Genomic DNA, 230,686 nt, shown 5'->3' on the forward strand with positions numbered 1-230,686 from the left:
TCGCACGGGCGTTGGCGCTGAACGGGAATTGGCCGACGCGGATTTCGTAGCCCTGTGCACGGGCCTCGTCCGGCGATAGCCCGGCGATGACGATCTCCGGATCGGTAAAGCAGACAGCGGGGATGCAGCGCTTGTCCCAACTGCGCTTGCGGCCGGCGATGATCTCGGCCACCATCTCGCCCTGTGCCATCGCCCGGTGCGCCAGCATAGGCTCGCCGGTGACGTCGCCGATCGCGTAAATGCCGCGCATCGATGTGCGGCACCTGTCGTCGATGCGCAGATATGGACCCGAACGGTCGAGATCCAACTCTTCCAAACCTGCGCCTGAGATCGTCGGCCTGCGTCCGACCGTCACGAGGATCTGATCGGCGGGAAGTTGTTCCCGGCTGCCGTCGGCGGTCTCGATGACGAGGCTTGAGCCGTCTGCCGATAGGCCTTGCGCCTTTGCGAGCATATGCAGGGCAACGGCTCTCTCCTTCAGCTTTTTCGCGACCGGGCGAACAAGTTCGGCATCGTATTGTGGCAAGATCTGACCTGCTGCTTCTACGATCGCAACCTCCGATCCCATCTTGGAAAAGGCCATTCCCAGTTCGAGCCCGATATAGCCGCCGCCAACAACCACCAGCTTTTTCGGCAACACTTGGAGGTTGAGCGCATCGGTGGAGGATATCACCTTGCCACCAAAGGGCAGGTTTGGAAGTTCGACAGGTTCGGAGCCTGTGGCAATCACCAGGTTTTCTGCGCGGATGATCTGCATCCCGGTTTCGGTTTCCACCGCGACCGTCTTGCCGTCGCGAAACGTAGCGCGACCGTGAACGACTTTGACGCTGGCTTTCTGCAGCAGCGCGCTGACGCCGCTGGTCAGGCGCCCGACAATGCCGTCCTTCCAGGCCATCGTCCCTGCAAGGTCGATCGTCACGCCATCGACCTTGATGCCAAGGGGGCTGCGACCATCAAGCAGGCGGCGGGCGGCGTCGAATTCATCAGCCGCATGGATGAGCGCTTTGGATGGAATGCAGCCGACATTGAGGCAGGTCCCGCCCGGCTTCCGGGCCTCGACGATCACCGTGTCGATGCCGAGTTGCCCGGCGCGGATGGCGCAGACGTAGCCCCCGGGACCGGCACCGATGACAAGCAGCTTGCAGACGATGTCTTTCATGACGCTCAGCTTTCGATGAAAATCAGCGCGGGCGTTTCCAGCAGGACGCGGATGTGCTGTATGAATGTAGCCGCATCAAAGCCGTCGATGATGCGGTGATCGAAGCTCGAGGAGAGGTTCATCATCTTGCGTGGCACGAACTGTGTGCCGTCCCATAGGGGCCGTGTGGCAATCTTGTTGACGCCGATGATCGCCACCTCGGGGTGGTTGATGACAGGTGTGGAGACGATGCCACCAAGTGCGCCAAGCGAGCTGATGGTGATGGTCGAACCGCTGAGTTCGCTGCGGGTAGCGGTGCCGGCGCGGGCAGCGTCGGTTAGCCGGATCATTTCCGCGGCACAATCCCATATTCCCCGCGCTTCGGCATGGCGAACGACCGGCACAACAAGCCCGGCCGTGGTCTGCGCCGCGATGCCGATATGGACGGCGCCGTGGCGGGTGACGATCCCTGCATCGTCATCAAAGGTCGCGTTGACATTGGGCTGGTCAGCAACTGCCTTGACGATGGCCCGCATCAGGAAAGGGAGGACTGTCAGCTTCGGCTGTTCGGGCTTGCGGTCACGGTTCATCATCGCCCGCAGTTCCTCGAGGCCCGTCATGTCGATCTCCTCGACATAGGTGATGTGAGGAATGCGCGCTGCCGACAACGACATCTTCTCCGCTATCCGTCGCCGAAGCCCGGTGAGCTTGATCTCCTCAGTGGTTGTGTTTCGAGCAGGCATCGTCGGCGTGATGGATGAATCCGCACCTCGCGAGAGATAGCGTTCGAGGTCCTCTCGAACGATGCGGCCATCCGGACGGTTTGCAGAAACCTGACGCAGATCGATGCCGTTCTCCTGTGCAAAGAGGCGAACGGCCGGCGATGCGAGCGGCTTTTGGGTCGGTGCAGCGGGCGCCTGTGGTTGGCTGGGAGTTGCCGCCCCGGGCAGCTGCGCCACAGGCCTGGTTTCTGCCACCGGCTGCACACCGATTGGTGTCGGCTGCGGGGTCGAAGCCGCTGACCTGTCATCTTCTCCGGCGGTCTCGATCCGCACCAGCGGCGCCTTGACCGCAACCGTGTCACCGACCGCCGCGCCGAGCCAGACGACGGTGCCGCTGACAGGCGAGGGGATCTCGACAGTTGCCTTGTCGGTCATGACAGCGGCAATCACCATGTCTTCCCTGACCGGATCGCCGGGTTTAACATGCCACTCCACCAATTCGGCCTCTGCGACACCTTCGCCGACATCGGGCATCTTGATGACGAACTCGCCCATGCTCACGCCTCCATGACTTCTGTGAGCGCCCGACCGACCCGCGCGGGGCCGGGGAAATAGTCCCACTCCTGTGCATGCGGATAGGGCGTGTCCCAGCCGGCGACCCGCACGATCGGGGCCTCGAGATGATAGAAGCAATGTTCCTGGATCAGCGCCACGATCTCGGCGCCAAAGCCCGATGTCAGCGTCGCCTCGTGGACGACGACGCAGCGGCCGGTCTTCGATACGGATTGAACGATCGCATCAAGGTCGAGCGGAAGCAGGCTGCGCAGGTCGATCACCTCGGCGTCGATACCTGTTTCTTCGGCAGCAGCAAGAGCCACATGCACCATGGTGCCATAGGCAATGACCGTCACGGCAGATCCGGCGCGGCGCACTTCCGCCTTGCCGATTGGAATGGTGTAGTGTTCTTCGGGCACTTCACCGAGCGCGTGTTTCGACCATGGCGTCACCGGGCGATCATGATGGCCGTCGAAAGGGCCGTTGTAGAGCCGCTTCGGCTCCAGGAACATCACCGGATCGGGGTCTTCGATCGCCGCAATCAGCAGGCCCTTGGCGTCATAGGGGTTCGAGGGAACGATCACCTTCAACCCGCAGACATGGGTGAACAGCGCCTCCGGGCTCTGGCTGTGGGTCTGCCCGCCAAAAATCCCGCCGCCGGTCGGCATGCGCAGCACGATCGGGCAGGTAAAGTCGCCGTTCGAGCGATAGCGAATACGCGCCGCCTCCTGGGTGATCTGGTCATAGGCCGGATACATGTAATCGGCGAACTGGATTTCGACGCAGGGTTTCAGCCCATAGGCGGCCATGCCGATCGCTGTGCCGACAATGCCGGATTCGCTGATCGGCGTGTCGAAGCAGCGGGTCTTGCCGTATTTTGCCTGGAGGCCCTGCGTGCAGCGGAAAACACCGCCAAAATAGCCGGCGTCCTCGCCGAATACGACCACGTCGTCATCGCGCGCCATCGAAACATCCATGGCGCTGCGCACCGCCTCGATCATCGTCATGCGCGCCATATCAATACCCCGCCTTTTGCCGCTGGCGGCGGATATGCGGCGGCATCTCGGCGTAGACACCTTCGAAGATGTCGCGCACCGACGGCTTGCCACCGGCGTGCAGCGTTCCGTGGGCTTCCGCACGCTTCTGCGCCTCTATGACTTCATCCATGATTTCGGCCTCCGCCTGCACGTGCCTCTCCTCGGTCCAGGCCCCCTTGAGGATCAGGTGCTTCTTCAGCCGCAAGACCGGATCGCCCAGCGGCCAGGCATCGGACTCTGTCTTTGGCCTGTAGGCGCTCGGATCGTCAGAGGTCGAATGGGCGCCGACGCGGTAGGTGACATATTCGATCAGCGTCGGCCCGAGATTGCGACGCGCCCGCTCAGTCGCCCAGCAGGCGACGGCATAGACGGCCAGATAGTCGTTGCCATCGACCCGCAGTGCCGGAATGCCGAAGCCGAGGCCGCGGGCGGCAAATGTGCCGGAGCCGCCGCGGGCAATCCCTTGAAAGGTGGAAATCGCCCACTGATTGTTGACGATGTTGAGGATCACGGGCGCCTTGTAGGTCGAGGCGAACACCAGCGCCGAATGGAAGTCGGATTCGGCGGTCGAGCCGTCGCCAATCCAGGCCGCAGCGATCCTGCTATCGTTCTTGATCGCCGACGCCATCGCCCAGCCGACGGCCTGGACATACTGTGTGGCGAGATTGCCCGAGATTGTGAAGAAGCCATGCTCCTTGGAGGAATACATGATCGGCAGCTGGCGGCCGCGCAACGGATCGCTCTCGTTGGAGAAGATCTGGTTCATCATCTCGACCATCGGATAGTCGTCGGCAATCAACAGGCCCGCCTGCCGATAGGTGGGGAAGTTCATGTCGCCCTTGTTGAGCGCCTTGCGGAACGCACAGCTGACAGCTTCTTCGCCCAGATGCTGCATGTAGAAGGAGGTCTTGCTCTGGCGCTGCGCCATCAGCATTCGCGCGTCGAAGGCACGCAGTTTCATCATGTTGCGCAAGCCGGTCAGCAATGCCTCGTCTGAAAGCAGACCGGCCCAGGGACCGACGGCCTCGCCTTCCTGGTTGAGCACGCGGATAATCGAATAGGCAAGGTCGCGGATGTCCTCCGAGGCCACATCCACCGCCGGGCGCGCCACGTCTCCTGCCTTGGCGATCGTGACGTTGGAGAAATCCGGCAGTCCACCTGGGCGAACTGCCGGCTCCGGGACATGCAAGCTCAGTTGAGCGTTTTCAGTCATCTCGTATCATTCCTCCCTCAGCCTTTGCGGTTCCTCTCCTCAAGACCCGCCAGGCATTGTCGTTGATTACAGATTGCGCGCGATCACCATCCGCTGCACGTCGCTTGTTCCCTCGTAAATCTGGCAGATGCGCACATCGCGGTAGATGCGCTCGACGGGGTAGTCGCTCATATAACCGTAGCCACCGTGTATCTGGATGGCGTCGGAACAGACCCGCTCCGCCATCTCGGAGGCAAAGAGCTTGGCCATCGATGCTTCGGAGAGGCAGGGCAATCCGGCTTCGCGCAGCGCGGCTGCGTGGAAAACCAGTTGGCGGGCCGCCTCGATCTGCGTTGCCATATCGGCCAGCCGGAAGGCGACAGCCTGATGTTCGATGATCGCCTTGCCGAAAGCGGTGCGCTCACGGGCGTAGTCGCAGGCGGCCTCGAACGCTGCCCGCGCCATGCCCACAGCCTGCGCGCCAATCCCGATCCGCCCGCCCTCCAGATTGGCAAGCGCAATGCGATATCCATCGCCGTCCTCGCCGAGCCGGAGGTCTGCGGGAATACGCATCTCGTTGAAGGCGATCTGGCACGTATCGGATGAATGCAGGCCCAGCTTCTGCTCGACGCGGATGACCTCGTAGCCCGGCGTATCGGTTGGTACGATGAAGGCAGTGATGCCCTTCTTTCCGGCTTCGGGATTGGTCACGGCAAAGACAATGATCACGTTGCCGTTCTTGCCCGAAGTGATGAACTGCTTGGCGCCGTCAAGCACGTAGTGATTGCCGTCGAGCCGTGCACGGCTGCGCAGATTGGAGGCATCCGAGCCCGCTTGTGGCTCGGTCAGTGCAAATCCGCCGATCCATTCACCGGTAGAAAGCTTGGGCAGGAAGCGTTGCTTCTGTTCGGCGGTGCCGAAACGGAGGATCGGGACGCAGCCCACCGAACTATGGACACTCATGATTGTCGAGCAGGCCCCATCGCCGGCAGCGATCTCTTCAAGTGCTGCCGCATAGGCAATGGCCCCGGTATCCGAACCACCATAGGTGTCGGGCACCAGCATGCCGAGAAGCCCGAGCGCGCCCATCTCCTTCATCTCGTCCCGCGGAAAGCTATGGGTGCGATCCCGTTCGGCTGCCCCCGGCGCCAGCCGCTCGCGCGCGAAGTCGCGGGCAAGATCGACGATTTGCTGCTGTGTCTCGGAAAGGATCACCGGCGCCTCCCACTTCCCTCAATGCCGCTCGACAGCGATGGCGGTTGCCTCGCCGCCACCGATACACAGTGCCGCCATCCCGCGCTTGAGACCATATCGTTCCAGGGCTGCCAGCAGCGTCACGATGATGCGTGCGCCGGATGCGCCGATCGGATGGCCGAGCGCGCAGGCTCCGCCGTGGATGTTGACCTTGTCATGGGGGATATCGAGATCGCGCATCGCCGCCATGGCGACGACTGCGAAGGCCTCGTTGATCTCGAACAGATCGATGCTCGAAAGCGGCCATCCGCAGCGCTCGGAGAGCTTCTGCAGGGCACCGATGGGCGCGGTTGCAAACAGGTTGGGCGCCTGCGAATGCGTGGCGTGGCCGACGATCGTGGCAAGCGGCGCGCGCCCCCTTCGCTCCGCATCCGAGCGTCGCATCAGGACGACAGCGGCGGCACCATCGGAAATCGAGCTGGCGTTTGCGGCCGTCACTGTCCCGCCATCGCGGAAGGCCGGCTTCAGTGTCGGGATCTTCTCGGGCCTTGCCCTGCCGGGCTGCTGGTCCTGGCGGATGACCTCTTCAACTTTGCCCGCCTTGACCACAACCGGAGCTATCTCGGCATCGAAGTAACCGGCATCGATTGCCTTTTGCGCCCGCGTCAACGAGACGATGGCATAGCTGTCCTGTGCCTCGCGCGTAAACTGATAGGCTTCGGCGCAGTCTTCGGCAAAAGTCCCCATCAAGCGCCCCTTGTCATAGGCATCCTCAAGGCCATCGAGGAACATATGATCGACCACGCGCCCATGGCCGAGCCGGTAGCCGCTACGGGCGCGATCAAGTAGATAGGGCGCATTGGTCATGCTTTCCATGCCGCCTGAGATGACGACCAAGGCACTGCCCGCGGCAATCAGGTCATGCCCGATCATGACAGCCTTCATGCCGGAACCGCACATCTTGTTGACGGTGCTGGTAGCGGTTGAAAACGGCAGGCCCGCGCCGATCGCTGCCTGCCGTGCCGGCGCCTGACCCTGGCCGGCGGCAAGCACGCAGCCGAACACCACCTCGTCGATACCTTCGGCCGCGAGACCGCTGCGCAAAAGTGCGGCACGGATCGCCGCGGCACCCAGTTCCGGGGCAGCCAAGGCGCTGAACGCGCCCTGAAAGCTGCCGATCGGTGTGCGCGCCGCGCCTGTAATCACGATCGGGTCCTGTGTCGTCATTGCAATCTCCCTATGGATGTCTCCATCACCGCGCGCCCATCCGCAGTGCCCCGTCGAGCCGGATGACCTCGCCGTTGAGCATGCTGTTTTCAACGATATGGCGCACAAGAGCCGCAAACTCCGTGGGCCGGCCAAGTCGTGGCGGGAAGGGCACGCTCTTGCCGAGTGCCTCCTGCACCTCCTGCGGCATGCCTGCCATCATCGGCGTCTCGAAAATGCCGGGCGCGATGGCCACGACGCGGATGCCGAAGCGGGCAAGCTCGCGCGCAATCGGCAGTGTCATGGCAACGACACCGCCTTTGGAAGCGGCGTAGGCTGCCTGGCCAATCTGCCCGTCGAAGGCCGCGGCCGATGCCGTGTTGATGATGACGCCGCGCTCACCCTCAGCATTCGGCGCCTGGATCTGCATGGCGGCTGCCGCAAGCCGGATCATGTTGAAGGTGCCGACAAGGTTGATGTTGATTGCTCGCGCGAAGCTGTCCAGATCATGCGGCCCGTTGCGACCAAGAACCTTTTCAGCGGGTGCGATACCGGCACAATTGACCAATCCACCGAGACTGCCGAAGGCGTCGAGTGCCGAAGCAATGACCCTTTCGCCATCCGGCGCGCACGTCACATCGGCATGGACGTGGCGAGCAACGCCCGGGCCGAGTTCGGCGCCCAATCGCGCACCAGCCTCGTCGTTGAGATCGGCAATCACCACGCGCCCACCGGCATCGACCAGCATCCTTGCCGTGGCCGCCCCGAGCCCGGACCCGCCGCCGGTGACGACAAAGCATTGTCCATCGATCAGCATGGCTCTCCTCCCACGCGTTGCACGGTCTTTGGTCGTCGCCGCAGGCGCAGCCTGGGCGCTGTGGCACGACCACAGTGAGGCGAAGTTTATGCTCGCCATCTGTTGCAAGCGATGACAGAATTGCTTCTGTGTTTCGGCCAGTTTTGCGATAATGAGGCGTGCGTGATCGATACGGATCGACGGATGATTGCCCCCGGCTTTGTCGAGGAAGCGCTGGAAAGCCTGCGGCATCGCGGGAAGCCGACAGCGCCTGTGCTTGCACGTGTCGGCCTGCCGCGGGTCATCGACCAGTACGTCTCGGCAGAACTCTACGGTGCGCTGTGGCTGGCGATTGCTGCCGAACTCGATGACGAGTTCTTCGGTATGGGCGCGCGGCCGATGCGCAGCGGAAGTTTCACGCTGCTTTGCCATTGCGTCCTGCATGCCGGCACGCTCGGTCAGGCGTTGCGCCGGGCCTTGCGCTTTCTCGATGTTGTTCTCGACGATCCGCGGGGCGAATTGCTTGTCCGCGACGGGTTGGCGCAAATCGAATTGAAGGATGCCGGCGTGCCGCGGTCGGCGTTTGCCTACCGGACATACTGGATCATAATCCATGGGATCGCCTGCTGGTTGGTGGGCCGGCGCATTCCCATCCGCGTGGTCGATTTCCGGTGCGCGGAGCCGGAGCAGGGCGCTGACTATCGCCTGTTCTTTGGCGCGCCGGTGCATTTCGACCAGCCGATCAGCCGGCTCGGCTTCGACAGTGCCATGCTTGATCTGCCGATTTCACGCACCGAGCAGGCGCTGAGGCAATTTTTGCGCGGTGCTCCAGCTAACATATTGGTGCGTTATCGCCACGATGCCGGCGTGGCGGCAGGTGTGCGCCGGCGCCTTTTGCGGGTGCCGCCGAAAGCGTGGTCGGGCTTCGCAGGTCTTGCCAGCGAGATGCATATGAAGCCCTCGACGCTTCGCCATCGACTTCACGACGAAGGCCAAAGTTACGCGACCATAAAGGACGATATTCGCTGCGGTCTCGCCACGGACATGCTGACCAATACCAAGGGTTCAATCGGCGATATCGCCGCCGAGCTCGGCTATTCCGAGCCGAGTGCGTTCTTTCGGGCGTTTCGAAAATGGACGGGTAAAACGCCGGACGAATTCCGCCGGCACAGCCGGACAACGGAGTAACGCCCAGCGTTGCACTGCCGGCGACCTAAGATCATCGGTAGCGGGCAAGCGCGAGGTCGCCGGCGTCGATATCAGCCTTCCTGCCGCTGACAATATCCGTCAGGACCCGCGCCGAGCCCGTGCTCATCGTCCATCCGAGCGTGCCATGTCCCGTATTGAGGAAAAGATTGCCGATATTGGTCGCGCCAATGACAGGTGTGCCGTCCGGCGTCATCGGCCTAAGCCCGGACCAATAGTTGGCTGCCTTGAGATCGCCGCCGGGGAACAGATCCGTCACCGAATGCTCCAGCGTGCGGCGGCGCGCAGGGCCAAGATCATTGGTGTAGCCGGAGATTTCAGCCATGCCGCCGACGCGAATGCGGTCGCCGAGGCGGGTGATGGCGATCTTGTAGGTCTCGTCCATCACTGTGGATTCAGGAGCCCGCGAAGCATCGGCGATCGGGATGGTCAGAGAGTAACCCTTGACCGGATAGACAGGCAGCTTGATGCCGAGCGGCTTCAGCAGCAGCGGGGAATAGCTGCCGAGTGCGACGACGATGGCATCGGACGCGACAATCCCGCGCTCCGTCACCACGCCTTTGGCTTGCCCGGCCTCGACTTCGATGCCCTGGATCGTCCGTCCGAAATCGAAGGTCACACCCATCCCCGTGCAGGCCGCTGCCAGAGCATTGGTGAACTTGAAGCAATCGCCGGTCTCGTCCTTCGGCGTCAGCAGGCCGCCGACGATCTTGTCGCTGACGTGGCGCAGCGCAGGCTCGATACGGATGCAGCCTTCGCGGTCGAGCACTTCGTAAGGAATGCCATCGGCGGCCAGCGCCTTGACGTCCTTGGCGGAGGCATCGAGCTGGGCTTGCGTACGAAACAGCTGCAGCGTGCCCTGCATGCGCTCGTCATAGGCAATGTTGCTCTCGGCCCTCAGTTCGGCCAGCGATAGCCGGCTGTAATCGGCAAGTCGCAACATGCGCGACTTGTTGACGGCGTAGCGCTCCGAGGTGCAATTGGCGAGCATCCGGACCATCCAAGACAGCATCGCGTAGTCCACTTTGGGACGCAGGATGAGCGGTGCATGCTCCATGAACAGCCATTTCAGGGCCTTCTGCGGGATGCCGGGCGCTGCCCATGGGGAACAATATCCGAAGGAGACTTCACCGGCATTGGCAAAACTCGTTTCGAGTGCCGGGCCAGTCTGGCGATCGATGACGGTGACCTGATGTCCGGCTTTCGCCAGGTAATAGGCACTGGTGACGCCGATAACGCCGGCGCCGAGAATAGTCACTTTCATGGTTGCCCCTGTTATGAATGCTTTTTGTCAGATGTATTGGCGATGATAGCGTTGGCCGAGTCCAGTAAGAATTTCATAGGAGATTGTACCGGCATCGACCGCGATCTCCTCCAGAGCCTGGTCCGGCCCGATCAGCTCGACCAGACTGCCAAGCCCGAGCGCGCCTTCGGGCAGCGACGAGATATCGATCGTCATGCTGTCCATGGAGACGCGGCCGATGATCGGCAGGCGTTTTCCCATCGCGAAGGCCGCACCACGATCGCTGAGGCTCCTCGGAAGCCCGTCGGCATACCCCGCCGCAAGCGTCGCCAGGCGCATCTCGGTCGCAGCCCGGTGGCTGCCGCCGTATCCTATCAGCGTACCGGCAGGCACGGTGTGGGTCTGGATGACCCGAACGCTCAATTGCACGACCGGCTTCATGGGATTGGCAGCGCCATCGCTGGCGGCGCCACCGTAGACCGCGATGCCTGGGCGCACCATATCGCCATGGAAATCGCTGCCGAGAAGGACGCCACCGGAATTGGCAAAGCACAGCTTCGTGTCAGGGAAACGCGCGGCGAGCGCCTGCATGGCCGCAAGCTGTGCAGCATTTTGCTGGTTGAGGCTCTCATCAGCGCTGGCGAGGTGGCTCATGATGAATTGTACGTCGATATTGCGCAGCAGCTTCCGATCCTCAAGCAGCGCTGCAGCATCTTCTGGACCCAGTCCAAGTCGCGACATGCCGGTGTCGAATTGGAGAACGGCAGGCAGGCGCGCGCCATGTCGCTCGGCGGCGGCAGACCAGTTGCTCAGCTGCGTCATGGAATTGATGACGGGAATAATCCCGTGCAGGGCAGCATAGGGTTCGCCGCCCGGCATCAGCCCGTTCAAAACGAAGATTTTGGCGTCACGCGGCAGATGCCTCTTGAGGTTCTTCGCCTCGAGGAGGTGTGCCACGAAGAAATGCCGGCAGCCTGCCGCAGCCAATGCGGGGGCAACGCGATCGGCGCCCAGGCCATACGCATTGGCCTTGACAACCGCGCCGCAGACCGCCGGAGCGGCGCGGCCGGCAAGCCACCGGTAATTTGCCTGCAGAGCCTGCAGATCGATCGAAAGAATGCCCGACAGCGCGTCTTCACCGATATCGTTTGCGACGCTGGCGTCCATTGCGGTCTCCTGATGGCCTCAGGGACGAGGATAGCGAAACAATCGAGCAATATCCCGCTGATAATCTCACCATTATTGCAATGAGTTCGTTTTTACGAAATAATCCAGCGTCAAATGAAGGATTATTGCGCGTGGCTCTCGATGCAATCGACCGAAATATTGTCCGTCAGCTAAGGCTGAATGCCCGGATCGCCAACACTGCGCTGGCCACCGAAGTCGGCCTCTCACCGTCGGCCTGCCTGCGCCGGATCGCAAGGCTGGAAAACACCGGCCATATCAGAGGCTACACGGCATTGATCGGCACGTCGGATAGCGACGATGCTCTGGCTGTGATCGTCAACATCACCCTGGACCGGCAGACGGAGGAGCACCTGAACAGGTTCGAGGCTGCTATCCGCAAACATCCGGAGATCCAGGAGTGTTTTTTGATGACCGGCGGATCTGATTATATTCTGAAAGTGGAGGTCGAAAGCGCACGGGACTTTGAGCGGATACACAAGGACATCCTCTCGACGTTGCCGGGAGTGGCTCGAATCCATTCGAGCTTTTCGATTCGCGATGTGCTGAAGCGGCGCGCGCGAAAGGGATAGGCCATTTCGAGAGACAGCCGTCTGAACAGTGCCTGTCCGATCCGGCGAGAACCCGCTCGTGGTGTTAATCCTTGCGTGTACCTCGGAGACATACTAATCGGTGCAGCGTTCTCTTCTCGGTTTGCGCCGGTCTATCGCGCGGTTTACGAGCCATCTGATTTTACAATCTCTGGAGTTCGCCATGCGAGATTCACAACCTGATGCTGACGGGCCAAGGCAAGACGTCCTGCCCGGCGGCCTCGCAGGGACCGCCGTGGTGGCCGGCTTGAAAATCGTATCCTACGTCATCAATCTGGATCGTTCGATCGACCGATGGCACCATATACGCGATCAGGCCAATCGCCTGGGTCTTGTTGTCGAACGGGTAGCCGGCGTCGATGCACAAAAGATCGGCCCGTTGGAGCAACTGAACTACAACAAGAAGGCCTTTGTCCGCGGCAATGGCCGCCCGATGCTTCCCCAGGAGCATGGTTGCTATCTCGCGCATCTCAAAGCGCTGCAGACCTTTCTAGCGAGCGACGCCCAATGCGCCGTCATCATGGAAGATGACGTGGAGTTGGCAGGGGATCTCTTTGACCGTGTGAAGGCGATCCACGAAACCGCGCCGTATGCCGACGTCACAAAGCTGTTGAACCACCGCGCAGTGATGTTTCGCAAGACAGCGCAGACGACTGCCGGCGACCTGATTGGCAAGTGTGCATTTGGTCCTCAGGGATCGGCGGCCTGCTATCTCGTTACCCGTCAGGGAGCGGAACAACTTCTCATTGCGCTGAGGGAGATCAGATTTCCCTTCGACATCGCGCTTGAAAGAGCCTGGGCGACGAAGGTCAGGGTTTATACGGTCAAGGATAATGTCCTCAATCTCTCCGTCAGGGCGCTTGACAGCCAGATCGCCGATCGCGCGCGCTACAGATCGATCAAGCTGCGCGGCTACAAGCGAATTCCTACTCACATCTTTCGTGTCGTAGAGCTTGTCCGACGGGTAAAGTATTCATTGACATGAGATCGTGTTCATCGTTTCACACTTCGGTGCATCGAGTATCGGACCGGGTTCTCGAAAACACATGGTTTGCAACCGCCGTTGCTGTCTGCCTGGGTGATGAATTGAACGCGAGTGCGCTCTATGTTTGAACGATATGTTGGGCAAGTTCTTGCGCTGCCGCGGCCCGCCAAGCGGCTCATCGCTCTGCTGTTCGATGCTTGCCTGTGCATTTTGACGGTGTGGTTTGCCTTTTGCTTCCGGTTCAATGATTGGTATGCCCTGTCGGGGGTCCAGTTCCTGACAATTCCGGTTTCGCTGTTGATCGCGTTGCCGCTGTTCATCACGTTCGGGCTTTATCGGGCGATTTTTCGCTTCATGGGCTGGGCCGCGTTTTCCACGGTCATCAAATGCGTGGTGATCTACGGTCTGGTCTACATGGTGATCTTCACCATCATCAGCGTACCGACCATTCCCCGGACGGTCGGTATCCTGCAGCCAATGCTGCTTCTGCTGGCCGTCGGTCTCTCGCGCTTTGTTGCCCGGTATTTCCTCTACGATGCCTACAGCGAAATCCTTGGCGAAGGCGCTCAGATCCGCACGCTGGTCTATGGCGCCGGTTCGCAGGGGCGGCAACTGGTCAGCGCTCTCGGCCACTCCGCAGAGTTTAAGGTCGTCGGCTTCCTCGATGATGACGCCGGCCTGAAAGGCATGTCCCTCAACGGCGTGAAGATCTACAGCCCGGATCGCATCGAGCAGATTTGCAAAGACCTGGAGATCCGCACGGTTCTTCTTGCTCTCCCACAGATTGACCGGAGCCGCCGCAACGAGATCCTCGAGCGCCTGCGTGCGGCACGCGTTGCCGTGCGCACGGTACCGGACATCGGTGCATTGGCGACGGGGCAAGCCCAGTTGACCGATCTGCAGGAGCTCGATGTCGAGGATCTTCTCGGCCGTGTCGCTGTTCGGCCAAATCTGGACCTGCTTGAGCAGAATGTCCGCGACCGGATCGTTCTCGTGACCGGGGCGGCAGGGTCGATCGGCAGCCAGTTGTGTCGGGAAATTGCCAAGCTGCAGCCAAAGGCCCTGCTGTTGCTCGACCAGAACGAGTTTGGCATCTACTCGCTGCAGAGTGAACTGGCCGGTGATGATGGCGAGCCACCATTTCCGATCGTTCCGCTGCTGGCCGACGTCTGCGACGAGCAGCGCATCAACACCATTGTCGAGACGTGGAAGCCCGCCACCATCTATCACGCGGCGGCCTACAAACACGTTCCGTTGGTCGAGCAGAACCCAGCCGAGGGCGTGAAGACCAACGTCTTCGGAACGCTTGTCGTCTCGAACGCAGCCTTGGCCGCCAAGGTTGACCGGATGATTCTGGTCAGCACCGACAAGGCCGTCAGGCCAACGAACGTGATGGGCGCGACCAAGCGGCTTGCGGAAATGATCTTGCAGGCGCTTGCCGAACAGCACCCCGGCACCACGTTTTCCATGGTTCGGTTCGGAAACGTCCTGGGGTCATCAGGTTCGGTCGTTCCGCTCTTTCGCCAGCAGATCCGCCGGGGCGGCCCGATTACGCTGACCCATACCGAGATCACGCGCTTCTTCATGACCGTACCCGAGGCCGCCCAGCTGGTGATCCAGGCCGGTGCCATGGCGACCGGCGGCGATGTCTACCTTCTCGACATGGGTGAGCCGGTCAAGATCATCGACCTCGCACGCCGTATGGTCGAGCTGTCTGGCATGACAGTTCAGGACGAGCAAAATCCGGTTGGTGATATCAGTATCGTCACCACCGGCCTCAGACCCGGCGAGAAGCTCTATGAAGAGCTTCTGCTGAACGACAATCCAGAAACGACCGACCACCCAAAGATCAGACGGGCGCGGGAGCAGTTCTTGGCGTGGCCGGAATTGTCTTCGAAGCTGGGTGCGCTTTCCGAGATGGCGAGGGATGGCGACGCCAGGCGTTTGAAGGAGGCATTGGGCGAGCTGGTGCCAGGCTACAGTCCGCTGGAGCGCGTCGTTGATCTTGTCTCGCTACGGCAGGAGGTGTCGTGGTAAGCGCCGACGAATGCGATGCAGCGTATCTGCGGAGCTCAAAATGTTCCTGATCACGGGAGCAAACGGCTTTGTCGGCAGCGGCCTGCAGCAGACGCTGCAGCAACATGACCTTCCGTTCCGGGCGGCGAGCAGACGCGCTGGAGATAACCTGTGTGCCGTCGGCGACATAGATGCGAACACCGATTGGTCGGCTGCCCTTGATGGGATCGATGTCGTCGTCCACCTCGCCGCGGTCAACCAGAACGTTGTCGAGGGATCGCCTGCCGTTCTTGAAGCCTATCGAAAGGTCAATGTTGACGGCACGATGAACCTCGCGAGACAGGCCGCAGCCGCCGGTGTCCGACGATTTGTTCTCGTCAGTTCCATCAAGGCAAATGGCGAAGCGACATCACCGGGCAGGCCGTTTGCCGCCGCGGATACACCCGATCCGCAGACGGACTACGGTACCACGAAGCTCGAGGCCGAGCAGCGGTTGCACGCATGGTCCCGCGATAGCGACATGGACGTGGTTGTTATCCGCCCGCCACTGGTTTACGGCCCCGGCATGCGCGGCAGCTTTGATGCACTTGTGGGGCTTGTCCGCCGTGGTTTGCCATTGCCGTTTGGCTCCATCCGCAACCGGCGATCGATGGTCTATCTCGAGAACCTGACCGACCTCATCGTCACGACAGCCATTCATCCTGACGCTGCCGGCGGTACGTTCATCGCAGGCGATGGACAGAGCCCATCGACGCCGGAACTGCTGCGGCTCATCGCGGCGGCCATCGGAGCGCCTATGCGCCTGTTGCCGTTTCCACCGGTTCTGCTGGAAGCGGCAGCCCGTCTGGTCGGTAAACAGGATCTGGTATATCGCCTTACGCGCTCGCTCGAAGTCGATATATCGGAAAACAAGGCGCGGCTTGGATGGACACCTCCGTTTGAAATGCGCGAGGGACTATCCCGTACGTTGGGCGCAAAGCTCGCCTCGGGACAATGAAATGGCAGGCAAGGTGAACCAGTTGATCAAAAGGCTCTTCGATTTGTGCGCGGCATTTGGCGGCCTTGTTGTCCTGTCTCCGGTATTGCTCGTGCTGACCATCATGATCAGGCGGTCATCGCCTGGTGGCGCCTTCTTCCTGCAGAAGAGGGTTGGCATGAACGAGGTGCCGTTCACCTGCATCAAATTTCGATCGATGGCCGCCGGAACGCCAAATGTCGGATCACATGATGCCGCAGAAGCCTGGATAACGCCCATCGGCAAGACGCTGCGCGCCTATAAGCTCGATGAACTGCCGCAGTTGTGGAATGTGTTGACCGGCGATATGAGCCTGGTGGGGCCGCGGCCTTGCCTGACAACACAGGCTGAAGTCATCGCCGCCCGACGAGCCAGGGGTGTGTTCGCCGTTCGGCCAGGGATAACCGGCCTTGCACAAATCGCCGGCATCGACATGTCGACACCGGAAAAACTTGCGAAGGCTGACGCTGAGTATGTCAGAACTGCAAGCCTCTGGCACGATGTGTGGATGATTGTCGGCTCCGTGATGGGCAAGGGCAAGGGCGACGCCGCGCTCAAATAAGCGACGGGCCGCATCCGCTTTTCGAGCAGGCCAGCAGAAAACTGCCGGGCGCCCCGGTTCTGCCCTGTCGGTCGATCTTCCCTTTACGAGCCAGCGTTGACGGTCAACGGTGCGTGCGCATTCAATCGAGTGCCGGCTCTGGTGAGCCGCATATTGCACCAGCATGCAAACGCCGAACTCACCAGCGACAAGCTCTCGCCAAGCGCCAGCCGATTGTTGGAATTGCTGAGCAAGGTCAGCGCAAAGAAGAAAATGCAGACGAGATAGGTGTGCATTGCCGCGCGAGGGATAACGCCTTGACGATACGCCTTGCAGACCGAGAAAATCAGGCTGGCAAGAATGATTGCCATGACGAAGGCGCCGAATAGGCCGAAACGGACAAGAATTTCGAGATAGCCGTTGTGAAGCAAGGTGTAGGGGACGCCCGTATAGCGTGCCTCATGCCAGCGGTCCAGCCACTCATTCCCCCATCCGAAGATGGGCGCGGACGAAAAAACCTCCCAACCGTTTGACCACAACTGCAGTCGCTCGTCCATGGCTACCGGCGTGGCTCCAGATCCGATTGTCTGCGCCACCGTGTGGCCGACCTGATTGCCGCCGAAAACGCCGTGAACCATCGAAACTGCGGCTTGCAATGTGGGGCCCGCGGTTTGGGCGAGGTTGTCACGGACGAGGTATATTCCCGCCACCAGCAAAATACCCGCGCAGCCGATAGCCAGCGCCCCGGCACGCAGCTTGATGTACCGCAGGGTGATCAATCCCAGAATGGGAAGGGTAATCACCATCGCCAGCCACACACCTTTTGACTTCGCGCCATAGATCGCGATCAGACAGAGAAGCAAAACCAATGGCGCTACGACATAGGCAAAACGGGCGAACTGCCTGCTGCTGTCCTGCTGCTTTATATAGTGGAGCAGCCAGAACGTCGCGGCAATGGCGATCAAGCCGCAGGCGACGGCGCCATGGATCTGGTTGTGCATGATCAACGGTCGAACGGCGACGCCGCTGGCGATCTCGCCCGCATCAAGCGAAATGGTCACCGCGAGCATCATCAATGCTGTCGCAAAGAAGACGGCGATGATCTTCTCCATCTCGCTTTCATAGAGCGCGAAGGCGACGCCGAGAATCGGGAAGAACAGCGGGAAGGCGTAGAGCCAGTCAGATCCGCCAAGGTCATGCTGTGAGGTGGTGAAATAGATGAACGCAAAACGAAGGAGCACATAGCTGCCCCATCCGATGCAAAGCCAACCCAGCCAGTTGGTCCGCGGTCGCGCCGGCTCCTTCAGATAGTAGAACAGGGCGATAAAGGCGAGCAATGCCGATGCGTAGCGATAGGTGTCGCTCTCCACCAGCAACGGGGACGCGGCCAGCAGCCAGCACAGGCTGCCGAACACTTTGAGAAAGGGGCTCATGCCGCTGGCGGCAACTTTGAAAGAAAGATTCAAGACTGGTTTTTTCCGTGCGCGTGATTTGCGTCGATGCCGACGGCCGCCATCGTCGAAGCATGACTTTGGGCAAGGCCGTCGCAGGCATCCCAGAGTTATTTATCAAATCCATATTTACGAAAATAATGTGGCGGGCAAGGCTTGCGAAGACAAATACGCCGCCAAATAGCAGTGCCGCCCTGAGGTTGCATGCGGGCATTGTGGATAACCGAGGGGCGTTTTGCAGCGGATGACGGCGGAGGCATCAGCGACAGATGCCAATCCTGGTGTAATTCTCGGCAGTTCCGCCGCCGGCCCCTTCAAACGCATTCGTCTCAGTGCGTTGCGCGGTTCTTCTTTGAAATCGTCAAAATATAATCGTCTGCAACGTCGGCGATCGCCATGGCAATCTCAGCTGGCGAAAACTCGACATGCTGCTCGCCGAAAATCATCTTGTGAACTGCTTCTTCGATCTGCTGCCGGCATGCCGACAAGCGGTCGGCGTGACTAATTTCTATCTCAGGCACTTGCATGTGTTTTATCCCCGAATATGCTGCGCTGTAGCAACGTCTCGCGTCTGATTGCTCACCGGCAACGACCGCAAACGCGACCGCGGCCACACGCATGCCCCAATCTGCTCGCCATAGTATAGTGAGGAGGACGCATTGTTTGCGTGAAATCGCCGTGACACTATTTAAAGTGGTTTATCTCGCGCGTTACTCCTCATGGAATAGTTGCGATTTCCGCGGATAGCAGTCGGGTTATCCACCGTTTGCTCAACGCCAAAGACCAAAACGCCAAGAATTTTGTTTTGCGCTTTACTTTTAGTTGCATTTCTTCTCGGCGTCATCATTATGCACTGTGAATTCCTAATATTGCAGGCGGGGGACGCCATGAAGGCGAAATCTACGAACGCGATCGATGGCTATGTCGGGGAGCGGGTAAGGCTCCGGCGCAAGATGCTGGGCATGAGCCAAGCCAGCCTGGCAGAAGCCCTTGGCATAACATTTCAGCAGATACAAAAATACGAAAAGGGCATCAACCGCATCGGGGCCAGCAGGCTTCTGCGAATGGCCGAGATTTTCGGTGTCCAGGTCGGCTTCTTCTTCGACAATGGCGTGACGGCTGCCGGTGACGACAGTCTGCGGCCGGAAACGGACGCCGTGGCGGTTTTCATGGCATCGAAAGAGGGCCTGGCGCTCGGCAAGGCCTTCATCGCGATAGAAGACCCCAATGTTCGCCAAAAGTTGCTTGCCCTGACGCGAAGTCTTGGCTCCTCTGGTATCGTTGTGATTGAGCGCGATGGCCTGGACCAGGCGCAAATCGAAGGAGCATAGACCGGTGTATCATCTGCAGACATTCGGCGATCTGCAATTGACCGATGCAAACGGCGATGCCGTTCGCTATCCGGCCAAGGGTCTTCAGATGATGGCCTATCTCTATACGCTTAAAGATCATGTGCTCAGCCGCCACGAGTTGGCGTCGTTTCTATGGGCTGATGCGGATGCAGAGCTGGCGGGCCTAAACCTGCGCAAGCTGATATCGCGCATTCGCGCCTTGGATGGCGACCAAATCGCGCCGCCTTTGGAGATCACCTCGACGGCTATTCGGCTGGTGACTGCGGTGGTGGAGACTGACCTGCAGGTTCTGACGTCATCTGGTGCTCCGATGATACGGCTGGAGGCAATCAGTGTGCTTCTGCAACGTGGCTTCCTGGCTGGCGCGCGCGCAACCACAAAGCCGATAGAGGAATGGATCACACGTCAGAGCGTGGATCACAGGCTGATTTTGCGAGAGGCGCTTTTGCAGGCTGTGCCGGTTGCCGAGGGCGCGGACGATTTTCGCCTGCTGTCGGGTGCCGGTCTTTTCCTTCTTGAGAAGGACCCTGACGATGAGCCTGTGCGTACCATGCTCCGCAAATTTCCGGGTGGAGCCGGTCTTAGCGAAGGCGGAGAAAGACCCACACCGCTCACACTTTATCCGGCGTCGGCTCGTGCGGACTTTGTCCCAGCCGCGGAAGTCCCAATTGATCTGACGCGCGCCGCACCGCCCCCCCGGCTGGTTCTGTTGCCGCCGACGGCCGAGGGCAATGCGCCTGGACTGCCGCTTGCGCGCGCGCTCGTCGAAGATGTAACGATAGAACTCTGCGCGCTGAGAAACATTTCCGTGGTTGCGCCGCACACTGCCGAGCAAATTCGCCGCGACGCCGATAAATCGACGGTCGTGGCCCGTCATTCGATTGCTTATCTCCTTGATACCAAACTGTCGGGCGAGGGGCTTTACGCACAACTGGTCTATTTCCCGACGGATGAAATCCTCTGGGCAAGTCGCTTTCCGATGACGCAGGAGACCCTGCCTCTGCAGCGGCGTATGATCGCGCAGCGTCTGACGTTTTCCGTCGCGCAGGAATTGGCGAAGAACGAAGCGTCCCGTTTGAACATGGAGGCCGATCCGCAAGCCTACCACGCGTATCTGGTGGGAGCGAGTTTGATGGGCAAGCTGACTTTGCCTCATATCCGCAGAGCGCGATCGGCGTTCAAGGAAGCGCTGCGCCACAACCATGACTTTGCGCCAGCCTTCACCGGGCTGTCGCGAACATACACCAGCGAGTGGCTTGTGACGGCGCAGGGCGATCCGGAACTGCTGCGCGCGGCCGAAATTAATGCGATGAAGGCGATCGAACGGGACGGCGGATCGGCGGGGGGTCATCGAGAACTGGGTGTAACAAAGCTCTATCTTGGCGACGTGGATGAGAGCGTCGCGGCGCTCAGTCTCGCGGAGGATCTGAGCCCGCATTTTGCCGATGTCATCTACAGCCACGCCGACACGCTGGTGCATGCCTCGCGTCCGGGGGACGCGCTGGCAAAGATAGAGAAGGCGATGTCGCTTAATCCGATTTCGCCTGATGCCTATCTCTGGTGCGCGGCTGGGGCGAGCTTCTTTCTTGAACAATATGACCGGGCCATCGGCTATGTCGATGCCATGAAGGACAAGGCGCCGGCCCATCGGATCGCTGCTGCCGCGTGCGCCATGGCGGGTGATCGAAAACGGGCGCAAGTGTTCCGGCAGCGCGCCAATGCACTGAACCCGGTCTTCGACTTGGAAAAGTGGTTGGCTGTTGTTCCCTTCAAGGAACAATGGCAGAAAGATCTCTATCGTGAGGGCCTGTTACGGGCCGGTTTTTGAGAACAGATTGGGGGAATCGACATGGCAGATGTAGTGGTTTTTGGTGTTGCCGGAGAGACTGATCTCTGGATTGCCGATATGAAGGCGGGCACAGTCAATCGCCTAGACGCAATCACGGGCGATTTGGCTCAGGCAGCGGGCCTGCGGAAGTTTGGCGGGGCGTTTGTCAAAGACGTGGATTTCGCCATTGCGGTATCCTCAGCCAAAGAGGTCTTCGCCGGGCACGTTGTCGGCTGAAGTCTCATTCTGACGTTCCTTCCTGAAGGCGCCAGCTATTCGGACCGGATCATCTCCGCGTCCGAAACGCTGTCCCGCGTCATGCCGCTATTGCCCGATTTCGGCGTGACACGTGTTGCGCGGCACACGGGGCTTGATCGTATAGGCATACCGGTCTGGTGTGCCTATGCGCCGAATGCCCACTCAATCGTCGTCGCGCAAGGCAAGGGTCTCGGCGACGAAGACGCCAAGGTCTCGGCGGTGATGGAGGCATTGGAGCGGGCCGTCGCTGCACGGCCCTGCGTAGACATTATCTCTGGCACTGCAGGGACGCTGCAGGCTACGGGGCATCGCGTGGCCCTGTTGAACTCCCTGATTGGTCTGCACAAGGCTGATATCGGCCTGGACGAACAGATCGAATGGGCCCGTGCCAGGGAACTGCTGTCCGACACCCCCGTCTATGTCCCAATAGAGGCTGCCTGTCTCGACCAAACGCGCGATGCCCGATTCTGGATGTCCTCGGACGGGCTCGCTTCCGGAAACAGCATTGAGGAAGCGACACTGCATGGCGTGCTTGAGCGTATCGAGCGCGACGCGCATGTCCTGTGGCAAATTGGACGTGATATGACCAGGCATTCTCGCTGCGTGGACCCAAGGGGATACGGCGACCCTGCGATCGACGATCTGGTTGCGAAGATCGACACGGCCGGTCTCGCTCTTCGTCTGTTCGACATCACCAGCGATATTGCCATTCCATGTTTCACCGCGTTGCTGGCCCCGTCGAACGTCCTGTCCGATCCGGATGTACGCTTCGTGGAAGTCACCGGCGGGAGTGGCGCGCATCCTTCTCCAGTGCGGGCCGCGATACGTGCGGTGACCGAGGCCATTCAGTCGCGGTTGACCTATATCAGTGGCGCCAGGGACGATATCACGCCGCAGACCTTCCAGACGCCGCTGCCAGCGCAGACCCGGCAGGCGTTTGCCGCTATTCCGCTGCCGCCGGCGCCATCGCTATCTCAGGAGCCGCTGTCGTTGCCGCTGCTTTTGGCGCACACGCTCGATCGTTTGCGCAATGTCGGCATCGATCTGGTTGCTGCCCTGCCACTGAGCGATCCGATTCTGCCTTTCAGCGTCGTCAAGGTTTTCATACCAGCCCTCGAGAGCCCCGACGGTCAACGCGCGCGCCGCTATGGCAGCCGTGCAATCTCCAAGGCGCTGATGTCATGAAGATCCTGTTCGTCGGGCCAAGCCTGCCGGACGCCCGGCTTTTGGTTGAGGGCCAGAATATCCAGATCGCCGGTCCCGCAGTTCAGGGCGATGTCGCGGCGGCGGTGAGACGTGGCGCGACCGCGATCGGCATCGTCGATGGTGGGTTTGAGTACACGGCCCCGGTTCGTCACAAGGAAATCCTGTTCGCGCTGTCACAAGATGTTGCCGTCTATGGCGCGGCAAGCATGGGAGCTTTGCGCGCGGCCGAATGCAAGGCATTCGGCATGATCGGGGTCGGGCGGATCTTCCATGACTACGATAGCGGCATCATTGTCGATGATGCCGATGTTGCGCTGCTGCATGCACCGGCCGAACTTGGATACAGGAGCCTGACGCTGGCACTGGTCAACGTCCGCGCGACTTTGGACGGGCTTGAACAAACCAACCGGCTTGCGCATGACGCCCGTATCCTGATCGAAACGTCAGCCAACCATATCTTTTTCAAGGATCGAACATGGCGGTCGGTGGTCGATAACTGCGCGGCGTTTGGCAGTGCGCAAAAAGCGGAGCTTGTGGCACTTTTGCGAGCCGGCGCCATCGACCAGAAGCGTGTCGATGCACTGTCTCTGATCGAGGTGCTCCAAGCCGCCGGCGGTCATCGCCCTGAACATGAGCGGTCTTGGCACTTCAATGAGACATTTCAGATGTAGCGACTGCTGGCCAAAGCGCATTGGCCCGGCGCACTCTTAAGTTGTTTCACGCTTTATTCACGGGCGTATAGCGGGTTGGTCCCATATGTTGTTTTCAGTTGGGGAGAATACATATGAGCGCGATGTCTGAAAGAGATGAAGACGGCAGCGGGCGCAATGCGCGGTCTGTGGATGATATGAAGGAGCTGGCGGCACTTGCACGCTTGATCACATATGCCAGATGCGCGGCCGAAGATGTGGAACTGGTTGGCGCCATGCATTGGCTTGAGCTTGCGATCCAGGCGGTCAACCGCGAAATCCTCGATTCCCCGAACACGGAAATCGCGGGGCCTTATCTCAGCGCGACGATTGCGAGCAGGAAAACCCACTGACGAAAGTCGCCCGATTGATTTCGGGAAATCAGCTGTGCTGCGGCGCGATTTCGCCGTGCAGGCGCTTGATGTAAACCCTGAGCGTTTCGGACTGATGATAGCCGTTCGCGCTATAGTAGTCGGCAACGCCACCGACACGTCTTGAAACCAGCCAGATCTGGCGATTGTTGTTCTTCAACGCTTCCTGCTCGACCTGCAACAGCAGGGCCGATCCGATTCCCATGCGCTGATATTGCGGCAGGATGGCAATCTCGGAGATGTGCAGGCCGCTGCCGTGTGCGGTGGTATGCGGCAAGGCGAAAACGAACCCGATCAACGCCTCTCCATCCACGGCGGCAAATCCGACATAACCAGGGGTGCCGGTCAGTTCCTCTAACCGCGCCGTGGCGTTTTCGATGCTCCAGCGCTCCTCCCACGGAGGTTCGGCATAAGCCTGGATAATGATGCTTCCGCTGCGGACGGCCTCCGCAGAACCAATTCGTCTGACGCTAACGGGCATACGGACCTGCTACTGAACCAACTGACTGTCGAGGCTAACCCGAACAATTAATCACGGGCGCTGCCGCAGATGTTGTGACTTCGACGTGACACGCGTTTTGCGGGAATTGAACGATGCCTGCATTGCAGGCGCGTGCATGAGCAGGCTGCCCAAAACGTCGGCAATATAGACCTCATCGGTTTCACCTGGCTCGTTTCAGCGGATTTTTCTTTCGGCGCTCAGGCAGCGCGTATACCGATCGAGCAAATCCACAATGTCTACCAAGTGCCAACGGAGCTGCAGCTGAAGTAGTGCTGCAGGCAGGGATGTCGCTGGTGCAGCTCGCCTCGAGAAGAAGCATTAACTTATATCTATAACATGCTGTTATTGATGACTAAACGGCTAGAACAATCCACAATTTCGGGATGGCTTGACAACTGCCGCGGCGACGCTCTACCCTTTTCGCATTCACCAGGGGAGTCCCGGCAAGGGGCTGAGATACTGCTATCGCGCGCAGTGACCCTATGAACCTGATCCAGTTCATACTGGCGTAGGGACGGTGCAAGCGCTCGGCAGGTTGCGGATCCACGCGTGGAATCCGTGCCGGCGTCTTTTCATCCTTCCGGCTGATGACTGGGTCTCCAAACGCAAACTTGGAGCCTCAACCATGACGATTGCCGCAAAGAGCCTCACACCGACAGTCACCACCGGCCCGCTGCCGGCCTCCCGCAAGATCTACATCCCCGGTGACATCCACCCCGATATCCGCGTGCCGATGCGCGAAATCAGCCTGCACCCGACCTCCGGCGAACCGCCGGTCGTGGTCTATGATTCCTCCGGCCGCTACACCATCGACGGCGCCGACATCCTGATCGAGCAGGGCCTTCCATCGCTTCGCCGCGACTGGACGCTCGCCCGCGGCGATGTCGAAGCCTATGACGGTCGCCATGTGCGGCCTGAGGATAACGGCTTTGCCAGCGGCGAACGGCTGACACCCGAATTTCCCGGCAAACGCCAGCCGCTGCGCGCCAAACCCGGCAAAGCCGTCACCCAGCTTGCCTATGCCCGCGCCGGCATCGTCACGGCGGAGATGGAATTCATCGCCATCCGCGAAAACCTTGGCCGCAAGGCGCAGATCGAAGCCAGGGTCCGTGACGGCGAAAGCTTTGGCGCCCATATCCCCGATCACGTCACGCCGGAATTCGTCCGCCAGGAAGTGGCCGCCGGCCGCGCCATCATCCCCGCCAACATCAACCACCCTGAAGCCGAGCCGATGATCATCGGCCGGAATTTTCTGGTGAAGATCAACGCCAATATCGGCAATTCCGCCGTCACCTCGTCGATGGCCGAAGAGGTCGAGAAGATGGTCTGGGCGGCCCGCTGGGGTGCCGATACGGTAATGGATCTCTCCACCGGCCGCAACATCCACAACATCCGCGAATGGATCATCCGCAACTCGCCGCTGCCGATTGGTACCGTGCCGCTCTACCAGGCGCTGGAGAAGGTCGAGGGCATTGCCGAGAACCTGACCTGGGAGGTCTACCGCGACACGCTGATCGAGCAGGCCGAACAGGGCGTCGATTATTTCACCATCCACGCCGGCGTGCGGCTTCACTATATCCCGCTGACCGTCAACCGGATGACCGGCATCGTGTCGCGCGGCGGCTCGATCATGGCCAAGTGGTGTCTGCATCATCACCGCGAAAGCTTCCTCTACGAACACTTCGAAGAGATCTGCGATATCTGCCGGGCCTATGATGTCTCCTTCTCGCTCGGCGACGGCCTGCGCCCCGGCTCGATCGCCGATGCCAACGACGCTGCCCAGTTTGCCGAACTGGAAACCCTTGGCGAGTTGACCAAGATCGCCTGGGCGAAGGACTGCCAGGTGATGATCGAGGGCCCCGGCCATGTGCCGATGCACAAGATCAAGGAAAACATGGACAAGCAGCTGGCCGTCTGCGGCGAGGCGCCGTTCTACACGCTCGGGCCGCTGACGACCGATATCGCCCCCGGCTACGACCACATCACCTCGGGCATCGGTGCAGCGATGATCGGCTGGTTCGGCACGGCGATGCTCTGCTACGTCACGCCGAAGGAGCATCTCGGCCTGCCGGATCGTAACGACGTCAAGACCGGCGTGATCACTTACAAGATCGCCGCCCACGCCGCCGATCTCGCCAAGGGTCATCCGGCCGCCCAGCTGCGCGACGACGCGCTGTCGCGCGCCCGCTTCGAATTCCGCTGGGAGGACCAGTTCAACCTCTCGCTGGACCCGGAGACCGCCCGCAGCTTCCACGACGAGACGCTGCCGAAGGAGGCTCACAAGGTCGCTCACTTCTGCTCGATGTGCGGCCCGAAGTTCTGTTCCATGCGGATCTCCCACGATATCCGCGCCGAAGCGCAGAAGGAGGGGCTGGATGCGATGGCGGCGAAGTATCGTGCAGGTGGTGATCTCTACATGGCGGTCGATGCTGCCAAGCAATCGGCCGACTGAGATGCATGTCCTTGTCAAAGGGGCCGGCGTTGCCGGCCTCACCGTCGCCCATGAACTCAGCACCTGCGGTACCGATGTGACGGTCGTCGATCCGCATCCTGCATCCGGCCGTGCAGCCTCATGGCTTGCCGGCGGCATGCTGGCGCCGTGGTGCGAGCGCGAAAGCGCCGATGAAGCCGTGCTCATGAAAGGTGAGGACGCGCCGGAACGCTGGGATGCGATACTGCCTGGAGAGGTGCACAAGCGCGGCACGCTGGTCGTCGCGCCGCCCCGCGACCACGCCGAGCTCAGGCGCTTCGCCAGCCGCACCACCGCGCACCAGTGGCTGGAGGAGCCTGATATCGCCAGGCTGGAGCCCGCCCTTGCCGGGCGCTTCCGGCAGGCCCTGTTCTTCCCCCGCGAAGCCCATCTCGATCCCCGCCGGGTGCTGACCCTGCTGCGCGACAAGCTGGCGACCGAGGGCGTGGAATTCGTGGACACGGCCCCGGACGAGCAAGACTTCGACGCCGTCGTCGATTGCACCGGTGCGGCGCGTATTGGCGAGACCGACCAGCTGCGCGGCGTACGCGGCGAAATGCTCTATCTGCGAACCGATGAGATCGACCTCGCAAGGCCGGTCCGGCTGCTGCACCCGCGCTTTCCCGTCTACATCGTCCCTCGTGGCCATGGGCTGTTCATGATCGGTGCGACGATGATCGAGACCGCATTCGACGGGCCCATTGCCGCCCGCTCGCTGATGGAGCTGCTGAATGCCGCCTACGCGCTGCATCCGGCCTTTGCCGATGCCACCGTGGTCGAGACCGGCGCCGGCATCCGCCCGGCCTTCCCGGATAATTTCCCAAGGGTCGCCCGGCACGGAAACCTGATCGCCCTCAACGGCCTCTACCGCCACGGCTTTCTGCTGGCGCCGGCCATGGCCGGGGAAGCGGCGGACCTCGTCTTCAATCGAAATGCTGCTGGAAGGAGTGCAGGATGAAACTGATCGTCAATGGCGAGCCACAGGAGACCACCGCCATGAGCCTGTCGGAGTTGCTGGGCCTGATGGAGTACGAGGGCGACTGGCTCGCGACCGCGGTCAACGGCGAACTGGTCCACCGCGAAGACCGGTCCGGCCATGCGCTGAACGACAACGACAGGATCGAGATCCTGTCGCCGATGCAGGGAGGCTGAACGATGCCGACCTTCTATGGAATCGACGTGACCTCATCGCTGCTGCTCGGCACCGCCCGCTATCCGTCACCGGCAATCCTGGCCGAGGCCGTCAGGCAATCGGCAACGGACATCGTGACCGTGTCGCTCCGCCGCGAGATGGCAGGCGGCCGCAGCGGTGGCGCATTCTTCGAGATGATCCGGGCACTCGGCGTTCGCGTCCTGCCCAACACCGCCGGCTGCCACGGCGTCTCGGAAGCCGTTTTGACGGCCAAGATGGCCCGCGAGGTGTTTGCCACCAACTGGATCAAGCTCGAAGTGATCGGCAATCACGACACGCTGCAGCCGGATGTGTTCGGCCTGGTCGAGGCGGCACGCATCCTTGTCGGCGAGGGTTTCGACGTCTTTCCCTACACCACCGACGACCTCGTCGTGGCCGAGCGATTGCTGGAGGCCGGTTGCAAGGTTTTGATGCCGTGGTGCGCGCCGATCGGCAGCGCTGCTGGGCCGCTCAATCCGATGGCGCTACGGGCCATGCGCGCCCATTTCCCCGACGCGCCGCTGATCGTCGATGCCGGTATCGGCCGGCCGTCGCATGCGACAGCCGTCATGGAACTCGGTTTCGATGCGGTGCTGCTGAACACTGCCGTGGCAGGTGCCGCTGATCCCGTCGCCATGGCAGCAGCCTTTGCCAAGGCCATCGATGCGGGCCGGCAGGCTTTCGGCGCCGGCATGATGGAGCCGCGCGACATGGCTGTGCCCTCGACGCCGGTTATCGGAAGGGCGGTGTTTGCATGAAACTCGATCCTTTCTACCTCATCGTCGACAGCACCGACTGGATTGCCCGGCTGGTGCCGCTGGGCGTAAAGCTGGTGCAACTGCGCATCAAGGAAAGACCGGTGCCCGCATTGCGCGCCGAGATCCGAGCGGCCAGGGTGATCTGCGCTGCGCATCAATGCCAGCTGATCGTCAACGACTATTGGCAGCTGGCGATCGAGGAGCGTTGCGATTTCGTGCATCTCGGCCAGGAGGATCTGGCCGTCGCCGATCTTGGTGCCATTCGATCCGCAGGTCTCAAGCTCGGTCTATCGACCCATGACGAAGCCGAACTTTTGACGGCTCTGGGGGCGGAGCCCGATTACATCGCGCTCGGGCCGGTCTATCCGACCATCCTCAAGCAGATGAAATGGGCACCGCAGGGGTTGGAACGCTTGCGGGAGTGGAAGCAACGGATCGGCAAGCTTCCGCTGGTAGCCATCGGCGGACTGAACCTCGACCGTCTCGACGGGGTCTTTGCAAGCGGCGCCAGCAGCGCTGCCGTCGTGACCGATATCACCTTGAACGCCAGCCCGGAATTGCGGACGCAGCAATGGCTCGCCGCCACCCAAACAGCACGCGGGGTGCCAGCGCCAAAGCCGCTCGCATGAGCTTGTCACCAATTCCTTCACGGCAATCAAGTGTCGCTCGGCCATCCGCATTCCCGCGCATAAGCCGCGTGCGGCAAATGATTAAACGCCGTTGGCGCGCGGGTTGTGATATGGCACAACGATCCTCATCGACCGACAGGAAACCTGTGAACTGTGACCATTGGACTTGCTCATGCTGAACTGATGGCTGTTCTGGCAGCCGTCACCGATAGCCAACCCAGGGTCATGACGGTAAAGGGCGGCGAGGCGCTGCCATCAGGGCCGTTCGAACTTGGCCATCGCACGTTGCAGAGCGGCCTTCGCGAGTGGATCCAGGAGCAGACCGGCCATCCCGTCGGCTATCTCGAGCAGCTCTATACGTTCGCCGATCGGGATCGCAACAATGACATTCTCGGCGGACGGACGATCTCGATCAGTTATCTCGGCCTTGTTCGGGAGCAGGCGGCGCTCGGGGGCGGGCGCCCTGGCTGGCACGGCTGGTATGAATATCTGCCATGGGAGGATATGCGCAACGGCCGTCCTGATGTTCTTGATGACGTCGTTGCGCAGTTGGGCGCGTGGGTTGAGGCGGACCGGCGCGATGTGTTCGAACGACGGCGCAGCGTCGATTTTCTGTTCGGCGTCGATCATGCCTGGAACGAGGATCTCGCGCTGCAGCGCTACGAGTTGCTGTATCAAGCCGGCCTCGTCAGCGAGGCAGTTCAGGCTTGCAGGGTGAATTTCGGGCGGCCGATGTTTGCCGATCACCGGCGCATTCTGGCGACCGGTATCGCGCGCTTGCGTGCCAAGATCAAATATCGCCCTGTGGTTTTCGAGGTCATGCCGGAGAATTTCACGCTGCTGCAGTTGCAGAAGGCGGTTGAGGCGCTTGCCGGTCTGTCGCTGCACAAGCAGAACTTCCGGCGCATGATCGAGCAGCAGGATCTGATCGAGGAAACAGGCGGGACATCCGACGATGCGCCGGGTCGTCCGGCGAAGATTTTCCGCTATCGCCGTGCCGTGCTGGAAGAGCGTGCCCTGTCGGGCTCAAGGCTGCCGATCTCCCGCAATTGACATAAACTCATATTGAGCATATATCGACCATCATGATATACTCAACATGAGTATATATGGGAGGTTTGTTCATGCCTGCATCCGCTTCGGTTTCATCGTTGTACCATCGCGTCAGCCGCTTCATCCCGCCCGCCGAATGGATGGGCTTCGAGGACGACATCGCCGCAATTCTCGACTTGAAGAAGAAGCGCAATGCCGTCATCCTGGCGCACAACTACCAGACGCCCGAGATTTTTCACTGTGTGGCAGATATCGTCGGCGACAGCCTGGCACTGGCGCGCAGGGCGGTGGACGTCGATGCAGACGTCATTCTGGTGGCCGGCGTCCACTTCATGGCCGAGACCGCCAAGCTCCTCAATCCCGGCAAGACCGTGCTGATCCCCGATATGGAGGCAGGCTGCTCACTGGCCGAATCGATCACACCCGAAGACATCGCTTTGCTGCGCGAGGCGCATCCCGGCGTCCCCGTCATCACCTACGTCAACACCTCGGCGGCGGTGAAGGCCGCTTCCGACATCTGCTGCACCTCGGGCAATGCGAAACAGATCGTCGAGGGGCTCGGCGCCCGCAAGGTGCTGATGATCCCGGATGAGTACCTCGCCCGCAATATTGCCAGGCAGACCGATGTCGAGATCATCGCCTGGCATGGCCATTGCGAGGTGCATGAGCTCTTCACTGCCGATGATGTTCGCCAGCTCAGGGAAAACTATCCCGGCGTCAGGGTGCTCGCCCACCCGGAATGTCCGCCTGACGTGGTGGCGGAGGCGGATTTCGCCGGTTCGACCGCCTGGATGTCCGACTATGTCGCCAGCGAGAAGCCCGGCCGGGTCGTGCTCCTGACCGAATGTTCGATGAGCGACAACGTCGCTGCCGACAATCCCGATGTCGAGTTCATCCGTCCCTGCAATCTCTGCCCGCATATGAAGCGCATCACGCTATCAAACATCCGGGCAGCGCTCGAGCACAACCAGCACGAAGTCACGATCGATCCCACCGTTGCCGTCGACGCCCGTCGCGCGGTCGAAAGAATGCTGGCCATATGAGCGCGATACTCAACCAATATGCAGGCCTGCCGGTGATCGCAGGCAGTGGCGTTGCCGGCCTGATTGCCGCCCTGACGCTCGCGCCGCGCCCTGTGCTATTGCTGACCGGTGGATCGCTGGGTGCCCACACCTCCAGCGCCCTGGCGCAGGGTGGTATGGCGGCCGCTGTCGGCCCGGATGACAGTGCGCGCCTTCATGCCGCCGATACGCTTGCGGCCGGAGACGGCCTTTGCGACGCTGATGTTGTCGAGGGCATTGTCGGCATTGCGGACCGGGTGGTCGAGACGCTTGAGCGTTTCGGCGTAGTCTTTGATCGCAATCGCGACGGTGCATTGTGCCTGGGATTGGAAGCTGCGCACTCGCGTCATCGCATTCTTCACGCCGAGGGCGATGGCTCGGGCGCGGCGATCACCAGGGCGCTGGTCAAGGCCGTGCTTTCGACGCCGTCGATAACCGTGCTGGAGCATGTGTGGGTCTCCGAACTTCAGACATATGACGGTGCGATCAGTGGTGTGGTCTGCACCAGAAATCAGGATGTTGTCGTCATTCCGACATCTCAGCTTCTGCTTGCCACCGGCGGTGTTGGTGGTCTCTATGAGGCAACGACCAATCCGGTCGGCAATTTCGGTCATGGAATTGCCCTGGCGGCCCGCGCCGGCGGAGTGCTCAGCGACATGGAGTTCGTCCAGTTCCATCCGACGGCCCTGCGCACGGCGCGCCGGCCGCTGGCGCTGGTCAGCGAGGCTGTGCGGGGCGAGGGGGCGGTCCTCGTCGATGATCGCGGGCACCCGATCATGGCGGGTGTGCATGGAGCGGATCTTGCACCTCGAGATATCGTGGCCCGGGCTGTCGCGGCTGAAATCAAGCGCGGCGGGTCCGTCCATCTGGATGCGCGCGATGCGCTTGGGTCCAAATTCCGGCAGCGCTTTCCGACCGTCAACCGGCTCTGCCTTGAGGCGGGCATCGATCCGTCGCGGCAACTGATTCCGGTCATGCCCGCCGCCCACTATCATATGGGCGGAATCGATGTCGATCGCCACGGGCGCAGCTCTGTCGAGGGGCTCTGGGCTGCCGGGGAAGTCACCTCCACCGGGCTGCATGGCGCCAACCGGCTTGCCAGCAACTCGCTGTTGGAGGCGGCTGTCATGGGTATCCGCGCGGCAGAAGACATGGGCGCAGTGATCCCGGTTTGCAGGCCCACTCCGCCCATATTTTCGACCAGACAACTGCCCGCGACCAATATTGCCCCTGTCCGAACCATCGTCTCTGCGCATCTTGGCGTGCTGAGGGACGGCAGGGGATTGCGGACCGCGCTTTCGGCCTTGCTTCCGCTGATCGACCCTAGTCAATCGACCGCCCAGCCGGCGACGGTCGCCTTGCTCACGGCGGTCTCTGCTATTCAGCGCGCGGAAACCCGTGGCGCGCACGCCAGGACCGATTTTCCACAGCGCGCGAAACAGGCCCAGCGTCAACGGATGACGTTGACCGATGCGGTCGAAACCGCGCGCCTGCTCACCTCAGAACCAGCTTTGCGGAGTGCCTGATATGACGCTTTGTCCCCTGCCAAGAGTGATGATCGAGCCACTGGTGCGCAACGCGCTGGTCGAGGATCTGGGCCTCGCCGGCGATATCACCTCGGCTGCGGTCATCCCCTTCGACCACCGAACGGTCCTGCAGATGGCAAGCCGCCAGGCGGGCGTGATCGCCGGCCTCGACCTGGCGGTGCTCGCATTCGAGCTGATCGATCCTGCCGTCACAATCCTGCGGCACATGCAGGACGGCGATCATGTGCTGCCCGGCACCGTGATCGCGACGATCGAAGGGCGGTCGCAAGCGCTGCTGACGGCCGAGCGCACGGCGCTCAACTTCATCAGTCATCTCTCCGGAATCGCGACATTGACGGCCACGATGGCGGCTGCAATCGAGGGATGCGGCGCGCGCATTGCCTGCACCCGCAAGACAACGCCTGGCCTGCGGGCGATCGAGAAATATGCGGTCCGCGCAGGCGGCGGGATGAACCATCGTTTCTCGCTCGCTGACGCCGTGTTGATCAAGGACAACCACATTGCCGTTGCCGGCGGCGTGGCGGAAGCGATCCGCCGCGCGAAGGCCAATGTCGGCCACATGGTCAAGATCGAAGTCGAGGTCGACACCATCGATCAACTGCGTGTCGTGATGGACGAAGGCGTCGATGCGGTGTTGCTGGACAATATGACGCCCGAGCAATTGCGGGCCGCGGTCGAAATCGTTGCCGGGCGGGCGATCACCGAGGCATCGGGCCGCGTAAACCTGGAAACGGTGGCCGGCATTGCAGCCACCGGCGTCGATCTCATCTCGATCGGCTGGCTGACGCACAGCGCGCCCATTCTCGACATCGGGCTCGACGTGGTTGCTGAAGCGAACGGTCGGTGACGCTCGATGGCGCTGTGCCTGCCGATTTCATCGGCCGTCTTCTTTCGCAGCACTCGTATCGGGTGGCTGCCTGCTTGGCCATAATGCTGGCTCTACGCGCGGGCTGCCCACGGGGGCACCGAATGCACATGAGGGGACCGAGCAGCGGCAGCGGCACTCTGGATCGGAGTACGCCCGTTGGCTCAGTGCGGTTTGCCCTTTATCCAAGGGGGCGTGAAACGAGCCTCGCTGCCGGTAACAGCCTCTCTCAGAAAGTCCATCACCGCACGCACGCGCGGTGATTGCAGCAGGTCGCGATGGCAGCTTATCCAGTAATGCCGCTGCAGATCGACCTCGTCGGGCAACACCCTCTCAAGTTCCGGGTAGCGACTGGCAATGAAATAGGGCAGCACGCAGAGGCCGAGCCCATTTCGCGTGGCCGTCAGCTGCGCGAAGATGCTGGAGCTTTGAAACTGCGGCTTGATGCGTGGATGCACGTCACCGAGATAATCGAGCCCGGGCGCGAAGATCATTTCCTCGATGTAGCTGATGAATGGATGTTGGAGCAGATCGTCGCGCGAGGTGATCGGCGCTCTGCTGGCGAGATAGTCGCGTGAGCCGTAGACCTGCAGGTGATAGTCGGTGAGTTTTTCCGCGAAATACGGACCACCCTTCGGCTCGTCGAGCACCACCGCGATATCAGCCTCCTTGCGCGACAACGACATGATCTGCTGGATCGTCACCAGCTCGAGCGAAAGATGGGGATGCTGCGCGGAGAATTGCGCCAGGATAGTCGCGAAGAAGAAGTTGGAGAAACCTTCAGGCGCACTGAGGCGGACGACGCCGCGCTGGGTCATCGATCCGTCGGCAAGGTCAGCGCGCAGGCGCTCGGTCTCCTGCTCCATTTTCTCCGCCGTCTCGACGAAGCGCGCCCCCATTGCCGTCATCACGTAGCCACGCGGATTGCGTTCGAAGAGCTTGACCTTGAGCGCGAATTCCAGCCGGTCGATGCGTCGCGATACGGTCGCGTGGCTGGTGCGCAACTGCCGCGCCGCCGTGGACAGCTGGCCGGTGCGTGCGACCGCGAGGAAGAACTGGAGATCGTCCCAGGTGAACTGCGGCGGGTTGCTCATCGATTTTGCCTGTTGCTGATGCCTGATCGTCGCATTGGTCTTTCGTCTAATACGGCCTCATCTGAAATATCCCGCAGGCCGCCGTCGTTTCCTTGCTGAACCACGCGATGACCTGCGTTCGTTGAGGGGAGGGCGCATCGGGCTTGCCTGTCTGTTCAAATATGAACAGATACTGTTTGGAATTGGTTGTAAAGCGGCCTTGCTTCACGGCTTCAATTCCTTGATCGTAGGGTGTGTCGGTCGCTTTGAGGAGGGCGGTTGGCCAATTTTGAACAGATGCGCAGTCTGGCCAATCTCTGTGACTGGCCAATCTCTGGGAGGAGAGACATATGCGAAAGAATCTCATTGCGTCACTGGCACTGTTGCTCGCAAGCAGCACCGCCGCACTCGCCGCCGGTGCGTCCGACGGCAAGGTGAAGATCGGCATTCTGAACGACCAGTCGGGCGTCTATGCCGATTTCGGCGGCAAGTCATCGGTCGAAGCAGCCAAGATGGCGATCGAGGATTTCGGCGGCAAGGTGCTGGATGTTCCGATCGAGATCGTCGATGCCGACCACCAGAACAAGCCTGATATCGCCTCCAACATCGCCCGCCAGTGGTATGACACCGAGCAGGTCGATACGATCATGGAGCTGACTACCTCTTCGGTCGGTCTCGCAGTCCAGGCACTGTCGAAGGACAAGAAGAAGATCACCATCAACACAGGCGCGGCGACCACCGACCTGACCGGCAAGGCCTGCACGCCCTACGGCTTCCACTGGGCCTATGACACGCATGCACTTGCCGTCGGCACCGGTGGCGCGATGGTCAAGCAGGGCGGCGACAGCTGGTTCTTCCTGACCGCCGACTACGCCTTTGGCTATTCGCTGGAGCAGCAGACCAGCGACTATGTGAAGGCCAATGGCGGCAAGATCGTCGGTTCGGTGCGCCATCCCCTGTCCACACAGGATTTCTCATCATTCCTGCTGCAGGCGCAGTCTTCCGGCGCCAAGGTCATCGGCCTTGCCAATGCCGGGCTCGACACCGCCAACGCCATCAAGCAGGCGGCGGAATTCGGGATCGTCCAGGGTGGCCAGCGACTGGCGGCACTGCTGTTCACGCTTGCGGAAGTCCACGGTCTTGGCCTTGAGGCGGCGCAGGGGCTGACGCTGACGGAAGGCTACTACTGGAACCTCGACGACAAGAGCCGCGAGTTCGGCAAGAAGTTCTTCGCCCGCACCGGCAAGATGCCCAACATGATCCATGCCGGCACCTATTCCGCCGTCACCCAGTATCTGAAGGCGGTACAGAAAGCCGGCACGGATGATTCCGATGCGGTCGCCAAGGCGCTGCACGAAATGCCTGTCGATGACTTCTTCGGTCGCGGCGGCACCGTCGGCGCCAATGGCAGCATGATCCACGACATGTACCTGCTGCAGGTGAAGAAGCCTGACGAGAGCAAGGAGCCGTGGGACTATTACACCGTGCTTGCCACCATTCCCGGCAAGGAGGCCTATATCGACCCCGCCAAGAGCGGCTGCGATCTGGTGAAGTAACCGGCCATGGCGGGTTCCGCACAACTGCATCTGGTGAAACCGCGGGTGGTTCTGTCCGCCCGCGGTCTGCGGCGCGACTTCGGCGGCTTCACGGCCGTCAAGAATGTCGATCTCGATGTGCATGATGCCTGCGTTCATGCGCTGATCGGTCCGAACGGCGCCGGCAAGACCACGGTGTTCAACCTTCTGACCAAGTTCCTGCAGCCGACATCAGGCAAGATCATGCTGATGGACACCGACATCACCCGGACGCCACCCGACAAGGTGGCGCGGATGGGGTTGGTGCGGTCATTCCAGATCTCGGCGGTGTTTCCGCACCTGAGCGTCCTCGACAACGTCAGGGTGGCGTTGCAGCGTCCCAACAATCTCTCGACGCAATTCTGGCGGCCGATGTCGGCGCTTGATCGACTGAACGACCGTGCCGAGCAGTTGCTGGCCAAGGTCGGCCTCTCGAAGGAGCGGGATGCCATCGCCGCCGATCTCTCCTATGGCCGCAAACGTGTGCTTGAGATCGCCACGACGCTGGCGCTCGATCCGAAGGTGCTGCTGCTCGACGAGCCGATGGCCGGGATGGGGCAGGAGGATGTCAGCGTCGTCTCGGCGATCATCCGCGACGTCGCCCGCGATCGCGCCGTGCTGATGGTTGAGCATAATTTGTCCGTGGTCGCCGACATCTGCCAGCAGGTGACGGTGCTGCAGCGCGGCGAGATCCTGGCGGAGGGCGATTACGCCACGGTCAGCGCCGATCCACGGGTCCGGCAGGCCTATATGGGCACGGAGGAGGGCTGATGGGCACACTTCTGGAGGTTCAGGGCCTGAATGCCTGGTATGGCGAAAGCCACGTGCTGCATGGTGTCGACATGCGTGTCGGCGAAGGCGAGACGATTACCATCCTCGGGCGCAACGGCGTCGGCAAGTCGACGACGCTCAGGACCATCACCGGCATCATCCGCTCCCGCAAGGGCAAGATCAGCTTCGGTGGCACCGACATGATGCAGGTGCCACTGCACAGGACCGCGCACCGGGGCATCGGGTTCGTGCCGGAGGAACGCGGCATCTTTTCGACGCTGACCGTCTCCGAGAACCTGACGCTGCCGCCTGTGGTGGCCGCCGGCGGTATGACGGTTGACGAGATCTACGAGCTGTTTCCGAACCTTTACGAGAGGCGCAACAGTTCCGGCACCAAACTGTCGGGTGGCGAGCAGCAGATGCTGGCGATTGCCCGCATCCTGCGCACCGGCGTTCGCATGCTGTTGCTCGACGAGCCGACCGAAGGCCTCGCGCCTGTCATCGTCCAGCGGATCGGCGAGGTGCTGAAAGCGCTCAAGCAGCGCGGCATGACGATCCTTCTGGTCGAGCAGAATTTCCGCTTCGCCAGCCGCATCGCCGATCGCTTCTACCTGATGGATCATGGCCAGATGGTCTCTGAGTTTCCGGTCAATGAACTGCCGCAGCGGATGGATACGCTGCACAAGGTGCTGGGAGTGTGATCCGATGACAATGATATTCGGGATCCCTCTGCAGGCATTCATGGGCCAGTTGCTGATCGGCCTGATCAACGGTTCCTTCTACGCGCTGCTCAGCCTCGGCCTCGCCATCATCTTCGGTCTGCTGCGGGTCATCAACTTTGCCCACGGCGCCCAATATATGCTCGGCGCCTTCGTCGCCTACCTGCTGCTTGCCACTCTCGGCATCGGCTACTGGCCGTCACTGATCCTTGCGCCTGTCATCGTCGGGTTGCTGGGGGCAATTGTCGAGCGCCTGTTCCTGCGGCGGCTCTATGATCTCGATCCGCTCTATGGGCTGCTCTTCACCTTCGGCATGGCGCTCACCGTCGAGGGGACGTTTCGCTATCTCTACGGATCGTCGGGCCAGCCCTACGCCCAGCCGGCAGCGCTTTCGGGCGCCGTCAATCTCGGCTTCATGTTTCTGCCGATCTACCGTGGCTGGGTCGTGGTGATGTCGCTGGTGGTCTGCTTGGGAACCTGGCTGCTGATCGAAAAGACCAAGCTTGGCGCCTACCTCAGGGCGGCGACCGAAAACGCGACACTGGTCCAGGCTTTTGGCGTCAACGTGCCGGTGCTGCTGACGCTGACCTATGCGCTTGGCGCCGGACTTGCCGCCTTCGCGGGCGTCCTGGCCGCTCCGATCTATCAGGTCTCGCCGCTGATGGGCTCGAACATGATCATTGTCGTCTTCGCCGTCGTCGTCGTCGGCGGCATGGGATCGATCCTCGGTGCGATCGTCACCGGTTATGTGCTTGGTATCGCTGAAGGCCTGACCAAGGTCTTCTATCCCGAGGCCTCGAACATCGTGATCTTCGTGATCATGGCGTTCGTGCTTCTCATCCGGCCCGCGGGCCTCTTCGGGCGGGATGCGTGAGATGACCGAGATCACCGAAACCATCCGCACGGAAAAGAGCCGCACGGCGATATCGGTGCAGGCGGGATTCCTCGCGATCGGCCTGCTGCTGTTGCTGCTGGCGCCGTTCTTCTTCTACCCGATCTTCCTGATGAAGCTGCTGTGCTTTGCGCTGTTTGCCTGCGCCTTCAACCTGCTGCTCGGCTATACCGGCCTGCTGTCCTTTGGCCATGCCACCTTCTTCGGTGGCGCTGCCTATTTCACCGCCCATGCGGTCAAGGAATGGGGCCTGTCGCCGGAGCTCGGCATTCTCGTCGGTGTTGCCGGCGCGGCATTGCTCGGCCTTGTCATGGGCTTCTTCGCCATCCGTCGGCAGGGCATCTATTTCGCCATGGTGACGCTGGCATTGTCGCAGATGTTCTTCTTCTTTTGCCTGCAGGCCAGCTTCACCCACGGCGAGGACGGTATCCAGTCGGTGCCGCGTGGCCATCTGTTCGGCGTCATCGACCTGAACAGCTCGACCAACATGTATTATTTCGTGCTGGCGGTCTTCGTAATCGGCGTGCTGATCATCTGGCGGTTCATCAATTCGCCGTTCGGCATGATCCTGAAATCGATCCGCGAGAACGAGCAGCGCGCCATTTCGCTCGGCTATTCCGTCGCCCGCTACAAGCTCGGCGCCTTCGTGATGTCGGCTGCCCTTGCCGGGCTCGCCGGTGCGGTGAAGGCGATCGTCTTCCAGTTCGCCACGCTGACGGATGTCGCCTGGCAGATGTCGGGCGAGGTGATCCTGATGACCTTGCTCGGCGGGATCGGCACCCTGATCGGCCCGCTGTTCGGCGCCGGGCTGATCGTCACGCTGGAGAACTACCTCGCAACCTCGGAATTCCCGGTCACCATCGTCACCGGCGTGGTGTTCATGGCCTGCGTGCTGATCTTTCGCCGTGGCATCATCGGCGAATTCTACGCGTCGCGCATCGGCCGCAGGCTTGGCTTCACTTACCGCCGCTGATCTGCGGCCGGATGGCATGACATGGACCGCTACGACTACATCATCATCGGCGCCGGCAGCGCGGGCTGCGTGCTCGCCAATCGGCTGTCTGAGGATCGCAACACCAGGGTTCTGCTGCTGGAGGCTGGCGGCAACGACAATTATCACTGGATCCACATTCCGGTGGGCTATCTCTACTGCATCAACAACCCGCGCACCGACTGGTGTTTTACGACAGCGGCCGAAGAGGGGCTGAACGGCCGGGCGCTGAGCTATCCGCGTGGCAAGGTGCTGGGTGGAAGCTCGTCGATCAACGGCATGATCTACATGCGCGGCCAGGCGCGGGATTACGATCTGTGGCGGCAGATGGGCTGCACCGGCTGGAGCTGGGACGATGTTCTGCCGTTCTTCCGCCAATCGGAAGATCACTATCGCGGCGAGACGGATATGCATGGCGCCGGCGGCGAATGGCGGGTGGAAAAAGCCCGCGTGCGCTGGGCCGTGCTCGATGCGTTTCAGGCCGCAGCCAGAGAGGCCGGCATTCCGGAAACGGCCGATTTCAATACCGGCAGCAACGAGGGCTCAGGCTATTTCGACGTCAACCAGCGGTCAGGTGTCCGCTGGAGCGCGGCCAAGGCCTTTCTGCGCCCGGCTATGAAGCGTGCCAATCTGACCGTGCTGGTGAAGGCGCAGGTGCGGCGGCTGCTGATCGAGGAGGGCGCTGTCACCGGCGTCGAGTTCCAGCACGCAGGCGTGGTCAAGCAGGCCCATGCACGAAGGGAAACGATCCTTTCCGCTGGCGCCATCGGCTCGCCGCATATCCTTGAGCTATCCGGCATCGGCCGCGGCGAGGTGTTGCAAGAGGCGGGTGTCGAGGTGGCGAGCGAGGTCAGGGGCGTCGGCGAAAATCTGCAGGACCATCTGCAACTCCGGCTCGCCTACAAGGTCACCGGTGTCCCGACCCTCAACGAGAAGGCGACGAAGCTGTTCGGCAAGGCGGCGATCGGCCTCGAATATCTCATCCGTCGATCGGGGCCGATGGCGATGGCGCCGAGCCAGCTCGGCATCTTCACCCGCTCCAGCCCCGACAGGGAAACGCCGGATCTTCAATATCACGTCCAGCCGGTCTCGCTCGAACGGTTCGGCGAGCCCGTGCATTCGTTCCCGGCGATCACCGCCAGCGTCTGCAATCTCAGGCCGGAAAGCCGCGGATCGGTGCACCTGGCAAGCCCCGATTTCGCCGCCCAGCCGGCGATCAGCCCACGATACCTGTCGACAGAGCGCGATCGTGACACGGCCGTTCGGTCGATCCGCCTGACCCGCGAAATCGTGGCCCAGCCGTCCTTCGCCCGATTCCAGCCCGAGGAGTTCAAGCCGGGCGGGAGCTACAGCTCCGATGCCGATCTGGCGCGGGTTGCCGGAGATATCGGCACAACAATCTTTCACCCCGTCGGCACCTGCCGCATGGGGTCGGACCTGGAAAGCGTTGTCGATCCACGGCTGAAATTGCGGGCACTGGCAAGGCTCCGGATCGCCGATGCCTCGGTGATGCCGACCATCACCTCAGGCAATACAAATTCACCGACGATCATGATCGCCGAAAAGGCTGCATCGATGATCCTGGCGGACAACAGATAGGACAGTGACATGGCAAGGATCGCATTCATCGGCCTCGGCAACATGGGCGGGCCGATGGCCGCCAACCTCGTCAAGGCGGGGCACGATGTCACCGGTTTCGATCTCGCCGCGCCGATGCTGCAGACCGCGGAAGCGACCGGCGTCAAGCCGGCGAACCATATCAGCCAGGCCGTCGCCGATGCAGAGGTCATCGTCACCATGCTGCCGCAGGGCAGGCATGTGCTGACCGCCTGGACCGATATTTTCCGCGCGATCCCTGCGGGAGCGCTAGTCATCGATTGCTCGACGATCGACGTGGAAAGTGCGCGCAAGGCGCATGAGATGGCTGCGGCTGCGGGGTGCCTGTCGCTCGACGCACCGGTCTCCGGTGGCACGAGCGGAGCCGCAGCCGGCACGTTGACGTTCATGGTCGGCGGCTCCGGCGAGAGCTTTGCCAAGGCGAAGCCGATGCTCGAGGCGATGGGCAGGAAAATCGTCCATTGTGGCGAGGCGGGTGCCGGGCAGGCGGCCAAGATCTGCAACAACATGATCCTCGGCATATCGATGATCGGTGTCTGCGAGGCCTTTGCACTCGGCGAAAAGCTTGGCCTCTCGCATCAGGCACTCTTCGATGTCGCCTCCACCTCATCGGGCCAGTGCTGGTCGATCAGCACCTATTGCCCGGTTCCCGGCCCGGTGCCGACATCGCCGGCCAACAATGACTACAAGCCAGGCTTCGCCGCAGCCCTAATGCTGAAGGATTTGCGCCTGTCCCAGGAGGCGGCACTTGCGACCGGCGCCTCGACACCGCTTGGCGCCGAAGCAGCACGGCTGTTTGCGCTGTTCGAAAAGCAGGGAAACGGCAGCCGCGATTTCTCGGCGATCATCGAAATGCTGCGGTTGTCGGACGGGTGAGTGACCGTGTCGCGGTATGCATCTAGGACGGATCGCTTCTTCGAAACGAGGCCGGACGGGCCATCACGGTCATAGGCCTGCAGCAGCCGATGGACCTGGCGCGTGCTGACGTCGAGCACATGCGCCGCCGACACCATCGTCATGCGGCCAGCCGCTACTTTCGACAAAACCTCGATCCGCTGCAAATCGCGCTCGCTCATCGCAATCAATCCCATCTGCTCGTCTCCGCGTTATCAAACGCGGGGAGTGTGACACTCTAACTTTGCAGAAACAGGACACTTTAACTTTGCGGTGCTGATTCCAGATCGAACGCAACGTTTCCGAGAAAACTACATTCATTGCCGTCCCAAAGCCAATAGGTGCTGGCTGAAAACCTCCGTTGGCGTTTGAAACCCCAAGCATTTGCGTGGCGTCGCATTCAGGCGTTCGCATAACGAACGGATATCCTGGTTGCTCACATCCAGAACGACAGTCTCCGGCGGCAGGTAGCGTCGGACGCGTTTGTTGGTATTTTCGACAGTGCCTTTTTGCCACGGCGCCTGCGGGTCACAGAACCAGGACGACGTTCCCATGCCTGTTTCAAGCTCACGCCACGACACAAATTCCAGGCCTCGGTCGAATGTCAAGCTTTGCCGGGCCGCCACGGGCAGGGGTCCCAGATGACCGATCAGCTGGTTCATAATCGGCTTTGAACGCCGGTCGTTATTGCGAAAAAGCACGGTATAGCGGCTTTTGCGCTCGACAACCGTGGCGACATTGGCAGCTCCATGTTCTTTCCTGAAAATCATCAAATCCGCTTCCCAATGCCCGAACTCACTGCGGGAATTAACGGATTCAGGTCGATTACGGATGGCGCATTCTATTGGAAACACAAGACTTCTGGGTTTGCGCGCGTATCGCGGTCGACGCTTGCGGCGTCGCGCCGGCAGGTGACGTCCGAGTTCCTGGCTCTGGCCTTCGGCCGAATAGACATATTGATAGATCGTCTCATGGCTCAGTCTTGCAGATGATCCGCCATCGACCCTCAGACGCCCTGAAATCTGCTCCGGAGACCATCCTTCCTTCAACCGGTCGATCACAGCGGAGCAAAGCAGAGGATCGCGCAAAAGCTTGCGGTAGCGCCGTCGCCGGCCTTCAGCCATCTGGTGCGCTGTCACATGCCAATAGCCCTCAGCGATCGGAAGCTCACGATCATGCCAGAAGTTGCGCCTGAGCTCACGGCAGATCGTCGATCGGTCCCGGCGAAGGGTACGTGCTATTTCCGCCTGGCTGATCTTCTTCTCATGCATCCGCGCTATGATGCGACGTTCATCCAGACTCAACTGTACAAAAGAGCGTGCCATTCCATCCTCCTGTAAACATGGCACATATTGACCACGTTGCATTTGAAAATGGAATCTGCCCCGGCTACACCGTTTTATCGCATAACATACGTTATGGAACAGCTCTGTCCCTGAAACCCAACGCTCCCGGGTTATGCTACGCGTTCACAGCCTATTCTCGTCTGCCAGGCGTGGCGCCTTTATCAGCAATGCGCCGCATGAGATCACCAGGATGATCAGGACGGCCAGCACCACGTTGACCAGTCCGAAGATATTGCCGGCAGCGCCGACCAGAATGACGGTGGCTGCGGCAACTGCATAGGTGATCGCAGCATAGGTCGATGACAGCGCGCCGTGGTCTTTTGGAGACGCACCCTTTGTCAGGATCACCAGTGCCAGCCTGTAGGCAATCCCGATCCCGGCACCGAGAACGCCGAAGCCGGCGATGCCGATAATCTCGCTTCTCGCGAGTGCGCTGCCGAGGATCAGCAACAGCCCGAGCGCCATCGCATCGACGCCGCTGAGGAACGGTGCAGATCTGGCGATGCGTTTGCTGCCGAGCTGGCTCGCCGCGCAGCAGATCAGCAGCACGATCATCCCCGCTGCCTTCACACCCTGCATCCCCCGCTCTTCCAGGAAGCTCGGGAAGAAGGTGATGGCAAGGCTGATTGCGATCCAAGCGAGCGAACCGATGAAGATCGGGAACAGGTTGGCAGCAAGGGCGGTTCGAACCTTGCCCGCCTTCAGCGACACATCGCCGAATGCCTTGCGATTGGCCTTTCGCATCATCGCGAAAGTGATGAGCAGCGTCAGGAGGATTAGCATGCAGACAGAGGCATGCGCCTCGAATGTCCAGCTTATGGCGACCCGCTGTTCCAGAAGGGCGACGGATAGCTGGGAAAAGACGGTGCCGACGACCGCGCCGACAAGATTGCCGGTTGCCGATAGCGAGCGTCCGCTGGCGCCGAACGCTGCCACCACCAGCGCCGCTGCGGGCCCGGTTCCCAGGCCGACGGCGACCCCTGCCAGAGCTCTGCCGAACAGGATGCTTTCCTCAGATCCCCTTGCCAGGCTGAGGTCGGACAGAATGGCCGCAAGAACCGCAAGGCACAACAGGACGGGAGACCAGCGGACGACGGATGGACGCGACAGGATTGCAAGGAAGACCACCTGAACGCTGACGTAACAGACGAAGGTCAGCGACATCGTCACCGGGGTAAAACCGAGCAACTGCCGGTAGACGGGCAGAAGCGGCGTCGTGGCGTTGGTCCCGGCCAAAAGCAGGCTGAATGTGAGGGCGGCGATCACGCCTTGGAAGATAGCCAGCCGGCGACGCTGCGGCACGGCTGCCGGATGCTGGTCGAAACCTGTAGAATGTTGCACGCGTTCGTCTCTGCATGGGAGGGTCGCATATGACGCGACCTTATTGAAGAGCTCTCCGCCTGCGCTGCGCGCAAGCATAAAGCGGTTATCCCTCCTCCCAGCGGCGGCCGAAGCGCATGAAGGTGCGCCGTCAACCGAACCCAATAAGCCACATCGAAAGGCGAAACGGAAGCACGATCGTCCATTGTCCAAAGAAGCGATCGATATCGGCGTCATCAGCCGGACCATCGGCTCCTCGTGACGATGATCCAGTCGATGATCCAGGCCGCAATTGCTGCCGAAGCATCGATGCAGCCTGCCCTCTTCCCCTCTCAGCCGATCGAACGACTGCCGATGACGGTTTCACATCGACATCAACGAATTCCGGGCTATCCACCAATCTGATCGCTCCGCAGCAAACGCTGTCATCTAACTGTAAAGTAAACGTTCTAGTTACCTCCTGAACGAATTGCACACCCGTGCAACAGGAGTTGCAAATGGACGACGGCTCTTTTCTGGAGCTAAATTCTGTGGCTTGCCGTTACGGCACGACGCAGGTTTTGAACGATATAAATCTGACCATAGCGCGCGGCGAGTTCGTGGCGCTGCTCGGCTCGTCCGGTTGCGGGAAGACGACGCTGCTGCGGGTGCTGGCAGGCTTCATCGCGCCGACATCGGGCAAGGTGAGCGTGCGCCACCGCGACGTGACGCATCTGCCGCCCGACAAGCGCGGCATGGCGCTGGTGTTCCAATCCTACGCGCTCTGGCCGCACATGACGGTGGCGCAGAACATCGGCTACGGTCTGAAGCTGAAGCGGGTTCCGCGCGCCGAGATCGCAACACGCGTTGCGGCAATGCAGAGCCTGCTCGGGCTTGATGGGCTTGGCGAGCGCAAGCCTGCGGCTCTCTCCGGCGGCCAGCGCCAGCGCGTTGCGCTGGGGCGTGCGCTGGCGGTCGATCCCGAGATCCTGCTGCTCGACGAGCCGCTTTCCAATCTCGATGCCCGTATCCGCCTCACCGTCCGCCACGAGCTGCGCGCACTGCAGAAGCGTCTCGGCATCACCGCCGTTCATGTCACCCACGATCGCGAGGAGGCGATGGTGATGGCCGACAAGATCGTCATTCTGAATGCCGGCCAGATTGCCCAGCAGGGCACGCCTGAGGAAGTCTACAATCGCCCGGCCTCGGCCTTCGTCGCCGCCTTCATGGGTGCCGAGAACGTGCTGTCGCTGGTCGGTGCGCCGCAGGGTGAAAGCTTCGTCATTGAGGCCGGCCCCGTCAATGCCGCGGGCAGCGTGCCGCTGATGGGGCGTCCGCTTGGCCACGGCGCCGTCGAAGCCCGCTTCCGCCCGGAGGCCGCCCAGATTGTAAGCGTCGATACCCCGGTCGTCAGCCCCGGCGTGACGCTCGATGGCCAGATCACAGCGGTCAGCTATCCCGGCGGCCACTGGCGCCATGCCGTTCGTGTCGGTGATCGCGAGATCATGGCCGATGCAACGCGTGCCTTCGAGCCGGGCGAGCGCGTGCGCGTCCATGTCGCGGCAGATGCACTGTTTCTCTTCAATTCGCCCGGTCATCAGCCGGCACACGCCATTTCCCCGGCACTACCGGGGAAAGTCCGCGCCTGACTTTTACAGCCTGACCTTTTGAAAACCTGATCTTTAAAAACAAGGAGAAGCCCCATGCAGAGACTGACGTATGCCGCAATCGCCATCGCTCTCGCGACGCTCCCGGTAAAGGCCGAAGAGCTGACGGTTGCCACCGCCGGCGACCAGAACATGGTTGATTACATCAACCAGTATCTCGGCCCGTTGTTCGAAAAAGCCAACCCGGGCGATACCGTTCGTGCCGTCGGCACCGGCCCCGGTGATTCCGGCTCGCAGAAGATCCTCGAGCGTTTCGACGCGCAGGCCGCTGCCGACAGCAAGACCTGGGACGTCGACGTTGCCGTCGTGCACGAAAAGTTCGTCGGCCCGATGGTCCAGAAGGGCTATCTCGACAAGTATCGCAACGACATCGCCACCGGCAAGCTGGTCACCCGCAGTAATGCCGAGAACGCGCTCGGCTCGAATGTCGGCGGCTACGTCATGCCGATGTTCAACAGCCAGACGGCGATCGCCTACAATCCGGCGCTCGTTCCAAACCCGCCGAAGAGCTACGCGGAACTGGCGGAATGGGCCAAGGCCCACCCGAAGCAGTTCGGCTATAACGGCATCAAGGGCGGCGCATCGGGCGTCAGCTTCGTCATGGGCTGGGTCTATGCCTTCGGCGCCGGCGATGCCAACAACCTGATGACGGGTCCATTCAAGCAGGAAGAGACGACGAAGTGGGACGGCGCCTTCAAGAGCCTTGCCGACTTCACCAAGAACGCGACGCTGACACCCGGCAATGCCGGCACGCTCGACCTCCTGAGCCGTGGCGAAATCGCCATGGGCCCTGTTTGGGTCGATATGTTCTACTCGTGGCAGGCCAATGGCCAGTTGCCGCCTGAGATGAAGCTGGTGCTGCCGGCCCCTGGCATGCCTGGTCAGCCGATGCACTACGTCGTTCCTGAAAAGTCCGGCCACAAGGCGCTCGCCGAAAAGTTCATCGCGCTCGCCACCAGCCCGGAAGTTCAGGCCGAAGGCATCGTCAAGCGTTTCAACTGGTATCCCGGCATCGACGCCAACTTCGTCAAGCCGAAGCTCGACGAGGCGACCTGGAACAAGCTGTTCGTCGATATCACCCCGGAAGATCTCGCCAACAACGGCAAGCCCTTCCCGATCGCGCCTTACAACACCGCGATCCTCGAAGCCTACGAAAAGTCTGTGAAGTAGCAGAATAGTCTTCTTCTCCCCCGCGGGGAGAAGATGGCCCGAAGGGCAGGTGCAACTCGTTGCGCCGGGGATGAGGGGGCATTACCGGCATCGCCCTTGCTTGCGCGCGGTCGTTCGCTTCTATCGTCGCTCACCCCCTCATCTGTCCTATCGGACATCTTCTCCCCGCCGGGGAGAAGAGAAGTACCCACCCTCGCCTCTCAAGGTCGAACCATGTCCAAACGCCTTCTCGGTCTCCTGCTCGTCCTGCCTGCCCTGGCGGTGATCGCGGCGCTGTTCATTCTGCCGCTGATCATGTCGGCGGTCGGGGCTTTCAAGGTCGAAGGCGGCGCCTTCGGCTTCGGCAATTTCGTCAAGACCTTCGATCTCTACACAAACGACATCGTCTTCACCGTCGTCATCGTCAGCCTGTCGACCGTGCTGATCGGCATCGGATCGATTGCCATCGGCGGCTATCTGACGCTCGGCGAGCATCCCGTCGCGGTCGCCATCCTGCGCTGGCTCTATCGCTGGCCAATGTTCATTCCGTTCATCGTCGTCGGCCAGATCCTGCGCACCTTCCTGTCGAAGAACGGCATGATGAACAACACCGCCGTCAGCCTCGGCCTGATATCGCCGCTCGACACCGTCAGCTTTCTCGACTGGCGCGGCATCGTCATCGCCTTCGTCTGGAAGCAGACGCCCTTCGTGGCACTCTTGGTGGCCGGCGCCATGGCCTCGATCAACCGCGACACGATTGAAGCCGCCCGCAATCTCGGTGCATCGAAGCTGCGACTGCTGTTCGAGATCATCGTGCCGCAGGTGGCGGTCACCCTCACCGTCGGTCTGATCCTGTCCTTCGTCACGATGATGTCGGTGCTGTCGGTGCCGCTGATGATCAACGCCCAGTCGCCGACCATGCTGACGGCCGACATCGCCTTCAGGGTCAACGCCTATGGCGACTACGGCGTTGCCAATGCGCTCGGGCTGGTCTCCCTCGCCCTCGCCTCGTCGGTTGCCTGGGTCTATCTTCGTCAAAGCCTCAAGGAACGCGCATGACCCGCTCGGCTTCGCAATCACGATCCGTTATCGCCGCCCTGTGGTGGGTGCCGCGCGGCATCGTCTTCGGTTTGATGGCTTTCTTCATCTTCGGGCCACTGGCCAACCTGCTGCTGTGGACCGTCGCCGAAAAATGGTATTTCCCCCACAGCTTTCCGCTGGAATACGGCTTCAGCTCCTGGGTCAAGGTGTTTGCCCCACGCAGCGGCGCGCTGGATTCGCTGCGCAATTCGCTGGTGGTGGCCGTCCTCACAGTCGCGGTATCACTGCTGCTCGCCATCCCGGCCGGATACGCGCTGGCTCGGCTGAAGCTGCCCCTGCGCGGGTTGATCCTGCTCGCCTTTCTGATCCCGCAGGCGTTTCCGAACCTGACGGTCTACGTCAATGTCGCGCGCATCTTCTACGAGATCGGCCTCAACGGCACGATCCCCGGCGTGGTGCTGGTGCATGTCTCGCATGGTCTGGTCTACGCCGTGTGGATCGCAACGGCCGCATTTTCGGCGATCGACGTCGAACTCGAACAGGCGGCGCGCTCATCGGGCGCCGGCGCTTTCCGCGCCTTCCTCGATATCACCCTACCGCTGGCGGCCCCCGGCCTGATGGCGAGCGCGATCTTCGTGTTTCTCGAAAGCCTCGATGAGTTCACCGGCAGCTATTTCGTCGGCGCGCCCGATGTCAACATGCTGCCGCTGCTGCTTTACACGGCAGGCTCCGGCGGCAACTATCAGGTCGCCTCGATCACGGCGCTGCTGTTGCTGGTCCCGTCGCTGGTCTTCATGTTCATCGTCGAGCGCTTCCTGAAAGCGGACGTTCTCTCGCGCGTCGGACACTAATGTCCGAAACGACAGCACGGCGGGACTTGCGTCCCGCCGTGCTTCATTTGGTGCTTATTCCAGCCCTGTAGATCAGGCCTTGATGAAGGCGAGCAGATCGGCGTTGATCACATCGGCATGGGTGGTCAGCATGCCATGCGGATAGCCGGCATAGACCTTGAGCGTGCTGTTCTTCAGCAGCTTGGCCTGCAGCATAACGGCATCCTTGAAGGGAACGATCTGGTCGTCATCGCCCTGGGTGACCAGAGTCGGTACGGTGATCGCCTTCAGGTCTTCGGTCTGGTCGGTCTCGGAGAAGGCCTTGATGCCATCGTAATGCGCCTTGGCGCTGCCCATCATGCCCTGACGCCACCAATTGTCGATGATGCCCTGCGAGACTTTCGCATCCGGCCGGTTGAAGCCGTAGAACGGACCTGCGGCGAGATCGATGAAGAACTGGGCGCGATTGGCGGCAAGTGCGGCGCGCAGGCCGTCGAACACTGCCATCGGCAGGCCATCAGGGTTGCTCGCGGTCTTCAGCATCAGCGGCGGAACGGCGCTGACGAGGATCGCCTTGGCGACCCGGCCCTGCGGCTGGCCATAACGGGCAACGTAGCGGGCGACTTCACCGCCGCCGGTCGAGTGACCGATATGCACGGCGTTGCGCAGGTTCAGATGCTCAGCAACAGCAGACGCATCGGCGGCGTAATGGTCCATATCATGGCCTTCGCTCACCTGAGCGGAGCGTCCGTGGCCGCGGCGGTCATGGGCGACGACGCGGTAGCCGTTTGCCAGGAAGAACAGCATCTGCGCGTCCCAATCATCCGACGACAGCGGCCAGCCGTGGTGGAAGACGATCGGCTGTGCGTCCTTGGGACCCCAGTCCTTGTAGAAGATTTCGACGCCATCTTTGGTTTTTACAAATGCTTCGGCCATGGGGCTTGCTCCTTTGGGTGTTTGGACGGTCTTGGTCTTTTTCTCTGCTGCCAGGGCTGGTGCGGCCATGACAAGCGAAACGGATGCGCCGGCGATCAGAGCCTGCCGGCGAGAGATCGGAAGGGAAAATTCACGGGTCACGATAGGCTCCATCTCGGATTTCTGCGCGCTGCGGCAGCGCGTGTTGATGCGGACACCCTAGATGTGCGGCTGGCGCCATTATTGTCGTTTTCTTTGACGTTTGGATATTCGCGTCGAAAACGCACGCATGGCACTCGGGAGACAAGCCCCTGCGGCTCCGATGCGGGCTATCCGGTTGAGCCGGGAAACCTATCTCCCTCCTCCGCGTTTCTATGGGGAGGACACACCTTGACCGGCGATCGGTTGCGCACCACCTATCTCTCAAGGTCGTTCGACCAATTCATCGCGCCACAAGCGCAGACCCGACAGGAGAAGCTCATGCAAATAACCTACCATGTAGGACAGCACGATGGCGGCTATGCCTACCGCCTCGGCGATGTCTGGTCGGAAACCTTCCCGACCCACGATGCAGCCCTTTCGGCCGCCAAGCTGGTGGCCGGCCGTCAGCACCTGGAGGGCCGTGATGCGGAAATCCAGTATCAGGTGGCCGATGGCTCGTGGCAGACCGAACATGCCAGCGGCGGCGATCGTCCTGAAACGAATGTGGTCGATGACGCGTGACGAGCGCAGCAACGCTTTGAAAAATTCAGCGGGGCCATGGCAGTTCGCCTCCCCCGCACAGAAAGGAACAATAATTATGATCAGTCTTGAAGACGCCTTGGTGGTCTCAGGCGAACGCGTTGCCGATTGCCGGGACGCGCTCGATCAGGAATTTACCGATATCATCGGCCTTGCCGAGGAAAACGGCTTCACCCGGAAGGAAATCCTGGTGGCGCTGAGCGAGTTGACCGCCCGGGAGCTCTCGGCCCTACCCGATATGCCGAGCCTGCATTGATCCCTAGACCGCACAGCGATCGGCTGGCCTCTTCCGTGAGAGGCCAGCCGGCTTTCATTCGGGAAAATACCACCGAAAGCCGTTCGTCCAAGTCCGCTCCTAAGGTACAATACGCGTGCGTGCGGCTGTGACACTCTGTATCGATAAACCGCAGCCACGAAAGGGCAACATCCGATGACCGAAGACCTTACACGCGCAGAGCTCGAGACCCGCATTGCCGAGGTCAGCGAAAACCTTCGGACGTTGATCGAACAGGCAGCCGCCGTCAGTGGTGCTGCCGATGAAGAGCGCATCGATGGTCGTATCGAGGAACAGCAGCAACTCTACGAACTGCTGGTCAGCAAGCGCGACGCGATCGATCAGGCGAAATGACGTGACCGGCAACAGCCGCATATCTGCATCTCTACTGAAAGCATAGGAGGCTACGCATGCGCAGCGCAGTTCACTCGAGCTTTGGCGATCCGACCACCGTATTGGTGATGGAAGAACGCCCTGTTCCGACACCGGGCCCCGGGCAGGTCAGGGTGAAAACGATCCTGTCGTCGATGCACAATCATGATCTGCTCACCGTCGCCGGAACCTATGGCTACAAGCCGGAGCTCCCGGCAATCGGCGGCAGCGAAGCGGTGGGCACCATCGACCTCCTAGGCGATGGCGTCGAGGACATTCGCATCGGCCAAAGAGTGTCGGCCGGAGGGCTGCATGGCGCATGGGCCGAGTATTTCATCGCCGAAGCGCATTCCGTGGTCCCGCTCCCCGACAGTATTTCCGACGAGACGGCGGCGCAGCTGATCGGGATGCCATTAAGTGCCCTGTTCCTGCTGAAATTCATCGAAGCGAAGTCCGGACAGTGGATCGTGCAAAACGCCGCCACGGGCGCGGTTGCCAAGGTGATGGCGATGGTTGCACGGCAGCGCGGCATCAAGGTCATCAACCTTGTTCGCCGCCCGGAAGCCGTTGAGGAGCTTCGCGCGCTTGGCATCGAGAACGCCGTCGCCACGTCAAGTGCCAGCTGGCGCAGCGACATCGCAGCAATTGTCGGTGCGGAACCGATTGTCAGCGTGATCGACAGCGTCGGCGGCGAGGCCTCGGGCGAGCTGCTGTCGCTTGTCGGTGATGGAGGCATGCTGGTTTCGTTCGGTGGCATGTCGGGCAAACCGATGCAGATCTCGTCCGGCGACCTGATCTTCAAGCAGGCCATCGTCAAGGGCTTCTGGCTCAGCAAGCTGCTGCGCACCACGCCCCCGCAGGAGACCGGAGAACTGATCGCCGAGCTGGTCGGGCTCGTTGCCACCGGCGCCGTCACGCTTCAGGTCGGCGGTATCTTCGACATCCGGGACATTGCCAAAGCGGCGGCGGCAAGCAGCGAGAGCGGGCGAACCGGAAAAATATTGCTGCGACCATGATTGGATGAAGAGCTTTCTGTCGCGGGAGCGGATCGGCATCTCGATTTGGGATGCACGCATAGATCGCATTCCGTCGTGGCCGCGAAACAGAAAGTTGACATTCGAGGGGCCAAGCTATAGGAAACGGCCATCGATACTTTGTTTGCCGATTTTGTTTTTTGCTGCGCTTTGCGCTTCGTGATGAACTTCCCCTTCAAAAGTCGAAAAATACCCGCCGTGCGTCGCGCGGTGGTGATCAGAAATGCTATGAAAGGGTTTATCATGACCACTGGCACCGTAAAATGGTTCAACGCCACCAAGGGCTTCGGCTTCATTCAGCCTGACGACGGCAGCGCCGACGTTTTCGTTCACATCTCGGCTGTCGAGCGCGCTGGAATGAGCTCGATCGTTGAAGGCCAGAAGCTTGGCTTCGAGATCGAACAGGACCGCAAGTCAGGCAAGATGTCTGCAGGTCAGCTGCAGGCCGCTTAAGTCAAAGGCTTCCATCTCCACTGATGTGCTGCTATGGAAGCATGAGGTTTTGAAAGGGTCAGGCTGTGTCTGGCCCTTTTTGTCATAGGCGCAAAGCATCGCGCCAGCATCTAGTTTGCAATCGAACAAGGAATACACGTTGAGACACCCGAACGACAATGGCTTTTCCGAACGCCGCAACACCGCTGCCAAGGCAAAGAAGGAACTGCTGTCAAAGTTTGCATCCGCGCCGAAGCCAACAGATCCCGAAATGCAGGAACGGCTTGCAGCACGCGAAGCCATTGCGAACGCCCGAGCAGAGCGTCGCGCCGAGCGCGAAACGGCCAAGAAGGTCGAAAACGAACGCCTGATGGCAGAGGCACAGGCACGCACTGAAGCCGCTCAGGCTGGTGAAAAAGCCGAGGCGGAAGCCCGCCAGGCAGAGGTCGACAACCGTGTCGCACGCGTCATTGCCGACGAAGCTGCACGCAAGGCCGAGCGCGATCGTCGCTACGCCGCACGCAAGGCCCGTCAAGGCTAACGACTGAACGACGCAGCACGGTGCACGTGGGTTTTCCGGCGGCGCTACTCATCCAAAAAAGAGCGGATCGACCTTCATGAGCGCCCACGCCTACGCGACTGCGACACCTGCCGAAAACGATGCCAAGGCCTGGCTGAAAATCCTGTCCGGTTATCGTCAGCCCAGCATGACACGGAGCAGTTTCGAGCTCTTCGTCACCGTGCTGCCGTTCATCCTCATCTCGGCCGCGGCTTATGTCTCGGTCGCCATGGGGTTTTGGTTGGGTATCGTTCTGGTCATCCCGGCGTCGGCCTTCCTGCTGCGTCTGTTCATGATCCAGCACGATTGCGGACACGGCTCCTTCTTTGCCCGTCGTCGTCTCGACGACTGGACCGGCCGCGTCATCGGCGTGTTCACCCTGACGCCTTACGACTACTGGCGCCGCACTCATGCGGCGCATCACGCCACGGCCGGCAATCTCGATGAACGCGGCATTGGCGACATCTCGACACTGACTGTTGCAGAATATCGCGCGCTCAGCCGCTCGAAACAATTTGGCTATCGCCTCTATCGGCATCCGATCGTGATGTTCGGCATCGGTCCGGCTTGGCTCTTCGTCTTCAAGCAGCGCCTGCCCTTCGGCCTGATGCGCGACGGCATGGTGCCATGGGTATCAACCATGGCCACGAATGCAGCGGTTCTCGCAGTGGCGGTCGCGATCATCTGGGCTGTCGGCATCATTCCGTTCCTGGTGGTCAACCTGCCGATCGTGCTCCTTGCCGGTGCTGCGGGTATCTGGCTGTTCTACGTTCAGCACCAGTTCGAGGATACGCACTGGTCCGAGGGCAAGGACTGGCAGTTCCCGGCGGCGGCGCTCCACGGCGCTTCCCATTACGACCTGCCGCCGATGCTCCGCTGGATCACCGGCAACATCGGGGTCCACCACGTCCACCACCTGGCGAGCCGGATCCCCTATTACCGGCTTCCGGAAGTGCTCAAGGACTACCCCGAACTGGCCGATATCGGTCGCATCACGTTCTGGCAGAGCCTGCAATGTGTTAAACTGGTGCTCTGGGACGAAAAGAGCGGCAAGCTCGTGTCGTTCCGTGACGCGGCCGCGACCTAATTCACCTCGGCTGCGAGCAGCCAGCCGACCGACCGGCGGCATCCATGCAGCCGAAACTTCAAGTTCCAAGGACTAGAGACTGACAATGATCGAACTTACACCAACCCAAATCAGAGGTCTGAAGCTCGCTTCGGACGGCGACCTTTTTCCCGGCGAAGCCAAGAAGTGGACCCACCTCAACGCAACCGTCACCTATGCCAAGACCGACCGGTTCAAGGAACGTCCGCAGAAGATCAAGTTCCTGACCACGACGACCCTGAACGAACTGCGCGAGCACGGTTTCCTGCAGCCGCTCGATGGCGACGCTGCCGTGGAAGGTACCGCCCATGGGATTACCATGGCCGGCAAGATCTGGCTTCTGAAGAACAAGTAGCGCCTTCAAGGCTGCCATCGCGCGCACGCCGCGCGAGGCAGGCTGAGCCGTGCCGGCTCTCAGGGCAACATGACTCCGAGCGTTTTTGCATCGAGTGGCCCGGCTGCTCGATCTTTGCATTTGCGCCCTCACGCCTCCGAGGCATGAAACACCATCGGGTGGCCATGGCCACGGATAGACCGGTGGTGTAAAAACCGCTCGACAACGCAGCCCGAACTATTGCCGAGATGCTCTTCTGCCCAGATGCAGGACGGCGTCATGGCGTGATGGATGCCGGGCTGCGAGCGCGAACGGTCGCAGGAGGCACGACATGGACATTTCCCTTCTTATCGATGGCGAGGATCGCGCGGCATCAACCGGCAGAACCTATGACCGCCTCGACCCTTTCACGGAAAAGCGCGCGAGCCGGGCAGCAGCAGCCAGTCTCGACGATGTGGCCGCCGCCGTAAAGGCTGCGTCCTCGGCATTCCCAGCATGGTCGAAAACCGGGCCGCTCCATCGCCGTATGATCCTGCTCAAGGCCGCAGACATCATGGATGCGAAAGTGGTCGAGTTCACCCAGCTGATGATCGAGGAAACCGGCGCCACCGCCCCCTGGGCCGGCTTCAACGTGATGCTCGCAGCCAACATCCTGCGCGAGGCGGCATCGATGACCACGCAGATATCAGGCGAGGTCATTCCCTCCGAAAAGCCCGGAACGTTTTCGATGGGTGTCCGACAGGCCGCCGGCGTCTGCCTTGCCATAGCACCCTGGAACGCACCCGTTATCCTCGCCACCCGCGCCATCGCCATGCCGATCGCCTGTGGCAACACGGTCATCCTCAAGGCATCCGAACTGTGCCCGGCCACCCACCGCCTGATCGGAACCGTGCTGACCGAGGCCGGCCTGCCGGTGGGTGTCATCAATGTGCTGACCAACGCACCCGACGATGCCTCGGCAATTGTCGGAGCGCTGATTGCGCATCCCTCGGTCAGGCGGGTGAATTTCACCGGTTCCACCAAGGTCGGCAGAATCATTGCCGAGCAGTGCGGCAGACACCTCAAGCCGGCGCTGCTGGAACTGGGCGGCAAGGCACCGCTGGTCGTGCTGGAGGACGCAGATCTCGATGGCGCGGTGAACGCGGCCATCTTCGGCGCCTTCATGCATCAGGGCCAGATCTGCATGTCGACCGAGCGGATCATCGTCCATCAGGCGGTGGCCGACGCTTTCGTCGCGAGGCTCGCCGCCCGCGCCAGCCAGTTGCCGGCTGGCGATCCGCGCGGCCATGTCGTGCTCGGCTCGCTGATCAGCCTCGAAGCCGCCAGGAAAATGGATGAACTGATCGCCGACGCGCAGGCCAAGGGCGCCCGTCTTGTGGCCGGCGGCAAGCGGACAGGCACGGTGGTAGAGGCGACCCTGCTCGATCATGTCACCTCCGGGATGCGTATCTATGAGGAAGAGTCCTTCGGTCCGGTCAAGCCGATCATTCGCGTCGCCGATGACGAGGAAGCCATTGCCGTTGCCAACGATACCGAATACGGCCTCTCCGCCGCCGTGTTCAGCCGCGATGTGCAAAGGGCGATGGCGGTGGCCGCCCGCATCGAGTCGGGCATCTGCCATATCAACGGCCCGACATTGAACGACGAGGCGCAAATGCCGTTCGGCGGCGTCAAGGGCAGCGGCTATGGCCGCTTCGGCGGCAAAGCGGCGATTGCCGAGTTCACCGAACTGCGCTGGATCACCATCGAGGACCCCGGCCAGCACTATCCGTTCTGAGGCGCTCAGGCAGCCCCGGATAGCAGGTCACATGAGATTACGATAAAGCCCAGCCGTCTCCGGCTGGGCTTTATCTGCATGCCGCCGTTGAGCGATCAGGCGGCCGGCAATACAGCGATGGCGCGAAGCTCCATCTCGGTGCCGGAGATCTTGCCGACTTCGGTTGCCGCGCCGGTTTCGAGATTGACGGTGTAGAGCGTCTTCGCGGCGGCGAGCCAGGCGGTGTTCTTGCCGTCTTCCGTCGTCTGGATATCGAAGGCATAGGCGGCGGGCTTGCCTGAGATGCCGAGCTTGCCGATCGCCTTCAGCGTGCCGTCATTCGGCTTGGTCTGCTGGATCAGCGCGCCGATCGTGGCGTCGATGGTATACATCGCGGTCTTCTCGGGCTTGCCGTAGGAATTGGTATAGGCGGCAGCAACGATATTCGGCGTTTCGCCCTTGTGCATATCGCCATCTTCGTAAGCCAGCGTGCCGTCAACGGTGACCGCGCCGGTGTCGGGGTGGACACGATGGTTGGTCGTACCGGTCATGTAGCGCAGCCGGTCGGCCATCGGGTTGAAATCGACGATCACAGGTGCCTCGGTCATTGCCAGCGGCTTGTCCATCTTCGCGACCGCCGTTGCCGCACCCGTCTCCAGGTTGATCGAGACGATCGAGCTGTCGGGCGTCACGCCGATGACGGTCTTGGTGCCCGGCCGGAAATCGATGCCAACCAGCTTGTCGACGCCTGTCACGTCCATGGTCTTCGTCACGTCAGGCTTTTCGGTATCGAACATCACGAGCGTCTTGTCGCCGACCAGCCCGAGCACGGGGGCCGCCTGGGCCGCTGCGGCAGCCAGAATCGAGGCCGAGGTGATCATCGCGATCTTGAAATGCTTCATGTCTTTTCTCCCTAAGGTTCGACAGATGAGGAAGTGCCGTCAAAGGCCTTCCTGATCAGACGACACGCGAGAAACCGGTTTGGATGCAGCAGCCCTCAAATTTTTTGCATCTATTTTCGTTTCCGGCGTGTAGAGGCGTTATGGACGCTTTAGAAAATGACCGGATAGTCGATCGCTCAGCCATATTGCGTCGCGCACATCGCCGCGCCGCCAGAGCCGACAGCAAGGGAGGCCCGATGCTTGATCCGCAGCAGATGTTGGCAGGTGCGCTGAGCGCCTGCGCGCGCGGGGACAAGGCCGGATTGCGGTTGATCTTCGACAGCGAGGGTCCGCGGCTGGTCGCCGTCGCGCAGCGGATCTTGCGACGATACGATCTCGCCGAAGAGATCGTGCAGGACGCGTTCATCCAGATCTGGAACAAGGCATCGCACTATTCCCCGGATCGGGGCTCGGCCCGCGGATGGATCTATGCAATCGTCCGCAATCGCGCGCTCAATGCCCTGCGTGACGGCAAGCGCTGGGAGCTGACCGATGCCGAAACGCTGGAGCGGCTTCAGGACGATGCGCAGGAGACCCTTCCAACCGATCTATTCGACGAACTCGACCGGGAGAGCAGCCTGCGCCGATGCCTGGGGCAGCTCGACGAAACCAAGCGTCGGAGCATTCTGATGGCCTATGTGTCCGGCTATACCCATGGCGAGATCGCCGGGCGATTGAAGGTGCCGCTCGGAACCGCCAAGGCCTGGATCAAACGCGGCCTCGCCTCGCTTCGGGAGTGCATGTCATGAGCGATCAGGCACAGACATCCGCGGAACGCGCTGACGATTACGTGCTGGGACTGCTCAGCGCCGCCGAGATGACCGCGTTCGAGGCCGAGATGGAAACGGACGGAACCCTTCGCACGGCGGTCGCTGCAAGCCGCGACCGGTTTCTGGAACTCGACCTCGCCGGCCAGACGCAATCCGCCTCACCCGATCTGTGGTCCCGCATCGAATCGTCGCTCGGCGTACAGGATGCTCCAACACCGGCGGCGCCGCGTATCCTGCCGGCCAATGCCAATGACAATCGCCTGTCGCGCTGGAAGCGGGCAGCCTTCGCAGGCGTTGCCGCATCCGCGGTGTTGGCGCTTGCGCTCGGCTATGCGATCATCGACCGACCTGCCCCCCAAGTGATTGCCGTCCTCATGGACGACAAGGGTGCGCCGCTGGTGCTCGTAGAGGACTTCGGCGACACCCATGCCCGCATCACGCCGCTTGGCGACTTCACGGCCCCGTCAGACAAGTCGATGCAGGTCTGGACCCTGCCGAACAAGGAGATGGGCCCGACATCCCTCGGACTTCTCGACGCATGGAAAACATCGAACCTCGACAGCCGGACGCTGCCGCAGCCGCATGAGGAGCAGCTCTACGAGATCACCCTCGAGCAGCTTGGCGGTTCGCCGACGGGTCGGCCAACCGGGCCAATCCTGGTCAAGGGCTTTGCCAGGGTGCCGCGCTGAGCGCTCGTTGACGGTTGGCGCTGTGGCTGAGAGCTCTCAGGCCGACTTCGCCGTCAGGATGAAGCGGCGGTGGACCAATGTTCGCAGACTGTTGCGCAGGTTCGCCTCACGGCGCTGCGCCCTGGCGATCGGCAGATGTGAATGGGCGGCGATATCCCCGAACCCTGCCTGTTCGAGCAGCGGCACAAGGGTATCGGGCGTCAAGCCGGCGCCAAACGGCAGTTCCGACATGATCGCGGAATGGCGCTGGCTAAGCGCCCCGTCATGGTGCCTGTCCGGGCCGCAGAACCGGTCGATCTTGCCAATCAGCCACGAGGCCGCGCGCCCCAGGCGCGACGGTCTGGCCCAGTCGCCGTCGAAGACCAGCAGGATGCCGCCGGGCTTCAGCAGCCGGTGCCATTCGGCAAAAGCCCTGGTAGGATCGGTCAACGTCCAGACCAGATGCCGGCAGATGATCGCATCGTAGCTGCCATCCGGCTCCATCGGATTTTCAGCATCCGCCAGCACAAACCGCAGCCGCTCCTTGCCGGCATGCTTGGCCCTTGCAATCGTCAGCATGGCTTCGGAGAAATCCAGCGCCGTCACCTCGTGGCCGAGATCATGGATCAGCGTGGTGACCTCGCCGGTTCCGCAGGCAAGCTCCAGCACTCGCAGCGGCTGATCGCCCAGATGATCGCGCATCGGCTGCTGCCAGGCATCGAATTCCGGCCCACGCGGTATCCTGTGGCCAAAGGCGAGATCGAATGTCTCTGAACGCTTCGACCAGTAATCCCGGATCTCGTCCTTCAGAGTGAAATTGGCGTGTCTAACGGACATCAGGGACCTCAAGGATACAGCCGAGAAAATGAATATGCTGCCGGCCATGATGCGGCGAGCGTTCGACATGGGCACGCACGCCGAACACCTCGGCGATCAGCCCTTCCGTCAATACCTCCTCAGCGGTGCCGGCGGCAACAATGCGGCCGTGGTTTAACACAGCAATCCTGTCACAAAACATCGCGGCGAGGTTCAGATCGTGCAGAGCGATGACACTCGTCACCGGCAGCGTGGAGACAAGCGAAAGGATTTCCAGTTGATGCTGGATGTCGAGATGGTTGGTCGGCTCGTCCAGCAGCAATTCGCTTGGCGTCTGCGCCAATGCCCGGGCGATATGCACCCGCTGCCGCTCGCCACCGGAGAGCGTGTGCCAGAACTGCTGCGTCTTCTCCACCATGCCCACCTGCCGCAGCGCGTTGCTGACGGCCTCGTCGTCGGCGCTATTCCACGGCGACCACGGCCCGCGATGCGGCGTCCGTCCGAGACGCACCACGTCCAGCACGGTGACCTGTGTTTCGGTGGTCGCCTGCTGCTCGACGAAAGCGACGCGCCTGGCAATGTCGTGCCGGGTCATCGCGTCTATGGCGGTATCGCCAAGCGCGATCACGCCGCTCCTGACCTTGCGCAACCGGCAGATCAGCCGCAGCAGGCTGGATTTTCCCGACCCGTTCGGGCCGATGAGCCCCAGCGTCTTGCCGGATGGAACCTCGAGGCTGACGCCGTTGACGATCATCACGCCGGCCGTCGCCCAGTGCACGTCGCTGACGGAGATACTCATACGGGCTTCCTCGCCTTGTAGAGAATGAAGGCAAATGCCGGCGCGCCGAACAAAGCGGTGACGACGCCGATCGGCAGGATCTGCTGCGGAATGATGACGCGCGAGACGATGTCGGCGACGACCATGAAGATCGCACCGGTGATCGCGGTTGCCGGCAGCAGCCGGCCATGCCCCGGCCCGACCACAAACCTCGCCGCATGCGGGATGACCAGGCCGACAAAGCCGATCGAGCCGACGATGCTGACCATGGTCGCGGTCAGGACTGCGGTGAGGCCGAGCAGCACGATCCGGACGCGGACAACCGGAATGCCGAGCGCCGCCGCGGCATCGGTGCCGAAAGTGAAGGCATCGAGCGCACGGGCATAGAGCAGACAGACGAGGAAGCCGCCGATGGCGACCGGACCTGCGAGATAGACATCCGGCCAGCGCACGCCGGACAGGCTGCCGAGCAACCAGAACATCACGCCGCGCGCCTGCTCGGCATTGGCAGATGTCGTGACGATATAGGAGGTCAGCGCATTGAAGAGCTGCGAGCCGGCAACACCCGCCAGGATGATGCGATCGGCACCGCCGCCCGACCCTGCCGCCAGCAGCGACACCAGCAGGAAGGCCGCGACCGCGCCGATAAAGGCGCCCGTGGATAGCGTCAAGACGCCGTAGCCGAAGCCGAGGATCATCACCGCGACGGCGCCTGTGGAAGCGCCGGCGGAAATGCCGAGCACATAGGGCTCGGCCAGCGGATTGCGCAGCAGCGCCTGCAGGATGGCGCCGGACAGAGCCAGTGCCGCTCCGGCACTGGCTGCAACAAGCGCGCGGCTCAGCCGATAATCCCAGATGATGCCTTCCTGGATGCGGCTGAGCGCAAAGCCTGTTCCGAGCAGCCGGTTTGCCACAGCCTTCGCCGCAGTATCGACAGGAATGGAAATCTCGCCGATCGAGACGGCAAGGCTGACGGCAAAGCCCAGCACGAGCACGGCGAACACGGAGACCGCTGCGAGCGCCCCCAATCGCCTACGCGCGATCAGTCCGTGGCCTGTTCGACCTTGCGATAGGTGGTCTCGGCTCTGGTCTCTGGTCACTCGGCGATACCGAAGGACTTGATGCCGGCGGCAAGGGTTTCCAGGCCGTCGATGGTGCGGATCGTCGGGTTCATCGACTGCGCATCCATCGCGACGAAATGGCGGTTCCTGACGGCGTCGAGCTGGCTGGTGACCGGATCCCTCTCGAGGAAGTCGATCTTCACCTTCGGGTCGTCGGCGGCGTAGCGACGGCGATCCATGGTGGCGATGACGATGACGGCAGGATTGGCCTCGGCGATGGTTTCCCAGCCGACCAGCGGCCACTCCTCTTCGGTGGAAACGACATTCCTGGCGCCGAGTGTCTTCAGGATATAGGCGGGCGCACTGTTCTTGCCGGCGATGAAAGCGTCGCCCTGGACCTCCTTGCTGGAGAACCAGAAGGCAATCGGCAGGTCCTTCGCTGTACCGGCCAGCGAAGCGACCGCATCGGCCTCGCGCTTCTTCAGCGTGGTGATCAGGGCGTCGCCGCGATCCTGGATGTCATAGATCTGCGCCAGTTCGGCGATCTCCCGATAGATCAGCTCCATCGTGAACAGCTCCTTGCGCACGCCATCGCCGCCCGACGCGTTGACCTTGGCGACACAATCGGCCGGCGACACATAGGTCCGGATGCCCAGACCGGCGAACTGCTCGCGCTTGCCGACAGACCCCTCGGCACCGACATGCCATTCGAATTCTGCAGCAACCAGATCCGGCTCCTGGCCGACGACAGCCTCGAAGCTCGGGTCATTGTCGGCCAGCCGCTTGATCGCCCTGTTGACCTCGGCATAGGCAGGCAGCACCGGCCCGACCCAGACGGCAGTGCCGACGATCTTGTCGGCGAGGCCCAGCGAATAGAGGATCTCCGTCATCCCCTGCCCGATCGACACGGTTTTTTCGGGCGCCTTGTCGAAGGTGACCGGCTGGCCGCAATTGGCGATCGTCAGCGGATAGGTGGTCGCGGCTGCGTGGGCGGACGAGAAAAAGCCTGTCGCGGCGCAGAGCGTTGCGATCGAAAGCAGCGCGGTGCGCCAGATGATAAGGTTCATGATAATCCTCATGTGATGGATGAAGTCCACAGCCGGCCGGCTGCGGCCAATGCAAGTTGAAACGGCGATACGGCCACGCAGCGGCCGCAGCTGGGCGCGGCCAAACGCTCTGCTGCGATCTTGCGAGACAGAAAGGCTACCGGTTCCGGATTGCGGACAGCGAACTTGCGGAGGAAAATAAAGCGGGACCGCGCCAGCGGTTGACGTCAAAAACCATCATATGATGCTCCTCTCCGGACAACCCCGTCCGGGATGGTGGACACTGTTTTGACGGCAGGTCTCCTGGCTCGCGAATATGCGCCTGACATCTGCCTTCCCACGAAGCGCAAAACGCTTCCGCAGTGGCATGGCGCTCGAAAGGAGCACCACAAGGACATCAGGCAATCCGCTTACAGTTGCGGGGGCAGCCACGGTCTCGGCCCCATTCGGGTCGTCCTCACCGTGTTCCCTATTAATCCCGTCGGAAGTCATCCCTTCGGGAACCATCGATGCTCACTTAGGCGATTGAGACTTCCAGCGTCAAGCGCCGACAGAAAGATCACGGCCAAGCGCGGACTATAGACTTACATTTAATCCATTATTGTCAGCAGGATACATGAAATACATCATGTGACTTATACGGTTTCGATGCGTCTTAGGTGGCAGGCATTTCCGCAGCAGGCGCGTCGATCTGCCTATTTCCGCTCATGAGCAATAAACAACATGAGGATGCATGCTTAAAACATCGTAATATATATATTATTTACCTAGGAATTGCTGCTTAGTGCTTCTCTGCCCGCACCCCGCGGGATGCGGGGGTCTCACGCATTGTTGATTTGAAGAGAGCCGCCGAACACCCGATGCGGGAGGCGGGGAACAGACAAGATCGTCACCGGGGCATTCCAATGGTCGTAAGCCGTCGTCACCTGCTGCAACTCGCCGGCGTCACCTCGCTTGCCGCGGCGTTCGACTTTGCCGTGGCTGCCGAGGCAGATGCCGCGCCGGTAACCTTGCCCTATGGCGTTACGACCTCTGCCCACATCAAGAGCGCCGCATTGCGCGTCCGCGATCTTGCCGGCATGAGCAGCTACTACCAGAACACGCTCGGCCTCAGGGTCATGACGGTGAGTGCCGACGAAATCGTTCTCGGCGCCGGCGAAGAGCCATTGCTTTATCTGATCAACACCCCGGATGCAGGATTTGAAGACCCATCTTCTGCAGGGCTGTTTCACATTGCCTATCTGATGCCCGAAAGGATGGATCTCGGTCGCTGGCTGGTGCATGCCGCCGCGACCAATATTCCGATCGACGGTTTTGCAGATCACAGCGTCAGCGAAGCGATCTATCTGACCGATCCTGAAGGAAACGGCATCGAGGTCTATTCCGACCGGCCGAAGGACCAGTGGCAATGGAAGGACGGTGTGGTCACCATGGGCACCAAGGAGCTGGATATCGATGCGATCGCCGCCTTGACCGACATGACCAGGGACACCTACGACGCGGCGCCGGATGGCCTGCGGATCGGCCATATGCATTTGCGTGTCGGCGATGTTGCCGAAGCCCGCGGCTTTTACCAGGACCTGCTTTGCCTTGCCTCGACGCGTGACGAGCGCAAGGATGCCGCCTTCCTGTCGTCGGGCGGGTATCACCATCATATCGCCGTTAACAGCTGGCGCAGCGCTGGCGCCGGTGGCCGCGACGGATCGAAGACCGGCCTCAGCTGGTTCTCGCTGACGATATCGGAACCCCTGCTCTACGATCAGCAGCTCAGCCGCTTCAACGCGGCCGGCATCGGCGGTCACAATCCCGGCGGCTTCACTGCAATGGATCCCTGGGGCACGGAAGTGCGGTTGATCAAAGCCTGAGACTTTTTTTTCAACACGGCGCACCGACGATTGCGGATTTTTAGCGCCCGGGCCGGAGATGCTCGGCCATCGCCCTGGACGCTTCCCTCATCTTCTTCTGATCGACGAGGTCGAGGATGTGAAGGTGCCCTTCGATATCACGGGTGATGCGATCTTCGGCATCGGCTGCGGCATTCGAACGATAGGAATAGAGACGCCGCATGGTGTTGGCCCGTTTCAGCGCGTCCAGCACGAACAGGTTTCTCGATGCCTCCGCTAGCGCCTCGTGAAACTCGCAGCCGTATAGAAACAGCTCCGGCGCGCTGAAAGCGTTCGAGCCGAGTTCGAGCACCTTCTGCTGGTTCCTGCGCAACCGCGCCGAAACGCCGGCGTTCAGCTGAAAGGCCGGCTCAAGCAGCCCCAGCGGCTCGAACATCTGGCGGAAGCGCATGAGTTGGGCGTATGCCTCAGGCACTTCGAGCATATCCGAGAAGCGCCATCCGTAACCGGGCAATCGCTCTGCCCATCCTTCGGCCAGAATACGCGACAGCACCCGCCTGACCTCCGACAGCGTCAGATGATAGTGCCGGACAAGCTCCTGCTCCCGGACCACGACCGGCAGTACGCCATTCAGCCGATCATTGGCGATCGACATGTAGAGGTCTTCGAGATCGGTCTCGCCACCCTGCAGGGCATCGACATCCACAGCGACCAGTTCCCGTGCAAGAATGTAGCCCTTGTTCGGCAGATGGGCGACGAAGCCTTTTTCGACCAGCGTATCAAGCGCCGCGCGCACGGGCGCTCTCGACACGTCGAGCTTGGTTGCCAGCCGGGCCTCGAAAAGCCGATCGCCCTCTCGCATCTCGGCGTGATGAATAATCTCGGCGATACGGCCGACGAGCATTACGCGAATTTTTTCAGCCACCGAGTACCCCTGCCCCCGCGGAAACGCAGCCCGATTCCACGGGTTATTCTAGCCCTATTTCAAACCAACGAAAATGTGTCTTTGTTGAATTAAAAATACATTATAGGAAATTCATGGGGAGTCAGTGGCGTCTGCGGTTGCTTGGACGGCTGGTGGGGCGAGCCTTTGAATGTGAGAACGCAGCGGTCCGAATGCAGAGCAAACAAAGCGTCCTTCTTTCCCTCGGCAACCTCTCCCCCATTTCCGTCGCCGGCGCACGTCCATTGGATCGACGGGATGTGTCGCTGCGATGGCTCGCCGCAACACTGCTGGTGGCATTCGGCAGCAGCCTGATGATGGGTGTGGCGCTGATGACAGCCGCGCAAGGCTCGCACTTCCCGCCACCCGACGGCCAGAAGCCGGCGTTTTCGGCAGCGCCCGATGCGGCGCAAACTGCGCGCGTCGGCGGACGTGTCCTGCCGGCGCAGATCCGCACGGCCCGCAGCACCCGCGAAACCATCGATGTGTCCACCGTCGAGAAACAGGGCGACACCGATATCGTCCGGCGGCAGCCTTATGTCATCACGCGGCTGTCGCTTGCCGCCCGCTACCGTGGCTCACAAGATTATCCGCCGTTCGATCCGATGGCGCTTCACGCCGGCAATCCCGATGAACGGGTCGAGCCGGACAACGAGACCTTCTATGGCGCCAACGTGGAATCGAATGTCAAGGTCCGGACGCGACGCTTTCCCTCTGCGACCAAGGCCATCTCGCTCGACAGCCCGCCCGATGTCGATGAGGTGGAAGAAGGTGTTCGCCTGAACGGCGCGCTTCTGACGGCCGATGCCCAGACCGCCACCCCGACGGCCTATGTCGATCCCACACGATTTTCGGACAGGGACGACCCGGGCGCGATCCCTGGCATTGCAGCGCGCATCCTCGAGGAGAACGTCTCGACGTCGCTGGCGACACGCATCGCCCCGGGTGGCCCGGATTACTTCGACGACATCATTCCCGTAAGGTTCAGTCAGGCCGGCCGCACGGTGCTATCGGAGGCCGGCTATGACGGCGATCAGCTTGATCAGGCTGCCGCGCTGATCGCCGGGAAGACCGGCTCCGATGATCTCGAGCCCGGCGACCTGGTACGGCTGGGCATCGCGACTGCCGCGCAGACGGATCGGATCGTCGAGATCAGCATCTACCGCCAGGGCCAACGCCAGTTTACGATGGCTCGGAACGACCGCGGCCTGTTCGTTGCCGCGCCCGCGCCGCAGAGCCCTCTTGAGGTGACGGCCGATGGTCAAACGACCGACGGCGCGGCGGATGATGCCGACGATGCCGGTAGCGTCTACGACGGCATATTCCGCGCGGCTCTTGCCAATGGCCTGTCGGAAAACACCGTGCTGACAGTGATGCGCGCGCTGTCCAAGAGTGTGGATCTGAAGGCCTCGATCAGAAAATCCGATACGCTGGTGATCTTCTCGTCGGTTGCCGGCGACAAGGAAACCGCGCCGAAGATTGCCTATATCGGTGCGAACATAAGCGGCCAGAGCCTGAAGCTGTACAGCTTTCAGCCGAAGGATGAAAAGAGCATCGATTTCTACGACGAGAACGGCGTCAGCGCCCGGCAGTTCCTGCTGCGCAGCCCTGTGGCGCGAGGGCGGGTCAGCTCGGGATTCGGGATGCGGCGACATCCGATCCTGGGTTTTGCGACCATACATGAAGGCGTTGACTGGGCCGCACCGAAAGGAACGGCAATCCTTGCCACTGGCGACGGCGTTGTCGAGAAAGCCGGCCCGACCAGCGGCGGCTACGGCAACCAGACCATCATTCGCCACGCGAACGGCTATGCGTCGTCCTACAATCACCAGAACGCCATCGCCAAGGGCATCCGCCCGGGCGTCAAGGTCCACCAGGGGCAGGTGATCGGTTGGGTCGGCAGCACCGGCCGGTCGACCGGCCCGCATGTGCACTACGAGATCTCCGTCAACGGTAACCGCGTCGATCCGATGACCATCCGTTTCCCGGATGCCGATGCGCTGAAGGGACCGGCACTGGCCGATTTCTCCAAGCAGCGCGATCGCATCGACGACCTGCTCGATCACCACGTACCGCTCCGCATCGCCTCCAGCAAGTGAGTGACCCGCCGCCCCCAGGGTGCATCTCGCCCAAGCCCACAGGCGTCTTCGGAGCCCATGCAGGCACCGGCAAACAGGGACTTTGGTCCACTATCGCCGCCACCGGTCCTTCTTCTCTTCCGCGCAAACATCTCTATGGTGGCGCCATGAATTTCGTCTCGGTCGCCATCCCCAGGAAGATATTGCGTGAACGGCTCAGCCTTGCCTGGCAGTTCGCCATCGTCGGCGCGCTTGTGCTTGTCCTCGGAATGATGCTGATCGGGCTCTGGGTCACCAGCCGGATCGAGGGTGCCGCGGTTCGCAATGCGGCGACCGCGACCGCGCTCTACGTCGACAGCATCATCGCCCCGCTGACCCAGGAACTCGCCTCCGCCACATCGCTCAGCGATGGCGCCAAGCGGGCCTTGACCGAAACCCTGCAGCAGGGGGTGCTGAGCAGCAGGCTCTATTCCTTCAAGATCTGGCGGCCCGATGGCACCGTGCTGTTCAGCAGCGAGCCGAGCCTTGTGGGCAAATACTTCGGGATGACCGATGGCCTTACGACCGCGTTGTCCGGCTCCATCCACGCCGAGTTCGACGATCTCAAAGGCGAGGAAAACCGTCTTGAGCAGAACAGCGGCCAGCCGCTGCTGGAGATCTACAGCCCGATCCGCGAGCCTTGGTCCGGCGACATCATCGCCGTTGCCGAGTTCTACGAGATTGCCAGCGACCTGCGCAACGAGCTCGACGTCGTGCGGCTGCAGAGCTGGCTGGTGGTCGGGGCGGTCACGGCGGGAATGCTCGCCTTGCTGTTCGGCATAGTCGCCAGAGGCAGCCATCTGATCGAGGTCCAGCGCCGGTCTCTCGACACGCAGGTGGGCGAACTGTCGCGGATGCTCGATCTGAACCGGGCACTTCGGCAGCGTGCCGACACGGCCAACCAGCGCACGGCGACGCTGAACGAACGCTATCTCAGGCGGATTTCGTCGGAGTTGCACGACGGCCCCGCCCAGCTTCTCGGCTTTGCCGCCCTGCGGCTCGAGGCGATCGGCAAGGGCCGAGGCCAAAGTCACGGAAAGGATCGGGACGATGACGAATCGCTGGTCAGCAATTCGATCACCGAGGCGATCCAGGAGATCCGCAACATCTGCCGCGATCTGACGCTGCCGGAGCTGGAACCGTTGCGCGGCGACGACGTCGTCCGCCGCGCCATCCAGGCGCATGAGAGCTATTCGCGGACCAAGATCAAATCGGATGTCGGCAGGCTCGATATCACCTCGCAGGCCGCGAAGATCTGCGTCTACCGTTTCATCCAGGAAGCGCTGAGCAATGCCACCCGGCATGCAAAGGCAACGCAGATCTCGCTGACGGCGGTTGAAGACGAGCATGGCATCCGGATTTCGGTCGCCGATAATGGTGCCGGTTTCGTTCGCTCCGGCGAGGAGCGCGGGCTCGGGCTTGCCGGGTTGGAGGAGCGGCTGGCCGGTCTCGGCGGTCGGCTCGAGGTCACCTCCGATGCCGGCAGCGGAACGACGGTGCAGATGACGCTACCGAGGAGGAGTTCCGAATGACAACGAGCACGCTGAGGGTGGCGATCGTCGACGATCACCCGATCTTCCGAAACGGTCTGTCGCGCAGCCTGGCAGACGAGCCGGGCTTCGAGGTGGTCGGCGAAGGCGCCAGCGCTGCCGATGCCGTCGCCCTTTTCAGCCAGCACAGGCCGGATGCGTTGCTGCTCGATCTGTCGATGCCGGGCGGCGGGCACGAGGCATTACGCCAGATCATCAGGCAGGATGCTTCGGCCGCAGTGATCGTGCTCACCGCCTCCGAAGAAGACGACGATCTCTTCGATGCTTTGAAGGAAGGGGCGAGAGGCTACATCCTCAAAGGCGTCAGCGCCTCGACATTGGTGTCTGCGGTGCGCAACGTGGTGGCCGGCGAGAGCTATGTGTCGCCAAGTCTGGCCGCGCGCATTCTGACCGAGATGCGGGGCGACCCGCCGCCGGTGCCGAATGCGGCGCGAGGGCCTCATGACGATGCGCTGGCAAGCCTGACGCCACGCGAGGAGCAGATCCTCGGTCTGGTGGCAGACGGCAACAGCAACAAGGAGGTTGCCCGCCAGCTCAACCTCCAGGAAAAGACGATCAAGCACAATATGACCCGCATCCTGCAGAAGCTGAAGGCGCGCAACCGCACCGAGGCTGCGATCTTCCTGCGCGACGCGCGATCACGGCCATGAGAGCGGATCAGCGGAGGCGATCGATGTCGCCTGCCCTGGCGGCGCGGCGGATCACCAGGCGCCCATCCGGATCGAACAGCTCGTAGCGGCCGTTCCTGATCCGCTCGCGCCAGCCGCCGTCATAGGCCCGGTCCTCGCTGCCAGGCGCAGAACCGGTCCGGTCGTCCCTGCCGCCGTGTCGGCTTTCGCCCGAACCACTGCCCGAACCGCCGGAGCTATCGTCCGATCCATGCGATCCCGAGGAACCGGAAGAACCCGAATGCCCCGACCCGGACGACCCGGAACCCGAGCCGCCACTCCCCGAGCTTCCGCTGCCGCTCGACCCACCGCTGCCGCCTTTGTCCACCAGCGCCGCAACCGGGCTCAGCAGTCCAACGAGCAGACAGAGCAAGCCTGCGGACATGATCGTCGACCTGTTGTTCATGAGCGATCTCCTCGTTAGAGCCGGTCTAAGTTAAATGGTCGCAGGCCTGCCGGGGCAGGTTCTCGTCGGGGCATCGGCGATCGCCGAAAGGCGTGCAGGAGCTGAGCGGGTCGAACCGGCGGAGAGATGCCCGGTCCTTGCACAGGACCGGGTCATCGACGTGCCCGGCTCCGGACTATCGGCGTCCGCCGTGATCATCGCCGCCGCCGTGGCCGCCGCCGCCGTGATCGCCGTCATGTCCACTGTCACGCCCACTGTGATGGCCACTGTCGTCAGCACCACTGTGATGCTGGTGCCGGGCAGCATCGTCGGCGCCATGTCGTGTTGACGATGCGCTGTGGCTGATATGACCGGGACCGTCATCACCGCTGCGACCGCGATGCTTCAACTTGAGAATATCGTCGGCGCCGCGGCGCACAAGCACGACGGCTAAATGCGATGGGGATGCAAGGCCCGCCTGCGGTGGCAACGGCGCGGCGCTGCTTGACGTACCGAATGACAGGGTGGACGATGCGAAGGCAACGCAGGCGTAAAGGGCAATTTTCTGCATTGTTGTTCTCCTTGGGGTTTCCCCGGGAAACGGGGTCTCGCGACCGGAAAGGCCGGATTGCGACGAAAACCTCCCGCCGCAATGCCAAGTGTCGCTGATCTCAGGGCTATTGATAGCGTCCCCGGCCCTCTACGACTGGGATAGGGACTTTAGTCCGCATGGTCAGGACGAAGGCCCCGCTATAAGTGGAGTGTGTTTGAATAGTTTTAGATTCAAATCCATTGGCCTACCAACGCATAGCGACCGAACGCCTGAGCCTGTCCGCGCTCGGTTTCGGTCCAATCGGGGAGTATCACATGAGGAATTCCATTCGCCGGAAGCTGGCATCCGCCGCAATGCTTCTCGCCGCAACTGCTTTCGCCCACGGTGCGTTAGCGCAGGATGCCGAGGGCATTGTCGTCTACAACGCCCAGCACGAAGGTCTCGGAATGGCCTGGGCAGAAGGCTTCACCAAGGATACCGGCATCAAGGTTACGGTTCGCAAGGGCAGCGACATGCAGTTCGCCAACCAGATCGTCCAGGAAGGCGACGCCTCGCCGGCCGACGTATTTCTGACCGAGAATTCGCCTGCGATGGCGCTGGTCGGCGCAGCCGGGCTGTTCGCTCCGATCGACAAGGAAACGCTGGCCCAGGTTCCGGCCCAGTATCATCCTGCTGACGGCATGTGGACCGGCATCGCCGCCCGCTCGACCGTCTTTGCCTACGACAAGAACAAGCTGACCGAAGACAAGCTGCCGAAGTCGATGCTCGATCTCGCCGATCCGGCGTGGAAGGGTCGCTGGGGCGCGTCGCCGGGTGGTGCGGACTTTCAGGCGATCGTCGGCGCGCTGCTGCAACTGAAGGGCGAGGCAGCAACCGCTGCGTGGCTCAAGGCCATGAAGGAAAATGCCACGCCTTACAAGGGCAACAGCGTTGCCATGAAGGCGGTCAATGCCGGTGAAGTCGAAGGTGCGGTGATCTATCACTACTACTGGTTCGGCGATCAGGCGAAGACCGGCGAGAACAGCAAGAACGTTGCGCTTCACTACTTCCGCAACGAAGATCCGGGCGCATTCCTCAGCGTTTCCGGCGGCGGCGTGCTGAAGTCCAGCAAGCATGTGAAGGAAGCCCAGGCGCTTGTGAAGTGGATCACCTCCAAGGCTGGCCAGGACATCCTGAAGACCGGCGATTCCTTCGAATACGCGATCAACGGCGATGCCAACGCCAAGCTCGTGCCGATCGCCGATCTGCATGCGCCAAAGGTCGAAGCCTCCAAGCTCGACAACAAGAAGGTCGTCGAACTGATGACCGCAGCCGGCCTGCTCTAACATCGGGCAGAACCGACATCGGACCGCGCGGCAAAGGCCGCGCGGTCCTTTCTGTTTGCGGGCGCGGCGACCTTGGGAGGGCCCGCCGAGCATGCCTTCGCCAAGCCCGGGCCGGCCGTCCCGGGTGTCTTGACGCACCCAAGATCAGCCGCGCATCGGCATTCGACGCCGTGCTGATTCAGCCTCGGTCCACTCCGGACATATTCGTCCAGCCTTAATTGAACTCCACCCAGCTTCCGACTCTCCACCCTCATCCTCGCCCCTGTGGTGGGGATCCAGCCACGGCGCATCTGCGCCGTGAATGACGCACTTCATTCCGGGTGAAGCGTCCTCTGCACCCAAGGACTTGGGTGCGCTGGATGAGGGAAGTTGAAGTGGCATCCTTCTCTCAAAAACAACGGTTTACGCGAAATATATCCGCGAATTTTCCCCGTCCTCCTCATCATCCATAGAATCTCCTTCGTCCCGTCATCGGATACACCGCGAGGCGATTGCGGCGAGACGGGATCGGCGCCGGGTGTTTGGGGAAGACGCAAGTCCACTCATCCGGGGTTCGCAGAAATGGTCCCCTCTGGAGACGGCAGGGCGCATAGCCCCGAGTTGAGCTCCGGACGTGCCTGTGCGGCACACATGGTTCCGCCGCGAAGTTGGGCGGAAAGGCAGAGAGACCTGAGTCGCGGGCATAAACCGCCGAACGGGGCGCTGGGAAGCGCCATATACATTCTACTCTATCGCGGCAATTTCCAGCGCCCCGTCCGAGTGAAATGGCATGGTGGGATCACGGGTTTTCGGGCTGCGTGAGGTTTTGGTGTGTGGAGTGTTTGGCATGTTTATCGAGGCGTGTTGCCGTGAAAACCCCCTCTGTCCTGCCGGACATCTCCCCCACAGGTGGTGAGATTGGCTGGGCGGGGCCGCTCGGTTCGATCGTCATTGTTTGGGGAGAAGCGTCCTACGAGTCGATCTCCCTCCTTGTGGAGAGATGTCCGGCGGGACAGAGGGGACGCCCGCGGCACACCATCGGCAAAGCAGAACCGCAGCGACAGAGCCCGAAGCCTCGCCCGCAACGATACGTCCCGCCGCCCCACTCAGGACGCCGGCGTGAACCGGGCCACCAGGGCATGCTTGTCGCCGGGATAGGTGAACCGCACATGCGTCACCGGGCCGATATTGCTCCAGGTGCGGCGCTCGACCACCAAGCAGGCGGTGTTGCGGGGAATGTCGAGGCTGGCGGCCTGATCGGCTCCCGCCGCGATGGCGTGAATGCGGTGTTCGGCGCTGCTCCACGGAACCTGGTTGAGCAGCCAGGCGCCCGGCGGCACGGTCGAGAAATCGGCGCTGTCGGCCTCCGGCACGGTGACGAGGCTGATCAGCCGCTCCTCCAGGCAGAAGGGGCGCCCGCCCGCCTGGTGGATGCAGACCACCTCGACCACCGACGATCCGGGCTCCAACTCCAGCCGGCGGATATCGTCGGCACCGGCCTTGCGCCTGGTGCGCTTCACGATCGCGAAGGCATAGGAGAGGTTCAGGGATTTGACCTCGGCCTCGATGTCATGGATCTCCAGCACCGCGGATTGGGCCTGCGGCTGGGTGACGAAGCTGCCGGATTTCTTGCGGCGTTCGATCAGCCCGGCCTTGGCCAGTTGGGTCAGCGCCTTGTTGACGGTCATCCGCGAGCAGTCGTATTCCTTGGTCAGCTCGATCTCGAACGGAATGCGATGACCCGGCGGCCACTCGCCGGAGACGATGCGGCCTTCGATGTCGTTGAGGATACGCTGATGCAAGGTCATGTCCTTGCTCTGGTCCATCGTCACGCTCCGGTTCTGCTTCCGCTCTATCGGCAATCTCGGCAGCTGGAAAGCCCCGTCAGGCTGCCAGCAGTTCGCCCATAGCCTTGAGGAAACGCCGGTTGATAGCCTCACGGCCGATATGCCGGCCGCCCTCGACCTGTTTGGCGCCCAGCGCCCAGACGCTATCGATCCCGACGTTGCCGGCAAAGATCCAGTGGTCGAGCAGCTGATCGCCCGCGAGATAGGGTACCGCTGACGTATCCAGCGCGACGATATCGGCATGATTGCCAACCGCCAGACCGCCCGGCGCCTTCAGGGCTGCACCGCCGCCGGTGATGGCGTGATCGAAGAGATGACGACCGGTCGAGCCGCCGGGTGCGGCAATGACGTTGCGGGCCCTGAGCGCCAACCGCTCGGAATATTCGAGCTGGCGCAATTCGCCGGCAAGCGAGATCAGCACGTTGGAATCCGAGCCGACGCCATAGCGGCCACCGGCTTCGAGAAACAGCGGCGCCTGGAATGTCCCGTCGCCAAGATTGGCCTCGGTGATCGGGCAGAGCCCGGCAATCGCCCCACGCCGCGCCATCTCCCGCGTCTCGTCATCGGTCATGTGGATCGCATGGATCAGGCACCAGCGATCATCGACCGGCGCATTGGCGAGCAGCCACTCGACCGGACGGGCGCCGGACCAGGCGATGCAGTCCTCGACTTCCTTGACCTGCTCGGCGACGTGGATGTGGATCGGGCCATCACCGGCCATCGGCACAAGCTTCGCCAGTTCATCCGGCGTTGCGGCCCTCAGGCTGTGCGGCGCAAGGCCAAGCTCGGCGCCGGCAAGCTGGCCGGTCACCTTGCGGCAACCGTCCATCAGCGCCGCAAAGCTGTCGAGCGAATTGATGAAACGGCGCTGGCCGTCGATTGGGGCGGCACCGCCGAAACCTGAATGCGCGTAGAACACCGGCAGCAGCGTCAGGCCGATGCCAGCCGTTGCGCTCGCCGCCCCGATGCGCTCGGCAAGCTCGGCGATGTTGGTATAGTGTCGGCCATCCCTGTCGTGGTGCAGGTAGTGAAACTCGCCGACGCGGGAAAACCCGGCCTCGAGCATCTCCATGTAGAGCTGGGCGGCGACCGCCTCGACATGGTCCGGCGTCATCGACAGCGCGAACTTGTACATGACAGTGCGCCAGCTCCAGAAACTGTCGTTGGCAGGCCCCCTCACCTCGGCAAGGCCGGCCATGGCGCGCTGAAAAGCGTGGCTGTGGAGGTTCCCCATGGCGGGAACAAGCGTATGATGGCGTTCGTCGGCGGGCTGAGGCGCAACCGATGTCTCCACCCTGGAGATGCGTCCGTCCTCCAGCGTCAGCCGGACGTCTTTCTGCCAGCCCTGCGGCAACAGCGCAGCACCCGCATGAAGTCTGGTCGCAACCGTTTGTGCCATGACCGCTTGTTCTCCTCTTTGGCGCAGCGCATCTTTCTTTTCCAGAGATACGCCCAAAATTCCACTTGTCACCTGTTTATTATGTATATACATGTTGAGACATAAGGAAAGGCGCAAAGCTGATGACCGGGAACAATTTTTCAGGCGATGAGGCCTCCGTGCAGGAGCACCCGCACCTCTGGCGCAACGCCCGCCTGGCAACGCTCGACCCTGCAAGACAGGGCCTCGGCATCGTCGAGAAGGGTGCCATCGTCGTCGAGAACGGCCGCATCACCTTTGTTGGCCCGGAAAGCGAAGTACCGGTGCTGGCGATCGAGCGGGCCGAGATCACCGACCTGGAAGGCCGCTGGGTCACCCCCGGCCTCGTCGATTGCCACACCCACATCGTCTACGGCGGCAACCGCGCCCGCGAGTTCGAAATGCGCCTTGAGGGCGCAACCTACGAGGAAGTGGCGCGCGCCGGCGGCGGCATCGTTTCCTCGGTCAAGGCCACCAATGCGCTCTCCGTCGATGGGCTGGTGGCGGCCTCGCTGCCGCGCCTTGACACGCTGCTGTCGGAAGGCATGACGACGATCGAGATCAAGTCGGGCTACGGTCTCAACATTGACGCCGAGCTGAAGATGCTGCGCGCCGCCCGCCAGCTCGGCCGCATCCGCCCTGTGCGGGTGGTCACCACTTATCTCGGTGCCCATGCGACGCCGGTCGAATACAAGGGGCGCAACGGCGACTACATCACCGATGTCGTGCTGCCCGGCCTCGAACAGGCGCATGCCGAAGGTCTCGTCGATGCCGTCGACGGTTTCTGCGAGGGCATCGCGTTCTCGACAGACGAGATCGCCCGCGTCTTCGACAAGGCACAACGGCTGGGATTGCCGGTCAAGCTGCATGCCGAGCAACTGTCGAACCTTGGCGGCGCAAAGCTTGCAGCTTCCTATCTGGCCCTGTCGGCCGATCATCTCGAATATCTCACCGCCGAAGACGCGGCGATCATGGCGGCGGCCGGCACCGTGGCCGTGCTGTTGCCGGGTGCCTTCTATGCCATCAACGAAAAGCAGAAGCCGCCGGTGAAAGCCTTGCGCGCTGCCGGTGCCCACATCGCGATTGCCACCGACTGCAACCCCGGCACCTCGCCGCTGACCTCGCTGCTCCTGACGATGAACATGTCGGCAACGCTGTTTGGCCTCACCGTCGAGGAATGCATTGCCGGCGTCACCCGCCAGGGCGCCCGCGCGCTCGGCCTGCTCGACGAAACCGGCACGCTGGAAACCGGCAAGTCCGCCGATTTCGCCATCTGGAACGTCGATAGCCTCGCCGAGCTGGTCTACCGCATCGGCTTCAACCCACTTCATGCACACGTCTTCAAGGGCGAAAGGATCGACCGTTGACCATTACCCTTCACCCAGGCTCCGTCTCGCTCAAGGATCTGGAAGCGATCTACTGGACCGGCGAACCGGCCACGCTCGACCGCTCCTTCGATGCCGGCATATCAAGGGCCGCCGCCCGCATCGCCGAGATCGCTGCCGGCAATGCACCGGTCTACGGCATCAACACCGGCTTCGGAAAGCTCGCCTCGATCAAGATCGACAGCGCCGATGTCGCGACCCTGCAACGCAACCTGATCCTGTCGCATTGCTGCGGCGTCGGTGCGCCGCTGGCTGAAAACATCGTCCGCCTGATCATGTCGCTGAAGCTGGTCTCGCTCGGCCGCGGCGCCTCGGGCGTCCGGCTCGATCTGGTGCGGCTGATCGAGGGCATGCTCGAAAAGGGCGTCATCCCGGTGATCCCTGAAAAGGGCTCGGTCGGCGCCTCCGGCGATCTGGCACCGCTGGCCCATATGGCTGCCGTGATGATGGGCGAAGCCGAAGCCTTTTATGCCGGCGAACGCCTGTTGGGTGCCGCAGCCCTGGAAAAGGCCGGCCTCACCCCCGTCATTCTCGCCGCCAAGGAGGGCCTCGCCCTCATCAATGGCACCCAGACCTCGACCGCGCTGGCACTCGCCGGCCTGTTCCGCGCCCACCGCGCCGCCCAGGCAGCGCTGATCACCGGCGCCATGTCGACCGATGCGGCGATGGGCTCGTCCGCACCCTTCCACCCCGATATTCACACCCTGCGAGGCCACAAGGGCCAGATCGATACGGCAGCAGCGCTTCGCGCCCTGCTCGACAACTCCGTCATCCGCCAGAGCCACATCGAAGGCGACGAGCGCGTGCAGGACCCTTATTGCATCCGCTGCCAGCCGCAGGTCGATGGCGCCTGCCTCGATCTGCTGCGCTCGGTGTCGCGCACGCTCGAAATCGAAGCCAACGCCGTCACCGACAATCCGCTTGTTCTCTCCGACAACTCGGTCGTCTCGGGCGGTAACTTCCATGCCGAGCCGGTGGCCTTTGCCGCCGACCAGATCGCCATTGCCGTTTGCGAAATCGGCGCCATCGCCCAGCGCCGCATCGCGCTGCTGGTCGATCCGGCCCTATCGTATGGCCTGCCAGCGTTCCTCGCCAAGAAGCCCGGCCTCAACTCCGGCCTGATGATCGCCGAGGTCACCTCGGCGGCGCTGATGTCGGAAAACAAGCAGATGTCGCACCCGGCCTCGGTCGATTCGACGCCGACCTCGGCCAACCAGGAAGACCACGTTTCGATGGCTTGCCACGGCGCCCGCCGCCTGCTGCAGATGACCGACAACCTGTTCGCCATCATCGGCATCGAGGCGCTGACCGCCGCCCAGGGCGTCGAGTTCCGCGCGCCGCTGGCGACGAGCCCCGAATTGCAGAGCGCCATTGCCGCGATCCGCGGTGTCGTGGCGACGCTGGAGGTCGATCGCTACATGGCCAATGATCTGCAGGCGGCCAGCGATCTGGTCGCGACAGGGGCGCTGAATGCGTCGGTGTCTTCGGGCATCCTGCCGGCTCTGGAGGGCTGACCGCCATGATGTCGTTCGTGGCGCCCCCCTCTGCCCTGCCGGGCATCTCCCCCACGGGTGGGGAGATCGGGTGGGCGAAATCACTCGATTCTGCGTCTGCTATCTTGCGGGAAACCAACCACCTGCAGATCTCCCCCCTCGGGGAGATGTCCGGCAGGACAGAGGGGGGTAGCCCCGCAACCAACGGAGCATCCAGCCAATGACCACCCACGAAACCCGCCAGGGCAACTCGCCCGTCATCCTCGGCTTCCCCCACACCGGCACCGACGTGCCGGCCGCCATCTGGGACCGGCTGAACGACAACGGCAAGCTGCTGGCCGACACCGACTGGCACATCCACAATCTCTATGACGGCCTGCTCGACGGCATCACCACCGTGCGCGCCACCTTCCACCGCTACGTCATCGACGCCAACCGCGATCCAGCAGGCATGAGCCTGTACCCCGGCCAGAACACCACCGGCCTTGTTCCGGAGACCGATTTCGACGGGAAATCGATCTGGAAGGACGCCCAGGCGCCCGACGAGACCGACACCGCCGAGCGGCTACGCGATTTCCACGCTCCCTATCATCAGGCGCTCGCCGCCGAGATCGCGCGCGTCAAGGCGATCCACGGCGTCGCGATCCTCTACGATTGCCACTCGATCCGCTCGCACATCCCGTTTCTGTTCGACGGCAAGCTGCCGGATTTCAATGTCGGCACCGACGTGGGCAGGACCTGCAACAGTGCCATCGAACAGGCGACCGTTGCCGTGACCTCGACGGCTGCTGGCTATGACAGCATCCTCAACGGCCGCTTCAAGGGCGGCTGGACCACCCGCCACTACGGCAAGCCGGAAACCGGCGTCCACGCCATCCAGATGGAACTGGCGCAATCGACGCATCTGGCCACCGAGGCGCCCCCCTTTGCCTACGACCCAGCCAAGGCCGAGCGCCTTCGCGTGCACCTGAAAGACATTCTGGTGCGTCTCGCCGAGATCGCCCCAAGCTTGAAACGTTCAGCCTGAAACGTTGAGCCTGAAACGATAAGCCTTCCAACCCAGATCAGGGGAACCGCAATGACCAGCAATCCACGCCACAACATTCGCGAAATCCGCAGCCCCAGGGGCAACGAGCTCTCCACCAAAAGCTGGATGACCGAAGCGCCGCTGCGCATGCTGATGAACAACCTCGACCCCGATGTGGCCGAAAACCCGCATGAACTCGTCGTCTACGGCGGCATCGGCCGCGCCACCCGCACCTGGGCCGATTTCGACAGCATCGTTGCGACGCTGAAGACGCTGACCGAGGAAGAGACGCTGCTGGTTCAGTCCGGCAAGCCGGTCGGCGTGTTCCGCACCCACAAGGATGCGCCGCGCGTGCTGATCGCCAACTCCAACTTGGTGCCGCACTGGGCGACCTGGGACCATTTCAACGAGCTGGATAAGAAGGGCCTGGCCATGTACGGCCAGATGACCGCCGGCTCGTGGATCTATATCGGCACCCAGGGCATCGTTCAGGGCACCTACGAAACCTTCGTCGAAGCCGGCCGCCAGCATTATGGCGGCAGCCTCAAGGGCAAGTGGATCCTCACCGGTGGCCTTGGCGGCATGGGCGGCGCCCAGCCGCTCGCAGCCGTGATGGCCGGCGCCTGCTGCCTCGCCGTCGAGTGCGACGAGACCCGCATCGATTTCCGCCTGCGCACCCGCTACGTCGATGCCAAAGCGAAGACGCTCGACGAGGCGCTCGCCATGATCGCCGAGTGGACGGCCAAGGGCGAAGCCAAGTCCGTCGGCCTGCTCGGCAATGCCGCCGAGATCTTCCCGGAACTGGTGAAGCGGATGCAGGCCGGCGGCGCCCGCCCCGATATCGTTACCGACCAAACCTCGGCACATGATCCGCGCAACGGCTACCTGCCGATCGGCTGGACCGTCGAGGAAGCCAAGGCCAAGCGCGAGAGCAATCCGAAGTCGGTCGAAGTCGCCGCCCGCGCCTCGATGAAGGCACATGTCGAAGCCATGGTCGCCTTCTGGGATGCCGGCGTTCCGACGCTCGACTACGGCAACAACATCCGCCAGGTCGCCAAGGATGAAGGTCTCGAAAACGCCTTCGCCTTCCCGGGCTTCGTGCCGGCCTATATCCGTCCGCTGTTTTGCCGTGGCATCGGCCCGTTCCGGTGGGCGGCGCTTTCGGGCGATCCCGAGGATATCTACAAGACCGACGCCAAGGTGAAGGAACTGCTGCCCGACAACAAGCATCTGCACAACTGGCTCGACATGGCCCGCGAACGCATCGCCTTCCAGGGCCTGCCGGCACGCATTTGCTGGGTCGGCCTCGGCGACCGCCACAAACTCGGCCTCGCCTTCAACGAAATGGTCCGCACCGGCGAATTGTCCGCCCCGATCGTCATCGGCCGCGACCATCTGGACAGCGGCTCCGTCGCCTCGCCCAACCGCGAGACCGAAGCGATGAAGGACGGTTCGGACGCCGTCTCCGACTGGCCGCTGCTCAACGCCCTGCTCAACACCGCGTCGGGTGCCACCTGGGTTTCGCTGCATCACGGCGGCGGCGTCGGCATGGGCTTTAGCCAGCACTCCGGCATGGTGATCTGCGCCGACGGCTCGGAAGACGCCGACCGTCGCCTCGAGCGCGTGCTCTGGAACGACCCGGCGACCGGCGTCATGCGCCACGCCGATGCCGGCTACGAGATCGCCATCGATTGCGCGAAGGAAAAGGGCCTGCGGCTGCCGGGGATTCTCGGGAACTGAGCGCTACATCAGCCGGATAGGGCCACCGTATTTTGCGATGGCCCTATCCACTGTCAGGAGAACCAAGCCCTCGGTAAAAGCCTGTGCGACGAGGAGACGATCGAACGGGTCGCCGTGAATAGTCGGGAGATTTTCGACCGCAACGGCATGTTCGCCGGTTACCAGCAGTTCATTGAACCGGTTATCGAGCAGGAACCGTCGCAACAGACCGGACGTGATGTCGAAGTTGGGGCGTCGCCTGACTTTGATGGCAATTTCCCAGATGCTGGCGACTGAAAAAAACAACTCGTTTTCATCGTCCTCGACGAGCGTGATAAAGTCTTTGGGTAGCCGCCGGGACCCTTCGGCCGTCCAGAGCAGAAAATGCGTATCGAGGAGAAACTTCATCGGTCTTTGAATTTATCGGGGTTGCCGTAAAACATCTCCTCGATCTCTTCAGCCATCATCGTGTCGAAATCGTCAGGCGTCGTGAACATCCCCTTCATGAAGCCGATGCGACTTTTTTTAGGAGCGGTTTCCGGTTGGTCTATCGGCACCACTTTGCCAATCGGCTTACCGGCCTTGGCGATGATGAAAGATTCGCCATTGGCGACTTTTTCCATCAGACGCGACAGATGGGTCTTTGCCTCATGTATGTTCACAACTTCCATGACCGGCCTCCCTTGGACTTAGTCCACTAAACTTAGTCCACTCAGTCCAATTTGGCAATCCGAGATATGAGATGACCCAAGCCACCATCCTCAAAGCCAGCACCTACCGCCGCATGCCCTGGAAAAACGGCGGCGGCGAAACGGTGGAGATCGCGATCTCGCCTGAAGGTGCGGCGCTGTCCGCATTCGACTGGCGCGTGAGCATGGCAACGGTCGCGACCGACGGTCCGTTCTCGATTTTTCCCGAAATCGACCGGACGCTCTCGATCCTTGATGGCAACGGCATGTCGCTTGCGATCGATGGCAGCGCACCGGTTCTGCTGATGCAGGACAGCGCACCCCTCGCCTTCCCCGCCGATGTGGCTGTCTCGGCAACACTGGCGGACGGGCCGATCACCGACCTCAACGTCATGACCCGCCGCACCGGCCTGCGGCACCATGTCGAGCGCGTGCGCATCCATGGACGCACAGGCGTTGATGTCGATGCGCAGACCTGGCTGGTGCTTTGCCACGAGGGAAGCATCGCTTTGGATTGGGGTGAAGACAGGGCAGAACTGAACGAGGGCGACACACTGCTGCTCAAGGGTTCTGCGGGCGCGGCCGTTGCGCTGACCGGCGACGCGCTCTGCTATGTCATCGCGATCGATGGCGGCAAAGCTTGACGTCGCATCCCTCCCACAGCTGCGCGCACTTTGATGTTGGCGCATATACCGACTGAAACCGTAGAGCATTGCCGCAGCAGTCGCGGCACACTAGATTGACGATCGCTATCCCAATTGTCTCGATATCAGGACTGGACCGGAGACCTTGGCACCCGACGACGTTTCCGCTCTTGCCGGCCAGGCAATCGTCCATCGCCGGCCGCTGGTTGCGATCATAGGTGGCGGTGTTTCCGGTGCCGCTGTGGCCTATCATCTGGCGCTCGCCCTGCCGGACAAGCCACCCGCCATCACCGTCTTCGAGCCGCGGCACGAGATCGGTCGGGGTCTCGCCTACGACACAGCGGACCCTGCGCATCGGATCAATGTTCCCGCGGGTCGCATGAGCCTGTTACCGGATCAGCTGGAAGACTTCCTGGAGTGGATCCGGAAAAATGATGCCATCGCCGATGATCCGGGTGCCCATCGCGCCGATGGAGTGCTTTTTCCGCAGCGTCAATTGTTTGGCCGGTATGTCGCTTCCGCGCTGCAGCCGCTGGTCGAGGCGGGTATAGTCAGGCACCGGCGGGCGCTGGTGACGGATGTCAGCCGCGACGGTACCTTCTGGCGCATATCCGACAGCCAGGGCGGCCAGACCTTTGCCGATTATCTGGTGATTGCCACCAGCCACCCCTCGCCGTCCACGCCCGGCAATCTGGCGGTGCTTTCAGGTCATCCAAGGTTCGTTGCGGATTCGACCAAACCGGCATCGCTCGATGTTATTCGTGCTGACGATCGGCTGCTGGTCGTCGGCAATGGACTGACGGCCGCAGATGTCGTGGCCTCGCTTGCGCGCACCGGTCATCGCGGCGCGATCACCTCGATCTCGCGGCGCGGACTGAGGTCGCGGGGACACGCGCCTGTCCCGCAGGACCCCTTCGGCGCGTTCGAAACAGCGCCCGCTCACAGCGCCACGGATTTGCTGCGCAGCGTGCGTTATGCGATTGCGCAAGCCGAGCAATCAGGTCTGACATGGCATGCCGTGATCGATCAAGTGCGCGGCCACGGCCATGTGATCTGGCAGAACCTGCCGATCGCCGAGCGCCGCAGGCTCGTGCGCCATCTTCGGCCGTTCTGGGATGCGCACCGCTTTCGCATCGCGCCGCAGGTCGAAGAGGTCCTGGATCAGGCAATTGCCGAGGGCCGCATGGAGGTGCTCGCCGCATCCGTTGCCAGCGTCAGACGCGAAGGCGACAATATCAATGTTGTCCTCCGGCGACGGCATGCAGGCACGGTGGAGCGGGTCTACGACGCCGTTGTCGTAACGACGGGGCCGGCGCATGGCGGCATTCTCGACAGCCAGCCATGGCTCGCAAGCCTGCGCAATCATGCGCATCTGCAGCTGGACCCGACCGGCCTCGGCATCGCCTGCAACGAGCGCTCGGAAGCGATTGCCGGCGATGGCAAGGGTGACTCGACCCTGCTGATCTCCGGGCCTTTGGCCCGCGGCACATTCGGCGAGCTCATGGGATTGCCGCAGATCACCGAACATGCGGCCTTCGTCGCGGGCGAGCTTGCCCGCAAAGTCGAGAAAGCGCTGAAAAGCCGTTGATATCGCTTGGGGATTATCGCAAGCGCCGCGCTTAGCTGGCACCCTCGGCAAACGCTTCCAGCTCCGGATCGAAGTCGACCTCGACGACATTGTTGAAAACGGCAGTGGCGAGCATGATGCCGGCAAAGGCAACCAGATCGACCAGCGTCTTGGCATCGTAGCGCTGCTTCAGCTGTGCCCAGATCTCGGCCGGGATGGCATTGGAATCAGCAACGATGGCTTTCCCGAAAGCGTCGAGAAGCGCTTCCTCCTCGGACAGGACGAGCGCATCCGGATTGAAACCGTTGTTGATCAGCGCCCTGCGGAAAAAGGTGATTGCGATCTTCGATTTGCAGGCCTTGGAAATGGCATGCGAGAAAATCCAGATCGGCCGGTCGCTGATGCCTGCAAGTTCGGCCCTGAGCGTGAACCACTCGGCGTAGATACGGTGTGCCGCCGGCGAATGCAGCAATGTCCGCTTCATGTTGGTCATTCGACCGCGGACCTTCACTTCCGCGTCATGGGCCGCCCGAATCTCGTCGGAGGCGGTATCGTAGTCGATCAGCGGAATATGGCTCATGTCTTATGCTCGTTGGATATGGGCGTGCCAAGCTGTTGCCAGAAAAACCGGCAGACGGATCATCTGAATAGCATGACTGTTATCGCAAAGGAGTGCCGCTTGAAAAGACGATACGAGCCGCTTTCAGGCCGCGGACCGACCGGGCATCGGAGCGAGCGCTATGCCGCGTGTATCTTGGTTGCGAACGACGGCTGGGCAAGACTGAAACGGTTCCGGCCTCCGCTCTTGGCCGCGTAAAGCGCCCCGTCTGCGGCGGCGAAAATATCCTTCGGTGCATTGTATCCTGCGGCGAGCGCCACGCCGACGGACCCGCCGATGCCGATCTGCTTGCCGTCATCATCGCAGGAGGCGGCAAGCGATTTGACAATGGCGTCAGCGATCCGGGCGGCATCGTCGTTCGATTGACAGTGGTGCAGGACCGCAAATTCATCACCGCCGATCCGAGCCACGAGTTCTGCGTCGCCAAGCGCTGCACGCAGGCAATTTGCCGCGGCCTGCAGACACTGGTCGCCGGCCTGGTGGCCGAGCCGGTCGTTGACCTGCTTGAAACCATCGAGATCGATCAGGAACAGCGCCACTGCCTGCTTAGAGATATCCGCTTCGCACAGTGCATCGAATTTGGATTGGAACTGAACCCGGTTGGGCAGGCCGGTCAGCACGTCGAACTCGGCGAGGTAGCGGATCTCGTCGAAAAGCTTCTTCTCGGCTGTGATGTCCTGCTTCATCCCGAATATCCGCACCGGCACATCATCCTCGCATTCGACAGTGGCGGTGATGCGGATCCAGCGATGGTTGCCCTTGCCGGTGACGATCTCGGCGTCTAGGCTGAAGCCTGTGTGGTCCTTGATGGCGCGGTTGCGTGCCATCGTCAGTTGGGCCAGTGATTTTTCGGAATAGAGTTTGACGATCTCTTCGCGGTTCAGCGGGTGGCCGAGCGGTAGGTCGAACAACTCGTAGACCATATCGGTCCAGGCCAGCTTCTCGTCATTCAGGCTGCATTCCCACACGCCGATGCGGGCAGCGCGGGATGAGTGGTCGAACAGCTTTTTCAGATGGGTGAGTTCGGCAGAGGTGTCGAAAGATGGTGGCGCGTCGGGTTCATGAACAACAGGTCCGCGCGGTCGGTAAGAACGGCCACTTCGTTTTCGTGCAAACCGTGACGTGACTTCGTGGACAATCGCTGAAAACATTTATCGACCCTGCATATTTCAGAAGGCATTCACGCCTTTGACTTTACATCTTCTTCAGCAAAGGTTGACGTTGTACTGCGCTATTCATTTTCCCACTAAATTATGATGGAAACAGATGATCATGCCTAAGAAACTCTAAACGCGCACAGCAGGCGAACAGCGATTGCAGCAAGAGCCCCGCCTAACCTGCAGATCGCTGTGCAATGGACACGTTCACCGGCGCTTCAGACGGATCACCAGGCGCGACATCGCGCATCAGCCGGCCCATTGCTTTCAATCGTTCAACCAATTCGCTGCCATCGACCGAGGCGCGCGTCAGTTCCAGCATCTGGTACTCGCGCGCCGCCTGCTGCCAATGCTCGTCACCGCGCCCCTCGGGTCTGCCTGTTGTTTCCCACAGCGCATAGGCGCGCTGATTGATCCAATCGTCTTTACTCAAAAACATGAAAGACCTCGAACAACGGATTGTGAAAATCGATGTGTCCAAGCTGACAAATGGAGTTTAGCAACTCGTTACTTCTCAGCGGTTTTCAGCGTCCGAAGCAGAATATATTGCAGCGCACTTTGGTTCAGTCTCCCTTCCTGATCTAGCGGGCGTCTTCCGGTAGCCAGGAATGATAGAGCGGATGGTCTGCCAGGATCGGCAGCGGTGTCGGAAGGCCGGTGCGCTGGGAGTGGTATGCCGCAGTGACAAGCTCCAGCGAATTGCGGGCATCGGCAAGCGTCACCGGTGGCTCGTCGCCGCGGATCAGCGCCTGATGGAACAGTTCGAACTGGCGGGTGTAGCCGTCTTCCTTGGTGACGTAGCCGGCCAGTGCCGCATCGACGCGCTTCTGGTGCTCTTCGTTGCCCGCCACAAACGTCCAGGGATCGCGGCCCATCGTATAGGGCTCGAGAATGCTCTCGACCGCCAGATCGCGGAAGCAGAAGCGCAGACGCGAAATCTCCTCGCGCGAACCGAGCGTCATCGAAAGGCTGGCGAGCGAGCCGTTGTTCATCCTCACCGACAGGGCCGCGGTGTCCTCAACTTCGATCGGATTGACCAGCGTCGCACCGAAGGAGAATATCTCGGCGCAGGCGCCGTGCACATAGTTGAGCATGTCATGGGCGTGGATCGCATGGCCGAGCAGCCCGCCGCCGAGTTCCGTCATCCATTTGCCGCGCCAGGGAACGGCGTAATAATCCGGCCCGCGCCACCAATGGGTCTCGATCGTCGTCAGGAACGGGCTGCCGGTCAGGCCGAGATCGATCAGCATCTTCAGCTTCTGAAGTCCGGAACCATAGCGATACTGGAAGATCGGCATCAGCTTCGGGCCCTCGGCACGGGCAACGATACGGCTCATCTCGTCCACCTCGGCGATAGAGCCGAACAGTGGCTTTTCGCAGATCACATGCTTGCCGGCTTCGATCGCCTTGCGGCAGAGGTCGAAATGGGAGCTGGGCGGGGTGCAGACATCGATGATGTCGAGATCGGCGCGCAAGATCATCGTCTCGGCGTCCTGCGTATACTCGGAAATGCCGTATTCGTCGCAAAGCTTCCGCCCACGCTCCTCATCGAGCGAGCAGAGAACGGCAACCTCGAACAGCTCCTTGTTCCATCTGAAGCCGGAGAGGTGGCGTTCGGCGATGCCGGCACCAATAACGCCGACGCGGAATTTTCTGCTCATCTCAGCGCCCCTGCCCATTGCCCAGCCTGACGGCATTTGCCTGCGCTTCCAGCGACAGCCGGCAGACCTCATAGACATGGCCTTGGGTCATTGCCGTCTCCGTGCGGTCACGCACATCCGCCGCGAAGGCCTCGAAGTAATCGAGCTTTTCGTCGCTGCAATCGATGTGGGTCATCTCCTTGCCGTTGACGAGGAACAGGTGATCCTTGCCGGGGCGGCCTTCGATGTCGATATATTTGCGCAGCTCGATATAGCCTTCTGTGCCGAGGATGGTCAGTCGACCGTCTCCCCATGTCGGCAGCGCTTCAGGCGTGAACCAATCGACGCGGATATAGCCGGAGCCCTTGTCGGAACGCAGCAGCACCTCGCCGAAATCCTCGAAGGCGGGCTTTTCGGGCATGCCGAAATTGCCGATCGAGCTGGCAGCGACCGTACCGCTGGTCGATCCGGTGTAGAACAGAAACTGGTCGACCTGATGCGAGGCGATATCGACGATGATGCCGCCGAACTTTTTCGGATCGAAGAACCAATCGGGGCGCGTCGGCAGTTGCAGCCGGTGCGGCCCCATGCCGAGTGTCTGGATGACGGTGCCGATCGCACCCGCCTGCACCAGCTTGCCAGCCTTGACGGCGGAGCGCACGCAATGGCGCTCGGAAAAGCAGATCGAGAAGATGCGTCCGGTCTCCGCTACCGCAGCCTTGACCGCCTCCAACTGGGCAGACGTCGTCAGACCGGGCTTATCGGTCATCACATCCTTGCCCGCTTTCATGGCGCGGATGGCAAGGTCTGCGCGGTCGCAGGGAATGGCGGCGATGCAGATCACATCGATCGACGGATCGGCCAGCAGTGTCTCGCGGTCAACCTGTGGCGTATCGGGATAGGTTTTCTCGAAATTCTCGCGAATGGCAGGCACTGACGTTTGCGGGCAATAGCCGACGAACTCTGCTCCTGCTGCCAGCAGTCCCTTCACATGATCGAAGGTGTGCCCGTGGTCGATCCCGATGACGGCAAATTTCAGCATAATGATTAGAACCTCCTCGCAAATTCCTCGCACCGCTGACGTGAGTCCTCGGCGACCTCCTAGGGAGAAAACAGACAGCGAAAGGCCCTTTCTGTCAAGGCCGCCGCCGCCGATAGAACGGCCGGTTACAGGCTTATGCATCTGATTTAATTAGAGAATATTTTGTATCTAAATAGTTATTTACATCCAGATATCACGAGGCCGCCAAGCCTGCCGTCTCCCGGTGTATTTTAGGTTGGCACGAGATATGCATTGCTCATGCCGGGGTTCCTTTTGGTCGGAGGGAAGAATGATGGCTTTGATTACCGATATCGTCAGTGCCACCGGGCAGCTTGAAGCCGCCATACTGAACGCGACGGTCACGCCGCCGGATTTGTGGGGCGGCTCTAAATCGATGAAAACAAAAGCAAAACTGCTCCCGCATGTGCTGGTCCAGCAGTTTCCGGAGCTGTCGTTGATCGAGTGCGAGTTGCGCGGCGTGTTCGAAGCCTGCTCGCAAGCGATTGATCGAAAATCAATCAATCCCGTGGTTGCAAAAGCGGCAATCTCGCTCGCCCATGAGTATCAGATCGTCATTGAGGGCCTGAAGCGCTAAAGCCCTCGGCATTGTGCGGCTTTCGAATTGTGGAGCGTCTTGCCGACGCTTCCTGCTGTGGTTTACAGTCGCGTCCAGATCAGCGAGCGGCAGATCACCTTCATCGTGCAGCCGCGCATCTTGACGGTATCGCCGGACACGGTCAGCGCGCCGTCGAAGGTTTTCTTGCTGTCGGGTTCGATGATGGTCCCGGTGAAACTACCATTTCCGCCTGTGAAAGAACCGATCTTCTGGCCGGCATGGTCGCCGGTTTTCATGGTGATGCAGTAGCCGTCCGCACATTCCTGAATGGTCGCCGTCGTTCCGATCTGGGTTTTCCAGACGCCCACCACCGGCTCCTGCGCCAGCGCCATGGGGGTCAAAACCAGTTGAGTCACGAGCGCCACGGGCGCCGCGATGGACAATAGCCGCTTCATTTGGGGTTTCTCCCGTCTAATCCATGCCTGAGCGCCAGGCCGCCGCCGCGGCACCCAACGCTTAATGATACGCTCTCGCCGAGCGCGGCTCCAGAACACTCTGCCTGCAACATCGAGCACGGATATAGTGCGGGAAACGCTTGAACACAACGCAATGCGGGGATCAGGCTGAGCCGAATCCCCGCATCGGTCACGTCATCGTGAAGGCTGAGGCCTCAGGCCTCCAGCCACTTCACCTGCTCCGGTGTCAGCTTGATATCCAGAGCCGACAGGCTGTCCTCAAGCTCGGCAATCGTCCGCGGGCCGATCAGCGGAATGACCGGGAACGGCTGGGCGATCACATAGGCGAGCGCGATGTGGATCGGGCTGCGGCCGAGTTGTTTTGCAAGCTCGATGGCCCGATCGCGCCGGTCGAAGTTGCGGTCGGAGTACCAGCAACGGACGATTTCCTCGTCGTCATGCTTGTCGCGTCCGGCGCGGTCGGTAAAGAAGCCGCGGCCCTGGCTGGACCAGGCGAAGTTCGGCACCTGGCGTTCGTTCAGCCACGTCTTCCACTCGTCATTGGAAGACGTCACGCACCCGGCCCAGATCGGATCGAGCATTTCGGCCAGAGAGAAGTTGTTGGAAAGCGCTGCCGGCGCCGCCTTGCCGTTCTTCTTGGCGTAGGCTGCCGCCTCGTCCATACGCTCGCGCGTCCAGTTCGAGCCACCGAAGATGCCGCGAATGCGGCCACGCTTGACCTCGGCATCCATCGCATCGACGAATTCGCCAACCGGGATGTCGGTGTTGTCGCGGTGCATGAAGTAGATATCGACATAGTCGGTCTTCAGACGGTTGAGAGACTGGTCGAGCTGCTTGGCGATGATGTCGGGGTAGCAAAGCGGCGAGTGGGCGCCCTTGCCGATCAGCACGATCTCTTCGCGCGGCACGTTGCGGCTGGTGTGCCAGTCACCGAAGATGCTTTCGGTCTTGCCGCCACCATAGACGAAGCCGGTATCGAAGACATTGCCGCCGGCCTCGTAGAAGGCGTCCAGTGTCAGCGATGCGGAGGCGAAGTTCGGGAAGAACTCGAAGCCGAGAGTGACCACCGATGCCGGCTTGGAAATCCCCGGGATCTGGCGCTTCGGAATGCTGTCGCCAAGCGTGACCGTCCCGCCGGCCAGATTGGTGGTGCGCTTGTCGGCCTTCTCGACGCTGTATTCGAGACCGATGGACGCGCGCCACTGGTCGAGCACCCGCAGATTGCCGATCGAATCGGCCCAGCCCATGCCCGGCGACGCGAATTCCTTGCTGCCGGCGCGGATGGCATCGCCTGCCGCGTCGACCTCGAAGGAATAGAGCCAGCGGTCCTCCTTGATCTCGATGGTCTGCTGCTCGTTGCCCTTGAACAGTTCGATCTTGCCGACACCGCCCTTGTGGCCGGAGGCGAACCAGAAGTCCTTGACCTCGATGCGCCCTTCGGAACCGATGATGCGGAGCGTGTTGTCCTGGTTCGCCATGATCGAGCACGACACTTCGGCAACAATGCCGTTCGGGAACTTGAGCACGGCAGACGCCCACTCGTCGACGCCGGACTGGCCGAGATGAGCAACGCCCGCAACCTTCTCCGGCTCCAGGAATGGCTTGCCCTCGGCAGCACCGGCGATCAGCCGCGCCATCGACACGGGATAGCCGCCGACATCGAGAATGCCGCCGCCGGCCGTCTCGTTGGCGAACAGGCGATGCTCGGGCTTGAACGAGCCCATGTTGAAGCCGAAGCTGGAGCGGATGATGCGCACGGTGCCGATAGCGCCCGAGGTCACCAGCTCGACGAGCTTCGCCGTCTGCGGATGGGCGCGATACATGAAGCCTTCGCCGGCAAACACACCGGCCTTTTTGGCTTCGTTGTAGATCGCATCGGCATCATAGGCCGTCAGCGCAATCGGCTTTTCGACCAGTACATGCTTGCCTGCACGGATCGCCTTGATGGCCCATTCGGCGTGGCCGGTATGTGGCACGGCGATATAGACGGCATCGATTTCACTGTCCTGCAGCAGCGCCTCGTAGCCCTTGACGACGCGGGCGCCCGGAAAATTCTCGGCAAGGCCGGGCTTGTCAGGATTGCGGGTGGCGATGGCGGCGAGCTTGCCGGTGCGCGAGTGCGCAATGCCATCAGCAAAAGTGCGTGCGATGGTGCCCGGGCCGATAATGCCCCAGCGGATCGGTTGGTCTGAACTCATGGAAACGTCCTCTTTCTTGCATCAGTCTTGGGATGGGTAGGCGATCAGCGCAGGCGTTTGCCGGTGCTGTCGAACAGGAAGCTGCGTTTTGCCGAAAGGCCGACCGTCAGCGTGTCGCGCTGGCCGGCGGTGCGCGATTCCGGCCGCTCGATGATCAGCGGCTCCGCGCTTGCGGTGGTGGCGTAGATGTAGCTGGTGTTGCCGAGATGCTCGGCGACATCGACGGTGACGGTGAGGTCGGTGTCGCCCTGCCCGGCATCGCTAAAGTGCTCCGGCCGGACGCCGAGGGTGACTTCGGCACCTTTTGGCACCGACGTCGCGACCGGCAGTGTCAGCCGCACATTCGGCTCGCCAGCCAGCGCGATCGTTGCGGTCCCCGCACCGGTTTCGACGACTTGAGCCTTCAGGAAGTTCATCTTCGGCGAGCCGACGAAGCCGGCAACGAACTGGTTGGCGGGGTTGTCGTAGAGATCGAGCGGCGCGCCGACCTGCTCGATATTGCCGGCGCGCAGCACGACGATCTTGTCGGCCAGCGTCATCGCTTCCGTCTGGTCGTGGGTGACGTAGATCATCGTCGTGCCGAGCTGCTTGTGCAGGCGGGAGATCTCGACGCGCATCTGCACGCGCAGTTCGGCATCGAGGTTCGACAGCGGCTCGTCGAACAGGAACACCTGCGGTTCGCGCACGATGGCTCTGCCGATGGCGACGCGCTGGCGCTGGCCGCCTGAGAGCTGTTTCGGCCGCCGCTGCATCAGCTCGTTGATCTGCAGGATATTGGCGGCATGCTGGACGCGCTTTTCCGTATCCTCCTTGGGATTGCCGTTCATCCGCAGACCGAAGCTGAGGTTCTGCTCGACCGTCATATGCGGATAGAGCGCGTAGGACTGGAAAACCATTGCGATGCCGCGATCGGCAGGCTCGACATCGTTGACGACCTTGCCGCCGATGTTGATCTCGCCGCCGGAGATATCCTCCAGTCCGGCGATCATCCGCAGCAGCGTGGACTTGCCGCAGCCGGACGGTCCGACGAAAACGACGAACTCGCCGTCCTTCACCTCGAGGTTCGCCCCATGGATGATTTCGAGCGCGCCGAAGCGCTTGACCACGTTGTTCAATGAAAGTTCTGACATCAGGCGTTCCCCGACTATTTGACTGCGCCGGCAGAAATGCCAGCGATGAAGTGACGTTGCAGGAACACGAAGACGATCAGGATCGGCGCCGTCAGCAGCATGGCGCCGGCCATGATGCCGCCCCAGGAGACCTTGGTGAGGCCGATCAGCGATCCGAGCGCCACCGGTGCCGTCATCATTCCGGGCTTGGAGTTGATGAGCAGCGGCCAGAGGTAGTTGTTCCACGACGCGAGGAACAGGATGATGGCAAGTGCTGCCATCGTCGGCCGGGCAAGCGGCAAGGCGATCCGCAGGAAGATCTGCCGCTCCTTCACCCCTTCGACACGGGCCGCATCGAACAGTTCGCCGGGCATCATCGTGAAGGCCTGGCGCATGAAGAGCACGCCAAGCGAGTTGAACAGCGGCGGCACGATCAGCGCCACCCAGGTGTTCGCCAGCTTGAACTCGCGCGCCACCATGATGAACTGCGGGATGACGACGACAGCGAACGGCAGGGTGATGGTGCCGAGGATGATGGCGATCACCACGGAGCGCCCGACAAAGCGGTAGCGTGCCAGCGCCCAGCCGGCCATCGAGGTCAGCAGCACCGACAGGAAGGTGTAGACCGACGCCACCACGACCGAGATGAACATGGCGCGGACAAAATCGGTATCGGCCTGTAGGTTCTTGAAGTTCTCGATGAAATTGGTCGAGGGCCACAGCACGATCTCCGGACTGAAGATGCCGTAGTCGGGCATGGTCGAGAAGACCATCATCATCCAGATCGGAAACAGCCAGATGATCGCCAGTGGCGTCAGCACGGCGTGAAGCGCGATGACCTTGAGCCGGTTCGATTGAGACTTGGACTTCATTTCTGCTCCCTCCCGACCCACAGATTGAGAAGCGAGATGCTGATCGCCAGAATGGCCATGGTGTAGGCGATGGCCGAGGCATAGCCGAAGTTCAGCGACAGGAAGCCCTGACGGTAGAGCAACAGGCCAAGCGTTTCCGTGCCGCCGCCGGGGCCGCCGCGATTGGTGATCAGGAACGGTTCGGCAAACAACTGCATCGTGCCGATGACAGACAGGATCACGCAGAACAGAATGATCGGCTTCAGCAGCGGCAGGGTGATGTGAATGAACTGCTTGGTCTTCGACACCTTGTCGAGCGTCGCCGCCTCATAGACATCGTCGGGGATCGACTGCAGGCCGGCGAGCAGGATGATGGCGTTGTAACCCGCCCAGCGCCAGGTGACGGCGATGATGACAAGCGCCATCGCGGCATTGGCATTGTCGAACCACGAGACGGCTGGCAGGCCGACCGCGGTGATCAGCTTGTTGATGATGCCGAAATCGATGCTGAACATCAGCCGGAAGACCGCGGCATAGGCCACCTCGCCGACGACGACGGGGGCGAAGAAGGCAAAGCGATAGAGCGGCCGCGCCTTCAGCAAAGGCGAATTCAAAAGCACGGCCATCATGGTGGCAATGGCGATCATCACTGGCACCTGGATGACCAGAATGATCAGCGTGTTGTAGAGCGCGTTGTAGAAGGCTGGATCACCGACCAGGCGGCCCCAGTTGACGGAAGCGCTGAATTTCCATGGGTTTACGCGCGTGTTCTGAAACGAGATCAGAAACGAGCTGATGATCGGCCATAGCCAGAACGTGGCGAATACGAGCAGATAGGGCGCAAGAAAAGCATATGCGCTCCGGTTGCGGATCGGCATTTCATTCTCCTCAAATACGAAGCGAGCATCCCGAGGGATGGAAGCCGGGCGCGTTATCGGCGCCCGGCGTCGTTACTCATTCCGCAATGGGAAGACCGGTGGCGGTCTCGATCTGCTTGGCAGCGTCGTCGAGCGCCGTCTTCGCGTCGGGGTAGCCGCCGGCAAAGTACTTGGTCTGCGCTGCCTTGTAGATGGCATCCGCATCTGTCTGGAACTGCGTACCACGGCTCGGCACGATCTTCGGCAGGGTCGAGAGAATATCGGCCCAGACCTTCTGGTCGCCCCAATAGGGCTGCGCCTGGTTGACGAACGGATCCTGCACGGCCGACAGCAGCGACGGCACGAGACCGAAGGACTTCAGCATCGTGACCTGGCCTTCATTGGTGCCAAGCGCGTAGTCGATGTAGGTCCAGGCGGCTTCCTTGTTGGCCGAGTTGGCAGCAATTGCCAGCGACGAGCCGCCGAGGTTTGCCGCATGCGGGCCGTCAGGCGTCAGGCTCGGCATCATGTAGACGCCCCACTTGCCGGAGAGATCGGGCGAGCCGGAACGGACGGTGCCTTCATACCAGCCGCCATACATTTGGCTTGCAGCCTTGCCGGCGGTGTTGGCCTGGATCTTTTCATCCCAGATCGCAGCCGTCAGCGTGCCGGCATCCTTCATTTCCTTGACTTTTTCGAGCGTGGCAACGCAGGCAGGCTTGTTGATGGTGATCGTCTGTCCGTCGGCTGCAAAGTAGCCGCAGCCCTGCTCGTTGGAGATCATCCGGAACCATTCGCTGTCGCCGTTGAAGTCCGCCTGCGCCATGACGACGCCAGGATTGGCTGCGGCGATTTTCTTGCCGGCGGCGATGAAATCGTCCCAGCTCTTGATCGCCAAGGGATCGACGCCGGCCTTTTCATAGAGATCGCGGCGATAGAACACGGCAACTGGACCGGAATCCCAGGGCATGGCATAGGCGACGTCACCGACTTCAAGCTCGGTGCGCTTGAATTCCGGGAATTTCGCCTGGATTTCAGCGGTATAGCCGAGGTCCTTCAGGTTGGCGAAGCAATCCGGGAAGCGGTTCCAGAAAATCTCGGCTTCGAAATTCTCAACCGTGACAATATCTGGCAGCCCCTCTCCACCGGCAGCGCACGCGGCCAGCATCTTGTCGAATACCTGTTGATTTCCAAGGTCTTCCACCGTGACCTTGATATCGGGATGTAGCTTGTTGAAACCTTCGAGCGTGGATTTCAGTGCCGATGCGGCAACGTTCCAGCTCCAGATGGTGAGATTGGCAGACTGTGCGAATGCAGAGCCAGATGCAAGCAGCGCGACCGCAGCGGTCGCACCGATAAGTTTGAAGCGCATTGAAAATCCTCCCTTTTCAATTGCCGTCCCTAATCGAACATGGCTACACTAGCCGTCAGGGAGCCGCTGTCTCCTAAAAAGGGAATATGGATTTGGCGGAAAGTAAGATTGAGCAGAGGGCTGTCTATCAGCCGGGAGCGAGCAGCATCGAGGGATTGCCGACGGCACTCCAGATGTTTCACAACCATCCGCCGAGGATGCTGATGCCGCATTGGCATGTGCAGGTGGAGCTGAACTATATCATGCGCGGCCATGTGCATTATCGCCTGAATGGCCAGGACATCAGCATGAAGGCGGGCGACATGTGCCTGTTCTGGGGCGGGCAGCCACACCAGATGGACCAGAGCAGCGACGATGCGATCTATGCCGGCGGGCATCTGCCGCTGGTCTATTTCTTCCGCATGCGCTTGCCGATCAACGTGTCCAGCCGGTTGATGAAGGGCGAGATCCTGTTCACCTCGGCGACCGATGCTGCCGACATTCAGAACTTTCCGCGCTGGGTGGCCTATGCCAAGTCAGGCGATGCGGCCAAGGCCCAGCACGCCGTCGAGGAGATGCTCCTGCGGATCGAGCGGATCGTTCTCGATCCGTATTCGATGCTGGCGCCAAACGGCCTGTCTGCGACCGATGATGCCGAGCAGGCCTATCCGCAATCATCACGCACCGTGGCGCGAATGTGCGATTTCATCGCCGCCAACTTTCTGCAGGAAATCGATTCGGTCGATATCGCCCGCGCCGCCGACCTGCATCCGAAATATGCGATGAACGTCTTCAAGAAGACGACGGGGATGACGCTCAACAAATACGTCAGCCTGCTGCGGCTGTCGCGCGCGCAGGCAATGCTGATGAACGAAGGGGCAAATGTATTGCAGGTGGCGATGGATAGCGGCTTCGGCTCGATCAGCGCCTTCAACAAGTCCTTCCGCCATATCGCCGGCATGTCGCCATCGGACTTCCGGCGCGATGCGCGCTGCATCACGCAATATGTGCCGGCCTGAGGCGGCTGGCTCAGGCTGATTCGAACAGTTTGTAGAGCAGTTCAGCCGATGCCGACAGTTCGCGGTCCTTCAGCTTCAGCAGCCCGAAATCGGGAACGGAGATATCCGCGGCGATCGGCAGGATGCGCAACAGCCGGTGCTGTTCCATCAGCCGGGCGACCGGTTCGGCGAGGATGGCGATCCGTTGGCTTTGGCGCATCAGCAGCATTGTCAATAGCGCGTCCGAGGTGGAGACTACGCTTTCGGGAACGATGCCATGGCGGCGAATGAAGTCATCGGCGACATCGCGCAGGAACGAACCATGCGGCTGCAGCACCCAGCCCTGATGGCGGAGATCCTCTTCGGCGATATCGAGCTTGTCGGCCAGCGGATGGTCTTCCGCAACGACGACGCTGAGTGTCTCCTTGCCGAGCCGCTTATTGTCGAACAGCAGCGGGTTCATGCCGCTCGGGATGCGGCCAACGGCAAAATCGAGACGGCGGCTGAGCACGTCTTCGAGCAGCACGTCGCTGCTGCCGACAGTGATGCTGACATCGATCGTCGGATGCGTCTCGAACAGCCGCTTCAGCGCCGGCGTGACGTAATCGGCGGCGGGCGTTATGATCGTCCCGAAGGCGACGCTGCCGCCCTGCCCGGCCGCCGCGACGACCATTTCATACTCGGCGCGCTTGGCCTCGGCGAGCAGTGTCTTGGCGTGGCGGACGATCACCTCGCCTTGCGTGGTGACGACCAGTCCGCGGTTGTGGCGTTCGAAAAGCTGGTGGCCGGACATCTGTTCCAGCTCGCTCAGCGTCCGCGACAGCCCCGGCTGCGAGACGCCGAACATTTCCGCCACCACCCCGAGCTTGCCGTGTTCGCTGAGCGCCACCAGCATCCGCATATGCCGCAGCTTGAATCCGTCCAGTCCCATACAAACCCTCTTGATATAAGTTATCCGCATATCAGACTACAAAAGACTGATTATACAATCCAGTATCGATCAGCTAAACGCATGACAACACCGGTGCAAATGCAAGGAACATGATCGTGGTCGAGAAAACGCCTGCCCCGCATAGTGAGAAAACTGTCGAGCAAAAGGCCGAGATGCCGCAGCTTCGATCCAAGGCCTGGTTCGACAATCTGGCCAATCCCGACATGACCGCGCTCTACCTTGAGCGCTACATGAACTTCGGACTCAGCCAGGAAGAGCTGCAGTCGGGCCGCCCGATCATCGGCATTGCCCAGACCGGCTCCGACCTGTCACCCTGCAATCGTCATCACATCGAACTGGCAAAGCGCGTTCGCGAGGGTATCCGCGATGCCGGCGGTATTGCCATCGAATTTCCCGTGCATCCGATCCAGGAAACCGGCAAGCGCCCGACAGCCGGCCTCGACCGCAACCTCTCCTATCTCGGCCTCGTCGAGGTGCTCTACGGCTATCCGCTTGATGGCGTCGTGCTCACCATCGGCTGCGACAAGACCACGCCGGCCTGTCTTATGGCCGCGGCAACCGTGAACATCCCTGCGATCGCGTTGTCCGTCGGCCCGATGTTGAACGGCTGGTTCCGTGGCGAGCGTACCGGCTCCGGCACGATTGTCTGGAAGGCCCGCGAAATGATGGCGCGCGGCGAGATCGACTACCAGGGCTTCGTCAAGCTCGTGGCCTCGTCGGCACCCTCAACCGGCTACTGCAATACCATGGGCACGGCGACGACGATGAACTCGCTCGCCGAAGCGCTGGGCATGCAGCTACCGGGTGCGGCCGCCATCCCCGCTCCCTATCGCGATCGCCAGGAGATCTCCTACGAGACCGGCCTTCGCATCGTCGAGATGGTCCGCGAGGACCTGAAGCCATCGGACATCCTGACCAAGGAAGCCTTCATCAACGCCATCAAGGTCAATTCGGCGATCGGTGGCTCGACCAACGCGCCGATCCACCTGAACGCGCTGGCCCGCCATGTCGGCGTAGACCTCACCGTCGATGACTGGCAGACCTATGGCGAGGAAATCCCGCTGCTCGTCAACCTGCAGCCGGCCGGCGAATATCTCGGCGAGGATTATTATCACGCCGGCGGCGTTCCCGCGGTCATGGGGGAATTGATCAAGCACAACCATCTCCACACTGGCGCCATGACGGTGAACGGCAAGACGGTTGGCGAGAACTACACCGCGTCTGTCATCGAAGACGAAAAAGTCATCCGCCCGTTCGAGCGGCCACTGAAGGAACGCGCCGGCTTCCGGGTGCTGAAGGGCAACCTGTTCTCCTCGGCGATCATGAAGACCAGCGTCATCTCGCCGGAATTCCGTGGCCGCTATCTCTCCAATCCCAACGATCCTGAAGCCTTCACGGGCCGCGCCGTCGTCTTCGACGGGCCGGAGGATTATCATCACCGGATCGACGATCCGTCGCTTGCGATCGACGGCACGACGATCCTGTTCATGCGCGGCGCCGGTCCGATCGGCTATCCGGGCGCTGCCGAAGTCGTCAACATGCGGGCACCGGATTATCTGCTGAAGCAGGGCATCTCGTCGCTGCCTTGCGTTGGCGATGGCCGCCAATCCGGCACATCAGGTTCGCCGTCGATCCTCAACGCCTCGCCGGAAGCGGCAGCCGGTGGTGGCCTCGCCATTCTGCAGACCGGCGACCAGGTGCGAATCGACCTGAACAAGGGCACGGCCGATATCCTGATCAGCGACGCGGAGATCGCATCGCGTCGCGCAGCACTCGACGCTGACGGCGGCTATGCATTCCCCGAGAGCCAGACGCCATGGCAGGAAATCCAGCGCTCCTATGTCGGCCAGCTGGAAACCGGCGCGGTGCTGGAGCCGGCGGTGAAGTATCAGCGGATTGCCCAGACCAAGGGCATACCGCGCGATAACCACTAACTTCCATGCGCCGGTCCAGCGCGTTTTGACCGTGCGGAGGATCTCGTCTATTCCGTGGGCTCGTGTCGAAAAAACATCGAATCCACGATCGGATTGCAGGCAGATGACCAAGTTTGGCGATTGCGGCCTTGCCGGTCGGTGTCTGATGTGATCGATGTCCCCGCGCCGCCGGGTTGGAGGCGGCGCATTCCTTTTTATTGAAGAGCGCATCCATCGCTCGCGTGACGGAATATGACGATGCCCCATAATCTTCTTGACGCTGCTGCTTCCGGCGGCCTGTTTGTCGGTCGCGCCTGGAACCCGGCCGCTGCAGGCCCCAGCATTGTGGCGATCCGCGACGGCCAGTTGGTCGATATTACCTCTAAGGAAGCGCCAACGCTGAGCGCACTTCTGGAACAGCCGGACCCGGCGGCATTCGTCCGTGCGGCCACGGGCCAGCCTCTAGGTACGCTCGATGAAATCGCCGCGAACAGCACCGGCAAGCCGGACGCTTCGCTGCCCTATCTGCTCGCCCCCGTTGACCTGCAGGCTATCAAGGCCTGCGGCGTCACCTTCGCCCAGTCGATGATCGAGCGGGTGATCGAGGAGAAGGCAGCCGGTAGCGCCGAACGCGCCGCGGCCATCCGCGAACGCGTCAGCACGCTGATCGGCGGCAGCCTCAACAATCTGAAGGCCGGCTCGCCGGAAGCGGCGACCGTCAAACAGGCGCTGATCGAGGAAGGCATGTGGTCGCAGTATCTCGAAGTCGGCATCGGCCCGGATGCAGAGGTGTTCACCAAGGCGCCGGTTCTGTCTTCGGTCGGCTGGGGTGCCGATGTCGGCCTGCATCCGGTCTCGACCTGGAACAACCCGGAGCCGGAAATCGTGCTTGCGGTCGATAGCCGCGGCGAAATCAAGGGGGCGACGCTCGGCAACGACGTCAACCTTCGCGATGTCGAAGGGCGTTCGGCGCTGCTGCTCGGCAAGGCGAAGGACAACAATGCGTCCTGCTCGATCGGCCCGTTCATCCGCCTGTTTGATGCAAGCTTCGGTCTCGATGACGTCCGCAAGGCCGAGCTTGACCTGAAGGTGTCGGGCGAAGACGGGTTCGTGCTGCACGGCAAGAGTTCGATGTCGAAGATCAGCCGCGATCCGACCGATCTGGTCCGTCAGACATCCGGCGCGCATCACCAGTATCCCGACGGCTTCATGCTGTTCCTGGGAACACTGTTTGCCCCCACACAGGATCGCGATGCGCCGAACCAGGGCTTTACCCACAAGATCGGCGATGTGGTCGAGATTTCCTCACCGGGTCTCGGAGCGCTCGTCAATACGGTTCGACGCTCGAACGAGTGCCCGCCCTGGACCTTCGGCATCAGCGCTCTGATGTCCAATCTGGCCAAACGCGGACTGCTCTGAACCCGTGGCGATCAAGGAATGGCGGCATGCCGCCGTTCCTTTTAAAAAATACTTGGGTTCGGGTCGCTACGCCTGTCCATTCCGGCCTTCACGCATATATCCACCCTGGAAACGTGGTGAACCAGTGAGAACCCAATGAGACTGATAGCGGCGGCCATGATTGGAATGGTCATCCTTGCAGGATGTACCACAGGCAAGGACTACTCGGCGGCGGGTGTCGATCCGATACCCGGAAGCATCATCTATGGCGGGCAGCCGCGGACGAAGCTGACGAAATCTCCGATCGGCTCCACTTTCCCGCATAATTTCATCGACCAGTACGGCCAGCAGGTCGACGAGACCTACATGATCCAGCCGGATCGGACGCTGAAGATCGTTCACCGCGAGATCAGGCCCATTCGCTTCGGCGGTAGAGATTGATCCCATGCACGCAGCGCGCGCATCCTGAGACTTTTGTCGAGGATATCACCTTATCGTCATAGCCCTGCGGTTGAATTTGATGCCGCGCTGAGACAAACTGTTGTTGCTGGGAGGAGCCGGTTAGCCGGGGATCGGTTCGATCAGTTTCGGCATAGGAAATTTAGAATGAATGCAAAGACACCGAATGCAATCGATAGCTATGTAGGCTCGCAAGTCAGGGTGCGCAGGCAGTTGCTGGGACTGAGTCAGGAAAGGCTCGCAGAGCAGATCGGCGTTACGTTCCAGCAAGTGCAGAAATACGAAAAAGGCATGAACCGGATCGGCGCCAGCCGGCTGCAGCGCATCGCTGAGGTTCTGAACACCTCCCCAAGCTTCTTCTTCCAGCAGGACCCCTCGGAGCCGTTGTCGCTTGCCGGTCTTGATTTGAGCGTCACAACAGACCCGGTCGCGGAGTTCCTGCACTCCAAGGAAGGGCTCGCGTTGAACAAGGCGTTCATCAAGATCACCGACCAGCATCTTCGCGAAAAGATCGTCGCGCTGGTGAAAGCCATGGCGCAGACACAAGTGGATCGGTCCGGCCCTGCCTCGGCAGGCAAGTCTGGCGCATCGCCCTCCCAGCAATGACGTTTGAGGTCGGAGGCGTCATCGTCTCCATATACAGGCGGCGTCAGCCATTGGCGCCGCAACCGGCACGAAAACGGCAAAGGGCGCCCACTTGGGACGCCCTGATACTTCGATGATTGCTTCGTCAGCATTCGACACCTGCCGGCCAAGCAGCCGGCTTGGCCATTTCAGGCATCATTCGTCGAGATAGCGTTCCGTCAGCCGCGCCCACATCGCTGCACCCGCCGTCAGGCTGTCGTCGGCGAAGTCATACTTGGCACTGTGGAGAATAGCCGAGTTCATGCCGTTGCCGAGGCGCAGGAAGCTGCCGGGCTTGTGCTGCAGGAAATGCGAGAAGTCCTCGCTGCCTGGAATGAGCGGGCAGAGCGCCACATTGCCCTCGCCGACCAGTTCTTCGGCGACCATGCGTGCAAACGCGGTTTCCTTCTCCGAATTGACCACAACGGGATTTCCGTAGGTATAGATAATCTCGACGGTGGCGCCGAAGCCCTCGACGATCGATTGCGTCAGTGTCTTGATGCGCTTCTCGAGAATTTCGCGAACCTTCGGATCGAACGACCGGACCGTCATCAGCATCCTGGCGCTCTCGGGAATGACGTTGGCAGCCTCCCCCGAATGGATCGCGCCGACCGTGATGACGGCGGTCTGCGTCGGGTCGATGTTGCGGGAAACGACCGACTGCAGGGAAACGACGAGATTGCAGGCGACGACAACAGGATCGATCGTCAGATGCGGACGGGAGGCGTGGCCACCCTTGCCGGTGATCCTGATCTCGACCGTGTCGGCCGCAGCCATCAGCGGGCCGGAGCGCATCAGCCAGCTGCCCTCGGGGGCGCCCGGATGGTTGTGCAGGCCGAAAATCGCGTCAAAGGGGAAGCGTTCGAACAGGCCGTCATCGATCATCGCCTGGGCACCGCTGAAGCCGCCTGCCTCTTCGGCCGGCTGGAAGATCAGGTTGACCGTGCCATTGAATTTTCGCGTGCGCGCCAGATATTCGGCAGCGCCGAGGAGCACGGTGGTGTGGCCATCATGGCCGCAGGCGTGCATCTTGCCCGGTACCGTGCTGGCATAGGGCTTTCCTGTTTGTTCGGTGATCGGCAGTGCGTCCATATCGGCGCGGATGGCGATGCTCTTCTTGCCAGCGCCTGCGGTCATGCGGGCAACGATGCCGTGGCCACCGACATTGCGCGTCACCTCGTAGCCCCAGCCTTCCAGCTTGTCAGCCACGAAACGGGAGGTCTCTACCTCATCGAACGACAGCTCGGGATGGGCATGGAGATGCTGGCGGATGGCGCGGAGTTCGGCATCCATTGGCGCGAAATCCGAAAGGCGGGCGAAATCGTTATCGATGGTCATCTTTGTTCCAATTTTTTTGCATGCGCTGTCCAGCACCGGCCCCGCGCTGGGGCCAGCTGGCTTTTTCAGATCCGATGTGAAAGGCCCGCGCGCGTTGTGCGCGAGACCTCAGAGGAAGCGCGACAGGAAGGCCTGGGTGCGCGGATGTTGCGGATTGCCGATCACATCTTCGGGCTTGCCCTGCTCGATGATGTGGCCGCCATCCATGAACACCACCCTGTCGGCAGCTTCGCGGGCAAAGCCGATCTCGTGGGTGACGACGATCATCGTCAGGCCCTGCTTAGCCAGATCCTTCATCGTCGCCAGCACTTCGCCGACGAGTTCGGGATCGAGCGCCGAGGTCGGTTCGTCGAACAGCATCAGCTTTGGTTTGATCGCCAGGGCGCGGGCAATCGCCACGCGCTGCTGCTGGCCACCGGACAGCTGGCGGGGATAGGCATTGGCCTTCTCCGACAGGCCGACGCGTTCCAGCAGTCGCTTGGCGTTTTCGATTGCAGCCTTGCGGCTTTCGCCATGGACGCCAACCGGCGCCTCGATGATGTTCTGCAGCACCGTCATGTGCGGGTAGAGATTGAACTGCTGAAACACCATGCCGATCTTGCGGCGCTGGCGAGCAATCCCGTTGGCAGAAAGCTTCTCCAGCCGGTCATTACGGAGCTTGTAGCCGATCTGCTCGCCATCCACCTCGATAAATCCCTGCTGGATGGCTTCGAGGTGGTTGATACAGCGCAGGAAGGTGGACTTTCCCGATCCGGATGGACCGAGCACGACCACGACCTCCCCCGGCATGATGTCGAGGTCGATGCCCTTCAGCACTTCGAGCTCGTCGAAGGACTTGTGAACGTTACGGGCCTGCACCAGAGGCTTTGCCGTATCGCCAGTTGCACTGGAAACTGCGGTCAATGGCTTGCCTCCTCTGTGGCGACTGCGACAGGCTTTGCAGCCCCGCCGTTACGACGGTCGCTGCGGCCGTAATAGGCTTCGATATAGCTCTGGCCGATATTCAGCACCGAGGTGATGAGGAGGTACCAGATGACCGCGACCATCAGCATCGGCACGATCTCGAAGGTACGGTTGTAGATCGACTGCACCGAATAGAGCAGATCAGCCATGGCGATGACGCTGACGAGCGAGGTTGCCTTGATCATGCTGATCAGCTGGTTGCCGGTCGGCGGCACGATCGAGCGCATCGCCTGGGGGATGATGATCCGCCGCAAGGCGCGCGCCTTGGTCATCCCGAAAGCCTCGGCTGTTTCCGCCTGACCGCGATCGACGGAAAGCAGGCCGCCACGGATGATTTCCGCCATATAGGCCGCTTCGTTGAGCGCAAGGCCGACGATTGCAGCGGTCATCGGGGTGATCACCGCGTTGGTATCCCAGCTGATCAGCGACGGACCAAACGGGATGGCAATCGACAGCTGCGGAAACAGCGTCGACATGTTGTACCAGAAGATCAACTGCACCAGCAGCGGCGTGCCGCGGAAGAACCAGATGAACAGCGAGGCAAAACCGCTTGCCAGCCGGTCATCGGACATCCGCATGATCGCGATCAGCAGGCCGAGCGCGACGCCGATGATCATGGCGATGACAGTCAAGCCAAGGCTGACGTACAGGCCGCTGATGACGGTCGGGTCGAAGAAATACTGGGCAACGACGGGCCAGCCGAAATTCTCGTTGTTGGCGACGATCCAGACGAAATCGGCAACAAGGATAGCGATGACGACCCAGAGGGCAAGACGACCCGTTCTGAACGGCGCGTGGGCTGTCGCTACGTCGCGGTAGTCTGCACCGCCAGATGGCGGTGCATTGGTTTTGGTGTTGGTGCTCATTTGGGAAGCTGTCCACCGAGGTTGATGCCGGGCGCCTTGATCATGTTGTTCTCGAGGCCCCACTTCTTCATGATCGCGGCATAGGTACCGTTATCGATCAGCACCTTAATCGCATCGACCATGATGGGACCGAGCGGCGAACCCTTCGGCACGACGGCGCCCTGGAATATGTCCTCGAAGCCGTTCTTCTGGCCAACGCCGGTCAGTTCCAGCTGGCCGTTGGCCTGGCTGACGAAATAGGTGAGCGGCGCCTGCGAGGAGAAGAAGGCGTCGGCGCGCTTGGAACGGACGGCGAGGATCGAGCTCGGCTGATCGGTATAGGACTGCACCTCGACTGCATCCTTGCCGTCGGCCTTGCACTTGTCGGACTGGGCCTTGATCACTCGCTCGGCAGAGCCGCCGGCCATGACGGAGATACGCTGACCGCAGGCGGTGTCGAGTGACGTGATACCCTTGGGGTTGCCCTTCTGAGCGGCGAAGACGACGAATTCCTGCACCCAATCGACAAAATCATTGGCGGCTTCGCGATCCTTGTAGTCGCCGACCGGGCCGAAGGCGAACTGGTAGCGGCCGGAGTTGACGCCGGCGAGCAATGCCGGAAGACCGCCGACGGTCTCGTGCTCGATCTTGACGCCGAGCACTTCGCCGAGTGCTTCGGTCAGATCGGCGCTGGCGCCGGTCATGACGGTGCCGGTCACGATCTCGTAGGGAGGGAATGAACCGTTGTTGACCGAGATCATCTTGCCTGACGTCTTGATGGCATCCGGCAGCTTGGCATGCAGGTCTGCGTTGACCGAGAGCTTCGGCAGAGCTGCGTCCTCAGCCATTGCGGCACCCGAGATCATCACGCCTGCCAAGGCAAGGTAGGTCATTTTCTTCAGCGACATGTTCATTCCCCTTTTTGATTGCGGTATTGATAGTCCAGGTTACGCGGCAAGGCCCGTTCGGCTGCCATCGGTATCGAATTCGAAGAGTTCCAGAGGCGAAAGCTGCCGTGGCAGGATGCCCTGCGCATGGAGTTCACCGGCGAAATCGACGATCATCTTGTGGTTTGCGGCAAGCCCACTCGCGTCCCAGCCTTCCGGCAGTTCAAGCGAAGTCTTGAGCAATTCGTCGAACATCCAGGGCGAGGTATCGGCATATTTGCGGCGCTTGCTCAACCAAACACGCTGGGATTCGTCGATGACCTGACTGAGTTCGGAGATGATCCAAGGATTTTCCGCCACGATCTCTGCCTTGATGCCGATGAGGTGCATGCCCGGTACATATCCCACCTCTTCGAAATATCGACGCTCGGCGCCGCGGAAATCGGAAAGAACCTGGCGGAACGGTGAACCATTGGCAAAATAGCCATCCGGCATGAACGGCGTGAAGATGGCGTCGAGCTTGCCTTCCTTCAGCAGATCGATCATCGGCCGTTCACCGGGAGCTGCCTCGATGCGGCCCTCGCGACCGAAGCCATCAAGGCGATCGGTGATCGGGTGCGCTTCGGTGAGGCGCCCGGCATACCACATCGCATCCTCGACATTGACACCTTCGCGGCGAAGAGCGGCACGCGTCCATGTGTTGCCCGAGTCGCGCCAGCCGGTCACGCCGATGCGCTTGCCGGCGAGCTGCGACAGCTCGGTGATCGGGCTGTCCTTCATGGTGATGACGCAACGATGGCGAAAACCGCGCATGATGAAGTTCGGAATGCCGACCACGCTCTTGTCGCCGTCGATGCAAAGCTGCGTATAGCGGCTGAAGGACATTTCGGCGGCATCGCAGGTATCGCTCTTGCCGACATGGGAGACGAGCGTGCCAACGCGCTCGACCTTGATGTCAAGCTTCGACGACGAAACATCGCCGAGAATAAGAGGCGTCATGTAGTCCCAGTCACGCAGGGCAAGACGAAGAGTAATCGGCATTAGCATTCACTCACAATAGTTCTTGTCTGGCCCATGATTAAATGTTCAAATAATACTGATCAAATGTTATTACGTTATTGAACATTAATTTTGGTGGAAAAATGAGCGAAATTCGGGACGCAATCTGGTTTGCTGAAAAAATAACCGATCGGACGATCCGGGGGATTGCCATCGAGACCAGCGCCCTGATCCGCGGCGGCGCGTTGCCCGTCGGCACCAAGCTGCCTGCCATCCGCGATCTCGCCTTTGCGCTCGGCATAAGCCCTGCAACCATCTCCGAAGCCTGGAGCGAGTTGCGGCGCCAGAAGATCATCAGCGGCCGCGGCCGCAACGGCACATGGGTGAGCGGCGATCGCTTCGTCGCAAAACCTGAACGGCTCGCCAGTTCCGGCAACTATGGCGTGGACGTGCTGAACCTGACAGCGGCAGTGCCGGACGTAACCCTGCTTCCAAACCTTACCGAGGCGATGGTCTACGGGGCATCCGCGGAAAACCTGAACAGCTATGAGCGCAGCCGCATCCTGCCGGAACTGGAAGCCGCCGTCCGGGAAACCTGGCCCTACGAGCCTGAAGCGTTTCTCGCGACCAACGGCGGCTACAACGCCGTCTATACGATGATGAACGCGTTGGTGATGCCGGGCGCCGCCGTTGCGATCGAGAATCCAACCGGAATGAGGCTTCTGGATATTCTGGAGGATCGTGGCGCCCGCATCGTTCCGGTCGAATGCGATCATCACGGGCCGTTGCCCTCCTCTCTTGAGGCAGCGATGAAGTACCGGCCCGTAGCCTTCATCTTCCAGCCGCGCGTGCATTCCGTCACCGGCCAAAGTGTCAGCACCGAGCGAATGAGCCGCCTGGCCGAAATCCTTCGAAACACCGATACGCTGATCGTCGAAGACGATGGCATTGCCGATATTGCCGATCAGCCGCGTCAGTCGCTTGGGCATCTCTTTCCCGAGCGGGTCATCCACATTTTCTCTTTTTCGAAGACGCACGGACCGGATCTGCGCCTTGCGGTGCTTTCCAGTTCGCGGGCGATCGTCGAACAGATCCAGTCCTACCGCAGCTTCAGCGCCGGCTGGACAAGTCGCATCCTGCAGGCCGCCGGCGCCTGGCTGATCCGCGATCCGGCAACGCAAGAAATCCTCCAGCGCGCCAAGGCGATTTATGCGCGACGGCGTGGCGACCTCGTGCGGGCGCTGCAGGATCGGAACATCGATGCAGCACACGGCTGCGGCCTGAGCGCCTGGGTTCCGGTGTCATCGGAACCGTTTGCGATGGTCACACTTGCCGCACGCGGGATTGCCGTCCATCCCGGCGCCAAGTTTTCGCTGTTGCCGGGCAACTACCTGCGCGTGGCGACCGCCACACTCTCCGATCGCTGCATCGAGGTCGCGGATTCGATCGCACTGGCGGCCTCTCACGATTGAGGCAGTGAGGGTGACGGCGTTAGCCTCGGACGCACCTTCATTATTCAGGGTTTCAGCCCGCTGCGGATCACGCGACACTGTGAGTCGCGATCACGGGAGGAAGACCAGTGAAGATAGCTGCCACGCAGACCTTTGTTTCTGCTGATATCTCGGCGAATGGCCAGTCAATACGCTCGATGATTTCGCGGGCTGCCGAAGGCGGTGCCCGATTGGTCAGCTTCTGCGAAGGTGCGCTATCCGGCTATTCCAAATTCCAGGTGCTGACGCCGGATGATTGGGCTCGCTTTGACTGGACGGCCCAGGAGATCGAATTGCGAGCGATTGCCGATCTTTGCAAGAGGCAAGGCATTTTCGCGGTTGTCGGCGGAGCGCATCGACTGTCAATTGGCCACCCCCCGCACAACTGCCTCTATGCTCTTGGCGATAAAGGCGATCTCCTGACGCGATATGACAAGCGCTTTCTGTCGAACGCCGAACTCGGCGGCTGGTACACGCCGGGTACGGAACCTGTGACGATCGACGTCGATGGCTACAAGTTCGGCTTCGCGATCTGCATTGAATCACAGTTTCCGGAGGTGTTTTCTGACTATGAGGGGATGGGCGTCGATGCCGTTCTTTTCTCGTCCTACGGCATTCTCGACTATTTTCAGCTCGCGCTGCGGGCGCATGCCGGTCTGAATTGCCTGTGGATCGGTGGATCGACACCAGTGCAGAAGGCGCACAAGGGACCGGCTGGGGTGATCGGACCTGACGGAGAATGGACGGCGCGCTGCGCGCCTGCACAGGAACCGGACTTGGCCATCTCAGAGCTAGACCGGAACGATCCGCACTATATTCCGCTGCAGAAAGCCAGGCCATGGCGCGCCAGAGCACGGCAGGGTGATATTTACCGGGAAAAAATGGTTGTCCATCCGCGAAGCAGCAATAGGACCACCTATTGATAGCTCACATGTCTGCTTGGGAACGCGCCGCCATTTGATGGCTGGGACAGCAGCCGCGCTTTGCCGGCGCTTCTGCGAGATCTCAATAATGTCGTCGTGCCGAGCGTGGATTGCGGATGCTCGGCGACAACCACGCTTGACACAAAAGCAAAGTGACTTAATCTAGTTGGTGGATCGGAGGAAGCTTGTTGTTGTGGAGGCAGCGGCCCGGATGTGATCCTAAATCGGGAGGAATGACTGGTGAGGAACAGGATACTCATGCTCGCCCTGCTGGCGAGTTCGTGCCTTGGAGCGCCCTTGGCCGCGACCGCGCAAGATCTGATCACCGGCGATATCGTCGGCAAGGCGGACGCGCCCAACAAGCTGGTCTTCCGGATGACCACGGATGGCCCTCGCAGCAACGAGCCGGCTTATGCCGAGGGCTACAGCAAGCTTTTCAACGATTTCATCGGCAAGCGCCCGGACTGGCAGATCGAGCTGCAGATGATGTCCGGAGACATCGGGCAGGAACAGGCGCGCATGCTGGAACAGGCGAAGTCGGGCTCGGCGCCGGATTGCGCGGCCGTCGATTCCTTCGTGCTGCCGCTATTCAAGAAGGCAGGCGTCCTACAGTCCTTCTCGCCCTATTTCAGCAAGGAAGAGATCGGTCAGCTGTTTCCGTTCATCCGCGACGGGATCACCGGCACCGATGGCAACATCTATGCATGGTGGTGGTCGACAGACCTGCGTGTGCTCTATCGCAACAAATCGATCGTGCCTGATGCGCCGCAGACCTGGGATGACCTGAAGAAGGCCGCGTTGCATTCTGTCGAGGAGGGCATGGAAGGCGTTCTCTTCAATGGCGGTCGCTATGAAGGCACCACCTTCGACTGGCTGGCGAACTTCTGGGGTCAGGGCGGCAAGCTCGTCGATGACGAGGGCAAGCCGGTGTTCGGCGAAGGCGACAACCGTGAGAAGTTCATCAAGGCGGTGAATTACTATCGTGATCTCGTGGAATCAGGCGCGGCGCCGAAGCGCGTCGCAACGATCGGCAACTACGACGACTTCAACGCTGCGGCCGCAGCCGGCACCACCGCGCTCTTCGTCGGCGGCAACTGGCAGTATGCGCAGCTGAAGACGGCACTCGAGCCGGAGGATTTTGCCAACTGGACCTTCTCGCCGCTCCCCGGCCCGACAGCCGACCAGCGATCGACAGGGACGGGCGGCTGGACGGTTGCCGCCTTCAGCAAGGACGCCGCGAAGGTAAAGGTCTGCGCCGATCTCGCCCGCGAGATCTATATGGGCCCGGCCAATGCGCTGCAGGAACAATTGCCGACCCGCGCCGATCTCTACGACAAGTACCAGGTCTTCTCGACACCTGCGAACAAGACCTTTGCCGAAGCGTTGAAGGTCGGTCAGGCGCGGCCGGGTGCGGCGGTTTATCCTGAAATATCCAATCAGATCCAGGTCATGATGGGCAAGGTTCTGACCGGCACGCAGGCAACCGACGCTGCTGTCGATGAGGCGTTTGCCGCAGCGCTCAGTGCCTTCAAGCGCAGCTGAGGTGACGATGTCTTGGCGCGGGACACGAACCCGCGCCAAGACGCCGACCGCCTGACCTTTCAATGACATATGACCGGACGGATCGATGACCAATCTGAGCATTGCGGCCGAGAGCGCCGAACCGAGCCGCAGACGGATCGCACGGCGGCGGCACCCTTCGCCGGCCCCGTGGCTGCTCCCGCTCATTCTGGTGCTCGGCGTCTTCTATCTTTATCCGCTGCTCGACGTCTTCCGCTTCGCCTTCACCAACATCTCGCTGGTCGGCGGCGAGGAGACATACACGCTGCAAACCATCGTCAACACGCTGTCGAAGCCGGAGCTGCTGCAGATCCTCTGGGTCACCTTCGTCTTCACCGGCTCCAGCGTGGTCGCCCAGCAGATGCTCGGCCTCTTCATCGCCCAGGTGGTGGTGCGCAGCGAGAGCCGCGGCCTGGTCGGCTCGACCATCGTGCGGACCACCGCGTTGATCGCCTGGGTGGTTCCCGGCATCGCCGGCGGCATCATCTGGAAGATGCTGTTCAACGAAGCCCCCTTCGGCGGCCTCAACAGCCTGCTCCGGATGATGGGCTCTCCGCCGGTGCAGTGGCTGTCTGACCCTGACATGGTGATGTGGTCGGTGGTGATCTCCAACGTCTGGCGCGGCACGGCCTTTTCGATGGTGGTCATGTATGCAGCGATCAAGGCGATCGATCCGGAACTCTACGAGGCTGCCGAGATGGATGGCGCCAATGCCTGGCACCGGCTGCGTTACATCACCCTGCCGCAGCTTCGCGCCGCTATTCTGGTCAACATGATCCTGATCACCATCCAGACGCTCAACACCTTCGACGCGATCATCTCGTTGACCGGCGGCGGCCCCGGCAGAGCGACCGAAGTTCTATCGCTTTACACCTTCAACGTCGTGTTCAGGAACTACGATCTGGCCGCCGGTTCGGTGCTGTCGATCCTGATGCTGGTCATCAGTCTCAGCCTGGCGCTTGTATATGCCCGCTTCCTGCCAAAGGGAGAACCGGCATGAGACATTCGCGACAGGATCGCATCGGCGATCTCTTCAGCTACCTCTTCCTGTTCGTGACGTTCGTGTTCTTCGCCTGGCCGCTGCTGTGGCTGTTGTCGCTGGCACTCAGGACCCGCAAGGAGGTTTTCCTCGGCGTCTCGCGGCTGATCCCGAAGGCGCCGACGCTGGAGAATTTCGCCACCATCCTTTCCTCCGACAAGTTCGCCGGATACCTCTGGAACGCGCTGATCCTATCGACCTCGAGCGCCATAGGCTGCCTGATCGTCGCCTTACCGGCAGCCTATGCTTTTTCGCGCTTTCCGTTTCGCGGCAAGGGTCCATGGATGATGGTGCTGCTCGCCTTCCAGATGATCTCGCCACTTGTCATCATGGTGCCGCTCTACCGCTATATGGCGAAGATAGGTCTCACCGACAGCCATTTCGGGGCAACGATGGTCTATATCGCGCTTGCCGTGCCGATGGTCACCTGGATTCTCAAGGGCTTCATCGACGGCATACCCCGCAGCCTCGACGAGGCAGCGCTGATCGACGGGTGCAGCCATTTTGCCGTCTTCTGGCGGATCATCCTGCCTCTGTCGACGCAGGGGATCGCGTCCGCCTTCATCATCTCGGTGATCGCCGGCTGGTCGCAGTTCCTCGTTCCGTTCCTGCTGATCAGCAAGGAGTCCCTGACGCCGATCGGCGTCGGGATATTCCAGTATGCCGGCACCCAGAACGACTCGTCCATCCAGCTTCTGGCCGCTGCCTGCCTCGTCTCCGTGGTCCCCGCCATCGTCGCCTTTCTCTCGCTCCAACGGCTCATCCTCGGCGCCATGACGGCTGGCGCCGTCAAGGGCTGATGTCTTTTACAAACCTCAGGATATGAACATGACGCTTACCCTTCCCCAACGCCTCGACCGCATCCGCGTCCGCATGTCGGAGCTGGAATACTGGCGCTCACGCGAAACCATGCAGATCGACGGCTGGACCTTCGAAGGCGAGCCGATCGCCCTCGGCGCTTCGTGGCCACGCAAGGACGGAACCGTGCATTTCTCCGGTACCGCCCAACTGCCGGAACATTGGCCGATCGAGGAAGCGCGCCTGACGCTCGATCTCGGCGGTGAAAGCCTGATCACCCTCACAGATGACGCCGGCAAGGAGACGAGGCTTGGCCTCGACCCCTACCACCGCGAATTCCGTGTCACCTCGCGCCGGATCAAGATCTCGTCGGAGACCGTGGCACGCCTGCCATTCGGCGAGCCGGTGCGCGCACCCCGTCTGGAACGCGCCGCCGTCATCTGGCTCGATGGTGCCGTCGATCAGCTCTGGTTGCTGCTGCGCCAGATCTGCGAGGCTGTCGATATCCTCGAAGGTCACGAAGTCATCCCGCATCTGCTGGATATTGCCGAAGCGGCGATGCGCGGCCTCGATTGGCCATCCTCGACATCGGCCTACATCGCCCGCACGGCACCATCGCCGGGCCAGCAGAAGATCTGGCAACTGCCGGAACTGGACGCCTCGCCTGAGGGGCTTAATCAGGGCCAGCGGGCGAGCGTGATCGCCGCATACGACACGCTGATCGGGCAGTTGAAGCATCTGCGCGAGCGTTTCCCGCCACAGGGCGAGATCGCGTTGACCGGCCACGCCCATATCGACCTTGCCTGGCTCTGGCCCTATGGCGAAACCCGCCGCAAGATGCGCCGCACCTTCCACACGGCACTTTCGCTGATGGAGCAGTCCTCCGACTTCCGCTTCAACCAGTCGACTGCGCATTATTACGCGCAGATCGCCGAGGACGATCCCGCCCTTTTGGAACGCATCGTCGAGCGGGTGAAGGCCGGGCAGTGGGAAACGCTTGGTGGCATGTGGGTCGAGCCCGATACCAACATGCCGACGGGCGAAAGCCTGAGCCGGCAGATCCTCTACGGCCAGCGCTATTTCGAAAAGACGTTTGGCGTACGCCACACCGTCTGCTGGCTGCCCGATTGCTTCGGCTTCTCCGGCGCCCTGCCCCAGCTGCTGCGCCAGGGCGGCATGAAGAGCTTCTTCACGATCAAGGTGAACTGGTCGGAGACCAACAAATTCCCGGCCGATCTTTTCTGGTGGGAAGGTCTCGATGGCAGCCGGGTGCTGACACACACCTTCGACAACCCGATGCATGGTTATAACGGCTTCGTGCAGCCGGATTGCTTTGTACCGACATGGCGGAACTTCAAGCAGAAGGACAAGCACGAGACGACGTTGCTGGCCGTCGGCTATGGCGACGGCGGCGGTGGCGTGACGCCTGAAATGATCGCCCGCGAGAAACAGCTGCGGAACTTCCCGGCGCTGCCCGAGGCGCGGTGGACCAAGGTGCATGATTTCTTCGAAGGCGCGCATGGCAGTGCGGCGAAGAAGGATCTGACCGTCTGGCAGGGCGAAATCTATCTCGAACTGCACCGCGCTACGCTGACCAGCCAGAGTGTGATCAAGCGCCTGCATCGCAAGGCCGAGCGCAGCCTGATCACCGCCGAAACGCTGGCCGGTCTCGCCCACCTGCTCGGCGGCAAGCAGCCGGCATCGATGGAGCCGGAGTGGCGCGTGGTGCTGAAGAACGAGTTCCACGACATTCTCCCCGGATCGTCGATCGCCGAGGTCTATGAGGATGCAGCCAACGAACTGGACGCTGTGATCGCTGACGGACAGGCGGCGCAGACGCAGGCGATGGCCGAGATAGCAAGACAGCTGCCGGCGGGCACCGGCAACAATATCCTGGTGGTCAACCCTTCGCTTGCACAACGGCCGATCAGCCTGAAGCTTGCAGATGGAAGCATCGTGTCGTCGGAAAGAACCATTGCGCCGCTTGGCGTCGCGGTTCTTGAGTTCAGCAAGCTGCTACCAAAGCCGGGTCTCTCAGCGGGCAGCAATCATCTCGAGAACGCCACCCTGAGAGTGACACTGGCCAGAGACGGCTCCATCGCCAGCATTCTGCACAAGCCAAGTGGCCGCGAGGCACTCGATGGCGCCGGCAACCGCCTGTTCGTCTATCCGGCCGACAAGCCGCGCAACTGGGATGCCTGGGACGTCGAAGAGGATTACGCGGCCCGCGGCGAAGAGATTACCGCCATCGACAGCATGGAGCTGATCGAAAACACCCCGCATCGCGCCGCCATCAGGATCGTCCGCACCTGGCGTCACTCACGGATCACCCAGGTGCTGTCGCTCACCGCCAATGCCCGCCGCCTGGATATCCAGACGGCGCTCGACTGGCACGACCGCCGTGCTTTCCTGCGCACGCTGACCACGGTTGCGGTGCGCAATCCGCGCGCCACCTGCGAATGCGCCTATGGTGTGGTCGAGCGTCCGACCCATTCCAATACCTCCTGGGATGCGGCTATGTTCGAGGCGCCGGCGCACCGCTTTGCCGATCTGTCGGAGCCCGGCTTCGGCGTGGCGATCCTCAACGACGCCAAGTACGGCCACAGCGTCCGCGGCAACGTGCTCGGCCTGTCGCTGCTGCGCTCGCCGGTCTATCCGGACCCGCTGGCCGACGAAGGGCTGCAGAGCTTCACCTACTCGCTGATGCCACATGAAGGCTCATGGTACGAGGGTGGCGTTCGCGAAGAGGCGGAAGATCTCAACCAGCCGCTGGTCACGCTTCCGGTCTCTGATCGCGCCGTTGGCGCGTGGCAGCCGCTCTCAGCCGCCGGGATCGACGCCGCGCTCTCAGTGATCAAACCCTGTGAGGATGGCGAGGGCCTGATCGTCCGCGTCTACGAACCGGCGGGACGGCGTGGCAGCTTCGGGCTGATCTTGCCGAAGCTATGGCGCAACGACGGGACCGTCAGCATTCTCGAGGAATCGATGAGCGAGGTTCCGGTCGAAGGCCTGATGCCGTTCCAGGTCAAGAGCTGGCGAATTTCGCGCTAGTCCCTCCCCGCAACTCATCGAAGAGCCCAGCGTTGTCACGCCGGGCTCTTTTCGTATCCAAGCCAATCACTTAGTGTCATTGGCTCCGGCTAATGGACCGCGGGCGAAGGCGCCATCAGAGGAGAACGGACGTGCTGGCATCGGGCTCGAACCCTGAGCAGGCGGCAGCGGCCAACCGGGCGATGATCCTCAGCGCGATCCATCGCGGCGGGCCGATTTCGCGCACCGAACTGGCGGAACGCTCGCGGCTGACCAAGCAGGCCGTGACCCGGATCGTCGAGCGTCTGCTCGACGAGGGGCTGGTGATGGAGGCGCGGCGGCGCCATGGGTTGAGAGGCCAGCCGGCCATCGAACTGGAGATCGATCCGGAGGGGGTGTTTTCAATCGGCGCCAATATCGACCGCGATCACCTGACGATCGTCGCCGTCGATGCCGTTGGCACCGTTCGCGGGCGCATTCATCACGAAGCGAGGTTTCTGCTACCGGAGGACTTCGTGGCGCTGATGGCAGATGCACTCTCTTCCTTCCGACGCAGGAGGATCATCCAGGAAAGCCGGCTGGCAGGGATAGGCCTCGCCATTCCTGATTGGCTTGGCGAGGTTCAGGTGATCGGCTTTCCGCCGGAGTACCGGCAGTGGAATGGCTATGATGTGCGACGCGCCCTCGAGGCGATCTCCGATCATCCGGTCTTCATCGACAATGACGCAAATGCGGCCGCTCTCGGCGAGATCGAGTACGGGCTTGGCACGGAGATCGGCAGCTTCTTCTATATCCTCGCCAATGCCTGCCTGGGCGGCAGCCTTGTCATCGACGGCATCCGCCACAAGGGCGCCAGCGGCATTGGCGGAGAAATCGGCTGGTTGCCTGTGGTTTTCGATGACGGGCCGTTTGCCGGCAGCACCCAGCCGCTCGGCGAGATGTTCTCGCTGTTCATCCTGCTCGACCATCTCAGGCGCAATGGCATCCATGCTGCAACGCCGGCCGACCTTCTTACCCTTGATGGCCCCGGGCGCGAAATCGTCAGCGCCTGGCTGCGCAAGGTCAGCGTCAAGATCGCCCAGGCGATCGTCCACATCGGGATGATCGTCGATCCGGAAGGCGTGCTGATCGGTGGCCGCTTCCCGGTTCGTCTGATCGACGAACTGCTCGTCTATGTCCATGAGGAAATCGGTCGCCTCGGAGCAAAGGCGCCGTCGCTGCACCGGGCCGCAGGCTCGGAAGACGCCGCAGCACTGGGGGCCGCGGCAATCCCGCTGGCCCACCGTCTCGGCCTGCCATCGGCAGAACCGGCTCAGCGGTTTCGCAACCCGATCGGCAGCCCTCTGGAAAGCGGCACAACGTGACCCTGGGAAGTGCCAAGCCGGACTGCACGCTCGGCAGTCACACTGGAAACAGCGTCTCGTTGAATGGTCGCAGGGCTGCGCCCAGAACCACGCCGGTCTTTGGATGCGTCGCCGGTTGCACGGCCGGGATCCAGGGCGCGATCACCAAGTTGCGGATTTTCTCGTCGCGTTCCTGCGACATGCGCGCGATCACCGCAGCCAGAATATCATCCGGCAACGAGCCGGCGATCAGAATGGCTCCCGGCGCGATGAAGCCGGAGATCGCCAGAACGGCTTCGTGAAGATGACGGGCTGCGACCGCGACCCATGCGTCTGGGGACACGTCGCCGCTGGCGAGATACCGTTCGAGCGATGGCAACGTGGCGACGTCGTTCAGACTGGCGCCATCGATACCCGATCGCATCTCACCGATCTGGCCGGCAAGCCCGTGAATACCGCGAAACGGTCGGCCGCCGATGAGCAATCCGGCGCGGATAGTGTTGTCGATCAGGATCGTGACCAGACCGCCTTCCGGATCGCCGATGCCGAGCACCCGTTCGGCGCTGATGGCGGCCTCACTGTCATCAAGCAGGTAGAGCGGGGCAACCAACGTCCCGATGATATCCGTGAGCGCGGTGCGATCGACGGGCGCATCCGGCGACAAAGCGATGCCGCAGCCGTGCAATTTGCCCGATATGCGACGTCTGACATCTTCCACCGCATCAGCGATATCATCCATTCCCGTGAATCTGGCTTGCCCGACGACCGTGCAGGACAGATCGATTGCGATGATCTCCCCGCCATCGGCACCGACACGAAGCCCCATCGAGAATGCGGCGCCGGGACAGAGCGCGAATTCGACGGCGGCGTAACGGGTCGCGGTGGCCCGCTTGCTGCCCGCAACCAATCCCGCATCTGCCAACCGCTGCACGATGCCGGTAATGGCCGGCTCGGTCAGTCCGAGATGTCTGGAGAGTTCCTGGCGAGTGAGAGGGCCAAAGCGCCGCAACAACCCCAACGTCGTGCGTGAATTGTGATCGGCAATATCGACAGGGCTGATCCCGGAACGGCCATCCGCAGGATTGCGCGGCTTCGATGAGCCGGAGATCGAAAGCCGCCGTGCCGTTTTCAATCACGAAATCCCTGAAGCAGGTTGATGGCGCAGCTCATCGGCGTTGTCCCTCTGCGTGTGCATTTTCAGCCGGCTGCAGGTATCGCGCAATTTTCGCGAGGCATCAAGGAAGGCCGTCATCCATAAGCTGCACAGAGTTCGAAAATTCGTCGAGCATCTCACAGCAAGCGCCTGTTTTCACCGCAAACATCGATCGCAGGCCTTGTTCTTTACACAGTCTCTTCATAGATGAGCGTTGAAACGGAACCTGTCATTTTCAGGTTTTTTGTTTTCCAACTCCCGTCGTTGGATCGACACCCACCCGAGCAGGATGTCAGTGGTCTACTTCCCACTGCCGTCCGTAGAAACCACGCGTCCCACCAATTGTTGGTCCGCCAGCGCATTATGATTTCTTCTTCCGTCAAGGTCCGCATACATTGAATGAACAGACTGCAGCCAATCCCGTGGAAAGACGCGTCGTTCTGCACTTCCCGGGATTCGAGCCGCTCGATCCGAAAGCGCATCACGCGCGCTACACGAGGTCGGCGAACCAGAGCGCCAAGGTATGGGGCGTGAATATTGACGTTGGCGGGCTTCGTGATTGTTATGCCGGCTCTTATTTCGACGTCAATTGTCGTGCCGCGGCCGGCAAAACGTCAAGTCGCGTTTTCGTCTACGACCACAATCAGCTTGTTCACAGGTTCACCGACAAGAGCTTGGTCCGGCGTTTGGCATCGGGCTTCGCAAGCGCTGGAAGCGTCATCGTGCAGGGCGGCCTTTTCGGCTATTTCAGGCATGCCTGGCGGTTTGGCCTGTTTTTCTTGTTTCCGTTCGCGCTCGTTCTGCTGGCGCTTGCCGCCAGTGCGTTGATTGCAGCCATTCCCTACGTCTTCGAGCTTCAACGCTGGCACTTCCTGTGGAGCGTGCTTCTCGCGATCGTGTTCTTTCATTCGTTCTTCCTGCCCTTCTCCCGCCGGCTGCATACGCTGCATCTGTTCGCCGATTGGGAACTCGCGGTGGCGCTGGCCAGGCTCGTTGATCCGGACGTCCTGCAATGGCTTGATCGCTGCAAAGATAGCGTTCGCGAAGCGCTCCGCGAGGATGCAGATGAGTATCTGATCACCTCGCACAGCATGGGTTCAAGCGTTGCTGCCCATGTCGTCGGCATGCTGCTTGAGGAGGAACCTGACATCCTGGACGGCAAGCGCGTGGTGTTCGTGACCCTCGGGGGTGCCATTCTGCAGTGTGCACTGCTGCGATCGGCCACAAGCCTGCGGGCAAGGGTCCGCACCATCGCGCAGGCCAAAGAGGTGTTTTTTCTGGAGATCCACTGTCTGACGGACGTGATCCATTTCTACAAATCGCGTGTCGTTGCCCTCTCCGGGCATCCGGATGCGCCGCAGGCATCGATCGCCACGATCCGCATGCGCCATATGCTGACCAAAGAACACTATCGCAAGATCCGGCGCGATTTCCTGCGCGTGCATCGGCAATACGTGCTTGGCTCGGACATGCGCGCGGCATTCGACTTTACGCTGATAACGGCAGGCCCGCTTCCGGCGGCATCCTTCGCAACCTTCACGCAAGACAATATCGCGCAGGTCTAAGCAGTTATCCTGAAACGAAAAACGCCCGGTCGAACACTTTGTTCAGCCGGGCGTCTTGTGCAATTCGATGCGTGGTTGAAGCAGACGTCAGTCTATCGCCGACAGCGCCTCCGCAACCACCGCCGGTGATATCTCGCCCGGTATGTGCTGATCTTCGCCGACGAGGCACCTGATCAACCCGTCCATGCTGACGCTACCGACCTCGTGCCCTTCGCCGGAGACGACGACGGCCGTAGCGGCGTTGGCGACTGACATTTCCCGTAGCGCGGCCTCAACCGTCGTCCCGGCCGGGATGCGAACCGCCTGTCTGGCCGAGGTTGCTGCCGGTGGGCTCATGATCGCCTCGACCTGGATCACCCGGGCGCGGTTCACTTCCTTGACGAAGGCGGTGATATAGTCGTCGGCGGGTCTGAGCACGATGTCGGCAGGGGTGCCCTGCTGGATCACCTCACCGTCCCTCAGGATGGCGATCCGGTCTCCAAGCCTGAGCGCTTCGTCGAGATCATGGGTGATGAACACGACGGTCTTCTTCAGCTCCTGTTGCAGATCAAGCAGAACCGTCTGCATATCGACGCGGATCAGTGGATCGAGCGCCGAGTAGGCTTCGTCCATCAACAGGATTTCAGCATCGTTGGTGAGTGCCCGGGCCAGCCCGACGCGCTGCTGCATGCCGCCCGACAGCTGGTTGGGATAGTGTGCGGCAAACCCGTCGAGCCCGACGCGCTTGATCCAGTGCTGTGCCCGCTCCTCGCGTTCGCCCTTCGCCACGCCCTGGATCTCCAGGCCGTAGACCGCATTCTGCAGCACGTTGCGATGCGGCAGCAGGCCGAACTTCTGGAAGACCATCGCGGTCTTCTTCTGACGAAACTGTCGAAGCTGCTCCTGATCCATGCGGCAGACGTCCGCATCCCCATAAAGCACTTCGCCCGATGTCGGATCGATCAGGCGGTTGATATGCCGGATCAGCGTCGATTTGCCGGAGCCGGAGAGACCCATGATGACGGTAATGCCACCACCCGGGATGGTGATGTTGATGTCTTTCAGACCGAGAACGTGGCCGTGTTCCCGGTTCAGTTCGGTCTTCGTCATGCCCTTCATAACGGGTTCGACGAAATCGCGCCCACGTGGTCCGAAGATCTTGTAGAGGCTGCGTATCCTGATCGACTGACTACCCATGGACCACCTCCCGGTGCTTCTGCAGACGCAGACCGTAAGCCTGGCTGATGCGGTCGAAGATGATGGCGATGCCGACGATGGCGAGACCGTTGAAGACGCCGAGGGTGAAATACTGGTTGGCGATGGCCTTCAGCACCGGCTGACCGAGGCCCTGCACGCCGATCATCGAGGCGATTACCACCATGGCCAGCGCCATCATGATCGTCTGGTTGATACCGGCCATGATTGTCGGCAAGGCGAGCGGAAGCTGGACGTTGCGCAGCTTCTGCCAGCTGGATGAACCGAAAGCATCGGCAGCCTCCAGGACGTCACGATCGACCATGCGGATACCGAGATTGGTGAGCCGTATCATCGGCGGCAGGGCGTAGATGACGACAGCGATCACACCCGGCACGCGGCCGATGCCGAGCAGCATGACGACCGGAATGAGATAGACGAAGCTCGGCATTGTCTGCATCACGTCAAGGATGGGATTGACGATTTTCTGCATGCGGTCCGAGCGCGACATGGCGATGCCGATCGGAAGGCCGACCGCAATCGACAGGACGGTGCAGACGAAGATCATCGACACGGTCTTCATCGTGTCTTCCCACATGTCGAAATAGCCGATCAGAAGCAGCGTCACGATACAGCCGACCACGATGCGCCAGCTGCGTGTCGCCAGCCAGGCAATCGCACCGATGATGGCGATGACCAGTGGCCAGGGCATGCCGGTCATCAGGCGCTCGGCCCAGATTAGAAAGCTCTGCAGCGGGCTGAACAGCGTTTCGATGCTGCTGCCATAGCCGCGGGTGAAGGTACGAAAGCCTTCGTCTACGCTCTTTTTCAAGGCGCGCAGCATATCCTCGTCCATCGACGGAAATTTCCAGAGCCAATCCATGTCAGTTCCCCATGACAAAATCGGCGGCGGCCGTGATTATTGTTTGGCCGTCACGCCGGAGCGGTTGCGGGCGGCATGACCGCCCGCTGTCGATGTGGCCGTTACAGCGATGCCTTGATCTTCTCGGCAACCTCAGGCGAAACCCATGTGGTCCACAGGTCCGCATTGTTCTTCAGGAAGTACTTGGCACCCTCTTCGCCGCTGGCCTGGTTGTCGGACATCCAGGCAATCAGCTTGTTGACGGTGTCGTTGGTCCAGGCGCGCTTGTTGAGATAGCCAACTACCTCGGGGCCTGCACGATCGGCAAAGCTCTTGGTGACAAGCGTCTCGACATTGTCGGCCGGCCAGGCGTTTTCCTTCGGATCGGCGCAATCGGCCACCGACGTGCAACGCTTCCACTCCTCAGCATTGTATTCGGCACCGTAGCCGAGTTTCACCATCTGATACTTGCCGAGAAGGGCAGTCGGTGCCCAGTAGTAGCCGACCCATGGCTGCTTGGCTTCATAGGCCTTGGCAATCGAGCCGTCGAGGCCGGCTGCGGAGCCGGTATCAACAAGCGTGAAGCCGGCCTTTTCGCCACCATAGGCCTTGAAGAGCTGCGCGGTCACGACGGTGCCGCCCCAGCCCTGCGGGCCATTAAACACGGCGCCCTTGCTCTTGTCTTCAGGTGCGGGGAACAGTTCGGGATGCTTCAGCAGATCAGGGATCGTCTTGACGTCCGGGTGGGCGTCCGCGAGGTACTTCGGGATCCACCAGCCCTGGATAGCGCCGTCGGACAAGATCTTCGCAGCCTTGATGAACTTGCCGTCGGTGAGGCCACGGTTGACGATTTCAGGCTGAAGGCTGACCCAGGCCTCCGGTGCGATGTCGGGCTGGCCTTTTTCAGCCATTGAGGTCAGGGTCGGGACGGTATCGCCGACAATGAGTTCGGCCTTGCAGCCGTAACCTGCCTCAAGGATGAGCTTGTCGATGTTCGCCGCCACTTCAGCGGACTGCCAGTTCATGTTGGCGATGGTGACATCGCCACACTCGGCGGCAGATGCAGCGCCGCCGAGGCCAAGCAGGCCGGCAGCAAGAACGGTGGAAGCCAAAAGCATTTTCATTTTCTTGTTCCCTCTGGTCGCGGTGCAACGTGAACCCGGGCGCTGACGGCACCGCGTCCGCCAGCCCCAGCATTGAGCCGTCATTGGTCCTGTCAGCGCCATTCCGATTGCGTCAGAAAATGGCGCATTGGAGCTTTCTTTCAATGTCCTTATGCAACCTCTGTCGCATTGAGATGATCCCCGTCGCTGCTGGTGTCAAAGGAGTGATGCGAAGCGGTAAGCCTCGTAGATGGCGGCATGGATATTTCGGCTCGCCACAGCGTCGCCGATTCGAACGAGATCGAAGCGTCCGTCGGGATTGCGCTGCCGCAGCGGCTGCCGTCTCGCGATCAATGCGGCGTAGTCGACAGCGCCGAGGTTGCACGACAGTGGCTTGAGCTCGAAGTAGAGATCGGCATTCGCCATCGTCCCATGCTCGACCACCACTTGCGCCACGCGCCGTTCCCAATGAGCCTCACCGGCATAATCGGAGCCGAGAACGGCGACCAACTGATTGCCGTCACGGCGCACCGATTTCAGACGCGTGTTGATCGTCACCCTGGCGTTCGTCTCTGCAAAAACCTTGGCGTAGGGCACGTGGTTCATGCCGCCGATTTCGGGCGCAAAGAAGCGCTCGGGCGATACGAGCTCCAGTTCGGAGCCGCTATTGGCAATCACCTCGGCTGCAGACATGCCCGGATGGCCGCCATTGTCGTCGAAGAGCAGCACGGTATCGCCCGGCTTGGTCGAACCGGCGAGGATATCCCAGGACGAGGTGACAAGCTCATCGCCGGCATCCATCGCCGGCGATTGGGCGATGCCACCTGTCGCAACGATCACCAAATCCGGATCGAACGCCAGAACGTCGTCTCCGCCCGCAAAGACATTGTAGTGGATCGTGACGCCGAGGCGTTCGAGTTCGCCGAGGCGCCAGTCGATGATGCCGACCATCTCGCGTCGGCGTGGATTGCGCACCAGAAGATTGATCTGCCCACCGGCCTTGCCGCTGGCTTCGAGCAGATCGACCTGGTGGCCACGCTCGGCCAGAACGCGGGCCGCCTCCAGACCGGCAGGCCCTGCGCCGACCACCACGGCGCGCCGCGGCGATATCGCGGGATCGATCGTGTGCGACAACTCTCCTTCGCGGCCGGTGACCGCATTGTGGATACAGAGTGCCTCGCCGCCCTCGTATATCCGATCCAGACAGTAGGTTGCGCCGACGCAGGGGCGGATACGTGCCTCCTCGCCCGCCTCGATCTTTCTGACGATATGCGGATCGGCAATGTGCGGCCGCGTCATGCCGACCATGTCGAGCTTGCCTTCGGCGATCGCGTGCCGGGCTGTTGCGACATCGGAAATCCTCGCCGCATGAAACACCGGGAATTTCGTCGCCGCCCGGATCTCGCCGGCGAAATCCAGATGTGGCGCCGACGGCATTCCCTGGATCGGGATGACGTTGTTGAGAGCCGCATCGCTGTCGATGTGCCCGCGAATGACGTTGAGAAAATCGATGGAGCCGCCAGCAACGAGCCGCCTGGCGATCTCGACGCCCTCTTCGCGCGAAAGCCCTTTTTCCCAGTCCTCATCGGCGACGAGCCGAATACCGACGATGAAATCGGTGCCGACGGCCTTGCGCACCGCGTCTGTCACCATGGTCGAAAAGCGCATCCGGTTTTCGAGAACCCCGCCGAACTCATCCTCGCGGATGTTGGTCGCCGGCGACCAGAAGCCGTCCATCAGATGACCGTAGGCCTCGAACTCGATGCCATCGAGGCCGGCAGCCTGCATGCGTTGGGCAGCCGAGACGTAGTCGTCGATGATCCGCTCGATATCCCATTCCTCAGCCTCCTTGGGAAACGCGCGGTGGGCTGGCTCGCGGATGGGGCTCGGCGCCAGAACCGGCAGCCAGTCGCCCTTGTTCCAGCCGGTGCGACGGCCAAGATGGGTCAACTGGATCATCACCGCCGTGCCATGCTCGTGACAGTCGTCCGCCAATCGCTTCATCCACGGCACGATCTCGTCGCGGTAGGCGTGCAGATTGCCGAAGGCCGGCGGTGAGTCCGGCGAGACCACGGCCGAACCCGCGGTCATCGTCAACGCGATTCCGCCCTTGGCCTTCTCCAGGTGGTAAAGCCGATACCGATCCGTCGGCATGCCGTTCTCGGAATAGGCCGGCTCATGCGCGGTCGACATCAACCGGTTCTTCAGCGTCAGCGTCTTCAGTTGGAATGGTTGAAGTAAGGGATCCTGCGAAGCCATCGATCTGCACCAGTGATAGGACGGGACTCAGATCTTCACGCAAAACGATGCCATGCGCGATGGACAAAAGCGCCACAAAGCGACGTCAATGCGCCGCGGGCCGATTTTGCGGTGCTGGAAAGCCGATTTATCCACCGGGGATCGGCGTCAACCAGGCGCCTTGCGTTTGTGCCGCTGAAAGCCGGCCGAGAGGAGGATATCAGATGCAGGGCTGATAGCGAGGCCAGGCCGGAGGCCCCCCGCCTGGCCTTCGTGCAGGGCAGCCATCAGGATCGGCGTCACCTTGTGGTACACCTGCTATCGCCAGTCAGCCGTCAAGCCTCGTTGTTCTCGAAGAGCGATCGGAACTGTCGCGGCTGGCAGCGTAGATACTGGTCGGGGGCGGAGACGTGGGCACCAAAATGAGCTGCAGCATGCCATGGCCAACGGGGGTCGTAGAGGATGGCGCGTGCGAGCGCGATCATGTCGGCGTCGCCGGTGCTGATGATCGCCTCTGCCTGTTCGAATTCGGTGATCAGGCCGACGGCGATGACAGGGATGGTCGTGGCCGCCTTGATCGCTCGGGCAAAGGGGACCTGGTAATTCGGGCCGACGGCGATCTTCTGGTGATCGACCAAGCCGCCGCTTGAGACGTGGATCGCGCTGCAGCCGCGCGCCTGAAGGGCCAGCGCGAATGCGGTGGTCTCTTCCACGTTCCAGCCCCCTTCTGCCCAATCGGTGGCCGAGACGCGCATGGTTATCGGCCGGTCCGCGGGAAAGGCATTGCGCACGACATCAAACACTTCGAGCGGGAAGCGCATCCGGTTTTCCAGCGATCCGCCATACTCGTCGGTACGCTTGTTGGAGAGCGGCGACAAGAATTGATGCAACAGGTATCCGTGAGCGCCGTGGATCTGCACAGCCGCGAGATCGAGGCGTGCTGCCCGCTTTGCGGCGTCGGCGAACGCTTTGCGCAGGCGCGCCAGCCCATCCTTATCGAGCTGGTGCGGAGCATCGTAGTTGGTCTTGAAAGGGACATCGCTCGCACCAACGGTCTTCCAGCCCAGCGGCTGGTCCGGCGCAATCTGGCCGCCGCCCTTCCACGGCAGCTCGGAAGACGCCTTGCGCCCGGCGTGGCCCAGCTGAATGCCGATCGGCATGTCGGACCAGCGGTGGATGCCCTCAAGCGTCCGGGCCATGGCGCGTTCGTTCTCGTCAGAGTAAAGGCCGACATCGCCGTAGGTAATGCGGCCTTCCGGCGACACGGCTGTCGCCTCGATCGTCAAAAAGCCGGCGCCGGAATTGGCCAGCGTGCCGAGATGCATCAGGTGCCAGTCCGTCATGCAGCCGTTCTCGGCCGAATACTGGCACATCGGCGCGATGACGATGCGGTTTTTCAGCGTCAGTTCGCCGATCGAAACCGGCGTGAATAGGGTTGCTCCGGACATGATGTCTCCGATCCTTGTTACGACGGCCATGTAAGGGCCAAAGGTTTAACGCCGCGTTGTTCTACCAGTAGGTCCCGGCCCTGCCTTGAATGATCCACGCTTAAATTGCGCTATTTTCCCAATGCGCAAGGCCATGGAAAAATGCAACCGATCAGCGCGCTTTCGGAACCCTGCCTCCACCTGCCACCCCGCTGCGGGCCCGTATGCGATCGAGCAATATCGTGACAACAGCCAGCGTTGCCACCAAGGCAACACCGATATCCACGGCCGCAGCGAGGCTTGCAGATGTTGCCACTTTCCCCAACAGCAAGGCGACAACGGCCTGCGCGAGATAGGCGACCAGAAACAACGCCGACAGCGTGGCGCCCCTGTGCGTTACAGGCGCACGCGCGGTCAGCAACGACAGTCCGCCCAGCAACAGCAGGCTGTAGGCCATACCGGAACCCGCCTGCGCTACAGCATAGAGAGCCAGCGAGTGGGCATAGGCCGATGCGGTTAGAAGCGCCGAGGACGCTACGGCAATCGCTGCGCCGACCAGCATCACCGGGCTCGGGGAAAGCCTGCGGGCAGGAATGGTCGCTGCCGCCGAGGCAATGGCGAACAGCGCGATCGTTCCGCCGTTGACCAACGCGTTCGAGGACGCAACGACATCACGCGCGATTTGAGCGCCGAGCGATAGGGTCATGGCACCAAGCACATAGGAGGCGGTGACGGCAGCAGTGGCGGCGGCAAATGTCGAAAGCAACCCGGCCGGAATGGATGGAACGCGCGGGCGCCAGTGGTTGCGCGGGCGCGACGCCGTATAGTTTGGCAAGCGCCACGTGGCCACGAACAGGATTAGCAGCACCACGAACAGCACGGCAAAATTCAACCGTGTCGGAAACGGTGCGTACTGGATCAGCGCGCCGCCGACGAGCGCAGCCAGCGTCATGCCGGCTGCCTGTGCGGCGGCGGTGACGCCGCCGGATTGAGCCGCCTTCTCAGGCGCGCTGAATTCGACCACGGCCGCGGCAGACGGTCCGGCCGAGAGCCCGACGCCGACGCCCATGAAGGCACGCCCGACGAAGATCCAACCGACATCGGGTGCCAGCGCGAAGATCAAGGTGCCGATCGCCGAAGCAGAAAGGCCGACCAGCATGGTTTCGCGGCGGCCGATGAAGTCGGAGATGTTGCCGAACACCACCAGGACCAGCACAACGAAAACAGGATAGATCGCAAAGATCGCCGTCGTCGTGAAGGTGGTCAGATGCCACTCGGCGGCATAGAGCGGATAGGTGAGCGCCGGTGCAGCACTCGTCCATATCGTATGGGCAACCACGGCTGCCGAGACCAGCAGGCTCGCCTGCCTTCCAAGCGTGGCGCGGCTCATGACGGCACCTTCGCAGTCGCCACGCCATGGAAGCGATAGCCTTCCGCCGTCTTCTCGATGCGGCCGACGCCGGGATATGTCCAGTGGAAACCAAGCAGCTTGGCGTTCTCGGCAGCGGCGCGCTCCAACAGCGCATGCCGGGTGCGGACGGCGAGGTCCGGCTGCATGTCGAAGCCGAAGCTCCAGTCCGGATGCTCGAACGATACAATTTCGCTCGCCGTCGCATCCACGGTGACGATCAGCGGCACCTCGCCTTCGAGAACCAGCGAGATATGGCCCGGCGTGTGTCCCGGCGTTGCCAGCACCTTGATGCCGGGAACGATCTCGTCGCCATCGGCCACCAGCGTCATGCGCTCGGTGATCGCCATGAGGTCGCGCCTTGCACCCTGCACGAAGGGCTGCATGCCTTCCGGCAATGCGCCCGCCGCCTCGCCATTCCAGAAATTCCATTCCTCCCAGCCGACGAAACAGCGGGCGTTCGGAAAACGCAGGGAACCGTCATCTCTGAGCATGCCCCAGATGTGATCGGGATGGGCATGCGAGATGACGATGGTCGTGATGTCGCCGGGATCAACACCGACGGCACGCAGATTGCCTTCCAGCTTGCCTTCCGAGGGCTGGAAGCGATTGCCGGCGCCGACATCGACGAGAATGACCTCGTGGCCGGTGACGATAAGCGGGATGTTCGATTGTGCGTTCGCCGTGCCGCCGTCGCCACCCAGTCGGCGCAGGATCTCTGCACGCTCTTCGGCATTGCCCTCGGGGGCAAACATCTCGCCACCCAGCGAAATGTCGCCATCGGACAGAACAGTGATGTCGAACTGGCCGTGGCGGAAACTGTGAAAATCTGAAGGCTGTGCCATCTCATAAACTCCTGATGTCGGTTTTATCGACACAGGTGTCGTGGAAATGGACGCCGGAGAAAACGAACGATTGTGGACCGCAGCCGTTCATTTCTGTACGGATGCAAACGACAAATACGAGCATTATCTTCAAGCAAATATTGTCGAAGAGCCATAATCCAAATCGTTGCATCACCGGGAATTCATATGGAACTTCCATCGCTCGCAGACCCGATCACCCAGTTTGTCGCGCTGATGGTCATCGCCTTGGTCACCAGATTTGTCACGCCAAATCGGCGCGCCGTCAAATTCGGGCTGAACGTCGCGTTCTTCGTCGCGCTGTCCGCCCTGCTGATCTTCAACGGGATAGAGCCCTATTCGGCAGCACCGTCCTCGGAGGAGATTTACCGGCGGCTGTTCCTTGGGCTGGCCAAGACGATCTGGTGGCTGGTCGGCGCGATGATGCTGGTCAGCTCGGTGCGGCTGTTTCTGATTTTCGAACAGCGCCCGCGCGAAGGTCGGCTGGTTCAGGATCTCCTGGCCGGCATCATCTATGTGGGCGCTGGACTTTCGATCGTCGCCTACGTGTTCAGCGTGCCCGTCGGTACGCTTATTGCGACCTCGGGCGTTTTCGCGGTCATTCTCGGCCTCGCCCTTCAAAGCACGCTTGCCGACGTGTTCTCCGGCGTCGCGCTCAATCTCGGCCGGCCCTATGCGGTCGGAGACTGGATCGTGCTCGAAAGTGGTGTGCAGGGCAAGGTCGTGGAGACCAACTGGCGTGCGACGCATCTGCTCAACGGCACAAACGATCTCGTCGTCATCCCGAACAGTGCGCTGGCCAAGGCCCAACTCGTCAACCTCAGCAGCCCCGACGAAAGCCACGGAATTACCATCAAGGTTCGCGTCGAGCCCACACACCCGCCGGCCGTTATCGAAGACATCATGCGCACCGTGCTGATCAGCAGCAACTGCATTCTCCGCTCGCCAGCACCCTCGGTCGCCATCACCGGCCTTGATGGCCAGGCAATCGAGGTCGAGCTGTCGTGCCGCATCCTGAGCCTCTCGCAAACGCTGTCGGCAAAAAACGAGGTCTACGACCTGATCTATCGCCATATGCAGGCTGCGGGCGTGCCTCTGGCGGTGCCTGAGGGCGCTGCCGTTCGCCCGCAATCCGACAATGCCATCGCCCAGCCGGACCAACATTCGACCGCCTGGCGCCTGCTCAATGCGATACCTCTGTTTTCAACGCTGACGCCGGACGAGCGTGAAGTCCTCGCGGCATCGATGGTGCGACGTACCTACAAGAAGGGCACCGTGATCATCGAGCAGGGAATGAAGTCACCGTCGCTGATGCTGTTGCGCAGTGGCGTCATCGTCATCGATCGGTACGACGAGGCGGGGCGGCATATCGAGCTCAACCGCTTGGCACCCGGCGATTTCTTCGGCGAGCGAGGGGTGCTGGTGGATGCCGAGGAACCGGGCACCATTCGCGCACTGACATTCGTGGTCGTCTATGAAATCGCCCAGCAGCATTTGGCCGGCATCCTGAAAGACCGCCCTGCGATGGCCGAGGAGCTTGGCGTGACACTGGCCCGGCGGCTCGATTCGGAAAAACATCTGGCCGGCAACGGCATGCTGGCCGGGCGCCAGCCTGATACGCTCGCCGGACGCATTCGCCACCTGTTCCAGTTGCAGCACGGAGATGATGTCTAGGACGTGAGCATGCGCGTCGTCGTATCCACAAAGGCCCGCAGCCGACCGAGACGTTTCATGTCGCGGTGATAGCCCATCCAGATATCACGCCCGGGCGGGTTATCGTGCATCTGGACGCGCCTCAGATTGGGCACCGCATCTCCGACGGGTCGCGGAAGAACGGCAATGCCGATGCCTCTTGCGCACATCTGCGCCTGCACATGCCGGTTGTTGCTGCGCAATCCCATCTGCGCATTTGGGAAACGCTCTTTCAGCCAGTTCGTGTCGGGGAAGGAGCCAAGCGAGGCATCCATGGTGATGAGCTGGAAGCCGCTGCCGTCGCCAATCAGCGGCTCCGCAAGCGCGGCTCCGACATAGACGCCATAGGTCATGGTCAGCAGCCGCCGCTGGATCACGTCGGGTTCATCGAACGGGACGATGCGGAAAACGAGATCGGCTTCGCGATGCGCAAGATTGAACAGACGCTGACCGGTCAGAATCTCGATCAGCACGTCGGGATAAGACCTTGAGAAATCGGCGATTACCGGCGGCAGCACGTAAGCGCCGAACCAGTCGGCTGACGAGATACGCAGCACACCGTCGAGCGTCTGGGCTTCGCCCGCAAGCCGCCGCTCCATCGCAAGGGCCGTCTCTTCCATCTGTTCGGCAAGCGACAGGACGGCGGTGCCTTCGTCGGTCAGAACGAATCCGTCGGCGGTTCGCTGAAACAGTGTCTGGCCGGTCGCGTCCTCCAGCGCCCGCAGCCGCCTGCCGATCGTTGGATGGCTGAGATTGAGCGCCCGCCCTGCCCCGCCCAGCGTCGCTGCTCGGGCAACCGCGAGAAAAATCCGCACATCACTCCATTCCATCGGCAATCAAACCCTCAGTTCGGTGGAGGTGTGCCTGATCGGCAGGGCCACAATCAAGTGCAAATTCGCACAATGGCGCGTCGAGGCGCGTTTGTGCAGATCGATGGCACGCAGGAGAAGCTGCGATCTTCCACAGGAGACCTGCAGATCGACGTCACAGACGCTGATGTCTCGTCGTTGGTTTTCCATCGCTATGGCAGCGGTCGCCGACGCCGTCGATGCCCGCCCTGAAACACATTGAACCGTGAATTTCGAGGTTCACAATGAGATCTGTATGACGCTTGCAGTATCCTACTATGATCGGATTTGCATAGACCTGAGTTTGATAGGAGCATATTCGGGTATCATGCCGAAGTGCATGCTCAACGTCTCGAAGAGACGATTGCAATAGATTGAAGTCACTGCAAAATTCCGAGGAAAGAGCCATGTCGCACACTTGCAAGCATGTTCGTCTGGTCCGCGATGTCGTCCCTAAAACACGCGGCTGCGAGGAGTGCCTGGCCGAAGGTCAGATCTGGGTTCATCTGCGCCTATGCCGCGAATGCGGCCATGTCGGTTGCTGCGATCAATCGATCGGCAAGCACGCCACCGGCCACTTTCACGAGACCGGCCATCCGGTGATGGAGGGTTACGATCCGCCGGAGGGTTGGGGCTGGTGCTATGTCGATGAAATCGTGGTTGACTTGCCCGATCAAACCGAACAGGTAGGACCGATCCCGCGATATTATTGAGCCATTCCAATCGGCCGCTGATATCCGGTACTGCTTCAGACCGATGCGGCTCTCACGACTTTCCGCACGCCGACTACAGATGGGAGCCCATGCATGGCAAAGGTGCTTGTTCTTTTCGCCCACCCCGGACAGCGCCATTCCCGCGTCAACATCCTGATGGCCAAGATCGCCCGGGGTATCGAAGGCGTGACTTTCGTGGATCTCTATTCGGAATATCCCAAACTGGATATCGATATCGATGTCGAGCAGGACCGGCTGTTGAAGCATGATGTGATCATCTTCCAGTTTCCGATCTACTGGTACTCGACCCCGTCCATCCTCAAGGAATGGCAGGACTTGGTGCTGGAATACGGCTTTGCCTACGGACATACCGGCGACAAGCTGGCCGGCAAGGCGTTTCTGCCCGTGGTCACAGCCGGCGGTCCCGGCCAGGCGTACACTGAAGAGGGCAGCAATCACTTCCGCCTGCGGTCTCTGCTGTCGCCGCTGGAGCAGACCGCCAACCTTTGCCGGATGCGTTTCGTCGCACCTTACGCGCTGTTTGCCGCCCATGATGCGCGCGGCGACGGCAGAGCCGATCCGCATCTTGCGGGCTACCGGTTGCTGCTCGAAACGCTCCGCGACGACACCTTTGACATAGACGCCGCCGTCCGCCTTGAATTGCTCAGTGCCGACACGCTTCCGATCCGCGAGGGCACCAGCCATGAATAGCCTCATCTTCCAAGCCTTTATCTACCTGCTCGCCGCCGTCATCTCGGTGCTGGTTGCCAAGCGCCTGGGGCTCGGCTCCGTGCTCGGCTATCTGATCGCAGGCATCATCATCGGTCCTGCCCTGCATCTGGTCGGCAATGAGACGCAGGACCTGCAGCATTTCGCCGAATTCGGCGTTGTCATGATGCTGTTCCTCGTCGGTCTCGAGCTTCAACCGCGCGCGCTGTGGGAAATGCGCTCGAAGCTGCTTGGGCTCGGCGGCCTGCAGGTGATCTTGACCTCCCTCGCGGTCATGGGTTTTGCCATGCTTCTCGGCCAGGTCTGGAGCGTCGCGCTGACGATCGGCTTCATCTTCTCGCTGTCTTCGACGGCAATCGTGCTGCAGACGCTCGGCGAAAAGGGGTTGCTGCGCTCCTCCGGCGGCCAGGCGAGTTTTTCGGTGTTGCTGTTCCAGGATATCGCTGTCATTCCGATGTTGGCCTTCATCCCGCTTCTGGCACTGCCGGATCTGGCACGCCATGCGCTCGGCGGCAATCCCGAAGAAGGTGCCCCCCACACCCTCAGTCTGGTCGAAGGGTTGCCGGGCTGGCAGGTGACATTGGTGACGCTGTTTGCCGTCGCCTTCGTGATCGCAGCAGGGCATTATCTGTCGCGACCGATCTTCCGGCTGATCGCCAAAGCGAAGCTGCGCGAGATCTTCACCGCCGCAGCTTTGCTTCTGATTATCGGTATTGCATTGCTGATGACTGTGGTCGGCCTGTCACCGGCGCTCGGAACTTTCCTAGCCGGTGTCGTCCTTGCCAATAGCGAGTTCCGCCACGAGCTCGAGAGCGATATCGAGCCGTTCAAGGGGTTGCTGCTCGGCCTTTTCTTCATCACTGTCGGCGCCAGCATCGATTTCGCGCTTCTCTATGCCGAAGTCTGGACGGTGCTCGGCATCACGCTGGGCGTCATGGCGCTGAAGGCGATCGTGCTGCTCGGCCTCGCCTTTGTGTTCAAGCTGCGCGGCACCGATCGCTGGCTGTTTGCGCTGGGGTTGGCACAGGCCGGTGAGTTCGGCTTCGTGCTGATCTCCTTCACGGTGCAGAGCGCCGTCCTGCCGCCGGCGCTCGCCGCGGTGCTGCTGCTTGTGGTCGCGATGTCGATGCTGTTGACGCCTGCCCTCTTCATCATCTTCGACAAGCTGATCGTACCGCGCTTCAACCGCCAGCAGGAAGACGAGGCGGACGAGATCACCGAGCCGGGCTCCGTGATCATCGCCGGCCTCGGGCGGTTCGGGCAGATCGTCAACCGGATGCTGCTTGCCAACGGCTACAAGACAATCGTGCTCGACCATCAGGCCGACGTCATCGACGGCCTGCGCAAATTCGGCGTCCGCTCCTTTTTCGGCGATGCCAGCCGGCCGGACCTTTTACATTCGGCTGGTCTGCATGAGGCGAAGGTGCTGGTCGTCGCCATCGACGATCCGGATCGCGCAATCGAAATCGTCAGGCACGCGCGCCGCGAGAACCCGCACATCCACATCATCGCCCGCGCCTATGACCGGACCACCGTCTACCGGCTTTACGAGGCGGGTGCGCATGACATCGTCCGCGAGATGTTCGACAGTTCGGTCCGCGCTGCCGGTTATGCCTTGAAGGGGCTTGGCATGCATCCTTACGACGTGGAGAAGAGCAAGGCCGTGTTCGTCCGCCAGGATGTCCGCGGCATGCGCAAGCTGGCACCCTTGTGGAAAGAAGATGTCGCCGTGTTCGACAACAAGGAATATATCGCCAAGGCTAAGGAAATTGCCGATCTGCTCGAAAAGGCGATGCTGGGCGACAGAAGCGCGCTTGGCGACAAGGCAGAACGCGGCTGGACACCGCCAGATATTGCCGCCGAGCAGTTGCAGAAGAATATCGACTGATAAGTCGGCGGGCCTGCTGCCTGCCGGCTGCCCGCCAACTATTGTGCTGCGGATGAAACCGCAGCACGCCTTTCACGATCGGCGTGACGCTGCTGCTCGAGGCATTGGTGGATTGCGGCAATCACCACTGACCCTTCGCCGACCGCAGACGCCACGCGCTTGACCGAAGCGGCGCGGACATCGCCGACGGCAAATATGCCCTCTTTCGATGTTTCATAGGGTGATAGCGGCAGGTCGCCCGCAGGCATCATCCCCGTCTTGACGAAGCCATGCTGATCGAGGTCGAGGCAGCCGTCCAGCCAGCCGGTGTTCGGAGAGGCGCCGATCATCACGAAGATACTGGTGACGGCAAGCGCATGCGTGACGCCCGAGCCGTGATCGATCCAGCTGACGCTCTCCAGCGTCTTGTCGCCTTGCAGCGCTGTGATCTCGGCCTGCTGGTAGAGACTGATCCGCGGCGAGCTTTCGATTCGCTGCACCAGATAGTCGGACATCGTCGAGGCGATGCCGCTGCGCATCAGCATGTGTACATGCTTGACTGTCCGCGACAGGAAGACGGCTGCCTGCCCTGCCGAATTGCCGCCACCGACAACGATGATGTTTTCCTCGGCGCAGACCTGCGCTTCCATGGCGGTTGCCGCGTAGTGGATGCCCTGCCCTTCGAATTTATCGTAGTTGAGGACATCGAGTTTCCTGTAGCGGGCACCGGTTGCGATCACCACCGTGCGGGCGCGCAGCTCGGTCTCGTCATCGAGAACGAGGCGATAGGGATGGGTCGAGCAATCGAGCTTCGTCACTTCGCGGGAGACCGATATCCGGGCACCGAATTTTTGCGCCTGGATATGTGCACGGCCGGCCAGCGCCTGTCCCGAGATGCCGGTGGGGAAGCCCAGATAGTTCTCGATCTTGGACGACGTCCCCGCCTGCCCACCGGGCGCCAGGGTTTCGAGCACGATTGTATTCAGCCCCTCCGATGCCCCGTAGACCGAGGCTGCGAGCCCGGCTGGACCGGCACCGACGACCGCCACATCATAGACGACATCGGCTTCGGGCGGCTCGCTGATGCCGAGGAGATCGGCCAATGCCGCATTTGACGGGCGCGACCATATTTTGTTGTCGGGTGTGACGACGACCGGAAGGTCGCCGGACATCGCCCCGAAACGTTGCATCAACGGCGCAGCGCCATCTTCAGTTGCAGGATCGACGACAGCGACCGGATAGAGATTGCGTGTCAGGAAGCGCTGGATTCGAAGGACATCGGCATGGTGCCGGTTTCCCATCAGCAGAACCCCGCCTTCCGCGTGGCGGACAAAGCCGGCGCGGCGCAGGATATAGGCGCGTATGATCGTCTCGCCGATATCAGGTTCACCGGTGATGAAGGCATGGAAATCGCGATTGGCGACACGCAGCAATCGCGATCCCGATTTCGCCAGACCGGAAAGCAGCATTGGTCGCCTGGTGAAGATGTTCTGTTCACCGGAAAACTGGCCAGGGTGGTAGGTGAAGACCGATCTGCGCCCGCGCCTGACGTCATCGATGAACAATTCGATCTCGCCCTCGAGCACCAGGAAGAAGTCGATCGCGCGCTGGCCGCGTTCGAACACAAATCCATCATCGGCGACGATCTCCTCCCGACCGTAAGCCTTGGCCCGCTCGATCATCTCGGCGGAAAGCACCGGAAATGTCTGCGCTTGGCGCAACCAGGGATCAGTCGGATCGATCGGCGTGGGAATCATCGTCTGCCTCCAGAAAAATGCTGATAAGTCGCCGCGCCAGTGTTCGGGGTTGTTCGCTAAAGTCGCGCGGTTGCTGTCGGATCGATACCGACCACTCTGGCTGAAACTCTAAGCTCAGGATTGTACGAATAGACGGTATTTGCAAGGATTGCCGGTCGTCGATCCCGCTTCCGCTGGATCGCGAACTATCAACAGCCTGGCCTTCACTTATCACTTGCCTGTCCTGACCTCGGCTTCGTAATTGGCAGGCAACCAGACGAACTCGCCGGTCTTGACGCCGACATGCCCAAGACCGGGGAAGGAAATGTGCGCGGCGCCGACCCAATAGCCCTTCTGCGCGGCATCCGAATAGATGGCAGACCGCTCCTGCACGGCTTCGCCGGCATTGCTGTCATAGGCCACAGTGATGCTGGGATCCGGGAACTGGATCGGCGCGACGTGGACGATGTCGCCCCACAGTATCAGCCGCTGGCCATCGCTCTCGACCTCGTAGAAGCTGTGGCCGGGCGTATGGCCGGGGCTGGCGATCGGTCGGATACCGGGGCTCAGCTCAGCACCGCCGTCGAACGGCTTGAAACGGCCAGCGTCGATATAGGGTTGCAGCGAAGCCTTGTCGCCGTCGAACATCGATTTCAACAGGGCCGGAGCTGCTGTCTCATTTGCATTGCTCAGCCAGTAATCGGCATCGGCCTTGCTGACCCGCACGACCGCCTTCGGAAAGGCCATCCTGCCATTCGGCGCGATGCCGCCGACATGGTCTGCATGCAGATGGGTGAGATAGATTTCGTCAACCTGATCAGGCGTGTAACCCGATGCGCGAAGGTTTTCGATCAGGTGCCCACAGCAATCGCCATAGAGCGAGCCGGCACCGCTATCGACGAGAATGAGCTTCGCGCCGGTGTTGATCAGGAAGGCGTTGATCGAGCCCGCGACCGGTGCTGTCAGATCGCTCTGCGCCAGCAGGGCATCGGCTTCGCCGGGAAAAACCGTGTCGAGCGGCGCCGTCTCGCCGTTCCGGGCGCCATCGGCCTTGGTCAGAACCTTGTGAACAGGAAACGGATGCGTGCCATCGGACAGTGCGGTGATTTCGAATTTTCCGAGCATCATCCGATAGAACCCCGGCGCCTGGGTGCCGGCCAAGGGTGCAGCGGCCTGGGCCGCGCCAATGGCAAGAGCAAGGTAGAGCCCAAGCGAGGCCGCAATCGTCCGGCGTCCAATGGATCCGTAGATCATGTGAAATTCCCTATAAGAAGTGAGTGATGCCCTCCTCCGCCTGGCCAAGCCATCAGGAGGAATGTCAGCATCTACTGGTGTTTGCCGAGGCGGCGCTCGTCGAAGGACAGGAAGTGACGCACCACGGGCTTTTCAGGACCGACGTGAAATTGCATCACCTCGCTCTGGACATCGGCATCGGTGTGCGAGACGCGCTGGTGTTGCCTCAGATGTTCTGCCCAGGATTCGACCAGGAACCATTCGACGATCAGTTCCGGATTGGCGGCATCCTCGGTCACGCCCCAGGCGTAGGCGCCGTCACGGCGTCTTTCATGCGAGAGGCGGCTCAGCGCGTGCAGGAACCTGGCGTTGTTCTCCTTGGCCACCCGATATTCGATGAGGATCAGGACAGGGCCGCGATCATGCTCGACCGGTTGCGACGTCAGCGGCTCGGGCCAGTGGTTGGAGGCGACGAGATCGGCTTCGCCAAGCGGCAGCTTGACCCGGTGCATGATCAGGCCGGCGACGACGAGGCCTGCAGCCGAGATCAGCAGTGCTGTCGGAACACCCGTTTCCTGCGCGACAAAGCCCCAGCCAAGGCTGCCGATGGTCATCGCACCGTTGAACACCGTGAGATAGATCGCAAGCGCGCGGCCACGCACCCAGTTCGGCAGAACGGCCTGCGCCACGCCGTTCATCGTGGTCAGCGCAATGATCCAGGCGGCGCCGAGGACGAGCAGGATGGCAATGGCGAGCCATTTCGGCGGAGCCATTGAAAGAACCGCCATGACGAAGGCTGTCGCAAACACCGAGACGAGCAGAAGCGCATCCGGTCCCAGCCTCTGCCGCAGCCGGGGAAGGACCAGGGCTCCACCGATGGCACCGGCGCCGACAGCGCCGAGCAGCACGCCATAGAAGCCAGCCGTGCCACCGAGCAGCGTGCGTGCGACCAGCGGCAGCAGCGCCCACACGGCACTTGCGAAGGCGAAGAACACGGCAGCACGCAGAAGCACGACATGCAATTCCTTGCTGGCGCGCGCATAGCGAAGGCCGGCCCGAAACGCACCGGTGAAATTTTCCGACAGTTCGCCGCCGTCGTTCTTCGGCCGCTTCCACCAGATGAGTGCAGCGATGACAAAGATGTAGCTTGTCACATCGGCGCCATAGGTGACGGCTGCCCCAAGCGACGCCAGGATCAGACCACCGACTGCCGGCCCGATCGAGCGGGAAATATTGATGCCGAGCGAGTTGAGGGCAATCGCGCTTTTCAGATCGGGCTTGGCGACCAGCTCCGGTACGATCGCCTGCCAAGCCGGCGCGACAAGCGCAGCGCCGATGCCGCCGAGAAAGGTGAGCCCGATCAGGGCTTCGATGGTCAGCATCGAGAAATGTGACAGCGTCATCAGAGTGATGCTGACGCAGGCGAGCAGGATCTGCACCGAAATCAGCAGCTTCCGCCGATCCATGATATCGGAAAGCACACCGGCCGGGATTGCCAGCAGGAAGATCGGCAAAGTGCCCGCCGCCTGGATCATCGCGACGGCGGCAGGCGATGCGGAGAGATCGGTGACGAGCCAGGAACTCGCCACGTCACGCATGAAGCTCCCGGTGTTTCCGAGGATGGTGGCAATCCACAGGACTGCGAACGTTGTCTGGCGCAACGGCGCAAAGCCACTTGTGGATGTTGGCGTCTTCGCCGTTACGTCGGTCATGGGAAAGCTCCCGGCTCATGTCAGTTTTTTATGTCTTGGGCGCCGGAAGGCCGACGACCAGTTGGTTCAGCTCGAGCCGGGCGAATCGTAGCTCGGCTTCGATATTGCTATCGCGGCTAACGTCTGGCAGAGCGGCCGAAGTCATGAAGTGCGACGAATACGAATGCACCGCAAAGACCGATATGTTCAAAAAAGCCGTTCATCGCCATGGAGCGTTCCATACCGGGTGGCAGTTCCCAGAAACGCAGGGCGAGGAAGGTTGCCATCAGGGTGAAGACAGCAAGCGCGCCGGCGGCCGCCCAGCGGAAGACACCCGAAATGACCAGCGCCGACATGGCGAGCTCGAATATGATCACTGCGACCGCAAACAGCGGCGCCGGCGACAGGCCGAAGTGGTTCATCTCGCCGATCGCGCCGCTGAAGTCGAAGATCTTCACGAGCGGGCCCTGAATATAGGCCGAGCACAGTGCGGTCAGCGCGAGGATATGCAGTGCTGGGGACGTCGCGAGCGCGCTTGCGGCACTCGCAAGAGGGGGTTTGTTGGCAACACGTGGCATCGTCATCCGCCCCTCACACAGCCCAGCAGGCGCAGCCAAGCGCACCGAAGAAGCCCTTGAGATCGGCGATCGGCAGTTTCGACGTCCAGGCGCCGGCATGGTCGTGACCATGGACGTTGCAGTCGTTGGCGCAGCCGCAGGTCGAGATGGCGGTGCGGCGAAGCGAACGCTTGCCCGCACCTTCGGGATCGCCCCAGGCGGCATAGCCGCCGAAGGCGCGCACCGGAGACCAGTCCGGCATGGCCGGCGGAACGTCGCTCTCGTCGTACTTGGCGAAATCGCCGGAGCCGTAGACGATCTTGCCGCCGACCATGGTGAGGTCGGACGTCAGGAATGAGATCTCGTCTTCGGCGCAGGAGAAGAAGTCCTTGTCGGGAACAACAAGATCGGCGAACTGGCCCTTCTCGATGCGCCCCTTCTTGCCTTCCTCGTTGGAAAACCAGGTGACGTTCTCCGTCCACATGCGCAATGCCGTCTCGCGGTCGAGGCAATTGGCGCGCGGATAGAGGTTCATGCCGCCGACGGTCTTGCCCGTGATCATCCAGGAGAGCGAGACCCAGGGATTGTAGGAGGCGACGCGTGTCGCATCGGTGCCGGCCGAAACCTTGACGCCCTTTTCGATGATCTTGGCAACGGGCGGCGTTGCTTCAGCAGCGCCAAGGCCGTAGCGTTCGACGAAGTATTCGCCCTGATAGGCCATGCGGTGCTGCACAGCGATGCCGCCGCCGAGCGCCGCGATACGGTCGATCGAGCGGTCGGAGATCGTTTCTGCATGGTCGAAGAACCAGTTCAGGCCCTCCAGCGGGATGTCCTGGTTGACCTTCTCGAACACATCGAGTGCACGCGAGATGGTTTCGTCATAGGTGGCATGGAGACGCCAAGGCCAGCGGTTCTCGGCAAGAATACGCACGACCTCTTCCATCTCGCCTTCCATCTCTGGCGGCATGTCGGGACGGGGCTGGCGGAAATCCTCGAAGTCGGCCGCGGAGAAGACCAACATCTCGCCGGCGCCGTTGTGGCGGAAATAGTCGTTGCCCTGCTTGTATTTGACCGAACTCGTCCAGTTGAGGAAGTCGTCCTTCTCGGCCTTGGGCTTCTGCGTAAAGAGATTGTAGGCAAGCCGGACGGTCATCTGGTTTTCGTCGGCAAGCTTCTGGATGACGGCGTAGTCGTCGGGATAGTTCTGGAACCCGCCGCCCGCATCGATCACGCCGGTGACACCGAGGCGATTGAGCTCGCGCATGAAGTGGCGGGTGGAGTTGACCTGATATTCGAGCGGCAGCTTCGGGCCCTTGGCCAGCGTCGAATAGAGGATGCCGGCATTGGGCTTGGCGAGCAGCAGGCCGGTCGGATTGCCCAGCGCGTCGCGGATGATCTCGCCGCCGGGAGGATTGGGCGTGTCCTTGCCGTAACCGACCGCACGAACGGCAGCGCCATTGAGCAGCGCGCGATCATAGAGGTGGAGCAGGAAGACGGGGGTATCCGGCGCAATGGCGTTGATCTCTTCGATCGTCGGCAGGCGCTTTTCGGCGAACTGGTGTTCGGTAAAGCCGCCGACGACGCGCACCCATTGGGGAGCCGGCGTATTCGCCACCTGACGCTTCAGCATGTCCATGGCATCGGCCAGCGAACGAACGCCGTCCCAGCGCAGTTCCATGTTGAAGTTCAGCCCGCCGCGGATGACGTGGGTGTGGTTGTCGATCAGGCCCGGCAGAACGCGCTTGCCCTTGAGATCGACGATCTTCGTGTCGGGACCCTTCAGCGCCATGATTTCTTCGTCATGCCCGACGGCCAGGAACTTGCCGTCCTTGATGGCGACGGCGCTGGCATTCGGGTTGGCACGGTCGAGCGTTGTAAAGAGACCGGTGTGCAAGATCAGATCGGCGAACATGGAAGACCCTCCAGTTTGGGCTTATTGGCAGCCGCAGCGGCGCTCAAGAAAAATTGGGAAAGGCTAAGGCGGAAGCGCCGCCGGGACATCTGTGTCAGGTTGACATCAACCCGTTTGCCCATCGTCGGCCTGACGCTTGGCGCCGCCATCGCCCTTCGGCAGATGGCCGAACATGTGAGGCTTGACCTGATTGAGCCAGGAAACAGCGGCAGGTTCCTTCGCCATCAGTGTCTTGGCAAGCGGGATAAGCTGCTCACCGACCAGGATACCGAGCAGACCGATCAGTGCCACAACGGGAGGCGCTGGCGAACGAACGTTGAGAAGGCTGTAGACGATACCGACAAGCAACCCGGCACCGAGGGAGAGAAGGTAGATTTTCATTGGGCGATCCTTTGGCAACGGGGTGACGTTCCGTTCGCGATCATGCGAACGGAACGCGCAGGCATCAGTCCTGCGAGGATCAGTGTGCCTCGGATGCGCCGAACATCTGCTTGGCGTAGATGATGCCGAGACCATAGGCGCCGCCGAATTTCTTGGCGATGCCCGTCGTCATGTCGTAGGTTTCGGTGCGTGCCCAGTCGCGCTGAAGCTCCAGCATATACTGCAGCGAGGTCATCGGCTGCGCGCCAACCTGAACCATGCGGTCCATGGCGCGGTCATGGGCTTCGGTCGAAACGTCACCGCAAGCATCAGCCAGCACGTAAACTTCAAAGCCCTGCTCGATTGCCGACAGCGCGGGACCAACGATGCAAACGCCCGTCCAAAGGCCGCTCAGCACTATACGCTTCTTGCCGATCTTGTTGATTTCCTTGATGACTTCAGCGTCTTCCCAGGTGTTCATCGAGGTGCGGTCGAACAGCTTCTGGCCGGGAAACGCGTCGGTGATTTCGGCAAACATCGGCCCGGAGAAGCTCTTTTCGGCAACCGTCGTCAGGATCGTCGAAACGCCGAAGCCCTTGGCAGCATTGGCAACCAAGGCTGCGTTGTTGCGGAGGTTGACCGCATCGATGCTCTTGGTCGCGAACGACATCTGCGATTGAAAATCGATCATCAGCAGCGTGTGATCGTGCGGCGTCAGAAGCTTGGAGCCCGGCGTCTGGGTCGCTTGAATGGTCATGGTTGTCCCTCACAGTGAAGAATGATTTGTTTCACTCTGCGAATATGACCGGGCGGGCGGATTGGTTCTTGTCTGGATCGGTGCTCATTTGCACTTTCCGACTATGGTTCGGCAGAAAACACGCGCAAGCGCCACAATGTCATCAACGACTGGCTGTGAGGGCCTCTATCTCAAGTATGCTCCACGCGGATTTCGCACCTTCACAAAACTTCGCGGAGCTTAACTCGCACCGCGAGGCGCGGCGGACTATCCAAACTATCGAGGCAATCTGCTTCACCGTTGGACCGCCGAGAAGGAGTTTTCCATGCCCGACAGATCATCCGTTTCTTTCGATAGCGTGAACAAAGGCATCCTTGCCACGGATGTCGCAAAGCTGCTGGAGCAAGCAGGCAATGCGTTTGACCGCGACCTCACTAAGGCGCGCTCCTACATCGAGCAGGCCCGCGCCATGCTCACCAGCACGTTCGACAGCGCGCCGTCTTCGGAAGGTGGCGGTCTTGCGCCATGGCAGATCAAGCGGATTGAGACATTCATCAAGGCCAACATCGAAGAAAGCTTTCGCGCTGAAGATCTCGCGGCCGTGGCCCGTTTGAGTGTCAGCCACTTTTCCCGGGCATTTCGCCGGAGCTTCGATCAATCGCCGCACGCCTATATCCTGTCGCAGCGGATCGGCTATGCCCAGACGTTGTTGCTGACGAGCCGCGAGCCGCTTTCGCAGATCGCGATCAGCTGCGGCATGGCCGATCAGGCGCATTTCTCGCGCCTGTTTCGCAAACTGACCGGCGAGACACCCAGCCGTTGGCGCCGTGCACGATTGGTTGCGGCGTAAACGGCAGCATGGCCGAACGACATCAGTAAGCACGACGCCCCCGAATGATGGCCAAGGACGGCTTTGATGCGCGACCTAGACAACACAAACCAAAGCCAGGTCCCGGTCGCCGTGAGCCCTGCTTCGGCTCATCCGGTGCTCGATGATGTGACGCAGGAGTTTCTGGACTATGCCAATGGCTGTGGTCCGGTGCCCACCTACATGACGGACGATGGCACTCGGCGCTTCTGCGCTATGCAGTTTTCCGGCCCGGACGAGTTTCTGGTGATGGTCGAGGACATCAGCCTGCCTGTCGGACCGGTCGGGTCGATTGACGTTCGGATCGTAAAGCCCGGCAACAGGCCGGACAAACTGCCGGTCCTGCTCTATTTCCCGGGGTGCGGTTGGATCTCCGGCACCCGTTCGACGCATGATCGGTTCGTGCGGCAACTGGCTGCTTCGGCGGAGGTCGCAGTTCTGTTCATCCAGTATTCTCATGCACCCGCCGCGCGGTTTCCCACCCAAATCGAAGAGGGCTGTGCCGTCATCGATTATCTCACAGGGTCGGCCGACATCCACGGGCTCGACGCGACGCGTCTTGCCGTTGGTGGAGACGGGACCGGCGCAAATATCGCCGCTGCGCTCTGTATTCTGGCAAAACGCCGAAAGCAGGCGCCGATCCGCTTCCAGCTGCTTCTCTGCCCGCTGACATCCGATCGGATGCCGACAGAATCAAGCGTTGCTTTCGCAGCGGGCCCCTGGTTGACGAAGCCGGCGCTCGACACCTTCATCGAGGCTTATCACGCTGAAGCTCCGCCGCAGCATGACCCGCTGGCGTTCCCGCTATCGGCGGAGATCAAAGATTTGCAGGGCATGCCGCCAGCGCTGATCATCACGGCAGAAAACGACATGCTGCGGGATGAGGGCGAGGCTTACGCCAGACGCCTGGTGCGTGCCGGCGTCGATGTCTGTGCGACGCGTTATCTCGCAACGATCCATGATTTCCTGATCATCGACCGCATTGCCGAGACAGCTGCTGCCCGAGCTGCGATGGCACAGGTTCAATCCGAGCTTCGACGGGCGCTTGTTCATTCCTGAAGAACAGCGCCCGTCGAGCAGCCGGTCAGATCAGACCGGACAGCGATGTAGTCTTTGCCGAGGCGTTGAGCACGGCTGTCGCCACTCTCAAGTCGGCCGTGTCTCCGCCTGAGGCCATTCGACCGACGATCGGCGAAAGCTCTGCGATCGCATCAGACCGCCTTCCCTGCTGGACCAACAATTCCGCGAGGCTCGTGGCGGACCGCAGCTCGAACGCCAGAGCGCCTTGCGATCCGGCCAACTGTCTGGCGTCCCGCAGCAACGAGATCTTCTCGTTGTCGCCGATATTCGTTCGACGAACCGCGCTCCGACGCAGAATTTCCGCGCCGCACCAGAGGCCAGGTTCCGTGGCCAAGCGGTCTGGTAGGCAGGTTGCGAATGTTACATCGGAAAGGGTTGCGAAAACCTCGAGCTGCATCTGCGTGGCACCCGAGGCGAAGTCCACTGTCCGATCTCCGAGTGCCGCAGCAAAGCCGCGCGCCCATGCGCCCCAATGTGTCAGTCCCTTGCGGATGGTTCTGGCCAGCAGATGCGGCAGAAGCGTTCTTGCCGTCTCGAGTTGCCCGGTCCAGATCGCGACGGGTATCGCACCGATCGCAAGCCCATAGCAAATTGACAGATCATGATCCAACGACAGCGCATCATGAGCGCAGGCGCTCGCAAGATCGAATGCAGCGGCCGCATCGCCCTTGATCCAGAGATTGCGCATCAGCAGCGACTGAACGGCAATCTTGCCATCGACCTGGGCATGGTTGGTATGGTTCGCCCGCACGGGGCTGGCATCGCTGGTGATCACCCGCTCGAGGCGGGCTTCCGATGTTGCGAAATTGCCCCGAAAGTGCTCGCTCAATGCCAGCATATGGTTTGCGGTGATGAGGCTGGCGACATCTGCGGATTGATGACCCAATCGTTCGAGATCGATCGCATGCGCGAGAGAAATCCGGTAGTCACCGGCAAGGATCGCCTGCGCCCACTGGCCCCAGCTGGCACGGATCGACAGCGCCGTACTGCCAATCGCCGCAGCAATCGATCGCGCCCGGTTGAATGCCTCCGCCATCTCGGCAAACGGGCCGCGGGTGTGCCAGAGCGCATGACCATAGCACATGAGCAATTCGACTTCATGCGGCGACCCTTCCAGGCTGCTTCCGGCGATGCTGGCCATCGTCCTTTCCGCCAGGCGCAGATATTCGTCCGGTAACGACATGTGGAAGAATAGAGGCGCAGCCGCGACTACCAGGTCGAGCGCAATCCTGGCGTCTCCCACATCGGACAACGCCCATTGCAGCGCCGAGCGGATGTCATCAATGCGCGGCCGCAGGACCGAGAGCCACCGGGCGGGGTCCTTGCCTTCCCACGCACCATCAGCGCCGTCGAACATGTCGATGCAGTAGCGCGCATGCTTGCGGCGATAGTCCACCTCTTCATCCGTCGCCCGCAGCTGCTCGGCGCCGTAGTGGCGGGTGGTATCGAGCAAACGAAAGGCGAAGCCGTCGTCCCTGCGCTCCTTGGTGACCAGCGACTTGGAGACAAGGGCCGTGAGCGCGTCAAACACCTGGTCTCGTTCTACTTCAGAGCAATGGGCGACATAGGAGGCTGCGGCAAGGCTAAACGAAGAGGTGAAAACGGAGAGGCGACGGAAGACGGTCTTTTCGGTGTCGGTGAGAAGATCGTGGCTCCAATCCAGCGTGGCGCGCAGCGTCTGCTGGCGTGGCAGCGCTGCCCGTCGTCCGGTGGTCAGGACGGCAAACCGATCGTCCAGCCGGCGGGCGAGGGTTTGGACGTCGAGCATGTCGATCCGCGCTGCGGCCATTTCGATTGCCAGTGGAATGCCATCAAGGCGCCGGCAGATCTCGGCAACATGCGGCGCTTCTCGCTCTGTCAGACGAAACTCCTCGGCGCTCGCCGTCGCCTTTTCGCAAAATAGCTGGACCGACGGAAAGGCCGAAATCGCCTCCACTGTTGGCGTCAGGTCTGCGCCCGGAATGCCAAGCGTTGCCAGCCGATGCACCCATTCGCCCGCAGCCCGCATCGGCTCACGGCTCGTGATCAGCAGCAGCACGCTGGGCGAACGCTGGGTCATGGCCTCGGCAAGGGCCGCTACGGCGTCAATCAGGTGCTCGCAATTGTCGATGAGAAGAAGAACCGGCTTGTCGCCCAGTGCATCGAGCAGGCTTGCCAGCGGATCTTTGGCAGCAGGCGCAACCCCGATCAGCGAGGCAACGGACGCGACAACCAGGCCTGGATCCATGACAGGCGCGAGATCGACGAAAACTGTCGGGACGTTGTGCACTTCAGCGAACCGCCGCGCGGTGGCAAGCGCCACGGTCGTCTTGCCGATGCCGCCTGGCCCGGCAATGGTCAGAAGGCGGCGCGCGGGCAGTAGATCGACCAGCGTCGTCACCACATCGTCGCGCCCGAACATGCGGGCGACACTGAGCGGGAGTGCCGTAGTTTGCGTCGCCGGCTGCGGCTGCTGAGGGTGCGGTGGCTCCTCGCCAAGGGGAACGTTGAACCGGTAGCCTCGCCCGGTATCATTGACGATATAGGGACCACCGTCCGAAGTCGTTCCCAGCACCTTGCGCAGTGCCGACAGGTGCACCCTCAGCGCACTTTCATCGACGGTGGCATCGGGCCAGACACTGTCGATCAGGTCGTTTTTGGAAACCAGTTCTCCGGGCCTGGAAACAAGAGCGACAAGGATCGCCATCGCTCGGCTACCCAGCCGCACCTGGCTGCCCAACTCATGCAGCTGCCGCTGCGTCACATTGAGGACGAAGGGGCCGAAGGTAACCGTATTGGGCGCTGTTTCTCTCATCGTCCCTTAAATCCGCATTCGCTGCCGGCCGAAGCCGCGCCAGCGCATGGGAGCCTATAGGCAGATGCAATCAACAAAATAGAACGTTAGGTCACTCTTTGGAACAATAGCATCCAAACGACCGCCGCTTGACGATCGTCAACGCAGTTTGATGTTCTCTGACAATTTTGCGGACTCCTGTACAATTTCGCCCTGCGCAAGACTGTTAGAGTCTGCTGATAAAAACCTTGGTCGCGAAGGCGTAGATGTCTGTAAACCCGGTCCACAGCAACCAGTACATGGATTACCTGAAGGTCAGGCAGGCAGCGACCATTGTGGCCACGGTGCTGGACAAGGGCATTGTGACAGCCACGCGCCTGACGCGCGCAGCGCCGAACCACGGACTTGTCGGGCAGCATTCCACCGAAGACGCCTTCATGATGTCGGTGCAATTGCACGACTATCAGGGGGATCTCTGGGTTGACGGCAAGGCCGTGACATTTCCGCGGGCCCGCAAGGGCAACTTCACCCTCTACGACTATAACAGGCTCTGGCAGGCCAACATGAAATCGGCATTCGACTGCGTCAACTTTCACATACCGCGGATGGCGCTCGCCGCACTGTCGGAGGACCTCGGCGGCAAACAGGTGGAGACCCTGAACGTGCGCCCGGGCGCCGACACCGATGACGCGACGGTTCGCGGCCTTGTCAACGCCCTGCTACCCGCTCTCAACCAGCCGGAGCGCGCAAGCCGCCTGTTTGTCGATCACTTGGGGCTCGCACTGTCCGCCCACATGGCAATCACCTATGGCGAAGCGCGAAAGCTTGTCCCGGTTCACACCGGCGGCCTCGCTCCCTGGCAGCTTAGCCGGGCCACCGAAATGATGGAAGCCAATCTGGATGGCGAGCTTTCGCTCTCCGATCTTGCCGCAGCATGCGCCCTATCTCCCGCCTATTTTGCCAGGGCATTCAAAGCCTCGACCGGCATTCCACCCTATCGCTGGATGCTGGTCAGGCGCATCGAACGCGCCACGCATCTGATGCGCACCACGACCTTGCCGCTGAGCGAGATCGGCACGGCCTGTGGCTTCGGCGATCAAAGCCATTTCTCCAGAAGCTTTTCCAAGATGATGGGAGATCCGCCAGCGACATGGCGACGCGAGCGGGGGAAGATCGAAGCGAGCTGAACGGTCCAGTTCCCGAGCGCCAGCTTCAAGGCATCGCCTGTTGTGCGCTGACGATCGAAAGCGGACTAAAGCCTTCGATTGTGTTTGCGCCAGGCGCCAGGAGACTGCCGGGCAATCTGCGAGAACACTCTGGTCATGTGGCTCTGGTCGGCAAATCCGCAGGCGATGGCGATTTCGGCGAGCGGCAGGTCCTTCTGCAGCATTTCCTTTGCCTTGCCCACGCGGTATTCGGTCAGCCAACGGTATGGCGTCCGGCCGAACGTCTGCCTGAAGGACTTGATGAAATAGCTTCTGGACAGCTGACAAACGGCAGCCAGTTCGGCGATCGTGAATGCCTCGGTGACATGCGCGGCGAGGAAATCCGTCGCCTGTCGTTCCTGCCAAGGCGCCAACACGCCTTTTTTGCGTGGTGGGAAATGCAGGCCGCCATAGGTCTGGGTGAGATGCGTCAGCAATGCCAGGTTGATCTGATCGAGGAACAGCCGGCTGGTCTGCAAAGGCGCATCAAGTGCAGGAAGAAGCGCCTGAGCCAACCCGAGAATCACATCGTCCGTCGTTCCGGGCGGACATTCGAAGCCGGCAAAATCCGGCCGCCCGACCTCCGACACGAAATCGCGAAGATGCGAGAACGGGATGTGGAAACGCAGATTGTCGAATGGTGACCGATGGTGGCACTGCCACCCCTCACGGAGATCGGTAATCGCAAGCGCGCCCTTGGCGTGGCCGCCCTCGTAAACCAGCTCACCGCCCCGCCACAGGCGATGCGACTGGAAATCCATCAGTTGCACGATGACGCCGAAAGCATCGGCGCAGGGAATGGCCGGGCTTGGATTTAGGTCGAAGTCGTCATAGCTGGTGCGCGTGATGACGATGTCGGACACCGTCATGCTGGACAGACGGGGCGCAGGGACGTCTTCGGAAAGCCTCTGTCGCAGCTGTTCTGTCAAAGGCCCCTCGCGAGCTTCAAACCTCGATGGCCCGTCGGGCTTGACGGGCTTGTGCATCATACAGCGACTTTGGTAAAAAACATCGGAAATTTTTACAAAAAGACTATTGCGGACTCCACGCTGTAGGCGGACGTGCCTGAGGTGGGGCGCAGAACATCACTGCAATCCACGCAGGCGCCATCCGGCGGGCGTCAAGCCGGTCTCTCTGAGGAAAACCTTGTTAAAATGGCTCTGGTCCGAAAAGCCGCACTCCTTTGCAATGGTGACCAGGGCCATGGCGCGGTCGGCGAGCAGTTCCTTGGCTCTTTCGACCCTGACCTGGATCAGCCATTGATGGGGCGTGGAGCCGGTTGCATGCTTGAAGCTTTGCGAGAAATGGCCGGCCGATAGGCCTGTCTGTGCGGCAATGGCGGCAACACGGATGTCATGGCTCAAATTATCGACCATGAACTCCTTGGCAGCCTTCTCCTCCCAAACGGAAAGCATGGCGTTCCCGCTCTGGCTCCGCTGCGGTGCGCTGCTATAGGTGTGCAGCAAGTGCGCGCAGATCGCGATTGCAATGTGCTGGAGTGCCGCCGGCGCTGTTTGCCCGACGCCGCGCAGGAGCGGCAGCAACGCGGCGCCCAGATTGCGCATGACAGCATCGAGTTCGCCTCGCCTGCATCTCAGGTCCCGCGGGGCCGCGTCGGGTGCCATCTCCGACAATTCTTCGAACAGTGTTTGCGGCAGGACGAAGCCGAGGGCGTCCAGGCTGCTATGAAGGCAGATCGAAGCACCTTGCGCGAGATCTACGAGACAGATCGAGCCGCTGCGGTAGTGGATCAGCTGCGCCTGCTGACCGTTGTCAGCGATGTCGCAATGGTGGGCATCCTTCAGGTAGAGCATGAGGAAATAGCCCCGCTCTGCTGGCAGGTCGACGGTGAAGGTCTGACCTTTCTCGACTTCGCGTTGCAGATGGGTGACCGAGAATAGCGCGGCTCTGATCGGCTTCAGCGTCAGACATGGAGCGTGCGTCAAGCCGAAATGCTGGCCTACGCTTTGTTCAGTTGCTCCGACATCATACACGGCAATCCCCCCAGCTGGCGCACTCGATACTGGGCCTCTCAAGAAAGCCAGCCTATTTCAGCATGCGCCACGAGACAATAGTGAACAGTCGCTATGTATTGATCACCATAGGCACTCAGCGCTCGGCTTGTCTCGACCGAGGATTGCAGGTTTTTCGGCTGCAATCTTGAACCGGGCGATTGCCATTTGTCGTTTCCGGTCGCATCCGGAGCGATTGGAGCGATTGGAGCGATTGGAGCGATTGTCAGCGTTCATGCTGCAACGGTCAAAAGCAGCACCCGGAATTACGACCAAATATAAGTCAAAAAACTCCAATTCCTGGGAGCCCTTGTCGTCGAGTCTCAATGTAAGCCACCCGTGTTCCCGGTCTTCTGTTGCGCCAACTCCTCACCTTCCGAAATCATTCGTAATAGCCGCACTGATTTTTTCTGTCATCATCCCGTTTTGCGATTATTTTTCAATGATTTTATCGCGATCTTTACTTGCTTTTATTCAAACCATTACTCACCGCAGATATATATGCTTGCCGCTACAATGTTTATATGCGAGCGTTTACGCCTTCAAAGTGGGGGTAAACATTCATGTTCTCCGAATTGAAAGCAATTCCAAATCCCTGGTGCGATGTTTGCGTCGTTGGGGCCGGCCCTGTCGGAATTGCGCTCGCCCTTGCGCTTGCCGATAGCGGATTGAACACGCTGTTGGTTGAGTCCGGGGGCAATCGCCCGGACAAGCTCAGCCGCGAGCTTTCAACACTTGCATCTTACAACAACGACTACCATCACTCGTCAGAGGCGACCGTCGTCAGGGCAATCGGCGGAACCTCGTTGCGGTGGGGCGGCCGGTGCGTCGAGTATGATGATCTTGATTTCGAACCGCGAGACCATGTTGCCGATGCGGCATGGCCAATCGGCCACGATGTCCTCAAGCCTTTTTACGCAGCAGCGAGATCGATGCTGACCGCGGATTACGAGGATCGGCCTGCCGCGGACATCGCTGATCGTGACCTGACACTGTCGCGTGAAAGCTGGACCCGCACACCCAATGCCGCCCGGGTCCATCGCAAGCGGCTTCGAGAGCACCGCCGCCTGATTGTCATCCGGCATGCAACAGCAAGCCGCTTGCATTTCGATGCGGAAGGATCACGGCTATCGGCGTTGACCGTTGTCGGCAGGGCAATGAGCAGCCAGATAGCGGCGCCGCTTTTTGTCTTTGCCGCAGGTGGGCGCGAAAACACGCGCCTCCTGCTTGAGTTGCAGCGGCGATTTTCCAGCCTTTTCGGCGGCGTCGGCGGTCCGCTTGGACGCTACTACATGGGTCACTTGACCGGCGAAATTGCGACGATCACTTTTTCATCCAGTTCACGCGCGGAACGCTTTCTATTCAAGCGCGCCGCAACCGGCTCTATTGTTCGAGACCGCTTCATGCCGACGGCGGAGCTACAAAAACAGCATCGCCTTCTCAATATCGCCATGTGGCCGGACAGTTTGCGACCGGACGAGATTATCGCCGGTAACGGCGCGGTGTCGCTGTTTCACATGGCAAGACATCTCATCCGGCGCGCGCGAGATCCGATATTCAGCCATACGGTAGCAGCGTCCGAAGCCACCAGCGCACATTTCCGCAATATCGCGGCCCACCCGGTCCAGACGGTTTACGAAAGCTCGCGCTTGCTCGCGGGCAGGCTATTGTCGCCAGCCTACTACCCCCAGTTCTCCTTCGTGTCGCCGACCAATTCGTACCTGTTGCGCTATCATGCGGAGCACAGTCCCCTGGCCGAGAGCCGCGTAACCTTAGCAAGCGCAAAAGACGACAATGGCAGTCATCGGCTGGACGTCGATTTTCGTTATGCGCCAGAGGACTACACATCTGTGGTCAGGGGCCATGATCTGCTCGCTGATTTCCTGTCGAGAACAAACCTTGGAACATTGGCCTTCATGAAGCCGAGAGACATGTGCGCGGAATGGGTCGCCGGCCAGGCGTTGGACGGCTACCACCAGATTGGTTTGACGCGAATGTCGCTGGATCGAGCCCATGGCATCGTGGACAGCAACTGCAAGGTTCATGACATCAGCAACCTCTACATCGCTGGCAGCTCGGTTTTTCCGACATCAAGCCAGGCAAATCCGACCCTGCCGGCTGTCGCTATGGCGCTCAGATTGGCTAGCCATCTCGCCGAGCTTGCCCAACGTTCTCCAATGCATGCAGAAACATCCGCGTCGGGCAGGAACGGGATCGCGCTGTCAGGATAAACACGCGCGCCTTCGGCGCAGTAAAGCCGCACCTTCCCGGTCGTGAGTATTTCCAACTGAGCCTCCCCTTCGTCTCCCATGGAAGCCGATCAGCGACCCGAGCCCAAAGATCACCTGGGGCAGCGCACCACATACGATTTTCCGACATTCTGCGACGGAAAAAAAGGCTGACGATGCAACCGAGCGCGTTGTGTCGATGCCCGTCCTTCTTACCTTCTATTCATGCGCACTTGCCGCCGATTTGTGCAAACGCCTAGATCAATCAGCATTGTACCCTCCAAACACGAAACAGCCCCAGTTAAAGCGATTTCGTATATTGGCTAGAATATCCTGTTAACCAATTCGTCTTCGGTTCCGGGATATCCAACTGCACCCTAACTCACTGAAATCGCACCACTCCAATGCAGCCGTTGTGATCAAGGCCGATTGCTATTCCCTATTCAGGACAATGGGTTGCGCCAAAATCAGTTTTCATTGTATAAAATGATCAAAATTTTGATGCGCGGAATAAATTGAGGATTCCATAGATGGCTGTCGGCAAAGGGTTGAAGCACAAGACAATGGCGGAAGCTGCCGCTGAGGAAATCCGCGACCGGATTCTCGGCGGAATCTATGCTCCCGGCATGCGGCTGCGCCAGGATATTCTCGCGACCGAATTCGGAATGAGCCGGATTCCGATCCGGGAAGCGCTCGTGCTTCTTGAGAGCGAAGGCATTTTGAACATCCTCCCCCATAAAGGGGCAGTCGTCGCCGAGCTCTCCACCGAGGAGATCGAGGAACTGTTCAACATTCGCATCCTGCTGGAACCATTTCTGTTAAAGCGGTCGGCTCCTTATCTGACTCCGGCTGATTTCACCCGTCTGGAAAAAAACCTCGACAAGTACGAGACGGCAATGGACGCGGTCGATGTTAACGCTTGGAACGTACTGAACACCGAGTTCCACATGACAATCTACAAGCATGCTCGAAGCCCGCGGGTGGTTTCGACGGTGCAAAGCCTTCTGGCGGAATGCGACCGCCACACCAGAATTCAGCTGTCTAACATCACCGCCGATAGAAATCGGGCCGTCGAGGAGCACAAAACACTGCTCAAGCTCTGCAGGGAGGGCAAGTTCGACGAGGGTGCGAAGCTGATGCACGATCACATCGATCATATTCGGACCGTGCTTGTCGAACTTCTCCAGGATCGGCACGAGAGCGTGAGCACGAAGAACTACGGAAAAGTGCTTTCCCTCGCTTCGGACGACTGATGGCCCCACCCGACCGTCGTTGAATTCAGCGGCTACCTGTCGTGAGCAACAGAAATAGCTGTTGCGTCGATCGTGTGCATATTTTATACAATATTAAACCTATCGTATGACCGCGCTCCTTTTGGGAGCCTTTGGGGAATAATGACACCAATTCCGGCGAGTGCACGTCCCAGACAGGTGGACGGACTGGTCAATCTGAGCCTGGCGGAAGTCGAAGCGCTTACTCGTCAGGTCCTTGTTCATCACCAATTGGCACCGACCCACTCGGACGCACTCACCGACATCATCGTTGCCGCTGAGCGCGATGAATGCGCCTCGCACGGCGTCTACCGCCTGGCGGGCCTTGTTCGCACCATGAACTCCGGCAAGGTCAACCTATCTGCCACGCCTCACGTTCGCACGGACGAGACTTCGATCGTTCGGGTGGACGCCGATGGTGGCTTCTCACCGCTGGCCTTCAATATGGGAGCGCCCGAACTGGCGAAGAAGGCGCACCGGCACGGTATTGCGGCAATGGCAATCAATCGGTGCGTGCACTTTACAGCACTGTGGCCGGAAGTTGAGGCCCTCGCCGACCAGGGAATTGTCTCGCTTGCGATGACGCCAAGCCACAGCTGGGTTGCGCCCGCCGGTGGAAAGAGGCCTCTTTTCGGCACCAATCCCTTCGCCTTCGGCTGGCCACGACTTCACGGCAACCCTTACGTATTCGATTTCGCCACCAGCATGGTGGCACGAGGAGAAGTTGAACTCCATCGCCAGAACGGCAAGCCGATTCCACCTGGATGGGCGCTCGATCCCGATGGCAATCCAACCACGGATGCGAGCCTCGCGATGGCCGGGGCGCTCCTCACGTTCGGCGGACACAAGGGCTCGGCGCTTTCCACAATGATCGAACTTTTGGCCGGCCCACTCATCGGAGACCTGACGAGCGCGGAGTCGGCGGACTTTGACGGCGGCGCCAAGGCAGCGCCCTATCACGGTGAACTGATTATTGCGCTATCGCCGGATGTCTTTCTTGGCGAGGCAAAGTCTGAATACCTGCAGCGAGCGGAAACCCTCTTGGCCGACATTGTGTCACAAGGTGCGAGGCTGCCGTCTCAGCGCAGGTTCGAAGCACGCGAGCGCACTGTGAGCGATGGCGTCTGGCTGACACGCATCCAGTACGACATCATCAAAACGCTGATTTAAGCGGCGGCGCTAAACCGTCGGCCAAAAGAAAAAAGGGCGCGGGACCCTCGGTTCCGCGCCCTTCTTGCGTCTTGATATCCAGCTTATGTGCGGCCGACCGAAAACAGTGGCGCGCCCAGACGAGCGAGATCGACATCGATCCCGAGACCGGCACCTGTTGGCGCCGAACCAAAACCCTCAGACGAGCGCGGCGTATAGTTCGCAAGGTGGCCGTCCGTCCAGTCATTGAAGAACGGAGTCATCAGTAGCGATTCCGGACGGGTGGTGGCGGCAACATGGCTGGTCGCGGCGGTGATGATGTCACCTCCCCACATGTCTTCGACGGAAACCGCCATGTTCAGATCCTGAAGAAGATCGCGCGCCTTGACGACGTTCGTCAGCCCGCCAAGTTTCCCGAACTTCAGATTGATCGAAACGGCATTCGCTTCGTACTTTGCGCGAAACACTTCGTCGTTGTTGACGATCGATTCGTCCAGCACGAGTGGCAATCCGGACCCCCGATGGGCCAGTATGCAGTCGGCCGTCGATCGGCATGGCTGCTCCACGTAAACGGCAAGGCCCGCCATTCCCTGGATGGCGAGTTTGGCAGCAGCGAGCGACCACCCGCCATTGGAGTCTGCGACAATAATCGTTTTGCCGTCGCCGGCTTCAACGCTGGCGCGCGTTCTGGCAATGTCGTCGAACGGATTGTTGCCCACCTTGAGCTGGAAGCGATTGATGCCATTCGCTCGCCGTGACCTGATAAACTCGCCCATAGCCTCTGGCGTATCCAGCGGTACGGCTTCGTAAATTGGGAAGCGCTCGTTGATGACCCCGCCGATGAGGGCAGAGATCGGTCGATCGAGGCTCTTGCCAAGAATATCCCAGCACGCGATGTCGATCGGGCTTTTGGCAAACTCCTGGCCCATCAACGTGGCATTCATGACGCGATTGACCTTGCCGATATTGGCCGGATCGACGCCTAACAGCGCCTCGCCCAGGTCTTTCAATGCCGTTCGTATTCCCTCGGGGAAAGTCGGGAGATACACCTTGCCGAGAGTGGTGATTTCACCCCATCCATCAATGCCTTCGTCGGTGCGAACGCGGACGACGGTTCCGTCCTCCGTGGCTGCCACGCGGTCGCCAGACATGATGTACGTCCCGTGAGCGTAGCCGACTTTATATCGGAACACGTCGAGCCCGATGATTTTCATTGTGATACCTTTCAAATTTCCCAAGAGCCCGAACGCATGCATTCCCTGGCTGCATTAGACCGAACGGAGCATGTGGGCTGCCCCATCAGACTCTCGCAATGTGTACATTGTATAAAATATCCACCAAGATTTGCAATTGAAAACTTGTGATGGCGCGCTGCTTTACGTGGCGTTTACCCGCCATGCGTAAATTATACAATATCCAATTCGGAAGGGGAGAAGTTTGTGGCAAAAATTTTGGGTACACTGTCGGCAAAGCTGATGGTCGGCATGGGCAGCGCAACAGTGCTTGTATTGGGCGGCGCGATTGTCGCATCGGGCATACAGAGTAGCGAGCGAACGAAAGAGGCTGTTTATCGCGAGGCACAATCGACGGCTGGCGAAGTGGCCTCCACCGTGACGCAGGACATTCGTGCGCTTTCTTCGGCAGTATCGACGATGAACGCAGCGCTTGGCGCAGCGCACGATAGCAACGTCCTGGATCGACCTATGGTACTGGCGATGATGAAGTCGATCGTCACTCGGTACGATTTGGCTTTTGGTGTCACGTTCATCGAGGAGGATGGCGCCTGGGATGGCATGAAGGGTGCCACTCTGGTCGGCAACAATCCGGCAGGCGACTTCGCTTCGTACTGGAGTAAGGAGACCGGGCCGCTGACGTTCACGGCCGTCCCCACGACGCGTGACGATCCCTGGTACAAGGTGCCCGCGACAACTTTGCAGCCAACGTTGACCGAGCCGTTCGTCTACGATTCCGGCACGAAGAAGATCACGATGACCACGATCGCATACCCCGTGGTCGCCACGGGAGGCAAGCTCCTTGGCGTGGGCAGTTTCGATGTGAACCTGGAGACGCTCTCAAATGCGGTAGCCAACATGCGCCCGTTCGGCGAGGGGCACGTAATGTTGGTCTCCGGAGCCGGCTCGTGGCTCGCGACACCGGATGCCAGCACGTTCATGACACCCTACAAAGGTGCGGGAGAGCAGGAGCTTCGGGAAGCCCTCACCTCCGGAAAACCCCAGACACTTCATGATTTTTCAACAAGCTCCGGCTCCGTGGAGCGGATCATCTACCCCTTTGCAATCCCGGGCTTGAACACAAGCTGGGCTGCAATCGTGGACGTTCCGACCAAGGTTATTGCCGCGCCTATCCAGTCGCAATTGATGATGTTGCTGAGCGCTGGCGCGCTCATCGTTGGCGTCATGCTGGCCGCTTTGTATAGCGCCACGACCATGATCGTGCGTCGTCCCCTCAATTCCTTGCTCTCGAGCGTCGAGGGCCTGAAGCGGGGAAATCTCGATATCCCGGTATCCGGGCAACAACGGAACGATGAAATCGGCCACCTTTCGACCTCACTCGACGGGTTCCGGGTGGCCCTGCTGCGGGGGCGCACGATTGAGAGCGATGCGGCCTCGGAGCGGACAGCCACCGAGGAAGAACGACAACAGATTGAAATCTCCCGCGAAGCTGCACGAGCCGAACAGGAACAGGTCGTTAGAGCCATATCCCAGGCATTGAACCAGCTTTCTTCCGGAAACCTGACCTTCGAAGTGTCGAATGTTTTCCCTGAAAAATTCGAGTCCCTTCGAAATGACTTCAACACCGCTGTGGAACAGTTGCACCAATCCCTGTCTGCCGTGGCACGGTCGACGTCGATGATCGATGGTGGCATCAATGAAATCAGCCACAGCTCTGATGACCTCTCGCGTCGGACGGAGCAACAAGCAGCGTCTCTGGAAGAGACCGCAGCAGCGCTCAACGAAATCACGGTCAACCTCGCCAATGCGGCTCAGCGCGCCGAGGATGCTCGTTCGGTTGCAATCCACGCAAACGAGAGTGCGAAAGTGTCGGGCTCGGTCGTGGCGGGCGCCATCGACGCGATGGGACGGATCGAAAGATCTTCTGCAACGATCTCGAATATCGTTGGCGTCATCGACGAGATTGCGTTCCAGACCAACCTGCTGGCGCTCAACGCAGGGGTCGAAGCTGCGCGTGCCGGTGACGCCGGCAAGGGCTTTGCTGTTGTTGCGCAAGAGGTAAGAGAGCTAGCTCAGCGATCTGCCAAGGCGGCCAAGGAGATCAAGGAGCTGATCCGCAACTCCAACGTCGAGGTCGAGAGTGGCGTCCGGCTGGTGAGCGACACCGGAGAGGCACTCACGACCATCGAGGCTTATATTGTTGAAATCAACAAGCATATGGAAGCAATCGTCGTCTCTGCCCAAGAACAGTCGGCCGGACTTTCGGAGGTCAACACAGCCGTCAATCACATGGACCAGTTCATGCAGCAGAATGCGGCCATGGTCGAAGAAACCAACGCAGCAGGGCTGTCATTGGCGGACGAGGCTGGTCAGTTGAGGCAGCTCGTGTCTCGGTTCCAACTGCGCGATCTGCCTACCTCTTCCAGCGATGGACATAAAAATCCAAGGACGGTTGCGCGCGACAGCGGACCGTACACCCTCGTTCGCGACATGAGGCGAGCTGGCTAGATCAACATTAACGAGACGAACGGCAATCATTCCCGGCTGCGGTGGCCATCGCAGCCGGGGATGTCCCGGTAGCTGACAACTCGTGCAAAGCCACACCACCGTCTTGGCAATTTGCTCGATCTGGCGTGCAACAACTCAGGACAGGGCAAATATTCTCACTTCCCTGTCGATGCCCTGGAGTTGCTCCATCCGGGAATTCGATGTGACGCCGCTCGCGCGCAATATCTTTGAAACTTCCGCATTTTCGACAATCCCCTCTGTGGTCAGGATCACATAGGGGTCGGCAAGTCCCTGTACGCGCGAGGCAATATTGACGGTCTGGCCAAAGTAGTCCTGGCGGTCGTTCAGATTGACGGCAAGGCACGGTCCTTCATGTATCCCGATCTTCAGCAGAAGGTCATCGCTGCCGCGTTCGACATTCAACCGGAGCATTTCCTCGCGCATGCGCAACGCGGCCGCCACGGCGCGGTCTGGGCTCGGGAAAGTCGCCATCACTGCGTCGCCAATGGTCTTCACGACCGCGCCGGCTTCCGCGGCAACGATCTGATGAAGAACCCTGAAGTGCGCCCGCACGAGATCGAAAGCGGCAAGATCGCCAACACGCTCGTAGAGGGCAGTGGAGCCCCGCAAATCGGTGAACAGGAACGTCAGGCTGGTGATCTTGAGGCGCTGATCGACATCAAGCGTGTCTGTCCGATAGATATCGCGGAAGCTCTGGTTTGTCAGCAAGCGCTTGGCTGTCAGAAAGGGCCGGCGGCGGCCAAGTAAGTCGTGCAGCTCGGTGCCTGCGACACAGACATTTGGTATCACTCTGCGATCCGTATGGTTCTCCAGCGCGAGCCGCAACGAGCCCGGACGGAAGGTGAGTGTCTCGTTCGACCCTGACCCCTCGCTGATGACCATCGAGACATTCTGACGCTCGTCAGTCGGCTCGCCCGTCACGTCGATAAACTGCGCAGAATGTGTCACTGCATCGAAGACGATGATGAATTGCTGAGGAAGCTGGATCGTGACGAAAGCCTTTTCGCCCGGACCCAATTCGATCATTTCCAAAAGAACCCGCGCAAACCTCGCCTCGAGATCCTCTGGCAGGTCCACTCCCGAGCTGAAAAATATCTGCCGGTAGTACTCAAGCGGCGGAAGCCTATCGGGGTCGTGCGCAGCGATCCGGCGCACTCTAGGACTGACCGTGAATGTCACCTCAACCATCTCATCGAGGGTCGGCTCGTATCCGGCTGCGCAGAGCGCACAATGGTACGTTTCCTGATCGACCGATTTCAGCGTTGCCCCCGTTTCAAGGACCCCACCGCAGCCTGGGCACAGGACGTTCCAGGTCATCTCGAACAGGCCTGCGCGGGCTGCATGCAAAAACGCTGCAATGGTTTTCTCGTCATCGAGATCATGCGTTTTAGCGAAGGCAAGCACATTGATGCGGTTGAGATCGCGATCGGAACCACGCAGGACCAGTTCCTCTATGCGCGCAACCGTCTGCGGGTCGGCGGCAGGTCGCAGCGCTGCAAAAAGCACGTCAATTTCGGTCATGACACAGGTCTCTGTGTACAAAAAGCCAAGGCGGACGACGCCGGTCTGCCTAGATTATAACACGAAAATTCATGATCGAAATCTCGCGTTTGGTGCCGCCTCGTTTCGAAGCAATGGCCCCGAGTTTGCACAATCCGCCTCTCTGCCGGCATCCGCCGTGGCCCGCGCGCTACCCGAGCCCGGGATACACGACGATCACGCCGGTTCAAATTTTTGTGGGCCTTACCGAGCTTGTTCGAACTTGAAAATCGCACCGACGCGCACAGATATGTCATCGCGTCCGTCCGGATGGCGAGGAAGATAGTATGACATTTCAATTGAATAGGACGTTTGGCTCCGAAGAGCTGAACGTGATCGAGGCGGTCCTGCGTGATTGGTGCGGCAGACATGACGTTGCGAGGACGTCGGCAGATGGCGTTCTGGCGGGCGCAGTTCTCGTCAGTCTGTTCCAGGCCGGAAACATTACCGTTCCGGCTCTGACGAAGGCGGCTGGAAATCACAAATGGCTCTCGGAATTCGGCGGATAGCCTATTGCCCGTGTGAGCACGGCTCCACTGTGGACGCCGCGCTCCAGTGCCCGCGAACGACCATCGGGATACGTCACCGGCGTCCAATATGGGAACTACCTCCTTCAGAAATCGTTGTGGTTCTATCTTGGCAGGCAAGCCTGCCGGGGTACACCCGGATTGGCTGCGGCTGAGGGTTGGAGCGAGAAAGGGCGAAGACAAGGCCCTCGCCCATCGATGGTCATCGACGAAAGTGACGCGTTCGCCGAAAACCATCGCAGACACCATCTCGATTGGCGTCGTCTATCCCGGGGAGCAGAACCGCTAGTGTCACATTGGGCTTTTCTGCTCGAACCAGCGTTCGTGTTTGCAGGAACAAAAGCACTGGACACAAGTTGACCTGCCGCAACGACGAACGCCATAGGAGGACAACATGGCTACGCAAAAAACGCTCAACGGCCTATTTTTCGATACGCTGAAGGACATCTACTTTGCAGAGAAGCAGATTCTGAAGACATTGCCGAAGATGGCTCGAGCGGCCCAGTCGGAAGAGGGCAAGGCTGGGTTCCTGCAGCATCGCGACGAAACACAGGGTCATATCGAACGCCTTGAACAGGTCTTCGAAATTCTCGGCAAACCGGCCCGCGGCAAAACCTGCGAAGCGATCCAAGGCATCATCGCAGAAGGCGAAGAGATCATCGAGGATTTCAAGGGCTCCATTGCGCTCGATGCCGGACTGATCTCGTCTGCTCAAGCGGTGGAACACTACGAGATGGCACGCTATGGCACATTGATTGCCTGGGCGGAGCAACTCGGCCTCAAGGACGCCGTCCCGCTCCTCAGGGCAAATCTCACAGAGGAAGAAGCGACGGACAAGAAACTGACGAAGCTCGCTCAGTCCCAGGCCAATTCCAAGGCAGCAAAAGCTGCGTGAGCAATCCAATGATCGGAGCGGTCGCCACGGCGGCCGCTTCTGCAACGTCATTCAGTTTCCATCGAGCCATTCATTGCGGAACGTTAGACTGGATACCGACACCGGCCGTCCGCTTTCGTCTCTTACGGTGACCGAAATCGTCGCATGATCACAGGTCGGAAGTTCATCGCGGGCAATCTCCAGCAATATCTTGGCCACCTCGGTGGGTATGCCCGCCCGAGAACTGAGCTCAGTCCCATGCTCGTCTTTCAGCGGGCCATCACCATTGTGAAGATCAAAGTAGTACCGGCTCATCCACTTACCTCTTGGTTTTGAAATGCATAAGCTCCACAGGCAACGAAGGTTCCGCCGCACACGACGATATCGCGATCTGCCTGCAACCACTTGAACGGAACGACCATGATTGATGTTCTGCTGCTGAATTTGAGAAGTCGCGACACGGTATCCGCGGCGGAGATTGCCCGGCTGCAAGAGGTCATCGTCAAGGAGCGCACTTTCAGCGTCGGCGAGGATATCGTCGTTGAAGGGTCGCGGCCAGGCTACAGCACGTTGATGCTCGAAGGACTGTCGGCCCGTTACAAGCATATGGCCGATGGCTCCAGGCAGATCACGTCGCTTCAGGTGCCCGGCGACTTCGTCGATCTCCACGCCTTCCTGTTGCGCAAACTCGACCACGGGATCGTCGCACTGTCACCTTGTCGGGTCGCGTTTGCCGACCATTCCGACTTGCGCAAGACGACCGAGACAATGCCGCACCTGACACGTCTGCTGTGGCTGAACACCCTGATCGATGCGGCGATCAATCGGGAGTGGATTTCATCGATGGGCCGGCGCTCCAAGCGCGCCCACATCGCACACCTGATCTGCGAACTCTACGTGCGGCTGAAAACCGTCGATCGCGTTGACGTCTGGTCGTTTCAGCTTCCCCTGACCCAATCGGAACTGGCAGACGTCATCGGCATTTCGCTCGTGCACGTCAACAAGACCCTGCAGGCCCTGAAACGCGAGAACGTCTTCAGTTGGGAAAACAAGACGCTGACAATCATCGACTGGGAGCGGCTGAAAGCCATTGCCGAATTTGATGACACGTATCTCAGTCTTTCCGTCGAGCCCCGATGAAAATGCTGGATCAGGATCTGGCAAAAGGTTCGACCACCCCTGTCTATCGCGGCTCCGAGCGCTTCATGGTCGGCATTGGCATATTTGATCAATTTATAGAGATAAGCGCAAAAATATTGGCCAACTTGTCATAGTTTATTGCGGCGATCGTGGCTCGGTATAGCCTCCCAGGCAACGAGACCGTAGGAGGAGCCGACGGTGGCGGAAAAGATCAGGATGAGCTTTACCAAGGATCAGAGGCAGGAGGCATTCGAGAATACCGACAGGCACTTCAGGCAGAAGGACCTGACTGAAAGGCAGAGCCGGGAGGAAAAAACCCGCAGGCTCCGCGCCGCCAGGCTGGCTGCCGGTGAACAGAGCGATGAGCGATCCTGAAGCTGGAGATCATCGCCGCGAGTGATCTGTATACGATGATGGCCACGTCTGCGTTGGCCATCCACGTCTCTGTCGAAACCATGGGAGGTTTGATAATGCCGATCGAGAACTGGGAGAAGCCGATAGAAATAATTTCGGGCAAACGTGAGAGCGTCGTCGTCACCGGCCCGTTCGATGCCGTGATCTGCCTCTCCGACGGATGGCCCGAGATGAGAAGCGCAAGCTTCATCGCAGCCAGAACGGCTTGTCGCGCAGCGCTTGCCGGCAGGGCGACCGCCGAAGAAGCACGCCGATGTTTCCTGGCCGCCGTCGAAGAGGCAAAACTGACGCAGCACTGATCGCCCTGCGCTGCGACGGCGAAGTCATCGGTACCGGCACCTCTCGAACCTAGAGAGAGGGCGATGAGTGGCATAGTCGACTGACACCGCTGGATCATCCGGGCGTGGCGATGTCAGCATGGAACCGCGTGCATCAGCATCTCTTGAGCCAAGCCCCCGAAACAAAGCGACATCGGCAGACGCCGATGTCGCTTTGTTTCGGGGGCTTGGCGCTAGATCCTGTTCGCCTGTGTCAGCCCAACAAGGCCAGCAACGAGGATGCCGCGTCCGACGAAGTGTCCTCCGCGTCACTGGTCGTGGCTGAGGCGTCCTGGGAAACGCTATCCGAGGAAGAACCGGATGCACTGACAACCGCCGTCAGGGCCTCAGCCTGTGCTGACGTCATGGCATTGATCTGGGCAGGCGTGAACGCCTCGGCCTGGGCTATGGTCAGGCCGGAAAGCGCTTTCGTGCTCAGTCCGGAAATCGCACCCGAACTCAGGGCGATGATATTCTCCGGAGAGAAGGCCGCGAGATCGTCGGCGCCGAGAGCGGCGGCCTGCACGATGGTGAGAGCGCCGACCTGCGACGTCGAGAACGATCCGATCTGGGTGCTGGTCATGGCCGTTATCTGGCTATAGCCGAGGGACGCCACCTGGCTGGTCGTCAATGCGGCGATATAGCTCGACGACAGCGTGCTGACGAGCCCCGTATTCAGGCCCTTGATCGAGCTTGAGCCTATCGCGGCAAGCTCTTCCGTGGAGAATGTCTGCAGCTGGGCCGTCGTGAGGCCGGCAAGCCCTGTCGAACTCAAGGCGGCAATCTGGCTGATCGACAGTGAATCGACCTGCTCGGTGCTGAGAGCTTTGAGCTGGGCGCTGGTCAGGCCGGCGATTGCTGCCGTTCCCAGCGCTGCGATCTCATCATCGGGGAGCGATGCAATGAAGGCCGTCGGCAAGCCTTTCATCGCAGCAGAGCTGATCACCGCGAGCTTGGCCGGCGTCAATGTGTCCAGACCATCTGCCGTGAGGCCGGCAAACGCATCGGAACTCAAGGCGGCGACCTGGCTGGTCGATAGTCGTTCCATTTGATCGACACTCAGGGCGGCTGCCTGCGCGCTGCCCAGGCCGGCGATACCCTTGGTGCTCAGCGCGGCGATCTGATCGGCAGACAGGGTTGCGATATCAGCCGTCGTGAACGCCGCGATCTGGGCCGAGCCGAAGGCGCCAATTTGCGCCGTCGACAGGGCCTCGATCTGATCTGTGCCCAGTGCCGCGATCTGGGCGATGGACAGACCGGCTATGCCGGCCGTGCTCAGCGCCGCGATCTGGTCGGGCGAAAGCGATGCGACGGTAGCGGCAGACAGTCCAGAGATCGCGACCGAGCTGATCGCTGCGATCTCTGTCGTGGTGAAGCTGTCGAGGTCGTCTGTTCCAAGCGCTGCGATCTGCTTCGAGCTGAGGACACCAATCTGGTCGCTCGTCAGGCCCTCGACCTGATCTGCGCTCAACGCGGCAACCTGGTCGGTGGTGAGGCCCGATATGGCGGCCGTGCTCAGCACCGCGATCTGCGACGCAGAAAGCGATGCTATCGCCGTTGACGACAATCCCGAGATCGCCGCAGAGCTGATCGCCGCGATGTCGGTGATGCTGAAGGTTTCGAGATCATCTGCGCCAAGGGCCGCGATCTGTTTCGAACCGAGCGCGCCGACCTGCGCTGCGGTCAGCGCTTCCACCTGATCGGTACGCAGCGCAGCGATCTGGCCGGTCGAAAGCCCGGGGATAGCCGCCGCGTTGATGGCCGAGACCTGATCGGCGGACAGCGCCGCGATGTCGTCGGTGCGAAGGGCGGCCACCTGCTTTGAGCTGAGGGCGCCGATCTGGGCGGTGGTCAACGCTTCGACCTGGACGGTGCTGAGGGCGCCGATCTGGCTGGTGGTCAGGCCGGCAATGCCTGTCGGACCGAAGGCGGCGATCTGGTCTGCCGACAACGAGGCGAATACAGTCGGTGACAATCCCGAGATGGCAGCCGAGCTGATGGCAGCGATATCCGCGGTGCTGAAGCTGTCCAGATCGTCCGCCCCGAGGGCAGCAATCTGTTTCGAGCCGAGGGCCGCGACCTGTGTTGTGGTCAATGCCTCGGCCTGATCGGTGCTCAGCGCCGCGATGTGGTCGCTGCTCAGGCCGGCGATGCCTGCCGTACTCAGGGCGGCGATCTGGAGCGTCGTCAAAGCCGCGATACCCGCGGTGCCGAAGGCGGCCACCTGTTTCGAACTGAGGGCGCTGATCTGCACCGTGGACAGCGCCGCAATCTGATCCGACGACAAGGCGGCGATCTGGCCGCTGGCCATGCCCGATATGCCGGTCGCGCTCAAGGCCGCAGTCTGATCCGCCGTCAGCGACGCAATCGCTTCCGAGGACAGCCCCGGGACTGCATTCAGGTTGATTGCCGCTATATCGGCAGTCGAGAAGCGCGCCAGATCATCGGTTCCAAGGGCGGCTACCTGCTTGGAGCTCAACGACGCGATCTGCGTGCTGGTCAAAGCCTCCGCCTGGTCGGGATTGAGCGCGGCAATCTGGTCGGTGGTGAGGCCTGCAACGCCCGCCGCGCTGAATGCAGCCACCTGGGCTGTCGTCAACGATGCTATATCGTCGGTTCCAAGGGCGGCAACCTGTTTAGAGCCTAGCGCGCGGAGCTGGGCGGTGGTCATTGCGTCCACCTGGTCGCCGCTCAGCACTCCGATGAGGTCGGCGCTCAATCCGGCCAAGCCGGCGGTGCTGAGCGCCGCCACCTGGTTGGTGGTCAGCGATGAGACGGCGTCCGATGTCAATCCGGCAATGGCACCGGAGCTGATGGATGCGATGCCCTTGGTGGACAATGTCGCTATGTCGTCGGCCCCGAGCGCTGCGGTCTGCTTCGAGCTCAGAGCGCCGATCTGGGCGGTGGTCAGTGCGGCCACCTGGTCGGTGCGCAATGCGGCGATCTGTTTGGTTCCCAGCCCAGTGATGGCGCCAACGCTGAAGGCGGCGACCTGGCTTGTCGTCAGAGCCGCGACCGTATCCGTCGACAGACCCGGGATCGCACTCGAGCCGATCGCAGCCATCTCCTTGGTTGAGAAGGTTGCCACGTCCGCGGACGACAGTGCCGCAAGCTGCGCGGAACTGAGGGCGCCGATCTGGGTGCTGGTCAGCGCCTCAGCCTGGGCGGTGCTCAGCGCCGCAAGCTGGCGGGTGCTCAGGCCGCTGATGCCGGCTTTGCTCAAGGCGGCGATCTGGGCGGTGGAAAGAGCGCTGATGGTATCTGTCGACAGGCCTGATATCGCGGTCGAGGTAATCGCTGCGATGTCCTTGGTCGAGAAGGTTGCGACGTCGTCGGACCCCAGTACGCCAAGCTGCGCGGAGCTGAGAGTACCGACCTGGGTGGTGGTCAAAGCTTCGGCCTGGGCGGTGCTGAGGGCAGCCATCTGCTGGGAGTTAAGGCCGGTAACACCTGACGCCGTCAGGGCGGCGACCTGGGCCGTCGATAGCACAGCGAGATCGTCCGTGCCCAAAGCTGCGACCTGGGCCGACGTCAATGCAGCAACCTGCTTGGTCGACAGGGTGGCGATCTGGCCGCTGCTGAACGCGGCGATCTGGCTGCTCGAAAGACCAGCAACGCCCGTGACGCTCAGCGCCGCGACCTGCTTGGTAGAGAGCGAAGCAATGTCGTTGCTGTCGAGGCCGGCAACCTGCTTTGCGGCAAGTGCTGCGATCTGCGATGTGCTCAGCACGTGGATCTGATCGCTGTTCAGCGCCTGCATCTGATCGGAGGTCAGGCCGGTCATGGCCGACGTTCCCAAGGCTGCGATTTGCGCAGTCGATAGAACGGCGACGTTTTCGCCCAATGCTGCGATCTGCGTCGAGGTCAGCACCTTGACCTGCGCTGCGGAAAGAATACCGATCTGGTCGGTACCAAGCGCCTGGACCTGCAGGCTTGTCAGGCCTGCAATCGCACTGGTGCCCAGGGCAGCTGTTTGTTCGGCAGAGAGGTTGGCGACGGCATCCGTGGTCAAGCCGGCGATGGCCTTGCTGGCAATCGCCGCAATGTCGGCAGTGGAGAATGTGGCAATATCCTCAGCGTCCAAGGCAGCGAGCTGAGTCGATGTCAGCGCGGCCACCTGTGCCGGCGAAAGGGTCTCGACCTGCGAGGCACTCAAGGCGCCGATCTGCAGGCTCGTCAGGCTTGCAACGGCGCTGGTGGTCAAGGCGGCGATCTGGTCGTCGGACAGCGCCTCGACAGCATCGGCACTCAGGCCCGGCATGGCCTTGTTGGAGATTGCCGCCATGTCGGCTGTCGAAAACGTTGCAATGTCATCGGCGCCCAATGCCGCCAATTGCACCGAACTCAACACTTTCACCTGCGTCGATGACAAGGCCTCGACCTGCAAAGTGCTCATCGCATCGATCTGCAGGCTTGTCAGGGTTGCGACCGCACTGGTGCTCAAGGCGGAAATCTGCGCGGTGCCGAGGCTGGCGATGATGTCGGCGCTCAAGCCCGGCACAGCCTTGCTGGTGATCGCCGCAATATCGGCGGTCGAGAACATTGCGATGTCGCCGGGCTCCAAGGCAGCCAGTTGCAGCGACGTTAGCGACATCACTTGCAAGGGTGACAATGCCTCGACCTGCGCGGTGCCGAGCGCTTCGATCTGAAGGCTGCTCAGGCTTGCGACCGAGGTCGTGCTCAGGGCGGCGACCTGGGCCGTGGACAGGACTGCAATCTGGTCAGCGCCCAGCGCGGCAACCTGCGAGGTCTTCAGCGCGCCGATCTGGCCCGTCGTGAATGCGGCGATCTGATCGCTCGACAAGGAGGCGAGGCTCAGGCCCGGTATTGCCTTGCTGGAGAGCGCTGCGATATCGGCCGTCGAGAAGGTCGCTATGTTTTCGTCGCTCAGCGCCGCCAATTGCACCGACGTCAAGGACGTCACCTGCGCTGCCGAAAGTGCCTCGACCTGACTGGTCGATAGCACCGCCAGTTGCGTCGTTTTCAGGCCGCTGATCTGGGCCGTGGTAAGGGAGGCGATCTGGCCGCTTGAGAAGGAGGCGATGATATCGGTGCTCAGGCCTGGTATGGCCTTGATGGTGATCGCCGCAATATCGGCGGTCGAGAAGGTCGCGATGTCATCGACGTCGAGCACCCCGATCTGCGCCGAGGTCAGCGCCGTGACCTGTGCGGGCGTCAAGGCTTCGACCTGTTCGGCGCTAAGAGCCTGAATCTGCGCGGTGGAAAGCAATGCAACCGCGCCGGTGCCGAGCGCCGCGATCTGGCCCGTGGACAGCGATGCGAGGATCTCGGTTGTCAGCCCTGGTATGGCCTTGCTGGTAATTGCCGCGATGTCGGCGGACGAGAATGTCGCGATGTGGTCGGCGTCCAGCGCCAGAAGCTGCGTAGAACTCAGCGCCTTCACCTGTTCCGGCAGCAGCGCTTCGACCTGCTCGGTGCCCATGGCGGCAAGCTGGGACGTCGCGAGAACGCCGATCTGCGCCGTCGTCAAAGCGGCGACCTGGGCGGTGGAAAGCGACGCCACAGTGAGGCCGGCCATCGCTTTGGTTGAAATCGCGGCAATATCGGCAGTGGAGAAGGCTGCGATGTCATCGTCGCCAAGCGCGGCGATCTGCAACGAGCTCAGATATTTAACCTGGGTTGACGACAGCGCCTCGACCTGCTCGACGCTGAGCGCGCCGATCTGGTCGCTCGTCAAGCTCGCAACCGCGATGCTGTTCAGGGAAGCGACCTGCGCGGTCGACAGCACTTCGATCTGCCCGCCCCCCAAAGCCGCGACCTGCTGCGAGTTCAGCGCCATGACCTGCGCCGAGGAAAAGGCGCCGATCTGATCGGCGCCCAGCGCTTCGATCTGGCCACTCGTCAGGTTGGCAATCGCGCTGGTGCTCAGGACGGCGATCTGTGCGGGCGACAGGGCCGCGATGGCGTCCGTGCTCAAGCCCTGCATGGCCTTGTTGGAAATCGCGGCAAGGCCAGCCGTCGAGAATGCGGATATGTCGTCGGCATCGACAAAGGCGAGCTGGCTCGAACCGAGCGCCTTGACCTGCGACTGCGACAGGGCCTGGAACTGCTCGTGGCTCAGCGCATCGATTTGCACGCCGGTGAGGTTTGCGACCGAACCGGTGGTCAGTGCTGCAACCTGGCTGGCAGACAGTGCCGGGATAGCATACGGGCTCAGCCCCGCAATGGCCTTGCTCGAAATCGCGGCGATATCGGCCGTCGAAAATGCGGCGATGTCATCGTCGTCGAGAGCTGCGATCTGCACCGACGTCAGCGCCTTGATCTGGGTGGGCGACAGGGCCTCCACCTGCGCAGCGCTCAACGCTTCGATCTGGCCGCTCGTCAGGCTCGATATCGTGGTGCTGCTCAAGGCCGCAATCTGAGCGGTCGACATGGCTTCGATCTGGATCCCGTCGAGCGCTGCCAGCTGCGCTGTCGTCAGGACGTTGGTCTGCGCTGTCGTCAGCGACGCAATCTGGGCGGTGGAAAGGTTTGCCAGCTGCAGGCCGCGGACAGCCTTGGTCGAGATGGCGGCAATATCGTCGGTCGAGAAGCTTGCAAGGGCATCGGTGCCGAGAGCGGCGAGCTGCGTCGAACTCAGCGACGCGACCTGTGTTTGCGACAGTGCCTCGACCTGTTCGACGGTCATGGCCTGGATCTGCGTGCTCGTCAGCCCGGCAACCGCGCCGGTGCTCAAGGCCGCAACCTGCTCGGTGGAAAGAGCCCCGATGACCTCGCTGCTCAAGCCCGTAACAGCCCGGCTGGTGATTGCGGCAATATCGTCCGTCGAGAAGGTGGCAATGTCGTCAGGGCCAAGGGCTGCGAGTTGCACCGTCGATAGAGCCTTGACCTGATTGGGCGTGAGGGCCTCCGATTGGGCCGTCGTAAGGCCGCTCAGCTGCGAGGTTGTCAGCGCAGAGACCTGGGTCGACGTCAGGCTTTCGATCGCGTATTTGTTCAGGGCGCTCAGCTGATCGAAGGTCAGGCCGACGATGGAGCCTTTGGCGATGGCGCCAATCTGTTGAGAACTGAGGGTTTCCACATCCTCGACATCCAGAGCCGCGATCTGGTCGGACGACAACGCCTTGACCTGGGCCGTTGAAAGCGAGGCAATATCTTCCGTTGTCCAAGCCGCGACTGCCGCCGGCGAAAGAGCCCTGATCTGAGTGACACTCAGCGTTAAAGCGATCGAAGTCATAATCCACCCATCCCGATTGCTAGATGGTCTCCTCCCAGACATCTGCAGCGAGCGGCATAGCCGCCGAGGCGCTGCGGGAAATTTGGTGGGAGCCCAGCATGTTGGGAATGGGATACGAAATCTGGCTTGCTCGAAGCTGAAGCTTTTGGGTGCGAACGTTGCGATTAAATCGGAATGGTTGCGTAAAAAACCTGCCAACGCCCTCGAGACGTCGAGCCTCTCGAGGCTCGTCGTTTATTCGCTAACCCTGACGGCAAACGGATTGAGTTACGACTGAAGAAACTTCATCAACCATATGATAATCTTTATCTATTCTGAGGTATTTCCGGGAAATACCCAGTTGGCCTTAGCGGCGATTGACCCATGACCATTGCCTTTAGGCGGACCTGCCTCGGCGACTGGCAGGGAGATTTTCCTCAGCAGTCACGGACGACCCGAACCGGACGAGACAGAGACCGCCATCGCTTTGATTCTCGACAAGCATCGAGTCGCTATGGAGCCGTGGGAAGCACCTGACCGTTCTCCCACGATGCACCGGGCCAGGGTCGGCGAGACTGGTGGGCTGGCGTTTGCAGCACCCACCATGCAGCCTCTCGCGACCGCGGTGCTGCCGACTGACCGCTACATCGTCTTGCGATAAAGCCATAGCTGCGCTGGCGGGATGTTGCGCATCATGAAGGCCAGATGGCGGACCTCATATTGCTCAGGCAGCGCAACCACGGGCGACAACAGGCCATAGGTGATCTGAACCACCGGCCGACCGACCGGAACGCGTTCGAGAAGATCGATCACCAGCGCTTCCCGCTTTGCCACCGGCAGGTGCAGCAGCGGTATCGCCGAAATCACGCAATCGAACTGCGCGTCGCGTCGGTCGCCGAGGGCAAGGTCAAGAGCGAAGGCATCGCCGCAACGAATATCGACGCCTGGAAACTGCGTGCGCAGATGGTCGCAAAATTCCGGCGAATACTCGATGGACGTCAAATCCTGCGCCCGCACACCCCGCGCCAGAATGGCTTTGGTAATGACCCCTGTTCCCGGCCCAAGCTCCAGCACCGGCAAACCAGAGGCGGGGCGAACGACGCTCGCCATTTTCCTGGCGGTGACGGCAGATGTCGGCGCGATCGCCCCGACTGCCTTCCTATTGCGCTTCCAGCCCTTCAGAAATTCGATCTCATCCTTGAATTTCAACCCCACCCGCTGCCGCATGTTCATTTATGCTGTCGCTCCCGCTGCTTGGACTCACACTAAGGCGTGATAGCAACATCCTAAAAGCGACAAAATCAAGTGCACCAACGTCACATACCGTTCGGTTCGCGGACAAGTTGGTGATGGATGTCGGGAATGGAAGCATTGTGAGTGAGCCAACCGATCGAGATGCGATCGATACCGGCTGGGCTTGGCCAATATTTTAAGGTAATCGTCTCACGCATCTCTGATCGTTCTTGAAAGCGCCTGCATCTTCCGGAAAGCGTCGTAGCGTTTGGCGTGGGTCTCCATAACCGCACCTTCGGCGGGCGTATAGACACGATCGACGCTGGAGAGAGTGGCCATTGCGCGCTGCAGGTCGCCGAAGGCTTGGGACGCCACAGCGCCAAGCATGGCCGCGCCCAGCAGAACCGGCTCATCCGACTGTGTTGACACGACCGGCGTGCCGCTGGCATCGGCCAGCAACTGCCTGACGAAATCATGCTGCCCGGCGCCGCCACTGATTACGATCCGATCGGCTGTTGCACCCGCGGCCGCCTGTGTATCGATAATCTGCCTCAGCCCGTAGCCAATCCCGGCCAGCCCGGCGACGTAAAGCGCAATCAGGCTATCCAGATCGCGTTCCATGCCGAGGCCTGCGATCACCGCGCGGGCATGCGGATCGGCAAAGGGAGCGCGGTTTCCGAGATATTCGGGAACGACCTGCAGCCCTTTCGCAAGCTGGATGGCAGCCGACGGATTTTCGAACTTTGCGGACGCCAGATCGGCGAGCAAGACAGGCAGCGGTATCGATTTTTCTGCGGCCATAGAGGCCGCCTGCTGTGCCGCTGGATGATAGGCAAGCAGCTGATCGATCGCAGCACCCGCGGCACTCTGGCCACCTTCGTTCAACCACATGCCGGGCACCATGGCGGAGTAATAGGGGCCCCAGACGCCCGGCACGAACACCGGTTCTGCCGTGGACGTCATCGTGCAGGACGACGTCCCGAACACATAGGCGAGGTTGCGATCCGGCCTGCCATCGATACCAACCGTTCCGATCCCGCCAGCATGAGCGTCGATCATGCCGGCGCCAACCGCGGTTCCGGGTTTCAGCCCCATGGCGGAGGCGGCGGCCTCTGTCAGCCCCTGGCCCAGCGGCGTGCCAGGCTCGACGATGCGTGTCCCGATCCGACCAAATCCTTCGTCAGCCAGCGTGCCGAGGCCGATCTCGTCGAAATAGCCGGCATCCCAGCGCTGTTCGTGGGCAAGGTAAGTCCATTTGCAGGTCACCGTGCAAGTGGATCGCGCCAGATCCCCTGTCGCCCGCCATGTCAGGAAGTCCGCAAGATCGAAGAACTGCCATGCCGCATCGAAAATTGCGGTACGGTTTTCCTTCAGCCAAAGGAGCTTCGGCGTTTCCATTTCGGGTGAAATGCGTCCGCCGACATAGCGCAGCACATCATGACCCAGCGCATTGATGCGCTCGGCCTGTTCGAGCGCGCGATGATCCATCCAGACGATGATATCCCGGTTCGGATCATCCGACGGGCCGACTGGCAAAGGCGCACCGCCCTCCCCCAGCACCACCAGCGAGCAGGTCGCGTCGAAGCCGATGCCGGCGACGGTAGCAGCATCGATACCGGCTGCAGCGACGGCCTGACGGACGCAGGTGCAGACGGCCTGCCAAATCTCGGCGCTGGATTGCTCGACGATCGCCCCTGGTTCACGATAGAGCGCGATGTCCTGCTTGGCGGTCGCGAGCATCCGTCCGGTCAGATCAAACACCCCGGCCCTGGCGCTACCTGTGCCGACATCGACGCCGACGACATGGCGGCCTTTGCCCGGAACGGATGTGTCAGGTGTGTGGGTCATGAACTTCGGCTCTTTATCGTTTGCAGAACTCTGGGAGGCGCAACGTCGGCCTCAGAGATCGACGCTGTTTGGCAGGATGACGAGATCGCGAATGGTGACGTTGCGCGGCCGCGATAGCATGAACAGCACGCACTCGGCCACTTCCGTTGGCTGCATCAGGCTGCCATTGGCCAGCGCTTCCTCCATCTTGGCTTTCGGCCAGTCATCCAGCAGTGCCGTGACGACAGGCCCGGGCAGAACGGCTCCAACGCGAACGCCATGCTGCGCCACCTGCCGGCGCGTCGAATGGACGAAGGCCTGAACCGCAAACTTGGATGCCGTGTAGATCGGCTCCCAGATGACGGGAACGACACCGGCGATTGAGCTGGTGAAAAGGATGTCGCCGGATTTCTGGGCAATCATGTGCGGCAGCACCGCATGCACCGAGCGAAAGGCCGCATTGATATTGAGGTTCAACATCCGATCCCAGGCATCAGGATCGCCCTCTGCCACCGGGCCACCAATATAGGCGCCGGCATTGGCGTGGAAGATGTCGAGGCGGCCGGCAAGCTCCAGTATCCGCGGCAGCATGCCCGAGACCTCGGCCGGCTTCAGCAGATCGACCACCAGCGGCAACGCGCGTTCGCCAAGTTCGGCGCAGAGCGTATCCAGACGCTCCCTGGCGCGATCGACCAGCACCACCGTCGCGCCTTCGCGGATCAGCGTGCGGGCGCATTCGAGCCCGATGCCGGATGCGGCGCCGGTGATGGCAGCCACCTTGCCCTTCATCAGTTCACTCATGAGACATACTCCTTCAATCAATGTTCAGGCGCGTCCGTGGCTGACGCGGGACCGGCGGGCGAGCGAGTCGACGATGACGGCGATGGCAAGCACCGCACCCGTGATCATGTAGCGCAGCGACGAACTCAGGTTGAGCAGCGTCAGCCCGTTGGAAATCGCCTGGATGACGATGATCCCGAGCAGGGCCGAATAGGCGCTGCCGCGGCCGCCGAAAAGGCTGGTGCCACCGATAACCGCCGCTGCAATCGCGTTCAGATTGACGTCGCCGGTACCGGCCTGCTGGCTCGACGACGCCAGCCGTGAGGCAGACAGGATGCCGCCAAGCGTGGCGAGCGTCGAGCAGAGCATGAAGGCGCTCAGATAGATGCGGCGGACATTGATGCCGGAGCGGCGCGCCGCCTCGCGGTTGCCACCGACGGCAAACATCGAACGGCCCCAGCGGGTGCGGGTCAGCGCATAGTTCAAGGCAACGACAAGGACCACGAGAAGACCGAACATCCACGGCACGCCGCGACCGAGGTTCAGGTAGTAGACGGCAAATTCCAATGCCACGGTGAGGATGCCCGCCTTCAGTGCCAGTGCGCCAAAGGGTTGCGATGAGAGATTGGCGGCGCGGCGGCGCTCACGGGTGCGCATCCCGATCACAACCATCACCGCACCGGGCACCAGCGCCAGCACGTGGGATAGCCAAGCCGGCATGACGAGGATCTGGCCAAACCGGACGAGTGGCGAGGCATACGGCAAGTTGATGCTGCCCGTCGGCCCGAGGATGTAGAGCTGCAGCCCCAAAAGCGCCAGCAGACCCGCGAGCGTCGCCACGAAACTCGGCATTCCGAGCCGGCTATAGAGTGCCGCGTAGAGCGCGCCGACAGCCGCACCGACGACCAGCGCAACGACAATCGCACCACCGACCGGCCAGCCGGCATTGACCCAGAGGACGCCGATGATCGCCGAAGACAGGCCGCTCATCGAGCCGACGGAAAGATCGATCTCGCCGAGCAGCAAGACGCAGACGATGCCGAGCGAGATGATGCCGACCGTTGCACAATCGAACAGCAGGTTGACGAGGTTGTTGGGAAGCAGGAAGACCGGGTTGAGGATACTGAACACCGTCGAGATGACGATCAGGCCGACGGCAACCGGCAGCATGCCGAGATCGCCCGATCTTATCCGGTCGATAAAGGCCTTCACCAGGTCGGGGATGCTTTCATTGTGCTTGACGCGCTCGTCGCTGCGATCGAGCATGGCGCCAGTGTGGCCCGGCACGCTATCTGATTTTTTTTGGCTGAAGTCTTGCTGGCTCATGCGGGCCTCCCGCTGGTCTCGTTGGACTGAACGGACTTGCGCTCCATGCGGCGCGAGACCGAATTTTCCGTGGCGCCGGTGATAGAGGCGACCAGTTCCTGATTGGACGCATCCGGCGTGAAGACGCCATTGTTGCGCCCGAGCCGGAGGACGACGATACGATCGGCGACCGCACGCACGTCTTCCATGTTGTGGCTGATGATGATGACGCCAAGGCCGCGATCACGCACACGCTCGATCAGGTTCAATACCTCGGCGGTTTGTGCGACCCCAAGTGCTGCCGTCGGTTCATCGAGCATGATGATCTTCGGATCGAGCAGCAGCGAGCGGGCAATGGCGACTGTCTGCCGCTGACCGCCCGATAGCGAGGCGATTGGCTGACGCACAGAGGGGATACGGGCGGCAAGCTCGCGCAGCAGCGTCCAGGCACGCACCTCCATGGCAACCTCATCAAGGCTCCACGGCGACATCTCGTGCCCGAGGAAAAGATTGGCGACGACATCGAGGTTTTCGCAGAGCGCCAGATCCTGGAACACGGTGGCAATGCCGAGCTCGAGGGCTGCTCCGGGACTATCGAGCGTCACCTGCTTGCCCATGAACTCGATGGTGCCTGACGATTGCTGATGCACGCCGGCGAGAACCTTGATCAGGGTCGATTTGCCGGCACCGTTATCGCCGACCAGGGCCACGACCTCACCCGCCTTCACCTCGAGATCGATGTCGGTCAGAGCGGAAACCGCACCGAAATTCTTGGAAATATTGCTCAGCCGAAGAATGGTCTCACCCTTCTCCGTTTTCGAACTCATGTCGCGCATCATGGCTCCAGGCCTTTCTGAGGATCAAGTTCGCCCGACCGCGCGAAGCGGCCGGGCGACACAGGGAGGACTTACTGGATGCCCAGCTTCTTGCAGCCGTCGGCATACTCGCCGGTGCAGACCTCGGCCGCCGTCTGGATCTTCTTGTCGAAGATCTCGGCCTTGATGTTTTGCGCGGTCACGACCGCCGGCACGAACAGCTCGGATGGGGTATCGTAGAGCTTGCTCTTGGCCTCGAGTGTCTCGCCCTTGATCAGCTGGAACGCCACCTTGGCGGCAGCGGCCGCGACGATCTCCGAAGGCTTGGAGATCGTGTTGTACTGATCGCCGGAGATGATCAGCTGCAGCGCGGCAATCGTTGCATCGTTGCCGGTGATCGGAGGCACAGGCTTTACACCCGCCGCCTTGAAGGCAGCGATCGCACCGCCGCCGGTTCCGTCATTGGCGGCAACAACGCCCTTGATGTCGGCGCCGAAGCGGGTGATCTGGCCGGCAGCCCATTCCTGAGCCTTCGGCGGCGCCCATTCCGGCGTGTCGTATTCGGCAAGCGTCTTATAGCCGGAATCCTTCAAACCACGATGGATGCCGTCACGAATAAGCCCGGCAGCCGCGTCGGTCGGCGAACCGTTGATTTGCAGCAGACCGGAGCCATCTGCAACGCCTGCGGTTTTCAGCGTATCGACCAGCGACTTGGCAATCGCGTAGCCGATACCTTCGTTGTCGAACGAGACGTAGAAATCGGCAGGCTTTGCCGGGATCGGGCGGTCGTAGGCGATGACCTTTACATCCTGCGACTGGGCAATCGCGACCAGCCCGGCAGCAGCCGATGAATCGACAGGATCGAGCACGATGACCTTGGCGCCCTGTGCGATCACCGAGTTGAACTGCTGCTGCTGAAGCGAAGCGTCGGCATTTGCGTTCTGGTAGATCACGGTGCATCCGGCACACAGCTTTGCCATCTCCGCCTTGAAGCCGGGGAAGTCGTGCTGCTCGTAGCGGGTCGATGCCTGGTCAGGCATCAGGAACGCGACGGTTGCGGTATCGGCCGCTGCTGCGGCACCGGCAAAGCCGGTAAAGACCGCAGCGGTCGCCATAATGAATTTACGATATGCCATGCTCTCCTCCATGAGAAACGGAATTCTTGTCACAGGATGACGTCCGGTCGGCCTCCAAAGATACGATCGACAGTGGGTCTCGACCGCACTCCATCTCCCCGGCCAGCCCTCCACAGCTAACCTACTCCATCGATTGAGCGAGTCTGCTCAATCGATGGAGCAACAATTGCCACTTTCGCATATTGCTGTCAAGCTGCACACGAACGGAGACTGAAATTTGTGAATCGCCCAAAGCAGCCGAAACGGACCACCATCTACGATCTGGCGGAACTGGCCGGCACGTCTGCCAGTGCAGTGAGCGCTGTTTTGAACGGAAACTGGAAGAAGCGTCGCATCGGCAGCCAGTTGGCCGAAAGGATCACCAAGCTCGCCGAAGAGCAGGGTTATGCCGTCAACATGCAGGCCAGCCTGCTCAGGCGCGAAAAATCCAAGATCATCGGCATGATCGTACCCAAGTACGACAACCGCTATTTCGGCTCGATCGTCGAGACGTTCGAAACGATGGCGCGGGAACGAGGGCTGTTCCCGATCATCACTTGTACGCGCCGCGATCCAAACCTCGAGATCGAGGCGGCACGCGAAATGCTTTCCTATCAGGTCGAATGGGTCGTCTCGACAGGTGCTACCGACCCGGATCGGGTCACCGATCTGTGCGCAGCATCCGGCGTGCGCAGCCTCAATCTCGACCTTCCCGGGTCAAAGGCGCCATCGGTAATATCGGACAATTTTTCCGGCGCGCGCGAACTGACCCGCCGGGTGCTCGTCAACTACGAGCGCAAACTCGGCCACAGGTCGCCGCTGCTGTTCATCGGCGGTCGCGGCAACGACCACAACACGTCGGAGCGCGTCAGAGGTTTTCTCGCCGCCCATGCCGAAATGGGAATTGCCATCGACGAACATCATATCCTGACCTGCGGATACGCGCCCGAAAAAGCCGAGGAAGCGCTCGCCGCCGTGGCGCGGGCAGAGGGCAGCGTTCCGATGGGAATGTTCGTCAACTCGACGATTTCACTGGAAGGGGTGATGCGGTGGATGACCTGCTCCGGGCACACCGGCGCCAAGGCGCCGACGCTTGGCTGCTTCGACTGGGACCCCTTTGTGGCACTGCTCTGCGAGGATATCGAGATGGTCCGCCAAGACGTCCCTGCAATGCTTGCGCGGGTGTTCGACATCATCGATCACGGCGCCCATGCAGGATCGCTGATCGAAATTCCGCCCGTTTTTATTTGACCGGCCCCGCCTTTGCCTTTCGCCGGAACGCCTAAGCTCAGCCATGGCGCAGGCAAGGGAACGCCCGCAAAGACATGCGGGCTCCCTCGATTTCAAACCGAGGGGACAGCCGCCGATGTGGCGGCGAGCCCCTCATTGTTTTCGCCCGCAAGATCGGCAACGGGAGGCCCGGCGCGCGCGTCAAGCGATAGCCGGATCTTACGGTCACGTGTCCGCGATCTCACCCGACTTGCGCCCGGCGTTCACATGACCCTACGCCAAGCCCTGGCAACACATTTCAATGAAGACCATGCTGGCGGCCGGCCGTGCAACGGCTGCTTTCAGAACTCCTCCCATTCGTTGCGTGCGGCAGCGGCAGCGGCGTTTCCACCGCGGAAGCTCGATGCGACCCGCTGGGTCAGCGCTCTGGCCTGGGAAGCGACTGGCTGCGAGGTCCCGGTTGTAAGATTGACGGGTGCTCGCCCTGTCGACGCACTCCTGCCGTCCAGCGTGAACTGGCCAAGCAGGACGTTTAGCGCGCTTGCTTCCTTCGCGAGACTGTGGCTTGCGGCATTGGTCTCTTCGACCATCGCCGCATTCTGCTGGGTGCCCTGGTCCATGCTGTTGACGGCCGTGTTGATCTCCTGGATGCCGGTTGACTGTTCGCGTGCCGCCTTGACGATGGCGCGGACGTGGGCGGTGATCTCGGTCACCTCGGCTTCGATCTGAACAAGCGCCGCACCGGTTTCACCGACAAGATTGACACCGGTACCAACCTGCGTTTCCGAGGTTGTGATGAGTGTCTTGATCTCCTTCGCTGCCTTGGCAGAACGCTGAGCAAGCTCGCGAACTTCCTGCGCCACGACGGCAAAGCCCTTCCCAGCCTCGCCGGCACGCGCCGCTTCGACACCGGCATTCAAGGCAAGGAGGTTGGTCTGGAAGGCAATGTCGTCGATCACACCGATGATGTTGCTGATCTCGCCCGATGACCGGGCGATCTCGTTCATGGCCGCAACGGCATTGCGCACGATGCCACCCGATTTCTCGGCGCCCGCTCGGGTCTGCTCCACGAGAACGCTCGCTTCTTCAGCCCGCTTCGTCGAGTCTCTGACCGTCGTGGTGATCTGCTCCAGCGCTGCGGCGGTCTCTTCGAGAGATGCCGCCTGCTGTTCCGTCCTGCGGGCAAGGTCGTCGGCTGCCGAGCGAATTTCGGCGGCACCGGAGTTGATTACGCCGGCATTCTTGCCGACCTCCTGGAGGGCGGCCTGGAGCTTGTCGAGCGACACGTTGTAGCTCTCGCGCAGGGCGTCCAGATGTTCGACGAACGGTTTGCGGATGCGGTGCGAGACATCGCCATCCGAAAGACGCTGCAAACCGAGCGCCAGCGCCTCGACAGCTTCCTTGGTATCGGCAGCGTCCTTTTCCTTGGCGGCTTCGCGGGCGCGACGCTCGCCTTCCGACAGGGAGCGTCCTTCATCGGCTTCGCGCTCGAGGCGCGTGCGCTCAATGGCATTGTCCCTGAAGACGGCGACGGCAGATGCCATCAGGCCCACTTCGTCCTTGCGGTCGAGGCCGGGCGTTTCGCTCGCCGTATCGCCCGTGGCGAGAGACCGCATGCGCGCCTGCAGGCGATCGATCGGGCCGGTAATGCCACGCGACGACACGTAAAGCCCAAGCAGCACGATTGCGATGAGCGCAAGGCCCATCGACACCAGACCTGTTAGGATTGTGTCGTCCGTCTTTGTCTGGAGGTCGGCGGTCCCGTCCGCCATCATCTTGATAAGCTGATCGTTGCCACCGGCAAAAAGCGGCAGGATCGCCGTCAACTGGTTGCCGGCCTTGCGCATCAACACGACAGCTTCATCGTGCTTTCCCTCTTTCACCAACGCGATCACCTGCTGGCCGGACGCATCGAACGCGCTGATCGCGGTCAGCATCGCCGCAGCCGGCTCGGCTCTGGATTCCACAAGCCGACCGGTGGTCACGATACGCTCTTTCATCAGCGCCAGATTGTCGGTGTAGATCTTGATGGAGGCGGCAAACTCAGGCGATGCGGGATCGTTGATCAGGATCAGACCAAGCTGAAATCCGAGCTGCAGGAGACCGCCTGTGGCCCGGGCATTCAGCATCGCTGCCATGCTCTCGTGGGACAGGAAGCTGGAATAGCGGCTGTCGGCGCTCTTGAACTGAACGCTGACATAGGCGAGGCCCGCGATTGCGATGACGCCCATCAAGGCAATTACCGCGATAATTTTTGTGCGAATTCTGGCGTTTCGAAGAAAGCTCATTGGAAGCCTGCTGGGTTCGAACATCCGGCGACATCGTCAAAACAAGGTGGATCCACAGCTACGTTCGGTCCAGCGAATGACACGTCCAGATGCACTGTTTTGGAATGATCATGGCAGTGGACTCCACCCTCATGGCGAATAACTCCTCCCGAACTGCCGACATCAACTTGTCATACCATTAGCTTACAGAACCATTAAAATTCTACATATCCCGGTTGTAATTTTCCAGACAGACAACGAGATGTCGCCAGGGTCGCCCGATAAGGGACAAGCACCGCTCCGGCCGACGCGGATATTAAAGGCACCGCCGGTTCACTTGAGAAAGACAATGATCGCTCTGCGGGTTGACGCGACGCACCTGTCATCTCGGTATGATCCATTCGGATGAAATCGGGAATATCGGCAGTCAGCCAAGACCTTGCAGCCATGCACTGTCCGGCTTCGAGAGCCCGTCTGGCGCGCTGCAAATGGGTCGAAGATTGGTGTTTGGAGCCGAACATCCGAGATCCGACTGCGTGTTTTACCAGAGATCGGCGACTGTCTGCACGACAGTTCTTGCCCGGATCGCGCCCTGAGTCCATATAGACGCTATGACGCAAGATTCAAAAATATTCGTTGGGCTTAAATCCGCTCGAAAAAAACCAGCTGCCCACAGCGAACCAACAGGTCCAAGATGCCAATGGGACGGTTGCGAGAAGGCAGGCACGCACCGCGCGCCGGTCGGAAGCAGTGCTGAAGGGCTGTATCTGTTGTTCTGTCTTGAGCACGTGAAAGAATACAACAAGGGGTACAGTTTCACGACAGCTCCATCGAGCCCCGAGGTCGCTCGCTACCAGAGGGAAGCGACGACAGGTGGCCGTGCAACCGTGGGGACGCGCGTCACCGAAGCGACCGAAATCCCGATGCCATTCACCGTCCGCTCCGGTACGGCAAAGGCATTGAATGCACGCAAAACCGCAGCGCAGCGACAGGCGCAGAAGGCCGATCTGCAAGTCAGGAAGCTCAAGGTGCTGGAAGCCCGGGCTTTCGAGACGCTTGGCGTTTCGCAGGGCGCAACGCCGGAAGAAATCAAGGCGCGCTACAAGGAGAAGCTCAAGATGCATCATCCTGACGCCAACGAGGGCAACCGAACCTCCGAAGACGAGCTTCGCGCATCGATCGAGGCCTATAAGATACTTAAATTGAACGGATTTTGCTGAGGCGGTGCTTCAGCATGGCGGGGCGACCTGGGTCGCCTCGCCGCCTCGATGCCCTGCCCTCGCCCCGCCCCGCCATTGGCAGTTGGCGACACAGCGATAGAGCTTTGATCAGGCCTCTTCTGCAATCAAAGCGGACACGCTTTTGGCCTGAACGCGAATATCCGGCACCGCGGTAATCTCCCAGAACTGGCCGGCGGTCAACGCCCCGACCGCATAGACGCCGGGCTGTCGTTGACCGTCCGAGCCAATGATCTGCGAGGTCCTGTCGACATCGATACCGAGGCCCAATGGATCGGCCGCGATGAGCCCCTGGCGCTGCATCTCCTGCAGCAAGGGCGAGTGCCTGATGCCGGCGCGCTCCATGCCGGTGCAGTTGACGAGCCAATCGGCCTGCAGAGAGGCGATCTGTTGCCGCCCCCTCAGTCTGTATGTGAGAGCCAGCCTGTTTCCGTCCTCAGCAACCGCCGTGAGGTAGCCGGCGTGAATCTCAAGGGTGGCATCACGCAGCATCGCCTGCAGACGGTCGGACACGTCCGAGGGGATGCGATGCCGATGGATGTTCCACCACGGCAAGGCATGCCGAAGGAAGCGAGCCCGCTCGCTCTTGTCCAGCCGCTGCCAGACGGCTTGTATTCCCGGCCGCAATCCATCCATAAGCGCCCGCCAATCGCCACATGCCTTTGCCTGGCGGCGAAGTGATTGGAGGAGCGCGCTCATGGTCAGTTGGCCCGTCGGCAGTATGGGCTCGACTGCAGGCGGATGGTCACGCACATGCGCGAGGGGTATGAGGCCACGACGCGACAGAACCTGGATACGGCCCTCATGGCCATGAGCCCGCAACGCCAGCACCTGGTCGATCATTGTCAGGCCGGAACCGAGTATGCATACGCTGTCGAATTTCTTGATCCTTTGAAGCCAGGAAAGCCGCCAGGGATTATCCACGATGTGCTTGCGGACCTCCGTCCCAAGGTTGGCCATCTCCATCGGCAGGCTCGCATTGCCTACACCCAGGCACAGCACCACGTTCTTGCCGAGGATCTCCGCGGCGTTGTCCAGCGTGAAGGCGAGCCCCACCCGGAACCTTTCGACGCAACCGGTTGCCTTTGCTTTGATGAAATCCACCCGACATCGGGCGCTGCGATTGCGCAGCAGCGAAGCCAGCGTGTCGCGGAGGTAGAGGCCATAATCGCGGCGCGATGCGAAATCGCCGGCCTGCAGCGGTCTGCCGCGACGTGTCAGCCAATCGACAAAATCGTTCGGCCGGTCTGGAAATACGCTCATCCTGCCGGCCGGCACATTGAGCCTGTGCAAATAGAGTTCCGTTCTGTAGGCCGTTCCGCGGCCAAAACCGGGATCGTCGCCGATAATGGCGATCGACGCCGAGGGCGGCAATTTTCCAACGAGATTGATAGTGACAGCGATCGCCGAAAATCCGGCACCCACGACAACGACGTCATAAACCAATCCACCCTCCTGACTGGCTGTTGCAACTGTAAACGCATATTGGCTCGCCTGGGTTCCTTGCCCGAGCTGGCCCGACCTTCACGCAGACACTCCGGTAAGGCCTACCCCTGCCGACGCATCCTTCCGCATCAGCGATACTATCCGCAGTCGAGCGCAAAGACATTCCTTTTAAGTAATAGTTTATAGATTTTATATTCTTCTTTTTTGACCTCGTATTGTCCACCCATAGGCCTTGTCGGTTTTGGAGAGAGAGATGGACAGAGCGCTACATCCCACGGATCGAATTCGGCAACTGACAGCCCGTCTTGCCAGCGAGGAGGATGCGCTGGCGACAGCGCGCGCATTGGCGAGGAGATTTGCCGAGAAAGCAGCGTTACGCGACCAGGAGCGGTTGCTGCCCTATCACGAACTGGATGCGCTGTCGCAGTCCGGCCTGCTGGCGATCACCGTGCCCCCCGAATATGGCGGCATCGATGTCTCCAACAGCGTGCTTGCCGAAGTGGCGGCCATACTCTCGCAGGCCGATGGCTCGATCGGCCAGATTCCGCAGAGCCACTTCTATATCCTGGAAGCGCTCAGGGTCGATGGCACGGAGGAGCAGAAGCGCTTTTTCTTCGGCCGTGCGCTGGCCGGCGATCGGTTCGGCAACGCGCTCTCCGAACGCGGCACCAAGACGGTCGGCCACTACAACACGCGCCTCACCCACGACGGGATCGGTTATCGGCTCAATGGCCGCAAATTCTATTCGACCGGCGTGATCTTCGCCGATTGGGTGACTGTCTTTGCGCTGGATGAGGCCGACAGGTTGACCATGTCCTTCGTCCAGCGCGGAACCGATGGCATCGAGATCATCGACGACTGGGACGGCTTCGGCCAACGGACGACCGGCAGTGGCACGACGGTGCTTGATAATGTCTACGTGCAGGCCGATGCCGTGGTGCTGCATCACAAAGGGTTCGAGCGCCCGACGACGATCGGCTCGGTCGGACAGATCATCCATGCCGGCATCGATCTTGGCATTGCGCGCGCCGCTTTTGCCGAAACGATCGACTTCGTGAAAACCCGCTCGCGCCCATGGACCGACAGCGGCGTCGACAAGGCTTCCGACGATCCATTGACGATTGCCAAGGTCGGAGAGTTGGCGATCCGGATCGAGGCCGCCACAGCCCTCGTCGAACGGGCCGGCCTGAAGGTCGATATTGCCCAAATCGACACCAACGAGGAAAACGTCATTGCCGCGACGCTAGCGGTCGCCGCCGCCAAGGTACTGACCTCCGAGATCGCGATCGAAGCCGCCAACACCCTGTTCGAACTTGCCGGCACCGCCTCGACGGGCACGGGGCTCAATCTCGACCGGCACTGGCGCAATGCCCGCACCCACACGCTGCACGACCCGGTGCGCTGGAAGTATCATGTCGTCGGAAACTACCACCTCAATGGAACGATACCGCCGAGAAGCGGCGCGCTCTGACGTCCGCTCCGGAAACGCTAGAAGAACAATAAATCGATATCGGAAATCGAGCGGTTTGGCCATCGAAGGCCAGCAACCGTCTGAATTGTCACCCAGATGCTTCTCGAGGCTTGGGTGCCGGCCCTCGACGCCGATGAAGCCTGGCACCCTCATATTCGTGTCACAGGTTTACCGGTGCGGAGCACCGGGATTGCCTGTTCCCACTCAATCACGCTCTTGCGAACTGCCGATAGCGACTATTTCGCCTGCGTGTTTCCTATTGTTGCGCGCCGGTTTTGACAACGCCTTGCTGCAGATCCTGCTGATCGGCGACAATGGCGGCGGCCTCGCTCAGCAAAACGTCCTTTGCGTTCTTGCGGGCATTCTCGATAGCAATATCGGCGCTCAGGCTACGCTCGTTTGCTTGCAGGCCATCGTCCTTTTCAGGATCTACACCGTCGTTTGTGTCCTCGCGTGACTTGAGGCGATTTGCCCGAGCAGTCCATTCCTTGCGACGTTCGGCTTCATTGAGGGAAACCACGCCTTTTTCGCGCTGCGCCTTGAGTTCCGCGATGTCTCCCAAAAAGCGCTGGAAGTCCGGGTCGCCCTGCACCCGCGCGTCATGGCGGCCTTTCAGTTCCGGCAGCAACGTCGCCAGGTCGCCGGCAGGCGCATATTTTGCAGACTTGATCTGTGTCCACGGCAGGGCGTTGTCGTAACTCGCCTCACCAAAGCGCTTGGGGTCCGACAGCCCCGGCAGGCTGATATCAGGTGTCACGCCGCGCAGCTGGGTTGTGCCGCCATTGACGCGGAAAAACTGTGCGATCGTCAGTTTCAACTCCCCGAATTTCGGCTTGCTGTTATGAGCAACCTCGTCAAGATTAACCACGGTTTGCACGGTGCCCTTGCCAAAGCTGGGCTCACCGACAATCACACCGCGGCCGTAATCCTGTATCGCTGCAGCAAAAATCTCGGACGCTGAAGCCGAACCACGATTGATCAGCACGCCGAACGGACCTGTCCATGCTGGTGTGGGAAGATCGTCACTTTGCACCTCCACCTTGCCGTCGGCGCCGCGCTGCTGGACCACCGGGCCCTTGCCGACGAAAAGGCCGGTCAAATCAATTGCCTCTGCCAATGAACCGCCGCCATTGTTGCGCAGATCCATCAAAACACCATCGACCTTGTCTTGCTTCAACTCAACGAGAAGCTTGGCGACATCACGGCTAGCACTTCGGTAATCCTTGTCGCCTTTTCGCCGCGCTTCGAAATCCTCGTAGAACGCCGGCAGCGTAATCACTCCGATTTTGCGCGTGGCATCACCATCCTTTACCGACAGGATGGTCTTCTTGGCAGCCTGCTTTTCGAGGCTGATCTTGTCGCGCACCAGACTGATCACCCGATGGGTGCCGTCTGCTCCGGCATCGGCTGGCAAGATGTCCAGGCGCACGACCGAAGCTTTTTCACCCCGGATCATTTGCACGACCTCGTCAAGGCGGGTGCCCACTACGTCCTTGACGACGCCGTCTTCGCCTTGACCGACACCGGTAATGCGATCCCCGACCGCGAGCTTGCCGGACAATTGGGCCGGTCCACCCGGCACGAGTTCGCGGATCGTGGTGTAGTCATCGCGATCCTGCAGCACCGCACCGATACCAACCAACGAAAGTTTCATTGAAATGTCGAAGTCAGCCGAAGCCGTCGCGCCGAAATAGTCCGTGTGCGGGTCTATCGAGTTCGTATAGGCATCCATGAAGGACTGGAAAACGTCGTCGCTCTTGTACTTGTAAGCGCGCTCAAGGGCGTTCGCGTAGCGTTTGTCGAGCGTTTCGCGACTAGCCGCGTCAGTCTTGCCGCCCAGCTTCAATCGCAGCCAGTCGCCTTTGACGCGCTTGCGCCAGAGTTCATTGCCCTCGGCTTCAGATTGTGGCCACGGCGCGTCGTCGCGCAATAGCGAATAATCTTCCTGTACAGTGAAATCCATGTCCCGCTTGAGCAGGGTCCGCGCGTAATTCATCCGATCGACAACGCGCTGCTCATACACGTTGAAGATTGAAAACGGTATCTGCAGGTCCTCGCGCTTGATGGCATCATCGATCTTGGCGCTGTCAGACATGAACTTGTCGATGTCGGCCTGCAGGAAAAACACGCGGTCTGGATCGAGCGACTTGATGAAGCGGTTCATGATCTTGGCCGACAAGTCATCGTCGAGCGCGATGGGCTTGTAACCGTACCGCGAGAGAAATTGCGCGCTCAACTGTGCGGCTTGCGCCTGCTGCTTTAGCGGCGCCAAAACAGGCGGCGATCGCACTTCCAGAGCGTATGCCGATGGTGCAATTGCCAGGAGGACGACAAGGAAGCCGTATTTTATACGCATTAAGCTCTGATCCAATTCTTAGTGTCGACTCGTTCATGTCTGACGTTGGTGGAGCAATTATGTTTTTTTGGCAATTAAATGGATGCGCCGCCCCAAAACAAGCGTTCCTTTAGAATAGAGGCCTCAAACAGCCGCGCCCGTCGGTCGGCACTTTGTCGGGACGTCGATAATCCTGACCGCCAGCAGTGGCGCAGACGCGCTCGGAAAACCCTGACAATTCCCAAGCGGCTATAGTGCCTGTTCTCAAGTACAATGCGGTTGAGATACCTGCATGGGTCAGGAAGACGTATGGGGCGCGAGCCGCCAGTAGGGCTTTTTGATTTCAATCAGAGACCTGCCTGGATCACCCGCCTTGAGACGAATCGCGGATCAGGGCAACCATGTCCTGTCTGACCGTGGCGTCCGTCAGGAAGTAGCGGTGGCCGATGAAGCCGGCGTTGCCTTCATACTCGATGAAATCCGCCAGTCCTGCGAGTTGCTCGGCCTTCCAGATCGTCTGTGTCTCGCCGTTTGCCGTCGGCAGATGGCCGACGCTCAACTGGCCGAGGCGAACGGCACTTCCGAACAGCATCGCGGAACGTCCGAGCGCGCGGTCGTTGGGCGAAGAATAGACCGTCAGGTGGCTGGCAACCGATAGAACAGGGCAAGGGACGCCCAGGCCGTCGGACGTGCGACCGCGACGACCACCAGAATGGTGATGGACCAGCGGGCAGCGCCGCGCAGGATGGGACGGCGTGGATGTCGAACTGGGGAGGCGGTGGGGCCGTCAATGTCGTTCGAGTTCACCAGACGCAACTCCGATCTGTCGTGCTCGGGCGGAGCGGCTCGTTTCCGCCCGGCAGTGTCTTGGGATTCTGTCCCGGCTGCCACGCGGCGGATCGGTGTTCACGCGCTCATGGAGTCGCGCGCTTTCGAACATAGCACATGCGATTGATGCGGGATAACGGCCGCAGGCACGGATATGCTCGACGTGGAGATGGCCAACGAGGCCATCGGTAGCCTCGGTATCGGTCGATCGGACGAACGGATGCCAAGCGCTTTCGTCCTTTCAGTAGCGAAAGCTAAAATAACCAGCTGCCGCAAAGCAGCAATGCCACACTCCCCCCGCTTTTCAGCGATGGGGAGTGGGGCCCGCACGCTGACTAGCGTAAACCTGTGCAGACAAAACGCTCTGATAGATGATGGATGTGCTCGGTCCCGATGCCGCAGCAGCCACCGATGATCGATGCGCCGGCGTCTGCCCAACCGTCTGCCCAACGGCCGTAGGACTTCGGATCAAGATCGTTTCTGATCTCCGACACCACTTCGTTCGCAGCACCATCCTCGTCCTGGGAACCGAAGGCATTTGCATAGACGCCGAGAGGCAGCATTGGTGCTGCGGCACGCGCGGCCGCGAGCGCTGGCGTCATGACTTCAGGCATGGCGCAGTTGAATAGCAGCGCCTCAGCGTTCAGCTTCTGCGCAAGGCGCGCGGCATCGGCAACGGCCTGCCCGGACCGCAGCTGCGGTTCGGGCATCTCTTCGGGCGCAACGTCATCGCGCAGCGTGAACGACAGCCACAGCGGCTTGCCTGTCTCGCGAATGGCCTCAGCCGCCGCTTCAGCTTCTTCGAGGCTGCTCAAGGTCTCGGCCAGCCATAGATCGACATAGCCTTTGAGGCCGCGGACAAGCACACCCAGATATTCCTGCGCGAGAACGGGCTCGAAAAGGTCCGGCTGATAGGAGCCGAAGACCGGCGGCAGCGAACCGGCAACCTTCACGCCCTTGGATATTCCGGCCGCATCGCGCGCCATCCGGCCTGCAGTCGCTGCCAAGGCCTCCCCATGCTCGCGAAAACGGTCGGCGCCGATATGGAACGGTACAACCGCATAGCTGTTCGTGGTGATGACCTGTGCGCCGGCGCGGATATAGTCCTCGTGGACCTGTCGCACCATCTCAGGCGCTTCCATCAAGGCAAGCGCCGACCACTCGGGTTGCCGGAACGGAGCACCGACGCGCTCCAGTTCACGGCCCATTCCACCATCAAGGATTGTCATTTCAGTCATCGGGATCTTTCCATAGTCATGTTTGTCTTCTGAGCTTCGAGCTCATGAAAGCCGCTCAGGTCGGCCTTGATCGATGCATCTATATGCGTCCGGACAGCCTGCTCGGCACGCTCCGGCGTTTGCATCGTCAAGGCATCGAAGAGCTCTTGATGTTCCGCGACCAGCGGATTACGGCGCGGCCAGTTCAGCTCCGACCACCGGTAAAGCCACTCCATCTTGTCGGCCAGCTGGGCATGGCGGCGGATGAGAAGCTGGTGTCCGGTCTGCCTGACAAAGCTTGCATGGAAGCCAAGATCCGCGTCGAGCCGGGTATCGACATCCCCCTCTTCCGCCGAATCCAGGGCTTCAAACGCAGCGTCGATCCACGACGTACCGATCTCGGCCCGCTTCTCCGCCACAATCCGTGCTGCCAGCCCTTCAAGGGCTGCCCGCAACGTATAGATTTCCTCGATTTCCCGGGCGTCCAGCGAAACAACGTGCCAGCTCGAATAGGGCGTGCGAGTGACCAGTTCTTGTGCCTCGAGCGCAAACAGCGCAGAGCGCACCGTTCCACGGCCAACCCCGATCTGTTCGGTCAGCGCCAGTTCGGTCAACGTGGCCCCAGGCTGGAATATACCGCGGACGATTGCGTTGCGCAGCCAATCGGCGGCGTTGTCCTGCAGGCTTTTCCGGTCGATCGGTTCAGGCATGGTGACACCTCAACGGTTGCGATCGAAATGACCGCGGATAAAGGCACGACAGCGCTCCGAAACCGGGTTCACGAAGACCTGCTCAGGCGGGCCGTCTTCTTCAACGATGCCCTTGTTCAGGAAAATCGCGCGCGACGATACCTCCCGGGCAAATCCCATCTCATGCGTGACAATCAGCATCGTACGGCCCTCCTCGGCCAAACTACCAATCACCTTGAGCACTTCACCGACCAGTTCCGGATCCAACGCCGAAGTCGGCTCGTCGAAGAGAATGGCGCGTGGATGCTGCGCCAGCGCACGGGCGATCGCGACGCGCTGCTGCTGCCCACCGGAAAGGTGGGCCGGCCAGGCATCACGCTTTTCGGCAAGGCCGACCTTTTCCAGCAGTGCCATCGCCTCATCGACGCATTCCGCCCTCGGCCGCTTCTGCACGAAGATCGGCGCCTCGATGACATTCTGCAGGACAGTGCGGTGCGGCCACAGATTGAAATTCTGGAACACGAAGCCGAGATGCCCGCGAATACGGCGTGCCACGACCTCTTCGGCGTGCGTCAGCTTTCCGCCCTGGGGCGAAAGGCTGTCGTCTCCGACAGCGATCGTGCCGCCATTGGGCACTTCCAGCATGGGGATGGTGCGCAGAAGCGTGCTCTTGCCGGAGCCACTCGATCCGATCAGCGAGATCACATCGCCGTCGTTTGCCGTCAGGTCGATGCCGCGCAGGACCTCGTTGTCGCCGAAACGCTTATGAAGGCCGCTGATCGAAATCGCGGGGCGAACTGTCATGACGTCACTCCAAACTGCCAGGGAGAAAGGCGGCGCTCTAGCCAGGTCGAAGCTCTGGTGACGATCAGTGAAAACACCAGATAGATCAGGCCAGCACACAGGAAGATTTCAACGGCGCGCCACGTCTCCGACACGGCAGCGCGCGCAATGCCGGTCACATCCATCAGCGTGATCGTGCTCACCAGCGCCGTCGCCTTCAGCATCGAAATCACCTCGCCTGAATAGGCCGGCAAAGCCTGGCGAAAGGCGATCGGCAATATGATGCGCCGGGTGATGTTGAGCCTCGTCATGCCGGACACCCGGCCCGCTTCGACAGCGCCTCTCGGGACGGCCCGCAGAGCGCCTCTCAGGATTTCGGATGTATAGGCCGCATCATTGAGCACCAATGCCAGCAGGCCGCACCAATAAGGCTCGCGCAGGAACGGCCACAGGAAGCTGTGACGGATGAAACCGAAGCTTGCCAGTCCGTAGTAGATCATGAAGATCTGGATCAGCAGCGGCGTTCCGCGGAACAGGAAAACATAGGTCGATGCGACGGCGCTGCCGATGCGGGAAACGCGCAACAGATTGAGCAGCAGGGCAAGGCACCCGCCGCCGATCAGCGAAAGGATGCCGAGGTTGAGCGTCAGCGGCACACCGGAAAGCAACTGCCTGAACGTGTCGGCCAGAAAGGTGAAATCCATTCAGATCACTCCCTGGGGATGACCGCGAAGGCTGCGTCGCTCGAGCAGGTGGAATATCTGGCCGGAAACCGTGGTGATGATCAGGTAGATGACGGCACCTGCCGCATAGAACAGGAAGTGCTCCTGCGTCGAACCGGCAGCCACCGAGACCTGACGCATCACTTCGATCAGCCCGGTGACCGACACCAGCGCAGACTCCTTGATGACGGACTGCCATTGGTTTCCCATGGCCGGAATGGCCGTCGTCATAGCCTGCGGAACGATCACGCGGCGAAACAGCGTAAACGGCCCCATCCCGACCACGCGACCAGCCTCGATCGTACCCTTCGGTACCGCCTGGTAGGCTCCGCGCAGGACCTCGGCCTGATAGGCGCCTGAAATCAGGCCAATCGCCAGCATGCCGGCAACGAAGCCGCTGATCTCGAAGGGACCCGGAAAGCCGAACAGACCGACAATGGCCGTCAGCACCTGACGGCCACCGAAATAGAACAGGTAGATGATCAGGATGTCCGGCACGCCGCGCATGACGACAGTGTAGCCCTCGGCAAACTTTTGCAGCGGCCAACTGCCCGCCACGCGGGCCCATGCCACCAACGTTCCGATCAGCAGACCGCAGAGAAAAGCGCAGATCGAAACGGCCACAGTCAGCAGGCCGGCCCTTAAAAGAGCCAGCCCCCAACCGTCGGGGCCAAACCCCAAAAGTTCGATATCTGCTTGCATTTCAGCCTCAGAGTGTCGGCGTCACCACGAGACCGAACCACTTCTTCGACATTTCAGCCAGCGTGCCGTCGTCGGACATCGCCTTCAGGGACGCGCTCACCATCTTCTTCAGCTCTTCGTCGCCCTTCTTGACGGCCACGGCAGACCCACTGCCCATCACGCCGCCCTTGAAGGACGGTCCGGTTGCCATGGCCTTGTCCGCGTTTTTCTGCAGGAACGCCGCAACATTGGTGACCGCTGCCATGCAGGCATCGGTGCGGCCATTGATCAGATCCTGATAGACATCGGGGCCGCTCTGGTAGGTGCGGATCGTGACGTCCTTGCCAGCGAGATACTGGTTGAGGAAGGTCGCCTGAATGGTCGCGACCTGAACGCCGACCGTCTTGCCGGCCAGAACCTTGGCAATGGCAGCGATGGTGTCGTCGGTCGTCTTCGCATCGGCGAGGTCAACGAAAGTGCCCGTACCCGAAAGTTCGATGCCGCTATCCTTCAGGACCGCAAAGGTCGAGCCGCCGGTGGTGTAGGGGAGAGAGAAATCGACGACTTCAAGACGCTTGTCGGTGATGGTCACGGCGTCGATGACGCCGTCATACTTGCCATCGGCCAGGCCCTGGATCATTCCATCCCACGCCTGCGAAACGACCTTGAAGTCAAAGCCCGCGCGCTTGGCAACCTCGGTAATCAGGTCGATCTCGAAACCGGTGATTTCGCCGTTTGCCGATGTCATGTTGAAGGGAGGATAGGCTCCCTCTGTCGCGAAGGTATAGGTGCGGCGGGTCTGCGCGAACAGGCTCTGCGGCGCAGTCAGCAGGCCAGCGGTGGCCGCGAGGCTGAGACGCAAGAAACTTTGACGGGTCATTTTCATCGGGAATATCCTTCGCTTCGTGCTGAGCTGGGTGCAGGTATTGTCAGGTAAGCAGTTCGACCGCCATGCGCGTCAGCGCAATCGCGCTCTGGGCAATGCAGGCCTCGTCAGGCTGGTAGTCGGAGTTGTGGACGCGATCATCGCGGCCAGGCTGGCCGGAACCAACAAAAATCTGGATCGACGGCAGTCGCTCGGAAAAGAACGAAAAATCCTCGGCGCCGAAACTTGAACCCTGCTCGACGAGGGGCGCCTCGCCAAATTGAAGGCCGAGCACGTTTGCCGCGCGATCGACCAACCGGTCGTCGTTCATCAGTGGCGGCGCGCCGCGCACATAGTCGATATCGACCGATACGTTCATCGCGGCCGCAGCGCCGCGGCAGATCCGATGGAACGACGCTTCCGCCAGATCACGCGATTCCGGCGACCGGCACCTGACGGTGCCTTCGAACATGCAGCTGTCCGGGATGATGTTCTGTGTCGCTCCGCCCTGGATATGTCCGATCGTCAACACGGCTGATAGAGCCGGGTTCATTTCGCGCGAAATCAACGTCTGCAACTGGGTGATGACATGTGCTGCCGCAACGATCGGATCGATCGCCGCATGCGGACGGGCAGCATGACCGGACTTGCCGTGGACGACGACCTTGAACTCGTCGCTCGACGCCGTGCTTGCGCCGCGATTGAGCACAATCTTGCCGGCCGCGGTTTCAGGACGATTGTGGAAGGCGATTGCCATGTCCGCACCGTCGGCAGCGCCATCTGCGATCATCGCCGCAGCACCGCTCTCCATCGTTTCCTCGGCCGGCTGGAACACCAGCCGAACAGAACCGGAGAGATGCGGCGCCAGCTGGGTAAGCGCCTTGGCGGCACCAAGAAGCGAAGCTGTGTGCAGATCATGGCCGCAGGCATGCATCTTGCCCGGCACTGTCGAGGCAAATGACAGACCTGTCTGTTCCGCAATCGGCAGGGCATCCATATCGGCGCGAAGGATGATGCAAGGACCCGGATGCGCGCCGGTGATCGAGGCGACGATGCCGGTTCGACCGACGCCGGTCTGCGGCTCGATACCCATGGCCCGCAATTCGTCGGCCACCAGCGCTGCGGTCCTGATGGTGTCGAAGCCGGTTTCCGGATGCGCGTGGATATCACGGCGCAGCTCGATAAGGCGCGGCTCTACGGCGCGCACCAGCGCCTCAATCGTCTGCCCGGGATCGTTCGAGGGGTGATGCATCTGCAATCTTCCGAAATTGGCCTTGCGATAATTGTGACAAGAATGCGAAAAGCATTTTGGATTGTCAAGGATCGACAATCGACAATATCGTTGGAACTGGCGACTGGATGCCGAAACGTGGAGGCGCAGCTATGAAGTCTGACACCATATTGGCAGGGCTTGGCGGAAAGACCGATCAGGCGACCGGCGGGCTCGTGCCGCCGTTGCACATGGGCGTGACCCATATGCTTTCGGCCGATGGCCCCTCCGTCGGCTATGTCAGGGGCGGTGTACCCGGAGGCTCTGACGTCGAGCATCTGATGAGCCGGATCGAGGGCGGAGCGGCGGCGCTCGCATTTTCATCGGGCATGTCGGCGGCTCAGGCAGCGCTGGCCCTGCTGGTGCCTGGAAGCCATCTCATCATGGAAGCCAATGGGTATTACGAGTTCCGTGGCATCATCGGACGCGCCTGCGCTGCAAGAGGCATTGACGTGGATCTCGTCGACCTCTGCGACCGGGATCTTGTTGCCGCCGCGATCAGACCCGGAAAAACGGCGATGATCTGGGCCGAGCTGCCGGCAAATCCGCAATGGCAGATGCCGGACATCGCCGCCCTCTCTAGCCTCGCGCGCCGCGCAAATGCGACACTGCTGGTCGATGCCACCGTTGCCACACCGATCCACTGCCGTCCGTTGGAGCATGGCGCCGACATCGTGCTCCATTCCGCGACGAAATATCTGAACGGCCACGGCGACCTCGCGGCCGGCATATTGGTCTTTTCGAACCCTGACCACATCGACATCCCACAGTGTTTCCGCACCGAAGCCGGCACGGTTCTTACGCCGTTCAGCGAATGGCTGCTGCTTCGAGGTCTGCGCACGCTCGCCGTGCGAATGGCGCACGCATCTGCTTCGGCGCTGGCGATCGCCCGGTGGCTATCAGCCGACGGCCATGTAAACATCGTGCATTATCCAGGACTTGCGAGCCATCCTCAACATGACGTCGCAAGGCGGCAATATCAGCGCGGCTTTGGTGCCATGCTATCGTTCAGGCTTGTCAACCGCGCCGACGCGGCAAAACTCGTTCGCGCGACGCAAATATTCCATGCAGCCACCTCGCTTGGTTCCACAGAGAGCCTGATCGAACATCGCGCGGCAACCGAAGGCGAAGGCAGCCGATGCCCGGACGATCTGGTGCGGCTGTCGATCGGCCTCGAGGACCTGGGTGACCTGCTGGCGGATTTGCAACAGGCTCTGTCGTCACTCCGGTAAGCCTCTGTCCAGCCGGCGATCGAGGTGCGTTAAATGAAGCTCGCCTCAAACAGCTGCCGGGAATAATCGGCATGGGTGACGCCCTGCTCAAGGTCCTGCTTCGTCAACGCGTCAACGAATACCCCGCCTTTCATCACCAGCACCCGGTCGCACATATGGGCGATCACCGAGAGGTCATGGCTGACAAGCACGAAGGTGAGGCCGCGCTCGTCCTTCTGGTCTGCCAGCAGATTGAGGATCTCGGCCTGTACGGAGACGTCGAGTGCCGATGTCGGTTCGTCCAGAAGCAGGATCGTCGGCTCCAGGATCAGCGCCCTCGCAATCGCCACACGCTGACGCTGACCGCCCGAGAGTTCATGCGGGAACCGGTTGGCGAAAGAGGCCGGTAAACCGACCTGGATCAGCGCCCGCTGCGCCTGATCCCAGCCATCGCCGAGCCCCATCGATCGGATCGGCTCGGCAAGTGCGGTCCCGATCCTAAGACGCGGGTGCAGCGATCCGTAGGGGTCCTGAAACACCATCTGCGCCCGCAGCAATTCGTCGCGCGTGCGAACCTTGCCGATAGCGCGGCCATTGAAGGCGATTTTGCCGGTCCACCCGGCTTCGATCCCTGCGAGCGCCCGCAACACTGTTGATTTACCGCAGCCGGACTCGCCGACAATTCCGAGCGTCTCGCCAGCGGCAACGTCAAAGCTGACGTCGCGGACGACATGATTGCGGTTCTTCTTGGCGCCGAAGACGACGTCCAGATTTTCGACCTTGATCATTGTGCCAACTCCGCGTTGAGTGCCTTGCGATCGAGAACCTTCAATCGGCGAACGGGATGGCGGGGATCGGGAAGAGCGGCGATCAGACCGCGCGTGTAGGGATGCGTGGCGTCTTCGAGCGTGGTGAGGGTCTCGACGACCCGGCCGGCGTACATCACCAGTATCCGCTCGCAGAAGGCCGCAACCATTCTGATATCGTGACTGATCAAAAGCAGCCCGGAATTGTTCTCGCGCACCAACTCGTCCAGCAGTATCAGCACGTCGCGTCGAACGCTGACATCGAGTGCCGATGTCGGTTCGTCGGCGATGACGAGCTTCGGGCGGGCGATCAGCATCATCGCGATCATCACGCGCTGGCCCATGCCGCCGGAGATCTGGTGCGGATAGAGCTTCATCACCCGGTCCGGATTGTCGATCCGCACCCGCTCCAGCATCGCCCTCGCCTGCTCGTAGGCTGCCTTGCCTTTCAGTGCCAGATGCAGCGTCGCGGCTTCCGCCACCTGCTTGCCGATCGGCAGCAGCGGATTGAGCGAATAGCGCGGGTCCTGCATGATCAGCGCCATGTCCTTGCCACGCAGCGCACCCATCTGGCGTTCTGACTTTGCAAGCAGTGGCACACCGCCGAAATCCATGCGCTCGGCGGTCACCACCGCACTCGGCGGAAGCAGGCGCATCAGGGCACGGCCGGTGGTCGATTTTCCGGAACCGGATTCGCCGACGATGCCGACGCGCTCGCGACCGATATCGAAGCTGACGTTGGACACGGCATGCAGCGTGCTCTGGGCGAAGCGCACGTTGAGATCGCGCACGGAGATGACAGGCGATTGGTCAAGAGCGGGCATGGCGAGGATCCAGAATATCGCGCAGCGCATCGCCGGCAATGTTGAAAGCAAGGCTGGTGACGAGGATGGCGATGCCCGGCATGACCGCGACCCACCAGTTGTCGAGCATGAATTTGCGGCCGCTCGATATCATCGCGCCCCATTCCGGTGCCGGCGGTTGGGCGCCGAGCCCGAGAAAGCCGAGCGACGCTGCCGTCAGGATGATGCCGGCCATGTTGAGCGTCAGGCGCACGATCACCGAGGGAATGCACATCGGCGCGATGTAGCGGAACAGGATACGCAGCGGCGACGCGCCGTAGAGCCGGGCTGCGGCCACATAGTCAGTGTTGCGGACGACCAACGCTTCGGCGCGCGCAAGACGGGCTATCGGCGGCCAGCCGGTGAGAGAGATGGCGATGATCGCGGTGTTGAGGCCGGCGCCAAGCGCTGCGGCGAAGGCCAGCGCCAGGATCAGCGACGGAAACGACAGGACGATGTCGGTGGCGCGCATCAGCAGCGCGTCCGTTCTACCGCCGAAATAGCCGGCGACGACGCCGATGACCAGGCCAAGCGGGCCGACGATCAGCGATACGGAGAGCACAGTCTGGATGGTGATCCGCGTGCCATAGATCAGCCGGCTCAGAATATCACGGCCGAACTCGTCGGTTCCGGCGATATGTGCCCAGTTCGGCGCCTGCAGCGCATTGCCGAGGTCCTGGGTGACCGGGTTATAGGGCGCAATAAACGGCGCCAGAACGGCAATGATGCAGAGCAGCGCCAGAATGACGAAGCCCGCCAAGCCCAAGGGCTCATGGCCGAGCTTGCGCAGGGCGACTTTCGATGAAGCGGCAAGGCGGGATGCCATGCCCGGTGGTTGGACGAGGATTTCGGCGTGAACGGTGTCGCTCATATCGTGGCCTCCCGTGTGCGCGGATCAAGCAATGCGTAGGCAACGTCCGCCAGAAAATTCAAAAGCATGAACACGAAGCCGATGATGATGGTGCCGGCAAGGACCGCGTTCATATCGCCGATCATCAGCGCATTGGTCATGTATTGTCCGATCCCCGGCCAGGAGAAAACGATCTCGGTGACAACGGCGCCCTCGAGCAGGCCGCCATAGGAGATCGCCAGAACGGTGATGAGTTGGACCGCGATATTCGGCAGAATGTGGCCGGTCAGCGTCCGCATAGGGCGGACGCCCTTGGCACGCGCGGCGATCACGTAGTCCTGGTTCAGCTGCTCCAACGTGAAGCTGCGGGTCATGCGGGTGATATAGGCCATCGCGGCGTAGGCGAGAATGAGGGCTGGAAGCAGGATGTGCGACAGCGCGTTCCAGAAGATTTCCGTTTCGCCCTGCAGCAGGCTGTCGATAAGCAGAAGCCCGGTCTGCGGCGTGACCATGCCCTCGTAGAAAACATCGACACGGCCCGGACCACCGGCCCAATTGAGGCCGGCATAAAAAATCACCAGTCCGACGATGCCGAACCAGAAGACCGGAATGGAGTGCCCGACCAGCGCGATCACCCGGATGAACTTGTCGACGAACGTGTCGCGGAACAGGGCCGCGATCAGGCCGAGCGGGACGCCGAGGAAGGTCGAGATGATGACCGCGAGCGTTGCCAGCTCCAGCGTTGCCGGAAACGCCTGTTTCATGTCGGCCGAAACCGGATTGCCGGTCAGGATCGCGTTGCCGAAATCCCCGTGCAGCAGGCCGGTCAGATAGATGAAGAACTGCTGGTAGAGCGGCAGGTCGAGGCCGAGCCTCGACCGCATGGCGGCAAGCGTCGCCGGATCGGCAAGTTCGCCGACGATCGCCCCCACCGGATCTGCCGGCAGCACGCGGCCAATGACAAAGGTGACACACAAGAGGATGAACAAACTGACGATAAGCTGCAAGATGCGCTTGCCGAGTTCGCTGACGGAGAGTTCCTTCATAACGGGCTGCCTGCTGCCTTATGTTATTCTGCGTCCGACTTGGTGACGTTCTCAAGCCTCGTCGTCTGGCTCGGGTGACCGACATAGCCCTTGACGTCGGCATTGAGCACGATCGGCTCGAACCGCTCGAACATCGGCAGAACGGCGGGGCTCTGGGCGATGAACTTCTCCTGCATCTCGACGAAGAGTTCGCCACGCTTCTTGGCATCCGGCTCGATCGACGCCTTGGCCGTCAGCGCGGTCAATTCGGGAATGTCCCAGGCCGAACGCCAGACGAAATTGCCGGCATTGTTGGCCTTCAGCGAATTGTCGGGATTGCTGGTGAACTGCTCCATCGAGCCCAGGACATTCGGCATATAGGCGCTGGTCTGCGGGATCAGCAGGTCGAAGTCACGGGCGCGGTGGGCGGCGATGATCTCCGAGCCGTTGCCCTGCTGGATGTCCACCTTGATGCCGATCTCGCCGAGAGAGGCCTGAATGGCGGTTGCCAGGTCGATGCGCGGCGTCTGGGCGATCGTCTTCAGGGTGAGCGTGAACCCATCCTTGAAACCGGCCTCGGCCAGCAGCGCCTTGCCCTTCGCGACATCGAGATGCCAGTCCGGGTTCTTGATGGCGTATTCGTAATTCTCAGGCACCGGCACCGTGCGCGCCTTGCCGTAAGGGCCCATGATCGTCTTTTCGATGCCGGCATAATCGATGCCGTATGCGATGGCTTCGCGCACCTTCGGATTGGAAAGGAACTTGTTGCCGGCATTCATCGATAGAACGTAGAAACCACCGGTCGGCACCCGCTGGATGGCATAACCCTTGTTGCCCTCGAAAGTCTTCAGGTCCGCCGCTGTCAGGGCGCTGGCAATATCGATATCGCCGCGATCGAGCATCAGCCGCTCGACCTGGCTTTCCGGAACGTGGCGCACGATGATGCGGCGCATTTTCGGCGGGCCGGAGACGTAATTCGGATTGGCGTCCAGGATGACCATTTCATTCGGCGACCAGCGGTTCAGCGTGAACGGACCGGAACCTGCGGAGTTGGTCCGCAGCCATTGATTGCCGTAGTCGTCGTTCTGGACGTGCTTCTGCACCTCGACGCTGTCTACCGCACTGGCGACCACGATTGCGAGGCGGTAGAGCAGCAGTTCGGCTGTGACCTTGTCGGTGAGATCGACGCGCAACGTGTGGTCGTCGATCGCCTTGACCAACTGCTCGACATTGTCACCGCTATAGCCGACACGCGTCAGGTTCGAGGCTGCGGACTGGTTGAGCTTCAGCAGGCGCGTCAGCGAATAGACGAAATCCTTCGCCGTTACCGGATTTCCCGAGGCGAACTTCGCCTCGCGCAGCTTGAAGGTGATGCCTTTGTCGTCGATAACCCAGCTCTCGGCCAGCTGCGGAATGATTTTGCCATCGACATCGGTGGAAACCAGCCGGTCATAGAGATTGGCCATGATCTCAAGCGCCTTCGCCTCGGTCGCCTGCTGCGGATCCAGAGACAGGACCTGCGCCAGCGATGTTCCGATAACGAGCTGATTCTTCGGCGTTGCCGCATATCCGGCCGGAGCGGCTAGCGCCAAAACGCCAAAAGCGATGCCGGCAAACAGGTGTCGCGAAAAAGACTTCATTGAAACTCCTCCCTAGTTTAACATGCAACACATAGTATGTGCGTCGCATGTCATAATATGATTTATATAAGATCAGAAAGCTTTGCAAGGGTTGATAGCGTGCCGCTGCCAAAATACATCGTGACGGAAGATGGAGGAACAAAATGACTCGCGTAAGGCAAAGGCTGGCGCAGCAGCTGATCGACAAGCTGAAAGAGCAGATCGAGACCGGCCAACTGAAAGAGGGCGACCAGCTTCCAACCGAGCCGCAACTGGAAGCGAGCTTCGGCGTCAGCCGCACCGTTGTGCGCGAGGCAATAGCCGATCTGCGCTCGGCGGGCTACGTCCGGCCGGTTCAGGGAAAGGGCGTTTTCGTTGGCAATCCGATAGCCGGGCAATCCCTGTCGTTAACGCCGGTGGAAATCAAAAGCATCCCCGAAACCCTTGAATTACTTGAGTTCAGAATGGCGGCCGAGGGAGAGGCAGCCGCCATTGCAGCCTATCGGCGCACCGCCGAACAGGAAGCCGCCATCCGGGCCGCGAACCGCAAAATGGCACTGTCGATCGAGGCCGGCCTGCCGACAATCGAAGCGGATTATGAGTTTCATATGGCGATCGCCGCCGCCACCAACAACCGATTCTACGTCGATGTGCTGAGACATTTTGGCTCCCGCGCCATTCCAAGGGGGCAGTTTCCCACCCTGCCCGACGCGACCGACAGGAGTTATCTCGAGAAGGTGCATGCCGAGCACGGGGAGATTCTCGCTGCCATTGCCGACCAGGATCCAGAGCGCGCCAGGCAGAGCATGCGCGCTCATATGCTGGCCAGCCAGCGCCGGTATCGAATGTTGGCAGAGCAGCAATAAAGCCCTCGACACTCTCCAGGATTCATACTATGTCATATGACATAATATGACTTCAGGGAGTGTAGAGGTGTATTTAGGCACGCAGGTTGGCGCGCGGGACGACGATGACTATCGCGTTTTCGCACAGCTCGGCATCAAGAACATTTGCGCGGACCCGCCCGGGTCGCCCGACAGCTGGACGCTGTCGGATCTGAAGCAGCACCGCGAGAAGGTGGAAAGCTTCGGCCTGACGCTGGACATGATCCAGCTGCCGCTGCCATCGCAGGCAATCGAGAAAGCCTCCTATCCGGATATCCTTCTCGCCGGGCCTGACCGCGACCGACAGATCGATGCCGTCTGCAAGCTGATCGAGGATGTTTCGGCCGCCGGCATCCCGGCTGCCAAATACAATCTCAACCTGATCGGCATCCCCCGCACCCCGATGGAGCCCGGTCGCGGCGGCGCGATGGCCGAGGCCTGGCGCTGGGACAAAGCAGACCACGATGCGGCGCCCGGCCTTGCCGGCGTGCTGTCCGAGGACGAGAACTGGGAGCGGATCGACTATTTCCTGGAGCGCGTGATTCCGGTTGCCGAGAGCAACAAGGTGCGCCTCGCCTGCCATCCGCACGATCCCTATACGCCGCCCGGCTATCGTGGCGTGACGCGCGTTCTCGGTACTGTCGAGGGACTGAAGAAATTCGTCACCATGCGCGAGAACCCCTATCACGGCCTGAATTTCTGCCAGGGCTCGATCGGCGAGATGCTCGAAAATCCGCGCGAGGAGATCGACGACATCATTCGCTGGTTCGGCGCGCGCCACAAGATCTTCAATGTCCACTTCCGCAATATCCGCGGCGGCAAGCTCTCCTTCGTGGAGACCTTTCCCGAAGAGGGCGATATGGACATGGTTCGCTCCATCAGGATCTACGACGAAGTCGGCTACAAATACATGATGATGCCGGACCACGTTCCGACGATCAGCGGCCGCGACCCGTCCGGCGTCGCCTTCGCCTTTTGCTACGGCTACATCGCAGCTCTTCTGCAGAGCCTTTGCTCTTCCAGGGCCTGATCCTCTGGTTCAGGGCCTTCTCGCACATCACTTCAAACCAGGGGGATTTAGATGAATCCGGTCGAACTTAAAACGGCAGTCGGTAGCGGCCTGCTTTCATTTCCGGTCACGCATTTCGACAACGACCTTCAATTCAACGAGGAGGCCTATCGCAGCCATGTCGAATGGCTGGCAGGCTATGATGCCTCTGTTCTGTTCGCTGCCGGTGGCACAGGAGAGTTCTTCTCGCTGAGCCCGTCCGAAATTCCGACCGTCATTCATGCTGCCAAGGCATCGGCGGGCAAGACGCCGATCATCTCGGGAACGGGATACGGCACGGCACTGGCTGTCGAAATCGCCAAGGGTGCTGAAAAAGCCGGTGCCGACGGGCTGCTGCTGCTGCCGCCCTATCTGATGTTTGCCGAGCAGGAAGGCCTGATCGCCCACGTCAAGGCCGTCTGTTCAGCCGTCGGCATCGGTGTCATCGTCTATAACAGGGACAACGCCGTTCTGACCGCAGACAGCATTGCCAGACTGTGCGACGAGTGCCCCAATCTCATCGGCTTCAAGGATGGTGTCGGCGATGTCGACAAGGTGATCGAGATCACCGCCAAGATCGGCGACCGGCTGGTTTATGTCGGCGGCATGCCCACGCATGAGGTCTATGCGCAGGCCTATTTCGCAGCCGGCGTCACCACCTACTCGTCGGCGGTTTTCAACTTCGTGCCGCAGATGGCCCAGACTTTCTATTCTGCCCTGCGCAGCGGCAACCAGGCAACGGTCGATCAGATCCTGAAGGATTTCTTCTTCCCCTTCGTGGCCCTTCGCAACCGCAAGAAGGGGTATGCCGTGTCGATCATCAAGGCCGGCCTCGATGTGATCGGCCGCGAGGCCGGACCGGTGCGTCCGCCGCTGACCAACCTCACCGCCGAGGAGCGCACCTTGCTTGAGCGGATCGTGCGCGCATCCGACGCTGCCAAGCAGGCTGCATAACACGCAAGCCGACGTGACGGCTGGCGCAAGGGCGCTGGCCGTCCGCCACTTGTCCAAACTCGATCTTCCGACATTCCCGACGGCACGCCATCACGTGTGCCGCCCTGCCCTCGGCTGCGCTGCGCCGCCTAACCGACACAACAGGAGACGCCATGTTCACGCACTCTCGCAAGGAATTCGGCGAGGATTTCATCTTCGGTGTCGCGATGGCCGCGCACCAGATCGAGGGCGGGCAGACCGACGGCCGCGGCTCGTCGATATGGGACACCTTCGCCGCGACCCCGGGCAACATCAAGAACGCCGAAAACGGCATCATCGCCTGCGACCACTACAATCGCTGGGCGGAAGATCTCGACCTGATCCGCGACGGCGGGTTCGATGCCTACCGGTTCTCGTTCTCCTGGCCGCGGCTCATCCCGGAGGGAAGCGGCGCCGTCAACCAGAAGGGTGCCGACTTCTACGATCGCCTGATCGACGGCATGCTTGAGCGCGGTATCAAGCCTCTCGCAACGCTCTACCACTGGGACCTGCCAAGCGCGCTGCAGGACAAGGGCGGCTGGATGAACCGCGCCACTGCAGAGGCATTCGCCGACTATGCAGCGGAGGTCGGCCGTCGCTTTGGCGACCGCCTGGCGACGACCGCCACCTTCAATGAGCCCTGGTGCGTCACCGTGCTCAGCCACCTGCTCGGCATCCACGCGCCCGGCTATCGCGACATCAGGGCGGCATCACGGGCCATGCACCACGTCATGCTGGCGCATGGGCTGGGGATCGACGCATTGCGTGCCGAAGGCGTCAAGAACCTCGGCATCGTCGTCAATATGGAGAAGTGCGAACCGTTGACCGCGTCACCCGAGGATCGCAAGGCTGCCGACCTCGGCGATGCGATCTTCAACCAGTTTTTCCTCGACGCCGCATTTCACGGCAGCTACCCCGCGCTGGTGACCGATATCATCGAACCCTACTTGCCGAAGGACTGGCAGGCCGACATGCAGCAGATCGCCCGGCCGCTGGATTGGGTCGGCGTCAACTATTACACCCGCTCGCTTTACCGCCATGATGCCAGCGTACCGGCATTTCCCTTCACACAGTCGCGCGGCGATCTCGCCAAGAACGACCTTGGTTGGGAAACCTATCCGGTTGCGCTCACCGAGTTCCTTCAGAGGGTGTCGGACAACTATACCAAGCTGCCGATCTACGTGACTGAGAACGGCATGTCCGGCCCCGACGATGACAGCCGCATCGATTTCTTCGACCAGCATTTCGAAGCCATCCGCCAGGCACAGAAAAATGGTGTAGATGTCAGGGGCTACGTTGCCTGGACCCTGATCGACAACTTCGAATGGGCGGAAGGTTTCAGCGCCAGGTTCGGTATCGTCGGCATGGACCCCAACACGCTGGACCGGCAACCGAGAGGGAGCTATCGCGCGTTCCAGGATATGCTCAGCCGCTGAGCTAAAAGCTGGTGTTGCCCATTTGACATTCTTGTCGCGATCAGGAGGCAACGACCCGCTCCACGTCGTCGCCTGCCGGTTGGGTTCGCAATACCGGGAGCTACCGCGATTGCAACGGTTGTCGTGTCGCCGATCACAAAGTTGCGAGTAACGAGGAAAAATCCTCGCTCCTCGCTGCATCGCAATATCCATTGACGCCCGCATGCATTATCGCTCTTTAGCCACCTGATTTCACTGCCCCTCCCAGCAGTGGCCGGGGGTGTTTTTGAGACAAGGATAACCTCCCACATGACCAATACTCTCATCGAGACCATCAAGAAGCGTCGCAGCCAGTACGCACTCGGCAAGACCCTGCCGATCTCCCAGGATGCGACCACCAAGCTCATTCAGGAAGCCGTCAAGCATACCCCGTCTTCCTTCAATTCGCAGAGCTCGCGTGTTCTCGTTCTCTATGGCGCGGAAAGCGACAAGCTTTGGGCTTTCGTCATGGAAGCACTGCGCAAGATCGTTCCCACCGATGGCTTTGAGTCCACGGAAAAGCGCATCAACAGCTTTGCCGCCGGCGCCGGCACCGTTCTCTTCTTCGAAGATCAGGACGTGGTGAAGGGCCTGCAGGAAAAGTTCGCACTCTACGCCGACAACTTCCCGATCTGGTCGGAGCAGTCGAGCGGCATGGCACAGTTCTCTGTCTGGTCGGCTCTCGCCGAAGCCGACATCGGCGCCAGCTTGCAACACTACAACCCGCTGGCCGATGCTGAAATTGCAGCCGCCTGGGACATCCCGGCATCGTGGAAACTGCGCGCGCAGATGCCGTTCGGCGCGAACTCCGCCGCTTTCAGCGAAAAAGCCTTCATGGACGACAGCGTCCGTTTCAAGGTGTTCGGCTAAGCAACACCTGATCAGCGGCGCCATCGCGCCGCTGATCTGCAACACCGGCGGCCGTATCCGGCGGTCGACAAATCAGGTCGCATAAGCGATAAAAACGAACCTTTGTCGCCATAGCACTTTGCAACCACAGTGGACCTGTCCTGACAGAACTTTCCATATGCATCTCAGGCGCTCAAGATTGCACGCCGGTTCCAGCGGCCTGACTAGAAGGACAGGGACTTGGATCGTCTTGAATGCGACCGCATGTTCGTTGCCGTTATAGACACCGGGAGTTTTGCCGCCGCCGCAGCGCGACTGGGCACCAGCAGCGGCCAGGCTTCCAAACTCGTGTCCCGGCTGGAAGCGGACCTTGGCGTACAGCTGATGATGCGAACGACCCGTGCGCTATCACTGTCGGAGGCTGGGCGGGCCTACTACGAGCGGATCAAATCGCTGCTCGACGAGTTTGACGTCCTCGATGCCTCCGTGCGCAATGCATCGGGCGCGCCGTCGGGCAGACTGCGGATAACCGCGCCGATTACCTTTGGGACCACGCAGCTTGCACCGGTGCTCAATCAGTTCGCGACGGCCTTTCCCGATATCCATCTCGACGTCAGCTTTTCAGACCGGATCGTCAATCTTGTCGACGAGGGGTTTGACGCAGCGATCCGCATCGGGCGTCCGGCCGACAGCAGCTTGATCGCACGCAAGCTTTGCGCCGCACGGATCATCCTCGTCGCCGCATCCTCCTACCTCGTTGCGCGGGGCACACCGATGACGCCGGAGGATATCTCAAACCATGATTGCATCATCGATACGAATTTTCGCGACCCCCTCACCTGGCGGTTCAGACGCAGCGATGACCCGCTACCTGTGCTCGTCGACGTCCAGGGTCGTATTCACTTCTCGAATGCCGAGGCCTGTGTCGCTGCGGCGGAAGCCGGCCTTGGCATCGCCCGTGTTCCGAGTTTCGTCGCCGGCGAACGGCTGCGCATCGGTGCGGTCCAGCCGGTGCTGGCCAGTTTCGAAGACGAGCAGCGGGGTCTTTGCGCGGTCTACCCACCTGCCCGGCATCTGGCACTGAAAGTACGGGTGCTGGTCGATTTTCTGGCAGACGCTTTTCGTGGGCAGCCGGCCTGGGACAAGGACTGGCTATGATTGCTTCCATTTTGGAAGGAAAGACTCTCTATTGACGCGGATAATCAATGATCCGCTATTAAGTCATAGCCTTGTGCAGGAATTCACCCGAAGCACGAGACCTCAATCATGATCGATTCCCGCACTGCTCCTTACGCCGCCCTCATTCTGCGTGTGGCACTTGGTTTGCTCTTCCTCGCCCATGTCAGCCTGAAGATTTTCGTGTTCACGCCTGCTGGTACCGCCGGTTTCTTTGCCTCGCTCGGTCTTCCCGGCTGGCTCGCCTACGTTACCATCGTCTGGGAACTGGCCGGCGCCGTGACGCTCATCGTCGGCATCTGGCCGCGCCTTGCTGCCATCGCTGTTATCCCGATCCTGCTGGGTGCGATTTTCACCGTCCATGGCGCTGCCGGCTTCTTCTTCAACAATCCGAACGGCGGCTGGGAATTCCCCGGCTTCTGGATTATCGGACTGATCGTGCTCGCGCTGACAGGTGATGGCGCGCTGGCGCTCCGTCCGACGCCGTCGCGCAAGTAAGCCGTCTTCAAGGATAGCTGCGTCGCCGCAGCTATCCGGCCACCTGGTCTTGCCGGTATCGAAATCATTGTCAGCCATGGCTTTTCCGCGACTTCGCGGTAGCTCAAACAGCATGCGCGCACCCGATGCGCCGCAAAACCTGGCCTCATGTGATCCTTGAGCCATCGAGACAATTAGTGCAGCGATTGCAAAGACGAACCGGGAGTGCAGCCATGCTCGTAGACGGAAAATGGACAGCCGACTGGCATCCAGTGCAGGCAACCGACGCCAAGGGCGGCTTCGTCCGGCAGATTTCCGGTTTCCGCAACTGGATCACGCCGGATGGCAGCGCCGAGCCAACAGGTGAAGCCGGCTTCAAGGCTGAAGCGGGGCGCTATCATCTCTATGTCGCCCTGATCTGCCCCTGGGCATCGCGCACGCTGATCGGTCGCGCGCTGAAGAAACTCGAGGACGTCATATCCGTATCGGTGGTCGAACCGGCATTGTCCGACCAGGGGTGGCAGTTCGGCGACTATCCGGGCGCCGACCGCGACCTGCTGAACGGTGCGACCTACATGCACGAGATTTATACCAGCGCCGATCCACACTATACCGGCCGCGCGACTGTGCCTGTCCTCTGGGACAAGGAGCGCCGCACCATCGTCAACAACGAGTCGGCCGACATCCTGCGCATGCTGAACGCCGGTTTCGGGCCGCTTGCCGATGGCGCCATCGATCTTTACCCCGAGGATATGCGCGCCGGGATCGATGCCCTGAACGAGCGCATCTATCCAATGCTCAACAACGGCGTCTATCGCACGGGCTTTGCGACGACGCAGCTTGCTTATGAAGAAGGCTTCGCCGATGTGTTTGCCATGCTTGACGAGCTGGAAGCCCGTCTTGATGAACAGCAGCCATTCCTGTTCGGCGCACGGCTGACAGAAGCCGACGTGCGGCTCTTCGTGACGCTGGTGCGTTTCGACGCAGCCTATAACAGCATCTTCAAATGCAATCTGCGCCGGCTCGCGGACTATCCCAATCTCAGCCGCTATCTCGACCAGATCCTTGCCATACCGGGTATTCGCGACACCGTGAGCATCGACCACATCAAGCGCGGCTATTATTCGATCAAGGCGCTGAACCCGACCGGCATCGTCCCGGTTGGTCCACAGCTCCCCTTCGCGGTCTCGTAAGGAAACAGCCATGTCGACACTTGCATCGCATATTCTAGTCATCATGCTTCACGGCGTCGGCTCCAGCGGCAGTGATCTTGCCCCCTTGGCAGACGTCTGGAAGGGCGACCTTCCCGGTGCCGTTTTCGTCTCCCCCGATGCCCCAACTCCATCAAGCTTCGGCTCGGGATACCAGTGGTTCAGCGTAGCCGGGGTCACTGAAGACAATAGAAGCGCGCGCATCGAGGACGCACGCATGGCCTTCGACGCGACCATTTCGGCAATCATCAAGGAAAATGGCTTTGCCGACCGGCTTGACCAGGTCGCCCTCGTCGGGTTCTCGCAAGGCACCATCATGGCCCTCGACGCGGTTGCATCGGGGCGCTGGCCGGTTGGGGCTGTTGTCGGATTCTCCGGGCGCCTGGCATCGCCTCTGCCGCTTCAACCTGCGGTCGGGACGCCCGTTCTGCTGGTGCATGGCAGCGCCGACCCGGTAATCCCGGCGGCTGAAACGACCAAGGCCGCGGCCCTGCTCCAGCCGCTCGGCATGAATGTCGAGACGGTGATCATGCCTGGCCTCGGCCACACGATTTCCGCGGATGGCGCTGCCCGGGCCGGCATGTTCCTGGCCCAAACCTTGGCAAAATAGCAACGCGACAGCCGCCCTCCGCCATTCGTTCGCCGTAGCGAGATGGCTGCTATGCACCAATATCTATTGGCTGGCGCAGACCATGACGCTAAATCAGAGGCCGGGAGGATCGAATCGAACGGAGTCCTCGATGGAATTCAAACCGTCTCCCGGCACAGAACTCACCCTCCGCACGCTGGCAATGCCGGCCGACGCGAACCCGGCAGGCGATATTTTCGGCGGCTGGGTCATGTCGCAAATGGACCTCGCGGCCTTCGTGCGTGCCAACGACATCGCAAAGGGCCGCACCGTCACGGTGGCCGTGCATGAGATCGTCTTCAAGAAACCGGTCAAGATCGGCGACACGCTGTGCGTCTACACCTCAGTCGAAAAGGTCGGCCGGACATCGATAACGCTTCGGGTGGAAGCGTGGACCCGCAGGCACTACGAGCAATCCCGCGAGAAGGTCACGGACGCGGTGTTCGTCATGGTCGCCGTCGATGACGAAGGCAAGCCACGACAGGTTCCGTCTGGTGGTACCACTGCGGCGCAAGCAGCAGAATGACGCCTTTGGCCCGGCGTGGCCGCAAAATGCCAGCCGGGACACCGTTCAGATGTGGTCGGATGTCGGCGTGCTGACCAGAATGGCAGCCGCCTCGTTTGCCTTTTCCAACGCGACGGCAGTGCTTTCCCCGCGAACAAGGTTGGCGGCGAGCACGCCGATGAATTCGTCACCGGCGCCGTGCGTGCTGATCAGTTTCACCTTGCGCGCAGGGATCATGATTTCGGCTGTGCTTCCGCGTTCGACGCAGGCTACGCCCTCGCCGCCTGCCGTCACCACCGCGACCGGATAGGTCTTGGCCAGCACGTGGGCAGCGGCCAATGCGTCGCCAAGGCTGTCGACATGCTCGATGCCGGCAAGCATCTCCGCCTCGACGGCATTGACGACGATGATGTCGATCAAGGCAACGAGGTCTGCCGAAAGAGCGCGCGCCGGCGCTGCATTGATCAGCACTCTACCGCCGGCAGCCTTCATGGCGGACGCGGCGAGGACGTTTGCGGCGTCAGGAACTTCGCTCTGCAGGACGAGAAGGCTATCTGGCGCAAAGTGCTGCCTGGCAGCATCGACGTCAGTGGCCGACAGTTCAAGATTGCTGCCCGACACGAACACCGCACCGTAGTCGCCTTCGCCGTCGAAAATCGCCACACTCATGCCGCTGGCACTGCCTTCGATTGTCCTGACGAACCGGTGATCGACGCCCTTGCTGGCGAGGTTGGCGACCAGCGTTGCGCCGAAATCATCATTGGCGACAGCGCCGATCATCATCGTCGGCACACCGGTTCTTGCCGCTGAGACCGCCTGATTGCCGCCCTTGCCGCCGCATTTCGGATGCCAGGCCGTTCCGGCCACCGTCTCGCCCTTGCGCGGACGCGCCGGTCCCTTGACGATGATGTCGTAGTGCAGGCTGCCGAATACGAAGACGGTGGGCGAAGGGGAGGTCATAGGAACTTGTCTTTTCGTTTGGAGGCCACTGCGGCCATCGTCTTCGCGAGGTTCTTTTCTGCCGCCTGGTAATCACGTTGTGCAACGGCGACGAACACCGCATCGAGGATATTCAACTGGGCAATGCGGGCAGCCGCATTTTCGCCCATCAGCGGTGACCCCTGTGCTGTCGAGCAAAGAATGACATCCGCATGCTGCGCCAGAGGCGAGCCGTTGTAGTTGGTGATAGCGATCGTTCGCGCACCATTGCGGCGCGCCAGCTGTATGGCCTCGATCACCGCCACCGTATTGCCCGAATGGGAAAAACCGATGGCGATATCGTCCTGCCCCAGCAGTGCCGCAGACATCAGCATCATGTGGCTGTCATCGAACACGCTGGCGCGGACACCGATGCGCAGGAACTTGTGCGAGACGTCTCTGGCGATCTGCGCCGAACCGCCAACACCATAAAAGTCGCGCTGGCGGGCTCCGTGGATCAGATCGGCCGCGCGGTCGAACGCCGCGATGTCGATGATCGACAGTGTTTCCTCGAGCGCCTGAATCGATGTTCTGAAGACTTTCTGGACGATTTCCTGCGAGGTGTCATCCAGCGAGAGTTCCTGATGCATCTCCGCGGTTGGGAGCCTGTTGTACTGCGACAGCGCAGTTCGGAATTCGCGGTAGCCCGCAAATCCCAGCTTCTTGGTGATCTTCACCACCATCGCCTCCGACACGCCGGCCTCTGTCGCGATCTCCTTGAGCGATGTTTCATCGTCAAACGAGCGCAAGGCAAAGACCGTCTCGACAACGCGTGCTTCCAACGGAGTCAGAAGCGGCATCATCATGCGTATGCGGGGGCCAACCGCCTTCAGATCGAAACTCTCCGAATTCATCCACGTCCCCTTGTCAGGCGATCAATGATCATCGCGACAAGAATTATAAGGCCGGTTGCGAGCAGTTGATAGAAAGCTTGTACATTCATCAACGTTAATCCGTTGCGCATCGCGCCGAGGATGATTGCGCCGAGGATTGTCCCGACGATGCTGCCCTTGCCGCCCATCAGCGACGCACCGCCGATGGCCGCCGCTGCGATCGCGTCGAGTTCCCAGAGGTTGCCGAGGATCGGCTCTGCAGCACCCAGGCGACCAATCAGGATCAGCGACGCCAAGGCCGCGAGCACGCCCGAGATGACATAGGCGGTGATCTTGGTCATCGCGATCGGCACGCCTGCCACATAAGACGCTTCCTCATTGCCGCCGACCGCCAGAAGATACTCGCCGATCGGTGTCTTCTTGAGCAGGACCCATGCGGCTGGGGCAACACAGGTGACGATGATCACCGAGTTGGGAATGCCGGCAACCGAGCCATTGAAGATCGAGCGGAAACCTTGCGGGATGCCGAGGACGGGGTTGCCGCCGGTGTAGATCAGCGCGATCGCGCGATAGGTGCTGAGCGTGCCGAGGGTCACGATGAAAGGCTGCAAGCCGACATAGGCGACCAGAACACCATTCACCACGCCGCAGACCGCCCCGATGCCGAGGCCGGCGAGAATTGCGATCGGGACCGGATAGCCGGCGACCAGCAGGGTGGCGCTGAGCACGGCGGCGATCGCGGCCGTCGGCCCGACCGAGAGGTCGATACCGCCGGAGATGATCACGAGCGTCATTCCGAGTGCCAGGCAGGCGTTGATGCTCGACTGCTGCAGAATGTTGATGAGGTTCCGTTCGGAAACGAAGCCGGGCACCAGCACGGCGAAGACGGCCACGATCAGGATGAGGCCGATCAATGTGCCTGCGTCGCGGACGGAGAAGGACGAAAACAGGTTGGAACGCGCCGGTGCGCTTGCAGTGATATCAGACATTTTGGTGCTCCTGCTTGGAGGACACGGCCTTCCGGCCAGCGTCGCCAACGGCATATGAGACAAGATTTTTCTCGGATAGCCGGGCCCGGCCCAACTGAGCCGCGATGCGGCCATCGCGCATGACCACCACGCGGTCGGAAACGCGCATGACTTCGGGCAGTTCGGACGACACAACGATGATCGAGCGGCCTTCTGCCGCAAGTTCCTCGATCAGATGATAGATCTCGGACTTTGCGCCCACGTCGATGCCGCGGGTCGGCTCGTCGAAGAGCAGGATTTCCGAACCGGCGGCGAGCCAGCGGGCGATGATCGCCTTCTGCTGGTTTCCACCACTGAACAGCTTGATAGGCCGATCGATCTGGAACGGGCGCAGGTTGACGCGCTTCAGAAGCTCGCTCGACCGCTTTTTCACCAAGCCATGACGAACGATACCGCCCTTGGAGAAACGCCCCATCGACGGAAGCGCCATGTTGATCGAAACCGGACGGATCGGAATGATCCCCTCGCGCTTGCGTTCCTCAGGCAACAGGCCAATGCCTGCGGCGATGGCGGATCGTGGATTCTTCAGCGCCAGCGTCTTGTCGTCGATCTTGACGGTGCCTGCAGAAATCTTGTCGACGCCGGCAAGAAGGCGAAGCAACTCGGTTCTGCCGGAGCCGACAAGGCCTGCGATGCCCAGCACTTCGCCACGATGAACGTCGAACGAGACGTCGCGCACATGCGTCGTTGCCGATGACAGGTTGCGCACTTCCAGCCGGACCTTGTCGGTCGCATGCGATCGGTGATCCTCGTGCTGAAGCTCGCGGCCGACCATCATGGCAATGACGTCTTCCTGCGCCGATGTCTTCAGATCGACAACGCCGACCACCTGGCCATCGCGCATCACGGTGCCACGGTGGCAGATGCGGAAGACCTCGTCCATCTTGTGCGAGACGTAGATGATCGACACGCCCGAGGCCGCAAGTTTCTCGACGATAACCGCGAGGCTTTCGAATTCCGAGGGGGTCAGGCTGGACGTCGGTTCGTCCATGGCGATGATCTTGGCCTTGTCGAGCAGCGCACGCGCAATTTCGACGATCTGGCGCTGGGCCACCTTCAGGCTCTTGATCGGCGCAGACGGATCGATCGAGGGATCGATCATGGCAAGCGCTTCCGCGGCGCGGCGTTCCTGCTCGCGCTGGTTTACCAGAAGTCCTCCAGCCATCTTCAGCGGATGGCCGAGGAACATGTTCTGCGCCACGGTCAGGTTCGGTACCTGCTGCAGTTCCTGGTGAATCATGGCGATGCCGGCAGTACGGGCATTGTCCGGCCGCTTGAACTGGGCCTGCTTTCCATCGACGAAGAACTCGCCGCTTGTCGGACGAAACACGCCGGAGAGAATGCGAAGCAAGGTCGATTTGCCTGCGCCGTTTTCGCCAAGCAGCGCGTGAATTTCGCCGGGAGCGATCTCGAATGAGACGTCCGTCAGTGCCTTGACGCTGACAAATGCCTTCGTGATGCCTTCGAATTTTAGTCGGGGCGTCGATGTCATCTACGGTGCCTTCGGTGAAAGAGAGCCGGTTCGCAATTGAACCGGCTCCTGTTTCCGTTACTTTGCCGCGGCGTCCTTGAGCAGAACTTCACGCACATCTACACCGTCGCCCTGGTACTTGGCGAAGTTGTCCTTCGTGATCAATGCCTGCGGGGTCGATACAACGCGCGGGAGCGTCTGGCCAGCGACGAGACGCAACGCCGTTTCCAATGCAACCTCGCCGGTCAGAACCGGGAAGCTGTCAACGGTACCCGTCAACTCGCCTGCCTTGATCGAGGTGTAGGCATCAGAGATACCGTCGGTACCGAACACGGCGACCTTGCCGAGGAGATTGGCAGACTTGACGGCTTCGACGACGCCGAGGGCCATGCCGTCATTGTTGCAGTAGAAGCCGATCAGATCAGGATGCTGCTGCAGGATGTTGGTTGCCGCATCGTAGGACGTCTGGCGATCCCAGTTGCCGGGGACGCTGGCAACGACGCTGAACTTGCCGCCTTCCGAGATCGTCGACTTGAAGCCGTCGGTGCGCTGGACGGCAGCAAAAACGCCGGCCTGACCTTCGATAATGGCAACCTTGCCGCCATCGGGGCGGTTCTCGATGAACCACTTGGCGACGCGCACGCCGTTGTCACGCTGAACGTTGCCGACATAGTGCTCGGCCTGCGGAATGACTGCGTCGTTGACGTTGACGACCGGGATCTTGGCTTCCTTTGCCTGTTCCATCACCGGCTGCAGGTTCGCATCGGTCTGCGGCGAGACGAGAAGAACGTTGACGCCCTGGGTGATCATGCCTTCGGCAATCGTCAACTGGCCGAGCTGGTCGCCCTCGCTTTGCGCAGCCTGATAAGCGACCGTCACACCCAGCTTGTCACCGAGCTTCTGGTAGCCCTGGCCGAGCGAGCGCCAGTATTCGTTGGTCAGCGTCTTGGAAACGCCGCCGGCTTTGGTGCCTTCGGGAAGCTTCGGCAGTGGACCGAACTTGCTTTCGAGCTGCGACCAGTCGATGCGGTCCTTCTCCGTGTCGGAATTCAGCGGAGCAAGCTCCTGGGCAAAGCTGATGCCTGCCCAGAGCGTCGCCGCAAGGCCTGTGGCAATGACTGTCGTGAAAAGTCTGTTCATCGGTTCCTCCCGAGTGAGTGATTAGAATGCCCGATTGGGCGTTTATTACGCATCCGCACCAAGCATGACGTTTTGCAGAATGGCCTGCGCGGATACGGCGTCCTGGCGGTCAATCGCATCGATGAGGCGATTGTCCTGTTCGAGGCGATCTACAACGTTCAGCATGCGCCGAACCGTCTTGATGTTGACCTCGCATTCGTGAACCGGATCGAGACCGGTCATGTCGGGGAATGTGTCGAAGTAGATGGCGCCGTCATAACCGTCGCGGCGGATCTGACGCAGCAGCTCGATCGTCTGGACCGTGTGAACGGCGCCGACCATCAGGCCGTCGTCGCGCTTGGCGTAGCCATCGTTGAGATGAACGCCGAGCAGGCGGCTGTGACGGGCGATCATGGCAGCGGCGAATGCAGGCTGCTCGTCGGCGTAAAGCACATGGGCGAAGTCGAGCGTGACGCCGAGATTTGCACAGCCTGCCTCCTTGATGGCAAGCAGCGTGGTCGCACAGTCGGGCATCAGGCTGTAGGAGCGCGGCTCATTCGGCTTGTATTCGATGCTGATCAGGCAATCCGGGTCATGTTCACAAACTTCACGAATTCCGTCGATCTCGTGTTGCCACATCTGATCGTAGTTGGCCTGGAACGCGTAGTCGAAGCCATCCTGGCCGAGCCAGATGGTCATCAGGTTCGACCCGGCCTCTCTGGCAGCATCAATGCCGGCCTTGGTGAGTTCGATCGCTTCGCGGCGTACCTTCTCATCTGGATTGGTGAAGGCACCGATCTTGAACGCCGGATTGGTATAGTACCGCATCGCAAAACCGTTGATCGATAGGCCGAGATCATTGAGCTTTCGCGCCAGTTCAACAGGATTTTCTCCGACATGATCCGGGTAGTTCAGGTCTAGATCGGTGAGGCCATGGACCTTTGCAGCACGGGTCGCCATCTGCAAGACCGAGGGCTTACCCTTGAGATCAGGCCATTCGCTGTGGGCGTTGGAAGCGAAGGAATTGAGGCGCGTGGCGAAACGGGGGCTGGACAATGTTCTATACCTATCAATGTGAACGCTTGCCCATAACTTCACAAAAAACCAAATTGTTGTAAAGTGAAATAGTTTTTGCGGTGCAGCATCGCACCTGTCGCGCCGCATCGTTCGGCGGTTCGGGTCCGGAAACAAAATGCAGGAAGCCCTCGGCGAATCTGGCGCAGAGGCCGGAGACTTCGCACTTCGTGGCGGATGATCATCGACGGCCAGCCCAAGCAGAGCAGGCATTGTGAGCCGACATGGCGACGCAGTCGCCGGCCCGCTTCACTGAAGCAAGCGTAACGACGCTGTGTTCATTTCAGGATTGGTTCGGGAAGCCGGCCCGGCTTTATGACTGGTGCATTGCAATAAAAGCGAGGTTCCGGCGAGGTCCGTTCAACGACTTATCCTGTGCTGCCGCCTCGGCCATTGGCCATCGGCGGCATTTTGGGCGCGCCTGTGAGCCTGTCGGCAACTCGTGGCGACGCCATCGAGTCGCCTAGAACTTGTTGTTCACGCCGATCTTGAAACGCTCCAGCTCGTCTGAATCGTCATAAGCAAGCGGCAGCGCATAATCGACCCTCAGCGCGCCGAAGGGTGAGTCCCAGACGAGACCGACACCGACGGAGGCGCGCAGCGCGCCGCTTGTGCCCTCAGCGATGTCAGAGCCCAGCACATCGACCTTGTTTCCAAACAGGGTGCCGGCGTCGGCAAAGACTGCGCCGCGCAAATTGAAATCGCGGGGAATCGCGGGCAACGGGAAGGTTCCTTCGGCGGAGGCGTAGAAATACGAGGTGCCGCCCAGGGTCTGGTCATCGACATCAGCGATTCTCGGCCCGATGCCGCGTTTTGCAAAGCCTCTGATCTCGTTGCCACCGAGCGTGAACTGATCGAAGGTATTGAGGCTGTCGCCAAATGCAAACATCTGGCCTCCACCAACGGTCACCGATCCAATCAGGTCCGCATCCTCGTTGAGGAGGTCGTAGTATCGCAGCTTGCCGCTGATCTTGTAGTAGTTTGAATCACCGCCCAGACCGGCAATTTCCTGCGTCAGCGTCGCATAGGCGCCGCTGCGAGGCTGCTGATCGCTGTCGAGTGAATTGAAGGTCAGCGTGTTCGAGACGGACGAGCGAACCCAGGGGCCATCATCGACGAGATGGGCGTAGGTTGCTGACAAATCGCTTGAGTCGCCGCTATAGTCCAACTGGGTGAGATTGTAGCGGAAGGTCGATGCCAGCTGCTCGGTGATCGGCGCCGTGACACGCAAGGTGATCCCTGCCTGATCGACCTCGTAGTCGTCATAAGAGGTCTGCGCGTAATTGATGTCGAAGCCGGCCGCCAGATGGTAACCGAGTAGATAGGGCTCGGTGAATGACAGGCTGTAGTTTCGATCATCGTCGTCATCCCAGCCGCCGCTTGCCGCGAGCTTGATGTACTGCCCTCTTCCGAGAAAATTCTTTTCCTCCACCGACGCTTCCAGAACAGGCCCGTCCGATGTCGCCCCGGCCCCAATGCCGAAACTGCCGGTGGAATCGTCTTCGACGTCAATGGTGACGATCACCCGGTCGCTGGCACTGCCAGGCGCGGTCGAGATGCTCACCGACTTGAAATATCCGAGAGCTTCCAGTCGGCGCTTACTGGTATCAAGCAGTTGCTGGTTGAAGGGGTCGCCTTCGCTCACGTCGAATTCGCGACGAATGACGTAGTCGCGTGTCCGACTGTTGCCGCGAATGACGATGCGCTCGATATAGGCCCGCTCGCCCTGATCGAGCAGATACTCGAGGCCGATGGTATTGTCCTGCAGGTTGCGGTTGCCGCGCGGTGTCACGCGTGCGAACGGGAAGCCTCTCGATGCCACCGCCATGGCGAGAGCGTCGATCGATTTCTGCACCTTGTTGGCATTGTAGGTCTCTCCCGCTTTGGTCTTCAGAAGCGCCTTCAGATCGGCGCTGTCCAAGCCCTTGACGGTCGACGAAATCGTGACATCTCCGAATTTGTAACGCGGCCCTTCCTTGACCGTGAAATTCAGGACGTAACTTTGACCGGGCGCATCAAACTGCGCATCGGCCGAGACGACTTCGAAATCGGCGTAGCCCTGGCTGAAGTAGAATTTGCGCAGTGCTTCCTTGTCGGCGTTGAGCTTGTCTTCGCCATAGACATCCTTGCGTGTCAGGAAGGATAGGAAGTTGGTTTTCTTGGTGCTGATGACAGACGAGAGACGCGAGCTGTCGTAGGCCTCGTTGCCGACAAAGTTGATGGCAGTGATCTTCGTTCGCTCGCCCTCGTTGATCACGAAGGCGATGTTGACGTGATCATTCGGCAGCGGAACGACCTGCGTGGTCACCTCAACGTCGTTGCGGCCGGCTGCAGCGTAAGCCGCTTTGATTGCCACGATATCCGCACTTACCTGTATCTTGTTATAGGGGGCAGCTGACCTGGTCTGTACCAACGTAGCGAGCTTGTCGTCCTTGATTTTGCGGTTGCCGTTGAACACCACCTGATTGACCAGGACGTTTTCCTTGACCGAGACAATCAGTGTCTGCCCGGCAACAAGAATATTGACCGTTTCGAACTGACCGATGGAATAGAGTTGCTTGACGGAGGCATCGATATCCTCGCTGCCGAACTCCTTGTTCGGGACAATGGTGATGTTGGATTGAACGGCTTCCATCGATAGCCGATGGGTTCCGTGAACCTCGATGCTGGTGACCAGCGCAGCCTGACCCGATGCAGCGCAGCAAAGATACAAGGCCGTTGCGGTGCAGAATAGCGCTTTGGTCGACGACGGGTTATTCGGCTGGCTCAGACGGTTCGACGGCAGTCGCATATGTTTGCTCGCTTGATACGATGAAATTGGCTTCGGCAGCGCAGTCTGCAGCCGATGTTTCTGGGGGCGCATTTCAGGGGTTGCTGGGCAATCAGCCGGAGGCACTGTCGTAGCCGACGCGCCAGCACGGCGCAGGATCGAACGCCCACTCAGGCCGGTGTCATCTCATGCTTTGGGACGCCATGAGTGCCAGGCTGCGATCGAGCGCCTGCGGGAAGCCATCGAGGGAAATCGTGAACGTCACCGGTATGCCGTCGCCGGACGCGGCAAAGCCAGCGACCTTGAGCTTTGCGCCACGACGAAGGCTCGCCATGAAATCGCAATCGAACGCAAGGCGGGCGACGCAACCGACCGGCAAACACGTCTGGATATTGACAACACGCCTGTCGGCACTGTCATCCACCTGTAGCGAGGTTTCCCGGTCAATCGCGATGCCAAGCGGCAGGACCAGTGTTCCACCCAGCATTCCCTCGTCAGGTGCACCCAGCTCTATGTCGAGAACATTCTGGTGGCGTCGTTCATCGACGAGGTGCTGCTGCAGGGTGCATTCGGTTCGCTCTGGAACGACGAAACAAGCCACCCTCCAGTCCCGGTAATCCTCTTGAAACTGCGAGACGCTGGCGCGAGAGCTCGCGATAGCGGCCTGGGCGAGATACGTCCCGGTCTGCGTGGATGAGAGTGCGACCATTCCGGAGGCCAAAAGCGCAGAATATAGCGTTCCCATGTTCTCTCAAATTCCGGTGCGAGGGTGCTGCGACCCAACATTTCAAAGAAATTCCGTCGTTCCATTTGGAGGCTAGGCCGCGGTAATGAGGGGGTACGGCCTAGCCTCTTTCGATCGCGAACGATCTGGCTGATGATTTCCAATGCCGGCGCGTCGAGAATTCGGCCCCAATGTTGGGAATTGTTGCTGGAGTGTTATGTTTGTTTGCCTTTTGCAGCGCTTCCGTCGGCGGCAGCCCGCCCACACTATCCGCCCGTGCTCTAAAAGATCGGGCGATCCTTCCAAAGCAAACATCAGGCATCTCCGCGTCGCCAGGATTGCGGACCGATCGCATGTAGGTGGGGTTGAACGGATCTGAGCTGCCGGTCAATCGAGGCCCGCCATGACAGGCAACGTCCGGTCGCGGATGGTCGAAAACGCGGGCATGAGCGTGTTGTTGATCAGCACATAGACGTTGAAATCGGCGCGGCTGGGCATCGCCGCTTTCCCGGCACCGGCAAGAATGGCGTCGGGGATCATCCGAGTGCATCTCATGGAAATTGTGGTCTCCATGGCGCGCATTCAACATCAACTTGGCGCCTAGATCGCCAGCGGAACTATGATGGTCTGAAGCAGCCCGTTGGGCCGTCTGTTAGTAAGTTCGACCGTGCCACTGAACCGGGCGATGATCTCACGTGCAATGGCCATTCCCAGACCGGCGCCCGGAAAGGTTTTTCGTCTTGCCGCATCGACGCGAAAAAACGGCTCGAACACATGAACCATCAGGTCTTCGGGAATGCCGGGTCCATCGTCTTCTACGGTGACGATCGCTGACATGCCATTCGCGGTAACGGATACCCGCGCGCCATCGCCGTGGGTCGCAGCATTGACGATCAGATTGGTCAAGGCACGTCGAAGAGCGATGGGGCCTGCACGCACCGTCGCTCTCTTGAGCAGCCCGGTCTCCGCCGCATAGCCTGCCTGCTGAACGGAGGTCACGATTTCCCGGATCAGCAGATCAAGCGAAACCGCCTCCAACGTGTCCTGGTTGACCTCTTCGCGGACAAGGCTGATAGCGCTGTCGGCGATCTGATCGAGTTCATTGAGATCGGACAGCCATTTCGATCGCTCCTCATCATCCGTGATGAACTCTGCTCTCAGACGCATGCGGGTCATCGGCGTGCGCAGGTCGTGCCCGGCCGCAGCGACAAGCCGCATCCGGCTTTCGATGGCAACCTTCAAATGTCTGGAAAGCCGGTTCAATGCCTGAGCTGTGGCCCGCACCTCGGCCGGCCCGATCTCCGGCACCAGTCCCAACTCGCCATTCGGCCCCACCGATGAAACGGCGTTGTCGATGATCCGCAGCGGCATGGTGATCTTGGTCGCCGCAAACAGCGAGACCACAGCGCTGCCGATGAGGATCAGAAAAATCCAGCCGGCAAAGACGTAGGCCCCGCCGGGTGGCGGTCTGTTGCTCGGCAGGACCGTGACCAGCCAACGACCATCTGGAAGGCGGATGGAGGCCGTGACCTCAAGCGACTGGGGGCCGGGCGTTACGCGTATGTCTGTATCGAGGCCTGCAACACGCGCCGCATTGGTCAGATGCTCCGATTCCCCGTTGTCCAATTGTCCAGACGCAGGTTTGGGATCGACCTGAACCCCAACGTCTGCAACAGTCTGCCGATCGAGACTTGCGACCTTCATCAGCGTCCGTATTTCGCTGATCGTCGCCTGCAAATTGCCATCCTGAGAGGGTGGCTGCAGGGCGAGCATGGCTGCAAGCGTCGCAAGGCCAACGACCGCCGCGATCGACAGGATGAGCAAGACGGCAATGCGCATGCGCAAGCTGGTCATACTGCGTCCCTATCGATCTCGACCGGCACCGCCAGTTGATATCCGCCATTGCGGACGGTCCGGAAAAGCGTTTCGGCGGTGTTGGCCGCAAGCTTTTTGCGCAGTCGGCTGATCAGGACGTCGATGGAGCGGTTGAAAGGGTCAGCCTGACGCCCTTGCGTCAACTCAGAGAGTTGATCGCGAGACAGAAGCCGGCCCGGACGATCGAGGAAGACCTGCAGCAAGTCGAACTCGGCACCAGTCAATTCAACGATATCGCCATCAGCCGTTGTCAACCGGCGTCGTGCCGGCTCGGCAACATAGATGTCGAACCGGTAAGACCCGACGACATCAGGCTCGCTCTCCTGCTGCCTTGTCCGACGCAGGACAGCATTGATGCGCGCGATCAGTTCCCGGGGCACAAAGGGCTTGACCATGTAGTCATCGGCGCCGATTTCGAGGCCGATGATCCGATCGACATCCTCCTTGAGTGCAGTCAGAAGGATGATGGGAACCTGATCGCCGCGATCTCTTAGCGATCGGCACAGGTTAAGACCGGAACCATCGGGCAGCATCACGTCAAGCACCACAAGATCAGGCTTCATATCGACAAGCAGGCGTTCGCATTGTGCGCAATTGGCAGCAATGGAGGTGCGAAACCCCTGCTGCGCAAGATACCGACTGGTAAGCGTGCGGATTTCCCCGTCGTCATCGACGATCAGAATATGCTTGTTCATCTACCGTTTCACCTCAGCGAGCGAGTGGCGATCTATTACAAGATGCCGAACAGAAATCATGCAAATCTTTGTCTCAAAAGATTGCTGAATGGTCCTCTGCAACAACTGGTTACAAAACTCCGCTGTTCCGCCGTGAGGTGCCGGCGTCAGGTCTGCAACAACAGCAGATCACGCACGGGATTGGGTTGGCTAAGAGCCCGCGCTGCCCTTTCCACCGAAGTCTCCCGTTCGATCGCACGGATTGTCCTTGACGACAATTCTCGGACCGTCCGTGTCTCCCGTCCTGGTCGCATTCGACAGTGCCGCCGGTGTGACGGCTTGGGCTGCAACATGCGTTACGCAAGAGAGCGAGGATGCTGCTGTGCACGCCACGAGAACCGGGCGGTATCGCCGGTGCGTCATAATCTGGCCTTTCTGAATGCCACTGTCCGGCCACTGAGATGGCTTCATATCACGCTGACTTGGTGTTCCTGCCCCAATGGAGATCAACGAGAAGCCTCTGAACGCCTTAGAAACTGCGATATTCAACATGACGCATTCGGTCAAGTTTACGGACTGCGGAGTTTTGTAACGAACTGTAACCAAAAACATGGCCTTGGCGCAGCCTGGCCAGCCATCCGGCACCCGACGAAAGTCGGCCGCTGGCGCGAGAGGGTCGATGGCCCAGCGCTTTTCGGCCGAGGGCGAATGGAACGTGGCTGGCCGTCGGCATGGAGGGCGGCCAGTTGGAGGCGAGAACCGAGAAACGTTCATTTACAAAACAGCCGCTATTGGAAATTTTACGTCACACCGGCGCCGCATCGACGACATCGAGCAAACCTAATTCTCGACCGACAATCAGTTGGAAGAGATCCAGTTACGATGCGCAACACGACCCTACTCCTCCTCGCCACGGTTGGTCTGGGCCTCTCCCATACCAGCGTAATGTCTCAGGAATTGCCCGCGCCGACGCCGCAGTGCCGGGCGATGGAGCCAGGCGCTGTCGAACAGAAGGGCAACCAGCCTCCAGCCGCGTGGATGCCTCCACCCCCGCACGCGCCGGAGATGATGGGTTCGCCCCGCCCGGACAATGGTCTCGGCCTTGCGGGAGCCCTGTCCTCGGTCGAGACCCTCGTTGGCATCAGGTCGAACCAGTTGGATGTGTGGCGCGATTACAGCTCGGCCGTCATTGCGTTTCTTCAAGAACCGATGCCCGACAGTATGCAGCATCGAGCACTGCCCGAATTCGGCGCACGCAAGGATGCCGGGCCAATGATGGACGTGCTGGCAGATGCGGCGATCGCACACGGCAACGCAGCCCTTCGCGTCAAGGTCACGCTGGAAGCTTTGGAGAAGATCCTGACGCCGGAGCAGACCAAGCTGCTGGCATCAGCTGAGGACGAGTTGATGCGCGGAGCAATGGGAGAAGTCCCACCCGAGCAAGGCCCTCCCCACATTCACGACAGATTCGATCCGATGTTTGAAGGCCATCAACCGCGGCCATAGGGCACGTTAGCGACGGCCGTTTCGAGCCGCGATTTCATCATTTCTTTTCCAATCAACACATTACGGTGCCTGCTATGACAAACAACAACCTTCGCGCTCACGGACAGTTTGATGCCGCCAAGTTCGCGCGCGTCCGCAAGATGATCGAGCGAACCGATATGCATGCGTCGCGCCTGATCCCCTGGGCAATCTGCGACCTGGTTGCCGGATCGTTGAGCGAGCAACATTCCAATCAGTACGTCGTCGAGAGCCTGCCGCCGTTATACCTAGCAATGAGCAAGCTGCTCCGTGCTGCGGGCACTTACAGGCAGGCACCTGCGCCACAGAATTTCGCCGCCGCCAAGCATGAATTGCTGGTCGCATTGGAAACGGTCTGCGACGAAGTTCGCGTGAGTTATGAGCCGCAGCTTTCGCAACTCGCCGGTTGAATGATGAAATCAGCGGCACCTCCCCGGCCACAGCGATCGTCAAGCCGATGTCTTCGCCGCGACCGAAGCTCGCGCGACCGTGACGATTGCGACACAAGACAAGACGACATTGGTCGCCATGTCTTCGGGAGGTTTCCTGATCCAGAAGGAAACAACTATGCTAGAAGCGCTCTTGCGTCCTTGCCGTCATACTCGGTTTCGAAATCGCGCGCGGCCTGTTTGGTGGGTATCGTTATGACCACGTAGCGCTGCCCTGCCTCCGGGTCCTCCTGTCGGGCGAGATCGAGCATCCAAACGGTCATCGGCGACGTGCGACTTAGCGCCATCAATGCTTCCATATCGTCGTCATCCTCGCTGTCGATGGCGAACGGGAGCTGATACACGTAGGTCCGCTGGTCCTTCGATCCGCTGAGATTGTCATTGAACCAATCCCACACGGCCTCTGCGTCCACGGGGAATGCCGGCAATTCCAGGTTCAGGTGAACGACATCGCGGGCGAAGATGACCTCGCCTTCGAAGAGGGCATGTATGCCCAGGAAGTATTCCGAATTGTCGAGGTTGTCGTTCAGCGCTTCGCGCAGTTCATTCAAGCTAGACGGTGTTTCAAACATCATTTTCTCCAGATCAAATATAATCTGGATTGAAATTTCATTTTGTCTAGATTTTCTAAGTCACACCAAGACAAAAAAATTCCAGCCGACGTTCATTTCCCCTTTCTGTCGTCGATCACTTGACTCCCATACCGTTGATGGCACGTTATTCTTCCGTATTTCTGGGAGAGAGCAATGTTCGATGAGGGACGCCAGTACACATTCGTAATGATCGAGGGGACCTCGGATGGCTGGGGCGAGATGACATTCTCGGAGGTTGTGTCGCAAGTTGACGGCCCGCTGCTGCGGCTGGCGGATGGCCGCGTGATTAACAGCCACTCCTCGCTCTTCGTGAGCGCAACACCCGAGCCCGCTCTTTTGTCGGAAAGTGCATTCGAGGACGCCTGATCGCACAATGGCGGGATGGACGCCAATCGCGACCGTTTGGGAAAAGCCGCCGAAGCGAAGAAGGGGTTCGAAGCCAGGAGGCTCGAACCCCTTTTCAATAAGGCCTCTGCACTGCACTGCACTGCACATGCTGCACGTATGCCCTTGCAGCGAGAAGAGATTGCGCCGAACTGGTTAACGACGGCCTAACGTTGGAACGCGTTTGGCGCGCTTGATATGTGCCGCGTTTTCGAATGTGGTTGCCATCGGCAACACTGACAGCACAGCGGCGCCAACCGGTGGCGCCCCCCAACACTCTGTATGAATGACGTTGCCCTCCCAAGAATGACGGCTTGCCGGTGGTACATGGCTCGACGATCCACTATGACGCTCTTCGGAACAGACCAAGGATGCCTCGTGAATAAGATTTCCGATCTCGTCGCTTCAGCCAAAACCGTTCACGATCGATACCTCGCGGGCCGCATGGAGCGCGAGACCGTCAGGGAATGGGCCATCCGCCTGGGTGGATATCCGCAGCCGCATGGCGACCGTGTTCGCGAAGCAGCCGAATGGTTTCGTGTTGCCCGACCAGACCCTGTGCCTGTCGAGGTCAAGCTGATCGATCTCGAGCGGCTCGCGGCAATATTCGCAGCCTGATTGGACAGGGCCGGCAGGTCCGAATTTTGCTGGCAGCGCCTATCGACGCGCTGCCCAGTCGAGGCCGCGACGCAAAATCAAGCCCATATAGGGATGATCGAACTCGGCCGCGACGTGGCCGAGTGCTGAATAGAAGATGCGACCGGCGCCGAAGGTGCGCTTGAACACGACGGGCATCGTGACATCCCTCGTCGCCTCGTCATAGTCGCCATTGAAGGTGGTGGTGGCCAGGATATCGACCGATGGGTCGTAGTGCAGATAATATTGCTCCGAACGATAATCAAAATCCGGAATGCCCTGCATCACAGGGTCGTCCGTGCGGCTGATCGAGACGCGAAAGTCGATGATGCTGCCGGGATGGGCTACCCAGGTGACCCCTGAGACATAGCGGAATGGCGCGCTCTCCTTGAACGAGGTCGCGAGCGCGCCGTGATGCCCGCCGAGGCCAAGACCGCCACGGACGGCTTTGACGAGCGCTTCAGCGTGCGGCTTCTCCAGCATCTCACCTGTAATGATGGGCACGAGCAAATCGGCGTCAGCGACAGCAGGCGAGCAGAAGATGCCGAGATCGTTCGTAACCTCGGTGGTGAAGCCGTCCTGCGCGAGCATTTCGCCAACGATGCCCGCGCATTCTTCCGGCTCATGGCCCTGCCAGCCGCCCCAAACGATGATCGCCTTGCGCATGATGCTCCTCAATAGCTGATGGTCATGCGGCGCCGGGCAGGTTGCCGGCGCCGCGAGATAGGCGGCTTGCCTATCCGGCCGGATAACGCCGACGTCAGCTCCGGATCGTCGCCTTGCCTTCCTCGACCAGCCGCGCTGCAGCGTCTGCAGGTGTGATCCGCTCGAATGCCAATTCGTCGGCGATCGGACGCAGCACACGCTGGTCGAACTCCGTCGATCCCAATGGCGCAGGCGCCGGATAGTCGCCGACCTGGTCCTTCAGCAGGTTGACGTATTTCACCGTATCCTGTTCCGTCGGATTGAGATTCGGGAGGATTGCCTCGCGCACCGCCGGCGACATCGGAACCCCACGCTCGACGCCAAGAATCTTGCCGGCCTCGGCATCGTTGACGAAGAAGTTGATGAACTTTGCAGCTGCCTCGCCGTTCTTGGTCGTCGCGCCGACGCTCCAGATCAGTGCCGGGCGATAGTAATGGCCCGATGGGCCACCCTTCTTCTCGCGCGGCAGCATGGTGATGGCAAGCTTGCTCTTGGAAATCAGCTGGTAACCGACGAGCTGGTTCGAATAGGCCATGCCCATCGCAGACTTTCCAAGCGCCAGGCAATTGGTATCGATGGTGTTCTGGTCCAGCGTCTGGACGTCCGCAGCGACCGTACCGCCCTTCTTGCGTAGCTCTTCCCAGAAATTGTACCACGCCTTGGCATCCTCGACATCGAAACCAAGCGTGGCATCCTTATAGAGGCTCTTTCCCCGCTGACGCAGCCAGGCGTCGAACACGTAGGCGTAGCGGGCGCCGTAAGGTCCACCTGCATAATTGGCCTTGCCCCCGGCTTTGGTGAGTTCGACAGCGAGCTTGGCATATTCGTCCCAGGTGAGATCCGGCGTCGGCAGCGGAATGCCGGCTTTCTCGAAAGCGGTCTGATCGAAGAACAGCGCGAAGGAATTGAGCCCGAGACCGATGCCGTAGAGCTTTCCATCCACGGTCGTCAGCTTCAACACGTCCTTGCCAAAGGCATCGACCTTCAGCGTCGAGGGAACGAATTCATCAAGCGGCAGGCAGGCGCCGCGCTTGGAGTAATCGGAAATCGTTCCGGGCTCGAGCTGGAAGACATCGGCAATCGCGCGGCCGGCCATCTGGGTCGCGAGCTTGGTCCAATAGCCGTCGCCACTCAGCGACTCTCCGACGATGGTGACGCCAGGCGTCTTGCCTTGATACAATTTGGCAACGTCGAGCGTGCGTTTCGTGCGGTCGTTGGAGCCCCACCACATGGCGCGCAGCTGCGCGTCGTCGGCAAAAGCGGGAATGGCGCTACCGGCGCCGAATGCCAAGCCGGTCGCGATACCGGCCGAGCCCACGATGAATGAACGGCGATTGATCTGCATGTTGATCCTCCTCTTGGCTGCCCTTGGCGTCCTCCAACGTCGTCGGGCATTTCGCAAACAGATTACGCAATAAATTATCTTTTGCAATATTTTATCTTTTTCTTGCAAATTTGCATCATTTGCATAACTGTTGGCCATGAACGAAATCAAATCCCGGCGGCCACGCCAAGCCGATATCGCCGCATCAGCGGGCGTGTCCATAGCCACCGTCTCTCGTGTGCTTGCCAACGAGCCCGGCATCAGCGGCAGCGTGCGCGAGCACATTTTGCGCGTGGCAGCCGAACACGGCTACGAAACGAAGACGGCATCCACCTCGCTGCCAGGGACACTGGCGCTGATTGCCAGCGATGGCGCGACGGGCGGGCTCAGTGTCTTCTATGAGTCGATTGTCGAAGGACTGCGCGCGGGCTCTTCAGAGGTTTCAATGCCTTTCGAGGTGAGGCTGATCCGCGAGGATCGCGCAACGCCCGAGGTGATCGGCGACTACATGAAGACGGCCAAGGCGGACGGGTTGTTTCTCGTTGGCATTGATCCGAGTTCGGCCCTCCGTCGATGGATCGATGCCGAGAAAATCTCGGTCGTGCTGGTCAATGGCACCGACCCGCAGCTGCGCATTGACGGCGTTTCGCCGGCGAATTTCTTTGGCGCCTTGCAGGCAGCCAGCCGGCTTCTGGCGGCAGGGCACCGCAAGATCCTGCATTTCACCGGCTCGCATCGCAACACCATTCGCGAGCGTGTTCGTGGCTTTGATGCGGCTATCGACGCGGTCGACGGAGCAACGGGGCGGATTGTTCCGATGAGCTT

General features: G+C 61.0%; 209 protein-coding genes, 2 pseudogenes and 2 riboswitches (2 of these 213 running past the window's edge). Of the genes and pseudogenes, 105 read left to right on the forward strand and 106 right to left on the reverse strand.

Annotation, left to right across the window (positions count from 1 at the left end):
- From lpdA to GVL52_RS00305, 7 genes are all read right to left on the reverse strand, one after another.
- On the reverse strand, window positions 1-1,159 hold the 5' portion of the coding sequence (lpdA, locus tag GVL52_RS00275) for a dihydrolipoyl dehydrogenase (RefSeq protein WP_160003260.1). It extends 239 nt beyond the left edge of the window; the window shows 1,159 of its 1,398 coding nt (coding positions 1-1,159); it begins with the start codon at window positions 1,157-1,159; the stop codon falls past the left edge of the window.
- A 5-nt stretch (window positions 1,160-1,164) separates the two neighbouring features.
- Entirely contained in the window at window positions 1,165-2,415 is a 1,251-nt protein-coding gene (locus GVL52_RS00280) for a dihydrolipoamide acetyltransferase family protein (protein ID WP_160003261.1), read from the reverse strand.
- 2 nt (window positions 2,416-2,417) lie between these two features.
- On the reverse strand, window positions 2,418-3,431 hold the full coding sequence (locus GVL52_RS00285) for an alpha-ketoacid dehydrogenase subunit beta (protein WP_160003262.1): 1,014 nt from the start codon (window positions 3,429-3,431) through the stop codon (window positions 2,418-2,420).
- Window position 3,432: 1 nt separating this feature from the next.
- Window positions 3,433-4,665 carry a thiamine pyrophosphate-dependent enzyme gene (locus GVL52_RS00290; RefSeq protein ID WP_160003263.1) on the reverse strand — a complete coding sequence of 411 codons (1,233 nt, stop codon included), beginning with the start codon at window positions 4,663-4,665 and terminating at the stop codon, window positions 3,433-3,435.
- Window positions 4,666-4,731: 66 nt separating this feature from the next.
- Entirely contained in the window at window positions 4,732-5,859 is a 1,128-nt protein-coding gene (locus GVL52_RS00295) for an acyl-CoA dehydrogenase family protein (RefSeq protein ID WP_160003264.1), read from the reverse strand.
- 18 nt (window positions 5,860-5,877) lie between these two features.
- The gene (locus GVL52_RS00300) at window positions 5,878-7,065 is read right to left on the reverse strand and encodes an acetyl-CoA C-acyltransferase (RefSeq protein ID WP_160003265.1); all 1,188 of its coding nucleotides are present in this window, start codon (window positions 7,063-7,065) and stop codon (window positions 5,878-5,880) included.
- Window positions 7,066-7,090: 25 nt separating this feature from the next.
- Entirely contained in the window at window positions 7,091-7,861 is a 771-nt protein-coding gene (locus GVL52_RS00305; RefSeq protein WP_160003266.1) for a 3-hydroxyacyl-CoA dehydrogenase, read from the reverse strand.
- A gap of 111 nt (window positions 7,862-7,972) precedes the next feature.
- Between GVL52_RS00305 and GVL52_RS00310 the strand changes: the two genes are divergently transcribed.
- Window positions 7,973-9,028 carry an AraC family transcriptional regulator gene (locus GVL52_RS00310; protein ID WP_160003267.1) on the forward strand — a complete coding sequence of 352 codons (1,056 nt, stop codon included), beginning with the start codon at window positions 7,973-7,975 and terminating at the stop codon, window positions 9,026-9,028.
- A 31-nt stretch (window positions 9,029-9,059) separates the two neighbouring features.
- Here the strand turns inward: GVL52_RS00310 and GVL52_RS00315 are convergent, their stop codons facing one another.
- Window positions 9,060-10,310 carry a D-amino acid dehydrogenase gene (locus tag GVL52_RS00315; RefSeq protein ID WP_160003268.1) on the reverse strand — a complete coding sequence of 417 codons (1,251 nt, stop codon included), beginning with the start codon at window positions 10,308-10,310 and terminating at the stop codon, window positions 9,060-9,062.
- 27 nt (window positions 10,311-10,337) lie between these two features.
- A complete protein-coding gene (gene alr, locus GVL52_RS00320) occupies window positions 10,338-11,456 on the reverse strand; it encodes an alanine racemase (protein WP_160003269.1) in 1,119 nt (372 codons plus the stop codon).
- An 80-nt stretch (window positions 11,457-11,536) separates the two neighbouring features.
- Between alr and GVL52_RS00325 the strand changes: the two genes are divergently transcribed.
- The 5 genes from GVL52_RS00325 to GVL52_RS00345 all read left to right on the forward strand — a co-directional run bounded on the left by GVL52_RS00325 (window position 11,537) and on the right by GVL52_RS00345 (window position 16,642).
- Entirely contained in the window at window positions 11,537-12,046 is a 510-nt protein-coding gene (locus GVL52_RS00325; RefSeq protein WP_160003955.1) for an Lrp/AsnC family transcriptional regulator, read from the forward strand.
- 100 nt (window positions 12,047-12,146) lie between these two features.
- A complete protein-coding gene (locus tag GVL52_RS00330) occupies window positions 12,147-13,049 on the forward strand; it encodes a glycosyltransferase family 25 protein (RefSeq protein WP_244619047.1) in 903 nt (300 codons plus the stop codon).
- A 120-nt stretch (window positions 13,050-13,169) separates the two neighbouring features.
- On the forward strand, window positions 13,170-15,086 hold the full coding sequence (locus GVL52_RS00335) for a nucleoside-diphosphate sugar epimerase/dehydratase (protein WP_160003270.1): 1,917 nt from the start codon (window positions 13,170-13,172) through the stop codon (window positions 15,084-15,086).
- Window positions 15,087-15,126: 40 nt separating this feature from the next.
- Window positions 15,127-16,062: an NAD-dependent epimerase/dehydratase family protein gene (locus GVL52_RS00340; RefSeq protein WP_160003271.1), complete on the forward strand. Its 936-nt coding sequence runs from the start codon at window positions 15,127-15,129 to the stop codon at window positions 16,060-16,062.
- 1 nt (window position 16,063) lies between these two features.
- The gene (locus GVL52_RS00345; protein WP_160003272.1) at window positions 16,064-16,642 is read left to right on the forward strand and encodes a sugar transferase; all 579 of its coding nucleotides are present in this window, start codon (window positions 16,064-16,066) and stop codon (window positions 16,640-16,642) included.
- An 83-nt stretch (window positions 16,643-16,725) separates the two neighbouring features.
- On the opposite strand, the gene GVL52_RS00350 is transcribed toward GVL52_RS00345, so the two are convergent.
- Entirely contained in the window at window positions 16,726-18,087 is a 1,362-nt protein-coding gene (locus tag GVL52_RS00350) for an O-antigen ligase (RefSeq protein ID WP_244619048.1), read from the reverse strand.
- Between the two features lie 314 nt (window positions 18,088-18,401).
- On the reverse strand, window positions 18,402-18,692 hold the full coding sequence (locus tag GVL52_RS00355) for a hypothetical protein (RefSeq protein WP_244619049.1): 291 nt from the start codon (window positions 18,690-18,692) through the stop codon (window positions 18,402-18,404).
- Between the two features lie 267 nt (window positions 18,693-18,959).
- Here GVL52_RS00355 and GVL52_RS00360 point away from each other — a divergent pair, with 267 nt between their 5' ends.
- From GVL52_RS00360 to GVL52_RS00385, 6 genes are all read left to right on the forward strand, one after another.
- Window positions 18,960-19,403, forward strand: coding sequence for a helix-turn-helix domain-containing protein (locus GVL52_RS00360; protein ID WP_160003959.1), 444 nt, complete (start codon window positions 18,960-18,962; stop codon window positions 19,401-19,403).
- 4 nt (window positions 19,404-19,407) lie between these two features.
- Window positions 19,408-21,252 carry a peptide antibiotic resistance protein gene (locus tag GVL52_RS00365; RefSeq protein ID WP_160003273.1) on the forward strand — a complete coding sequence of 615 codons (1,845 nt, stop codon included), beginning with the start codon at window positions 19,408-19,410 and terminating at the stop codon, window positions 21,250-21,252.
- 21 nt (window positions 21,253-21,273) lie between these two features.
- Entirely contained in the window at window positions 21,274-21,489 is a 216-nt protein-coding gene (locus GVL52_RS00370; RefSeq protein WP_160003274.1) for a hypothetical protein, read from the forward strand.
- A 51-nt stretch (window positions 21,490-21,540) separates the two neighbouring features.
- Entirely contained in the window at window positions 21,541-22,695 is a 1,155-nt protein-coding gene (locus GVL52_RS00375) for a YcaO-like family protein (RefSeq protein WP_160003960.1), read from the forward strand.
- Window positions 22,692-23,387 carry a TfuA-like protein gene (locus tag GVL52_RS00380; protein WP_160003275.1) on the forward strand — a complete coding sequence of 232 codons (696 nt, stop codon included), beginning with the start codon at window positions 22,692-22,694 and terminating at the stop codon, window positions 23,385-23,387. Before GVL52_RS00375 ends, GVL52_RS00380 begins: the two co-directional genes overlap by 4 nt.
- Before the next feature lie 113 nt (window positions 23,388-23,500).
- Window positions 23,501-23,758, forward strand: coding sequence for a hypothetical protein (locus GVL52_RS00385; RefSeq protein WP_160003276.1), 258 nt, complete (start codon window positions 23,501-23,503; stop codon window positions 23,756-23,758).
- Between the two features lie 28 nt (window positions 23,759-23,786).
- Here the strand turns inward: GVL52_RS00385 and GVL52_RS00390 are convergent, their stop codons facing one another.
- Window positions 23,787-24,257, reverse strand: coding sequence for a GNAT family N-acetyltransferase (locus tag GVL52_RS00390; RefSeq protein ID WP_160003277.1), 471 nt, complete (start codon window positions 24,255-24,257; stop codon window positions 23,787-23,789).
- Window positions 24,258-24,699: 442 nt separating this feature from the next.
- Window positions 24,700-24,811: riboswitch (TPP riboswitch) on the forward strand.
- A 92-nt stretch (window positions 24,812-24,903) separates the two neighbouring features.
- Here GVL52_RS00390 and thiC point away from each other — a divergent pair.
- The 9 genes from thiC (at window position 24,904) to nadC (ending at window position 33,814) form a co-directional block, all read left to right on the forward strand.
- Window positions 24,904-26,730 (forward strand): phosphomethylpyrimidine synthase ThiC, encoded by a 1,827-nt coding sequence (gene thiC, locus GVL52_RS00395; RefSeq protein WP_160003278.1) that lies wholly within the window; start codon window positions 24,904-24,906, stop codon window positions 26,728-26,730.
- Between the two features lies 1 nt (window position 26,731).
- Entirely contained in the window at window positions 26,732-27,706 is a 975-nt protein-coding gene (gene thiO / locus GVL52_RS00400) for a glycine oxidase ThiO (RefSeq protein ID WP_160003279.1), read from the forward strand.
- A complete protein-coding gene (thiS, locus tag GVL52_RS00405) occupies window positions 27,703-27,900 on the forward strand; it encodes a sulfur carrier protein ThiS (RefSeq protein WP_160003280.1) in 198 nt (65 codons plus the stop codon). Before thiO ends, thiS begins: the two co-directional genes overlap by 4 nt.
- A gap of 3 nt (window positions 27,901-27,903) precedes the next feature.
- Window positions 27,904-28,677 carry a thiazole synthase gene (locus GVL52_RS00410; protein ID WP_160003281.1) on the forward strand — a complete coding sequence of 258 codons (774 nt, stop codon included), beginning with the start codon at window positions 27,904-27,906 and terminating at the stop codon, window positions 28,675-28,677.
- Window positions 28,674-29,306, forward strand: a complete 633-nt coding sequence (locus tag GVL52_RS00415; protein ID WP_160003282.1) for a thiamine phosphate synthase — start codon at window positions 28,674-28,676, stop codon at window positions 29,304-29,306. The genes GVL52_RS00410 and GVL52_RS00415 overlap by 4 nt, the downstream gene beginning before the upstream one ends.
- A gap of 153 nt (window positions 29,307-29,459) precedes the next feature.
- Window positions 29,460-30,359 carry a hypothetical protein gene (locus GVL52_RS00420; RefSeq protein ID WP_160003283.1) on the forward strand — a complete coding sequence of 300 codons (900 nt, stop codon included), beginning with the start codon at window positions 29,460-29,462 and terminating at the stop codon, window positions 30,357-30,359.
- A gap of 71 nt (window positions 30,360-30,430) precedes the next feature.
- Window positions 30,431-31,402 (forward strand): quinolinate synthase NadA, encoded by a 972-nt coding sequence (gene nadA, locus GVL52_RS00425; protein ID WP_160003284.1) that lies wholly within the window; start codon window positions 30,431-30,433, stop codon window positions 31,400-31,402.
- Window positions 31,399-32,946 carry an L-aspartate oxidase gene (locus GVL52_RS00430; RefSeq protein WP_160003285.1) on the forward strand — a complete coding sequence of 516 codons (1,548 nt, stop codon included), beginning with the start codon at window positions 31,399-31,401 and terminating at the stop codon, window positions 32,944-32,946. The genes nadA and GVL52_RS00430 overlap by 4 nt, the downstream gene beginning before the upstream one ends.
- Window position 32,947: 1 nt before the next feature.
- A complete protein-coding gene (gene nadC / locus GVL52_RS00435; RefSeq protein ID WP_160003286.1) occupies window positions 32,948-33,814 on the forward strand; it encodes a carboxylating nicotinate-nucleotide diphosphorylase in 867 nt (288 codons plus the stop codon).
- Between the two features lie 182 nt (window positions 33,815-33,996).
- Here the strand turns inward: nadC and GVL52_RS00440 are convergent, their stop codons facing one another.
- On the reverse strand, window positions 33,997-34,926 hold the full coding sequence (locus GVL52_RS00440; protein ID WP_160003287.1) for a LysR family transcriptional regulator: 930 nt from the start codon (window positions 34,924-34,926) through the stop codon (window positions 33,997-33,999).
- Between the two features lie 329 nt (window positions 34,927-35,255).
- Here GVL52_RS00440 and GVL52_RS00445 point away from each other — a divergent pair, with 329 nt between their 5' ends.
- Genes GVL52_RS00445 through mmsB form a run of 7 tightly spaced genes read left to right on the forward strand, consistent with a single transcriptional unit; the run spans window position 35,256 to window position 42,345 of the window.
- Window positions 35,256-36,461 carry an ABC transporter substrate-binding protein gene (locus GVL52_RS00445; RefSeq protein ID WP_160003288.1) on the forward strand — a complete coding sequence of 402 codons (1,206 nt, stop codon included), beginning with the start codon at window positions 35,256-35,258 and terminating at the stop codon, window positions 36,459-36,461.
- 6 nt (window positions 36,462-36,467) lie between these two features.
- Entirely contained in the window at window positions 36,468-37,250 is a 783-nt protein-coding gene (locus tag GVL52_RS00450) for an ABC transporter ATP-binding protein (protein WP_160003289.1), read from the forward strand.
- Window positions 37,250-37,951, forward strand: coding sequence for an ABC transporter ATP-binding protein (locus tag GVL52_RS00455; RefSeq protein ID WP_160003290.1), 702 nt, complete (start codon window positions 37,250-37,252; stop codon window positions 37,949-37,951). The genes GVL52_RS00450 and GVL52_RS00455 overlap by 1 nt, the downstream gene beginning before the upstream one ends.
- Before the next feature lie 4 nt (window positions 37,952-37,955).
- On the forward strand, window positions 37,956-38,843 hold the full coding sequence (locus GVL52_RS00460) for a branched-chain amino acid ABC transporter permease (protein ID WP_160003291.1): 888 nt from the start codon (window positions 37,956-37,958) through the stop codon (window positions 38,841-38,843).
- A gap of 1 nt (window position 38,844) precedes the next feature.
- Window positions 38,845-39,834, forward strand: a complete 990-nt coding sequence (locus GVL52_RS00465; protein WP_160003292.1) for a branched-chain amino acid ABC transporter permease — start codon at window positions 38,845-38,847, stop codon at window positions 39,832-39,834.
- Between the two features lie 21 nt (window positions 39,835-39,855).
- Entirely contained in the window at window positions 39,856-41,451 is a 1,596-nt protein-coding gene (locus GVL52_RS00470; protein ID WP_160003293.1) for a GMC family oxidoreductase, read from the forward strand.
- Window positions 41,452-41,460: 9 nt separating this feature from the next.
- Entirely contained in the window at window positions 41,461-42,345 is an 885-nt protein-coding gene (gene mmsB / locus GVL52_RS00475; RefSeq protein WP_160003294.1) for a 3-hydroxyisobutyrate dehydrogenase, read from the forward strand.
- A 29-nt stretch (window positions 42,346-42,374) separates the two neighbouring features.
- Here the strand turns inward: mmsB and GVL52_RS00480 are convergent.
- The 3 genes and pseudogenes from GVL52_RS00480 to GVL52_RS00490 form a co-directional block, all read right to left on the reverse strand.
- A pseudogene (locus GVL52_RS00480) lies at window positions 42,375-42,560 on the reverse strand (helix-turn-helix domain-containing protein); the annotation flags it as partial.
- A gap of 120 nt (window positions 42,561-42,680) precedes the next feature.
- Entirely contained in the window at window positions 42,681-43,688 is a 1,008-nt protein-coding gene (locus tag GVL52_RS00485; protein WP_160003295.1) for an IS30 family transposase, read from the reverse strand.
- Between the two features lie 144 nt (window positions 43,689-43,832).
- Complete coding sequence (locus GVL52_RS00490) at window positions 43,833-45,050, reverse strand: MFS transporter (protein WP_160003296.1); 1,218 nt, start codon at window positions 45,048-45,050, stop codon at window positions 43,833-43,835.
- Window positions 45,051-45,526: 476 nt separating this feature from the next.
- On the opposite strand from GVL52_RS00490, the gene GVL52_RS00495 reads away from it, so the two are divergent.
- The 4 genes from GVL52_RS00495 to GVL52_RS00510 all read left to right on the forward strand — a co-directional run bounded on the left by GVL52_RS00495 (window position 45,527) and on the right by GVL52_RS00510 (window position 49,716).
- Window positions 45,527-46,657: an ABC transporter ATP-binding protein gene (locus GVL52_RS00495; protein ID WP_160003297.1), complete on the forward strand. Its 1,131-nt coding sequence runs from the start codon at window positions 45,527-45,529 to the stop codon at window positions 46,655-46,657.
- Between the two features lie 54 nt (window positions 46,658-46,711).
- Window positions 46,712-47,845: an extracellular solute-binding protein gene (locus GVL52_RS00500; RefSeq protein WP_160003298.1), complete on the forward strand. Its 1,134-nt coding sequence runs from the start codon at window positions 46,712-46,714 to the stop codon at window positions 47,843-47,845.
- 213 nt (window positions 47,846-48,058) lie between these two features.
- Window positions 48,059-48,883 carry an ABC transporter permease gene (locus tag GVL52_RS00505; protein WP_160003299.1) on the forward strand — a complete coding sequence of 275 codons (825 nt, stop codon included), beginning with the start codon at window positions 48,059-48,061 and terminating at the stop codon, window positions 48,881-48,883.
- Window positions 48,880-49,716 (forward strand): ABC transporter permease, encoded by an 837-nt coding sequence (locus tag GVL52_RS00510; protein ID WP_160003300.1) that lies wholly within the window; start codon window positions 48,880-48,882, stop codon window positions 49,714-49,716. Before GVL52_RS00505 ends, GVL52_RS00510 begins: the two co-directional genes overlap by 4 nt.
- Window positions 49,717-49,788: 72 nt before the next feature.
- Here GVL52_RS00510 and GVL52_RS00515 read toward each other — a convergent pair whose 3' ends face one another.
- The gene (locus GVL52_RS00515) at window positions 49,789-50,784 is read right to left on the reverse strand and encodes an alpha/beta fold hydrolase (protein WP_160003301.1); all 996 of its coding nucleotides are present in this window, start codon (window positions 50,782-50,784) and stop codon (window positions 49,789-49,791) included.
- 306 nt (window positions 50,785-51,090) lie between these two features.
- Between GVL52_RS00515 and GVL52_RS00520 the strand changes: the two genes are divergently transcribed.
- The 9 genes from GVL52_RS00520 (at window position 51,091) to GVL52_RS00560 (ending at window position 57,238) form a co-directional block, all read left to right on the forward strand.
- The gene (locus GVL52_RS00520; protein WP_160003302.1) at window positions 51,091-51,333 is read left to right on the forward strand and encodes a DUF2188 domain-containing protein; all 243 of its coding nucleotides are present in this window, start codon (window positions 51,091-51,093) and stop codon (window positions 51,331-51,333) included.
- Between the two features lie 76 nt (window positions 51,334-51,409).
- Complete coding sequence (locus GVL52_RS00525) at window positions 51,410-51,607, forward strand: hypothetical protein (protein ID WP_160003303.1); 198 nt, start codon at window positions 51,410-51,412, stop codon at window positions 51,605-51,607.
- Window positions 51,608-51,781: 174 nt separating this feature from the next.
- Window positions 51,782-51,979, forward strand: a complete 198-nt coding sequence (locus GVL52_RS00530; protein WP_160003304.1) for a hypothetical protein — start codon at window positions 51,782-51,784, stop codon at window positions 51,977-51,979.
- 56 nt (window positions 51,980-52,035) lie between these two features.
- Entirely contained in the window at window positions 52,036-53,013 is a 978-nt protein-coding gene (locus tag GVL52_RS00535; RefSeq protein WP_160003305.1) for a zinc-binding dehydrogenase, read from the forward strand.
- 261 nt (window positions 53,014-53,274) lie between these two features.
- A complete protein-coding gene (locus GVL52_RS00540) occupies window positions 53,275-53,484 on the forward strand; it encodes a cold-shock protein (RefSeq protein ID WP_160003306.1) in 210 nt (69 codons plus the stop codon).
- Window positions 53,485-53,623: 139 nt separating this feature from the next.
- Window positions 53,624-54,004, forward strand: coding sequence for a DUF6481 family protein (locus GVL52_RS00545; protein WP_160003307.1), 381 nt, complete (start codon window positions 53,624-53,626; stop codon window positions 54,002-54,004).
- 76 nt (window positions 54,005-54,080) lie between these two features.
- Window positions 54,081-55,109, forward strand: coding sequence for a fatty acid desaturase (locus tag GVL52_RS00550; protein WP_160003308.1), 1,029 nt, complete (start codon window positions 54,081-54,083; stop codon window positions 55,107-55,109).
- 85 nt (window positions 55,110-55,194) lie between these two features.
- Window positions 55,195-55,482 carry a hypothetical protein gene (locus GVL52_RS00555; protein ID WP_160003309.1) on the forward strand — a complete coding sequence of 96 codons (288 nt, stop codon included), beginning with the start codon at window positions 55,195-55,197 and terminating at the stop codon, window positions 55,480-55,482.
- 310 nt (window positions 55,483-55,792) lie between these two features.
- A complete protein-coding gene (locus GVL52_RS00560) occupies window positions 55,793-57,238 on the forward strand; it encodes an aldehyde dehydrogenase (protein ID WP_160003310.1) in 1,446 nt (481 codons plus the stop codon).
- A gap of 95 nt (window positions 57,239-57,333) precedes the next feature.
- Here the strand turns inward: GVL52_RS00560 and GVL52_RS00565 are convergent, their stop codons facing one another.
- Complete coding sequence (locus GVL52_RS00565) at window positions 57,334-58,119, reverse strand: DUF4394 domain-containing protein (protein ID WP_160003311.1); 786 nt, start codon at window positions 58,117-58,119, stop codon at window positions 57,334-57,336.
- Between the two features lie 236 nt (window positions 58,120-58,355).
- Between GVL52_RS00565 and GVL52_RS00570 the strand changes: the two genes are divergently transcribed.
- Both GVL52_RS00570 and GVL52_RS00575 read left to right on the forward strand, forming a co-directional pair.
- Window positions 58,356-58,907 carry a sigma-70 family RNA polymerase sigma factor gene (locus tag GVL52_RS00570; RefSeq protein WP_160003312.1) on the forward strand — a complete coding sequence of 184 codons (552 nt, stop codon included), beginning with the start codon at window positions 58,356-58,358 and terminating at the stop codon, window positions 58,905-58,907.
- Window positions 58,904-59,617, forward strand: coding sequence for an anti-sigma factor (locus tag GVL52_RS00575; protein WP_160003313.1), 714 nt, complete (start codon window positions 58,904-58,906; stop codon window positions 59,615-59,617). Before GVL52_RS00570 ends, GVL52_RS00575 begins: the two co-directional genes overlap by 4 nt.
- Before the next feature lie 36 nt (window positions 59,618-59,653).
- On the opposite strand, the gene GVL52_RS00580 is transcribed toward GVL52_RS00575, so the two are convergent.
- From GVL52_RS00580 to GVL52_RS00595, 4 genes are read right to left on the reverse strand one after another with little or no spacing between them, the layout of a single operon-like run.
- Complete coding sequence (locus tag GVL52_RS00580) at window positions 59,654-60,433, reverse strand: class I SAM-dependent methyltransferase (RefSeq protein WP_160003314.1); 780 nt, start codon at window positions 60,431-60,433, stop codon at window positions 59,654-59,656.
- Window positions 60,423-61,211, reverse strand: coding sequence for an ABC transporter ATP-binding protein (locus GVL52_RS00585; RefSeq protein WP_160003315.1), 789 nt, complete (start codon window positions 61,209-61,211; stop codon window positions 60,423-60,425). Before GVL52_RS00585 ends, GVL52_RS00580 begins: the two co-directional genes overlap by 11 nt.
- The gene (locus GVL52_RS00590; RefSeq protein WP_160003961.1) at window positions 61,208-62,233 is read right to left on the reverse strand and encodes an iron ABC transporter permease; all 1,026 of its coding nucleotides are present in this window, start codon (window positions 62,231-62,233) and stop codon (window positions 61,208-61,210) included. The genes GVL52_RS00585 and GVL52_RS00590 overlap by 4 nt, the downstream gene beginning before the upstream one ends.
- 53 nt (window positions 62,234-62,286) lie before the next feature.
- Entirely contained in the window at window positions 62,287-63,318 is a 1,032-nt protein-coding gene (locus tag GVL52_RS00595; protein WP_160003316.1) for an ABC transporter substrate-binding protein, read from the reverse strand.
- A gap of 254 nt (window positions 63,319-63,572) precedes the next feature.
- A riboswitch (cobalamin riboswitch) is annotated at window positions 63,573-63,820 on the reverse strand.
- 382 nt (window positions 63,821-64,202) lie between these two features.
- On the opposite strand from GVL52_RS00595, the gene GVL52_RS00600 reads away from it, so the two are divergent.
- The gene (locus GVL52_RS00600) at window positions 64,203-65,162 is read left to right on the forward strand and encodes a VOC family protein (RefSeq protein ID WP_160003317.1); all 960 of its coding nucleotides are present in this window, start codon (window positions 64,203-64,205) and stop codon (window positions 65,160-65,162) included.
- Window positions 65,163-65,202: 40 nt separating this feature from the next.
- Here GVL52_RS00600 and GVL52_RS00605 read toward each other — a convergent pair whose 3' ends face one another.
- Window positions 65,203-66,066: a GntR family transcriptional regulator gene (locus tag GVL52_RS00605; protein ID WP_160003318.1), complete on the reverse strand. Its 864-nt coding sequence runs from the start codon at window positions 66,064-66,066 to the stop codon at window positions 65,203-65,205.
- 191 nt (window positions 66,067-66,257) lie between these two features.
- On the opposite strand from GVL52_RS00605, the gene GVL52_RS00610 reads away from it, so the two are divergent.
- From GVL52_RS00610 to GVL52_RS00620, 3 genes are all read left to right on the forward strand, one after another.
- Complete coding sequence (locus GVL52_RS00610) at window positions 66,258-68,183, forward strand: M23 family metallopeptidase (RefSeq protein ID WP_160003319.1); 1,926 nt, start codon at window positions 66,258-66,260, stop codon at window positions 68,181-68,183.
- Between the two features lie 146 nt (window positions 68,184-68,329).
- The gene (locus GVL52_RS00615; protein ID WP_160003320.1) at window positions 68,330-69,733 is read left to right on the forward strand and encodes a sensor histidine kinase; all 1,404 of its coding nucleotides are present in this window, start codon (window positions 68,330-68,332) and stop codon (window positions 69,731-69,733) included.
- Window positions 69,730-70,401, forward strand: coding sequence for a response regulator transcription factor (locus GVL52_RS00620; protein WP_160003321.1), 672 nt, complete (start codon window positions 69,730-69,732; stop codon window positions 70,399-70,401). Before GVL52_RS00615 ends, GVL52_RS00620 begins: the two co-directional genes overlap by 4 nt.
- Window positions 70,402-70,408: 7 nt before the next feature.
- On the opposite strand, the gene GVL52_RS00625 is transcribed toward GVL52_RS00620, so the two are convergent.
- Window positions 70,409-70,825 carry a hypothetical protein gene (locus GVL52_RS00625; RefSeq protein WP_160003322.1) on the reverse strand — a complete coding sequence of 139 codons (417 nt, stop codon included), beginning with the start codon at window positions 70,823-70,825 and terminating at the stop codon, window positions 70,409-70,411.
- Window positions 70,826-70,859: 34 nt separating this feature from the next.
- Here GVL52_RS00625 and GVL52_RS00630 point away from each other — a divergent pair, with 34 nt between their 5' ends.
- Both GVL52_RS00630 and GVL52_RS00635 read left to right on the forward strand, forming a co-directional pair.
- The gene (locus GVL52_RS00630; RefSeq protein ID WP_160003323.1) at window positions 70,860-71,153 is read left to right on the forward strand and encodes a hypothetical protein; all 294 of its coding nucleotides are present in this window, start codon (window positions 70,860-70,862) and stop codon (window positions 71,151-71,153) included.
- 518 nt (window positions 71,154-71,671) lie between these two features.
- Entirely contained in the window at window positions 71,672-72,682 is a 1,011-nt protein-coding gene (locus GVL52_RS00635; RefSeq protein WP_160003324.1) for an iron ABC transporter substrate-binding protein, read from the forward strand.
- Window positions 72,683-73,767: 1,085 nt separating this feature from the next.
- Here GVL52_RS00635 and hutC read toward each other — a convergent pair.
- Window positions 73,768-74,487, reverse strand: a complete 720-nt coding sequence (hutC, locus tag GVL52_RS00640) for a histidine utilization repressor (protein ID WP_160003325.1) — start codon at window positions 74,485-74,487, stop codon at window positions 73,768-73,770.
- A 58-nt stretch (window positions 74,488-74,545) separates the two neighbouring features.
- Window positions 74,546-75,907, reverse strand: a complete 1,362-nt coding sequence (locus GVL52_RS00645; protein WP_160003326.1) for a formimidoylglutamate deiminase — start codon at window positions 75,905-75,907, stop codon at window positions 74,546-74,548.
- Window positions 75,908-76,029: 122 nt separating this feature from the next.
- Between GVL52_RS00645 and hutI the strand changes: the two genes are divergently transcribed.
- On the forward strand, window positions 76,030-77,292 hold the full coding sequence (hutI, locus tag GVL52_RS00650) for an imidazolonepropionase (RefSeq protein ID WP_160003327.1): 1,263 nt from the start codon (window positions 76,030-76,032) through the stop codon (window positions 77,290-77,292).
- The gene (gene hutH, locus GVL52_RS00655) at window positions 77,289-78,824 is read left to right on the forward strand and encodes a histidine ammonia-lyase (protein ID WP_160003328.1); all 1,536 of its coding nucleotides are present in this window, start codon (window positions 77,289-77,291) and stop codon (window positions 78,822-78,824) included. Before hutI ends, hutH begins: the two co-directional genes overlap by 4 nt.
- 22 nt (window positions 78,825-78,846) lie before the next feature.
- Here hutH and GVL52_RS30745 read toward each other — a convergent pair.
- Window positions 78,847-78,993 (reverse strand): annotated as a pseudogene (locus GVL52_RS30745) (riboflavin biosynthesis protein RibD); the annotation flags it as partial.
- Window positions 78,994-79,023: 30 nt separating this feature from the next.
- Between GVL52_RS30745 and hutG the strand changes: the two are divergent.
- On the forward strand, window positions 79,024-79,830 hold the full coding sequence (gene hutG, locus GVL52_RS00660; RefSeq protein ID WP_160003329.1) for an N-formylglutamate deformylase: 807 nt from the start codon (window positions 79,024-79,026) through the stop codon (window positions 79,828-79,830).
- Between the two features lie 51 nt (window positions 79,831-79,881).
- Window positions 79,882-81,570: a urocanate hydratase gene (gene hutU / locus GVL52_RS00665; RefSeq protein ID WP_160003330.1), complete on the forward strand. Its 1,689-nt coding sequence runs from the start codon at window positions 79,882-79,884 to the stop codon at window positions 81,568-81,570.
- Between the two features lie 3 nt (window positions 81,571-81,573).
- On the opposite strand, the gene GVL52_RS00670 is transcribed toward hutU, so the two are convergent.
- Together GVL52_RS00670 and GVL52_RS00675 are read right to left on the reverse strand one after the other, a co-directional pair.
- Window positions 81,574-81,957: a type II toxin-antitoxin system VapC family toxin gene (locus tag GVL52_RS00670; RefSeq protein ID WP_160003331.1), complete on the reverse strand. Its 384-nt coding sequence runs from the start codon at window positions 81,955-81,957 to the stop codon at window positions 81,574-81,576.
- A complete protein-coding gene (locus GVL52_RS00675; RefSeq protein WP_160003332.1) occupies window positions 81,954-82,220 on the reverse strand; it encodes a type II toxin-antitoxin system Phd/YefM family antitoxin in 267 nt (88 codons plus the stop codon). Before GVL52_RS00675 ends, GVL52_RS00670 begins: the two co-directional genes overlap by 4 nt.
- A 71-nt stretch (window positions 82,221-82,291) precedes the next feature.
- Here GVL52_RS00675 and GVL52_RS00680 point away from each other — a divergent pair, with 71 nt between their 5' ends.
- On the forward strand, window positions 82,292-82,882 hold the full coding sequence (locus GVL52_RS00680) for a HutD family protein (RefSeq protein WP_160003333.1): 591 nt from the start codon (window positions 82,292-82,294) through the stop codon (window positions 82,880-82,882).
- Between the two features lie 145 nt (window positions 82,883-83,027).
- Window positions 83,028-84,470: an FAD/NAD(P)-binding protein gene (locus GVL52_RS00685; RefSeq protein WP_244619050.1), complete on the forward strand. Its 1,443-nt coding sequence runs from the start codon at window positions 83,028-83,030 to the stop codon at window positions 84,468-84,470.
- Between the two features lie 31 nt (window positions 84,471-84,501).
- Here the strand turns inward: GVL52_RS00685 and GVL52_RS00690 are convergent, their stop codons facing one another.
- The 5 genes from GVL52_RS00690 to GVL52_RS00710 all read right to left on the reverse strand — a co-directional run bounded on the left by GVL52_RS00690 (window position 84,502) and on the right by GVL52_RS00710 (window position 88,907).
- Window positions 84,502-85,029, reverse strand: a complete 528-nt coding sequence (locus tag GVL52_RS00690; protein ID WP_160003334.1) for a hypothetical protein — start codon at window positions 85,027-85,029, stop codon at window positions 84,502-84,504.
- 158 nt (window positions 85,030-85,187) lie between these two features.
- Window positions 85,188-86,219: a diguanylate cyclase gene (locus tag GVL52_RS00695; protein ID WP_160003335.1), complete on the reverse strand. Its 1,032-nt coding sequence runs from the start codon at window positions 86,217-86,219 to the stop codon at window positions 85,188-85,190.
- A gap of 181 nt (window positions 86,220-86,400) precedes the next feature.
- Entirely contained in the window at window positions 86,401-86,664 is a 264-nt protein-coding gene (locus GVL52_RS00700) for a DUF2934 domain-containing protein (protein ID WP_160003336.1), read from the reverse strand.
- A 142-nt stretch (window positions 86,665-86,806) separates the two neighbouring features.
- The gene (locus tag GVL52_RS00705) at window positions 86,807-87,886 is read right to left on the reverse strand and encodes a Gfo/Idh/MocA family protein (protein ID WP_160003337.1); all 1,080 of its coding nucleotides are present in this window, start codon (window positions 87,884-87,886) and stop codon (window positions 86,807-86,809) included.
- 1 nt (window position 87,887) lies between these two features.
- Window positions 87,888-88,907, reverse strand: coding sequence for a Gfo/Idh/MocA family protein (locus GVL52_RS00710; RefSeq protein ID WP_160003338.1), 1,020 nt, complete (start codon window positions 88,905-88,907; stop codon window positions 87,888-87,890).
- A 289-nt stretch (window positions 88,908-89,196) separates the two neighbouring features.
- Between GVL52_RS00710 and GVL52_RS00715 the strand changes: the two genes are divergently transcribed.
- On the forward strand, window positions 89,197-89,502 hold the full coding sequence (locus tag GVL52_RS00715; protein WP_160003339.1) for a hypothetical protein: 306 nt from the start codon (window positions 89,197-89,199) through the stop codon (window positions 89,500-89,502).
- Window positions 89,503-89,564: 62 nt separating this feature from the next.
- On the opposite strand, the gene GVL52_RS00720 is transcribed toward GVL52_RS00715, so the two are convergent.
- From GVL52_RS00720 to GVL52_RS00745, 6 genes are all read right to left on the reverse strand, one after another.
- Entirely contained in the window at window positions 89,565-89,918 is a 354-nt protein-coding gene (locus GVL52_RS00720) for a DUF2147 domain-containing protein (RefSeq protein WP_160003340.1), read from the reverse strand.
- A 215-nt stretch (window positions 89,919-90,133) separates the two neighbouring features.
- Complete coding sequence (locus tag GVL52_RS00725; protein WP_160003341.1) at window positions 90,134-92,137, reverse strand: aldo/keto reductase; 2,004 nt, start codon at window positions 92,135-92,137, stop codon at window positions 90,134-90,136.
- A 44-nt stretch (window positions 92,138-92,181) separates the two neighbouring features.
- Window positions 92,182-93,267, reverse strand: a complete 1,086-nt coding sequence (locus tag GVL52_RS00730) for an ABC transporter ATP-binding protein (protein ID WP_160003342.1) — start codon at window positions 93,265-93,267, stop codon at window positions 92,182-92,184.
- A 14-nt stretch (window positions 93,268-93,281) separates the two neighbouring features.
- The gene (locus tag GVL52_RS00735) at window positions 93,282-94,118 is read right to left on the reverse strand and encodes a carbohydrate ABC transporter permease (protein ID WP_160003343.1); all 837 of its coding nucleotides are present in this window, start codon (window positions 94,116-94,118) and stop codon (window positions 93,282-93,284) included.
- Window positions 94,115-94,975 carry a carbohydrate ABC transporter permease gene (locus GVL52_RS00740; RefSeq protein ID WP_160003344.1) on the reverse strand — a complete coding sequence of 287 codons (861 nt, stop codon included), beginning with the start codon at window positions 94,973-94,975 and terminating at the stop codon, window positions 94,115-94,117. Before GVL52_RS00740 ends, GVL52_RS00735 begins: the two co-directional genes overlap by 4 nt.
- Before the next feature lie 76 nt (window positions 94,976-95,051).
- Complete coding sequence (locus GVL52_RS00745; protein WP_160003345.1) at window positions 95,052-96,326, reverse strand: extracellular solute-binding protein; 1,275 nt, start codon at window positions 96,324-96,326, stop codon at window positions 95,052-95,054.
- Window positions 96,327-96,412: 86 nt separating this feature from the next.
- Here GVL52_RS00745 and GVL52_RS00750 point away from each other — a divergent pair, with 86 nt between their 5' ends.
- The gene (locus GVL52_RS00750; RefSeq protein WP_160003346.1) at window positions 96,413-97,324 is read left to right on the forward strand and encodes a helix-turn-helix domain-containing protein; all 912 of its coding nucleotides are present in this window, start codon (window positions 96,413-96,415) and stop codon (window positions 97,322-97,324) included.
- A 10-nt stretch (window positions 97,325-97,334) separates the two neighbouring features.
- On the opposite strand, the gene GVL52_RS00755 is transcribed toward GVL52_RS00750, so the two are convergent.
- The gene (locus GVL52_RS00755; RefSeq protein WP_160003347.1) at window positions 97,335-98,234 is read right to left on the reverse strand and encodes a LysR family transcriptional regulator; all 900 of its coding nucleotides are present in this window, start codon (window positions 98,232-98,234) and stop codon (window positions 97,335-97,337) included.
- A 173-nt stretch (window positions 98,235-98,407) separates the two neighbouring features.
- Here GVL52_RS00755 and GVL52_RS00760 point away from each other — a divergent pair, with 173 nt between their 5' ends.
- The 4 genes from GVL52_RS00760 (at window position 98,408) to GVL52_RS00775 (ending at window position 102,631) form a co-directional block, all read left to right on the forward strand.
- The gene (locus GVL52_RS00760) at window positions 98,408-100,189 is read left to right on the forward strand and encodes an IlvD/Edd family dehydratase (protein WP_160003963.1); all 1,782 of its coding nucleotides are present in this window, start codon (window positions 98,408-98,410) and stop codon (window positions 100,187-100,189) included.
- Between the two features lie 237 nt (window positions 100,190-100,426).
- On the forward strand, window positions 100,427-101,587 hold the full coding sequence (locus GVL52_RS00765) for a fumarylacetoacetate hydrolase family protein (protein WP_160003348.1): 1,161 nt from the start codon (window positions 100,427-100,429) through the stop codon (window positions 101,585-101,587).
- Between the two features lie 135 nt (window positions 101,588-101,722).
- Complete coding sequence (locus GVL52_RS00770; protein WP_160003349.1) at window positions 101,723-102,007, forward strand: hypothetical protein; 285 nt, start codon at window positions 101,723-101,725, stop codon at window positions 102,005-102,007.
- A 165-nt stretch (window positions 102,008-102,172) separates the two neighbouring features.
- Window positions 102,173-102,631 (forward strand): helix-turn-helix domain-containing protein, encoded by a 459-nt coding sequence (locus tag GVL52_RS00775; RefSeq protein WP_160003350.1) that lies wholly within the window; start codon window positions 102,173-102,175, stop codon window positions 102,629-102,631.
- 174 nt (window positions 102,632-102,805) lie between these two features.
- Here the strand turns inward: GVL52_RS00775 and GVL52_RS00780 are convergent, their stop codons facing one another.
- The 5 genes from GVL52_RS00780 to GVL52_RS00800 all read right to left on the reverse strand — a co-directional run bounded on the left by GVL52_RS00780 (window position 102,806) and on the right by GVL52_RS00800 (window position 107,723).
- Window positions 102,806-103,987: a M20 aminoacylase family protein gene (locus GVL52_RS00780; RefSeq protein ID WP_160003351.1), complete on the reverse strand. Its 1,182-nt coding sequence runs from the start codon at window positions 103,985-103,987 to the stop codon at window positions 102,806-102,808.
- Between the two features lie 108 nt (window positions 103,988-104,095).
- Window positions 104,096-104,890, reverse strand: a complete 795-nt coding sequence (locus GVL52_RS00785) for an amino acid ABC transporter ATP-binding protein (RefSeq protein ID WP_160003352.1) — start codon at window positions 104,888-104,890, stop codon at window positions 104,096-104,098.
- Window positions 104,887-105,816, reverse strand: a complete 930-nt coding sequence (locus GVL52_RS00790) for an amino acid ABC transporter permease (protein WP_160003353.1) — start codon at window positions 105,814-105,816, stop codon at window positions 104,887-104,889. The genes GVL52_RS00785 and GVL52_RS00790 overlap by 4 nt, the downstream gene beginning before the upstream one ends.
- A complete protein-coding gene (locus GVL52_RS00795) occupies window positions 105,813-106,703 on the reverse strand; it encodes an ABC transporter substrate-binding protein (RefSeq protein WP_160003354.1) in 891 nt (296 codons plus the stop codon). The genes GVL52_RS00790 and GVL52_RS00795 overlap by 4 nt, the downstream gene beginning before the upstream one ends.
- A 39-nt stretch (window positions 106,704-106,742) precedes the next feature.
- Complete coding sequence (locus GVL52_RS00800) at window positions 106,743-107,723, reverse strand: nitrate ABC transporter substrate-binding protein (RefSeq protein ID WP_160003355.1); 981 nt, start codon at window positions 107,721-107,723, stop codon at window positions 106,743-106,745.
- A gap of 101 nt (window positions 107,724-107,824) precedes the next feature.
- Between GVL52_RS00800 and GVL52_RS00805 the strand changes: the two genes are divergently transcribed.
- The 7 genes from GVL52_RS00805 to GVL52_RS00835 all read left to right on the forward strand — a co-directional run bounded on the left by GVL52_RS00805 (window position 107,825) and on the right by GVL52_RS00835 (window position 117,885).
- Window positions 107,825-109,153 (forward strand): PLP-dependent aminotransferase family protein, encoded by a 1,329-nt coding sequence (locus tag GVL52_RS00805; RefSeq protein ID WP_160003356.1) that lies wholly within the window; start codon window positions 107,825-107,827, stop codon window positions 109,151-109,153.
- Between the two features lie 107 nt (window positions 109,154-109,260).
- Window positions 109,261-110,094 (forward strand): carbon-nitrogen hydrolase family protein, encoded by an 834-nt coding sequence (locus GVL52_RS00810; RefSeq protein WP_160003357.1) that lies wholly within the window; start codon window positions 109,261-109,263, stop codon window positions 110,092-110,094.
- 258 nt (window positions 110,095-110,352) lie between these two features.
- On the forward strand, window positions 110,353-111,636 hold the full coding sequence (locus GVL52_RS00815) for an extracellular solute-binding protein (RefSeq protein ID WP_160003964.1): 1,284 nt from the start codon (window positions 110,353-110,355) through the stop codon (window positions 111,634-111,636).
- A gap of 85 nt (window positions 111,637-111,721) precedes the next feature.
- Window positions 111,722-112,654, forward strand: coding sequence for a carbohydrate ABC transporter permease (locus GVL52_RS00820; RefSeq protein WP_160003358.1), 933 nt, complete (start codon window positions 111,722-111,724; stop codon window positions 112,652-112,654).
- Entirely contained in the window at window positions 112,651-113,493 is an 843-nt protein-coding gene (locus tag GVL52_RS00825; protein ID WP_160003359.1) for a carbohydrate ABC transporter permease, read from the forward strand. The genes GVL52_RS00820 and GVL52_RS00825 overlap by 4 nt, the downstream gene beginning before the upstream one ends.
- A 28-nt stretch (window positions 113,494-113,521) precedes the next feature.
- Window positions 113,522-116,542, forward strand: coding sequence for a glycoside hydrolase family 38 C-terminal domain-containing protein (locus GVL52_RS00830; protein ID WP_160003360.1), 3,021 nt, complete (start codon window positions 113,522-113,524; stop codon window positions 116,540-116,542).
- 182 nt (window positions 116,543-116,724) lie between these two features.
- Entirely contained in the window at window positions 116,725-117,885 is a 1,161-nt protein-coding gene (locus GVL52_RS00835; RefSeq protein WP_244619082.1) for an ROK family transcriptional regulator, read from the forward strand.
- Window positions 117,886-117,922: 37 nt separating this feature from the next.
- On the opposite strand, the gene GVL52_RS00840 is transcribed toward GVL52_RS00835, so the two are convergent.
- Window positions 117,923-118,996, reverse strand: a complete 1,074-nt coding sequence (locus tag GVL52_RS00840) for an ROK family transcriptional regulator (RefSeq protein WP_160003362.1) — start codon at window positions 118,994-118,996, stop codon at window positions 117,923-117,925.
- 443 nt (window positions 118,997-119,439) lie between these two features.
- Between GVL52_RS00840 and GVL52_RS00845 the strand changes: the two genes are divergently transcribed.
- Window positions 119,440-120,582, forward strand: coding sequence for a hypothetical protein (locus GVL52_RS00845; protein WP_160003363.1), 1,143 nt, complete (start codon window positions 119,440-119,442; stop codon window positions 120,580-120,582).
- Window positions 120,583-120,669: 87 nt separating this feature from the next.
- Here GVL52_RS00845 and GVL52_RS00850 read toward each other — a convergent pair whose 3' ends face one another.
- The 7 genes from GVL52_RS00850 to GVL52_RS00880 form a co-directional block, all read right to left on the reverse strand.
- Window positions 120,670-121,758: a glycine betaine/L-proline ABC transporter ATP-binding protein gene (locus GVL52_RS00850; RefSeq protein WP_160003364.1), complete on the reverse strand. Its 1,089-nt coding sequence runs from the start codon at window positions 121,756-121,758 to the stop codon at window positions 120,670-120,672.
- The gene (locus GVL52_RS00855; protein WP_160003365.1) at window positions 121,751-122,638 is read right to left on the reverse strand and encodes a proline/glycine betaine ABC transporter permease; all 888 of its coding nucleotides are present in this window, start codon (window positions 122,636-122,638) and stop codon (window positions 121,751-121,753) included. The genes GVL52_RS00850 and GVL52_RS00855 overlap by 8 nt, the downstream gene beginning before the upstream one ends.
- Window positions 122,639-122,739: 101 nt before the next feature.
- Window positions 122,740-123,741, reverse strand: a complete 1,002-nt coding sequence (locus GVL52_RS00860) for an ABC transporter substrate-binding protein (protein WP_160003366.1) — start codon at window positions 123,739-123,741, stop codon at window positions 122,740-122,742.
- A gap of 195 nt (window positions 123,742-123,936) precedes the next feature.
- Window positions 123,937-125,979, reverse strand: coding sequence for an NADH:flavin oxidoreductase (locus tag GVL52_RS00865; protein ID WP_160003367.1), 2,043 nt, complete (start codon window positions 125,977-125,979; stop codon window positions 123,937-123,939).
- A gap of 314 nt (window positions 125,980-126,293) precedes the next feature.
- Complete coding sequence (locus tag GVL52_RS00870) at window positions 126,294-127,406, reverse strand: NADH:flavin oxidoreductase/NADH oxidase (protein WP_160003368.1); 1,113 nt, start codon at window positions 127,404-127,406, stop codon at window positions 126,294-126,296.
- A gap of 151 nt (window positions 127,407-127,557) precedes the next feature.
- Window positions 127,558-128,775: an MFS transporter gene (locus GVL52_RS00875; protein ID WP_160003369.1), complete on the reverse strand. Its 1,218-nt coding sequence runs from the start codon at window positions 128,773-128,775 to the stop codon at window positions 127,558-127,560.
- Window positions 128,772-129,638 (reverse strand): MBL fold metallo-hydrolase, encoded by an 867-nt coding sequence (locus GVL52_RS00880; RefSeq protein ID WP_160003370.1) that lies wholly within the window; start codon window positions 129,636-129,638, stop codon window positions 128,772-128,774. The genes GVL52_RS00875 and GVL52_RS00880 overlap by 4 nt, the downstream gene beginning before the upstream one ends.
- Before the next feature lie 186 nt (window positions 129,639-129,824).
- Between GVL52_RS00880 and GVL52_RS00885 the strand changes: the two genes are divergently transcribed.
- Entirely contained in the window at window positions 129,825-131,330 is a 1,506-nt protein-coding gene (locus GVL52_RS00885; RefSeq protein WP_160003371.1) for a cyclic nucleotide-binding domain-containing protein, read from the forward strand.
- Here the strand turns inward: GVL52_RS00885 and GVL52_RS00890 are convergent.
- Window positions 131,327-132,178 carry a LysR family transcriptional regulator gene (locus GVL52_RS00890; protein ID WP_160003372.1) on the reverse strand — a complete coding sequence of 284 codons (852 nt, stop codon included), beginning with the start codon at window positions 132,176-132,178 and terminating at the stop codon, window positions 131,327-131,329. The genes GVL52_RS00885 and GVL52_RS00890 overlap by 4 nt on opposite strands.
- 425 nt (window positions 132,179-132,603) lie before the next feature.
- Between GVL52_RS00890 and GVL52_RS00895 the strand changes: the two genes are divergently transcribed.
- The 3 genes from GVL52_RS00895 to GVL52_RS00905 all read left to right on the forward strand — a co-directional run bounded on the left by GVL52_RS00895 (window position 132,604) and on the right by GVL52_RS00905 (window position 135,526).
- Window positions 132,604-132,909 carry a UBP-type zinc finger domain-containing protein gene (locus tag GVL52_RS00895; protein WP_160003373.1) on the forward strand — a complete coding sequence of 102 codons (306 nt, stop codon included), beginning with the start codon at window positions 132,604-132,606 and terminating at the stop codon, window positions 132,907-132,909.
- Window positions 132,910-133,002: 93 nt separating this feature from the next.
- Window positions 133,003-133,620, forward strand: coding sequence for an NAD(P)H-dependent oxidoreductase (locus GVL52_RS00900; protein WP_160003374.1), 618 nt, complete (start codon window positions 133,003-133,005; stop codon window positions 133,618-133,620).
- Complete coding sequence (locus tag GVL52_RS00905; protein ID WP_160003375.1) at window positions 133,613-135,526, forward strand: monovalent cation:proton antiporter-2 (CPA2) family protein; 1,914 nt, start codon at window positions 133,613-133,615, stop codon at window positions 135,524-135,526. Before GVL52_RS00900 ends, GVL52_RS00905 begins: the two co-directional genes overlap by 8 nt.
- Before the next feature lie 38 nt (window positions 135,527-135,564).
- On the opposite strand, the gene GVL52_RS00910 is transcribed toward GVL52_RS00905, so the two are convergent.
- The 7 genes from GVL52_RS00910 to GVL52_RS00940 all read right to left on the reverse strand — a co-directional run bounded on the left by GVL52_RS00910 (window position 135,565) and on the right by GVL52_RS00940 (window position 143,745).
- Window positions 135,565-137,262 (reverse strand): FAD-dependent oxidoreductase, encoded by a 1,698-nt coding sequence (locus tag GVL52_RS00910; RefSeq protein WP_160003376.1) that lies wholly within the window; start codon window positions 137,260-137,262, stop codon window positions 135,565-135,567.
- Between the two features lie 210 nt (window positions 137,263-137,472).
- Window positions 137,473-138,495 carry an MBL fold metallo-hydrolase gene (locus tag GVL52_RS00915; protein ID WP_160003377.1) on the reverse strand — a complete coding sequence of 341 codons (1,023 nt, stop codon included), beginning with the start codon at window positions 138,493-138,495 and terminating at the stop codon, window positions 137,473-137,475.
- Between the two features lie 71 nt (window positions 138,496-138,566).
- Complete coding sequence (locus tag GVL52_RS00920; protein ID WP_160003378.1) at window positions 138,567-140,186, reverse strand: MFS transporter; 1,620 nt, start codon at window positions 140,184-140,186, stop codon at window positions 138,567-138,569.
- A gap of 116 nt (window positions 140,187-140,302) precedes the next feature.
- Window positions 140,303-140,743: a DoxX family protein gene (locus GVL52_RS00925; protein ID WP_160003965.1), complete on the reverse strand. Its 441-nt coding sequence runs from the start codon at window positions 140,741-140,743 to the stop codon at window positions 140,303-140,305.
- 13 nt (window positions 140,744-140,756) lie between these two features.
- On the reverse strand, window positions 140,757-142,634 hold the full coding sequence (locus tag GVL52_RS00930; protein WP_160003379.1) for an amidohydrolase: 1,878 nt from the start codon (window positions 142,632-142,634) through the stop codon (window positions 140,757-140,759).
- Between the two features lie 105 nt (window positions 142,635-142,739).
- Window positions 142,740-143,015 (reverse strand): XapX domain-containing protein, encoded by a 276-nt coding sequence (locus GVL52_RS00935; RefSeq protein ID WP_160003380.1) that lies wholly within the window; start codon window positions 143,013-143,015, stop codon window positions 142,740-142,742.
- 79 nt (window positions 143,016-143,094) lie between these two features.
- Window positions 143,095-143,745: a hydrolase gene (locus GVL52_RS00940; protein ID WP_200847748.1), complete on the reverse strand. Its 651-nt coding sequence runs from the start codon at window positions 143,743-143,745 to the stop codon at window positions 143,095-143,097.
- A gap of 310 nt (window positions 143,746-144,055) precedes the next feature.
- On the opposite strand from GVL52_RS00940, the gene GVL52_RS00945 reads away from it, so the two are divergent.
- Window positions 144,056-144,580 (forward strand): helix-turn-helix domain-containing protein, encoded by a 525-nt coding sequence (locus GVL52_RS00945; RefSeq protein WP_160003382.1) that lies wholly within the window; start codon window positions 144,056-144,058, stop codon window positions 144,578-144,580.
- Between the two features lie 66 nt (window positions 144,581-144,646).
- The gene (locus tag GVL52_RS00950) at window positions 144,647-145,657 is read left to right on the forward strand and encodes an alpha/beta hydrolase (RefSeq protein ID WP_160003383.1); all 1,011 of its coding nucleotides are present in this window, start codon (window positions 144,647-144,649) and stop codon (window positions 145,655-145,657) included.
- A 25-nt stretch (window positions 145,658-145,682) separates the two neighbouring features.
- Here the strand turns inward: GVL52_RS00950 and GVL52_RS00955 are convergent, their stop codons facing one another.
- Entirely contained in the window at window positions 145,683-148,472 is a 2,790-nt protein-coding gene (locus GVL52_RS00955; protein WP_160003384.1) for a winged helix-turn-helix domain-containing protein, read from the reverse strand.
- A gap of 245 nt (window positions 148,473-148,717) precedes the next feature.
- Here GVL52_RS00955 and GVL52_RS00960 point away from each other — a divergent pair, with 245 nt between their 5' ends.
- On the forward strand, window positions 148,718-149,638 hold the full coding sequence (locus GVL52_RS00960) for a helix-turn-helix domain-containing protein (RefSeq protein ID WP_160003385.1): 921 nt from the start codon (window positions 148,718-148,720) through the stop codon (window positions 149,636-149,638).
- A gap of 65 nt (window positions 149,639-149,703) precedes the next feature.
- Here GVL52_RS00960 and GVL52_RS00965 read toward each other — a convergent pair whose 3' ends face one another.
- Both GVL52_RS00965 and GVL52_RS00970 read right to left on the reverse strand, forming a co-directional pair.
- The gene (locus tag GVL52_RS00965) at window positions 149,704-150,525 is read right to left on the reverse strand and encodes an AraC family transcriptional regulator (protein ID WP_160003966.1); all 822 of its coding nucleotides are present in this window, start codon (window positions 150,523-150,525) and stop codon (window positions 149,704-149,706) included.
- 216 nt (window positions 150,526-150,741) lie between these two features.
- Window positions 150,742-151,602 (reverse strand): helix-turn-helix domain-containing protein, encoded by an 861-nt coding sequence (locus GVL52_RS00970; protein WP_244619051.1) that lies wholly within the window; start codon window positions 151,600-151,602, stop codon window positions 150,742-150,744.
- A gap of 629 nt (window positions 151,603-152,231) precedes the next feature.
- On the opposite strand from GVL52_RS00970, the gene GVL52_RS00975 reads away from it, so the two are divergent.
- The 3 genes from GVL52_RS00975 (at window position 152,232) to GVL52_RS00985 (ending at window position 156,337) form a co-directional block, all read left to right on the forward strand.
- Complete coding sequence (locus GVL52_RS00975) at window positions 152,232-153,899, forward strand: GMC oxidoreductase (protein WP_160003387.1); 1,668 nt, start codon at window positions 152,232-152,234, stop codon at window positions 153,897-153,899.
- Window positions 153,900-154,426: 527 nt separating this feature from the next.
- Entirely contained in the window at window positions 154,427-155,149 is a 723-nt protein-coding gene (locus GVL52_RS00980) for a GntR family transcriptional regulator (RefSeq protein WP_160003388.1), read from the forward strand.
- A gap of 177 nt (window positions 155,150-155,326) precedes the next feature.
- Complete coding sequence (locus GVL52_RS00985) at window positions 155,327-156,337, forward strand: Ldh family oxidoreductase (protein ID WP_200847750.1); 1,011 nt, start codon at window positions 155,327-155,329, stop codon at window positions 156,335-156,337.
- Window positions 156,338-156,420: 83 nt separating this feature from the next.
- On the opposite strand, the gene GVL52_RS00990 is transcribed toward GVL52_RS00985, so the two are convergent.
- Window positions 156,421-157,530 (reverse strand): mandelate racemase/muconate lactonizing enzyme family protein, encoded by a 1,110-nt coding sequence (locus tag GVL52_RS00990; protein WP_160003390.1) that lies wholly within the window; start codon window positions 157,528-157,530, stop codon window positions 156,421-156,423.
- Window positions 157,531-157,755: 225 nt separating this feature from the next.
- Between GVL52_RS00990 and GVL52_RS00995 the strand changes: the two genes are divergently transcribed.
- Window positions 157,756-160,017: a methyl-accepting chemotaxis protein gene (locus tag GVL52_RS00995; RefSeq protein ID WP_160003391.1), complete on the forward strand. Its 2,262-nt coding sequence runs from the start codon at window positions 157,756-157,758 to the stop codon at window positions 160,015-160,017.
- Between the two features lie 135 nt (window positions 160,018-160,152).
- Here GVL52_RS00995 and GVL52_RS01000 read toward each other — a convergent pair whose 3' ends face one another.
- On the reverse strand, window positions 160,153-161,559 hold the full coding sequence (locus GVL52_RS01000; protein ID WP_160003392.1) for an adenylate/guanylate cyclase domain-containing protein: 1,407 nt from the start codon (window positions 161,557-161,559) through the stop codon (window positions 160,153-160,155).
- 305 nt (window positions 161,560-161,864) lie between these two features.
- Between GVL52_RS01000 and GVL52_RS01005 the strand changes: the two genes are divergently transcribed.
- Both GVL52_RS01005 and GVL52_RS01010 read left to right on the forward strand, forming a co-directional pair.
- Entirely contained in the window at window positions 161,865-162,086 is a 222-nt protein-coding gene (locus GVL52_RS01005) for a hypothetical protein (protein WP_160003393.1), read from the forward strand.
- 412 nt (window positions 162,087-162,498) lie between these two features.
- A complete protein-coding gene (locus GVL52_RS01010) occupies window positions 162,499-162,999 on the forward strand; it encodes a ferritin-like domain-containing protein (protein WP_160003394.1) in 501 nt (166 codons plus the stop codon).
- A 51-nt stretch (window positions 163,000-163,050) separates the two neighbouring features.
- Here the strand turns inward: GVL52_RS01010 and GVL52_RS01015 are convergent, their stop codons facing one another.
- Window positions 163,051-163,293: a hypothetical protein gene (locus GVL52_RS01015; protein ID WP_160003395.1), complete on the reverse strand. Its 243-nt coding sequence runs from the start codon at window positions 163,291-163,293 to the stop codon at window positions 163,051-163,053.
- Between the two features lie 105 nt (window positions 163,294-163,398).
- Here GVL52_RS01015 and GVL52_RS01020 point away from each other — a divergent pair, with 105 nt between their 5' ends.
- The 4 genes from GVL52_RS01020 to GVL52_RS01035 all read left to right on the forward strand — a co-directional run bounded on the left by GVL52_RS01020 (window position 163,399) and on the right by GVL52_RS01035 (window position 164,831).
- Window positions 163,399-164,118 (forward strand): Crp/Fnr family transcriptional regulator, encoded by a 720-nt coding sequence (locus GVL52_RS01020; protein WP_160003396.1) that lies wholly within the window; start codon window positions 163,399-163,401, stop codon window positions 164,116-164,118.
- Window positions 164,115-164,252, forward strand: a complete 138-nt coding sequence (locus GVL52_RS01025) for a hypothetical protein (protein WP_160003397.1) — start codon at window positions 164,115-164,117, stop codon at window positions 164,250-164,252. Before GVL52_RS01020 ends, GVL52_RS01025 begins: the two co-directional genes overlap by 4 nt.
- Window positions 164,253-164,316: 64 nt before the next feature.
- Window positions 164,317-164,493 carry a hypothetical protein gene (locus tag GVL52_RS01030; RefSeq protein WP_160003398.1) on the forward strand — a complete coding sequence of 59 codons (177 nt, stop codon included), beginning with the start codon at window positions 164,317-164,319 and terminating at the stop codon, window positions 164,491-164,493.
- Window positions 164,494-164,588: 95 nt separating this feature from the next.
- Window positions 164,589-164,831 (forward strand): DUF982 domain-containing protein, encoded by a 243-nt coding sequence (locus GVL52_RS01035; protein ID WP_160003399.1) that lies wholly within the window; start codon window positions 164,589-164,591, stop codon window positions 164,829-164,831.
- Between the two features lie 232 nt (window positions 164,832-165,063).
- Here the strand turns inward: GVL52_RS01035 and GVL52_RS01040 are convergent, their stop codons facing one another.
- The 7 genes from GVL52_RS01040 to GVL52_RS01070 all read right to left on the reverse strand — a co-directional run bounded on the left by GVL52_RS01040 (window position 165,064) and on the right by GVL52_RS01070 (window position 179,122).
- A complete protein-coding gene (locus GVL52_RS01040) occupies window positions 165,064-172,047 on the reverse strand; it encodes an S-layer family protein (protein ID WP_160003400.1) in 6,984 nt (2,327 codons plus the stop codon).
- 621 nt (window positions 172,048-172,668) lie between these two features.
- Window positions 172,669-173,259, reverse strand: a complete 591-nt coding sequence (gene pmtA / locus GVL52_RS01045) for a phospholipid N-methyltransferase PmtA (protein WP_160003401.1) — start codon at window positions 173,257-173,259, stop codon at window positions 172,669-172,671.
- 210 nt (window positions 173,260-173,469) lie between these two features.
- Complete coding sequence (locus tag GVL52_RS01050) at window positions 173,470-175,107, reverse strand: FGGY-family carbohydrate kinase (RefSeq protein ID WP_160003402.1); 1,638 nt, start codon at window positions 175,105-175,107, stop codon at window positions 173,470-173,472.
- A gap of 51 nt (window positions 175,108-175,158) precedes the next feature.
- Complete coding sequence (locus GVL52_RS01055; protein ID WP_160003403.1) at window positions 175,159-175,887, reverse strand: SDR family oxidoreductase; 729 nt, start codon at window positions 175,885-175,887, stop codon at window positions 175,159-175,161.
- 24 nt (window positions 175,888-175,911) lie between these two features.
- The gene (locus tag GVL52_RS01060; RefSeq protein ID WP_160003967.1) at window positions 175,912-177,132 is read right to left on the reverse strand and encodes a sugar ABC transporter permease; all 1,221 of its coding nucleotides are present in this window, start codon (window positions 177,130-177,132) and stop codon (window positions 175,912-175,914) included.
- Between the two features lie 56 nt (window positions 177,133-177,188).
- The gene (locus GVL52_RS01065) at window positions 177,189-178,007 is read right to left on the reverse strand and encodes an ATP-binding cassette domain-containing protein (protein WP_244619052.1); all 819 of its coding nucleotides are present in this window, start codon (window positions 178,005-178,007) and stop codon (window positions 177,189-177,191) included.
- A 71-nt stretch (window positions 178,008-178,078) separates the two neighbouring features.
- Window positions 178,079-179,122, reverse strand: coding sequence for a sugar ABC transporter substrate-binding protein (locus tag GVL52_RS01070; protein ID WP_160003405.1), 1,044 nt, complete (start codon window positions 179,120-179,122; stop codon window positions 178,079-178,081).
- 219 nt (window positions 179,123-179,341) lie between these two features.
- On the opposite strand from GVL52_RS01070, the gene GVL52_RS01075 reads away from it, so the two are divergent.
- Entirely contained in the window at window positions 179,342-180,352 is a 1,011-nt protein-coding gene (locus GVL52_RS01075) for a LacI family DNA-binding transcriptional regulator (protein WP_160003406.1), read from the forward strand.
- Between the two features lie 320 nt (window positions 180,353-180,672).
- Here GVL52_RS01075 and GVL52_RS01080 read toward each other — a convergent pair whose 3' ends face one another.
- Window positions 180,673-182,619 carry a methyl-accepting chemotaxis protein gene (locus GVL52_RS01080; protein WP_200847735.1) on the reverse strand — a complete coding sequence of 649 codons (1,947 nt, stop codon included), beginning with the start codon at window positions 182,617-182,619 and terminating at the stop codon, window positions 180,673-180,675.
- A 590-nt stretch (window positions 182,620-183,209) separates the two neighbouring features.
- Here GVL52_RS01080 and GVL52_RS01085 point away from each other — a divergent pair.
- The gene (locus tag GVL52_RS01085) at window positions 183,210-183,818 is read left to right on the forward strand and encodes a J domain-containing protein (RefSeq protein ID WP_160003408.1); all 609 of its coding nucleotides are present in this window, start codon (window positions 183,210-183,212) and stop codon (window positions 183,816-183,818) included.
- Window positions 183,819-183,926: 108 nt separating this feature from the next.
- On the opposite strand, the gene GVL52_RS01090 is transcribed toward GVL52_RS01085, so the two are convergent.
- Window positions 183,927-185,282 (reverse strand): FAD/NAD(P)-binding protein, encoded by a 1,356-nt coding sequence (locus GVL52_RS01090; RefSeq protein WP_160003409.1) that lies wholly within the window; start codon window positions 185,280-185,282, stop codon window positions 183,927-183,929.
- 253 nt (window positions 185,283-185,535) lie between these two features.
- Here GVL52_RS01090 and GVL52_RS01095 point away from each other — a divergent pair, with 253 nt between their 5' ends.
- The gene (locus GVL52_RS01095) at window positions 185,536-186,753 is read left to right on the forward strand and encodes an SfnB family sulfur acquisition oxidoreductase (protein ID WP_160003410.1); all 1,218 of its coding nucleotides are present in this window, start codon (window positions 185,536-185,538) and stop codon (window positions 186,751-186,753) included.
- Between the two features lie 256 nt (window positions 186,754-187,009).
- Here the strand turns inward: GVL52_RS01095 and GVL52_RS01100 are convergent, their stop codons facing one another.
- The 9 genes from GVL52_RS01100 to GVL52_RS01140 form a co-directional block, all read right to left on the reverse strand.
- Complete coding sequence (locus GVL52_RS01100) at window positions 187,010-189,109, reverse strand: carboxy terminal-processing peptidase (RefSeq protein ID WP_160003411.1); 2,100 nt, start codon at window positions 189,107-189,109, stop codon at window positions 187,010-187,012.
- A 343-nt stretch (window positions 189,110-189,452) separates the two neighbouring features.
- Window positions 189,453-189,815: an alpha/beta hydrolase gene (locus GVL52_RS30750; protein WP_160003968.1), complete on the reverse strand. Its 363-nt coding sequence runs from the start codon at window positions 189,813-189,815 to the stop codon at window positions 189,453-189,455.
- Window positions 189,816-190,251: 436 nt separating this feature from the next.
- Entirely contained in the window at window positions 190,252-191,154 is a 903-nt protein-coding gene (locus tag GVL52_RS01110) for a homocysteine S-methyltransferase family protein (protein ID WP_160003412.1), read from the reverse strand.
- Window positions 191,151-191,843, reverse strand: coding sequence for a GntR family transcriptional regulator (locus GVL52_RS01115; protein WP_160003413.1), 693 nt, complete (start codon window positions 191,841-191,843; stop codon window positions 191,151-191,153). Before GVL52_RS01115 ends, GVL52_RS01110 begins: the two co-directional genes overlap by 4 nt.
- A 9-nt stretch (window positions 191,844-191,852) precedes the next feature.
- On the reverse strand, window positions 191,853-192,626 hold the full coding sequence (locus GVL52_RS01120) for an ABC transporter ATP-binding protein (RefSeq protein ID WP_160003414.1): 774 nt from the start codon (window positions 192,624-192,626) through the stop codon (window positions 191,853-191,855).
- The gene (locus tag GVL52_RS01125) at window positions 192,623-193,309 is read right to left on the reverse strand and encodes an ABC transporter permease (RefSeq protein WP_160003415.1); all 687 of its coding nucleotides are present in this window, start codon (window positions 193,307-193,309) and stop codon (window positions 192,623-192,625) included. The genes GVL52_RS01120 and GVL52_RS01125 overlap by 4 nt, the downstream gene beginning before the upstream one ends.
- Entirely contained in the window at window positions 193,310-194,029 is a 720-nt protein-coding gene (locus tag GVL52_RS01130) for an ABC transporter permease (protein ID WP_160003416.1), read from the reverse strand.
- A gap of 7 nt (window positions 194,030-194,036) precedes the next feature.
- On the reverse strand, window positions 194,037-194,894 hold the full coding sequence (locus GVL52_RS01135; RefSeq protein WP_160003417.1) for a transporter substrate-binding domain-containing protein: 858 nt from the start codon (window positions 194,892-194,894) through the stop codon (window positions 194,037-194,039).
- 43 nt (window positions 194,895-194,937) lie between these two features.
- On the reverse strand, window positions 194,938-196,125 hold the full coding sequence (locus tag GVL52_RS01140; protein ID WP_160003418.1) for a M20 family metallopeptidase: 1,188 nt from the start codon (window positions 196,123-196,125) through the stop codon (window positions 194,938-194,940).
- Between the two features lie 131 nt (window positions 196,126-196,256).
- Here GVL52_RS01140 and GVL52_RS01145 point away from each other — a divergent pair, with 131 nt between their 5' ends.
- Complete coding sequence (locus GVL52_RS01145; RefSeq protein WP_160003419.1) at window positions 196,257-197,375, forward strand: PLP-dependent aspartate aminotransferase family protein; 1,119 nt, start codon at window positions 196,257-196,259, stop codon at window positions 197,373-197,375.
- A 29-nt stretch (window positions 197,376-197,404) separates the two neighbouring features.
- Here GVL52_RS01145 and GVL52_RS01150 read toward each other — a convergent pair whose 3' ends face one another.
- Genes GVL52_RS01150 through GVL52_RS01170 form a run of 5 tightly spaced genes read right to left on the reverse strand, consistent with a single transcriptional unit; the run spans window position 197,405 to window position 202,517 of the window.
- Window positions 197,405-198,142, reverse strand: coding sequence for an ABC transporter ATP-binding protein (locus GVL52_RS01150; protein ID WP_160003420.1), 738 nt, complete (start codon window positions 198,140-198,142; stop codon window positions 197,405-197,407).
- On the reverse strand, window positions 198,139-198,984 hold the full coding sequence (locus tag GVL52_RS01155; RefSeq protein ID WP_160003421.1) for an ABC transporter ATP-binding protein: 846 nt from the start codon (window positions 198,982-198,984) through the stop codon (window positions 198,139-198,141). Before GVL52_RS01155 ends, GVL52_RS01150 begins: the two co-directional genes overlap by 4 nt.
- Entirely contained in the window at window positions 198,971-199,873 is a 903-nt protein-coding gene (locus GVL52_RS01160; protein WP_160003422.1) for an ABC transporter permease, read from the reverse strand. Before GVL52_RS01160 ends, GVL52_RS01155 begins: the two co-directional genes overlap by 14 nt.
- Complete coding sequence (locus tag GVL52_RS01165; RefSeq protein ID WP_160003423.1) at window positions 199,870-200,898, reverse strand: ABC transporter permease; 1,029 nt, start codon at window positions 200,896-200,898, stop codon at window positions 199,870-199,872. Before GVL52_RS01165 ends, GVL52_RS01160 begins: the two co-directional genes overlap by 4 nt.
- A 23-nt stretch (window positions 200,899-200,921) precedes the next feature.
- Window positions 200,922-202,517: an ABC transporter substrate-binding protein gene (locus GVL52_RS01170; protein ID WP_160003424.1), complete on the reverse strand. Its 1,596-nt coding sequence runs from the start codon at window positions 202,515-202,517 to the stop codon at window positions 200,922-200,924.
- A 143-nt stretch (window positions 202,518-202,660) separates the two neighbouring features.
- Between GVL52_RS01170 and GVL52_RS01175 the strand changes: the two genes are divergently transcribed.
- The 10 genes from GVL52_RS01175 to GVL52_RS01220 all read left to right on the forward strand — a co-directional run bounded on the left by GVL52_RS01175 (window position 202,661) and on the right by GVL52_RS01220 (window position 211,721).
- Window positions 202,661-203,362 (forward strand): FadR/GntR family transcriptional regulator, encoded by a 702-nt coding sequence (locus GVL52_RS01175; RefSeq protein ID WP_160003425.1) that lies wholly within the window; start codon window positions 202,661-202,663, stop codon window positions 203,360-203,362.
- Window positions 203,363-203,429: 67 nt separating this feature from the next.
- On the forward strand, window positions 203,430-204,410 hold the full coding sequence (locus GVL52_RS01180; protein WP_160003426.1) for a mannonate dehydratase: 981 nt from the start codon (window positions 203,430-203,432) through the stop codon (window positions 204,408-204,410).
- A 51-nt stretch (window positions 204,411-204,461) separates the two neighbouring features.
- Window positions 204,462-205,382, forward strand: coding sequence for a 5-dehydro-4-deoxyglucarate dehydratase (gene kdgD / locus GVL52_RS01185; RefSeq protein ID WP_160003427.1), 921 nt, complete (start codon window positions 204,462-204,464; stop codon window positions 205,380-205,382).
- 152 nt (window positions 205,383-205,534) lie between these two features.
- Window positions 205,535-206,836: a GH1 family beta-glucosidase gene (locus GVL52_RS01190; protein ID WP_160003428.1), complete on the forward strand. Its 1,302-nt coding sequence runs from the start codon at window positions 205,535-205,537 to the stop codon at window positions 206,834-206,836.
- 288 nt (window positions 206,837-207,124) lie between these two features.
- Window positions 207,125-207,724 carry a nitroreductase family protein gene (locus tag GVL52_RS01195; protein WP_160003429.1) on the forward strand — a complete coding sequence of 200 codons (600 nt, stop codon included), beginning with the start codon at window positions 207,125-207,127 and terminating at the stop codon, window positions 207,722-207,724.
- 219 nt (window positions 207,725-207,943) lie between these two features.
- Complete coding sequence (locus tag GVL52_RS01200) at window positions 207,944-208,861, forward strand: LysR family transcriptional regulator (protein WP_160003430.1); 918 nt, start codon at window positions 207,944-207,946, stop codon at window positions 208,859-208,861.
- Window positions 208,862-208,969: 108 nt separating this feature from the next.
- The gene (locus GVL52_RS01205; protein ID WP_160003431.1) at window positions 208,970-209,377 is read left to right on the forward strand and encodes a DoxX family protein; all 408 of its coding nucleotides are present in this window, start codon (window positions 208,970-208,972) and stop codon (window positions 209,375-209,377) included.
- Window positions 209,378-209,589: 212 nt separating this feature from the next.
- Window positions 209,590-210,549: a glutathione S-transferase family protein gene (locus GVL52_RS01210; RefSeq protein WP_160003432.1), complete on the forward strand. Its 960-nt coding sequence runs from the start codon at window positions 209,590-209,592 to the stop codon at window positions 210,547-210,549.
- 10 nt (window positions 210,550-210,559) lie between these two features.
- On the forward strand, window positions 210,560-211,177 hold the full coding sequence (locus tag GVL52_RS01215; protein ID WP_160003433.1) for an alpha/beta hydrolase: 618 nt from the start codon (window positions 210,560-210,562) through the stop codon (window positions 211,175-211,177).
- 130 nt (window positions 211,178-211,307) lie between these two features.
- The gene (locus GVL52_RS01220) at window positions 211,308-211,721 is read left to right on the forward strand and encodes an acyl-CoA thioesterase (RefSeq protein ID WP_160003434.1); all 414 of its coding nucleotides are present in this window, start codon (window positions 211,308-211,310) and stop codon (window positions 211,719-211,721) included.
- A gap of 45 nt (window positions 211,722-211,766) precedes the next feature.
- On the opposite strand, the gene GVL52_RS01225 is transcribed toward GVL52_RS01220, so the two are convergent.
- From GVL52_RS01225 to GVL52_RS01275, 11 genes are all read right to left on the reverse strand, one after another.
- Entirely contained in the window at window positions 211,767-212,660 is an 894-nt protein-coding gene (locus GVL52_RS01225; protein WP_160003435.1) for a ribokinase, read from the reverse strand.
- Complete coding sequence (locus GVL52_RS01230; protein ID WP_160003436.1) at window positions 212,657-213,532, reverse strand: MurR/RpiR family transcriptional regulator; 876 nt, start codon at window positions 213,530-213,532, stop codon at window positions 212,657-212,659. Before GVL52_RS01230 ends, GVL52_RS01225 begins: the two co-directional genes overlap by 4 nt.
- Window positions 213,529-214,500 (reverse strand): ABC transporter permease, encoded by a 972-nt coding sequence (locus GVL52_RS01235; protein WP_160003437.1) that lies wholly within the window; start codon window positions 214,498-214,500, stop codon window positions 213,529-213,531. Before GVL52_RS01235 ends, GVL52_RS01230 begins: the two co-directional genes overlap by 4 nt.
- Window positions 214,493-216,031 (reverse strand): sugar ABC transporter ATP-binding protein, encoded by a 1,539-nt coding sequence (locus GVL52_RS01240; protein WP_160003438.1) that lies wholly within the window; start codon window positions 216,029-216,031, stop codon window positions 214,493-214,495. The genes GVL52_RS01235 and GVL52_RS01240 overlap by 8 nt, the downstream gene beginning before the upstream one ends.
- 57 nt (window positions 216,032-216,088) lie before the next feature.
- Entirely contained in the window at window positions 216,089-217,150 is a 1,062-nt protein-coding gene (locus tag GVL52_RS01245; protein ID WP_160003439.1) for a substrate-binding domain-containing protein, read from the reverse strand.
- Window positions 217,151-217,195: 45 nt separating this feature from the next.
- A complete protein-coding gene (locus tag GVL52_RS01250; RefSeq protein WP_160003440.1) occupies window positions 217,196-218,185 on the reverse strand; it encodes a sugar phosphate isomerase/epimerase in 990 nt (329 codons plus the stop codon).
- A gap of 481 nt (window positions 218,186-218,666) precedes the next feature.
- Window positions 218,667-220,994: an outer membrane protein assembly factor BamA gene (bamA, locus tag GVL52_RS01255; protein ID WP_160003441.1), complete on the reverse strand. Its 2,328-nt coding sequence runs from the start codon at window positions 220,992-220,994 to the stop codon at window positions 218,667-218,669.
- 160 nt (window positions 220,995-221,154) lie between these two features.
- Window positions 221,155-221,682, reverse strand: coding sequence for an invasion associated locus B family protein (locus GVL52_RS01260; protein ID WP_160003442.1), 528 nt, complete (start codon window positions 221,680-221,682; stop codon window positions 221,155-221,157).
- A 402-nt stretch (window positions 221,683-222,084) separates the two neighbouring features.
- The gene (locus GVL52_RS01265; RefSeq protein WP_160003443.1) at window positions 222,085-222,252 is read right to left on the reverse strand and encodes a hypothetical protein; all 168 of its coding nucleotides are present in this window, start codon (window positions 222,250-222,252) and stop codon (window positions 222,085-222,087) included.
- Between the two features lie 45 nt (window positions 222,253-222,297).
- Window positions 222,298-223,551: an ATP-binding protein gene (locus tag GVL52_RS01270; protein WP_160003444.1), complete on the reverse strand. Its 1,254-nt coding sequence runs from the start codon at window positions 223,549-223,551 to the stop codon at window positions 222,298-222,300.
- Window positions 223,548-224,267, reverse strand: coding sequence for a response regulator (locus GVL52_RS01275; RefSeq protein ID WP_160003445.1), 720 nt, complete (start codon window positions 224,265-224,267; stop codon window positions 223,548-223,550). The genes GVL52_RS01270 and GVL52_RS01275 overlap by 4 nt, the downstream gene beginning before the upstream one ends.
- 861 nt (window positions 224,268-225,128) lie before the next feature.
- On the opposite strand from GVL52_RS01275, the gene GVL52_RS01280 reads away from it, so the two are divergent.
- A complete protein-coding gene (locus GVL52_RS01280) occupies window positions 225,129-225,752 on the forward strand; it encodes a hypothetical protein (RefSeq protein WP_160003446.1) in 624 nt (207 codons plus the stop codon).
- Here GVL52_RS01280 and GVL52_RS01285 read toward each other — a convergent pair.
- Entirely contained in the window at window positions 225,737-225,916 is a 180-nt protein-coding gene (locus GVL52_RS01285; protein ID WP_160003447.1) for a hypothetical protein, read from the reverse strand. The two genes, GVL52_RS01280 and GVL52_RS01285, sit on opposite strands and share 16 nt — an antisense overlap.
- Here GVL52_RS01285 and GVL52_RS01290 point away from each other — a divergent pair.
- Window positions 225,911-226,180, forward strand: coding sequence for a hypothetical protein (locus tag GVL52_RS01290; RefSeq protein WP_160003448.1), 270 nt, complete (start codon window positions 225,911-225,913; stop codon window positions 226,178-226,180). The two genes, GVL52_RS01285 and GVL52_RS01290, sit on opposite strands and share 6 nt — an antisense overlap.
- Window positions 226,181-226,335: 155 nt before the next feature.
- Here GVL52_RS01290 and GVL52_RS30290 read toward each other — a convergent pair whose 3' ends face one another.
- On the reverse strand, window positions 226,336-226,791 hold the full coding sequence (locus GVL52_RS30290) for a hypothetical protein (protein ID WP_200847737.1): 456 nt from the start codon (window positions 226,789-226,791) through the stop codon (window positions 226,336-226,338).
- 174 nt (window positions 226,792-226,965) lie between these two features.
- Between GVL52_RS30290 and GVL52_RS01300 the strand changes: the two genes are divergently transcribed.
- Both GVL52_RS01300 and GVL52_RS01305 read left to right on the forward strand, forming a co-directional pair.
- Window positions 226,966-227,178 (forward strand): hypothetical protein, encoded by a 213-nt coding sequence (locus GVL52_RS01300; protein WP_160003449.1) that lies wholly within the window; start codon window positions 226,966-226,968, stop codon window positions 227,176-227,178.
- 396 nt (window positions 227,179-227,574) lie between these two features.
- Window positions 227,575-227,814 (forward strand): hypothetical protein, encoded by a 240-nt coding sequence (locus GVL52_RS01305; RefSeq protein ID WP_160003450.1) that lies wholly within the window; start codon window positions 227,575-227,577, stop codon window positions 227,812-227,814.
- Between the two features lie 39 nt (window positions 227,815-227,853).
- Here GVL52_RS01305 and GVL52_RS01310 read toward each other — a convergent pair whose 3' ends face one another.
- Both GVL52_RS01310 and GVL52_RS01315 read right to left on the reverse strand, forming a co-directional pair.
- Window positions 227,854-228,498, reverse strand: coding sequence for a ThuA domain-containing protein (locus GVL52_RS01310; RefSeq protein WP_160003451.1), 645 nt, complete (start codon window positions 228,496-228,498; stop codon window positions 227,854-227,856).
- A 94-nt stretch (window positions 228,499-228,592) separates the two neighbouring features.
- A complete protein-coding gene (locus GVL52_RS01315; protein WP_160003452.1) occupies window positions 228,593-229,882 on the reverse strand; it encodes an ABC transporter substrate-binding protein in 1,290 nt (429 codons plus the stop codon).
- Window positions 229,883-230,018: 136 nt separating this feature from the next.
- Here GVL52_RS01315 and GVL52_RS01320 point away from each other — a divergent pair, with 136 nt between their 5' ends.
- A protein-coding gene (locus GVL52_RS01320; RefSeq protein ID WP_160003453.1) for a LacI family DNA-binding transcriptional regulator crosses the window boundary here: on the forward strand, window positions 230,019-230,686 show its 5' portion. It continues 364 nt past the right edge of the window; the window shows 668 of its 1,032 coding nt (coding positions 1-668); it begins with the start codon at window positions 230,019-230,021; the stop codon falls past the right edge of the window.

It is taken from the genome of Rhizobium sp. 18055 (assembly GCF_902706285.1).
Lineage (GTDB): Bacteria > Pseudomonadota > Alphaproteobacteria > Rhizobiales > Rhizobiaceae > Rhizobium.

Coding starts and splice junctions, on each gene's coding strand:
- GVL52_RS00280 (WP_160003261.1), bottom strand. CDS start 2,415: ATGGGCGAGTTCGTCATCAAGATGCCCGATGTCGGCGAAGGTGTCGCA.
- GVL52_RS00285 (WP_160003262.1), bottom strand. CDS start 3,431: ATGGCGCGCATGACGATGATCGAGGCGGTGCGCAGCGCCATGGATGTT.
- GVL52_RS00290 (WP_160003263.1), bottom strand. CDS start 4,665: ATGACTGAAAACGCTCAACTGAGCTTGCATGTCCCGGAGCCGGCAGTT.
- GVL52_RS00300 (WP_160003265.1), bottom strand. CDS start 7,065: ATGACGACACAGGACCCGATCGTGATTACAGGCGCGGCGCGCACACCG.
- GVL52_RS00305 (WP_160003266.1), bottom strand. CDS start 7,861: ATGCTGATCGATGGACAATGCTTTGTCGTCACCGGCGGCGGGTCCGGG.
- GVL52_RS00310 (WP_160003267.1), top strand. CDS start 7,973: ATGACAGAATTGCTTCTGTGTTTCGGCCAGTTTTGCGATAATGAGGCG.
- GVL52_RS00315 (WP_160003268.1), bottom strand. CDS start 10,310: ATGAAAGTGACTATTCTCGGCGCCGGCGTTATCGGCGTCACCAGTGCC.
- alr (WP_160003269.1), bottom strand. CDS start 11,456: ATGGACGCCAGCGTCGCAAACGATATCGGTGAAGACGCGCTGTCGGGC.
- GVL52_RS00325 (WP_160003955.1), top strand. CDS start 11,537: ATGAGTTCGTTTTTACGAAATAATCCAGCGTCAAATGAAGGATTATTG.
- GVL52_RS00335 (WP_160003270.1), top strand. CDS start 13,170: ATGTTTGAACGATATGTTGGGCAAGTTCTTGCGCTGCCGCGGCCCGCC.
- GVL52_RS00340 (WP_160003271.1), top strand. CDS start 15,127: ATGTTCCTGATCACGGGAGCAAACGGCTTTGTCGGCAGCGGCCTGCAG.
- GVL52_RS00345 (WP_160003272.1), top strand. CDS start 16,064: ATGGCAGGCAAGGTGAACCAGTTGATCAAAAGGCTCTTCGATTTGTGC.
- GVL52_RS00355 (WP_244619049.1), bottom strand. CDS start 18,692: ATGCGTGTGGCCGCGGTCGCGTTTGCGGTCGTTGCCGGTGAGCAATCA.
- GVL52_RS00360 (WP_160003959.1), top strand. CDS start 18,960: ATGAAGGCGAAATCTACGAACGCGATCGATGGCTATGTCGGGGAGCGG.
- GVL52_RS00370 (WP_160003274.1), top strand. CDS start 21,274: ATGGCAGATGTAGTGGTTTTTGGTGTTGCCGGAGAGACTGATCTCTGG.
- GVL52_RS00380 (WP_160003275.1), top strand. CDS start 22,692: ATGAAGATCCTGTTCGTCGGGCCAAGCCTGCCGGACGCCCGGCTTTTG.
- GVL52_RS00385 (WP_160003276.1), top strand. CDS start 23,501: ATGAGCGCGATGTCTGAAAGAGATGAAGACGGCAGCGGGCGCAATGCG.
- GVL52_RS00390 (WP_160003277.1), bottom strand. CDS start 24,257: ATGCCCGTTAGCGTCAGACGAATTGGTTCTGCGGAGGCCGTCCGCAGC.
- thiC (WP_160003278.1), top strand. CDS start 24,904: ATGACGATTGCCGCAAAGAGCCTCACACCGACAGTCACCACCGGCCCG.
- thiO (WP_160003279.1), top strand. CDS start 26,732: ATGCATGTCCTTGTCAAAGGGGCCGGCGTTGCCGGCCTCACCGTCGCC.
- thiS (WP_160003280.1), top strand. CDS start 27,703: ATGAAACTGATCGTCAATGGCGAGCCACAGGAGACCACCGCCATGAGC.
- GVL52_RS00410 (WP_160003281.1), top strand. CDS start 27,904: ATGCCGACCTTCTATGGAATCGACGTGACCTCATCGCTGCTGCTCGGC.
- GVL52_RS00415 (WP_160003282.1), top strand. CDS start 28,674: ATGAAACTCGATCCTTTCTACCTCATCGTCGACAGCACCGACTGGATT.
- nadA (WP_160003284.1), top strand. CDS start 30,431: ATGCCTGCATCCGCTTCGGTTTCATCGTTGTACCATCGCGTCAGCCGC.
- GVL52_RS00430 (WP_160003285.1), top strand. CDS start 31,399: ATGAGCGCGATACTCAACCAATATGCAGGCCTGCCGGTGATCGCAGGC.
- nadC (WP_160003286.1), top strand. CDS start 32,948: ATGACGCTTTGTCCCCTGCCAAGAGTGATGATCGAGCCACTGGTGCGC.
- GVL52_RS00440 (WP_160003287.1), bottom strand. CDS start 34,926: ATGAGCAACCCGCCGCAGTTCACCTGGGACGATCTCCAGTTCTTCCTC.
- GVL52_RS00445 (WP_160003288.1), top strand. CDS start 35,256: ATGCGAAAGAATCTCATTGCGTCACTGGCACTGTTGCTCGCAAGCAGC.
- GVL52_RS00450 (WP_160003289.1), top strand. CDS start 36,468: ATGGCGGGTTCCGCACAACTGCATCTGGTGAAACCGCGGGTGGTTCTG.
- GVL52_RS00455 (WP_160003290.1), top strand. CDS start 37,250: ATGGGCACACTTCTGGAGGTTCAGGGCCTGAATGCCTGGTATGGCGAA.
- GVL52_RS00460 (WP_160003291.1), top strand. CDS start 37,956: ATGACAATGATATTCGGGATCCCTCTGCAGGCATTCATGGGCCAGTTG.
- GVL52_RS00465 (WP_160003292.1), top strand. CDS start 38,845: ATGACCGAGATCACCGAAACCATCCGCACGGAAAAGAGCCGCACGGCG.
- GVL52_RS00470 (WP_160003293.1), top strand. CDS start 39,856: ATGGACCGCTACGACTACATCATCATCGGCGCCGGCAGCGCGGGCTGC.
- mmsB (WP_160003294.1), top strand. CDS start 41,461: ATGGCAAGGATCGCATTCATCGGCCTCGGCAACATGGGCGGGCCGATG.
- GVL52_RS00485 (WP_160003295.1), bottom strand. CDS start 43,688: ATGGCACGCTCTTTTGTACAGTTGAGTCTGGATGAACGTCGCATCATA.
- GVL52_RS00495 (WP_160003297.1), top strand. CDS start 45,527: ATGGACGACGGCTCTTTTCTGGAGCTAAATTCTGTGGCTTGCCGTTAC.
- GVL52_RS00500 (WP_160003298.1), top strand. CDS start 46,712: ATGCAGAGACTGACGTATGCCGCAATCGCCATCGCTCTCGCGACGCTC.
- GVL52_RS00505 (WP_160003299.1), top strand. CDS start 48,059: ATGTCCAAACGCCTTCTCGGTCTCCTGCTCGTCCTGCCTGCCCTGGCG.
- GVL52_RS00510 (WP_160003300.1), top strand. CDS start 48,880: ATGACCCGCTCGGCTTCGCAATCACGATCCGTTATCGCCGCCCTGTGG.
- GVL52_RS00515 (WP_160003301.1), bottom strand. CDS start 50,784: ATGGAGCCTATCGTGACCCGTGAATTTTCCCTTCCGATCTCTCGCCGG.
- GVL52_RS00520 (WP_160003302.1), top strand. CDS start 51,091: ATGCAAATAACCTACCATGTAGGACAGCACGATGGCGGCTATGCCTAC.
- GVL52_RS00525 (WP_160003303.1), top strand. CDS start 51,410: ATGATCAGTCTTGAAGACGCCTTGGTGGTCTCAGGCGAACGCGTTGCC.
- GVL52_RS00530 (WP_160003304.1), top strand. CDS start 51,782: ATGACCGAAGACCTTACACGCGCAGAGCTCGAGACCCGCATTGCCGAG.
- GVL52_RS00535 (WP_160003305.1), top strand. CDS start 52,036: ATGCGCAGCGCAGTTCACTCGAGCTTTGGCGATCCGACCACCGTATTG.
- GVL52_RS00540 (WP_160003306.1), top strand. CDS start 53,275: ATGACCACTGGCACCGTAAAATGGTTCAACGCCACCAAGGGCTTCGGC.
- GVL52_RS00550 (WP_160003308.1), top strand. CDS start 54,081: ATGAGCGCCCACGCCTACGCGACTGCGACACCTGCCGAAAACGATGCC.
- GVL52_RS00555 (WP_160003309.1), top strand. CDS start 55,195: ATGATCGAACTTACACCAACCCAAATCAGAGGTCTGAAGCTCGCTTCG.
- GVL52_RS00560 (WP_160003310.1), top strand. CDS start 55,793: ATGGACATTTCCCTTCTTATCGATGGCGAGGATCGCGCGGCATCAACC.
- GVL52_RS00565 (WP_160003311.1), bottom strand. CDS start 58,119: ATGAAGCATTTCAAGATCGCGATGATCACCTCGGCCTCGATTCTGGCT.
- GVL52_RS00570 (WP_160003312.1), top strand. CDS start 58,356: ATGCTTGATCCGCAGCAGATGTTGGCAGGTGCGCTGAGCGCCTGCGCG.
- GVL52_RS00575 (WP_160003313.1), top strand. CDS start 58,904: ATGAGCGATCAGGCACAGACATCCGCGGAACGCGCTGACGATTACGTG.
- GVL52_RS00580 (WP_160003314.1), bottom strand. CDS start 60,433: ATGTCCGTTAGACACGCCAATTTCACTCTGAAGGACGAGATCCGGGAT.
- GVL52_RS00585 (WP_160003315.1), bottom strand. CDS start 61,211: ATGAGTATCTCCGTCAGCGACGTGCACTGGGCGACGGCCGGCGTGATG.
- GVL52_RS00595 (WP_160003316.1), bottom strand. CDS start 63,318: ATGAACCTTATCATCTGGCGCACCGCGCTGCTTTCGATCGCAACGCTC.
- GVL52_RS00600 (WP_160003317.1), top strand. CDS start 64,203: ATGGTCGTAAGCCGTCGTCACCTGCTGCAACTCGCCGGCGTCACCTCG.
- GVL52_RS00610 (WP_160003319.1), top strand. CDS start 66,258: ATGCAGAGCAAACAAAGCGTCCTTCTTTCCCTCGGCAACCTCTCCCCC.
- GVL52_RS00615 (WP_160003320.1), top strand. CDS start 68,330: ATGAATTTCGTCTCGGTCGCCATCCCCAGGAAGATATTGCGTGAACGG.
- GVL52_RS00620 (WP_160003321.1), top strand. CDS start 69,730: ATGACAACGAGCACGCTGAGGGTGGCGATCGTCGACGATCACCCGATC.
- GVL52_RS00625 (WP_160003322.1), bottom strand. CDS start 70,825: ATGAACAACAGGTCGACGATCATGTCCGCAGGCTTGCTCTGTCTGCTC.
- GVL52_RS00630 (WP_160003323.1), top strand. CDS start 70,860: ATGGTCGCAGGCCTGCCGGGGCAGGTTCTCGTCGGGGCATCGGCGATC.
- GVL52_RS00635 (WP_160003324.1), top strand. CDS start 71,672: ATGAGGAATTCCATTCGCCGGAAGCTGGCATCCGCCGCAATGCTTCTC.
- hutC (WP_160003325.1), bottom strand. CDS start 74,487: ATGGACCAGAGCAAGGACATGACCTTGCATCAGCGTATCCTCAACGAC.
- GVL52_RS00645 (WP_160003326.1), bottom strand. CDS start 75,907: ATGGCACAAACGGTTGCGACCAGACTTCATGCGGGTGCTGCGCTGTTG.
- hutI (WP_160003327.1), top strand. CDS start 76,030: ATGACCGGGAACAATTTTTCAGGCGATGAGGCCTCCGTGCAGGAGCAC.
- hutG (WP_160003329.1), top strand. CDS start 79,024: ATGACCACCCACGAAACCCGCCAGGGCAACTCGCCCGTCATCCTCGGC.
- hutU (WP_160003330.1), top strand. CDS start 79,882: ATGACCAGCAATCCACGCCACAACATTCGCGAAATCCGCAGCCCCAGG.
- GVL52_RS00670 (WP_160003331.1), bottom strand. CDS start 81,957: ATGAAGTTTCTCCTCGATACGCATTTTCTGCTCTGGACGGCCGAAGGG.
- GVL52_RS00675 (WP_160003332.1), bottom strand. CDS start 82,220: ATGGAAGTTGTGAACATACATGAGGCAAAGACCCATCTGTCGCGTCTG.
- GVL52_RS00680 (WP_160003333.1), top strand. CDS start 82,292: ATGACCCAAGCCACCATCCTCAAAGCCAGCACCTACCGCCGCATGCCC.
- GVL52_RS00690 (WP_160003334.1), bottom strand. CDS start 85,029: ATGAGCCATATTCCGCTGATCGACTACGATACCGCCTCCGACGAGATT.
- GVL52_RS00695 (WP_160003335.1), bottom strand. CDS start 86,219: ATGTTTTCAGCGATTGTCCACGAAGTCACGTCACGGTTTGCACGAAAA.
- GVL52_RS00700 (WP_160003336.1), bottom strand. CDS start 86,664: ATGTTTTTGAGTAAAGACGATTGGATCAATCAGCGCGCCTATGCGCTG.
- GVL52_RS00705 (WP_160003337.1), bottom strand. CDS start 87,886: ATGAGCAGAAAATTCCGCGTCGGCGTTATTGGTGCCGGCATCGCCGAA.
- GVL52_RS00710 (WP_160003338.1), bottom strand. CDS start 88,907: ATGCTGAAATTTGCCGTCATCGGGATCGACCACGGGCACACCTTCGAT.
- GVL52_RS00715 (WP_160003339.1), top strand. CDS start 89,197: ATGATGGCTTTGATTACCGATATCGTCAGTGCCACCGGGCAGCTTGAA.
- GVL52_RS00720 (WP_160003340.1), bottom strand. CDS start 89,918: ATGAAGCGGCTATTGTCCATCGCGGCGCCCGTGGCGCTCGTGACTCAA.
- GVL52_RS00725 (WP_160003341.1), bottom strand. CDS start 92,137: ATGAGTTCAGACCAACCGATCCGCTGGGGCATTATCGGCCCGGGCACC.
- GVL52_RS00730 (WP_160003342.1), bottom strand. CDS start 93,267: ATGTCAGAACTTTCATTGAACAACGTGGTCAAGCGCTTCGGCGCGCTC.
- GVL52_RS00735 (WP_160003343.1), bottom strand. CDS start 94,118: ATGAAGTCCAAGTCTCAATCGAACCGGCTCAAGGTCATCGCGCTTCAC.
- GVL52_RS00740 (WP_160003344.1), bottom strand. CDS start 94,975: ATGCCGATCCGCAACCGGAGCGCATATGCTTTTCTTGCGCCCTATCTG.
- GVL52_RS00745 (WP_160003345.1), bottom strand. CDS start 96,326: ATGCGCTTCAAACTTATCGGTGCGACCGCTGCGGTCGCGCTGCTTGCA.
- GVL52_RS00750 (WP_160003346.1), top strand. CDS start 96,413: ATGGATTTGGCGGAAAGTAAGATTGAGCAGAGGGCTGTCTATCAGCCG.
- GVL52_RS00755 (WP_160003347.1), bottom strand. CDS start 98,234: ATGGGACTGGACGGATTCAAGCTGCGGCATATGCGGATGCTGGTGGCG.
- GVL52_RS00760 (WP_160003963.1), top strand. CDS start 98,408: ATGCCGCAGCTTCGATCCAAGGCCTGGTTCGACAATCTGGCCAATCCC.
- GVL52_RS00765 (WP_160003348.1), top strand. CDS start 100,427: ATGCCCCATAATCTTCTTGACGCTGCTGCTTCCGGCGGCCTGTTTGTC.
- GVL52_RS00770 (WP_160003349.1), top strand. CDS start 101,723: ATGAGACTGATAGCGGCGGCCATGATTGGAATGGTCATCCTTGCAGGA.
- GVL52_RS00775 (WP_160003350.1), top strand. CDS start 102,173: ATGAATGCAAAGACACCGAATGCAATCGATAGCTATGTAGGCTCGCAA.
- GVL52_RS00780 (WP_160003351.1), bottom strand. CDS start 103,987: ATGACCATCGATAACGATTTCGCCCGCCTTTCGGATTTCGCGCCAATG.
- GVL52_RS00790 (WP_160003353.1), bottom strand. CDS start 105,816: ATGAGCACCAACACCAAAACCAATGCACCGCCATCTGGCGGTGCAGAC.
- GVL52_RS00795 (WP_160003354.1), bottom strand. CDS start 106,703: ATGTCGCTGAAGAAAATGACCTACCTTGCCTTGGCAGGCGTGATGATC.
- GVL52_RS00800 (WP_160003355.1), bottom strand. CDS start 107,723: ATGCCGATTACTCTTCGTCTTGCCCTGCGTGACTGGGACTACATGACG.
- GVL52_RS00805 (WP_160003356.1), top strand. CDS start 107,825: ATGAGCGAAATTCGGGACGCAATCTGGTTTGCTGAAAAAATAACCGAT.
- GVL52_RS00815 (WP_160003964.1), top strand. CDS start 110,353: ATGCTCGCCCTGCTGGCGAGTTCGTGCCTTGGAGCGCCCTTGGCCGCG.
- GVL52_RS00820 (WP_160003358.1), top strand. CDS start 111,722: ATGACCAATCTGAGCATTGCGGCCGAGAGCGCCGAACCGAGCCGCAGA.
- GVL52_RS00825 (WP_160003359.1), top strand. CDS start 112,651: ATGAGACATTCGCGACAGGATCGCATCGGCGATCTCTTCAGCTACCTC.
- GVL52_RS00830 (WP_160003360.1), top strand. CDS start 113,522: ATGACGCTTACCCTTCCCCAACGCCTCGACCGCATCCGCGTCCGCATG.
- GVL52_RS00835 (WP_244619082.1), top strand. CDS start 116,725: ATGATCCTCAGCGCGATCCATCGCGGCGGGCCGATTTCGCGCACCGAA.
- GVL52_RS00850 (WP_160003364.1), bottom strand. CDS start 121,758: ATGGGTAGTCAGTCGATCAGGATACGCAGCCTCTACAAGATCTTCGGA.
- GVL52_RS00855 (WP_160003365.1), bottom strand. CDS start 122,638: ATGGATTGGCTCTGGAAATTTCCGTCGATGGACGAGGATATGCTGCGC.
- GVL52_RS00860 (WP_160003366.1), bottom strand. CDS start 123,741: ATGAAAATGCTTTTGGCTTCCACCGTTCTTGCTGCCGGCCTGCTTGGC.
- GVL52_RS00865 (WP_160003367.1), bottom strand. CDS start 125,979: ATGGCTTCGCAGGATCCCTTACTTCAACCATTCCAACTGAAGACGCTG.
- GVL52_RS00870 (WP_160003368.1), bottom strand. CDS start 127,406: ATGTCCGGAGCAACCCTATTCACGCCGGTTTCGATCGGCGAACTGACG.
- GVL52_RS00875 (WP_160003369.1), bottom strand. CDS start 128,775: ATGAGCCGCGCCACGCTTGGAAGGCAGGCGAGCCTGCTGGTCTCGGCA.
- GVL52_RS00880 (WP_160003370.1), bottom strand. CDS start 129,638: ATGGCACAGCCTTCAGATTTTCACAGTTTCCGCCACGGCCAGTTCGAC.
- GVL52_RS00885 (WP_160003371.1), top strand. CDS start 129,825: ATGGAACTTCCATCGCTCGCAGACCCGATCACCCAGTTTGTCGCGCTG.
- GVL52_RS00890 (WP_160003372.1), bottom strand. CDS start 132,178: ATGGAATGGAGTGATGTGCGGATTTTTCTCGCGGTTGCCCGAGCAGCG.
- GVL52_RS00895 (WP_160003373.1), top strand. CDS start 132,604: ATGTCGCACACTTGCAAGCATGTTCGTCTGGTCCGCGATGTCGTCCCT.
- GVL52_RS00900 (WP_160003374.1), top strand. CDS start 133,003: ATGGCAAAGGTGCTTGTTCTTTTCGCCCACCCCGGACAGCGCCATTCC.
- GVL52_RS00905 (WP_160003375.1), top strand. CDS start 133,613: ATGAATAGCCTCATCTTCCAAGCCTTTATCTACCTGCTCGCCGCCGTC.
- GVL52_RS00910 (WP_160003376.1), bottom strand. CDS start 137,262: ATGATTCCCACGCCGATCGATCCGACTGATCCCTGGTTGCGCCAAGCG.
- GVL52_RS00915 (WP_160003377.1), bottom strand. CDS start 138,495: ATGATCTACGGATCCATTGGACGCCGGACGATTGCGGCCTCGCTTGGG.
- GVL52_RS00920 (WP_160003378.1), bottom strand. CDS start 140,186: ATGACCGACGTAACGGCGAAGACGCCAACATCCACAAGTGGCTTTGCG.
- GVL52_RS00925 (WP_160003965.1), bottom strand. CDS start 140,743: ATGCCACGTGTTGCCAACAAACCCCCTCTTGCGAGTGCCGCAAGCGCG.
- GVL52_RS00930 (WP_160003379.1), bottom strand. CDS start 142,634: ATGTTCGCCGATCTGATCTTGCACACCGGTCTCTTTACAACGCTCGAC.
- GVL52_RS00935 (WP_160003380.1), bottom strand. CDS start 143,015: ATGAAAATCTACCTTCTCTCCCTCGGTGCCGGGTTGCTTGTCGGTATC.
- GVL52_RS00945 (WP_160003382.1), top strand. CDS start 144,056: ATGCCCGACAGATCATCCGTTTCTTTCGATAGCGTGAACAAAGGCATC.
- GVL52_RS00950 (WP_160003383.1), top strand. CDS start 144,647: ATGCGCGACCTAGACAACACAAACCAAAGCCAGGTCCCGGTCGCCGTG.
- GVL52_RS00955 (WP_160003384.1), bottom strand. CDS start 148,472: ATGAGAGAAACAGCGCCCAATACGGTTACCTTCGGCCCCTTCGTCCTC.
- GVL52_RS00960 (WP_160003385.1), top strand. CDS start 148,718: ATGTCTGTAAACCCGGTCCACAGCAACCAGTACATGGATTACCTGAAG.
- GVL52_RS00965 (WP_160003966.1), bottom strand. CDS start 150,525: ATGACGGTGTCCGACATCGTCATCACGCGCACCAGCTATGACGACTTC.
- GVL52_RS00975 (WP_160003387.1), top strand. CDS start 152,232: ATGTTCTCCGAATTGAAAGCAATTCCAAATCCCTGGTGCGATGTTTGC.
- GVL52_RS00980 (WP_160003388.1), top strand. CDS start 154,427: ATGGCTGTCGGCAAAGGGTTGAAGCACAAGACAATGGCGGAAGCTGCC.
- GVL52_RS00990 (WP_160003390.1), bottom strand. CDS start 157,530: ATGAAAATCATCGGGCTCGACGTGTTCCGATATAAAGTCGGCTACGCT.
- GVL52_RS01000 (WP_160003392.1), bottom strand. CDS start 161,559: ATGACCGAAATTGACGTGCTTTTTGCAGCGCTGCGACCTGCCGCCGAC.
- GVL52_RS01005 (WP_160003393.1), top strand. CDS start 161,865: ATGACATTTCAATTGAATAGGACGTTTGGCTCCGAAGAGCTGAACGTG.
- GVL52_RS01010 (WP_160003394.1), top strand. CDS start 162,499: ATGGCTACGCAAAAAACGCTCAACGGCCTATTTTTCGATACGCTGAAG.
- GVL52_RS01015 (WP_160003395.1), bottom strand. CDS start 163,293: ATGAGCCGGTACTACTTTGATCTTCACAATGGTGATGGCCCGCTGAAA.
- GVL52_RS01020 (WP_160003396.1), top strand. CDS start 163,399: ATGATTGATGTTCTGCTGCTGAATTTGAGAAGTCGCGACACGGTATCC.
- GVL52_RS01025 (WP_160003397.1), top strand. CDS start 164,115: ATGAAAATGCTGGATCAGGATCTGGCAAAAGGTTCGACCACCCCTGTC.
- GVL52_RS01035 (WP_160003399.1), top strand. CDS start 164,589: ATGCCGATCGAGAACTGGGAGAAGCCGATAGAAATAATTTCGGGCAAA.
- GVL52_RS01040 (WP_160003400.1), bottom strand. CDS start 172,047: ATGACTTCGATCGCTTTAACGCTGAGTGTCACTCAGATCAGGGCTCTT.
- pmtA (WP_160003401.1), bottom strand. CDS start 173,259: ATGAACATGCGGCAGCGGGTGGGGTTGAAATTCAAGGATGAGATCGAA.
- GVL52_RS01050 (WP_160003402.1), bottom strand. CDS start 175,107: ATGACCCACACACCTGACACATCCGTTCCGGGCAAAGGCCGCCATGTC.
- GVL52_RS01055 (WP_160003403.1), bottom strand. CDS start 175,887: ATGAGTGAACTGATGAAGGGCAAGGTGGCTGCCATCACCGGCGCCGCA.
- GVL52_RS01060 (WP_160003967.1), bottom strand. CDS start 177,132: ATGCTCGATCGCAGCGACGAGCGCGTCAAGCACAATGAAAGCATCCCC.
- GVL52_RS01065 (WP_244619052.1), bottom strand. CDS start 178,007: ATGCGCGACATGAGTTCGAAAACGGAGAAGGGTGAGACCATTCTTCGG.
- GVL52_RS01070 (WP_160003405.1), bottom strand. CDS start 179,122: ATGGCATATCGTAAATTCATTATGGCGACCGCTGCGGTCTTTACCGGC.
- GVL52_RS01080 (WP_200847735.1), bottom strand. CDS start 182,619: ATGAGCTTTCTTCGAAACGCCAGAATTCGCACAAAAATTATCGCGGTA.
- GVL52_RS01085 (WP_160003408.1), top strand. CDS start 183,210: ATGACGCAAGATTCAAAAATATTCGTTGGGCTTAAATCCGCTCGAAAA.
- GVL52_RS01095 (WP_160003410.1), top strand. CDS start 185,536: ATGGACAGAGCGCTACATCCCACGGATCGAATTCGGCAACTGACAGCC.
- GVL52_RS01100 (WP_160003411.1), bottom strand. CDS start 189,109: ATGCGTATAAAATACGGCTTCCTTGTCGTCCTCCTGGCAATTGCACCA.
- GVL52_RS01110 (WP_160003412.1), bottom strand. CDS start 191,154: ATGACTGAAATGACAATCCTTGATGGTGGAATGGGCCGTGAACTGGAG.
- GVL52_RS01115 (WP_160003413.1), bottom strand. CDS start 191,843: ATGCCTGAACCGATCGACCGGAAAAGCCTGCAGGACAACGCCGCCGAT.
- GVL52_RS01120 (WP_160003414.1), bottom strand. CDS start 192,626: ATGACAGTTCGCCCCGCGATTTCGATCAGCGGCCTTCATAAGCGTTTC.
- GVL52_RS01125 (WP_160003415.1), bottom strand. CDS start 193,309: ATGGATTTCACCTTTCTGGCCGACACGTTCAGGCAGTTGCTTTCCGGT.
- GVL52_RS01130 (WP_160003416.1), bottom strand. CDS start 194,029: ATGCAAGCAGATATCGAACTTTTGGGGTTTGGCCCCGACGGTTGGGGG.
- GVL52_RS01135 (WP_160003417.1), bottom strand. CDS start 194,894: ATGAAAATGACCCGTCAAAGTTTCTTGCGTCTCAGCCTCGCGGCCACC.
- GVL52_RS01140 (WP_160003418.1), bottom strand. CDS start 196,125: ATGCATCACCCCTCGAACGATCCCGGGCAGACGATTGAGGCGCTGGTG.
- GVL52_RS01145 (WP_160003419.1), top strand. CDS start 196,257: ATGAAGTCTGACACCATATTGGCAGGGCTTGGCGGAAAGACCGATCAG.
- GVL52_RS01150 (WP_160003420.1), bottom strand. CDS start 198,142: ATGATCAAGGTCGAAAATCTGGACGTCGTCTTCGGCGCCAAGAAGAAC.
- GVL52_RS01155 (WP_160003421.1), bottom strand. CDS start 198,984: ATGCCCGCTCTTGACCAATCGCCTGTCATCTCCGTGCGCGATCTCAAC.
- GVL52_RS01160 (WP_160003422.1), bottom strand. CDS start 199,873: ATGAGCGACACCGTTCACGCCGAAATCCTCGTCCAACCACCGGGCATG.
- GVL52_RS01165 (WP_160003423.1), bottom strand. CDS start 200,898: ATGAAGGAACTCTCCGTCAGCGAACTCGGCAAGCGCATCTTGCAGCTT.
- GVL52_RS01170 (WP_160003424.1), bottom strand. CDS start 202,517: ATGAAGTCTTTTTCGCGACACCTGTTTGCCGGCATCGCTTTTGGCGTT.
- GVL52_RS01175 (WP_160003425.1), top strand. CDS start 202,661: ATGACTCGCGTAAGGCAAAGGCTGGCGCAGCAGCTGATCGACAAGCTG.
- kdgD (WP_160003427.1), top strand. CDS start 204,462: ATGAATCCGGTCGAACTTAAAACGGCAGTCGGTAGCGGCCTGCTTTCA.
- GVL52_RS01190 (WP_160003428.1), top strand. CDS start 205,535: ATGTTCACGCACTCTCGCAAGGAATTCGGCGAGGATTTCATCTTCGGT.
- GVL52_RS01195 (WP_160003429.1), top strand. CDS start 207,125: ATGACCAATACTCTCATCGAGACCATCAAGAAGCGTCGCAGCCAGTAC.
- GVL52_RS01205 (WP_160003431.1), top strand. CDS start 208,970: ATGATCGATTCCCGCACTGCTCCTTACGCCGCCCTCATTCTGCGTGTG.
- GVL52_RS01210 (WP_160003432.1), top strand. CDS start 209,590: ATGCTCGTAGACGGAAAATGGACAGCCGACTGGCATCCAGTGCAGGCA.
- GVL52_RS01215 (WP_160003433.1), top strand. CDS start 210,560: ATGTCGACACTTGCATCGCATATTCTAGTCATCATGCTTCACGGCGTC.
- GVL52_RS01220 (WP_160003434.1), top strand. CDS start 211,308: ATGGAATTCAAACCGTCTCCCGGCACAGAACTCACCCTCCGCACGCTG.
- GVL52_RS01225 (WP_160003435.1), bottom strand. CDS start 212,660: ATGACCTCCCCTTCGCCCACCGTCTTCGTATTCGGCAGCCTGCACTAC.
- GVL52_RS01230 (WP_160003436.1), bottom strand. CDS start 213,532: ATGAATTCGGAGAGTTTCGATCTGAAGGCGGTTGGCCCCCGCATACGC.
- GVL52_RS01235 (WP_160003437.1), bottom strand. CDS start 214,500: ATGTCTGATATCACTGCAAGCGCACCGGCGCGTTCCAACCTGTTTTCG.
- GVL52_RS01240 (WP_160003438.1), bottom strand. CDS start 216,031: ATGACATCGACGCCCCGACTAAAATTCGAAGGCATCACGAAGGCATTT.
- GVL52_RS01245 (WP_160003439.1), bottom strand. CDS start 217,150: ATGAACAGACTTTTCACGACAGTCATTGCCACAGGCCTTGCGGCGACG.
- bamA (WP_160003441.1), bottom strand. CDS start 220,994: ATGCGACTGCCGTCGAACCGTCTGAGCCAGCCGAATAACCCGTCGTCG.
- GVL52_RS01260 (WP_160003442.1), bottom strand. CDS start 221,682: ATGGTCGCACTCTCATCCACGCAGACCGGGACGTATCTCGCCCAGGCC.
- GVL52_RS01265 (WP_160003443.1), bottom strand. CDS start 222,252: ATGAGATGCACTCGGATGATCCCCGACGCCATTCTTGCCGGTGCCGGG.
- GVL52_RS01270 (WP_160003444.1), bottom strand. CDS start 223,551: ATGACCAGCTTGCGCATGCGCATTGCCGTCTTGCTCATCCTGTCGATC.
- GVL52_RS01275 (WP_160003445.1), bottom strand. CDS start 224,267: ATGAACAAGCATATTCTGATCGTCGATGACGACGGGGAAATCCGCACG.
- GVL52_RS01280 (WP_160003446.1), top strand. CDS start 225,129: ATGCGCAACACGACCCTACTCCTCCTCGCCACGGTTGGTCTGGGCCTC.
- GVL52_RS01290 (WP_160003448.1), top strand. CDS start 225,911: ATGCATGCGTCGCGCCTGATCCCCTGGGCAATCTGCGACCTGGTTGCC.
- GVL52_RS01285 (WP_160003447.1), bottom strand. CDS start 225,916: ATGCATATCGGTTCGCTCGATCATCTTGCGGACGCGCGCGAACTTGGC.
- GVL52_RS30290 (WP_200847737.1), bottom strand. CDS start 226,791: ATGTTTGAAACACCGTCTAGCTTGAATGAACTGCGCGAAGCGCTGAAC.
- GVL52_RS01300 (WP_160003449.1), top strand. CDS start 226,966: ATGTTCGATGAGGGACGCCAGTACACATTCGTAATGATCGAGGGGACC.
- GVL52_RS01310 (WP_160003451.1), bottom strand. CDS start 228,498: ATGCGCAAGGCGATCATCGTTTGGGGCGGCTGGCAGGGCCATGAGCCG.
- GVL52_RS01315 (WP_160003452.1), bottom strand. CDS start 229,882: ATGCAGATCAATCGCCGTTCATTCATCGTGGGCTCGGCCGGTATCGCG.